This is a genomic window from Streptomyces albofaciens JCM 4342 (genome assembly GCF_008634025.1).
GTDB lineage: Bacteria > Actinomycetota > Actinomycetes > Streptomycetales > Streptomycetaceae > Streptomyces > Streptomyces albofaciens.
In genome coordinates this window covers 2,143,516-2,371,127 of the sequence record NZ_PDCM01000001.1, presented here as the reverse complement: position 1 = coordinate 2,371,127, position 227,612 = coordinate 2,143,516, and the positions used below count along the sequence as shown (strand labels likewise).

Annotated in this window: 204 protein-coding genes, 1 other RNA gene and 1 pseudogene (2 of these 206 only partly in view); 103 read left to right on the top strand and 103 right to left on the bottom strand. The window is 72.1% G+C overall.

Features of this window, described 5'->3' with window-relative positions:
• On the bottom strand, positions 1-785 hold the 5' portion of the coding sequence (locus tag CP973_RS10725; RefSeq protein WP_150239650.1) for a carbohydrate kinase family protein. It extends 190 nt beyond the left edge of the window; only the first 785 of its 975 coding nucleotides appear in the window; its start codon is at positions 783-785; its stop codon lies beyond the left edge, outside the window.
• Positions 786-926: 141 nt separating this feature from the next.
• Here CP973_RS10725 and CP973_RS10720 point away from each other — a divergent pair, with 141 nt between their 5' ends.
• Both CP973_RS10720 and CP973_RS10715 read left to right on the top strand, forming a co-directional pair.
• Positions 927-1,172: a hypothetical protein gene (locus CP973_RS10720; RefSeq protein WP_150239648.1), complete on the top strand. Its 246-nt coding sequence runs from the start codon at positions 927-929 to the stop codon at positions 1,170-1,172.
• 99 nt (positions 1,173-1,271) lie between these two features.
• Positions 1,272-2,801: a hypothetical protein gene (locus tag CP973_RS10715; RefSeq protein WP_150239646.1), complete on the top strand. Its 1,530-nt coding sequence runs from the start codon at positions 1,272-1,274 to the stop codon at positions 2,799-2,801.
• Positions 2,802-2,902: 101 nt separating this feature from the next.
• Here the strand turns inward: CP973_RS10715 and CP973_RS10710 are convergent, their stop codons facing one another.
• Positions 2,903-3,256 (bottom strand): HesB/IscA family protein, encoded by a 354-nt coding sequence (locus CP973_RS10710; RefSeq protein ID WP_003982392.1) that lies wholly within the window; start codon positions 3,254-3,256, stop codon positions 2,903-2,905.
• Positions 3,257-3,596: 340 nt separating this feature from the next.
• Here CP973_RS10710 and nadA point away from each other — a divergent pair, with 340 nt between their 5' ends.
• A complete protein-coding gene (gene nadA / locus CP973_RS10705) occupies positions 3,597-4,784 on the top strand; it encodes a quinolinate synthase NadA (RefSeq protein WP_150239644.1) in 1,188 nt (395 codons plus the stop codon).
• 115 nt (positions 4,785-4,899) lie between these two features.
• Here nadA and CP973_RS10700 read toward each other — a convergent pair whose 3' ends face one another.
• Both CP973_RS10700 and CP973_RS10695 read right to left on the bottom strand, forming a co-directional pair.
• Positions 4,900-5,448, bottom strand: coding sequence for a Uma2 family endonuclease (locus tag CP973_RS10700; protein ID WP_425281999.1), 549 nt, complete (start codon positions 5,446-5,448; stop codon positions 4,900-4,902).
• A gap of 144 nt (positions 5,449-5,592) precedes the next feature.
• Entirely contained in the window at positions 5,593-5,982 is a 390-nt protein-coding gene (locus CP973_RS10695; RefSeq protein WP_208853168.1) for a hypothetical protein, read from the bottom strand.
• 137 nt (positions 5,983-6,119) lie between these two features.
• Between CP973_RS10695 and CP973_RS10690 the strand changes: the two genes are divergently transcribed.
• Genes CP973_RS10690 through CP973_RS10680 form a run of 3 tightly spaced genes read left to right on the top strand, consistent with a single transcriptional unit; the run spans position 6,120 to position 7,349 of the window.
• Positions 6,120-6,959, top strand: coding sequence for a helix-turn-helix domain-containing protein (locus CP973_RS10690; protein ID WP_150239640.1), 840 nt, complete (start codon positions 6,120-6,122; stop codon positions 6,957-6,959).
• Entirely contained in the window at positions 6,938-7,144 is a 207-nt protein-coding gene (locus tag CP973_RS10685) for a DUF397 domain-containing protein (RefSeq protein ID WP_150239637.1), read from the top strand. The genes CP973_RS10690 and CP973_RS10685 overlap by 22 nt, the downstream gene beginning before the upstream one ends.
• A gap of 4 nt (positions 7,145-7,148) precedes the next feature.
• On the top strand, positions 7,149-7,349 hold the full coding sequence (locus CP973_RS10680) for a DUF397 domain-containing protein (RefSeq protein WP_150239635.1): 201 nt from the start codon (positions 7,149-7,151) through the stop codon (positions 7,347-7,349).
• A 60-nt stretch (positions 7,350-7,409) separates the two neighbouring features.
• Here the strand turns inward: CP973_RS10680 and CP973_RS10675 are convergent, their stop codons facing one another.
• From CP973_RS10675 to CP973_RS10655, 5 genes are all read right to left on the bottom strand, one after another.
• On the bottom strand, positions 7,410-10,586 hold the full coding sequence (locus CP973_RS10675; protein WP_150239632.1) for an efflux RND transporter permease subunit: 3,177 nt from the start codon (positions 10,584-10,586) through the stop codon (positions 7,410-7,412).
• Between the two features lie 306 nt (positions 10,587-10,892).
• Positions 10,893-11,579 (bottom strand): response regulator, encoded by a 687-nt coding sequence (locus CP973_RS10670; protein ID WP_150239630.1) that lies wholly within the window; start codon positions 11,577-11,579, stop codon positions 10,893-10,895.
• The gene (locus CP973_RS10665; protein WP_150239628.1) at positions 11,576-12,874 is read right to left on the bottom strand and encodes a sensor histidine kinase; all 1,299 of its coding nucleotides are present in this window, start codon (positions 12,872-12,874) and stop codon (positions 11,576-11,578) included. Before CP973_RS10665 ends, CP973_RS10670 begins: the two co-directional genes overlap by 4 nt.
• A gap of 102 nt (positions 12,875-12,976) precedes the next feature.
• Entirely contained in the window at positions 12,977-13,255 is a 279-nt protein-coding gene (gene pspAA / locus CP973_RS10660; RefSeq protein WP_150239626.1) for a PspA-associated protein PspAA, read from the bottom strand.
• Between the two features lie 101 nt (positions 13,256-13,356).
• Positions 13,357-14,157 (bottom strand): PspA/IM30 family protein, encoded by an 801-nt coding sequence (locus CP973_RS10655; protein ID WP_078882152.1) that lies wholly within the window; start codon positions 14,155-14,157, stop codon positions 13,357-13,359.
• Positions 14,158-14,461: 304 nt separating this feature from the next.
• Here CP973_RS10655 and CP973_RS10650 point away from each other — a divergent pair, with 304 nt between their 5' ends.
• The 4 genes from CP973_RS10650 (at position 14,462) to CP973_RS10635 (ending at position 19,025) form a co-directional block, all read left to right on the top strand.
• The gene (locus tag CP973_RS10650; RefSeq protein ID WP_150239624.1) at positions 14,462-15,058 is read left to right on the top strand and encodes a DUF3043 domain-containing protein; all 597 of its coding nucleotides are present in this window, start codon (positions 14,462-14,464) and stop codon (positions 15,056-15,058) included.
• Between the two features lie 86 nt (positions 15,059-15,144).
• Entirely contained in the window at positions 15,145-15,873 is a 729-nt protein-coding gene (locus tag CP973_RS10645) for a class I SAM-dependent methyltransferase (RefSeq protein ID WP_208853167.1), read from the top strand.
• 209 nt (positions 15,874-16,082) lie between these two features.
• A complete protein-coding gene (locus CP973_RS10640; RefSeq protein WP_425281951.1) occupies positions 16,083-17,915 on the top strand; it encodes an ABC transporter ATP-binding protein in 1,833 nt (610 codons plus the stop codon).
• 15 nt (positions 17,916-17,930) lie between these two features.
• On the top strand, positions 17,931-19,025 hold the full coding sequence (locus tag CP973_RS10635) for a S1C family serine protease (RefSeq protein ID WP_150239622.1): 1,095 nt from the start codon (positions 17,931-17,933) through the stop codon (positions 19,023-19,025).
• A gap of 145 nt (positions 19,026-19,170) precedes the next feature.
• Here CP973_RS10635 and CP973_RS10630 read toward each other — a convergent pair whose 3' ends face one another.
• On the bottom strand, positions 19,171-19,380 hold the full coding sequence (locus tag CP973_RS10630; RefSeq protein ID WP_150239620.1) for a hypothetical protein: 210 nt from the start codon (positions 19,378-19,380) through the stop codon (positions 19,171-19,173).
• A gap of 223 nt (positions 19,381-19,603) precedes the next feature.
• On the opposite strand from CP973_RS10630, the gene CP973_RS10625 reads away from it, so the two are divergent.
• The 5 genes from CP973_RS10625 (at position 19,604) to CP973_RS40400 (ending at position 25,347) form a co-directional block, all read left to right on the top strand.
• Positions 19,604-20,872 (top strand): bifunctional adenosylcobinamide kinase/adenosylcobinamide-phosphate guanylyltransferase, encoded by a 1,269-nt coding sequence (locus CP973_RS10625; protein WP_150239618.1) that lies wholly within the window; start codon positions 19,604-19,606, stop codon positions 20,870-20,872.
• A 63-nt stretch (positions 20,873-20,935) separates the two neighbouring features.
• Entirely contained in the window at positions 20,936-21,739 is an 804-nt protein-coding gene (locus tag CP973_RS10620; RefSeq protein ID WP_244409374.1) for a class I SAM-dependent methyltransferase, read from the top strand.
• A gap of 10 nt (positions 21,740-21,749) precedes the next feature.
• On the top strand, positions 21,750-22,796 hold the full coding sequence (cobT, locus tag CP973_RS10615; protein WP_150239616.1) for a nicotinate-nucleotide--dimethylbenzimidazole phosphoribosyltransferase: 1,047 nt from the start codon (positions 21,750-21,752) through the stop codon (positions 22,794-22,796).
• Positions 22,797-22,885: 89 nt separating this feature from the next.
• Positions 22,886-24,655, top strand: a complete 1,770-nt coding sequence (locus CP973_RS10610; RefSeq protein WP_150239614.1) for a phosphatidylglycerol lysyltransferase domain-containing protein — start codon at positions 22,886-22,888, stop codon at positions 24,653-24,655.
• Positions 24,652-25,347, top strand: a complete 696-nt coding sequence (locus CP973_RS40400; RefSeq protein ID WP_208853166.1) for a hypothetical protein — start codon at positions 24,652-24,654, stop codon at positions 25,345-25,347. Before CP973_RS10610 ends, CP973_RS40400 begins: the two co-directional genes overlap by 4 nt.
• Before the next feature lie 104 nt (positions 25,348-25,451).
• Here CP973_RS40400 and CP973_RS10600 read toward each other — a convergent pair whose 3' ends face one another.
• On the bottom strand, positions 25,452-26,189 hold the full coding sequence (locus tag CP973_RS10600) for a hypothetical protein (RefSeq protein WP_150239612.1): 738 nt from the start codon (positions 26,187-26,189) through the stop codon (positions 25,452-25,454).
• A gap of 134 nt (positions 26,190-26,323) precedes the next feature.
• Here CP973_RS10600 and CP973_RS10595 point away from each other — a divergent pair, with 134 nt between their 5' ends.
• Positions 26,324-27,079, top strand: a complete 756-nt coding sequence (locus CP973_RS10595; protein WP_150243419.1) for an adenosylcobinamide-GDP ribazoletransferase — start codon at positions 26,324-26,326, stop codon at positions 27,077-27,079.
• 24 nt (positions 27,080-27,103) lie between these two features.
• Here CP973_RS10595 and CP973_RS10590 read toward each other — a convergent pair whose 3' ends face one another.
• From CP973_RS10590 to CP973_RS10570, 5 genes are all read right to left on the bottom strand, one after another.
• On the bottom strand, positions 27,104-27,973 hold the full coding sequence (locus CP973_RS10590) for an endo alpha-1,4 polygalactosaminidase (protein WP_150239610.1): 870 nt from the start codon (positions 27,971-27,973) through the stop codon (positions 27,104-27,106).
• A complete protein-coding gene (locus CP973_RS10585; protein WP_150239608.1) occupies positions 27,970-28,665 on the bottom strand; it encodes a spherulation-specific family 4 protein in 696 nt (231 codons plus the stop codon). The genes CP973_RS10590 and CP973_RS10585 overlap by 4 nt, the downstream gene beginning before the upstream one ends.
• 231 nt (positions 28,666-28,896) lie before the next feature.
• On the bottom strand, positions 28,897-30,360 hold the full coding sequence (locus tag CP973_RS10580) for a hypothetical protein (protein WP_150239606.1): 1,464 nt from the start codon (positions 30,358-30,360) through the stop codon (positions 28,897-28,899).
• Positions 30,357-31,937, bottom strand: coding sequence for a GT4 family glycosyltransferase PelF (gene pelF, locus CP973_RS10575; RefSeq protein WP_483025196.1), 1,581 nt, complete (start codon positions 31,935-31,937; stop codon positions 30,357-30,359). The genes CP973_RS10580 and pelF overlap by 4 nt, the downstream gene beginning before the upstream one ends.
• Positions 31,938-32,505: 568 nt before the next feature.
• Complete coding sequence (locus CP973_RS10570; protein ID WP_150239604.1) at positions 32,506-34,599, bottom strand: hypothetical protein; 2,094 nt, start codon at positions 34,597-34,599, stop codon at positions 32,506-32,508.
• Between the two features lie 363 nt (positions 34,600-34,962).
• On the opposite strand from CP973_RS10570, the gene CP973_RS10565 reads away from it, so the two are divergent.
• From CP973_RS10565 to CP973_RS10540, 6 genes are all read left to right on the top strand, one after another.
• Positions 34,963-36,507, top strand: coding sequence for a leucyl aminopeptidase (locus tag CP973_RS10565; protein ID WP_150239602.1), 1,545 nt, complete (start codon positions 34,963-34,965; stop codon positions 36,505-36,507).
• 347 nt (positions 36,508-36,854) lie between these two features.
• Positions 36,855-38,243 carry a dihydrolipoyl dehydrogenase gene (gene lpdA / locus CP973_RS10560; RefSeq protein WP_053803748.1) on the top strand — a complete coding sequence of 463 codons (1,389 nt, stop codon included), beginning with the start codon at positions 36,855-36,857 and terminating at the stop codon, positions 38,241-38,243.
• Positions 38,244-38,296: 53 nt separating this feature from the next.
• Positions 38,297-40,105, top strand: a complete 1,809-nt coding sequence (gene sucB, locus CP973_RS10555; protein WP_150239600.1) for a 2-oxoglutarate dehydrogenase, E2 component, dihydrolipoamide succinyltransferase — start codon at positions 38,297-38,299, stop codon at positions 40,103-40,105.
• A gap of 174 nt (positions 40,106-40,279) precedes the next feature.
• The gene (locus CP973_RS10550; RefSeq protein ID WP_003983448.1) at positions 40,280-40,903 is read left to right on the top strand and encodes a GntR family transcriptional regulator; all 624 of its coding nucleotides are present in this window, start codon (positions 40,280-40,282) and stop codon (positions 40,901-40,903) included.
• 254 nt (positions 40,904-41,157) lie between these two features.
• Positions 41,158-43,824, top strand: a complete 2,667-nt coding sequence (gene aceE / locus CP973_RS10545; protein WP_150239598.1) for a pyruvate dehydrogenase (acetyl-transferring), homodimeric type — start codon at positions 41,158-41,160, stop codon at positions 43,822-43,824.
• 228 nt (positions 43,825-44,052) lie between these two features.
• Positions 44,053-45,039, top strand: a complete 987-nt coding sequence (locus tag CP973_RS10540; protein WP_150239596.1) for a helix-turn-helix transcriptional regulator — start codon at positions 44,053-44,055, stop codon at positions 45,037-45,039.
• A gap of 226 nt (positions 45,040-45,265) precedes the next feature.
• Here CP973_RS10540 and CP973_RS10535 read toward each other — a convergent pair whose 3' ends face one another.
• Positions 45,266-46,231 carry an SDR family oxidoreductase gene (locus CP973_RS10535; RefSeq protein WP_244409372.1) on the bottom strand — a complete coding sequence of 322 codons (966 nt, stop codon included), beginning with the start codon at positions 46,229-46,231 and terminating at the stop codon, positions 45,266-45,268.
• A 141-nt stretch (positions 46,232-46,372) separates the two neighbouring features.
• Between CP973_RS10535 and CP973_RS10530 the strand changes: the two genes are divergently transcribed.
• On the top strand, positions 46,373-46,891 hold the full coding sequence (locus CP973_RS10530; protein ID WP_150243414.1) for a DUF4240 domain-containing protein: 519 nt from the start codon (positions 46,373-46,375) through the stop codon (positions 46,889-46,891).
• A gap of 91 nt (positions 46,892-46,982) precedes the next feature.
• Here CP973_RS10530 and CP973_RS10525 read toward each other — a convergent pair whose 3' ends face one another.
• Positions 46,983-47,474, bottom strand: a complete 492-nt coding sequence (locus CP973_RS10525; protein WP_208853165.1) for a GNAT family N-acetyltransferase — start codon at positions 47,472-47,474, stop codon at positions 46,983-46,985.
• 38 nt (positions 47,475-47,512) lie between these two features.
• Between CP973_RS10525 and CP973_RS10520 the strand changes: the two genes are divergently transcribed.
• Positions 47,513-48,529: a TIGR01777 family oxidoreductase gene (locus tag CP973_RS10520; RefSeq protein ID WP_425281950.1), complete on the top strand. Its 1,017-nt coding sequence runs from the start codon at positions 47,513-47,515 to the stop codon at positions 48,527-48,529.
• A 465-nt stretch (positions 48,530-48,994) separates the two neighbouring features.
• The gene (locus CP973_RS10510) at positions 48,995-50,221 is read left to right on the top strand and encodes an FAD-dependent oxidoreductase (RefSeq protein WP_150239587.1); all 1,227 of its coding nucleotides are present in this window, start codon (positions 48,995-48,997) and stop codon (positions 50,219-50,221) included.
• A gap of 124 nt (positions 50,222-50,345) precedes the next feature.
• On the opposite strand, the gene CP973_RS10505 is transcribed toward CP973_RS10510, so the two are convergent.
• Complete coding sequence (locus CP973_RS10505) at positions 50,346-51,905, bottom strand: NsdA family TPR-like regulatory protein (RefSeq protein WP_150239585.1); 1,560 nt, start codon at positions 51,903-51,905, stop codon at positions 50,346-50,348.
• 360 nt (positions 51,906-52,265) lie between these two features.
• Between CP973_RS10505 and lipB the strand changes: the two genes are divergently transcribed.
• From lipB to CP973_RS10485, 4 genes are all read left to right on the top strand, one after another.
• On the top strand, positions 52,266-53,081 hold the full coding sequence (gene lipB / locus CP973_RS10500; protein ID WP_150239583.1) for a lipoyl(octanoyl) transferase LipB: 816 nt from the start codon (positions 52,266-52,268) through the stop codon (positions 53,079-53,081).
• Positions 53,082-53,237: 156 nt separating this feature from the next.
• Positions 53,238-54,188: a lipoyl synthase gene (lipA, locus tag CP973_RS10495; protein WP_003983438.1), complete on the top strand. Its 951-nt coding sequence runs from the start codon at positions 53,238-53,240 to the stop codon at positions 54,186-54,188.
• Between the two features lie 224 nt (positions 54,189-54,412).
• Entirely contained in the window at positions 54,413-54,631 is a 219-nt protein-coding gene (locus CP973_RS10490) for an SCO2195 family GlnR-regulated protein (RefSeq protein ID WP_150239581.1), read from the top strand.
• 10 nt (positions 54,632-54,641) lie between these two features.
• The gene (locus CP973_RS10485) at positions 54,642-55,355 is read left to right on the top strand and encodes a DUF4191 domain-containing protein (protein WP_150239579.1); all 714 of its coding nucleotides are present in this window, start codon (positions 54,642-54,644) and stop codon (positions 55,353-55,355) included.
• 293 nt (positions 55,356-55,648) lie between these two features.
• On the opposite strand, the gene CP973_RS10480 is transcribed toward CP973_RS10485, so the two are convergent.
• Positions 55,649-56,116 carry an RDD family protein gene (locus CP973_RS10480; protein WP_150239577.1) on the bottom strand — a complete coding sequence of 156 codons (468 nt, stop codon included), beginning with the start codon at positions 56,114-56,116 and terminating at the stop codon, positions 55,649-55,651.
• A 364-nt stretch (positions 56,117-56,480) separates the two neighbouring features.
• Between CP973_RS10480 and glnA the strand changes: the two genes are divergently transcribed.
• The gene (gene glnA, locus CP973_RS10475) at positions 56,481-57,890 is read left to right on the top strand and encodes a type I glutamate--ammonia ligase (protein ID WP_030604301.1); all 1,410 of its coding nucleotides are present in this window, start codon (positions 56,481-56,483) and stop codon (positions 57,888-57,890) included.
• Between the two features lie 543 nt (positions 57,891-58,433).
• Positions 58,434-60,758: a terpene synthase family protein gene (locus tag CP973_RS10465; RefSeq protein WP_150243412.1), complete on the top strand. Its 2,325-nt coding sequence runs from the start codon at positions 58,434-58,436 to the stop codon at positions 60,756-60,758.
• Positions 60,759-60,937: 179 nt separating this feature from the next.
• Here the strand turns inward: CP973_RS10465 and CP973_RS10460 are convergent, their stop codons facing one another.
• The 6 genes from CP973_RS10460 to CP973_RS10435 form a co-directional block, all read right to left on the bottom strand.
• On the bottom strand, positions 60,938-61,273 hold the full coding sequence (locus CP973_RS10460) for a hypothetical protein (protein WP_425281949.1): 336 nt from the start codon (positions 61,271-61,273) through the stop codon (positions 60,938-60,940).
• 138 nt (positions 61,274-61,411) lie between these two features.
• Positions 61,412-62,014 (bottom strand): hypothetical protein, encoded by a 603-nt coding sequence (locus CP973_RS10455; RefSeq protein WP_150239573.1) that lies wholly within the window; start codon positions 62,012-62,014, stop codon positions 61,412-61,414.
• The gene (locus CP973_RS10450) at positions 62,011-63,573 is read right to left on the bottom strand and encodes a sensor histidine kinase (RefSeq protein ID WP_425281998.1); all 1,563 of its coding nucleotides are present in this window, start codon (positions 63,571-63,573) and stop codon (positions 62,011-62,013) included. The genes CP973_RS10455 and CP973_RS10450 overlap by 4 nt, the downstream gene beginning before the upstream one ends.
• Before the next feature lie 221 nt (positions 63,574-63,794).
• The gene (locus CP973_RS10445) at positions 63,795-64,547 is read right to left on the bottom strand and encodes a response regulator transcription factor (RefSeq protein ID WP_150239569.1); all 753 of its coding nucleotides are present in this window, start codon (positions 64,545-64,547) and stop codon (positions 63,795-63,797) included.
• A 212-nt stretch (positions 64,548-64,759) separates the two neighbouring features.
• The gene (locus CP973_RS10440) at positions 64,760-66,304 is read right to left on the bottom strand and encodes an AMP-binding protein (RefSeq protein ID WP_150239567.1); all 1,545 of its coding nucleotides are present in this window, start codon (positions 66,302-66,304) and stop codon (positions 64,760-64,762) included.
• A gap of 186 nt (positions 66,305-66,490) precedes the next feature.
• Positions 66,491-67,510, bottom strand: coding sequence for an NAD(P)-dependent oxidoreductase (locus CP973_RS10435; RefSeq protein ID WP_244409370.1), 1,020 nt, complete (start codon positions 67,508-67,510; stop codon positions 66,491-66,493).
• A gap of 348 nt (positions 67,511-67,858) precedes the next feature.
• On the opposite strand from CP973_RS10435, the gene CP973_RS10430 reads away from it, so the two are divergent.
• Positions 67,859-68,332, top strand: coding sequence for a hypothetical protein (locus CP973_RS10430; protein ID WP_150239565.1), 474 nt, complete (start codon positions 67,859-67,861; stop codon positions 68,330-68,332).
• 79 nt (positions 68,333-68,411) lie between these two features.
• Here CP973_RS10430 and CP973_RS10425 read toward each other — a convergent pair whose 3' ends face one another.
• Complete coding sequence (locus tag CP973_RS10425; RefSeq protein WP_208853164.1) at positions 68,412-69,323, bottom strand: Gfo/Idh/MocA family protein; 912 nt, start codon at positions 69,321-69,323, stop codon at positions 68,412-68,414.
• Between the two features lie 316 nt (positions 69,324-69,639).
• Between CP973_RS10425 and CP973_RS10420 the strand changes: the two genes are divergently transcribed.
• The 4 genes from CP973_RS10420 (at position 69,640) to CP973_RS10405 (ending at position 72,595) form a co-directional block, all read left to right on the top strand.
• Entirely contained in the window at positions 69,640-70,569 is a 930-nt protein-coding gene (locus CP973_RS10420; protein ID WP_150239563.1) for a trypsin-like serine peptidase, read from the top strand.
• Between the two features lie 77 nt (positions 70,570-70,646).
• Positions 70,647-70,913 carry a carboxypeptidase-like regulatory domain-containing protein gene (locus CP973_RS10415; RefSeq protein WP_150239561.1) on the top strand — a complete coding sequence of 89 codons (267 nt, stop codon included), beginning with the start codon at positions 70,647-70,649 and terminating at the stop codon, positions 70,911-70,913.
• A 188-nt stretch (positions 70,914-71,101) separates the two neighbouring features.
• On the top strand, positions 71,102-71,728 hold the full coding sequence (locus CP973_RS10410; protein WP_150239559.1) for a rhomboid-like protein: 627 nt from the start codon (positions 71,102-71,104) through the stop codon (positions 71,726-71,728).
• A 246-nt stretch (positions 71,729-71,974) separates the two neighbouring features.
• Positions 71,975-72,595, top strand: coding sequence for a winged helix-turn-helix domain-containing protein (locus CP973_RS10405; protein ID WP_208853163.1), 621 nt, complete (start codon positions 71,975-71,977; stop codon positions 72,593-72,595).
• Here the strand turns inward: CP973_RS10405 and CP973_RS10400 are convergent.
• Both CP973_RS10400 and CP973_RS10395 read right to left on the bottom strand, forming a co-directional pair.
• On the bottom strand, positions 72,571-73,500 hold the full coding sequence (locus CP973_RS10400; protein ID WP_208853162.1) for a lysophospholipid acyltransferase family protein: 930 nt from the start codon (positions 73,498-73,500) through the stop codon (positions 72,571-72,573). The two genes, CP973_RS10405 and CP973_RS10400, sit on opposite strands and share 25 nt — an antisense overlap.
• Positions 73,497-74,324 (bottom strand): GNAT family N-acetyltransferase, encoded by an 828-nt coding sequence (locus tag CP973_RS10395; RefSeq protein ID WP_150239557.1) that lies wholly within the window; start codon positions 74,322-74,324, stop codon positions 73,497-73,499. Before CP973_RS10395 ends, CP973_RS10400 begins: the two co-directional genes overlap by 4 nt.
• Positions 74,325-74,543: 219 nt before the next feature.
• Here CP973_RS10395 and CP973_RS10390 point away from each other — a divergent pair, with 219 nt between their 5' ends.
• The 9 genes from CP973_RS10390 to CP973_RS10345 all read left to right on the top strand — a co-directional run bounded on the left by CP973_RS10390 (position 74,544) and on the right by CP973_RS10345 (position 83,505).
• Positions 74,544-75,842, top strand: coding sequence for a sensor histidine kinase (locus CP973_RS10390; protein ID WP_167538312.1), 1,299 nt, complete (start codon positions 74,544-74,546; stop codon positions 75,840-75,842).
• A complete protein-coding gene (locus CP973_RS10385) occupies positions 75,806-76,453 on the top strand; it encodes a LuxR C-terminal-related transcriptional regulator (protein ID WP_150239554.1) in 648 nt (215 codons plus the stop codon). The genes CP973_RS10390 and CP973_RS10385 overlap by 37 nt, the downstream gene beginning before the upstream one ends.
• A 110-nt stretch (positions 76,454-76,563) precedes the next feature.
• Positions 76,564-76,809 (top strand): DUF397 domain-containing protein, encoded by a 246-nt coding sequence (locus tag CP973_RS10380; protein ID WP_150239552.1) that lies wholly within the window; start codon positions 76,564-76,566, stop codon positions 76,807-76,809.
• Positions 76,810-76,917: 108 nt separating this feature from the next.
• Complete coding sequence (locus CP973_RS10375) at positions 76,918-78,912, top strand: hypothetical protein (RefSeq protein ID WP_150239550.1); 1,995 nt, start codon at positions 76,918-76,920, stop codon at positions 78,910-78,912.
• A 79-nt stretch (positions 78,913-78,991) separates the two neighbouring features.
• Positions 78,992-80,008, top strand: a complete 1,017-nt coding sequence (locus CP973_RS10370; protein ID WP_244409368.1) for a metal-dependent hydrolase — start codon at positions 78,992-78,994, stop codon at positions 80,006-80,008.
• Position 80,009: 1 nt separating this feature from the next.
• The gene (locus CP973_RS10365) at positions 80,010-81,104 is read left to right on the top strand and encodes a PDR/VanB family oxidoreductase (protein WP_150239548.1); all 1,095 of its coding nucleotides are present in this window, start codon (positions 80,010-80,012) and stop codon (positions 81,102-81,104) included.
• A 109-nt stretch (positions 81,105-81,213) separates the two neighbouring features.
• Positions 81,214-81,930, top strand: a complete 717-nt coding sequence (locus tag CP973_RS10360; protein ID WP_150239547.1) for a TetR/AcrR family transcriptional regulator — start codon at positions 81,214-81,216, stop codon at positions 81,928-81,930.
• Positions 81,931-82,416: 486 nt separating this feature from the next.
• Positions 82,417-82,755, top strand: coding sequence for a hypothetical protein (locus CP973_RS10350; RefSeq protein ID WP_150239543.1), 339 nt, complete (start codon positions 82,417-82,419; stop codon positions 82,753-82,755).
• Between the two features lie 138 nt (positions 82,756-82,893).
• Positions 82,894-83,505, top strand: coding sequence for a GNAT family N-acetyltransferase (locus CP973_RS10345; RefSeq protein ID WP_244409366.1), 612 nt, complete (start codon positions 82,894-82,896; stop codon positions 83,503-83,505).
• Positions 83,506-83,823: 318 nt separating this feature from the next.
• On the opposite strand, the gene pulA is transcribed toward CP973_RS10345, so the two are convergent.
• From pulA to CP973_RS10330, 3 genes are all read right to left on the bottom strand, one after another.
• Entirely contained in the window at positions 83,824-86,463 is a 2,640-nt protein-coding gene (pulA, locus tag CP973_RS10340) for a pullulanase-type alpha-1,6-glucosidase (RefSeq protein WP_167538311.1), read from the bottom strand.
• Positions 86,464-86,523: 60 nt separating this feature from the next.
• Positions 86,524-87,936, bottom strand: coding sequence for an alpha-amylase (locus tag CP973_RS10335; protein WP_150239541.1), 1,413 nt, complete (start codon positions 87,934-87,936; stop codon positions 86,524-86,526).
• 139 nt (positions 87,937-88,075) lie between these two features.
• Positions 88,076-89,266, bottom strand: coding sequence for a cytochrome P450 (locus CP973_RS10330; RefSeq protein ID WP_150239539.1), 1,191 nt, complete (start codon positions 89,264-89,266; stop codon positions 88,076-88,078).
• Positions 89,267-89,449: 183 nt separating this feature from the next.
• On the opposite strand from CP973_RS10330, the gene CP973_RS10325 reads away from it, so the two are divergent.
• Positions 89,450-90,124 carry a helix-turn-helix domain-containing protein gene (locus CP973_RS10325; RefSeq protein WP_208853161.1) on the top strand — a complete coding sequence of 225 codons (675 nt, stop codon included), beginning with the start codon at positions 89,450-89,452 and terminating at the stop codon, positions 90,122-90,124.
• Here the strand turns inward: CP973_RS10325 and CP973_RS10320 are convergent.
• Positions 90,075-90,596 carry an ATP-binding protein gene (locus CP973_RS10320; RefSeq protein WP_150239534.1) on the bottom strand — a complete coding sequence of 174 codons (522 nt, stop codon included), beginning with the start codon at positions 90,594-90,596 and terminating at the stop codon, positions 90,075-90,077. The genes CP973_RS10325 and CP973_RS10320 overlap by 50 nt on opposite strands.
• Before the next feature lie 143 nt (positions 90,597-90,739).
• On the opposite strand from CP973_RS10320, the gene CP973_RS10315 reads away from it, so the two are divergent.
• From CP973_RS10315 to CP973_RS10305, 3 genes are all read left to right on the top strand, one after another.
• The gene (locus CP973_RS10315; RefSeq protein ID WP_150239532.1) at positions 90,740-91,696 is read left to right on the top strand and encodes a helix-turn-helix domain-containing protein; all 957 of its coding nucleotides are present in this window, start codon (positions 90,740-90,742) and stop codon (positions 91,694-91,696) included.
• Between the two features lie 88 nt (positions 91,697-91,784).
• The gene (locus CP973_RS10310) at positions 91,785-92,342 is read left to right on the top strand and encodes an EF-hand domain-containing protein (RefSeq protein ID WP_150239530.1); all 558 of its coding nucleotides are present in this window, start codon (positions 91,785-91,787) and stop codon (positions 92,340-92,342) included.
• A 9-nt stretch (positions 92,343-92,351) separates the two neighbouring features.
• Positions 92,352-93,092, top strand: a complete 741-nt coding sequence (locus CP973_RS10305; protein ID WP_150239528.1) for a class I SAM-dependent methyltransferase — start codon at positions 92,352-92,354, stop codon at positions 93,090-93,092.
• On the opposite strand, the gene CP973_RS10300 is transcribed toward CP973_RS10305, so the two are convergent.
• Complete coding sequence (locus tag CP973_RS10300) at positions 93,058-93,723, bottom strand: maltokinase N-terminal cap-like domain-containing protein (RefSeq protein ID WP_150239526.1); 666 nt, start codon at positions 93,721-93,723, stop codon at positions 93,058-93,060. The genes CP973_RS10305 and CP973_RS10300 overlap by 35 nt on opposite strands.
• A gap of 814 nt (positions 93,724-94,537) precedes the next feature.
• On the opposite strand from CP973_RS10300, the gene CP973_RS40770 reads away from it, so the two are divergent.
• A complete protein-coding gene (locus CP973_RS40770) occupies positions 94,538-94,858 on the top strand; it encodes an ANTAR domain-containing protein (protein WP_244409365.1) in 321 nt (106 codons plus the stop codon).
• A gap of 64 nt (positions 94,859-94,922) precedes the next feature.
• A complete protein-coding gene (locus CP973_RS40395) occupies positions 94,923-95,624 on the top strand; it encodes an ANTAR domain-containing protein (protein ID WP_150239524.1) in 702 nt (233 codons plus the stop codon).
• On the opposite strand, the gene CP973_RS10285 is transcribed toward CP973_RS40395, so the two are convergent.
• The 5 genes from CP973_RS10285 to CP973_RS10265 are packed head-to-tail and all read right to left on the bottom strand — an operon-like array spanning position 95,587 to position 101,431.
• Positions 95,587-96,723 (bottom strand): LacI family DNA-binding transcriptional regulator, encoded by a 1,137-nt coding sequence (locus CP973_RS10285; RefSeq protein ID WP_150239522.1) that lies wholly within the window; start codon positions 96,721-96,723, stop codon positions 95,587-95,589. The genes CP973_RS40395 and CP973_RS10285 overlap by 38 nt on opposite strands.
• Entirely contained in the window at positions 96,720-98,342 is a 1,623-nt protein-coding gene (locus CP973_RS10280; protein ID WP_150239520.1) for a glycoside hydrolase family 13 protein, read from the bottom strand. The genes CP973_RS10285 and CP973_RS10280 overlap by 4 nt, the downstream gene beginning before the upstream one ends.
• Position 98,343: 1 nt before the next feature.
• The gene (locus CP973_RS10275) at positions 98,344-99,183 is read right to left on the bottom strand and encodes a sugar ABC transporter permease (protein ID WP_150239518.1); all 840 of its coding nucleotides are present in this window, start codon (positions 99,181-99,183) and stop codon (positions 98,344-98,346) included.
• Entirely contained in the window at positions 99,183-100,151 is a 969-nt protein-coding gene (locus CP973_RS10270; protein WP_150243399.1) for a carbohydrate ABC transporter permease, read from the bottom strand. Before CP973_RS10270 ends, CP973_RS10275 begins: the two co-directional genes overlap by 1 nt.
• 14 nt (positions 100,152-100,165) lie before the next feature.
• Positions 100,166-101,431 (bottom strand): extracellular solute-binding protein, encoded by a 1,266-nt coding sequence (locus CP973_RS10265; protein ID WP_150239516.1) that lies wholly within the window; start codon positions 101,429-101,431, stop codon positions 100,166-100,168.
• 354 nt (positions 101,432-101,785) lie between these two features.
• Between CP973_RS10265 and CP973_RS10260 the strand changes: the two genes are divergently transcribed.
• From CP973_RS10260 to CP973_RS10250, 3 genes are all read left to right on the top strand, one after another.
• Positions 101,786-103,393 (top strand): glycoside hydrolase family 13 protein, encoded by a 1,608-nt coding sequence (locus tag CP973_RS10260; protein ID WP_150239515.1) that lies wholly within the window; start codon positions 101,786-101,788, stop codon positions 103,391-103,393.
• 95 nt (positions 103,394-103,488) lie between these two features.
• Positions 103,489-104,559, top strand: a complete 1,071-nt coding sequence (locus CP973_RS10255) for a LacI family DNA-binding transcriptional regulator (protein ID WP_150239513.1) — start codon at positions 103,489-103,491, stop codon at positions 104,557-104,559.
• A gap of 95 nt (positions 104,560-104,654) precedes the next feature.
• Entirely contained in the window at positions 104,655-105,491 is an 837-nt protein-coding gene (locus CP973_RS10250) for a phosphatase PAP2 family protein (protein ID WP_150239511.1), read from the top strand.
• Positions 105,492-105,528: 37 nt separating this feature from the next.
• Here the strand turns inward: CP973_RS10250 and CP973_RS10245 are convergent, their stop codons facing one another.
• Both CP973_RS10245 and CP973_RS10240 read right to left on the bottom strand, forming a co-directional pair.
• The gene (locus CP973_RS10245; RefSeq protein ID WP_150239509.1) at positions 105,529-108,564 is read right to left on the bottom strand and encodes a bifunctional [glutamine synthetase] adenylyltransferase/[glutamine synthetase]-adenylyl-L-tyrosine phosphorylase; all 3,036 of its coding nucleotides are present in this window, start codon (positions 108,562-108,564) and stop codon (positions 105,529-105,531) included.
• Complete coding sequence (locus CP973_RS10240; protein WP_003982840.1) at positions 108,561-109,922, bottom strand: glutamine synthetase family protein; 1,362 nt, start codon at positions 109,920-109,922, stop codon at positions 108,561-108,563. Before CP973_RS10240 ends, CP973_RS10245 begins: the two co-directional genes overlap by 4 nt.
• Positions 109,923-110,222: 300 nt before the next feature.
• On the opposite strand from CP973_RS10240, the gene CP973_RS10235 reads away from it, so the two are divergent.
• Positions 110,223-110,840 (top strand): mycothiol-dependent nitroreductase Rv2466c family protein, encoded by a 618-nt coding sequence (locus CP973_RS10235; RefSeq protein ID WP_167538310.1) that lies wholly within the window; start codon positions 110,223-110,225, stop codon positions 110,838-110,840.
• 12 nt (positions 110,841-110,852) lie between these two features.
• Here CP973_RS10235 and CP973_RS10230 read toward each other — a convergent pair whose 3' ends face one another.
• Positions 110,853-111,758, bottom strand: a complete 906-nt coding sequence (locus tag CP973_RS10230; protein WP_150239505.1) for an alpha/beta fold hydrolase — start codon at positions 111,756-111,758, stop codon at positions 110,853-110,855.
• Positions 111,755-112,459: a DUF998 domain-containing protein gene (locus CP973_RS10225; RefSeq protein ID WP_150239503.1), complete on the bottom strand. Its 705-nt coding sequence runs from the start codon at positions 112,457-112,459 to the stop codon at positions 111,755-111,757. The genes CP973_RS10230 and CP973_RS10225 overlap by 4 nt, the downstream gene beginning before the upstream one ends.
• 111 nt (positions 112,460-112,570) lie before the next feature.
• On the opposite strand from CP973_RS10225, the gene CP973_RS10220 reads away from it, so the two are divergent.
• The 4 genes from CP973_RS10220 to CP973_RS10205 all read left to right on the top strand — a co-directional run bounded on the left by CP973_RS10220 (position 112,571) and on the right by CP973_RS10205 (position 117,722).
• Entirely contained in the window at positions 112,571-113,080 is a 510-nt protein-coding gene (locus CP973_RS10220) for a hypothetical protein (protein WP_150239501.1), read from the top strand.
• Between the two features lie 99 nt (positions 113,081-113,179).
• On the top strand, positions 113,180-114,832 hold the full coding sequence (locus CP973_RS10215; protein WP_150239499.1) for a multicopper oxidase family protein: 1,653 nt from the start codon (positions 113,180-113,182) through the stop codon (positions 114,830-114,832).
• 88 nt (positions 114,833-114,920) lie between these two features.
• Positions 114,921-116,690, top strand: coding sequence for an NAD+ synthase (locus CP973_RS10210; protein WP_150239497.1), 1,770 nt, complete (start codon positions 114,921-114,923; stop codon positions 116,688-116,690).
• Between the two features lie 141 nt (positions 116,691-116,831).
• Entirely contained in the window at positions 116,832-117,722 is an 891-nt protein-coding gene (locus CP973_RS10205; RefSeq protein ID WP_167538309.1) for a class I SAM-dependent methyltransferase, read from the top strand.
• Positions 117,723-117,820: 98 nt separating this feature from the next.
• On the opposite strand, the gene CP973_RS10200 is transcribed toward CP973_RS10205, so the two are convergent.
• The 4 genes from CP973_RS10200 to CP973_RS10185 all read right to left on the bottom strand — a co-directional run bounded on the left by CP973_RS10200 (position 117,821) and on the right by CP973_RS10185 (position 122,929).
• A complete protein-coding gene (locus CP973_RS10200; protein ID WP_150239493.1) occupies positions 117,821-119,035 on the bottom strand; it encodes an MFS transporter in 1,215 nt (404 codons plus the stop codon).
• 274 nt (positions 119,036-119,309) lie between these two features.
• Positions 119,310-120,317 carry an endonuclease/exonuclease/phosphatase family protein gene (locus tag CP973_RS10195; RefSeq protein WP_425281997.1) on the bottom strand — a complete coding sequence of 336 codons (1,008 nt, stop codon included), beginning with the start codon at positions 120,315-120,317 and terminating at the stop codon, positions 119,310-119,312.
• 231 nt (positions 120,318-120,548) lie between these two features.
• Positions 120,549-121,313, bottom strand: a complete 765-nt coding sequence (locus CP973_RS10190; RefSeq protein WP_244409364.1) for a TetR/AcrR family transcriptional regulator — start codon at positions 121,311-121,313, stop codon at positions 120,549-120,551.
• Entirely contained in the window at positions 121,310-122,929 is a 1,620-nt protein-coding gene (locus tag CP973_RS10185) for an MFS transporter (RefSeq protein WP_150239489.1), read from the bottom strand. The genes CP973_RS10190 and CP973_RS10185 overlap by 4 nt, the downstream gene beginning before the upstream one ends.
• Positions 122,930-123,130: 201 nt before the next feature.
• Between CP973_RS10185 and panB the strand changes: the two genes are divergently transcribed.
• Positions 123,131-124,051, top strand: a complete 921-nt coding sequence (gene panB / locus CP973_RS10180; protein WP_150239487.1) for a 3-methyl-2-oxobutanoate hydroxymethyltransferase — start codon at positions 123,131-123,133, stop codon at positions 124,049-124,051.
• A 122-nt stretch (positions 124,052-124,173) separates the two neighbouring features.
• Here the strand turns inward: panB and CP973_RS10175 are convergent, their stop codons facing one another.
• On the bottom strand, positions 124,174-124,503 hold the full coding sequence (locus CP973_RS10175; RefSeq protein WP_150239485.1) for a branched-chain amino acid transporter permease: 330 nt from the start codon (positions 124,501-124,503) through the stop codon (positions 124,174-124,176).
• Positions 124,496-125,248 (bottom strand): AzlC family ABC transporter permease, encoded by a 753-nt coding sequence (locus CP973_RS10170; RefSeq protein WP_208853160.1) that lies wholly within the window; start codon positions 125,246-125,248, stop codon positions 124,496-124,498. Before CP973_RS10170 ends, CP973_RS10175 begins: the two co-directional genes overlap by 8 nt.
• A 63-nt stretch (positions 125,249-125,311) precedes the next feature.
• Between CP973_RS10170 and CP973_RS10165 the strand changes: the two genes are divergently transcribed.
• The 3 genes from CP973_RS10165 to CP973_RS10155 all read left to right on the top strand — a co-directional run bounded on the left by CP973_RS10165 (position 125,312) and on the right by CP973_RS10155 (position 127,752).
• Entirely contained in the window at positions 125,312-125,770 is a 459-nt protein-coding gene (locus tag CP973_RS10165) for an Lrp/AsnC family transcriptional regulator (protein WP_150239481.1), read from the top strand.
• Positions 125,771-125,857: 87 nt separating this feature from the next.
• Positions 125,858-126,913: an ATP-binding cassette domain-containing protein gene (locus CP973_RS10160; RefSeq protein WP_150239479.1), complete on the top strand. Its 1,056-nt coding sequence runs from the start codon at positions 125,858-125,860 to the stop codon at positions 126,911-126,913.
• Positions 126,910-127,752, top strand: coding sequence for an ABC transporter permease (locus CP973_RS10155; protein WP_150239477.1), 843 nt, complete (start codon positions 126,910-126,912; stop codon positions 127,750-127,752). Before CP973_RS10160 ends, CP973_RS10155 begins: the two co-directional genes overlap by 4 nt.
• Positions 127,753-127,776: 24 nt before the next feature.
• Here the strand turns inward: CP973_RS10155 and CP973_RS10150 are convergent, their stop codons facing one another.
• Positions 127,777-131,151, bottom strand: a complete 3,375-nt coding sequence (locus CP973_RS10150) for an AfsR/SARP family transcriptional regulator (protein ID WP_150243397.1) — start codon at positions 131,149-131,151, stop codon at positions 127,777-127,779.
• 244 nt (positions 131,152-131,395) lie between these two features.
• Here CP973_RS10150 and CP973_RS10145 point away from each other — a divergent pair, with 244 nt between their 5' ends.
• Positions 131,396-132,208: a site-2 protease family protein gene (locus CP973_RS10145; protein WP_150239475.1), complete on the top strand. Its 813-nt coding sequence runs from the start codon at positions 131,396-131,398 to the stop codon at positions 132,206-132,208.
• Positions 132,209-132,244: 36 nt separating this feature from the next.
• Here the strand turns inward: CP973_RS10145 and CP973_RS10140 are convergent, their stop codons facing one another.
• Complete coding sequence (locus CP973_RS10140) at positions 132,245-133,420, bottom strand: methyltransferase domain-containing protein (protein WP_244409363.1); 1,176 nt, start codon at positions 133,418-133,420, stop codon at positions 132,245-132,247.
• Positions 133,417-133,545, bottom strand: coding sequence for a hypothetical protein (locus tag CP973_RS41375; RefSeq protein WP_280119003.1), 129 nt, complete (start codon positions 133,543-133,545; stop codon positions 133,417-133,419). Before CP973_RS41375 ends, CP973_RS10140 begins: the two co-directional genes overlap by 4 nt.
• 357 nt (positions 133,546-133,902) lie before the next feature.
• Here CP973_RS41375 and CP973_RS10130 point away from each other — a divergent pair, with 357 nt between their 5' ends.
• Positions 133,903-135,069: a helix-turn-helix transcriptional regulator gene (locus CP973_RS10130; protein ID WP_150239473.1), complete on the top strand. Its 1,167-nt coding sequence runs from the start codon at positions 133,903-133,905 to the stop codon at positions 135,067-135,069.
• 11 nt (positions 135,070-135,080) lie between these two features.
• Here the strand turns inward: CP973_RS10130 and CP973_RS10125 are convergent, their stop codons facing one another.
• The 10 genes from CP973_RS10125 to CP973_RS10080 form a co-directional block, all read right to left on the bottom strand.
• Positions 135,081-135,278, bottom strand: coding sequence for a hypothetical protein (locus CP973_RS10125; RefSeq protein ID WP_003985047.1), 198 nt, complete (start codon positions 135,276-135,278; stop codon positions 135,081-135,083).
• 153 nt (positions 135,279-135,431) lie between these two features.
• A complete protein-coding gene (locus CP973_RS10120; RefSeq protein ID WP_150239471.1) occupies positions 135,432-135,737 on the bottom strand; it encodes a hypothetical protein in 306 nt (101 codons plus the stop codon).
• Between the two features lie 120 nt (positions 135,738-135,857).
• Positions 135,858-136,592: an NADPH-dependent F420 reductase gene (gene npdG, locus CP973_RS10115; RefSeq protein WP_150239469.1), complete on the bottom strand. Its 735-nt coding sequence runs from the start codon at positions 136,590-136,592 to the stop codon at positions 135,858-135,860.
• A 13-nt stretch (positions 136,593-136,605) separates the two neighbouring features.
• Positions 136,606-137,421 (bottom strand): carbohydrate ABC transporter permease, encoded by an 816-nt coding sequence (locus tag CP973_RS10110; protein ID WP_208853243.1) that lies wholly within the window; start codon positions 137,419-137,421, stop codon positions 136,606-136,608.
• A 101-nt stretch (positions 137,422-137,522) separates the two neighbouring features.
• The gene (locus tag CP973_RS10105) at positions 137,523-138,383 is read right to left on the bottom strand and encodes a carbohydrate ABC transporter permease (protein WP_150239466.1); all 861 of its coding nucleotides are present in this window, start codon (positions 138,381-138,383) and stop codon (positions 137,523-137,525) included.
• A gap of 136 nt (positions 138,384-138,519) precedes the next feature.
• Positions 138,520-140,001: an ABC transporter substrate-binding protein gene (locus CP973_RS10100; RefSeq protein WP_150239465.1), complete on the bottom strand. Its 1,482-nt coding sequence runs from the start codon at positions 139,999-140,001 to the stop codon at positions 138,520-138,522.
• Complete coding sequence (locus tag CP973_RS10095) at positions 139,998-141,131, bottom strand: sialidase family protein (protein WP_150239462.1); 1,134 nt, start codon at positions 141,129-141,131, stop codon at positions 139,998-140,000. Before CP973_RS10095 ends, CP973_RS10100 begins: the two co-directional genes overlap by 4 nt.
• 136 nt (positions 141,132-141,267) lie before the next feature.
• Positions 141,268-142,194 carry a ribosome-inactivating family protein gene (locus CP973_RS10090; RefSeq protein WP_150239460.1) on the bottom strand — a complete coding sequence of 309 codons (927 nt, stop codon included), beginning with the start codon at positions 142,192-142,194 and terminating at the stop codon, positions 141,268-141,270.
• Positions 142,195-142,286: 92 nt separating this feature from the next.
• Positions 142,287-143,204 carry a Crystal protein ET79 gene (locus CP973_RS10085; protein ID WP_150239458.1) on the bottom strand — a complete coding sequence of 306 codons (918 nt, stop codon included), beginning with the start codon at positions 143,202-143,204 and terminating at the stop codon, positions 142,287-142,289.
• Between the two features lie 142 nt (positions 143,205-143,346).
• A complete protein-coding gene (locus CP973_RS10080) occupies positions 143,347-143,631 on the bottom strand; it encodes a hypothetical protein (RefSeq protein ID WP_150239456.1) in 285 nt (94 codons plus the stop codon).
• Positions 143,632-144,061: 430 nt separating this feature from the next.
• Between CP973_RS10080 and CP973_RS10075 the strand changes: the two genes are divergently transcribed.
• The gene (locus tag CP973_RS10075) at positions 144,062-145,285 is read left to right on the top strand and encodes an MFS transporter (protein ID WP_150243393.1); all 1,224 of its coding nucleotides are present in this window, start codon (positions 144,062-144,064) and stop codon (positions 145,283-145,285) included.
• Positions 145,286-145,403: 118 nt separating this feature from the next.
• On the opposite strand, the gene CP973_RS10070 is transcribed toward CP973_RS10075, so the two are convergent.
• A complete protein-coding gene (locus CP973_RS10070; protein WP_150239455.1) occupies positions 145,404-145,646 on the bottom strand; it encodes a hypothetical protein in 243 nt (80 codons plus the stop codon).
• A gap of 67 nt (positions 145,647-145,713) precedes the next feature.
• Between CP973_RS10070 and map the strand changes: the two genes are divergently transcribed.
• Complete coding sequence (gene map / locus CP973_RS10065; RefSeq protein WP_150239454.1) at positions 145,714-146,571, top strand: type I methionyl aminopeptidase; 858 nt, start codon at positions 145,714-145,716, stop codon at positions 146,569-146,571.
• A 235-nt stretch (positions 146,572-146,806) separates the two neighbouring features.
• Positions 146,807-147,496, top strand: a complete 690-nt coding sequence (locus tag CP973_RS10060; RefSeq protein WP_208853159.1) for a biliverdin-producing heme oxygenase — start codon at positions 146,807-146,809, stop codon at positions 147,494-147,496.
• 18 nt (positions 147,497-147,514) lie between these two features.
• On the opposite strand, the gene CP973_RS10055 is transcribed toward CP973_RS10060, so the two are convergent.
• The 3 genes from CP973_RS10055 to CP973_RS10045 form a co-directional block, all read right to left on the bottom strand.
• A complete protein-coding gene (locus CP973_RS10055; RefSeq protein WP_150239452.1) occupies positions 147,515-148,207 on the bottom strand; it encodes a PhzF family phenazine biosynthesis protein in 693 nt (230 codons plus the stop codon).
• 263 nt (positions 148,208-148,470) lie between these two features.
• Entirely contained in the window at positions 148,471-150,084 is a 1,614-nt protein-coding gene (locus CP973_RS10050; RefSeq protein WP_150239450.1) for an HtaA domain-containing protein, read from the bottom strand.
• 56 nt (positions 150,085-150,140) lie between these two features.
• Positions 150,141-151,607 carry an HtaA domain-containing protein gene (locus CP973_RS10045; RefSeq protein WP_150239448.1) on the bottom strand — a complete coding sequence of 489 codons (1,467 nt, stop codon included), beginning with the start codon at positions 151,605-151,607 and terminating at the stop codon, positions 150,141-150,143.
• A 256-nt stretch (positions 151,608-151,863) separates the two neighbouring features.
• Between CP973_RS10045 and CP973_RS10040 the strand changes: the two genes are divergently transcribed.
• From CP973_RS10040 to CP973_RS10010, 7 genes are all read left to right on the top strand, one after another.
• The gene (locus tag CP973_RS10040) at positions 151,864-152,874 is read left to right on the top strand and encodes a heme/hemin ABC transporter substrate-binding protein (protein WP_208853241.1); all 1,011 of its coding nucleotides are present in this window, start codon (positions 151,864-151,866) and stop codon (positions 152,872-152,874) included.
• Position 152,875: 1 nt separating this feature from the next.
• Complete coding sequence (locus CP973_RS10035) at positions 152,876-153,982, top strand: FecCD family ABC transporter permease (protein WP_150239444.1); 1,107 nt, start codon at positions 152,876-152,878, stop codon at positions 153,980-153,982.
• Positions 153,979-154,833 carry a heme ABC transporter ATP-binding protein gene (locus tag CP973_RS10030; protein ID WP_167538308.1) on the top strand — a complete coding sequence of 285 codons (855 nt, stop codon included), beginning with the start codon at positions 153,979-153,981 and terminating at the stop codon, positions 154,831-154,833. Before CP973_RS10035 ends, CP973_RS10030 begins: the two co-directional genes overlap by 4 nt.
• A 178-nt stretch (positions 154,834-155,011) precedes the next feature.
• Positions 155,012-156,169 carry an iron uptake system protein EfeO gene (gene efeO / locus CP973_RS10025; protein ID WP_150239442.1) on the top strand — a complete coding sequence of 386 codons (1,158 nt, stop codon included), beginning with the start codon at positions 155,012-155,014 and terminating at the stop codon, positions 156,167-156,169.
• Positions 156,170-156,190: 21 nt separating this feature from the next.
• Complete coding sequence (efeB, locus tag CP973_RS10020) at positions 156,191-157,546, top strand: iron uptake transporter deferrochelatase/peroxidase subunit (protein ID WP_150239439.1); 1,356 nt, start codon at positions 156,191-156,193, stop codon at positions 157,544-157,546.
• Positions 157,547-157,589: 43 nt separating this feature from the next.
• A complete protein-coding gene (gene efeU, locus CP973_RS10015; RefSeq protein WP_150239436.1) occupies positions 157,590-158,588 on the top strand; it encodes an iron uptake transporter permease EfeU in 999 nt (332 codons plus the stop codon).
• Complete coding sequence (locus CP973_RS10010) at positions 158,497-159,438, top strand: SCO2278 family lipoprotein (protein ID WP_483025200.1); 942 nt, start codon at positions 158,497-158,499, stop codon at positions 159,436-159,438. Before efeU ends, CP973_RS10010 begins: the two co-directional genes overlap by 92 nt.
• Before the next feature lie 27 nt (positions 159,439-159,465).
• Here CP973_RS10010 and CP973_RS10005 read toward each other — a convergent pair whose 3' ends face one another.
• Positions 159,466-160,209, bottom strand: a complete 744-nt coding sequence (locus CP973_RS10005) for a bifunctional DNA primase/polymerase (RefSeq protein WP_150239434.1) — start codon at positions 160,207-160,209, stop codon at positions 159,466-159,468.
• 246 nt (positions 160,210-160,455) lie between these two features.
• Positions 160,456-161,052, bottom strand: a complete 597-nt coding sequence (locus CP973_RS10000; RefSeq protein WP_150239432.1) for a TetR/AcrR family transcriptional regulator — start codon at positions 161,050-161,052, stop codon at positions 160,456-160,458.
• A gap of 131 nt (positions 161,053-161,183) precedes the next feature.
• Between CP973_RS10000 and CP973_RS09995 the strand changes: the two genes are divergently transcribed.
• Entirely contained in the window at positions 161,184-161,372 is a 189-nt protein-coding gene (locus tag CP973_RS09995; RefSeq protein WP_150239430.1) for a DUF6243 family protein, read from the top strand.
• Between the two features lie 106 nt (positions 161,373-161,478).
• Complete coding sequence (ddaH, locus tag CP973_RS09990; RefSeq protein WP_341874804.1) at positions 161,479-162,315, top strand: dimethylargininase; 837 nt, start codon at positions 161,479-161,481, stop codon at positions 162,313-162,315.
• Between the two features lie 3 nt (positions 162,316-162,318).
• On the opposite strand, the gene CP973_RS09985 is transcribed toward ddaH, so the two are convergent.
• The 4 genes from CP973_RS09985 to CP973_RS09970 form a co-directional block, all read right to left on the bottom strand.
• On the bottom strand, positions 162,319-163,293 hold the full coding sequence (locus tag CP973_RS09985) for a small ribosomal subunit Rsm22 family protein (RefSeq protein WP_150239428.1): 975 nt from the start codon (positions 163,291-163,293) through the stop codon (positions 162,319-162,321).
• Between the two features lie 144 nt (positions 163,294-163,437).
• Positions 163,438-164,571, bottom strand: a complete 1,134-nt coding sequence (locus CP973_RS09980) for a serine hydrolase domain-containing protein (RefSeq protein WP_150239426.1) — start codon at positions 164,569-164,571, stop codon at positions 163,438-163,440.
• Positions 164,572-164,582: 11 nt separating this feature from the next.
• Positions 164,583-165,902 carry a multidrug effflux MFS transporter gene (locus tag CP973_RS09975; protein WP_150239424.1) on the bottom strand — a complete coding sequence of 440 codons (1,320 nt, stop codon included), beginning with the start codon at positions 165,900-165,902 and terminating at the stop codon, positions 164,583-164,585.
• A 148-nt stretch (positions 165,903-166,050) separates the two neighbouring features.
• A complete protein-coding gene (locus CP973_RS09970; protein ID WP_150239422.1) occupies positions 166,051-167,730 on the bottom strand; it encodes an alkaline phosphatase D family protein in 1,680 nt (559 codons plus the stop codon).
• Between the two features lie 194 nt (positions 167,731-167,924).
• Here CP973_RS09970 and CP973_RS09965 point away from each other — a divergent pair, with 194 nt between their 5' ends.
• From CP973_RS09965 to CP973_RS41750, 6 genes are all read left to right on the top strand, one after another.
• On the top strand, positions 167,925-168,827 hold the full coding sequence (locus CP973_RS09965; protein ID WP_150239420.1) for a DUF4429 domain-containing protein: 903 nt from the start codon (positions 167,925-167,927) through the stop codon (positions 168,825-168,827).
• Positions 168,828-168,981: 154 nt separating this feature from the next.
• A complete protein-coding gene (locus CP973_RS09960) occupies positions 168,982-169,788 on the top strand; it encodes an SDR family oxidoreductase (protein WP_150239418.1) in 807 nt (268 codons plus the stop codon).
• Between the two features lie 230 nt (positions 169,789-170,018).
• A complete protein-coding gene (locus CP973_RS09955; RefSeq protein WP_150239416.1) occupies positions 170,019-171,077 on the top strand; it encodes a trypsin-like serine peptidase in 1,059 nt (352 codons plus the stop codon).
• Positions 171,078-171,529: 452 nt separating this feature from the next.
• Positions 171,530-172,417, top strand: coding sequence for an SAM-dependent methyltransferase (locus CP973_RS09950; protein ID WP_167538307.1), 888 nt, complete (start codon positions 171,530-171,532; stop codon positions 172,415-172,417).
• Between the two features lie 326 nt (positions 172,418-172,743).
• Entirely contained in the window at positions 172,744-174,819 is a 2,076-nt protein-coding gene (locus CP973_RS40390) for an ArnT family glycosyltransferase (RefSeq protein ID WP_208853158.1), read from the top strand.
• Between the two features lie 169 nt (positions 174,820-174,988).
• Positions 174,989-175,066, top strand: coding sequence for a 50S ribosomal protein bL37 (locus tag CP973_RS41750; RefSeq protein ID WP_370443954.1), 78 nt, complete (start codon positions 174,989-174,991; stop codon positions 175,064-175,066).
• A 90-nt stretch (positions 175,067-175,156) separates the two neighbouring features.
• Here the strand turns inward: CP973_RS41750 and CP973_RS09940 are convergent, their stop codons facing one another.
• Complete coding sequence (locus tag CP973_RS09940) at positions 175,157-175,657, bottom strand: peptidylprolyl isomerase (RefSeq protein WP_150239413.1); 501 nt, start codon at positions 175,655-175,657, stop codon at positions 175,157-175,159.
• A gap of 217 nt (positions 175,658-175,874) precedes the next feature.
• Here CP973_RS09940 and CP973_RS09935 point away from each other — a divergent pair, with 217 nt between their 5' ends.
• Both CP973_RS09935 and CP973_RS09930 read left to right on the top strand, forming a co-directional pair.
• A complete protein-coding gene (locus CP973_RS09935) occupies positions 175,875-176,129 on the top strand; it encodes a hypothetical protein (protein ID WP_150239411.1) in 255 nt (84 codons plus the stop codon).
• A gap of 35 nt (positions 176,130-176,164) precedes the next feature.
• Positions 176,165-176,479: pseudogene (locus tag CP973_RS09930) on the top strand (NUDIX hydrolase); the annotation flags it as partial.
• A 188-nt stretch (positions 176,480-176,667) separates the two neighbouring features.
• Here CP973_RS09930 and CP973_RS09925 read toward each other — a convergent pair.
• From CP973_RS09925 to eccD, 10 genes are all read right to left on the bottom strand, one after another.
• Complete coding sequence (locus tag CP973_RS09925) at positions 176,668-177,504, bottom strand: hypothetical protein (protein ID WP_244409361.1); 837 nt, start codon at positions 177,502-177,504, stop codon at positions 176,668-176,670.
• A gap of 116 nt (positions 177,505-177,620) precedes the next feature.
• Entirely contained in the window at positions 177,621-179,426 is a 1,806-nt protein-coding gene (locus CP973_RS09920; protein ID WP_150239407.1) for an alpha/beta hydrolase, read from the bottom strand.
• A 7-nt stretch (positions 179,427-179,433) separates the two neighbouring features.
• Positions 179,434-179,898 carry a hypothetical protein gene (locus tag CP973_RS09915; RefSeq protein ID WP_150239405.1) on the bottom strand — a complete coding sequence of 155 codons (465 nt, stop codon included), beginning with the start codon at positions 179,896-179,898 and terminating at the stop codon, positions 179,434-179,436.
• 341 nt (positions 179,899-180,239) lie between these two features.
• Positions 180,240-180,536, bottom strand: coding sequence for a WXG100 family type VII secretion target (locus tag CP973_RS09910; protein ID WP_150239403.1), 297 nt, complete (start codon positions 180,534-180,536; stop codon positions 180,240-180,242).
• 81 nt (positions 180,537-180,617) lie between these two features.
• On the bottom strand, positions 180,618-180,980 hold the full coding sequence (locus CP973_RS09905; RefSeq protein ID WP_150239401.1) for a WXG100 family type VII secretion target: 363 nt from the start codon (positions 180,978-180,980) through the stop codon (positions 180,618-180,620).
• Between the two features lie 146 nt (positions 180,981-181,126).
• Positions 181,127-182,182, bottom strand: coding sequence for a type VII secretion-associated serine protease mycosin (gene mycP / locus CP973_RS09900; protein WP_244409360.1), 1,056 nt, complete (start codon positions 182,180-182,182; stop codon positions 181,127-181,129).
• Positions 182,183-184,072: 1,890 nt separating this feature from the next.
• Entirely contained in the window at positions 184,073-184,564 is a 492-nt protein-coding gene (locus tag CP973_RS09895; RefSeq protein WP_150239399.1) for a hypothetical protein, read from the bottom strand.
• Between the two features lie 194 nt (positions 184,565-184,758).
• Complete coding sequence (mycP, locus tag CP973_RS09890; protein ID WP_150243377.1) at positions 184,759-185,913, bottom strand: type VII secretion-associated serine protease mycosin; 1,155 nt, start codon at positions 185,911-185,913, stop codon at positions 184,759-184,761.
• A gap of 172 nt (positions 185,914-186,085) precedes the next feature.
• Positions 186,086-187,633: a type VII secretion protein EccB gene (eccB, locus tag CP973_RS09885; protein ID WP_150239396.1), complete on the bottom strand. Its 1,548-nt coding sequence runs from the start codon at positions 187,631-187,633 to the stop codon at positions 186,086-186,088.
• Between the two features lie 95 nt (positions 187,634-187,728).
• The gene (eccD, locus tag CP973_RS09880; RefSeq protein WP_150239394.1) at positions 187,729-189,210 is read right to left on the bottom strand and encodes a type VII secretion integral membrane protein EccD; all 1,482 of its coding nucleotides are present in this window, start codon (positions 189,208-189,210) and stop codon (positions 187,729-187,731) included.
• Positions 189,211-189,487: 277 nt separating this feature from the next.
• Between eccD and eccCa the strand changes: the two genes are divergently transcribed.
• Positions 189,488-193,447, top strand: a complete 3,960-nt coding sequence (gene eccCa, locus CP973_RS09875) for a type VII secretion protein EccCa (RefSeq protein WP_150239392.1) — start codon at positions 189,488-189,490, stop codon at positions 193,445-193,447.
• A gap of 586 nt (positions 193,448-194,033) precedes the next feature.
• Here the strand turns inward: eccCa and CP973_RS09870 are convergent.
• From CP973_RS09870 to rnpB, 3 genes are all read right to left on the bottom strand, one after another.
• Positions 194,034-194,351: a hypothetical protein gene (locus CP973_RS09870; protein WP_150239390.1), complete on the bottom strand. Its 318-nt coding sequence runs from the start codon at positions 194,349-194,351 to the stop codon at positions 194,034-194,036.
• A 77-nt stretch (positions 194,352-194,428) separates the two neighbouring features.
• A complete protein-coding gene (locus tag CP973_RS09865) occupies positions 194,429-194,767 on the bottom strand; it encodes a hypothetical protein (RefSeq protein WP_150239388.1) in 339 nt (112 codons plus the stop codon).
• A 403-nt stretch (positions 194,768-195,170) separates the two neighbouring features.
• Positions 195,171-195,573, bottom strand: an RNA gene (gene rnpB / locus CP973_RS09860) — RNase P RNA component class A.
• Between the two features lie 77 nt (positions 195,574-195,650).
• Between rnpB and CP973_RS09855 the strand changes: the two genes are divergently transcribed.
• Entirely contained in the window at positions 195,651-196,451 is an 801-nt protein-coding gene (locus tag CP973_RS09855) for a MerR family transcriptional regulator (protein WP_150239386.1), read from the top strand.
• Positions 196,452-196,527: 76 nt separating this feature from the next.
• Entirely contained in the window at positions 196,528-197,118 is a 591-nt protein-coding gene (locus tag CP973_RS09850; protein WP_244409359.1) for a hypothetical protein, read from the top strand.
• On the opposite strand, the gene CP973_RS09845 is transcribed toward CP973_RS09850, so the two are convergent.
• Positions 197,105-198,568 (bottom strand): RNB domain-containing ribonuclease, encoded by a 1,464-nt coding sequence (locus tag CP973_RS09845; RefSeq protein ID WP_150239383.1) that lies wholly within the window; start codon positions 198,566-198,568, stop codon positions 197,105-197,107. The two genes, CP973_RS09850 and CP973_RS09845, sit on opposite strands and share 14 nt — an antisense overlap.
• A gap of 113 nt (positions 198,569-198,681) precedes the next feature.
• Between CP973_RS09845 and yaaA the strand changes: the two genes are divergently transcribed.
• On the top strand, positions 198,682-199,479 hold the full coding sequence (gene yaaA / locus CP973_RS09840) for a peroxide stress protein YaaA (protein ID WP_150239381.1): 798 nt from the start codon (positions 198,682-198,684) through the stop codon (positions 199,477-199,479).
• Positions 199,480-199,546: 67 nt separating this feature from the next.
• On the top strand, positions 199,547-200,203 hold the full coding sequence (gene eda, locus CP973_RS09835) for a bifunctional 4-hydroxy-2-oxoglutarate aldolase/2-dehydro-3-deoxy-phosphogluconate aldolase (protein WP_150239379.1): 657 nt from the start codon (positions 199,547-199,549) through the stop codon (positions 200,201-200,203).
• Positions 200,204-200,251: 48 nt separating this feature from the next.
• On the opposite strand, the gene CP973_RS09830 is transcribed toward eda, so the two are convergent.
• From CP973_RS09830 to CP973_RS09815, 4 genes are all read right to left on the bottom strand, one after another.
• Positions 200,252-202,303, bottom strand: a complete 2,052-nt coding sequence (locus CP973_RS09830; RefSeq protein WP_150239377.1) for an alkyl/aryl-sulfatase — start codon at positions 202,301-202,303, stop codon at positions 200,252-200,254.
• Positions 202,304-202,803: 500 nt separating this feature from the next.
• Complete coding sequence (locus tag CP973_RS09825; protein WP_150239375.1) at positions 202,804-203,997, bottom strand: bifunctional RNase H/acid phosphatase; 1,194 nt, start codon at positions 203,995-203,997, stop codon at positions 202,804-202,806.
• Between the two features lie 3 nt (positions 203,998-204,000).
• Positions 204,001-204,744 carry a zinc ribbon domain-containing protein gene (locus CP973_RS09820; protein ID WP_208853239.1) on the bottom strand — a complete coding sequence of 248 codons (744 nt, stop codon included), beginning with the start codon at positions 204,742-204,744 and terminating at the stop codon, positions 204,001-204,003.
• Positions 204,741-205,607, bottom strand: a complete 867-nt coding sequence (locus tag CP973_RS09815; protein WP_150239373.1) for a Nif3-like dinuclear metal center hexameric protein — start codon at positions 205,605-205,607, stop codon at positions 204,741-204,743. The genes CP973_RS09820 and CP973_RS09815 overlap by 4 nt, the downstream gene beginning before the upstream one ends.
• A 322-nt stretch (positions 205,608-205,929) precedes the next feature.
• Between CP973_RS09815 and CP973_RS09810 the strand changes: the two genes are divergently transcribed.
• The 3 genes from CP973_RS09810 to CP973_RS09805 all read left to right on the top strand — a co-directional run bounded on the left by CP973_RS09810 (position 205,930) and on the right by CP973_RS09805 (position 208,532).
• Entirely contained in the window at positions 205,930-207,309 is a 1,380-nt protein-coding gene (locus CP973_RS09810; RefSeq protein ID WP_150239371.1) for a hypothetical protein, read from the top strand.
• A 133-nt stretch (positions 207,310-207,442) separates the two neighbouring features.
• Positions 207,443-207,607, top strand: a complete 165-nt coding sequence (locus CP973_RS39940) for a hypothetical protein (RefSeq protein WP_167538305.1) — start codon at positions 207,443-207,445, stop codon at positions 207,605-207,607.
• 55 nt (positions 207,608-207,662) lie between these two features.
• Positions 207,663-208,532, top strand: coding sequence for a maleylpyruvate isomerase family mycothiol-dependent enzyme (locus CP973_RS09805; protein WP_150239369.1), 870 nt, complete (start codon positions 207,663-207,665; stop codon positions 208,530-208,532).
• Positions 208,533-208,546: 14 nt separating this feature from the next.
• On the opposite strand, the gene CP973_RS09800 is transcribed toward CP973_RS09805, so the two are convergent.
• The 3 genes from CP973_RS09800 to CP973_RS09790 all read right to left on the bottom strand — a co-directional run bounded on the left by CP973_RS09800 (position 208,547) and on the right by CP973_RS09790 (position 211,700).
• Positions 208,547-209,500 (bottom strand): 3-oxoacyl-ACP reductase, encoded by a 954-nt coding sequence (locus CP973_RS09800; RefSeq protein WP_150239367.1) that lies wholly within the window; start codon positions 209,498-209,500, stop codon positions 208,547-208,549.
• Between the two features lie 119 nt (positions 209,501-209,619).
• On the bottom strand, positions 209,620-210,705 hold the full coding sequence (locus CP973_RS09795; protein WP_150239365.1) for a Zn-dependent alcohol dehydrogenase: 1,086 nt from the start codon (positions 210,703-210,705) through the stop codon (positions 209,620-209,622).
• A 128-nt stretch (positions 210,706-210,833) separates the two neighbouring features.
• Positions 210,834-211,700, bottom strand: a complete 867-nt coding sequence (locus CP973_RS09790; protein WP_150239363.1) for a MaoC/PaaZ C-terminal domain-containing protein — start codon at positions 211,698-211,700, stop codon at positions 210,834-210,836.
• A gap of 373 nt (positions 211,701-212,073) precedes the next feature.
• Here CP973_RS09790 and CP973_RS09785 point away from each other — a divergent pair, with 373 nt between their 5' ends.
• From CP973_RS09785 to CP973_RS39935, 3 genes are all read left to right on the top strand, one after another.
• The gene (locus tag CP973_RS09785) at positions 212,074-213,483 is read left to right on the top strand and encodes a sensor histidine kinase (protein WP_425281948.1); all 1,410 of its coding nucleotides are present in this window, start codon (positions 212,074-212,076) and stop codon (positions 213,481-213,483) included.
• Between the two features lie 43 nt (positions 213,484-213,526).
• Positions 213,527-214,204: a DUF4328 domain-containing protein gene (locus CP973_RS09780; RefSeq protein WP_150239361.1), complete on the top strand. Its 678-nt coding sequence runs from the start codon at positions 213,527-213,529 to the stop codon at positions 214,202-214,204.
• An 89-nt stretch (positions 214,205-214,293) separates the two neighbouring features.
• On the top strand, positions 214,294-214,938 hold the full coding sequence (locus tag CP973_RS39935; protein ID WP_167538304.1) for a hypothetical protein: 645 nt from the start codon (positions 214,294-214,296) through the stop codon (positions 214,936-214,938).
• On the opposite strand, the gene CP973_RS09775 is transcribed toward CP973_RS39935, so the two are convergent.
• A complete protein-coding gene (locus CP973_RS09775; protein WP_150239359.1) occupies positions 214,922-215,863 on the bottom strand; it encodes an NAD(P)-dependent oxidoreductase in 942 nt (313 codons plus the stop codon). The genes CP973_RS39935 and CP973_RS09775 overlap by 17 nt on opposite strands.
• A 59-nt stretch (positions 215,864-215,922) precedes the next feature.
• On the opposite strand from CP973_RS09775, the gene CP973_RS09770 reads away from it, so the two are divergent.
• Positions 215,923-216,324, top strand: coding sequence for a MerR family transcriptional regulator (locus CP973_RS09770; protein ID WP_150239357.1), 402 nt, complete (start codon positions 215,923-215,925; stop codon positions 216,322-216,324).
• Here CP973_RS09770 and CP973_RS09765 read toward each other — a convergent pair.
• Positions 216,314-217,642, bottom strand: a complete 1,329-nt coding sequence (locus CP973_RS09765) for an NsdA family TPR-like regulatory protein (protein ID WP_150239355.1) — start codon at positions 217,640-217,642, stop codon at positions 216,314-216,316. The genes CP973_RS09770 and CP973_RS09765 overlap by 11 nt on opposite strands.
• A 114-nt stretch (positions 217,643-217,756) precedes the next feature.
• On the opposite strand from CP973_RS09765, the gene CP973_RS09760 reads away from it, so the two are divergent.
• Both CP973_RS09760 and CP973_RS09755 read left to right on the top strand, forming a co-directional pair.
• A complete protein-coding gene (locus CP973_RS09760) occupies positions 217,757-217,963 on the top strand; it encodes a DUF7848 domain-containing protein (protein WP_150239353.1) in 207 nt (68 codons plus the stop codon).
• An 18-nt stretch (positions 217,964-217,981) separates the two neighbouring features.
• On the top strand, positions 217,982-218,824 hold the full coding sequence (locus tag CP973_RS09755; protein WP_150239350.1) for a protein kinase family protein: 843 nt from the start codon (positions 217,982-217,984) through the stop codon (positions 218,822-218,824).
• Here CP973_RS09755 and CP973_RS09750 read toward each other — a convergent pair.
• Complete coding sequence (locus CP973_RS09750; protein ID WP_150239348.1) at positions 218,815-219,120, bottom strand: hypothetical protein; 306 nt, start codon at positions 219,118-219,120, stop codon at positions 218,815-218,817. The two genes, CP973_RS09755 and CP973_RS09750, sit on opposite strands and share 10 nt — an antisense overlap.
• 218 nt (positions 219,121-219,338) lie before the next feature.
• On the opposite strand from CP973_RS09750, the gene CP973_RS09745 reads away from it, so the two are divergent.
• The gene (locus CP973_RS09745) at positions 219,339-219,995 is read left to right on the top strand and encodes a hypothetical protein (RefSeq protein ID WP_150239346.1); all 657 of its coding nucleotides are present in this window, start codon (positions 219,339-219,341) and stop codon (positions 219,993-219,995) included.
• 74 nt (positions 219,996-220,069) lie between these two features.
• Here CP973_RS09745 and CP973_RS09740 read toward each other — a convergent pair whose 3' ends face one another.
• A complete protein-coding gene (locus CP973_RS09740) occupies positions 220,070-220,339 on the bottom strand; it encodes a hypothetical protein (RefSeq protein WP_150239344.1) in 270 nt (89 codons plus the stop codon).
• 305 nt (positions 220,340-220,644) lie between these two features.
• Here CP973_RS09740 and CP973_RS09735 point away from each other — a divergent pair, with 305 nt between their 5' ends.
• Positions 220,645-221,283, top strand: a complete 639-nt coding sequence (locus tag CP973_RS09735; RefSeq protein ID WP_150239342.1) for a response regulator transcription factor — start codon at positions 220,645-220,647, stop codon at positions 221,281-221,283.
• A 234-nt stretch (positions 221,284-221,517) separates the two neighbouring features.
• On the opposite strand, the gene gcvH is transcribed toward CP973_RS09735, so the two are convergent.
• Together gcvH and CP973_RS09725 are read right to left on the bottom strand one after the other, a co-directional pair.
• The gene (gene gcvH / locus CP973_RS09730) at positions 221,518-221,913 is read right to left on the bottom strand and encodes a glycine cleavage system protein GcvH (RefSeq protein WP_150239340.1); all 396 of its coding nucleotides are present in this window, start codon (positions 221,911-221,913) and stop codon (positions 221,518-221,520) included.
• Positions 221,914-221,983: 70 nt separating this feature from the next.
• A complete protein-coding gene (locus tag CP973_RS09725; RefSeq protein ID WP_150239338.1) occupies positions 221,984-222,451 on the bottom strand; it encodes an ArsI/CadI family heavy metal resistance metalloenzyme in 468 nt (155 codons plus the stop codon).
• 104 nt (positions 222,452-222,555) lie between these two features.
• On the opposite strand from CP973_RS09725, the gene CP973_RS09720 reads away from it, so the two are divergent.
• Positions 222,556-222,945: an ArsR/SmtB family transcription factor gene (locus CP973_RS09720; protein WP_150239336.1), complete on the top strand. Its 390-nt coding sequence runs from the start codon at positions 222,556-222,558 to the stop codon at positions 222,943-222,945.
• 86 nt (positions 222,946-223,031) lie between these two features.
• Complete coding sequence (arsB, locus tag CP973_RS09715; protein ID WP_244409804.1) at positions 223,032-224,081, top strand: ACR3 family arsenite efflux transporter; 1,050 nt, start codon at positions 223,032-223,034, stop codon at positions 224,079-224,081.
• Between the two features lie 20 nt (positions 224,082-224,101).
• Here arsB and CP973_RS09710 read toward each other — a convergent pair whose 3' ends face one another.
• The 3 genes from CP973_RS09710 to CP973_RS09700 form a co-directional block, all read right to left on the bottom strand.
• The gene (locus CP973_RS09710; RefSeq protein WP_150239332.1) at positions 224,102-224,899 is read right to left on the bottom strand and encodes an SDR family NAD(P)-dependent oxidoreductase; all 798 of its coding nucleotides are present in this window, start codon (positions 224,897-224,899) and stop codon (positions 224,102-224,104) included.
• Positions 224,892-226,340 (bottom strand): MFS transporter, encoded by a 1,449-nt coding sequence (locus tag CP973_RS09705; RefSeq protein ID WP_150239330.1) that lies wholly within the window; start codon positions 226,338-226,340, stop codon positions 224,892-224,894. The genes CP973_RS09710 and CP973_RS09705 overlap by 8 nt, the downstream gene beginning before the upstream one ends.
• Positions 226,341-226,533: 193 nt before the next feature.
• Positions 226,534-227,612 carry the 3' portion of a lipid-transfer protein gene (locus tag CP973_RS09700; RefSeq protein WP_150239327.1) on the bottom strand. The gene runs 118 nt beyond the window's last position, so 1,079 of the gene's 1,197 nt are visible here — the last part of the coding sequence; its start codon lies off the right edge, out of view; its stop codon occupies positions 226,534-226,536.

Below are 227,612 nucleotides of genomic sequence, written 5' to 3'. Positions count from 1 at the left end.
CCGGCGCGGAAGGCGTCGCCGACGCCGGTCGGGTCGGCCTTGGTCTTCTCCTCGGCGGTGCCGACGAGGATGTCCGGCTCGCCGGCCCGCTCGATGCGCACGCCGTCGGCGCCCAGCGTCGTGACCCGGGTGCCGACCTTGGCCAGGATCTCCTCGGAGGACCAGCCGGTCTTGGACTCGATCAGGCCCTTTTCGTACTCGTTGTTGAAGAGGTACGCGGCGCCCTCGGTGAGGGTGCGGATGCCCTCGCCGTCCATCCGGGCGATCTGCTGGGAGAAGTCGGCCGCGAAGGGGATGCCGCGGGTGCGGCACTCCTCGGTGTGGCGGACCATCGCCTCGGGGTCGTCCGCGCCGATCAGCACGAGGTCCAGGCCGCCGACGCGCTCGGCGACGGTGTGCAGCTCGATCAGCCGCGCCTCGCTCATCGCGCCGGTGTAGAACGAGCCGATCTGGTTGTGGTCGGCGTCGGTGGTGCACACGAAGCGGGCGGTGTGCTTGACCTCGGAGATGCGCACCGAGCGGGTGTCCACGCCGTGCCGGTCGAGCCAGGCGCGGTACTCCTCGAAGTCGTTGCCGGCCGCGCCGACCAGGATCGGGGCGGTGCCGAGCTGGCCCATGCCGAAGCAGATGTTGGCGCCGACGCCGCCGCGCCGTACGTCCAGTTCGTCGACCAGGAAGGAGAGGGAGACCGTGTGCAGCTGGTCGGCGACCAGCTGATCGGCGAAACGGCCGGGGAAGGTCATCAGGTGGTCGGTGGCGATGGAGCCGGTGACTGCGATACGCACGACGGGTCTGCTCCTGCGGGAGGCGGAAGGACGGGACGGACGTTGGTCAACGGTACCGGGTGTCCTGATCTCCCCCCACCAGGCGAAACTACCCGATAGTAGGGCTTTCTTCGCGGCCCGGTGGATGCGTACGGTGCCGTTATGACCAAGCATGTGAAGGGCGTCACACCCCGTTCGCCCGGCGTTCGCGCCACCGCCTCCCGCCGCACCCCCGGCTCCGCCGAGCCGGAGTCGATGGCCCAGCTGCTGGGCGACTGCGCGCGGATGGCGCCGCACTGGCGCAGCGGCCCCCAGGCCCCGCCGCCGCCCGCCCGCGAGCTGCACGGCATCACCGTCCCCGCCTCCTCCGCCGCCCTGGTCGACGGGATGTCCGAATACGGCGACTGAGGCCGGAGGGAACCGCGGACGCACCGGCTCCGTCCAACCGGCGTCCTCCCCACGGAGGAGGGCACGTCAGTTGTTCAGCGGAGCCGAAGGAGCGAAGCGGTGAGCACCGAGGACACCTCCCCCGCGTCCGGCGGGGAGCATTCCACCGACGACACGCAGGAGACCACCGCCCGGCGCCGGCGCAGCCCGCTGATCGCGGCCTCGGTGGCCGCGGCCGTGCTGCTGGCCGGCGGCGGCGCGGCGTACTGGGCCTCGACCGCCTCCGGCGGCGGGGACAGCGGCGCCGGCGCCCGCCCCGAGGGCGGCCCGCCGCCGCTGGCCCTGGACGGTTACACGACGGGCGAGGGCACCAGCTCGCACGCCGGGATCGCCCCCGGCGAACCCGACCCGCAGGGCTCCGGCTACCGGGCGGCCGGCAAGCTGCCCGACGGCCCCTCCTCGGCCCCCGTCTACCAGCCGCGCGGCCAGGTCTCCCAGGAGGCCGTGGCCCGGCTGGCCAAGGCCCTGGACCTGCCCGGCGAGGTCCGCTCGGACGGCGACTCCTGGAAGGTGGGCGGCCTGACGCGGGACGCGCGCAGCCCCGTCCTCCAGGTGGCCAAGAGCGGTTCCGGCGCGTGGACGTACTCGCAGTACGGCACGCCGGGCGGCACCGGCTGCGCGGAGCCCGCGCCCGGCAAGGGCTCGGACGGCTCGCAGGCGAGCGGCCCCGGCTGTCCGTCCTACCGGGACGGCACGGGCGGCGGCACCGGCGAGAAGAGCGCCGTCTCCCCGGAGAAGGCGAAGCAGGCCGCGCAGCCCGTGCTGGCGGCGCTCGGCCAGAAGGACGCCGAGCTGGACGCGAGCGGACTGTCCGGCGCGGTACGGACCGTGAGCGCGAACCCGGTGATCGGCGGCCTGCCCACGTACGGCTGGCAGAGCGAGATCCAGGTCGGCTCGGACGGCCAGGTCGTCGGCGGCAGCGGTCAGTTGGCGCAGCCGGTCAAGGGCGACACGTACCCCGTACAGAGCGCGGAGAAGACGCTGGAGCGGCTGAACGCGGCGCACGGCGGCGCGAACTCCGGCACCGGCGGCTGTGCGACGGCCGAGCCGCAGAAGCAGGAAAAGGCCGACGGCCAGGGCGCCGAGCCGTGCGTGGGCAACGCCTCCGCGCGCAAGCCCGCCGATGTGACCGGCGCGGTCTTCGGGCTCTCGGCGCAGTACGTCGGCGGCCGCCCGGCGCTGGTGCCGTCGTGGCTGTACAAGGTGCAGCGGACGGGCGGCGGCACGGTCACGTACCCCGCGGTGGACCCGAAGTACGTCAAGAAGGGCGGCGGCACCTCCGCGCAGCCGCCGAGCAGCGGCAAGCCGTCGGGCAAGGCCGGGGCGATGAGCCTGGAGTCGTACTCCCTCAGCGCGGACGGCAAGTCCCTGACGCTGCGCTTCTGGGGCGGTGTGTGCAGCACGTACTCGGCGACCGCCGAGCAGACCGGCAAGAGCGTCAAGGCCGAGGTCATCGGCAAGGACAAGAAGCCGAACCAGATCTGCGTGAAGATGGCGAAGGAGTTCACGCGGACGGTGCCGCTGGACAAGCCGCTGGCGGGGCGGGATGTGATCGACGCGTCGACCGGGAAGGAAGTTCCGGCGAAGTAGCGGTCGCGGTCTCCTGCGCGTACACGACAACGGCGGCGCTCCCCACCCGAGGGGAGCGCCGCCGTCGTACGCGCTGACGCGCCTACATCCGGGCCGTCGGCTCAGTTGAAGGAGTCGCCGCAGGCGCAGGAGCCCGTGGCGTTCGGGTTGTCGATCGTGAAGCCCTGCTTCTCGATGGTGTCGACGAAGTCGATGGAGGCGCCGCCCAGGTACGGGGCGCTCATCCGGTCGGTGACGACCTTGACGCCGCCGAAGTCCTTGACGACATCGCCGTCCAGCGACCGCTCGTCGAAGAAGAGCTGGTAGCGCAGTCCGGAGCAGCCGCCGGGCTGAACGGCCACCCGCAGCGCGAGGTCGTCGCGGCCTTCCTGCTCCAGCAGGGCCTTCACCTTCGACGCGGCCGCGTCGGACAGGATGATGCCGTCGCCGACGGTGGTCTCGTCCTGAACGCTCATCTAGATCTCTCCCGGGTTGTACGGACCGCTTGCCCTCGGCTGCAACCGATGGGGCCCCGGATTAATTCCGGCTGGGCGCGACGTGTTGTGGGCCTTCCGTCTTCATGCTCGCACACCCGCGGCGGAGTACGGGCGGCCGCGGCACGGGGATGCGTCACATCGACACGATGGCCATCGTCAAACTGACGTGAAGCGGTTATGATAGATAACGTCAAACCGACGAAAAGGGTCCCGGCGCCACCAGCACCGGCCCCCGCCCGCGGCACCTGCGCCGTGTCCTCCGGTGCAAGCACCGGCTCCACTGGAGCGGCTACGCCGCGCTCATACACGGAAAGAGAGGGTGCGTGCCGTGACCACCGCCCAGCCCCTGGACGTCCAGCCGACCCCGCTCGCGCTGCTGCTCCTCGGCCGCGAGGCCGACCCCAAGAGCGAGCGCGGCGTGGACTGCCCCGGTGACCTGCCGGCTCCGTCCGACCCCGGTCTGGTCGAGCGTGCCCGCGCCGCCAAGGCGAAGCTCGGGGACAAGGTCTTCGTCCTCGGCCACCACTACCAGCGTGACGAGGTCATCGAGTTCGCGGACGTGACCGGCGACTCCTTCAAGCTGGCCCGCGACGCGGCGGCCCGCCCGGACGCCGAGTACATCGTCTTCTGCGGTGTGCACTTCATGGCCGAGTCCGCCGACATCCTGACCACCGACGACCAGCAGGTCGTGCTGCCCGACCTGGCCGCCGGCTGCTCCATGGCCGACATGGCCACGGCCGAGCAGGTCGCCGAGTGCTGGGACGTGCTCACCGAGGCCGGCGTGGCCGAGCAGGTCGTACCCGTCTCGTACATGAACTCCTCCGCCGACATCAAGGCCTTCACCGGCAAGCACGGCGGCACGATCTGCACCTCCTCCAACGCCAAGCGCGCGCTGGACTGGGCCTTCGAGCAGGGCGAGAAGGTCCTGTTCCTGCCCGACCAGCACCTGGGCCGCAACACGGCCGTACGGGACATGGGCATGTCCCTGGACGACTGCGTCGTCTACAACCCGCACAAGCCGAACGGCGGCCTCACCGCCGAGCAGCTGCGCGCGGCCAAGATGATCCTGTGGCGCGGCCACTGCTCCGTGCACGGCCGCTTCTCCCTCGAATCCGTCGAGGACGTACGGGCCCGCATACCCGGCGTGAACGTCCTGGTCCACCCCGAGTGCAAGCACGAGGTCGTGGCGGCGGCCGACTACGTGGGCTCGACCGAATACATCATCAAGACCCTCGAAGCCGCCCCCGCCGGCACCAAGTGGGCCATCGGCACCGAACTGAACCTGGTCCGCCGCCTGGCCAACCGCTTCGCCGCCGAGGACAAGGAGATCGTCTTCCTCGACAAGACGGTCTGCTTCTGCTCCACCATGAACCGCATCGACCTCCCCCACCTGGTCTGGGCCCTGGAGTCCCTGGTGGACGGCAAGGTCGTCAACCGCATCCAGGTGGACCGCGAGACGGAGAGCTTCGCGAAGCTGGCGCTGGAGCGGATGCTGGCGCTGCCGTAGGGGGTGGGCGCGCCTTTGGCACGCAGGACCGAGGCCCGTGGGGCCCGCACCGGGCGGAGAGGCCGGTGCGGGCCCCACGGCCACGTGGTGGAGCCGTGACGCACGGCAGCCGGGGTCAGGGCACGAGGCTGTCGAGGTCGATGTCGACGAGGAACGGGACGGAAACCTTCAGCCGGTCCCGGTGAATGCCGGTGGCCACATATGCGCCGGTCATGCCGTCGAATTCGTAGGTGTGGACGGCGGGGACACCGGCCTCGTCCTCGATGCGCCAGAAGTGGGGGATCTTGGCTTGCGCGTACTTGAAGGGCTTCAGGGACCTGTCACGGTCCGCTGATTCCTCCGAGACGACTTCGATGACCAGGGCAACGTCTTCGGGCGAGTACCAGGTCCGGTCGGGATCGTACGCGGCGGTGGTGACCAGGATGTCCGGCTCGGGACGGCTCTTCTTGTCGAGCCGGACGGTCATTTCCCGCTCGGTCTCGAACCCGGCAGGGGCGGATTGCCGCAACGCGAAGGTCAGGTTCTCCACCAGTCGGGAGTGCCAGGACCGCTGCGGCGACATCATGAAGATCAGGGCTCCGTCGATGAGTTCGGTGTGCCGCGGCGCCTGAGGGAGGTGGTCGAGGTCGTCGGCTTCCCAGCCACTGGGCCTGGGCGGGATCATCCAGTCGGGGAGTTCGGCGGTCACGGCTTCCTCCAGGCGCCTCGAAGACGGCGGTCAGGGGCCTTGATCCCGGATCGCGGACGCGGTCGGACGGCTGATGCCAGCGTAGTTGATGCGGCTGCCGGACACGGCCCACGGCCCGGCTCACAGGTAGATCTGCCGTCGGCAGCCGCAGCAGAACGTCTTGCCGCCGCACCGCTCGGTCGCCCCGTGATCACAGGGCCGCTCCCCCGTCTGCGCCAACCGCGCGCCCCGGCTGACCGCGATACGCAGGACGTCGCGCAGCGCCCGGTCGTAGCGGATCAGCACGCGGCACAGCTCCCACGACGAGTCCGCACCGGCCGGGACCGGCGTCGGCCCCGACTCGGCCACCAGCGCCTCCGCGGCCCGCAACAGCTCCTCCTCCGCCTCGTCGGCGACCGCCGACAGCAGACTTCCCGGATCGTCCGTGTCGAGGTAGCACGCCCCGCCCGTGGGCGTGGTCCAGGGCAGCAGGCGCAGCGGCCCGCCGTGCCCCGCGATGGGGTGGCACATGAATATCCCGCCTTCTCCAGCGCACTCGGGCACCCGGTGGCTACCGTGTGCATCACCATCGTCACTGTGTGACGTGGGTCTCAACAGGAGCGGCACATCCCGTTGTTGAGAATGGGACGGCAGAGAGGCGCACCCCCATGAAATTCACCGCCCGGGCCCTGACCCCGTACGTATCCGCCCGCCATTACTTCGGCTCCGAACAGCGCCGCCACCGCGAGGCGGCGAAGCTGTCGCTGGTGCAGTTGGCGGCCGTGGTCAACTCCAGCAAGAGCACGCTGGCGCGCATCGAGGCGGCGGAACTGCTGGCGCCGTATGACCTACCGCCCAGGCTGGACGCCGCGTTCGGCACGGGCGAGCACTTCTACGGGCTGTACCAGCTGGCGAAGCGGGAGGCGCATCCGGATCAGTACCGGCGGTTCATGGACTTGGAAGCACAGGCCGAAACGATCGAAAACTACGAACCACAGGTCGTACCCGGCCAGTTCCAGACCGAGGCGTACGCCCGGGTCCTGCTTCGCTGCCAGGAAGACCTGTCCACGGAGCAGGTGGAAGAACGGGTCGCCGCTCGGATGTCCCGGCAAGAGCGCCGACGGCCCGTCCCCTGCCGCTGGGCAATCATCGACGAGTCGGTCTTGCGGCGGCAGGTCGGCGACAAGAGCTGCATGTACGAGCAATTGGCATCGTTGCTGGAGCAGGGGAATACTCCAGACAGCAAGGTTCAGGTGATGCCCTTCAGCGCCGGCCCTCATTCACTGATGAGCGGCGCGCTGACCTTGCTGGCACTGCCCAACGGCTCCACAGCAGCCTACGAAGAGGGCATCGAGGCCGGCCACCTCTACGAGGACCCGGACGCGGTGAAGAAATGGCGGCGGCAGTATGAAGTGCTGCGCGCCAACTCTCTCTCGCTGACTGAATCGGCGGAGCTGATCCGAAAGGCGATGGAGGACTACAAACCATGCGACACACTCCCGAGCTGAGCGCAGCCCGCTGGCGCAAGAGCAGCTACAGCAACACCAACGGGGGCAACTGCGTCGAGATCGCCGAAGACATCCCCGACCTCGTCCCCGTACGCGACAGCAAAACCCCCCACGGCCCCATACTCACCTTCCCCACCGCCTCCTGGGCCGCATTTATCGCCGCCCTCAAGACGGCGGAGAGGTAGGCCCATGCCGCAGTCCCTCGCCCCCCGCACCGCCCGCTGGCGCAAGAGCAGCTACAGCAATACGAACGGGGGGAGCTGCGTCGAGATCAGCGATGACCTTCCCGGCACCGTCCCCGTACGCGACAGCAAAACCCCCCACGGCCCCATACTCACCTTCCCCACCGCCTCCTGGACCGCGTTCATCGCCACCCTCAAGGCGGTCTGACGCACCTCGGCCCGTCCCAGGATCTTCCCGGGACGGGCCGAGTCGTGTGCGTCGAGCGTCTCAGACGCCCGCCGGCTCCGGCGTGCGGGGCTCCTCCGCGGGCTGCGCCCGCTTGGCCGTCCTCTTGGCCGCGCGCCGCTCCTTCCGCAGTTCGATCATCGCGTACAACGTCGGGACCAGCAGCAGCGTCAGCAGCGTGGACGTGATCAGGCCGCCGATGACGACCACGGCCAGCGGCTGGGAGATGAAGCCGCCGTCGCCGGTGACCGAGAGGGCCATCGGGAGCAGGGCCATGATCGTGGCCAGGGCCGTCATCAGGATCGGGCGCAGGCGGTGGCGGCCGCCCTCGATGACGGCCTCGACCACGCCGTAGCCCTGCGACCGGTACTGGTTGATCAGGTCGATCAGCACGATCGCGTTGGTGACGACGATGCCGATCAGCATCAGCATGCCGATCATCGCCGGGACGCCCATCGGGGTGCCCGTCGCGAGCAGCAGGCCGATCGCGCCGGTCGCCGCGAAGGGGATCGAGACGAGGAGGATCAGCGGCTGGATCAGGGACCGGAAGGTGCCCACCAGCAGCATGAAGACGATCGCGATGGCGGCCAGCATGGCCAGGCCGAGGGAGGAGAACGCCTCGGTCTGGTCGGACGAGACGCCGCCGATCTCGGCGGTGGCGCCCTCCGGCAGGTCCAGTGCCTTGATCTTGGACTGGAGCTGGGCGGTGACCGCGCCGGTGTTGTCACCGGTCGGCTTGGCGGTGATCGTGGCGGAGCGGGCGCCGTCGATACGGGTGGTCTGGACCGGGCCCGCGACCGTGCGGATGGTGGCCAGGTCGCCGAGCCTGGCCGGGCCCGCCGGGGTCGGTACGGCCAGGTCGCGCAGCGCGGCCTCGGACGTGACCGGGTGGGCGGACTTGACGACGATGTCCCGCTCGGCGTTGTCGATCATGGCCTTGCCGCTGGTGGTGCCGCGCACCGCCTGGGCGACGACCTGGCCGAGCGCGGCCTGGCTGTAACCGGCCTCCGCCGCCTTCGCGTTGGCCTGCACCGAGATCCGGGGCACGCTCCGCGCCAGGTCGCTCTGCACGTCGGTGACGTGGTCGAGGCCGGCGACGGTGGCCCGTACCCGCTCGGACGCCTTCTTCAGCACGTCCGCGTCGGCGGCCTTGACCACCACGCTCAGGTCCTGGTTGCCGAAGCCGCCGCCACCGGACGAGACGGTGGTCTCGCCGATGTCCTTGCCGAGCTTGCCGAGTTCGGCGCGGAGCTTGTCGGTGACCTTCCCGGAGTCCGCGGAGTCCTTCAGCTTGAGCTGGTACGACGCCTGGTTGGCGCCGCTGCCGCCGCCGAAGGCCGCCATGAAGCCGGACGAGCCGACGGTGACCTGGTAGTCCGCGACCCCGTCGAGGCCGGCGAGGACCTTCTCCACCCGCTTGGCCTGCGCGTCGGCCGCGGCGAGGCTGGTCCCCGGCGTCAGCTCCTGCTTGACGCTGAGGGTGTCCTGGTCGCCCTGGTCGAAGAAGTTGGTCTTCAGGAGCGGGGCCATGCCGAAGGTGGCCAGGAGGACGACGACCGCGATGACGACGCTGGTGGCGCGGCGGCGCGTAGCGAAGCGCAGGACGGGGACGTACAGGCGCTGGAGCGGGCTGCCGCTCTCCTTGGCCTCGGCGGCCCGGCGCAGTTCCTCGGGGTCGGTGCCCTCGGGGATCTTCGGGGCGCGCAGGAACCAGTAGGAGAGGACCGGGACGACGGTCAGGGAGACGAGGAGGGAGGCGAGCAGGGCGACCGTGACGGTGATCGAGAAGGAGCCGAAGAGGGCGCCGACCATGCCGCCGACCACGCCGATGGGCAGGAAGACCGCCACCGTGGTCAGGGTGGAGGAGGTGATCGCGCCGGCCACCTCGCGGACGGCGGTGAGGATGGCCTGCCGCCGCTCCTCGCCGTAGCCGAGGTGCCGTTTGATGTTCTCCAGGACGACGATCGAGTCGTCCACGACGCGTCCGATGGCGATGGTCAGCGCGCCGAGGGTGAGCATGTTCAGCGACAGGTCGCCGGTCCACAGCACGATCAGCGTGATGACGACGGACAGCGGGATGGAGACCGCGGTGACCAGTGTCGAGCGCAGGCTGAGCAGGAAGACCAGGATCACGATCACGGCCATGACCAGGCCGAGCAGGCCCTCCGTGGTCAGCGACTCGATGGACCTGGAGACCGCCGGGCCCTGGTCGGAGACGACCGTGACCTCGGCGCCCTTGCCCAGCGCCGTACGGATCTCCGGCAGCTTGTCCTTGACCGCCTCGGAGATGTCCACGGCGCTGCCGTCCTGGCCCATGGTCACCATGACGGCCAGGCTGGGCTTGCCGTTGGTGCGGGTGATGGAGGTCGGGGTGGCCGACTCCTCCTTGACGGTGGCGACGTCACCGAGGCGTACGGGCTTGCCGGCCGAAGCGCCCCCGGAGCCGCCGGAGCCCCCGGCTCCACCCTGGCCCGCCGCCGGGGTGACCGTCAGGTCCCGTACCTGCTCCGCGGAGGTGAAGCCGGAACCGACCTGGACGGTGTTGCTCCGGCCCTTCTCGGCGAACGAACCGGCGGGTACGGACGCGCCGTTCGCCTCCAGCGCCTGCCCGAGCGCGGCGGCCGTCAGCCCGGCCCGGGCCAGCTTGGCCTCGTCGGGGGTGACGGCGACGATGCGGTCCTGGACGCCGTTGACGGTGACCTGGCCGACGCCGTCGATGTTCTTCAGGTCCGGCACCACGCTGCGGTCGAGCTGGTCGGCCAGCGCCTGCTGGTCCTTGCCGGTCGCCGACACGGCGAGCACGACGGCCGGGATGTCGTCCGTCGAACCGGCCACGACCTGCGGGTCCACGTCCTTCGGCAGCTTGGCGCGGGCCCGGTTGACGGCCTGCTGCACATCGGCGACCAGCCGCTTGGAGTCGTTGCCGTAGTCGAACCGGGCCATGATGACGGCCGAGCCCTCGCGCGCCGTCGAGGTGACGCCCTTGATGCCGTCGACCGCCTGGATTCCGTCCTCCAGCGGCTCGATCACCTGCTTCTCGACGACGTCGGGCGAGGCACCCTGGTAGGGCGCCAGCACGGACACCATGGGCAGGTCGATGGTGGGCAGGAGCTGCTGTTTGAGCTGGGGGATCGCGATGGCGCCGAAGGCGATCGCGACGATCGACATCAGCGCTATCAGGCCCCGTTGTACGAGGCTGAGTCGGGACAGCCAGGACATGGGTGGGGTCTCTCTTCTGTTCTGTACTGCGGCGTGGTCGTACGGCGTGGCTGCGCGGTGCTGCCGTACGGAACGGCGGTACGGCGTGGTCGTACGGCATTGCTGTACGGCATCGCTGTGCGGCGTTCCGGCGGGCGGGCACCACTGCCCGTGGGCTCCGCTGGGGCCCGCGGACGGGCACCACTGGCCCGCCTAAACGATCCGCCATGCCCCACGCGCTTTTCCTCGCTCGCAGGTCGGTTTCCGCCCCACCCGCCTACCGCGTTCGGAGTACGGCGGTCTCCACCCCCCGCTGCACCCCTGGGTCTACCGCGCCCGCGGGCGGACCAGCCCCGATTCGTACGCGATGACCACCAGCTGCGCCCGGTCGCGCGCGCCCAGCTTGGCCATGGCCCGGTTGACGTGTGTCTTGACCGTCAGCGGGCTGACCGCGAGCTCCTTGGCGATCTCGTCGTTGGACAGCCCGCCCCCGACCAGCACGAGCACCTCCCGCTCCCGCCCGGTCAGCGTGCCCAGCTCGGCCGCCCCCGGCCGCCCGGGCCCGCCCTCGGACGGCCCCTCCCCCTGCGCGAGGAACTTGGCGATCAGCCCCTTCGTCGCGGCCGGCGACAGCAGCGCCTCCCCGGCCGCCGCGATCCGGATGGCGCTGAGCAGCTCGTCCGGCTCGGCCCCCTTCCCGAGGAACCCGCTGGCCCCGCCCCGCAGCGCCTGCACCACGTAGTCGTCCACCTCGAAGGTGGTCAGGATGACCACGCGTACGGCGGTCAGGTCCGGGTCGGCGGTGATCATGCGGGTGGCGGCGAGGCCGTCCACGCCGGGCATCCGGATGTCCATCAGGACGACATCGGGCCCCGTGGCCCGCGTCAGCTCGTACGCCTCGGCCCCGTCGGACGCCTCCCCCACCACCTCCATGTCCGGCTCGGAGTCCACGAGGATGCGGAAGGCGCTGCGGAGCAGGGCCTGGTCGTCGGCGAGCAGCACCTTGATGGTCATCCGGTCTCCCCCGTGCGGCAGCTGCGGCCGGACGCGCCGGCCTGGTGATCGGTTCGGGTGGTCTGGAGGGGCAGGCGTACGTGTACCCGGAAGCCGCCGGCCGCGCGGGGGCCGGTTTCGACGGTGCCGCGCAGGGCTTCGACGCGTTCGCGCATGCCGATCAGGCCGTGGCCGCCGCCGGGTTGCGGGGCGCGGTGGCCGTGGTCCGGGCCGGTGCCGTCGTCCAGGACCGTGACCGTCAGGGCGTCGGTGGTGCGGGTGACGCGGACCGTCGCGCGGGCGCCCTGGCCGGCGTGTTTGTGCACGTTGGTCAGGGCTTCCTGGACGATGCGGTACGCGGTCAGGTCGATGGCGGCGGGCAGGGCGTCCGCCGGGCGCGGGACGTCGAGGTCGACGGGCAGGCCGGCGCGTACGAAACCGTCCACGAGGTGGTCGAGGACGGCCAGGCCGGGGGCGGGTTCGGTGGGGGCCCGCGGGTCGTCGGACTGGCGCAGCAGGCCCACGGTGGCGCGCAGTTCGTCCAGGGCCGAGCGGGACGCCTCGCGTACGTGGGCCAGGGCCTGCTTGGCCTGGTCGGGGCGGCTGTCCATGACGTGCGAGGCGACCCCGGCCTGCACGTTGACCAGGGCGATGTGGTGGGCGACCACGTCGTGCAGCTCGCGGGCGATGCGCATGCGCTCCTCGGCGACGCGGCGCCGGGCCTCCTCCTCGCGGGTGCGCTCGGCGCGTTCGGCCCGTTCCCGTATGGCGGCGACGAAGGCGCGGCGGCTGCGGACCGCGTCACCGGCCGCGGCGGCCATGCCGGTCCACGCGAAGATCCCCAGGTTCTCCTGCGCGTACCAGGGGCGGGCCCCGAAGAGCATCGCGGCGGCGGTGAGCACGACCACGGTCAGCGCGCCGACGCGCCAGGTGGTGGAGCGGTCCGTACGGGCGGCGAGGGTGCACAGCGCGACGACCACGGAGCAGGCGACCGGGGCGCGCGGCGCCTCGGTTTCGAGGAGGAGTTCGAGGACGGTGCAGACACCGGTCACGACCAGCACGCTGCGCGGGAAGCGGCGGCGCAGTGCCAGGGCGCCGCTGGCGACGGCGGCGAGAACCGCGGTGGTGACGGTCAGGTCCCGTTCGCCGAAACGGGGGCCGTGCGGCCCGTGCGGCCCGGCCATCGCGCCGACCAGGATGGCCCCGAAGACGGCGAGCGCCAGCGCGGTGTCGCAGGCGCGCGGGTGGGCGCGTATCCAGGCGAGCGGGCCGCCGCCCGGACGCGGGCCGGCCTGCCCGGGGGCGAGGGGAGTCACGGGGAAACGGTAGCGCCCCGGTCCCACGCGGGTACCGGGGCGCTGCCTGTGCTGGAGGGCGTACGGGCCATCCGGTGGCCGGAGACCGGCCGGGCCGTCGGCTCAGCCCGGAATCAGCCCGTCATCGCTGAGCATCTCCCTGACCTCGTCGAGGGTCGCGTCCTCGGCGGGCAGGATCAGTTCGGACGGCTCCAGGGCGTCGTCCGGCAGTGGGGTGCCCAGACGGCGCACCGCGTCCAGAAGGGCGCCCAGGGTGCGCCGGAAGCCGGACTCGTCGCCGCTCTCCATTTCTTCGAGCAGCTCGTCGTCCAGCTTGTTCAGCTCGACGAAGTGCGCGTCGTCGAGCTTCACCTGCCCCTCCCCCATGATCCGTACGATCACGACGGTCTCCTTCTGGTCCGGTGTGTGATCCGGTGCGGCGATCCGGTACGACGATCCGTTCCGGGTGCGGCGGTCGCGACGAGGCTAACCGCCGCCGGCCGTCACTGCTTGTCGAAACGCGGCTGTCCGGGCTGCGCCTGCGGAGCCTGCTGCCCCTGGCCCGCCTGGCCGCCCTCGATGGCCTGCTTGTCGGCGCCCGGGCCCGCCAGCTCGGCCTTCATGCGCTGGAGCTCCAGCTCGACGTCCGTACCGCCGGAGAGCCGGTCCAGCTCGGCGGCGATGTCGTCCTTGGCCATGCCGGACGGGTCGTCCAGCGCGCCGGAGGCGAGCAGTTCGTCGATGGCACCGGCCCGGGCCTGCATCTGCGCGGTCTTGTCCTCCGCGCGCTCGATGGCCATGCCGACGTCGCCCATCTCCTCGGAGATGCCGGAGAACGCCTCGCCGATCCGGGTCTGGGCCTGGGCGGCGGTGTAGGTGGCCTTGATCGTCTCCTTCTTCGTACGGAAGGCGTCGACCTTGGCCTGAAGGCGCTGGGCGGCGAGGGTGAGCTTCTCCTCCTCGCCCTGGAGGGTCTGGTGCTGCGTCTCCAGGTCGGTGACCTGCTGCTGGAGGGCCGCCCGGCGGGACAGCGCCTCGCGGGCGAGGTCCTCGCGGCCGAGCGAGAGGGCCTTGCGCCCCTGGTCCTCCAGCTTGGAGGACTGGGCCTGGAGCTGGTTGAGCTGGAGCTCCAGGCGCTTGCGGGAGGTCGCCACGTCGGCGACGCCGCGACGGACCTTCTGGAGCAGCTCCAGCTGCTTCTGGTACGAGTAGTCAAGGGTCTCGCGCGGATCCTCGGCCCGGTCCAGGGCCTTGTTGGCCTTCGCGCGGAAGATCATCCCCATCCGCTTCATGACACCGCTCATGGGCCTCGCGCGCCCCCTTCTGACCGAGTTACATCGGGCTTCGGCTCCAGCACATCTACAGACCCCACAGTACGGGCCCCGGTTCCATTACCGCACTGTTCGGGCCCGGATGCGCTCCTCCTGCAGGACGATCAGGACGGCGCGGTTATCCGGCGCAGGGAGTAGGGAACGCGCGGGGACTCCGCCATCAGTCCTTTTCGCCCCGTTATGCCCCTGGCGTCGCACCGGTCACGGGATCACGCCGTTGCCGGATCGTTCCCCATGCCGCTGTGGTCCATGCACCGCCAACCCGTACCCTTGCGTTGTGTTCCGAAGCCGTTCGAAGGATGAGCAGGCCGCGACCGCCAAGGTGACCGCGTCCGAGCCGAAGCAGCCCCGCGACCCGCAGGCCCCGAAGGGCCGCCCGACGCCGAAGCGCAGCCAGGCGCAGGCGCAGCGCCGCACGCGCGCGCACACGCCGGCCAACCGCAAGGAGGCGCAGAAGGCCGCGCGTGAGGCGCGCCGCGCCGACATGGCCCGGCAGCGCGAGGCGCTGGCCAACGGCGACGAGCGGTTCCTGCCGGTGCGCGACAAGGGCCCGGTGCGCCGCTTCGCGCGCGACTTCGTGGACTCGCGCTGGTGCGTGGCGGAGTTCTTCCTGCCGATGGCCGTGATCATCCTGGTGCTGACGATGCTGCGCCAGCCGGGGATCCAGAACATCGCGCTGCTGCTGTGGCTGTTCATCATCGTGCTGATCGTGATCGACTCGTTCGTGCTGTGGTTCTCGCTGGGCAAGCGCCTCAAGCAGCGCTTCCCGAACGAGAACCTGAGGGGCGTCAAGCCGTACGCCCTGATGCGCACCCTCCAGATGCGCCGGCTGCGCCTCCCGAAGCCGCAGGTCAAGCGCGGAGAGCGGCCCTGAACGCGACCCCTTCGGGCTTCTCGCCCGGCGCCGGACGGTGGCTGGGCGGGCTGGACGGACTGCGCAACACGGTCCGCCAGGAGCTGGTGGCCCGCCAGCTGGAGGAGCAGATCTCGGCGCGCTTCCCGGTGGGACAGCGGCTGCGGGTGCTCGACGTGGGCACCGGCCAGGGCACCCAGGCGCTCCGGCTGGCCCGCGCCGGCCACAAGGTCACCGGCCTGGAGGCCGACCCCGCGATGCTGGCGGCCGCCCGCGCGGCCCTCGCGGAGGAACCGGCCGGCATCCAGGAGCGCGTGCAGCTCATCGAGGGCGACGGCCGGGAGACCGGCGTGCACTTCCTCCCCGGCGCCTTCGACGTGGTGCTGTGCCACGGCGTGCTGATGTACGTGGCCGAGCCGGACCCGATGCTGGCCGGGCTGGCCCGCGTCCTGGCGCCCGGTGGCCTGCTGTCCCTGGTGGTGCGCAACGCCGACGCGCTCGCGATGCGGCCGGGGCTGTCCGGTGACTGGGACGGCGCGCTGGCGGCCTTCGAGTCGTCCGAGTACGTCAACCGCCTCGGCCTGAAGGCCCGCGCCGACCGCCTGGCGGCGCTGACCGCCACGCTCGACGGGATCGGCGCGCCGCTGGAGACCTGGTACGGCGTACGGATCTTCACCGACACCGCGGCGGACGACGCGCCGCTGCCCGCCGACGGCGAGCTGGAACGGCTGCTGGCCGCGGAGGAGCGGGCCGGGCGCACCGATCCGTACCGCGCGGTGGCGGCGCTGCTGCACCTGTGCGGCGTACGGGGCGGAGCGGGGAGCGAGGGGCGGTAGGAGTGCGGGTGCGCACCGGGGGCGCAGCGGGCGCACACCAGGGGCGCACCAGGAGGGGCGCGCGGGCGCGCACGCCCCTGTCCCCGTGACTACGCCTCGCTCTTGTAGATGCGTCCCGCCCCCGCGAGGGCCTGCACCGCAACCCTGACGCGTGAAATCCCCTACGGGTAAAAGACAGGTAATCGCCCCGCTCCCGCGTCCTGTTCTTCGTGAGCACCGAGACCCCGAGAACCGCCTCGGCCACCGCCGACGCGGAACACCCGCAGCCCTCCCTGCCCGTCCGGAAGACCTGGCGGGTGCTGTACGGCCACATCCGGCCGCACCGCGCCGTCATCGCCCTGGGCGGGCTGCTGACCCTGGCCGGCTCGGCCGCCGGCCTCGTCCAGCCGCTGGCCGCCAAGGCGCTGGTCGAGCGCCTGGGCGTACACGAGTCGATCACCATGCTGCTGGTGCTGCTGACCGCGCTGGTGGTGGCGGGCGCCGTGGCGGAATCGGTCGGCGCCTACGTCCTGGAACGCACCGCGGAGTCCGTGGTGCTCGCCGCCCGGCGTCAGCTCGTCGCCCGGCTGCTGCGGCTGCGGATGCCCGCGGTGGACCGCAGCAAGCCCGGTGACCTGATGTCGCGGGTCACCGCGGACACCACGCTGCTGCGCGCGATCACCACCCAGTCGCTGGTCTCCGCCGGGACCGGCCTCGCCACCCTGGTCGGCGCGATCGTGTTCATGGCCCTGCTGGAGCCGGTGCTGCTCGGGGTGACGGTCGCCGTGATCGTGCTGATCGGCAGCTCCATGGGGCTGGTCATGCCGCGGATCTCCAAGGCGACGAAGCGGGCGCAGGAGGCCGTGGGGGCGATCTCCACGGCCCTGGAGCGGACGTTCGGCGCGTTCCGTACGGTCAAGGCGTCCGGCGCGGAGCGGCGGGAGGAGGCGGCCATCGAGGCGGCGGCGCGCGAGGCGTGGCGCAGTGGCATACGGGCCGCGAAGTGGCAGTCGCTCGCGATGTCCTCGGTGGGGCTCGCGGTGCAGGTCTCCTTCCTGGCGGTGCTGGGCGTCGGCGGGGCGCGGGTGGCCTCGGGGGCCACCGACATCGCCACCCTGGTCGCGTTCCTGCTGTATCTCTTCTACTTGATCGACCCGATATCCCGGCTGGTGGAGGCGGCGTCCGCCTACCAGGTGGGGTCGGCCGCGATCGCCCGGATGGCGGAGGCGGAGAGCCTGGAGACGGAGCCCCTGGAGACGGAGCCTTCGGAAGAAGCGGGCGCCGGCGCCCCCACCAAGCCCGCGAGCGTCGCCTTCGAAGGGGTCACCTTCCGCTACCGCCCGGACCTGCCGCCCGTCCACCACGGCGTGGACTTCGTGGTGCCCGGCGGCGGCATGACGGCGTTCGTCGGCCCGTCCGGCGCCGGCAAGTCCACCGTCTTCGGGCTGGTGGAGCGGTTCTACGAGGCGGACGGCGGCCGGGTGCTGGTCGACGGCACGGACGTACGGGACTGGCCGCTGGACCGGCTGCGCGCCCAGATCGGCTACGTCGAGCAGGACGCGCCCGTACTGGCCGGCACGCTGCGCGAGAACCTGCTGTTCGCGGCGCCCGGCGCCACCGATGACCAGCTGGCCCGCGTCCTGACGCGGACCCGGCTGGACGGCCTGGTCGAGCGGCTGCCGGAGGGCCTGGAGACGCCGGTGGGCCACCGCGGCAGCAAGCTGTCGGGCGGCGAGCGGCAGCGGGTGGCGATCGCGCGGGCGCTGCTGCGCGAGCCGCGGCTGCTGCTCCTGGACGAGGCGACCTCGCAGCTGGACGCGGTCAACGAGCTGGCGCTGCGGGACACCGTCGCGGAGGCCGCCCGTACGACCACGGTGCTCGTGGTGGCGCACCGGCTGTCCACGGTCACGCTCGCGGACCGGATCGTGGTGATGGAGGCGGGACGGGTGCGCGCGGTCGGTACACACGCGGAGCTGGTGGCGAGCGATCCGCTGTACGGGGAGCTGGCGGCGACGCAGTTTCTCGCCACGGCGCCGGATGACCGGGCGAACCACGCGTCCTGACGGGACACTCCAGACATGACGCCTTCACCGACTTCCCCGCGCAGGGCGGCGGTCGCCGCGGCGGCCGCCCTGTGCGCGACCGCACTGATCGCCGGCTGCTCCGGTTCGGGCTCCCCCGACCCCGCCGACCGGTCCCCCTCGTCGGCCCCCGGCACCTCCCCCGCGAAGGCGGCGGCCCCCAGCGTCAGCACCGACCTCCAGAATGCCTACCAGAAGGTGGTCAAGGACGTGCTGCCGTCGGTCGTCCAGATCACCACCGGGGAGGGGCTGGGCTCGGGGGTGGTCTACGACGCGCGCGGGCACGTCGTCACCAACGCCCACGTGGTCGGCCAGGAGAAGACGTTCAAGGTCACCACGGCCCGGGGCAGCCGCTCGCTGAACGCCTCGCTGGTCGCCTCCTACCCGGAGCAGGACCTCGCCGTCATCAAGATCGAAAAGGCGCCGGGCGATCTGAAGCCGGCCACCTTCGGCGACTCCGCCAAGGTGGAGATCGGGCAGATCGTGCTCGCCATGGGCAGCCCGCTGGGGCTGTCCGGCAGCGTCACCCAGGGCATCGTCTCGGCGACCGGGCGCACCGTCAGCGAGCCCAGCAGCGGCGGCGGTACGGGCGCCACCCTCGCCAACATGGTGCAGACCTCCGCCGCCATCAACCCCGGTAACAGCGGCGGCGCCCTGGTCAACCTCTCCGACCAGGTCATCGGCATCCCCACGCTGGCCGCCACCGACCCGCAGATGGGCGAGGGCGCGGCCCCCGGCATCGGCTTCGCCATCCCGGCCTCCACCGTCCGCAACATCGCCGACCAGATCATCAAGGACGGCAAGGTCACCAACTCGGGCCGGGCGGCGCTGGGCATCACGGCCCGCACCATCGTCGGCCCGGACTTCGAGGGCGCCGGGGTGAGCGTCGCGAGCGTCAAGAAGGGCGGCCCGGCGGATCAGGCGGGCATCGAGGCGGGCGACGTCATCGTGAAGTTCGACGGGACGGACATCGGCACGATGCAGGAGCTGACGGAGGCGCTGGCGGGCCACAAGCCCGGCGACAAGGTGGAGGTGACGGTCGACCGGGACGGGGCGCGGAAGCCGGTGCGGGTCACCCTCGGGACGATCTGAGCAGGTCGGGGCCGGCGGGTACCGGCCGGGCCGGTGCCCGGCCGGTACCGTGGCGGGCCCGGCCGGGTCCGGGGCGCACCGGCGCGTCATGGCCCGGCCGCCCCGGCTCGGCTACCGGCCCGTGCCGGAAGCGCCGGTCAGCAGGTCACCCCGCCGCCTCGGCGTGCAGGCTCATCCCGTAGATCTCGGCGCCGTCCTCGAAGAGCGTCACCTGGTCGGCGCCCCCGTCGAGAAGGTCCTTCCACACCTCGCCGATCCAGGACTCCGCGTCCCCCTGGGTCGTGAAGTCCTCCGGCTGCACCGCGGGCTCCACCTCCGTACCGTCGGCCTTCTCGAACCGCCACGTCCACACCATGTCCGCCTCCTGGTCCACCGAGTGCCTGCTCGTCGCGTACCGGCGCGCCGCGGTCCCGTACCACCCCGTGGCGCGCCGGCGCCCGGTACAAGCGCCGTACGCCCGGCGTATGCCCCGCCGACGCGCGGTGTACGTCCCGCGCACGTGCTGTTCCGCAGCCTAACGGCCGTGTCGAGACCGGCCCCCGCGCGCCCGGTCGGCGCGGACGGGAGAAAATCGGCGCGTGGAACTGACTCTCCTCGGCACCGGAGCCCCCCGGGGGCTGCCGCGCCCCGGCTGCCCCTGTGCCGCCTGCGCCACCGCCGTCGGCGACGAGGCGCGGGCGGCCACCGCGCTGCTCATCGACGGGGCGCTGCTCCTGGACCTGACCCCGGGGCCGGCGTTCGCCGCCGCCCGCGCCGGGCACTCGCTGACCGCCGTACGGCAGGTGCTGCTCTCGCACCCGCACGACGGGCCCGCGATGGAGGTGCCCGCCGGGCTGCCGCAGCCGGGCCGGGTCGCGGACGGCCGGGAGCTGGCGCTGCTGGACGGGCACCGGGTGCGGGCCGTCGCGGTGGACGTGCCGGGCACCGGTTACGAGGTCGGCGGGCCCGAGGGCGAGCGGCTGCTGTACCTGCCGCCCGGGGCCGCGCCGGCCGGGCTGGCCGAGGGCGAGGGGCACGGGCGCGGCTCCGGCCCGTACGACATGGTGCTGCTGGACGTGCTGGGGCGGCCGGACGCGCTGGCGCGGCTGCGGGCGAGCGGGGCCGTGGACGCGGCGACCGACGTGCTGGGCGTCCACCTGGACCACGAGGTGCCGCCCGGCCCGGAGCTGCACCGCCGGCTGGCCGCCGCGGGCGCGCGTACCGTGCCGGACGGTACGTCGCTGCTGGTCGGCGAGTATCACGCGGTGCCGGATCTGCCGCGCCGCACGCTGGTGCTGGGCGGCGCGCGCAGCGGCAAGTCGGCGGAGGCGGAGCGGCGGCTGGCCGCCTTCCCGGACGTCCTGTACGTCGCCACCGGCGGCACCCGGGACGGGGACGCCGAGTGGGCCGCGCGGGTCTCGGCCCACCGGGAGCGCCGCCCGGCGTCCTGGCGTACGACGGAGACCTGCGATCTGCTGCCGCTCCTGGAAGGCGGCGTCCGGCACGAGGACCGGCCGTGTGGCGCCGCCGCACCGGCCGCGCCGGACGACTCGCCGCTGCTCATCGACTGCCTCGCCCTGTGGCTGACGCACGCCATGGACGAGGTGGGCGCGTGGGACGACGGGAAGTGGGCGGCGGGCGGCGAGCGGGAGCTGCGCGCGCGGGTGGACGAGCTGGTCGCGGCGGTGCGCGGTGCCCGGCGGCCGGTGGTGGCGGTGAGCAACGAGGTCGGCTCGGGGGTGGTCCCGGCCACCGCGTCCGGCCGCCGGTTCCGCGACGAACTGGGGCGGCTGAACGCGCTGTTCGGCGCCGAGTGCGAACACGTCCTGCTGGTCGTCGCCGGGCAGGCGCTTGCGCTGCGCGGATGACACGGCCCGCGCGGCGCCCGTGTCCTCTTGCCCGCGCCCGCGCCGCCGGGTGGTCTTGGCCCTGTGACCGATACGGATGGCACGCCGGCCGGCCCGGGCGCCGCCCCCTTCCGCGGCCCCGCCCGCGACCCGGTGACCGGCGCGTCGCGCCGCTTCGACGCCGCGGTGCGCGCGTACGTACGGCAGCACCCGCGCGCCACGGTCGTCGCGCTCGGCGAGGGCCTGGGCACCGCGTTCTGGCGGCTGGACAACGGGCGGCTGCACTGGCTGACCGTGGAGTCGCCGGAGACGGCGGCGGTCCGCCGGATGCTGCTGCCGGACGGGCCCCGGCGGCGGACGCTCGCCTGCCCGGTGACCGGCCCCGGCTGGCTGGACGCGGTCCGGGCGCCGGAGCGCGGGGTGGTGGTGACCGTGCGGGGCCTGCTGGCGTTCCTGCGGCCGCCCGAGGTCCGCGCGCTGTTCGCGGCGTGCGCGGAGCGGTTCCCCGGCGGCGCGCTGGTCTTCGACACGGTGCCGCGCTGGTGCGTGGGCCGGGACCCGCGGCGTACGGACGCCCGTACGGCCGCGGGCGCGGCTGCCCCGGCGGCCCCGGGCCCGCCGCCGCTGCGCTGGGGCCTGAACGCCGCCGACCTCCCGAGGATCACGAGCGCGCATCCGAACGTGGTCGCCGTCCGCGAGGTGCCGCCGCCCGGCCGCGGGCCGCTCGCCGGGCGCCTCGCGCGGTGGCGGCGGCACGTACCGCTGCTGCACACGCCCGCCCGTACGGTCACCGAGATCCGCTTCGGCGCCCGCCGGACCGCCGCGGGCCCCGGCCCGGGCGGCGCCCCGGCCGACCCGGAGCGGCCCGCCGGGCACCGTTCCCGGTAATCTGCGCCGAATGAGCGCCCTGAACCTCGATGACTTCGCCCACCTGATCGAGCGCCCCGACGGCGGCGCGCGCCGTGACGCCGAGGAGCGCCGGGCGCGGCTGGCGGTGCGGCCGGGAGCCCTGGGCCGGCTGGACGAGATCGGCGAGTGGCTGGCCGCCGCGCAGCAGCAGGTGCCGGTGCGGCCCGTCGAACGGCCGCGTGCGGTGCTGTTCGCCGGTGATCACGGCGTGGCCTCGCTGGACGTGTCGGGCCGTCCGGCCGGGAGCGCCAAGGACCTGGTACGGGACGTGCTGGACGGGTCGAGTCCGGCGGCGGTCCTGGCGCGCCGGGCCGGGGTGCCGGTGCGCGTCGTGGACGTGGCCGTGGACTGCGACCCGGCGGAGCTGCCGGAGGAGGTCACCCGGCACCGGGTGCGGCGCGGTTCGGGCCGTATCGACACCGAGAACGCGCTGACGGCCGAGGAGGCGGAGCGGGCGTTCCGGGCGGGCATGGCGGTCGCCGACGAGGAGGCGGACGCCGGTACGGACCTGGTCGCGCTCGGCGATCTGAGCGTGGGCGGCACCACCGCGGCGAGCACGCTGATCGCCGCGCTGTGCGGCACCGACGCGTCGGTGGTCACCGGGCGCGGTGGCGCGGGCATCGACGACCTGGCCTGGATGCGCAAGTGCGCGGCGATCCGCGACGCGCTGCGCCGGGCCCGGCCGGTCCTCGGCGACCAGCTGGAGCTGCTGGCCGCCACCGGCGGCGCCGATCTGGCCGCGATCACCGGTTTCCTGCTGCAGAGCGCGGTCCGGCGCACCCCGGTGATCCTGGACGGGGTGGTCTCGGCGGCCTGCGCGCTGGTGGCGCAGCGGGTGGCGTTCCGGGCGCCGGACTGGTGGCTGGCCGGGCAGGTCAGCGGGGAGCCGGCGCAGGCGAAGGCGCTCGATCGGATCGCGCTCAACCCTTTGCTCGATCACGGCGTCACTGCTGGTGAGGGGACAGGGGCGCTGCTCGCCCTGCCACTGGTGCAGGCGGCCGCGGCCCTGGCGGCAGACCTGCCCGTACGCCACTGAAGCGCCGGCCGGCAACGGCCCGCGCGCCTGTGGAGCGGCCGGACTCCAGCGGGTCCGGGCGTCAACGGCGCCCCATATGATCGAGTTTCATGGGAGAAGTCCGTTTGAGCCCGGATGAGGACCGCACCCGCGGTCGGTGGTCACGACGCGGCGCCGCGTACGCCGTCTGGTACCTGCGCGCCGTCACCTTCATCAATGTCCTCAGTGCCGTGTGGGTGTCGTTCGGCAACGACATCCGCCGGCACAACGTCGACGAGTTCTTCACTCCCTACCTGCTGACCGCGGGCTTCGCCTCCGGCGTCTTCTCGCTGTTCTTCGCGGTCACGATGCGCCGCCGCAAACGCGCCGCCTGGATACTGAACCTCGTCCTGTCGGGGCTGCTCCTGGCGCTGTTCGCGCTGGCGATGGCGGCGGCGCCGGAGTTCCGCCGGCACGGGCAGAACTGGTTCTCCCTCGTGGTGACGCTGCTGTTCGTCGTCTCGCTGCTGGTGGGCCGCAAGGAGTTCTACGCCAAGGGCGACCGCTCCAACCCCAGGCTGGCCGCGGCCGTCGCGCTCGGCGGCCTGCTGGTCACCTCGCTGCTCGCGGCGTGCCTCGTCACCGTCGCCAACACCGCCGGGAACGGCCACCACTCGACGTTCGTGGACCGCTGGCGCTACGGCACCATGCGGCTGGTCTCCATCGTCGCCGACGACTCCCGCTTCCCCGGCATCGCCACGCCCAACTGGGTCAACGTCGTCATCAACGTGATGAGCACGGTCCTGCTGCTGCTCGTGCTGTGGGCGGCCTTCCGTTCCGTACGCAGCACCGACCCGATCACCGTCGAGGACGAGGAGAAGCTGCGCGACCTGCTGGCGCGGCAGGGCGACCGGGACTCGCTGGGCTACTTCGCGCTGCGCCGCGACAAGAGCGTCATCTGGTCCCCCAGCGGCAAGGCCGCCGTCACCTACCGCGTCGTCGGCGGGGTCTCGCTGGCCTCCGCCGACCCGATCGGCGACCCGGAGGCGTGGCCCGGCGCCATCGACCGGTGGCTCGCCGAGGCCCGCTCGCACGGCTGGGCACCGGCCGTGATGGGCGCGAGCGAGGAGGGCGGCACGATCTACGCCCGGCACGGCCTGGACGCGCTGGAGCTGGGCGACGAGGCGATCGTGGACACCGAGGAGTTCACGCTGGAGGGGCGTGCGATGCGCACCGTCCGGCAGGCCTACAACCGCGTCAAGCGGGCCGGCTACACGGTCCGCATCCGCCGCCACGCGGACATCCCCGAGCCGGAGATGGACCGGCTGCTGAAGCTGGCCGACGACTGGCGCGACGGCGAGACCGAGCGCGGCTTCTCCATGGCGCTGGGCCGGCTGGGCGACCCCGCCGACGGGCGCTGCGTGATGCTCGAATGCACCGACGCGGACGGCGAGCTGCGGGCGCTGCTCAGCTTCGTGCCGTGGGGTGAGAAGGGCCTGTCCCTCGACCTGATGCGGCGGGACCGCGACTCCGACAACGGGCTGATGGAGTTCATGGTCCTGGAGCTGATCCAGCGCGCGAAAGAGGTGGAGATCACTCAGGTCTCGCTGAACTTCGCGATGTTCCGGTCCGTCTTCGAACGCGGCGCGCGGCTCGGCGCGGGCCCGGTGCTGCGCCTGTGGCGCTCGCTGCTCAGCTTCTTCTCCCGGTGGTGGCAGATCGAATCGCTCTATCGCGCGAACGCGAAATACCGGCCCATCTGGGAGCCCCGGTACATGCTCTTCGAAAAGAGCACCGACCTGCTGCGCATCGGCATCGCGAGCGCCCGCGCCGAGGGCTTCCTCGAAGCACCCGGCCTGCCGAAGTGGCTCAACCGTAAACACCTGGAGACCAAGAGATGAGCGAGCCGGTCCTGCGCCGCGCCGTGCGTGCCGAGTGGGGCCTGCTGTTCCGGACCCTGTGGTCCGGCCTGCGCGCCAGGAAACTGGCGGCGATCCCGATGACCGTCGCCGCCGTCCTGCTCACCTCCCTCTTCCAGATCGTCCAGAACCAGTCCTGGGGCTACCAGTTCGTCCAGAACATCGGCTCCGTCCAGGCCGACGAGCACCTGTGGTTGGCGCTGCTGCGCACGCCGCTGTCGCTGTTCGTGCCCGCCCTGGACCTGCCGGTGTGGGGCGCGCTGGCGCAGATCCTGCTCGTCTTCGGCGTCTGCGAGATCTGCCTGGGCCGGGCCCGGACGCTGCTGATCGCGTACGCGGCCACGCTGGCCGGGACGATGTACGCGCGCATCGGCATCTGGCTCGGCCCCGACAACCCCATCGGCCTCCCGCCGACCGACGCGTTCGTCCACGACACCGGCCCCTCGGCGGCCGTGGTGGGCCTCGGCATCTTCGTGTGCTGGGTCTACCGCGCGTGGTTCACCTGCGCGCTGGTGGTGCTGTCGATGGTCTACGAGGTCGTCTTCATCAAGAACAACCTGGCGGGCCGGGAGCACATCGCCGCCGTCGTGGTGCTGCTGGTGCTGTGCGGGGTGTGGGAGGTGCTGCACCGGCGCAAGCCGCGCGGGGAGCAGCGGGCCAGGGCCGGCGTCTGAACGGTGCCCGACAGGTTCCCGGTACCGGCAGAAACGTCCCGGCACCCTCAGGGGCAGCCGGCACCTTCAGGGGCATCCGGCACCTTCAGGGGCATCCGGCACCTTCAGGAGTTCGGTGCCCCACCGATGACGTGGTTGACCCGGCGGCGCAGCCCGCTCCAGCGCCGGTCGTGCCGGAAGGCGCGCACCTTCGCCTTGGCGCGGGCCTTGGGGCGCCGCCGGTAGAACCGTTTCGCCCAGGGGGAGTTCGGCCGCGCCAGCCGGACGGCCCCGAACAGCGCGACGAACGGTACGAACACCCCGATCACCGCCATCCGCCCCTTGCCCTTGAAGAGGGCGACCAGCGCGCACAGGAAATTGATCCCCACGGTCCGCACCACCCGGAAGCGGTTGTGGAACTCGTCCGGGTCCAGTTCGTTCACCCCGAACGGCAGCGCGCCTCCCAGGATCAGCGCCACCAGCGCGAAGGTGACGATCACGATCTCCACGCTCTTGGTGCCCTGCTCGCTCCAGTACACGTCGTCCAGGTGCAGGATCAGCGCGAACTCGTCCAGCACCAGCCCGACGCCCATCCCGAACAGCACCGCCGCGATCCCCGACCCGTACCCGTGGCGCCCGCCGGCCAGCGCGGTGAAGCCGCCGACGACCATCAGCACCACACCGGGCACGACATGGTGGATGTGCAGGCCCCCCGGCGAGATGTTCCGGAAGGGGCCCTTCCCGGCCCGGATCAGCCGGGTGATCATCCGGGTCACGGCGAAGGTCAGCACGAAGGAGACGAGGGCCAGCAGCAGGGGCAGCTTCCCCGGCTCGATGATGTTGCGGAACCACCAGTGACCCATGCCACGCACTCCCCATTTGTCGCGTATAGGGGCAATTTACGCCGTACGGTCCGCGACAGCCGGGTTAGCCTGCCGCGGTGAACGACGCCGCCGCCTCCTCCGGCCCCCCGCCTTCCCCCACCCTCGGGGACGCCATGCGTTTCGCCTTCGGCACGCTGACCGTGCTGCCGGTACGGCTGCGCCGCTGGGACCGGGCGGCGGCGCGCGGCGGCATGCTGTGCGCGCCGGTGGCGGGCCTCGTGATCGGCCTGGCCTCGGCAGCCCTCGGCGCCCTTCTCCTCCTCCTCGGCAGCGGCCCCCTCCTCGCCGCCGTCGCCACGGCCGCCGTCCCCGCCGCCCTCACCCGCGGCCTGCACCTGGACGGACTCGCCGACACCGCCGACGGCCTGGGCAGCGGCAAGCCCGCCGAGGACGCGCTGCGCATCATGAAGCAGTCCGACATCGGCCCGTTCGGCGTCATCACGCTGCTGTTCACCCTGCTCGCACAGGTGGCCGCCCTGTCCCGCCTCTACGAACAGAGCTGGACCCACGGCGCGGCAGCCGCCACCCTCGCCGCCGTCACCGCCCGCTGCGCCCTCACCCTCACCGCCCGCACCGGCGTCCCGGCGGCCCGCCCCGAGGGCCTGGGGGCGGCGGTGGCCGGCACCGTACCGCTGCGCTGGGCGGTGACGGCGGGAGCGGCGGTGACCGCTCTCGCCGCGGCCACCGGCGCCCTCCAGGACATGTACGGAGCCCTCCACGCAGCCCTCGCCGTCCTCCTCGCCCTAGCCGCGGGAGAAGCCACCCTGCGCCGCTGCCGCCACCGCTTCGGCGGCATCACCGGCGACGTCTTCGGCGCGATCGCGGAGGTGACGGGGGTGGTTGCGGTGGTGGTGTCGGCGGTGGGGTGAGCCGCCCGCGCTCCTCCCCCGGTCTCAGCAGGTCTCCCGCCAAGCATCCAAGTGCAGACGCTTCTGCATGGAGCTCAGCCCCAGGCTCTTGGAGTTGCGGCAGAAGCGGGAGGCCTGGAGTTCGTATTCGACGTGGAAGACGGCCTTGTCGGCCTTGATGAAGGGGGTCATCTTGGCGCACTCGTCGTACTGGGCGCACTGTTCGTTGACGGCGAAGTCGAAGTCGCCGACGAGCTGGGGGATCTGGTCGAGGTCGTTCTTGAGGCCGACGGACAGGCCGCGGTCGTGGGCCAGCTTGGCGATCATGCGGTTGAAGGCGAGCTGGTCGTCGGCCGTCAGGTCGAAGCCGGTGTCGTTCTTGTAGCCGTCCACGTTGTCCGGTTCGACCGCGTCGAAGCCCTTGTCGCGGCACATGTCGAAGCGCTTCGCCATCAGCGGGCGCAGCACGTCCAGGCGGCGGATGTCGAGCCAGCGCTCGCCCTCCCAGCCGTTCTCCTCGCCGATGACGTCCTTGGGGAACCGACGGGCGTCCGGGCGGAAGTCCTCGTGGGCGCCGACGCTGATGTAGCAGATGGCCTTGCGGCCGCGCTTGTGGAGGTCGGCGACGGTGGAGGCGTCGTTCTTGAAGCCGTCGATGTCGTAGACGGGCGCGTCGACGGACAGGTCGAGCTTGCCGGTGAGCTGCCACTGCCAGGCGATGCCGGGTTCGGGGTGCCAGACGGGTCGGGGCTTGCCCGTACCGCCGCCGGGGCTGCTCGGAGTACCGCCCCCGGGGCTCGCGCTGTGACTGGGCTTGCCGTCCGGGCCGGACGGTATCTGGGAGCAGGCGGTGGCGACCAGCAGGAGCGGGCCGAAGAGGAGGAGCAGTCTCTTGCGGAGGCGCGGGGACGTCATCGGGGGATCTCCAGGAAGGGGGGAAGGGCGTCCCAGGGGTGCGGCGCGGTGCCGGGGACGGCGCAGTGCACGGCGGCCCCGCGCTGCCGGGCCAGCTCGGCGGCGGCCTCCGCGCAGGTCTCGGGGAGGCCGTGGATGAGGTGGCAGAACCGTTCGGGCGGGTGGTGGGCGGTCCACTCCGGGATCTCGGCGTTCTCGTACGCCGCCCAGCTGTTCTCGAAGGTGACCAGGAGGTCGGCGAAGTCGAGATAGCGGGGGTGCGGGTGGAGGCCGTGGTTGAGGACGACGGTGCCGGCCCCGGCGGCGCGCGCGGCGACCGTCAGACGGCTGTAGTGGGCGAGGAGACCGGCGTCGGCGGCGGCCTGGTCGAAGAACGCGCCGTCGGCGCCGTACCAGTCGCGGTGCCGCAACAGGTCCTGAGCGACGGCCGCGTGCGGGCGGCGCCCGTAGTCGGTGTCCGTGTAGCCGAGGACGCGTACGCCCGCCTCCCGTAACCGCCCGGCGACCTCGGCGAAGTGCGGGTCGGGTGCGGTGCCGGGGCCGCTGGCCGGGTTGAGCACCACGCCGTAGAGGTCGGGCGCCGCCGCGATCAGCCGCCGCCAGGCGTCCGGGCGTTCGGCCGGGTGCTCGTAGAGGGGGACCAGCAGCTGCCGGGAGGCCGGACGGGGCTGTCGCGAGGACGGCCGGGTCATGGTTCGTGGGCTCCTGTCGGGAACGGGACGAGATGCTGAGGATACGAGTACCGGCCACGGCACGCGGACCGGGTACCCCGGTTACCGGCCAAGAGCGGGGCCCGGACCGGGGACGCCCGCCCGTCGGGCCACGGTGCGGGGACCCGGCACCGACCTGACGTGCAGGCGTACGGGGGAACCGGCACTGGACCTGACGTGCAGGCGTACGAGCGTCGACCGGCCGCCGCCCCCTCAGCGATGCGCCGTGGCCCGCCCCAGCAGCACCGAGACCAGCCCGCCCAGAACGAGCGCGGCCGCCCCGCAGACGATCAGCTGGGCCACGGCCGGGGACAGCGGGCCGGCCAGCAGGAGGACCGTTTGCGCGATCGCGGCCAGGCCGCACACCGCCGCCGCGACCGGCACCGCCCCGAACGCCTGGAGGAGCAGCGCGGTCCACAGCACCGTGCCCAGGCACAGCAGCCCCAGCGCGTGCGCCCAGTCCATCGGCGGCCCCTGCCGCCACACCAGGCTCCCGACGCCGCCGAGCAGCGCGAGCACCACGAGGTAGCAGGCCAGGCAGCGGGCCAGCGCGCCGGAGGTGGCGCGCCAGAACGCGGCGAAGGTGGTACTGGCGCGCAGCCCGGCCACGGCCCGGCTGCGGTAGCGGTACAGCAGCCATTCGGCCGGGCCCATGCTGAGCGTGAGGGCCACCGCCGCGGGCGCCGCGACCTCGGCGTGCGCCCCGTACCGCAGGACGTCGCCGAGCGCCGTGTGCAGCACCAGGACGCCGATGGCCAGACCGAACAGCCCGTACGGCACGGAGGCCACCGCGCGCGGCGCGGGCCCGTCGTGCCGGGGCTCGCGGCGGCAGCGCCACACGGTGACGGCGGCCAGCGCGAGGGCGGCGCCGAGCGACAGCACGAGCAGCCCTTCCCGTACGGCGTCGGGCGGTACGTACACCGCCATCAGCGCGGCGCCGAGTCCGACCGGGGCCAGCGCGCACAGCAGCCACCGCTCCCGGCCGAAGACGAGCAGGGTGGTCGCGGCGCCGAGGTAGACCGCCTGGCCGGCGGCGAAGGCCACCGCGCCGGGGGCGTCCGCGTCGGCGGCACCGACCGCCCAGGCGACGCCCGCCCCGAACAGCGCGCCCAGCGGCGCGCCGACGGCCAGCGAGCGGGCGGCGGGCCACCGTTCGCCCAGCCCCAGCCAGGAGTACGCGCGGTGGGCGAGCGCCTGGTTCCACACCCAGCCGGCCAGGGCGCCCGCCAGCAGCGGAAGGGTGCCGGCGGGCAGCCCGCGGGAGTCCGGCGGCCCGGACAGCAGGTGGGAGCCGACGACGTAGGCGAGGCCGGGCAGGGCGAAGACCAGGGCGCGCAGCAGGCAGCCGAGCAGGCTGACCCGCCAGGGGTCGGTGAGCGCGCGGTCCGGTTCCGGGTAGCGGCGCGGAACGCGCTCGTACAGTTCCTCGGCGAGGGCGAAGGAGTTCTCGCGCCCGTAGGTGAGCTTGATCTGGTCGTCGCTCATGCCGTCGGACTCGATGATCGCGGCGATCTCGTCGGGGTGGACGGCGGCGGCGATCAGATCGCCCATGCGGCCGGCGAGTTCGTCGACCGGGTCGGGCGCGGCCCAGTGCGGTCGCTGCGGACGGGGCACGTCCGGCAGGTCGTCCGTACGGTCCTTGCCCTCCCCCGGTACGAGCCACAGCGGACCGCTCACCAGCCGCCCCCGTCAGCGGCGAGCGGGGCGCGCCACGGGCCGCGCAGCTGGAGGGTCCACTCCTCCCGGGATTCCGGCGCCTCCTGCGCCTGCCGGTCGGCGCCGTCGAGTTCCCGGTAGATGGTGCGGAAGCCGTCGACCGAGCGGCGCAGCGTGAACTGGTCGATCACCCGCTGCCGGGCCCGGCTGCCGAGTTCGGCGCGCTTCTCCCAGCCGCCCTTGAGGAGTTCGAGGGTGGCCTTGGCCATCGCCTCCGGTTCCCGGGGCGGGACCACGAGCCCGGTGTCGCCCACCGCCTCGCGCACCCCGCCGACATCGGTCGACACCGTCGAACGGCCGCAGGACATGGCCTCTATCAGGCTGAACGGGAAGCCCTCGGAGATGCTGGAGAGCATGACGATGCTGCCGGCGGCGTAGGCGCGGGCCACGTCGTCGATGCGCCCCTCCCAGCTGAGCCCGTCGGTCACGCCGAGCGAGGCGGCCAGCTTCTCGCACCGGGTCTTGTACGCCTCGCCGCCGGCCGGCACCCCGCCGAACAGCCGCAGCCGCAGGTTGGGGACCTCGGCGCGGCACAGCGCGTAGGCGCGGATGAGGGTCTCCAGGTCCTTGATCGGGTCGATGCGCCCGGCCCAGCTCAGCGTCGGCTCGTCCGGCTCCTGTTCGGCGTGCGGGAAGAGCTGCACGTCGACGCCGTTGTAGACGGTCCGTATCTTCTCGGGCGGGGTGCCGCCGCGCTCCTCCCAGCGGGTGTTGTACTTGTTGCACGGGGTGATCAGGTCGGCGGCCCGATAGCTCTCGATCGTCAGCTGCCGGTAGAAGCCGAGCATCAGGGCCTTGACGGGCCAGCGCTGGGCGTCGCGGCGATAGCCGAGGTAACGTTCCCGCAGGTAGATGCCGTGCTCGGTGAGCAGGAACGGCACCTCGTCGAACTCCTTGGCCACGAGCGCGGGCAGGCAGGCCAGCCCGTTGCTGACCGCGTGCGCGACGCTGTCCTCCGGTATCCGTACGGCCAGCGGGCGCAGCGCGTGTTCCAGCAGGTCGGTGGCGGTCAGCGCGTCGTGGACGGTGGGTTCGGCGGCGCGCGTGGCGACGTGCGGCAGGGTCCAGATCCACATCAGGGAGCGCAGCGCGGTCTCGGTGCGCAGCGCGGCGCTGAGCCGCCCTTCGCGGGCGAGCGCGGCGAGGGCGTACAGCTCGGTGCCGAAGTCGGTGCAGGACTGCGGGTCGAGCATGGAGAGCAGGAAGCGCTCGTAGGTGTCGACGAAGCGACGGCGCTCGCGGCCCCGGAGCCCGGCGGTGCGGCGGCCCGGCGGCGGGCCCCACATCGGCACCGAGGACTGCGCGTAGACGTTCGGGGGCAGGTCCCAGGTCACCGGTTCCCGGCCGCTGCCGGTGAGCGCGATGACGTTGAAGCGGACCTCGGGCATGCCCCGTACGAGCTGGTCGCACCAGGTGGAGACGCCACCGTGGACGTGCGGATAGGTGCCCTCGGTCAGCATGGTGACATGCTGGCCGGGCTGTGGCGCGTCGTCCGGCTGCGGACTTCGGCTGCCGACCTCGTACAGGGTTGCGTTCATGGCAAATCCCCCCCGGGAACATAGGTGCTGGGTGGAGCGGTGTGGGGCGCGCGGGCGCGGGTGCTGCGGGCACCGTACGGGCGCGGTGGTGCGGCCGGCGGCCGTGCCGGCCTGGTGCGGCGTGCGGGCGCGGACTGCGGGGACGTACGCGGGCACGCCGGTGCTGTGGACCGGTGCCGGTGTGCGGGCACGCCCGCCGGGCACCGGAGCGGAGGCGTCCGTACCCGCGCGTCCGTACCGGTGCCTGAAGACGGGTGCGCCCTGCTGCACCGGTGCGTCGGTGCGGGCGCGATGAGTCTGTGCGACGGGAGCTGTGCGGTGTCGTCGGTGCGAGGTGGTGCGGTGGTTCGGGTGCGTGGTGGTGCGGTGCTGCGGGTACGGCCGCGCGCGGGCTGCGCTGCGGGGGTGGGCGCGTGGCCGTGGTGCGCCGTCACGGGGTGGTGCTGCGGGCGGGCGGGCAGGGCTCGGTCGGGGACGGCGGCAACGGCGGTGCGGGTACACGACGGGCCGGCCGCCCGGTCCCGGCCCGCCGGACCCGGCAGGCGGGCCGGGCGGTGCCGGGGACGCGTCAGGCGGTCGTCGGAAGCTTGAGCGTGATGGCCGCTCCGGGCGACTGTGCTGTGGCCCACTCCGATACCCGTCCGGCATAGCGAGTGCCGAAATCCGCGGTCCCATTCGGGAGTTGTGTTCTGGTTCCGTCGGGCATCGTAGCCGCAGCCGCCACCCCGGCCGGCGACGTGATGGTGACAGTGTCGCCAATTCTGTACGCCGTCACCGAACCGGCGTCCAGGGCCTTCTGCCAGGCCGCTCGCTGCTGCATCTCACGCCCGATGTCGCGGTGGCGCTGGTTGACGACCGGCGTGTCGTCGGCGAAGAAGCCGCGATAGTCGGCCAGAACTTTGTCCAGAACCGGATAGGCGATCCGGTCCTCGGCGAGGTTCGACTGGTGGATGTAGTGCGGGCGCGGATCGTTGGCCAGAGCATGCCCGAGAGCGGTGCGCGCCTCCAGCGGGACGATGTACGAGGCGTAGCCGGTGGAGGTCGGCAAGGGCGCGGGCAGGCAGGTGGAGTTGGGGTCGGTCTCGCAGATCCCGCTGCCGCCGTCGGCCTTGCTGGTGTAGATCCAGTTGTACTCGTCGGTCTCCTCGGCCGCCGTCGCCGCGTTGTAGAACACGTTCATCGGGTAGCGCGGCACCGTCAGCGCCGGGCCGGCCTGCCGCTGCGCGGATTCCCGCGAGTTGTCGCTGGCGAGCCACTTGACGCCGGTGGCGGTGAGCGCCGGGGCGAGGTTGGGGTTGTCCTGCGGCTGCTGCGGCGTCGACTTCAGACCGGAGTGCTCGCCGGTGACCAGCTCCGAGGCGTCCACGTCCAGGCCCTTGGCCACACCCCAGGCGTGGTTCTTCTCGATCTCCGCGGTGATCTCGCTGCGGCTCACCCACCGGGTCGCGCCGAACCAGTCCTTGGCGCAGCGCCAGGGCACGGTCGAGGTGTCCTGCACACAGCCGAGGAAGGGGTGGGTGTAGGTGTGGTTGACCCAGCGGTAGGCGGCCTTGTCGGCCAGCAGCCGGTCGGCCAGCCGGTCCACGCCGCCGTGCTCCGCCTTCCACTCCTCGCCGGAGCCCGCGTTGTAGACCATGTCGAGCTGGTAGCCACGCTCACGCTGCCACTGGGCGGCGTACGCGGCGTCCGCCTCGGTCATCCGGATCTGCGCGGTGTCCGGCACGCCCGGCGGGCAGTCGAAGTCCCCGGGGGTGCAGTTGTTCTTGGTGTCCCAGCGGGAGTCCGGCGCGAAGACGTCGTCGACCTGTACGGAGAAGTAGTTGCGGCTCTGGCCCAGGTGGACGCCCTGCGTCAGCCAGTCCACGATGCCCCGGGCGAGGAGGCGGAACTGCTGCTGGTAACGATTCTGCGCGAAGGTGACGACCAGCTCCCGGCGGCCGTCGCGGGCGTACTCGCCGATCAGTGAGCCGCGCGCGGAGCCGCCCGGCACCGCCGCGTCCAGGTACGTCGTGAACGTGGCGCCCGCGGGCGGGTTCGCGACCGGCTGGGCGATGTAGCCGTACGACTCGGAGACCTTCGGGTCCGCGTCCTCGAAGGGCACCGCGCCCTTGAGGTAGCCGAAGGGTCCGGCCTTGCCCGCTTCGGTGGTGCGGCTGGCGAAGCCGTCCAGCACCCCGGCGTACCCGCCCTCGTCGGGCGTGCGCAGGCCGACGTCGGGCCGCGCGTAGGTGTAGGCGTCCACCTGCGGGATCTTGTACGTGGTCTCGTACGCCTTCAGGGCCGCCAGCTCCGGGGAGGAGGCGCTGCCGAAGGGGTTGTCGTTCGGCAGCACCACGCCCTGGAACTTGGCGCGCGGCCGGCCGTCCACGGTGTCGCTGAGGAACGCCGCGTCGATCACCGGGCGCCCGGCGGCCGTCAGGTCGACGGTCGTGTACGGGATGCCCTGGCTGCGCAGTTCGCTGGTGATGGCGTCGGTGGTGTCGCCGCCGTCGGTGACCACGAGCACCCGCAGGTCGATGCGGGGCACCACGTCGGCGGCGGCCGGTGCCGCCTGCGCGGCGGGGGTGCTCATCACCGCCAGCGGCAGAGCGGTGACGAACGCCGTGGCGAGCGCCGTGAGAATCCTGGCCGGTCTGATCGGCGTCTTGCCGTTGCTGCCCATGGGCGCAGTCCCTTCCCCCCGGAAGTCCCCCTGCTTCCGGAAGCACACCGGGCAGGCTCGTGCACATCATGCGAAGGTTCGAGGCCGTGTATCCCACAGTCACCACGACTGTGACGCACGTCTCATTCGTCGCACGGGAATTGACGGCGGAACCCGGCACGCCGAACCGGCCATGTTCCCCGCGAAACCGGCAACTCCCCCGCAGGTGAGGCGCGTTGGGGCCGGCGATACGGGTGGTGAAGATGTGACAGGACGGCCGATACCGCATCAAGCGGTCACGGGCGGCGGGCCCAAGCGTAGGCTCGGCCGCAGCAGCGCCCTGGGCGCGAACGGATTCCCGGACGGAACAGGACCTTCATCACCGTGACTGCACTGACCCTCAGCACATCCTCCGCCGCGACGCTGCGTGCGGACGCCGTTGTCGTCGGCGTGGCCAAGGGCGCCAAGGGCGCCGTGCTGGCCCCCGGCGCCGAGGCCGTGGACAAGGCGTTCGACGGCAGGCTCGCCGCCGTACTGGAGACCCTCGGCGCGAGCGGCGCCGAGGGCGAGGTGACCAAGCTGCCCGCCGCCTCCGGTCTGAAGGCCGCGGTCGTGCTGGCGGTCGGCCTGGGCGAGGCCCCGGCCGAGGACGCGGCGTACGACGCCGAGGCGCTGCGCCGCGCCGCGGGCTCCGCCGCCCGCGCCCTGGCCGGCAGCAAGAAGGCCGCCTTCGCGCTGCCCGCGGAGGACGCCGAGGCCGTCGCGGCGATCGGCGAGGGCGCGCTGCTCGGCGCGTACGCCTTCACCGCGTACCGCGGCAACGGCGACGCGAAGGCCGCCCGCGGCGCCAAGAAGGCCGACGGCAGGTCGGCGCCGCCGGCCGAGGTGGCGATCCTCGGCGGCAAGCCGCGCGACAAGGCCCACAAGGCCGCCGTCGAGCGGGCCCAGACGCTGGCCGCCGAGGTCAACCGCGCCCGCGACCTGATCAACACCCCCTCCAACGACCTCACCCCGAAGGCCTTCGCCGCGCAGGCCCAGGCCGCCGCGAAGGAGTTCGGCCTCAAGGTCGAGGTGCTCGACGAGCGGGCCCTGAAGAAGGGCGGCTACGGCGGCCTGATGGGCGTCGGCCAGGGCTCGGAGAACCCGCCGCGCCTGGTGCGGATCGGCTACACCCACGCGAAGGCCGAAAAGACCCTGGCGTTCGTCGGCAAGGGCATCACCTACGACTCGGGCGGCATCTCCCTGAAGCCGGCCGGCCACAACGAGACCATGAAGTGCGACATGAGCGGCGCCGCCGCGGTGTTCGCCGCGGTCGTGGCCGCCGCCCGGCTGGGCCTGCGGGTCAACGTCACCGGCTGGCTGGCGCTGGCCGAGAACATGCCGTCCGGCGCCGCGCTGCGCCCCGGCGACGTGCTGACCATGTACAACGGCAAGACCGTCGAGGTGCTGAACACCGACGCCGAGGGCCGGCTGGTGATGGCCGACGCGCTCACCCGCGCCTCCGAGGAGCAGCCGGACGCGATCGTGGACGTCGCCACGCTGACCGGCGCCATGGTCCTGGCGCTGGGCAACCGCACCTTCGGGATCGTGGCCAACGACGACGCCTTCCGGGCGAGCATCCACGAGATCGCGGAGGAGGCCGGCGAGCCGTCCTGGCCGATGCCGATGCCGTCCGAGCTGCGCAAGACCCTGGACTCCCCCATCGCCGACCTGAAGAACGTCGGCGAGCGGGCCGGCGGCGGCCTGTCGGCCGGTGTGTTCCTCCAGGAGTTCGTCGGCGAGGGCATCCCGTGGGCGCACCTGGACATCGCCGGTCCGGCCTTCCACGAGAGCGCGCCGTTCGGCTACACCCCCAAGGGCGGCACCGGCTCCGGGGTCCGCACCCTGGTGGGCCTGGCCGAGCGCACCGCCGACGGCGACCTCGGCTGACCCCGTACGGGTTGCTCCCGATGTGACGGTACGGCCCCGGGCCCGGCGCCCGGGGCCGTACGCGCGGGTATGCCGGTCGCCACGGCGGCCGCGTGCCACGTGTTCGCCCTCGACGAAATTCGTACGCGCCTACGCCGGAGTAACCGCCAGCGCAACCCCCGGGAACGGCCATCGTGCCGTCCCACAGCCCGGCCCGCCGTCCCGCCCGCGTTCAACAAGTGCGAAGATGGGTTCTTGGCAGGACAGGGCCCCCCTTACCCAGGGCCGATCCAAGAAGCGGCCGATCAACAGCCGCCGCCCGGTCACCGACGACCGGCTCCGGCGTACCCATGCATGGAGGACGTGACGTGGCGAACGACGCCAGCACCGTTTTCGACCTAGTGATCCTCGGAGGCGGTAGCGGCGGTTACGCCGCTGCCCTGCGCGGGGCGCAGCTGGGCCTGGACGTCGCCCTGATCGAGAAGAACAAGCTCGGCGGCACCTGCCTGCACAACGGCTGCATCCCCACCAAGGCCCTGCTGCACGCCGGCGAGATCGCGGACCAGGCTCGCGAGGCCGCCCAGTTCGGTGTCAAGGCCTCCTTCGAGGGCATCGACATCGAGGGCGTCCACAAGTACAAGGACGAGGTCATCTCGGGCCTGTACAAGGGTCTGCAGGGCCTGGTCGCCTCCCGCAAGGTCACCTACATCGAGGGTGAGGGCCGGCTGTCCTCCCCGACCTCCGTCGACGTGAACGGCCAGCGCGTCCAGGGCCGCCACATCCTGCTGGCGACCGGCTCCGTGCCGAAGTCCCTGCCGGGCCTGAACATCGACGGCGACCGGATCATCTCCTCGGACCACGCGCTGAAGCTGGACCGCGTGCCGAAGTCCGCGATCGTGCTGGGCGGCGGCGTCATCGGCGTCGAGTTCGCCTCCGCGTGGAAGTCCTTCGGCACCGACGTGACCATCGTCGAGGGCCTCAAGCACCTCGTCCCGGTCGAGGACGAGAACAGCTCCAAGCTGCTGGAGCGGGCCTTCCGCAAGCGCGGCATCAAGTTCAACCTGGGCACCTTCTTCGACAAGGCCGAGTACACCCAGGACGGCGTCAAGGTCACGCTGGCCGACGGCAAGACCTTCGAGGCCGAGGTGCTGCTGGTCGCCATCGGCCGCGGCCCGGTCTCGCAGGGCCTGGGCTACGAGGAGGCCGGGGTCGCCATGGACCGCGGCTACGTCCTGGTCGACGAGTACATGCAGACCAACGTGCCGACCATCTCGGCCGTCGGCGACCTCGTCCCGACTCTCCAGCTCGCGCACGTCGGCTTCGCCGAGGGCATCCTGGTGGCGGAGCGGCTGGCCGGTCTCAAGACCGTGCCGATCGACTACGACGGCGTGCCGCGCGTCACGTACTGCCACCCGGAGGTCGCTTCGGTGGGCATCACCGAGGCGAAGGCCAAGGAGCTGTACGGTGCCGACAAGGTCGTGGCTCTGAAGTACAACCTCGCGGGCAACGGCAAGAGCAAGATCCTCAAGACCGCGGGCGAGATCAAGCTCGTCCAGGTCAAGGACGGTGCCGTGGTCGGCGTCCACATGGTCGGTGACCGCATGGGCGAGCAGGTCGGCGAGGCCCAGCTGGTCTACAACTGGGAGGCCCTGCCGGCCGAGGTTGCGCAGCTCATCCACGCGCACCCGACGCAGAACGAGGCGCTCGGCGAGGCCCACCTGGCCCTGGCCGGCAAGCCTCTGCACTCCCACGACTGATCCCGGTCCGGGCGCGACCACATCCGCACTTTCTGTAAGGAGCAAGAGAAACCATGGCGGTTTCCGTAACCCTTCCGGCGCTCGGCGAGAGCGTCACCGAGGGCACCGTCACCCGCTGGCTCAAGGCCGAGGGTGAGCGCGTAGAGGCCGACGAGCCCCTGCTGGAGGTGTCGACCGACAAGGTCGACACCGAGATCCCCGCCCCCGCCGCCGGTGTGCTGGCCTCCATCAAGGTGGCCGAGGACGAGACCGTCGAGGTCGGCGCCGAGCTGGCGATCATCGACGACGGCAGCGGCGCGCCCGCGGCCGAGTCCGCCCCGGCGCAGGCCGAGGCGCCCGCCGAGGCCCCGGCGCAGCCCGAGCCCGCTGCGGCCCCCGCCCAGGAAGCCCCCCGGCAGGAGGCCCCCGCGGCCCCGGCCGGTGGCGCCCAGGGCTCCGGTGCAAGCACCGGCTCCACTGGAGCCTCCGGCACTGACGTTCTGCTCCCCGCGCTCGGCGAGAGCGTCACCGAGGGCACCGTCACCCGCTGGCTCAAGGAGGTCGGCGAGGAGGTGGCCGAGGACGAGCCGCTGCTGGAGGTCTCCACCGACAAGGTCGACACCGAGATCCCCGCCCCCGCCGCCGGCACCCTGCTGGAGATCCTGGTGGGTGAGGACGAGACCGCCGAGGTCGGCGCCAAGCTCGCCGTCATCGGCCAGAAGGGCGCTGCCCCGGCCCAGGCCGAGGCCCCCGCCGCCCCGGCTCCGGCCCCCGCCCAGGAGGCCCCGAAGCAGGAGGCTCCCAAGCAGGAGGCCCCGGCTCCGGCTCCGCAGGCCCCCTCGGCCCCCGCGCCGCAGCAGGTCACCACCCCCGCCCCGGACCCGGCCCCCGCCGCTCCGGCCCCGGCGCCGGCTCCGGCCGCCGCCCCCGTCACCCCGGCCCCGGCCGCGGGTGAGGCGGACGCCGCGTACGTCACTCCGCTGGTCCGCAAGCTGGCCCAGGAGAACGGCGTCAACCTGGCCACGGTCAAGGGCACCGGCGTCGGTGGCCGCATCCGCAAGCAGGACGTCATCGCCGCCGCCGAGGCCGCCAAGCAGGCCGCTCCGGCTGCCGCCGCCCCGGCCGCCACGTCGAAGGCCCCGGCCATCGAGGCGTCGCCGCTGCGTGGCCAGACGGTGAAGATGCCGCGGATGCGCAAGGTCATCGGCGACAACATGATGAAGGCCCTGCACGGCCAGGCGCAGCTGACCTCCGTGGTCGAGGTGGACATCACCAAGATCATGCGGATGCGCAACAAGGCCAAGGACGCCTTCGCGCAGCGTGAGGGCGTCAAGCTCTCGCCGATGCCGTTCTTCGTCAAGGCCGCCGTCCAGGCGCTGAAGGCCCACCCGGTCGTCAACGCCCGGATCAACGAGGACGAGGGCACGATCACCTACTTCGACACCGAGAACATCGGTATCGCGGTGGACGCGGAGAAGGGCCTGATGACCCCGGTCATCAAGGGCGCGGGCGACCTGAACATCGCCGGCATCGCCCGCAAGACCGCGGAGCTGGCCGGCAAGGTCCGCACCAACAAGATCAGCCCGGACGACATGTCGGGCGCGACCTTCACGATCAGCAACACCGGCTCGCGCGGTGCGCTGTTCGACACGGTCATCGTGCCGCCGAACCAGGTCGGCATCCTGGGCATCGGCGCCACCGTCAAGCGCCCGGTGGTCGTGGACCACCCGGAGCTGGGCGAGACCATCGCCGTGCGCCACATGACCTACCTGGCGCTCTCCTACGACCACCGCCTGGTGGACGGTGCCGACGCGGCCCGTTACCTGACGACGGTCAAGCAGATCCTGGAGGCCGGCGAGTTCGAGACCGAGATCGGTCTCTGAGCACGGTAGCCACCCCGTAGGTGTGCAGGGTCGGCCCCGGTTCGTACAAGTTCGTACGAGCCGGGGCCGACCCGTTTTCGTTCCACGGATAATGGCCCTCCCGCGGTGGCCCCGTACCGCCCGTCGGCCCGGGGATCCGGCCGCCACCTGCCACCCGCTCTGAAGGAGCACCTCATGACCCCGCCCGTCGTCCATTCGCTCCGCGAGCAGATCCGCGAGCACATCCTCGAAGGGATCGTCAGCGGGCGCTGGCAGCCCGGCGAGCGGATCGTGGAGCGGCGGATCGCGGTCGAGCTGGCGGTCAGCCAGACACCCGTACGCGAAGCCCTGCGCGAGCTGGAGTCGCTCCAGCTGATCGAGTCGGCCCCGAACAAGGGCGTACGCGTACGGAACCTCACCGCCGACGACCTCAAGGAGAGCTACCCGGTGCGGGCCGGGCTGGAGCAGGTGGCCGCGGAGCTGGCCGCCGGGCGGCTGGCGGAGGACACCGCGGCGCTGGACCGGGAGGTGGCGGCGCTGTGCGAGGCGGACCGGCACGGCGACGGCGAGGCGCAGGTGCGGCACACGGTCGCCTTCCACCGGGAGATCGTGCGGGCCGCCCGCAACGCGGTCCTGCTGCACACCTGGGAGTCGCTGGGCGTCGAGGTGTGGACCACGCTCTCCATCCGCTGGTTCAGCCCGGAGCCGCGCTCCCACGCGCGCGACCACCAGGAGATCGTGGACGCGTTCCGGCGGCGCGACCCGAGGATCGGCGAGCTGCTGAAGACGCATGTGCTGAGCTGCGCGCCACGGGTGTGATGATTCAGGTCCTCAGGCGTCCGCCACGGACCTGAATCCGCAGGTCCGCGGCCATATCGCCTTGGATTCTGAGCCGCAGGTGACCTGGCACCCCGTGCCTAAAAGGCTGGCACCCGGTGCCGACCTGCGGTTTTTCCTTCAACTTGCGTTGATCGATCATCGATCAGAGGCGTATCGTCGTCGGTGGGGCGCGACACCCCTGCCTGCCAAGCACCCATCGCACCTCACCTCCTTCGTCCGGAAAGGGGCCACCCATGCCCGATCCCGTGCGCATGCCGTACAGCCAGCTCGACCAGGTCCCGGACCGCGACCCGGAGGAGACGGCCGAGTGGCGCGAGTCCCTGGACGCCGTCACGAAGGCGGCCGGCCCGCACCGCGCCGCCTACCTGATGCGCCGTGCCGTGGAGCACACCGGTGCCCCGGGCCTCGCGCCGCTGGAAACCGACTACGTCAACACCATCCCGACCGCCGCCGAGCCCGAGTTCCCGGGTGACGAGGCGATGGAGGCCCGGATCACGGCGTGGAACCGCTGGAACGCGGCCGCCATGGTCACCCGCGGCTCCCGCCTCGGCCTCGGCGGCCACATCGCCACCTTCGCCTCGGCGGCCTGGCTCTACGAGACCGGTTTCCAGCACTTCTTCCGCGGCAAGGAAGCCGACGGAAGCGGCGACCAGCTCTACATCCAGGGCCACGCCTCCCCCGGCATCTACGCCCGCGCCTTCCTCGAAGGCCGCCTCACCGAGGACCAGCTCGACCGCTTCCGCCAGGAGGCGGCCGGTGACGGCCTGCCCTCGTACCCGCACCCGCGGCGCCTGCCCTGGCTGTGGGAGTTCCCCACCGTCTCCATGGGTCTCGGCCCGCTCTCCGCGATCTACCAGGCGCGCTTCAACCGCTACCTGGAGCACCGCGGCATCAAGGACACCTCGAACTCCCACGTGTGGGCGTTCCTCGGTGACGGCGAGATGGACGAGCCCGAGTCGACGGCCGCACTGGCGCTGGCCGGCCGCGAGGGCCTGGACAACCTGACCTTCGTCATCAACTGCAACCTCCAGCGCCTGGACGGCCCGGTCCGCCCCAACTACAAGATCGTGCAGGAGCTGGAGGCCCAGTTCCGCGCCGCGGGCTGGAACGTCGTCAAGTCCCTGTGGGGCCGGGCCTGGGACGAGATCTTCGCCCAGGACACCGACGGCGCCCTGCTGCGCCGCCTGCGCGAGACCCCGGACGCCCAGTTCCAGACGTACGCCACCCGCGACGCCGCCTACCTGCGCGAGCACTTCTTCGGCTCCGACCCGTCGCTGGGCCGCATCGCCCAGGGCCTGTCGGACGCCAAGCTGCTGGAGCTGTTCCAGACCTCCCGCGCCGGCCACGAGCCGCGCAAGGTGTACGCCGCGTACAAGGCCGCCGTCGAGCACAAGGGCGCGCCGACCGTCATCCTGGCGCAGACCGTCAAGGGCTACACCCTCGGCGAGGGCTTCGAGTCCCGCAACGCCAACCACCAGATGAAGAAGCTCACCGGCGAGCAGTTCCGCGCCATGCGGGACCTGCTGGAGCTGCCCATCCCGGACAGCGCCCTGGACGCGGACGTCGTGCCGTACGCCCACCCCGGCGCCAACTCGCCCGAGATGGAGTACCTGCGCGAGCGCCGCGCCGCCCTCGGCGGTCCGGCCCCGGCCCGCAAGGTCGTCGCCAAGCCGCTGCCGATGCCCGCCGACAAGGCGTTCGACGCGCTGAAGAAGGGCTCCGGCTCGCAGGAGATCGCCACCACCATGGCGTTCGTGCGCCTGGTCAAGGACCTGATGCGGGACAAGGAGACCGGCAAGCGCTGGGTGCCGGTCGTGCCCGACGAGGCCCGTACGTTCGGTATGGAGTCGCTGTTCCCGTCCGCCGGGCTCTACTCCCCCGTCGGCCAGACCTACGACCCGGTCGACCGCGACCAGCTCCTGTACTACAAGGAAGCCAAGGACGGCCAGATCCTCAACGAGGGCATCACGGAGGCCGGTTCGCTGGCCGACTTCACCGCGGCGGCGACCTCGTACGCCACCCACGGCGAGCCGATGATCCCGTTCTACATCTTCTACTCGATGTTCGGCTGGCAGCGCACCGCCGACCAGTTCTGGGCGCTCGCCGACCAGCTGGGCCGCGGCTTCGTCATCGGCGCCACGGCCGGCCGTACGACGATGACCGGTGAGGGCCTCCAGCACGCGGACGGCCACTCGCACCTGATCGCCTCCACCAACCCGGCGGCGCTCTCCTACGACCCGGCGTTCGCGTACGAGGTCGCGGTGATCGTCAAGGAGGGTCTGCGCCGGATGTACGGCCCGGACGCGGAGGACGTCTTCTACTACCTCACGGTCTACAACGAGACCAAGGTGCAGCCCGCCATGCCGGCGCGCGAGGGCATCGAGGAAGGCATTCTCAAGGGCCTCTACCGCTTCAAGGAGGCCGGGCCCGCCGCCGACGACGCGCCGCGCCTCCAGCTGCTGGCCTCCGGCACCGCCATCCACTGGATCCTGGAGGCCCAGGAGATCCTGGCCCGCGACTGGGGCGTGGCGGCGGACGTCTGGTCGGCACCGTCCTGGACGGAGCTGCGCCGCGACGCGCTGGAGTGCGACGCCGCCCGCCTGGAGGGCGAGGACCGCGTCCCGTACGTGACCCGCGCGCTGGCCGGCGCCCCCGGCCCGGTCGTGGCGGTCAGCGACTGGATGCGTGCCGTTCCGGACCAGATCGCCCCGTGGGTCGAGCAGGACTGGACCTCCGTCGGCACCGACGGCTTCGGCCTCTCCGACACCCGCGAGGCCGCCCGCCGCCACTTCGGCGTCGACGCCCAGTCGGTCGTGGTGCAGGCCCTGGCCGCACTGTCCCGCCGCGGCGACGTGAAGGCGGAGACGGTCAAGGAGGCCAAGGAGCGGTACGGGCTGTGAGCCCCTCGGGACGCGGCGGGCGGACCGCCCGCCGCGTCCGCCCCTCGCGCCGGCTCCGCCCGGCGCCCCCCGCTCCCGTGCGGAGACCACCTCAACCGCGCCCGGGGTACTCCGCACGGGATCTTCGTCGGGCGCGGCTCCTCGTGGGCCGCGCCCTGCTCCGTACGTGCCGTGTGCCGCCGGGGAAACGGTCCGCCGCCCGGTCACCCCGCACGGCATGATGCAGCCATGCGTGCTGCCCGGCTGATCAGAATGGTGCTGCTGCTCCAGTCCCGCCCGTCGATGACGGCCGCCGAGCTGGCGCGGGAGCTGGAGGTCTCGGAGCGTACGGTCGCCCGGGACGTGCTCTCCCTCTCCGAGGCCGGGGTGCCGGTCTACGCGGACCGCGGGCGGGCCGGCGGCTACCGCCTCGTCGGCGGCTACCGCACCCGGCTGACCGGCCTCGGCCGCAGCGAGGCGGAGGCCCTGTTCCTGTCCGGCGTGCCCGCCGCGCTGCGCGACATGGGGCTCGCGGACGCCGCCTCCGCCGCCCGCCTGAAGGTTTCCGCGGCACTGCTGCCCGAGCTGCGGGACGCCGCGGACGGCGCCGCCCAGCGCTTCCACCTCGACGCGCCCGCCTGGTACCGCGAACCGGCCACCCCGGAACTGCTGCCCGCCGTCGCGGACGCGGTCTGGGACGACCGGCGCGTGGCCGCCCGCTACCGCCGCAAGGACACCGAGGTGGAGCGGGAGTTGGAGCCGTACGGGCTGGTCCTCAAGGCGGGCGTCTGGTACCTGGCGGCACGGGCCGGTGAGGACGTACGGGTGTACCGCATCGACCGCTTCACCTCCGTCACCCCTCTCGACGACCGCTTCACCCGCGACCCGGACTTCGACCTGCCCGCCTTCTGGGCGGAGCGGGCCGCCCAGTTCGCCCGCTCGATCCTGCGCGACGAGGTGGTCGTACGGCTGACGCCCGCGGGCGCCCGGCAGCTGCGGCACGTCACCGACCGCGCCGCCGCCGAGGAGGCCGTGGAGAGGGCGGAGCAGGCGGGCGGACCCGACGAGCAGGGCCGGATCACCGTCACCCTGCCCGTCGAGTCCCTGGACGTCGCCTACAGCCAGCTGCTCGGCCTCGGGCCGGAGGCGGAAGTGCTGGCGCCGCCGGAGCTGCGGGAGCGTTTCGCCGCGGCGGCAGCGCGTATGTACGGCTTGTACGGCTTGTCCGGGATGTAAGGTGAGCCAGCCGGCCACTGATCCGCCCGGCCGCTTGCCGGTACCCGCTCGCGTCCGCTGAGTCGCCTGCCGGTACCCGGTCGCGTCCGCCGAACTGTCTGCCGGTACTCGGTCGCGTCCGCCGAACCGTCTGCCGGTACCCGCTCGCGTCCGCTGAGTCGCCTGCCGGTACCCGGTCGCGTCCGCTGAGTCGCCTACCGGCACCCGGTCACGTCCACCGAGCCACCTATCGGTACCCGGTCGTGTCCGCCGGCTTCCCCTCCTGCTCGACCTCGGTGATGTAGCGCCAGGCGTCCGGCGCCGAGCCGTCCACGTCCGTGAAGCCGTACTCCTTCGCCAGGCCGCCGCTGGAGAGCGCCTGCCCGTTGAAGCGCGCCACCTCCGGGTCGGCGGCCAGCGCCGCCACCGCCCGGCCGACGAACACCGGCGTCTCCGAGATCGCGAAGTGCGGATTCTGCGCGCAGCCCGCCCGCCAGTTCTCCTCGGTGACCTTGAAGTACGTGTCCAGCATGGCTTCCGAACGCAACCAGCCCGGTGTTACGCACACCGCCGTGCAGCCGTACTCCGGCAGTTCCTCGGCGAGCCCCTTCGCCATCCTGATCGGCGCGCTCTTGGCCAGGTCGTAGTAGAACGGCTCCCGGTAACGCCGGTTGAACTCCGCCGTACCGTCCGTCACCTCCACCACCAGCCCGCCGGGCCGGCGGATCAGCAGCGGCAGCGCGCAACTGCTGGTGACGATGTGGCTCTCCACCCCGAGCCGCAGGACACGCAGCCCTTTGTCCAGGTCGTGCTCCCACATCTTCTTGCCCCACTCGACATGCACATCACCGCCCCACAGGTCGTTGACCAGGATGTCCAGCCGCCCCTGCTCCCGGTCGACGCGTTCGGTCAGGGCCCGTACCGCCGCCGGGTCGAGGTGGTCCGTCGGTACGGCCACGCCGGTGCCTCCGGCCGGCGCTCCGGCCGCCGTCACCAGCTCGGCGGTCTCCTCGATCGTCTCGGTCGGCCGGCCGACCTCGCTGATGTGCTGCCGGGTCGTACGGCCGGTGACGTAGACGGTGGCGCCGGCCCGGCCCAGCTCCACCGCCATCGCCCGGCCCGCGCCCCTGGTGGCCCCGGCGACCAGGGCCACCTTCCCGGTCAGCGGTCCTCGCCGGGTGCCTGCCCCGGCCATGGTGTCTTCTTCTCGCATGGTCCGAGCCTCGCGCCGAATCCCGACACCTTGTGTCTGCTTTCTTCTTTGCTTCGCGCGATCGGATGTGGATAACGACACCGTCGCATCTGCACCAGTCCACGTGCGGCGCCGCGCGGCAGGAACGATGCTGGACCCGTGATGGACGAGACGGAGTTCTGGCAGCTGATCGACAGCTCCCGCGAGGCCGCCGAGGGCGACCCCGAGGAGCAGGCGGACGCGCTCGTCGAGCGGCTGGTGGCCCTCGATCCGGACTCCGTGATGGACTTCGCCCGGTACTTCGAGTCGCGCTACAACCGCGCGTACACCTGGGACCTGTGGGCCGCCGCCGCGCTGCTGCTGGGCGGCGCGAGCGACGACGCCTTCGACTACTTCCGCTGCTGGCTGATCGGCCAGGGCCGGGAGATCTTCGAGGGCGCGCTGCACGATCCGGACAACCTCGCCGACCTGCTGGACACGTTCGACGAGGAGGTGGACGGCGACGCGGAGGAGCTGGGTTACGCGGCGGACGAGGCGTACGAACAGCTCACCGGCGTCGAGATGCCGGACCTCGGGCTCCCGGCCCAGCCGCCCGAACCGCTCGGCACCTATATCGACAACGACGACGACCGCGCCCTGGCGGAACGTCTCCCCCGGCTGTGGGACCGGTTCGGGACCTGAGGGGGCCGGGGGCGGGGGTACGGGGGGAAGGAGTTACGGGGCTAGGGGCACGGGGCCGGGAGCACGGGGCGGACCTTTCCGGGCGCCGCCTTCAGACCAGCACCTTGCCCATCATCACGTCGTCCACGTACTTGCCCTCCAGCAGGAACTCCCCCGGCAGCACGCCCTCCACCGAGAAGCCCGCCGACTCGTAGAGGCGGCGGGCCGGGGTGTTGTGCCCGAGGACGCGCAGGGTGACGCGGCGGGCCCCTTCGTCCAGCGCCCGCGCGCAGGCCGCGTCCAGCAGGGCCCGGGCGACGCCCCGGCCGCGCGCCCAGGTGTCCACGGCCAGGCCCTGGATCTGGCGTACGTGGGCGTTGCAGGGCAGCGGCGTCGGCGGCACCAGCCGGATGTAGCCGGCCAGCCGGCCCGCGATCTCCGCCACGAGCAGGTCCTCGGGGCGGTGCCGGTCGTCGAAGAACCGGTCGTACGGGGGCTGCGGCCGGGGCGTGACCGCGTGCAGCGTGGACCACGTACGGCGGTCCAGTACCGCGAGCGGCTCCTCGTCGGCCAGGACGGCGGTACGTACGAACGATTCGGACATGCGTGCCACTGTGTCATGTGTCCGTCGCCGGGGGCAGTATGGCTGCCATGCGGATCGCGATCACCGGCTCGGCCGGTCTCATCGGTACGGCACTCGTCGGCTCCCTGCGCGCGGGGAGCCCCGACCGGCTGTCGGACGGCACCGCCGCCGGCACCGGCATCGGTTCCGGCACCGGCATCGGTTCCGGCACTGGTACTGACACCGACACTGGCACTGGCACTGGCACCGGCAGGCACGAGATCGTCCGGCTCGTACGGCACGCGCCCCGCGCCGCCGACGAGGTGCGCTGGGACCCCAAGCGCCAGACCGTGGACGCCGCCGGGCTCGCCGGCTGCGACGCCGTGGTGCACCTCGCGGGCGCGGGCGTCGGCGATCACCGCTGGACCGACGCGTACAAGCGCGAGATCCGGGACAGCCGCGTCCTGGGCACGGCGGCGCTCGCCGAGGCCATCGCCTCCCTGGACACCCCGCCGCGGGTCTTCGTCTGCGGCAGCGCCATCGGTTTCTACGGCGACACCGGCGACCGGCGGACGGACGAGTCCGCGCCGCCCGGCGACGACTTCCTGGCCCGGGTCTGCGTGGACTGGGAGGAGGCCGCCGCACCGGCGGTCGAAGCCGGTATCCGTACGGTCTTCGCGCGCACCGGGCTGGTCGTGGGGCGCCAGGGCGGCGCCTGGGGACGGCTGTTCCCCCTCTTCAAACTGGGCCTGGGCGGCCGGCTGGGCGACGGCCGCCAGTACTGGAGCTTCATCTCCCTGCACGACCACATCGCCGCCCTCCGGCACCTGATCGACACCGACGGCCTGAGCGGGCCGGTCAACCTCACCGCGCCCGAGCCGGTCACCAACCGCGAGGTCACCGCGGCGATGGGCCGCGTTCTGCACCGCCCCACCCCCTTCCCCGCACCGGCCCCGGCCCTGCGGCTCGCCCTGGGCCAGTTCGCCGACAACGTCCTGGCCAGCCAGCGCGTCATCCCCCGACGCCTCCTGGACTCCGGCTTCACCTTCGCCCACCCGAAGGTGGACGAGGCGATCCGGGCGGCGCTCGGGGCGTGATCCGGAAGTACGGGGGCGGTACGGGGACCCGGAGCGGGGTTCCGTACCGAGCGTGATCCGGTACGGAGTGCGGGCGCGATCCGGTACGGAGTGCGGGCGCGATCCGGCACGGCATGCGGGCCGTTCGCCTGGCTGTGCGCGACCGCGGCGGACCCCGGGCCGACCCGCCACCGGCCGACCGCGCTCCGCGCCCCGTACTCCCACGCCCCACGCCCCCGCGCCCCCGGCGCACCGCACTCCGTGCCACCTCACCCGCCGCCGTGGGCCACCGCGGCTCCGCGCCTCCCACGGACGGCGGTGCACGGCACCGCGTGCCGCACCGTGCATCCGTGCGCGGTCTACGCGCGATCCCTCCGGCCGCGGGCCCGTTCTTAACGTTCCAACCTCACGAACTCGGCATCCCGCGCGCCGGTACCGGGCAGGAGCCCCGTAGCGCCGGCACCGGGACCGACCTCGGGAGGGCACGTGCTGCGCACCGCATCGACCGTGGACGTCGTCATCGTCGGGTCCGGCCTCGCCGGTCTCGCCGCCGCCCACCACCTGACCAGCGCGGGAGCCACGGTCACCGTGCTGGAGGCCGCACCGTACGTCGGCGGCCGGACCACCACCGATCACCTGGACGGCTTCCGGCTGGACCGCACCGGCCAACTACTCGTCACCTCGTACCCCGAACTCCGCACCACCCCCGGTCTCAGCGGCCTGGCCCTGCGTCACCTCGCCCCCGGGCTGTGCCTCCACAACGGCCGGCGGAACCAGCGCGTCGGTGCCCCCCGGTGCACGAGGGGCGCACTTTCGGCCGCGCGCGCCCTTTCGCGCGCCGAACGACGTGCCGACCGTTCCACCGCCCAAGCGCTGGCGGCCCGCCCGGTCTTCCCGCCGTACGTCCCCGACGGGTTCCTCCGCCCCCTTCTGACCGCCCTCCTGTGCGATCCCGGGCTCACCGGCTCCAGCCGCAACGCCGCCCTGGCCCTGCGCTCCTTTGCCCGCGGACGGCTGTGCCTGCCCGTCGGCGGCGCCTCGGCGCTGCCCGAACTCCTCGCCACCTCCCTTCCCCCCGGGACCGTACGCACCTCCGTACGCGCCGTCTCGGTCTCGACCACCAGCGTCGGCACCGCCGCCCACGGGCAATTCCCCTGCCGTGCCGCGCTCGTGGCCACCGGCGCGCGCGATGCGGCAGGGCTGCTGCCGGGACTGCGGGTCCCCGACTTCCACCCGGTGTCCATCGTGCACCACACCACTGACAGTCCCCCGGCCCGCGAACCGGTGCTCTTCCTGCCCTCCGAAGGCCCGGTCGCGCACACCTTCGTCGCCAGCGAGGCCGACCCGTCCCGCGCCCCGGCGGGCCGTGCCCTGGTCACCACGACCGTGCTGGGCGCACCCGCGACCCTGCCCGCCCGCGCACTGGACAAGACGGTCCGCCCCCAACTCGACCGGATCTACGGCACGTCCACCGACACCTGGGATCTGCTGGCCGTCCACCACGACCCGGAGGCGGTCCCGGCCATGCCCGTACCGGACGATCCGCACCGCTCCGTCCGGCTGCTGGCCGGGCTGTACGTGTGCGGCGACCACCGGGACACCGGCACCGTGCAGGGCGCCCTGCGCTCCGGCCGCCGGGCCGCCCGCGCGGCCCTCGACGACCTGCGCCTGCCCCCGTTCCACGAACCCTGCGAACTCTCGGCCGCCGCCTGACGTGCGGACGGGCGGGGCCGACCCGCCGCGCCCCGCCCGCCGTACCGAGTCCGTCAGCCGTACCCGGGCCCGTCAGCCGTCTCCCGGGCAGTCGGCCGTCCTTGAGCCCGTCAGCCGTCCTCCGTCACGTCTTCATCGCCGCGACCCGGTCGCGGTACCCGCGTACCGCCGCCGCGTCCCGGTACGGCTCCAGCCGGCGCTCGAACTCGCGGACGTACTCGTGCGCCCGTACGGACCGCATCTCGGACGCCTGGAGCGCCGCTTCCGCGCCCAGCGCGCACGCCTGCTCCAGCTCGCCCAGGCCCAGCCGCGCCGTCGCCAGCACCACCCGGCAGAACAGGCGGCTGCGCGCGAACCCGGCGCCGCGCAGCTGGAGCGAGCGCTCCGCGTGCTGCGCCGCCGCCCGGAACTGCTGGAGGTCGCGGTGGCAGTGCGCCAGTTCGTCGGCGAGCTGCGCCTCGTCGAAGAAGCGCGCCCAGTACGGCGTGTCGTCCCCGGGGCGCGCCGTCTCCAGCGCCCGTTCCGCCCGCGCGAGCGAGGCCGTGCACGCCCGTACCTCGGTCAGTACGCCGTGCCCGCGCGCCTCCGCCGCGTGCAGCAGGGCCTGTACGACGGGCGGCGCGTTGCTGCCGACCCCCTGCTGGGCCACCCGCGCCAGCTGGACGGCCTCCCGGCCGTGCCCCAGGTAGACGGCCTGCCGGCTCATGGTCACCAGGACGTACGCGCCGTACGCGCGGTCCCCGGCGGCCTGCGCCAGCCGCAGCGCCTGGACGAAGTACCGCTGGGCCAGGCCGTGCGCGGCGATGTCGTACGACGTCCAGCCGGCCAGCCGCGTCAGGTCGGCGGCGGCCGCGAACAGCCGGCGCCCGGCCGCCTCGCCGTACGTGCCGCGCAGCATCGGCTCCACCTCGTGCTCCAGGTAGCGCACCAGGGCCTGGCGCGCGTGCCCGCCGCCGTACGCGTGGTCCAGCGCGCGGAACAGCTCGCCGACCGACCGGAGCGCCTTGATGTCCCCGGCGGACACCCGGTAGGCGTGCGCCCGGTCCGAGCGCTCCGCGCGCTCGGGACGCTCCGTGCGCCCGGCCCGCTCGGGATGGCCGGGGCGCTCGTGCCCGGGCCGTTCGTGGCCCGGGCGGTCGTGGCCGGGGCGCTCCGTCTGCCGCTGCCGGGGCACCGACACCTGCATCCGGCCGGGCGCGGACAGCCGGCCCGCGGGCTCCGCCGCGTCACCGTGCGCGACCCGCTCGTCGGCCCGTCCGATCAGCCAGTCCCGGCTGGGCACCACCAGCCCGGCCGGGGTGAAGGCGATCTTCCGCAGCTCCGCGTGGCTGCCGGAGTCCTTGCGCCACAGGCCGCTGACGATGTCCACCGCCTCGCTCGGCGTGGCCGCGAATTCGAGCCCGGCGTACACCGGCGCGCAGGCGTCCAGGCCCAGGTCCTGGGCCGACAGCCGACGGCCCAGCCTGCGGGTGAAGACTTCGGCGATCAGGGCGGGCGTGGTGCCTCTGGGCTGTTGCCCGCGTAGCCAGCGCGTGACCGACGTCTTGTCGTAGCGGAGGTCGAGCCCGTGCTCCAGGCCGAGCTGGTCGACCCGGCGGGCCAGCCCGGCGTTGGAAAATCCCGCCTCCGCGATGAGCGCGGCGAGCTGTCGGTTGGGCGTGCGCTGGGGGGGTCGGTCCGTCATCAGCTTTACCGGTCTCCTGCCTTCCGGGCCGAGCTGCCCGGGTTCGGCGGACCCTGACCGGCGCTGCTCCCTGCCCTCGTGGAACGGCGTGAATGTAACGGCCCCGGGCGGCTTTCCGGCCGCCTTCGCCACGCGTTCATCCGATCGTGTGAGCAGGGCTCGTACTGCTCTCCGCGCCTGCGCAAGGGCTTCGGCCGGACCTCGCACGGGCGGCCCTCCGAAGCACGCCCGGGGCTCCCGGAACACCCCCGCGCGCCCGCGCGCCGGTCCCCCGCCCCGGGCGCCTGCGGGCACCGTCCGCCCCCGCCGTACAGTTGGCGTGGGCGCGAAGGACTCAACAAAGTTCGAAGAGGAGCTGCCGTGACTGCGATCTCTCGGGGGGACACCCCCGCACCCGAGGGGCTGCGCTTTGTCCATCTGGGCTTCGGCGCCCACGCCGTCGATTACGAGGAGGCGTGGCAGGAGCAGCGCAGGGTCCACGCCGCCCGGTTCGCCGACGAGATCCCGGACACCTGCCTGCTGCTGGAGCACCAGCCCGTCTACACGGCAGGCCGGCGTACGGAGGACAGCGAGCGCCCCCTGGACGGCACTCCGGTGATCGACGTCGACCGCGGCGGCAAGATCACCTGGCACGGCCCCGGCCAGCTGGTCGGCTACCCGATCCAGAAGCTCCCGCGTCCGGTCGACGTCGTCGCGCACGTACGCCGCCTCGAAGAGGCCCTGATCCGCGCCTGTGCCGAGTTCGGCCTGGAGACCACCCGGATCGAGGGCCGCAGCGGTGTCTGGGTGCTGGGCGACCCGGTCGCCGACCGCCCGTCGCTGGGCGGCCTGTCCCTCGACTTCGACCCGCGTACGGCCGACGAGGAGTTCGACCCGCGGCTGAACGGCCCGGAGTACGCCCCCTCCAACGCCGGCCAGCGCCGCGAGGACCGCAAGCTGGCCGCGATCGGCATCCGCGTCGCCAAGGGCGTCACGATGCACGGCTTCTCGCTCAACGTGAATCCGGACACCACCTCGTTCGACAAGATCGTCCCGTGCGGCATCCGCGACGCCGGGGTGGCCTCGCTCGCCGACGAGCTGGGCCGGGAGATCACCATCCCCGACGTCCTGCCGGTCGTCGAGAAGCATCTGCGCGACGTGCTGGAGAATGCCGTGCTGCTCCCCCGGGCGGTCTGACCCGGTTCGCCGGCCGGTGGCACCCCCGTAGGGCCGCCGGAACCGACCGCGAGGAATGCGCCCCTGCCATACGGGGTTGCCGTGCACGTAAAGACGTGCGAATTGACGGGCGTACCCTGGTGTACGCCGAAGAAACGAAGTCGTAGGGAGCCGGACGTGTCCGCTGTCGCACCCGACGGACGCAAGATGTTGCGCCTGGAGGTCCGGAACAGCCAGACCCCCATCGAGCGCAAGCCCGAGTGGATCAAGACCCGGGCGAAAATGGGCCCCGAGTACAACCACCTGCAGGGCCTGGTCAAGAAGGAAGGCCTGCACACGGTCTGCCAGGAGGCGGGCTGTCCCAACATCTACGAATGCTGGGAGGACCGCGAGGCCACCTTCCTGATCGGCGGCGACCAGTGCACCCGGCGCTGCGACTTCTGCCAGATCGACACGGGCAAGCCGCAGGAACTGGACCGCGACGAGCCGCGGCGGGTGGCCGAGTCCGTACAGACCATGGGCCTGAAGTACGCCACGATCACCGGCGTCGCCCGTGACGACCTGGAGGACGGCGGCGCCTGGCTGTACGCGGAGACCGTCCGCCAGATCCACGCCGCGATGCCCGGCACCGGCGTCGAACTGCTCATCCCCGACTTCAACGCGGTCCCCGAGCAGCTCGCCGAGGTCTTCTCCTCGCGCCCCGAGGTGCTCGCGCACAACGTCGAGACGGTGCCGCGCATCTTCAAGCGCATCCGCCCCGGCTTCCGCTACGAGCGGTCGCTGGAGGTCATCACCAAGGCCCGCGAGGCCGGCCTGGTCACCAAGTCCAACCTGATCCTGGGCATGGGCGAGGAGCGCGCGGAGATCAGCCAGGCGCTCCAGGACCTGCACGACGCGGGCTGCGAGCTGATCACCATCACGCAGTACCTGCGCCCGTCGGTGCGCCACCACCCCATCGAGCGCTGGGTCAAGCCCGCCGAGTTCGTGGAGCTCAAGGAGGAGGCCGAGGAGATCGGCTACGCCGGCGTCATGTCCGGCCCGCTGGTCCGCTCCTCCTACCGCGCCGGCCGCCTGTACCAGCAGGCGATCGAGCGCCGCCAGGTCGAGGAGTCGGCCCAGGCCGTCTGAACCGGCGACGCGCATCCCGTATGGGGCACCGCTGACCCCTGGGTCGGAATGTGAGTCCCGGCACACGCTGCGACGACGCGGCCCGCACCACCCCAGGCAGGGGCGGTGCGGGCCGCGTCAACGTTTCATCGGTGTTTGACCGCGGGGTCATCAGTTGGTAACACCGATCCGTAACGATGGTTTCACAGAACGCATCCACTATTCCTCCAGAAGGGGAAACCGTCATGCAGGCCGCGCCCGCTCGCGCCACCGCCGCTCTCCCCATCCCGTCGGTCACCGACGCCCTGCGCGCAGTCGAGTCCGTACTGATGCGCGGCGGCCAGCGCACAGCCCGCCGGAACGCGTGGACGTCGGTGCTGGAGGACCGCCGTCGCGCCCGGGACCGGCGGGAGGCCCTGCACGTACTGGAGGCCGCGGCGACCGAGGGCCCGAACGCCACGTAAACTGCGCCCCATGGCGAGGAAGGCAAAAGCAGACAGCGCTGAGGGCGCTGCGAACCCCGGGCGACTGAAGCAGATCGCCCAGACCTACAAGATGACCCGTCGGGTCGACCCCAAGGTCGGTCTCGTCGTCGCCGGCGTGGGCATCGTCGTATTCGGCGTTCTCCTCGTCCTCGGCTTCCTGATCGGGCACCCGGTCTACCTGGGCATCCTGGGATTCGTCCTGGCCTTCCTCGCGATGGCGATCATCTTCGGCCGCCGTGCCGAGCGGGCCGCCTTCGGACAGATGGAGGGCCAGCCCGGCGCGGCCGCGGCCGTACTGGACAACGTGGGCCGCGGCTGGACCGTCACCCCGGCGGTCGCGATGAACCGCCAGCAGGACGTCGTGCACCGCGCCGTCGGCAAGGCGGGCATCGTCCTCGTCGGCGAGGGCAACCCCAACCGCGTACGCGGCCTGCTGGCCGCCGAGAAGAAGCGGATGGCCCGCATCGTCGCGGACGCCCCGGTCCACGACTTCGTGGTCGGTGACGGCGAGGGCGAGATCCCGCTGAAGAAGATCCGCACCACCCTGCTCAAGCTGCCGCGCACGCTGCCCGGCCCCCAGGTGACGGCGGTCAACGACCGGCTGCGCGCCCTCGGGGACCTGATGAGCAACATGCCGGTCCCCAAGGGCCCCATGCCGAAGGGCATGCGCATGCCCAAGGGCGGCGGCGGCAAGATGCGCTGACCATCGCGTCGGCGGACGCGATGGAGCGCGTCACCGGAACGGCGGAGGGGCCCGGGACCTTTGTGGTCCCGGGCCCCTCAGTAGTTTCGTAGCCGTTTTGGGGTTACGAAGCCGTCCGGGCTTGCACGGACGATGCATCCCCTTGCACGGACGATCCATCCCGCCGATACGCAGCCGTGCCGACGATACGGTGCCGTCACGGCGATACGGTGCCGTCACGACGATACGGCGCCGTCACGACGAAACCGAGGCCGACCCGGCGATACGGCCGCCGCCCTCTGCCGTCGGTCGGCTCAGATCCGCACCTGCACCGCGCGGGCCAGGCGGTCGTGGAGGCCGCGGCCGTCGCGGTCCCAGATCACCGCGGGGATGATCACGACCAGCGCGACCGTACGCAGGACGACGCGCGGCAGCGACAGCCGTCCGCCGTCCTCGGCGACGACCCGCAGGCCCAGGAGCCGCTTGCCCGGCGTGAAGCCCACCGTGCCGACCGTGAGCACGCTCAGCACCGCGAAGACGGCCAGCGCCCAGTTGCTCGTCGCGTTCGCCCGGCCGTCGCTGAGCAGCCCGTACGCGACGAGCATGCACAGCGCCCAGTCGATGAAGAGGGCGGCGAAGCGCCGGCCCGGGCGCGCGAGCGAGCCCGGCCCTTCCTCGGGCAGCCCGAGCCGCTGCCCGCGGTAACCGAACTCGACACCCATGTCCTCGGCTGCCGCGCGGGGCCCGGAGATCCACGATCCGATTGCTTGCCTGTTGTCCACCCGTCCACGGTACTGCGACCGCATACGTTCCCCCCTCCGCGGGGCATCCGTGACGGCCGTCGCACCCCGCCCCGTAACCGGCCTGCGACGGCTCCGCCACCGGACGCCCGCGTACGGTTCGGGCCCTCCCCACCCGTCCACCCTCGCCCCCGCCTCCGTGCGGGCCACCCGCCGGTCACCCTCGGAATGATCAATTCCGCCCCGGAAACAGGCCGCGCGGCGGTTAACCTCGGCGAAACAAATGGGTCATGCTTGGGAAATCCCGCCTGCCTATGGTCGGGCAAGCGCGCCACCGCACACGGCTGCGCTCCGAGTAGCAATCCCGCGTGCGCCGACCGTCGGTGACCGGGCTAGGAGGAGTTGGATGTTCCAGAACGCCGACGAGGCCAAGAAGTTCATCGCGGACGAGGACGTCAAGATGGTCGACGTCCGCTTCTGCGACCTGCCCGGTGTCATGCAGCACTTCACGGTGCCCGCGGAGGCGTTCGACCCGACCGAGGAGCTGGCCTTCGACGGCTCCTCGATCCGCGGTTTCCAGGCCATCCACGAGTCCGACATGGCCCTGCGCGCCGACCTCTCCACCGCCCGCGTGGACCCGTTCCGCCGCGACAAGACCCTCAACATCAACTTCTTCATCCACGACCCGATCACCGGCGAGCAGTACAGCCGTGACCCGCGGAACGTGGCGAAGAAGGCCGAGGCCTACCTCGCCTCCACCGGCATCGCCGACACCGCGTTCTTCGGCCCCGAGGCCGAGTTCTACGTCTTCGACTCGGTCCGCTTCGAGACCTCCGCCAACCGCTCGGTCTACGAGATCGACTCCGAGGCGGGCGCCTGGAACACCGGCTCCGAGCTGAACAACCGCGGTTACAAGGTCCGCTACAAGGGCGGCTACTTCCCGGCTCCCCCGGTCGACCACTTCGCCGACCTGCGCGCCGAGATCTCCCTGGAGCTCGACCGCGCCGGCCTGAAGGTCGAGCGCCAGCACCACGAGGTCGGCACGGCCGGCCAGGCGGAGATCAACTACAAGTTCAACACGCTCCTCGCCGCCGCCGACGACCTGATGCTGTTCAAGTACATCGTCAAGAACGTCGCCTGGCGCAACGGCAAGACCGCGACCTTCATGCCCAAGCCGATCTTCGGCGACAACGGCTCCGGCATGCACGTCCACCAGTCCCTGTGGTCCGGCGGCGAGCCCCTCTTCTACGACGAGCAGGGCTACGCGGGCCTCTCGGACACCGCCCGCTACTACATCGGCGGCATCCTCAAGCACGCCCCGTCGCTGCTCGCCTTCACCAACCCGACGGTGAACTCCTACCACCGCCTGGTCCCCGGCTTCGAGGCCCCGGTCAACCTGGTCTACTCGCAGCGCAACCGCTCCGCCGCGATGCGCATCCCGATCACCGGCTCCAACCCGAAGGCCAAGCGCGTCGAGTTCCGCGCCCCGGACCCGTCCTCCAACCCGTACCTGGCCTTCTCCGCCCTCCTCCTCGCGGGCCTGGACGGCGTCAAGAACAAGATCGAGCCCGCCGAGCCGATCGACAAGGACCTCTACGAGCTCGCCCCCGAAGAGCACGCCAACGTCGCCCAGGTCCCCACCTCCCTCCCCGCCGTCCTCGACGCGCTTGAGGCCGACAACGAGTACCTCCAGCAGGGCGGCGTCTTCACCGCCGACCTCATCGAAACCTGGATCGACTACAAGCGCACCGCAGAAATCGCCCCGATCCAGCTGCGGCCGCACCCGCACGAGTTCGAGCTTTACTTCGACATCTAAGAGACTGAGTCGAAGTCAGTAGTATCGGCGAGGGCCGCTACCCCTACCGGGGCAGCGGCCCTCGCCGACTTGTCGAGGCTCCGCATTGCCGGCACCCTCCTTGCCGGCGGTCAGCTGTCCGTCCCGAGTGGAGCGCGGCTCCAGAATGAGCGGGCCTTTCGCAGGAGGTCCTTGGCGGTGTCTCCGTGTACGGCTCCGCGGCGCAGGGCGGGTCGATCTCGCGGAGGAGACGGTCGAGCTGTGCTCGCATGACTTCGGGGCCGTCGTCCTGCACCGCCTCGGTACCGGCGGACAGGCGTTCTTTCCATGGCATCGAACTCGTCACGGTGCCCCCTCTTGAGTCATGCCATTGGCCGGCTTTCGGCGGGCCGCGACGTGCGGTGACACGACCGTCCCATGAACTCGAATCACACGTTCATACGAAGTGTCAAGAGGGGGGATAACGCGCGGGCGGGCTGGGTAGTGCTCGGCCGCTGGGGGCGCGGTGTCCGGGGGAGCGCCCCCAGTAGGTAGGGAAGATGGACGACGGGAGGGCGGGTCGTGGTGGCGCAGCCGTTTGAGTTGCCGGGGTTTTATCTGCCGTATCCGGCTCGGGTGAACGCGGGGGTGGAGGCGGCCCGTAGGCATTCGAAAGAGTGGGCGCGGGGGATGGGGATGTTGGAGGGGTCGGGGGTTTGGGAGGAGGGGGATTTGGATGCGCATGATTATGCGCTGTTGTGCGCCTATACGCATCCGGACTGCTCGGCTGACGTCTTGTCGCTGGTGACCGACTGGTATGTGTGGGTCTTCTTTTTTGATGACCACTTTTTGGAGGTGTTCAAGCGGACACAGGACCGGGTGGGCGGGAAGGCTTACCTGGATCGGCTGCCGTTGTTCATGCCGATGGAGCTGAGTACGCCGGTGCCGGAGCCCACCAATCCGGTGGAGGCGGGGCTGGCGGATCTGTGGGCTCGGACGGTGCCTTCCATGTCGGAAGGGTGGCGGGCCCGGTTCCGGGAGAGTACCGAGCACTTGTTGAACGAGTCGTTGTGGGAGTTGTCCAACATCAACGCTGGGCGGTTGCCCAATCCCGTCGAGTACATCGAGATGCGGCGGAAGGTGGGTGGTGCGCCGTGGTCGGCGGGGCTGGTGGAGTTTGCCGCCGGGGCCGAGGTGCCGGCGGCGGTGGCCGGGGCCCGGCCGTTGCGGGTGCTGAGGGACACGTTCGCGGACGCGGTGCATCTGCGGAACGATTTGTTCTCGTATCAGCGGGAGATTGAGGAGGAAGGGGAACTCAGCAACGGAGTTTTGGTGTTGGAGAATTTTCTGGGGTGCACGACTCAGGAAGCTGCCGATGCCGTCAATGATCTGATCACTTCGCGGGTGCAGCAGTTCGAGAACACGGTGCTGACGGAGCTGCCGGTGCTGTTCGCGGAGAAGGGGCTGAGTCCGCGGGAGTGTGCGGACGTGCTGGCTTACGCCAAGGGGTTGCAGGACTGGCAGGCGGGCGGGCACGAGTGGCACATGCGGTCGAGTCGGTACATGAACGGGGGTGGGGAGGCAGCGGACGCGGGCGCCGGTGCGAGCTGGTCGCCGTTTGTGTTCGGCGGGTTGGGGACTTCGGGGGCGGATGTACGGAAGGCTGTGGCGGTCACCGGGGCGAAGCGGGTGCGGAACTTCACGCATGTGCCGTATCAGAAGGTGGGGCCTTCGCAGCTGCCGGATTTCTTCATGCCGTTCGCGACGACGCTCAGCCCGCATCTCGATGGGGCGCGGGTGAACACGGTGGAATGGGCGCGGCGGATGGGGCTGCTGCGGCCGCAGGCCGGGGTGCCGCTTTCGGGTATCTGGGACGAGGGGAAGCTGAAGGATTACGACTTCCCGTTGTGTGCTGCCGGGCTGCATCCCGAGGCGTCGCCGGAGGAGCTGGACCTGTCGTCGCAGTGGCTGACCTGGGGGACGTACGGGGACGATTACTACCCCGCGGTGTTCGGGGCGGTACGGGATCCGGCCGGGGCGAAGGCGTGCAATGCGCGGCTTTCGGCGTTCATGCCGGTGGAGGACGACGCGGCCGTGCCGGAGCCGGCGAACGCGATGGAACGCGGGCTGGCCGATCTGTGGGTCCGTACGACGGAATCGATGGACGCCGGGGCGCGGAAGTCGTTCCGGGACAGCGTCGAGGTGATGACGGCCGGGTGGATCTGGGAGTTGGAGAACCAGGCGCTGCACCACATCCCCGACCCGGTGGATTACATCGAGATGCGGCGGGCGACGTTCGGTTCCGACATGACGATGAGCCTGAGCCGTATCGGGCATGGGCGGCGAGTGCCGGAGGAGGTCTATCGCAGTGGGGCCATGCGTTCGCTGGAGAACGCCGCGGCCGACTACGCGACGCTGCTGAACGACGTGTTCTCGTATCAGAAGGAGATCGAGTATGAGGGGGAACTGCACAACGGGGTTCTGGTGGTGCAGAACTTCTTCGACTGCGACTATCCGACGGCGCTCGCGATCGTGCACGACCTCATGACGTCCCGTATGCGGGAGTTCCAGCACGTGGCGGCGGATGAACTGCCGGTTCTGTATGACGACTTCGGTCTGTCGGCGGAGGCGCGGGCGCTGCTGGACGGGTATGTGAAGGAACTGGAGAACTGGATGTCCGGGATTCTCACCTGGCATCAGGGGTGCCGGCGGTATCGCGAGGAGGATGTGCGACGGCACAAGGGAGTGGGCCGGGGAGAGTGGGGTGGTCCGGGTATCGGGGGCGAGGCGGTCGCCGTCGCGCCTGAGGCCGCGGCGGCCGGGCCCGGTGAGTGGAGTGACCGGCCTACTGGGCTGGGGACTTCGGCGGCCCGGGTGGCCTTGCGGCAGGCGGTTTCGGCGCGGCGGTAGCGGAGCGGCCTGCCGGGCATGACGTGTGGCCCCTCCCGGGTCAGGGCCGGGAGGGGCCGCCGGGGCCGGTCGGCCGCGCTCAGAGGCGGCGGAGGCCCAGTAGGTCAGGTGGTGTGATCAGGGTCGGTTGGAGTCGTCGCTCGTGTTCGCGCGCAGTCGGCGGCGCGGCGCCTGGCGGCTCAGCGGGCGTTCTCAGTGATCAGGGAGCGGACCATGCGGCAGGTCGTGTTGGAGGGCGGGTGCACTCCGATACGGGCCGCGGTGGTGCGGATGGTGCGGTTACGGGCCCGCTCCGGGGTGTAGACACCACCGTCGAGCAGGGCTATCGCCAGGCGCATGGCCTTCAGACGGCGGTTGTGGGCTTCGTACCACTCGCGCGGGAGACCGGCGGGCAGCGGCTTCTTGACCATCGGCGTGTGACGGACCACCCGGCGCGCGGCGGTCTTCCCGTACGCGGTCTTCTTCGTGACGGCGGTGTTCGCGGCGGTGTTCTTGGACGGTGCGGCTACGGCCATCGGCAACCTCCTGGGTCGGCGGGGAAGCAGCCCTGGACTGCTTCCTTTCTGCCTCCGATTTTAGTGCCGACCACTGACAAAGCCCCCTGGTCAGGGAGGGCTTGGGCGCCGTCCGGAGCCGTGGGGCACCGGCTCGCGTCAGCGCGTTCGCGGGGTGCCGGAGCCGTCCGGGGCGGGGGTGGGAGCGGAGGTCCGGGAGCCTTGCGGACCGGTGGCCGGGAAGGCGATGCCGTTGCTCGAACAGCGCACCGTCCACGGCTCGCCCCCGCTCCCCGGCTCGTACATGCGCACGTCGACCTCGGTGGCCGGGCGCCCGCCCGGGATGGCGGCGTTGGCGGCGGTGCACGCGATCTGGTGGACGGCCGCCGCCTCCATCCTGGCCACCGGCACGGGCAGGTGGACGCTGACCGCGCCGTTCGCGGGTACGGCGGTCAGCCGGCCCGGCATCGGCGGCACCAGGCTGACCAGCCCGCGCGCCCGCTCCGCCTCGGTGGGTCCCTTGACCAGGAGGTCCAGGGCTTCCTGCGGTCCGACCGGGCCGACGGCCGGGCGGGCGGCCGCGTGGATGCCGAGGGGCGAGACGAAGAAGATGCGGGCGGTGTACGTGGCGGCGCCCGGCTGCGGGATGCCTTGCGCGGGGGCGCCCGCCTGTACGTAACCGGTGGGGCTGATGCCGCAGCCGGTGAGGAGGAGGGCCAAGCAGAGGAAGGCGGTCTGTGGCAGCCGGAAAGGGCTTCTCATGGGCGGCCCTCCTCGTTCTTGGCGTCCTCGGTTCCGGTGTCCCCTGCTCCGGTGTCCCCTGCTCCGGTGTCCCCTGCTCCGGTGTCCCCTGTTCCGGTGTCCCCGGCCCCGGATACAGGAGCGGTGACGTCCGGCCCCTCACCGCCCGGCTCCGGCCCCGCCCCCACCCCCGCCCCACCCAACGGATCCACCGGCACCTCCACCGTGAACACCGCTCCTCCGTCCGGCCCGTTGGCCGCGCGCAGGGTGCCTCCGTGCAGCCGTACGTTCTCCATCGCGATGGCCAGGCCGAGGCCACTGCCGCTGGAGCGGGCGCGGGCGGCGTCGGCTTTGTAGAAGCGGTCGAAGACGTGGGGAAGAGCTTGTGGGTCGATGCCGGGGCCCTGGTCGGCCACGTCGATACGCAGGCGTCCCGACGTTTCGTACGCGGTCAGCCGTACCGGCGTACCGCCGTGCCGCAGCGCGTTGCCGACCAGGTTGGCCACCACCACGTCGATACGGCGCGGGTCGAAGCGGGCCCGCAGGCCCTCGGGCAGGTCGGTCTCGACCTGGTCCTGCCAGCCGCGCAGCTGGAGCGTCTTGCGGAGCGCCACGGCGACGTCGATCTCGTCGAGGTGCAGGTCGGCGGCGCCCGCGTCGAAGCGCGAGACCTCTATCAGGTCCTCCACCATCCGGGCGAGCTTGGTGGTCTCGTCGCTGATGAGGCGTACGGCGTCGGCGGTGTCGGGGTCCAGCCGGGCGGCGTCCTCGTCGAGGACTTCGGTCACGGCGGACATGGCCGCCAGCGGGGTGCGCAGCTCGTGCGAGACGTCGGCGGCGAAGCGCCGGGCGTTGGCCTCCATACGGCGCAGTTCTGCGTCGTCCTTCTCCAGGGCGCGGGCCATTTCGTTGAACGTGACGGTCAGGTCGGCGAGTTCGTCGCGGCCGGTCACCGGGAGCCGGGTGTCCAGTTCGCCGGAGGTGATGCGTTCGGCCGCCGCCCGCAGGCGGCGGACCGGCCGCAGCACACGGCGGGCGGCGAACAGCGCGGGAACGACGGCCAGCGCGAGCGCCGGCAGCGCGCCCGCCTGGGCGGCGGTCACCAGGGCGGAGATGTCGGCCTTCTCGTCGGCCAGGGCGAATTCGGCGTAGACGATGAGGCCGGAGGGCTTGCCCCGCTGGGGAGTGGCCGAGGGGGTTGCGTCGGGGCCCGTACGGCCCGTTCCGTTCCCGCCCCCGCCCGCGTCCGTGTCCGTGAAGTCCACCGGCATGCCGATCGCCAGCCAGGGCTGCCCGTCCCGGTCCACCCGCTGGAAGATCGGCGCGTGCTGCTCGCGTACGGCCTTGCGCAGACCGTCGGTGACCGCAGCCCCGCCCTTGGCCGCACCACCCGTCCCACCCGCACCACCCGCCGAGGAACCGACGCCCCCGCCCCACGGCCCCGGCACCACCGGCCCGTCCTCGTACTGCGCGTACGTGCGCCAGTTGCGGGAGCCGCCCGCCCGGTCGAGCTGGACGACGAGGTTCTGCAGGTCCTCCCGCCGGGGCGGGAACGGCAGGTCGGGGCCGAGGGACTGCATCTGGTCGCGCAGGTCGCGCACGGCGGTGTTCTGGGTGCGGGCCAGTATCGCCGTACGGGCCTGCCGGAAAGTGAGCGCGGCGGTGATCAGCGCGCTGAGCGCGGAGACGACGAGGAAGCCGACGACGAGGCGGGTGCGCAGCCCGCGCAGCCGGGTGTACGCGGCGGTCAGCCACTCCCGGCCCCGGGTCGGCGCGGCCCCTCCCGGGGGCCTGCGGGCGGTCACAAGGGTCCGAACCGGTAGCCGAACCCCCGTACCGTCTGTACGTACGTGGGCGCGCGTGAATCGTCCTCGATCTTGGCGCGCAGCCGCATCACACACGCGTCCACCAGCCGTACGTCCCCGTAGAAGCTGTGCTCCCAGACCTGTTCGAGGAGCTGCTGACGGCTGAAGACCTGGCCGGGCGAGTCGGACAGGAAGAGGAGCAGCTTCAGCTCGGAGGGGGCGAGCACGACGTCCCGGCCGTCCTTGGTGACGAGCAGGCCGGCACGGTCGATGGTCAGCGCGCCGTACGTCACGGAGGAGGACGAGGGCGAGGACCGGGACGAGGACGCGGCGGACGCACTAGGGGCACCAGAGCCCGCCTCCCGTGCCCCGTCTCCACCCCCCTCCCCCACCACACGCCGCAGCACCGCCCGCATCCGCGCCTGGAGCACTTCGCCGCTGGCGGGCTTGACCACGTAGTCGTCCGCGCCGGCCTCCAGTCCCACGACCATGTCGATGTCGTCGCCGCGCGCGGACAGGATGATGATCGGGATCTGCTGTGTCTCGCGGATGCGGCGGCACACCTCCAGGCCGCTCATGCCGGGCAGCATCAGGTCCAGCAGCACCAGCTCCGGCCGGAAGCGGTCCAGCGCGAGGAGGCCGGTCTCGCCGCTGGCGGCCGCCTCGACCTCGTGCCCGCGGCGGCGGAGCGCGAGGTGGACGCCCTTGCGTACGGCGGGGTCGTCCTCGATCAGCAGCACACGGGTCATGGCGCGGGGTTCTCCGAAGCGGGCCGGGCGGACGCTGGTCGAAAGCGTACGGCGGGGAAGGGGCCCGACCATGGTGCGCGGCACTCGTGACGCCGTGTCTCGCATTGTGTGAGGAATCGATGACGGTTCCCCCTGCCCCCGTTATGTTCTTCGCGGCTCCGCGAGAGGGCCGCCGGCCTCCGGGCCCGGCATGACTGTTGCCCCCCTGCCCCTTACCCCCGCCCCACCACCTCACCCTTGAGCCGCTTCTTGTCCGGCTTGCCGACCGAGGTGAGCGGGATGCTGTCCACCTGATGCACGGCCCGCGGCGCGTACATCGCGCCCTTGTGCGCCACGACGAAGTCGGTGATCCGTGCGGCGTCGACCGTGCGTCCCGGCGCGGGGACGACGGCGCAGTGCACCTCCTCGACCTCGTCCGCGGTGCGCACGCCGAAGACCGCGCAGTGCGCGATGTCCGGGTGGGTGTGCAGCAGGTCCTCCAGTTCGCCCGGATAGACGTGGCCGCCCACCACGATGATCATTTCCTTGACCCGGTCCATCAGGTAGAGGTAGCCGTCCTCGTCCCGGTAGCCGACATCGCCGGTGCGCAGCCAGCCGTCGCGGAGCACCTGCGCGGTCAGTTCGGGCCGCTTCCAGTAGCCGGTCATCAGGCCGGCGGAGCGGACGTACACCTCGCCGTCGGCGTCCGGCGGGAGGGGGTGACCGTGCTCGTCGCGGATCTCGATGTCCACGCCGGGTACGGGGCGGCCGACGGTGATCTGCCCGCCGCGCCCGGTGATGGCGTGCTCCGCCGGGCCCACCTCGGTGAGCAGCAGGGCCTCGGACTGCCCGTACCAGCCGTAGAGGACCGGTCCGAGGACGTCCAGGGCCTGCCGCAGCCGGGACGGGGACGCCGGGCAGCCGCCGTAGCTGATGCGGGTGAGGCTGCTGAGGTCGGTGGTGGCGAGGTCGGGGTGGTCGAGGAGTTCGTAGAGGAGGGGCGGCAGCAGCCATATGTGGGTGATGCGCTCGCGGGCGATCGCGGCGAGCACCGCGCCGGGCTCGAAGCGGTCCTGGAGGACGACGCTGCCGCCGGTGGCCAGCGTCATGTCGGCCAGGTGTCCGGCGAGGTGGGTGAGCGAGGTGCAGGCGAGCTGGCGGGGCGGGTCGCCGGCCGCTTCGACGGGGTAGGACAGCAGCGTCGCGTACGGGCCGTGGGCCGACCGGATGCCCTTGGGGATGCCGGTCGTGCCGCCCGTGTAGCGGATGCACCAGTCCTCGTCGGCGCGGGCCGCGCTCTCGACCGTACGGCCCGACGGGCGGGCGGCGGCCAGGGCGGTCAGGTCCTCGGCCTCCAGACCGGCGCCGCCGGGGCCCAGCATCAGCACGTCCGGCGCGGGTCCCTCCAGGTGGGAGAGGAGTTCCGCGGCGGGCTTGGCCGATTCCGGCCCGACGAGGAGCAGGACGGTCTCCGCGCTCTCCACGAGGCGCGCCTGGATCTCCGGCGCCTGCCCCTCGTAGAGGAGGACGATCCGGGCGCCCAGCAGGTTGACCGCGTACCGGGCGGCCAGGGCTTCCGGCCGGTTCCCGGCCAGCATCGAGACCGAACGGCCGCGCCCGATGCCGCGGTCGGCCAGCTCGGCCGCCATCCGGTGCACGCTGTCGTGGAGCTCGGCGGCGGTGATGTCCCGCCCCTCGGCCGTGGTCAGTACCGGGCGTCCGGGGCTGCCGGTCAGCTTCTGGAGGATGGTCTCGACGTAACTCGTGAACGCGGTCATGAGCTGCGCCTCCTTGTCGTACGTGAGCGTGCGTTTCGCGGTGTGCGAAGGCCGTGATCACGACGTTAGGCGGCATCGTCGATGCCTTCCAAGACCAAAATCGGCATGTAGCCATAGCAGTTGAGCCATGAGGCGGGAAGACTGCCGGGGGCGCGGCCGGCGCCCCCGGCTCCACGCCGGATTCCGCTAACCCGCCGAATTCTCCGGGTGCTTGATGCCTTCCACCAGCCGCGTGACACTCTCCGCCCCATGCCCCTCGGATATCTGGCGGCGTATCAGTTCCAGCACCGGGAGCAGGACATCCGCGCCGATGCCCGCTTCCCGGCTGGTGTGTACGAGGTGTGCCACGGCCGCCGCGTTGAAATCGAGGCTCTGGACCTCGGTGCGGTAGTCACCCGAGTCCAGGAATTCGGCCATGGCGGGCAGCCCGAGGGTCATGGCGTTCAGCCACGGTACGGCGAGCGCCGTGAACTCCTTGGCCGGGACGCCCGCCGTGCCGACCAGGGCCGCGCCGTGCAGGAATCCCCCGAACATGGTGTACATGGCCGTCAGCAGACCGACGTCGTACAGCGGCGCCGATCCGGGGTCGGTGCCGAGGTGGGTGGCCGAGCCGAGCCGTTCGAGCAGGGCGCGGTGGGCGGTGAAGAGGGCGTCCGGACCGCTGTAGAGGAGCATCGACTGCGGGCCGCCGACCAGCATGGGGATGGTCATGATGGCGCCGCTGAGGTGCTCGATGCCGTGCTCGTCCGCCCAGGCGGCGGTGGCGCGGGCCTCCTGCGGGGAGACGGTCGTCAGGTTGACCACCGTACGGCCGGTGAGCCGGTCCGCGAGCGGGGTGAGCACGTCGCGCACGGACCGGTGGTCCATGAGGCAGACGACGGTGACCGGGGAGGCCGCGACCGCCTCGGCGGCGTCGGCGGCCAGGGTGGCGCCGGCCGCCACGAGGGCGTCGGCCCGGCCAGGGGTGCGGTTCCAGACGGTGGTCGGGTGGCCGCCCTCCAGGAAGGCGGCGGCCAGGGCGCGGCCCATGGCACCCAGGCCGAGGACGGTGACCGGGGTGGGCTCAGCGTCGAGCTGGACGGGCTCCGCGTTGAGCGGGACGGGCTCTGCGTTGAGCGCGGCGGAGGCATTGGACGCGGTGGAGGCATCGGATGCGGCAGCCGAGGCATGGGACACAGTGGAGGCATTGGACGCGGTGGATGTCACGGGAAACTCCGGAAAGGCGGTAGGCCGTAGGCGGTAGGCGGTAGGCGGTAGGCGGTACGGACGGGCATGGACAAGAGCGGCGCGCCGGGAAAATCCTCGCGCCCCGCCTCCCGGTCCGCAATTACCTACTTGAAAGTGGGTTACTTACCTGGAGGTGAGTAAGGGGTTCCGAAGGCTTGCCGCACTCCCGTCCACAGCCGTCCGCATTTCCCGCCGCACCATGGGTTGTCATACCTTTGGCCATTACTTTCTACGCCGTTATGGTGACGCAATGAGCAGCCCCACCGATTAACGTGGACGACTCATTTCTCCATTGCCATACCACCGGGGAGGGGAACGGAGCTGCCCATGGCTTCCAACGTTTTGTTCGGGGGCGTCTACGGAACGGTGCTCGCCAGTGCGCTGCTGGCCGCCTTGCAGAGCGAGGGCGCGCCGTTCACGCCCGTGTACGACGCGCTGTGGGTGCTGGTCACCGCCGTGACGGCGGCCCTCGCGCACGGTTACGCGCACCACATGTCCACCCATCGCGGGCACACCGCCGGGCACCGCTGGTACGCGCTCGTGCACCGGCTGATCGACGAGTGGCCGCTCGTCGTCGCCTCGCTGCCCACGGTCGTGCTGCTGCTCGCCGCCGGGGGCTGGAACTGGCCTGAGGGCCCCACCACGGCGGCCGGGTTGATGCTCAACGCGACGCTGCTGTTCGCCTGGGGCATGGCCGCCGCACTGCGGATGGGGTACCGCAGGCGCGGGGCCGTGCTCATCGGGGTGGCCGACGCCGCGCTCGGCCTGGTGATCGCGGTGGCCAACGCCCTGATCAAGTAAGCGATGCACCTGATCAGGTGAGAGGTCGCCGCTCCCGCCCCCCTTCCCCCGCCTCATCCCTCCCCCTACCCCTCTCCCTCTACCCCTCCCCCTTCTCCTCTCCCACGAACGACGCCTCCGCCGCCGCCAGCACCTCCGTCACCCGCAGCCCGAACCGCGCGTCGCACGCGTGCCCGTCACCGCTGCGTACGGAGGCGAGCAGGGCGTCCACGGCGCGTTCGTAGGCGACTTCCGGGCCGTCCTGACGGCGTGGCAGCGAGGTGGCGCCCGAGGTGCCGTACAGCGTGACGGAGACGCCGGACGCCGCCCGCGGCGCGGTCAGGCTGACCGTCGCGGAGCTCGCCGCGCCGCTCGCGTGCCGCAGTGTGAGCAGCACCGTGTCGCCGGGACCGCGGGTGGCCGTGACGTGCTCGGCGTCCCCGAGGGCGGGCAGCAGCAGGGACAGCGCGTGCGGGCCGACGTGCCACAGGGCGCCCTTCTCGCGGCGCCAGGGCGAGGCCGCGTACGGGCTGTCGCTGTCCGCCGCGAAGACCGAGCCGAGCCAGTCGGCGTGCGCGGTGAACCAGCCGCCGGCCGCGGCGGCCCGGTCGATCCACTCCCCCTCGGCGATGCCGAAGCGCGCGGTGAAGAACACGATGGAGGCGACGCCCGCGCGGTCCGCCGCCTCGGCCACCGCCCGCGCCTCGGCGACGGTGGTGGCGACCGGCTTGTCCAGGAGGAGGTGGCGGCCGGCCTCGGCGGCCCGCACGGCGAGGTCCGCCTGGACGGACGGCGGGAGGGCGATGGCGAGGGCGTCGGTGTCGGCGAACAGTTCCTCCGGGGTCGCGTACGGGCGGGTGCCGTGGCTCGCGGCCAGCGCCGCGGCGGCTGCCGGGCGGCGTCCCCACACGCCCGTGAAGGCGACGCCGGGGTGGGCGGCGAGGGCGGGGGCGTGCACGCGCCGGGCCCAGGGGCCGGTGCCGAGGAGTCCGATGCGCAAGGTCGTCGTCATGACCGCCAGTGTGCCCGCGCGCCCGCCCGCGCGCGGGCGCCACGCGCGCCGTGGCGCGAAGCGCACGGGTCCGCAAGGTCCGGCGGTGCCCGTTCTCGGTGCGGAAGTTCTCCGCGGGGAGGGCGTCCCGGATTCCGGGGTCACCTCGTGCTGTTGTCGGGGCCTTTCGGGACAGATGACGTAGGAGAGGGCCATCCACAAGAATTCGGCGCATCTTGCGTTGTCCGCCCCCGGGAGACCGCAGTACAAGGAGAGGACTCCCTCCAGGAGGACTCCCACAGTGCACCGCGAGAACCGAGAGGCTCGGTGACAAGCAATGCCGATCGAGTTCCACACCGCCGTCTCGAACGAGCCCGAAGAACAGCAAGTCGTCTTCACTGCCGAGGAGTTGGCCGTTCAGCCGCCGTCCGAGGGGCCGCAGGGCGATGCGGCCAGGGCGACCGCGGACGGCCTGGAGAACGTGCGCGGCTACACCCGTCCCGAGGGCACGCCGGAGCAGCTGTGGCAGCCGCCGACCGCAGCGCTGCCGGACATCGGCGAGGCGTCCTTCGGCCCGCCCCCGGTCGCCGCCGAGACCGTGCACGGTCCGGACGACCGGGTGCAGATCACCGACACGTCCGTCTACCCGTGGCGGGTGCACTGCTCGCTGCTGATCACCGCGGCCGACAACTCCCGCTGGATCGGCACCGCCTGGTTCATCGGCCCGCACACCCTGGCCACCGCCGGGCACGTCGTCTACATCAAGAACAGCGGCGTCGCCGGGCGCGACGGCTGGGTCAAGAGCATCAACGTGATGCCGGGCCGCAACGGCAACACCCTCCCCTACGGCGTCGTGACCAGCACCAGTTTCCGCACGGTCAACGGCTGGGCCAACAACGGCGACGAGAACTACGACTACGGCGCGATCATCCTGCCCAACAACCTGGGCAACACCACCGGCTGGTTCGGCTTCGGCGTATGGTCCGACGCCGACCTGCTCAAGACGGTCGGCAACATCTCCGGCTACCCGGGCGACAAGCCGGCCGGCACGCAGTGGTACGACGCACGCGGCGTCGCCTCCGTCGGCCCGCGCAAGGTGTACTACGACATCGACACGGCGGGCGGCCAGAGCGGCAGCTCCGTCTACCACTTCTACAACGGCGGCCGGTACGGCATCGCGATCCACGCGTACGGCGGCGCGGTCACCAACTCCGGCACCCGGATCACCACGCCGGTGTACAACAACTACGTGGCGTGGAAGGCGTGACCGTACGGCAGGGTTGACGCGCCGTACGGCAGGAATGAGCGCCGTACGGCAGGAGCGATCGAACGAAAGGTCCCGGTATGGCGGTGATCTCCGGAGTCGTGGTGGACGCGGACGGCCGGGCCGTCCCGGACGCCCGGGTGTACCTCGCCACGGGCCCCGGATCCTTCCCGGACGTGGCCGCGCTCACCGACGCCGACGGGCGCTTCACCCTCTCCGCCGGCGCCGACGGCCGCTACACCGTCGAGTGCCGGTCGGAGCGGGGCGGCGGCGCGGCGCGGACCGCCGACGCCGCGGTCACCGTGCGCGGCGGCTCGGCCGAGCCGGTGGAGATCCGGCTCGGCTGAGCGGGCCCGGCTGATCCGGTCCCCACCCGGTACCGGTCCCGCCCGGTACCGGCCCCACCGGGTACCGGCCCCCAACCGACTCGGTCCGCACCCGATCCGGTCCCACCCGACCCGGCCCGCACCCGACCCGTTCCCACCCGACCCCGTCCGCCCGCTGTGACGCCTGGCCTCCAGGGATGATGGAGGGCATGAAAGCGCCCTCCGCCTACGCCCCCTGGCTCACCCCGCTGTACGTCGGCGCCGTCCAGCTCGGCGCGTACGCCACCGCGCGGATGCCCGCGCACGAGCGCGCCGAGCTGCTGCGCGCGCACTCCACCAACGTCCACAACCTGCGTGCGGGCCGCTGGCGGACGCTGGCGACCAGCGCCGTGTTCGTCGAGAGCCCGCTGCCCGTCCCGTACGGGCTCGCGCTGCTCGCGGCGCTCGGCACGGCCGAGGCGGCGTGGGGCACCCGGCGGGCGGCCGGGATGTTCGCCGCCGGGCACATCGGCGCCAGCGTGCTCGTGTACGGCGGGCTGCGGGCGGCCCGCGCGCTCTCCCACGAGTACGTCACCCCCGACACCGAGCGGGCCGTGGACGTGGGCGCGAGTTACGGCTTCTACGCCACGGTGGGCGCGCTCGCCGTGTCCGTACCGCACCGCGGAGTGCGGGCCGCGGCGACGGCGGGGCTGCTGGCGCTGGGCGCCCACCCGGTCCTGCGCCGGGAACGGGACTTCACGGACGTGGGACATCTGACGGCCCTGCTGCTGGGCATGGGCGCGGGCGCCCTGTTCAAGGCCCGCCACCGGGCCCGCGCCGGACGGCGGGACACCTGAAGGACAGAACACCGGCCGTCTGGTTGAATAGGGACATGGCCAGCCTTGACGAAACCGCGACGGGTCGCAGCGACCTCAAGCCTTTCTGGCCGTCCCGGCAGGGGCACCACTTCGACCGTCTGTGTTGCCGCGCGCACTGAGCGCGGGCCCGCACACGCCTCTACGACGCCTTTCGCGGCGTCCCCAGCCCTGCCCGCGCGCACGACGTCCACCGACGCCCCCACTGCGCGAAAGAGCTGACCGATCATGACGAACGTCCGTACCCTCACCGCCACTTCCGCGAAGTCCTCCGCCGCGCCCGCCGCCGTCTCCGCCGCGGCCTCGGCGGCCGCCGCACCCGCCACCGTGCCGGGCCGCCAGCGCCTGCGCGCCGTGGCGCCCGACGAGCTGCCACCCGTCGCCGACCTGCTCACCTCCGGCGCGACCTGGCTCCCCGCGCCGCAGCACAGCCTGCCCGCGCTGCCGGGGCAGCCGGCCATGGTCGGCTACCTCGTCCTGGTCCCGGCGGAGTCGGTACCGGCCGCGGCGGTCCCGCCGGCAGCGTCGGACGCCCCCGGCCCCGCCGTGGCCACGACCGGCGACGCGACCGTGCGCATCGACCCCGAGCAGCGGACCGCGCACGTCCACGGCCGCCCGCTGGACCTGACCTACCTCGAATTCGAGCTGCTGGCCCACCTGGTCGCGCACCCGCACCGGGTGCACACCCGCGACCAGCTGGTGACCACGGTGTGGGGGTACGGGCACGTCGGCGACGGCCGGACGGTGGACGTGCATGTGGCCCGGCTGCGCCGGAAGCTGGGCGCCGACGTGCGGTCGTCGATCGTGACCGTACGGCGCGTCGGCTACAAGTACGTACCGAGCGTCTGACCCGGCGCGGGCGCGGCGTCCGCCCGGCACGCACCCGGCGCGTACCGGACCGGCTCCCGGACGGTGCGGGAGACGGCGGCGCGGGCGAGGGCCGCCAGTGCGCGCCGGTCGTGCGCGCCGGGTCGCGGGAGCAGCGGCGGGTGCACGGTGACGCGTACGGTCAGGCCGCGCGCCCCCACCACCCGCCGTACGGAGGACAGGAATTCCTCGTCACCGAGGAAGCCCGCGACCGTGCTGGCCGTCCCCAGCTGCTCGTACGCGATGGTCACCGGCCGTACGGGGGCGCCCGCGTCCAGCGCGGCCTGGAAGGTGGCGCGGCGGAACGCGCCGTGCGCCACCGAGCACCAGGTGGTGGCCTGCGGGAACGCGGCCACCGACCGGCCGGAGCGCAGCAGGCCCGCCAAGGCGGCGACGGTCGCGGGGAGTTGGCGCGGGCTGGCGCGGTCGATGAAACGGGTGCCGGCGCGCCGGGCGAGGGTGCCGACCAGCGGCCAGTCACCGACCTCGCGCTTGGCCAGCAGGGTCACCGGCTCGACGGCGAGCAGGGCGGGGATGTCCAGCCAGGAGATGTGGTTGGCGACGACGAGGGTGCCGGGGCGGGCGGGCGGGGCGGGCGGGGCGGCCGTCCCGCAGGGCGCCGCGGCCCCCGCCCCGTACGGCACCGCGAGCCCCACCCCGTCCCGCGCCGCCTCGACCACGAGCCGTACGCCGATCGAGGCGAGCACCGCCCGCGCGTGCGCCCGCAGCCGGGCCGGTTCGGCCATCCGCTCGCCGTCCCGCAGCGCGCGGCCCGCGGCGTGCGCGAAGGCGGCGCAGCGGCGGGCGGTCTCGGTGAACGGGACCCGCGGCGCGGCGTGCGCGGCACAGCGCGGGGTGCACTCGGACCGTACCTCCCAGGTGCTCACGGCCGGCTCCCGGCCGGCACGTCCCGCCGCGACGCGTCCTGTCCGGCCTGCCCGTCTCCCAGGAAGAACCGCCGGTACCGGTCGTTGAGCCGCTCCATGTCCAGCAGCACGAAGAAGTCCGCCACGTCGAACTCCGGGTCGTGGGCGGGCGGCCCGCACACCCAGGCGCCGATCCGCAGGTAGCCGCGGAGCAGCGGCGGCAGCAGCGACGGGGTCGGGCGGGCGTCCGGTCCCGGACCGGCGGGCCGCCACGGGTGGTGCGGGGTGACGCGCAGGCCGGGCGGCGCGGCGTGCCGGGTGCGGCCCAGCTCCCACGCGGCGGCCGCGGCCACGCCCCCGTCACCCAGCGGTACGGAGGCGCAGCCCGCCAGGTAGCGGTGGCCGGAGAGCAGGGTGTAGCGGGCCAGCGCGGCCCACATGAGGTTGATGACGGCGCCGCTGCGGTGCTCGGCGTGCACACAGGACCGTCCCGCCTCGATGAGGGAGGGGCGCAGCCCGGCCAGTGCCGAGAGGTCGAACTCGCCGTCCGAGTAGAGGCGTCCGGTACGGCCGGGCGGCAGCAGCCGGTAGGTGCCGACCACGTCGCCGGTCGCGGTCTCGGTGACGATCAGGTGGTCCGCGAGGGCGTCGACGGGGTCGATGTCGTGGCCCGCCAGGGGCGTGTGCAAGGTGGCGCCCAGCTCCTCGGCGAAGACCCGGTGGCGCAGGCGCTGGGCGGCGCGTATCCGGTCCGGCGTGTCGGCGATCGAGGTCGCGTAGGGGGTGGCGGTGGCGGGCGGGGCGGTGGCGGACACGGTCGCTGGCACGGTCGCGGGGACGCTCATGGGGCTCTCCGTCCGGAGGTCGAGACGTGGTGAGGCCGGCGGGAAACGCGTACGGAAGAAGCCGGCGGCCACCGGGGACCCCGGCCCTGGGGCACGCCCCGGGGGTGGTGCCGGGTACACCCCCTTTCCGGGGGCGCGACCCAGTGGCCTGGACTTCTCTTCCAGGCAGACTGTTCCCGCGCCCGACGTCCGGGCGCGTGAAGGAGAGGGAGCGTACGGATGAGGGTCCGCCGAACACTGGTCGCCGGGGCACGAGGCCTCTGGCTCGGCTGTCTGTCGCTCGTGGGCTCGGTCGCCCTCTTCTGCCTCACCGTCCTCTCGCTCGCCTCGCTGCCGCTCGGGCTGGGCTGGCTGACCCTCCCGCCCCTCGTCCTGCTGACCCGGCGCTACGCCGACCAGCGGCGGCGGTGGGCGCACGACTGGGCCGGGCTCCGCATACCGGACGACCACCGTCCGCTCCCCGCCCGGCAGCCCGGTCTGCCCGGCATCGCCCAGCACTGCTACCACCTGCTGCGCGACCCGGCCACCTGGCGGGAACTGGTGTGGCTGGGGCTCGACATGACGGTCGGCGCCCTCACGGCACTCCTGCCGGGCCTGCTCATCGTGTTCGGCGTCGAGGGGTTCGTCTTTCCGGTGCTGATCTGGAACGGCGTGGTGCCCGACAGCCAGCTGTACGGATTCCTGCGCGCCTCGGACCCGACGCAGGTGGCCCTGATGCCGGTGCTGGGCGCGGCGGTGCTCGCCGCCTGCGTCTTCACGCCGAGGCCGCTCGCCGTGCACTTCCGGCTCGCGGCGGCGTTCCTCACCCCGCCCAAGGCCGAGCTGGCCGCCCGGGTGGCGCGGCTCACCGAGACCCGGCACGACGCGGTGGACGCCTCCGCCGCCGAACTGCGCCGCATCGAGCGGGACCTGCACGACGGCGCGCAGGCCCGGCTGGTCGCGATGGGCATGGACCTGGGCACCATCGAGGCCCTGATCGAACGCGACCCGGCCAAGGCCAAGGAGCTGGTCTCCCGCGCCCGTACGTCCTCGGCGCAGGCCCTGACCGAACTGCGCGACCTGGTGCGCGGCATCCATCCCCCGGTGCTCGCCGAACGCGGCCTGGACGACGCCGTACGGGCGCTGGCCCTGCGGATGCCGCTGCCGGTGGAGGTGACCGGGCGGCTGCCGGGCCGCCTGGAGGCGCCGGTGGAGTCGGCCGCGTACTTCTCCGTGAGCGAGCTGCTCACCAACGCCGTGAAGCACGCGGACGCGGCGCGGGTGTGGGTGGACGTGGAGTACGCCGACGGGCGGCTGCGGGTCAGCGTCGGCGACGACGGCCGCGGCGGTGTGGTCCTGCCAGCGGACGGCACGAGCGGGTCCGCCGGCGGCGGTGCCCGGTCCGGCCTGCGCGGCCTCGAACGCCGACTCGGTACATTCGACGGCATCCTGGCCGTCAGCAGCCCCGTCGGCGGCCCCACCCTGGTCACGCTGGAGATCCCGTGCGCGTTGTGCTCGCCGAAGACCTCTTCCTCCTGAGGGACGGGCTCATACGGATGCTGGAGGCGTTCGACTTCGAGATCGCCGCCGCCGTCGACAACGGGCCCGATCTGGCGCGGGCGCTGGAGGAGGAGCGGCCGGACGTGGCGGTGGTCGACGTACGGCTGCCGCCCACCCTCACGGACGAGGGCCTGCAGTGCGCACTCGCCGCCCGCCGCGCCCGGCCCGGCCTGCCGGTCCTGGTCCTCTCCCAGCACGTGGAGCAGCTGTACGCGCGCGAACTGCTCGCCGACGGCACCGGCGGCGTCGGCTACCTGCTCAAGGACCGGGTCTTCGACGCCGAGCAGTTCATCGACGCGGTACGGCGGGTGGCGGCGGGCGGCACGGCCATGGACCCGCAGGTGATCGCCCAGCTGCTGTCCCGCCGGTCCCGGGACCGCCCGCTGGCCCGGCTGACACCGCGCGAGACCGAGGTGCTGGAGCTGATGGCCGAAGGCCGCTCGAACACCGCCATCGCGAGCAAGCTCGTCGTCACCGAACGGGCCGTCGCCAAACACACCTCCAACATCTTCGGGAAGCTGCAACTCCCGCCGTCCGACGACGACAACCGGCGGGTGCTGGCGGTGCTGGCGTATCTGGACCGGGGGTAGGGCGGCGCGCGTACCACACCTCACGGCACCGCTGGTAGCCGCCGCGGCCACCGCGTACGCTGACGATCCGTACGCAGAACCGTACGGACCGCGAGCGAGGAGTTCACCGTATGAGTGCCGCAGCTGAGAAGGAGTGGCTCTACGCCCTCGACATCTCCGACGCCACCTGGCAGCGGGCCCCCGGCGAGTCCGAGGAGGCGGTGGAGATCGCCTTCCTGGAGCAGGGCGCGGTGGCCATGCGGAATTCGAAGGAACCGGACGTGGTGCTGCGGTACACCGAGGCGGAGTGGCGCGCGTTCGTCCTGGGCGCCCGGGACGGCGAGTTCGATCTCGACCGCCACCTGCCCTCGGAGTAGCCGCGCGTTCCCGTACGGCGGCGAGCGACGCCCCGCCGCCGTACGGAGTGCCTCGTCCGGGGACGGCGGACGAGGTGACCATCCCAGGAATCACTCGTTTCACCGAACGTGGAGCAGCAGCAGGCAACAGCACCCCGCCCGGACAGCCCCGGCGCCGGTGACGGCCCGGCCGTCTTCGTCGGCGTCGGCCAGGCCGAGGCCGCCCTCGTCGAGCACTACCCGCGGTTGACGCGCCTCGCCTACCTGGTGCTGCCGCCGGCACTGGGACGCAGCCGCCGCGTCCTGACGGCGCATTCGATCGTCCAGCGCGCGCTGCCGCGCCAGGACTCCCGCACTCCGCTCCCCCTCCTGCCGTCCCAGCGACGCTCCGGCCACCCGGCCCCCGACCCGGGCTACGCGTTCGTCCGGCTGCGGACGCTGCGCTCCGCCCTGGCCGCCGAACGGCCCCGGCTGCGCCTTCCGTTGGCGCGCCGCTCCGTGCCCGTGCCCACCCTTCCGCCGCTGCTGCCGCGGGTCTGGGGGCTGCGGCTGTTCCCGCGGGCCGGCGGCGCGGACGAACTCGCCCTGGACCGGACCCTGTCGGCGCTCTCCGGACCGGCCCGCGCGGCGTATGTGCTGCGCGCCCTGGAGGGGCTGGGCGACGCGGACGTGTGCGCGGTCCTGGAGGAGGCCGGGGCGCAGGACGCGCCCGGCGCGCTCGCCGAGGCGGCGGGGGCGCCGCCGCCCGCGGGCAGCCGGGACCGCTCGCTGCTGGAGTCCGCCGAATTCGACCCCTGCTCGCTCCAGGCCCGGCCCACCGACCTCATGCGGCGCCGCCAGCACACCCGCGCGGTGCTGGCGGCCGGGGCGGCGGTGCTGGTGTGCGGTGCGCTGCTGGGGCTGCCGGGCGGCGGTTGGGGCCCCGATGGCGCCGCGGCTCCCCCGTACGCCCAGAACGCGGCGGCCCAGGCCGCCCTCGACCCCGCCAAGGTGACGCGGGCCCCCGCCGGGGCCTGGCGGAACGCGACACGGCGGGGTCTTGCGGCCTGGCCCGCCCGCGGCGACCGCACGCACGACCGGGCGCTGCTGCGGCGCGCCCTGGCCGTGTGGGCCAGGCCCGGCCCGGACGTGCGGGTCTCCGCCACCCCGGGCACCGCCAAGGGCCCCGCGGCCGGTCCGCCACAGCTGCTCTACGCGGGCGTGGTGGACCGGTCCGCGGTGGTGGTGCTGTACGACGGGCTGCGCGTGGTGCGCTATGCCGAGCCGGCGGACGGCGCGGGTGAGCGGAGCGAGGGCGGCCCCGGCGCGGCGCTGGACTTCGCCCGCACGGACGGGGCCGACGACGTCTCCGCCCCGGCCCTGGTCCTCAACCGCGCGGACAGCAACGTCCGCTACCTGACCGCCCCCTGGATCGACCGCGCGGACCTGGCCGACCTCCTGAAGCCCACCGACGGCCCCCAGCCGCTGCACCTCGACGGCGGCACGACCGGCCCCGTACCGTCCCCCGCCCAGGCCACCGCCTGCGCCGCCTGGCAGGCCCTGCGCATGGACGGCCACCTCTTCACCGACCTGGGCGAACTGCTCCCGGCCCGCCTGACGTACGGCGCACCGGACCGGCCCGGCGACCCGTCCGGACCGCAGGCGCGCGCCGCCTGGGCCCGTACGGCATGCCATCTCGGCGGGCTGCGCGGCCAGGGCGTACGGGCCGTCAACACCTGGGAGTTCGCCCGCGGTCCCCTGCCCGCCGGCGGCGGCACCGCCGCATGGCTGTGCACCCGCGCCGAAACCTGGCGCGGCCCCGGCGCCCGCACCTTCACCCAGATCCAGACCCCCGGCAAGGCGGGGCGGGCCGACGCACCGGGCACGGTCGTGGCCCGCTCCGAAGGCGGCCCCGGCTGCGGCCCGCGCGAGCCGTGGGTGCTGGCCGGTGTGCTGTGGAAGGCGCAGGGCGGCCGGTGGTGGCTGGTGGCCGCGGGCAGCGAACAGCTCACGGAGATCACCGCGCGGGGCGGGGTGACGGGCCGCGCGGCCGGGCCGCTGCTCGCCGTACCGGCCGCCGCGGGTGCCCAGGCCGAGCTGTCGGCACGGCTGCCGGGCGGGGCGCGGGTGTCGGGGCTGCGGTAGCGGGCGATCCGTGAAGGGCTGCGGCAATTCCCCGTCGTGACCCTGTTGCCCATGCCGTACTCACCAGTACATTGACGCCATGTCTAATACGGCCTCGTTGCGGCCCCGGCCGGTCGCGTCCGAGCACACCCCGCTGAAGCCCCGCAACGTCGCCTTCGACTGGGCGGACACCCCGTTGCACTGGATTCCCGGTGACCCGGACAGCACCCACACGATCAATGTGCTGCACCTGCTGCTGCCCGCCGGTGAACGGTGGTTCGTGCACGTCTACAAGCAGGTCCTGCCGCAGATCCGCGACGCGCGGCTGCGGGAGGACGTGCTCGGCTTCATCGGGCAGGAGGCGATGCACTCGCAGGCGCACGACGACGTGCTGCCGCATCTCAAGCGGCTCGGGCTCGACCCCACCCCGTACACCGCGCAGGTGGACTGGCTCTTCGAGAAGCTGCTCGGGGACCGTCCCCCATTGCGCAACGCGTGGGCGGTGTCCCCATCGCCACCGGGCCGGGCGCGCCAGTGGTGGCTGATGGAGCGGGTCGCGACGATCGCCGCGATCGAGCACTACACCGCGTTCCTCGGGGACTGGGTGCTCAACGCCGGGGCGCTGGACGCGCGGGGCGCCGATCCGACGATGCTGGACCTGCTGCGGTGGCACGGCGCGGAGGAGGTCGAGCACCGCTCGGTGGCCTTCGACCTGTTCATGCACGTGGACGGCGGCTACCGGCGGCGGGTGCGGACCTGGGCCACCGCCTTCACCGCGCTGGTCTTCCTCTGGCAGCGCGGCGTCCGCTTCTTCATGGCGAACGACCCGACGCTCCCGGACGGCCGGGCCGGCTTCCGGAAGTACGCGCGGGGCGCGCGGCAGGGCGTGCTGCCCACCCCGGGCGCGATGGCCCGTTCCATCCCGCAGTACCTGAGCCGCTCCTACCACCCGTCGCGGTACGGCAGCACCGCGCAGGCCGCCGCCTACCTCGCGAAGTCGCCGGCCGCGACCGCCGCGGCCGCCACGTCCACCGCGACCGCCACATCCACCGCCGAGGCGCACCCGACGCACAGCTCCCGCCCGACGCAGCACACCCGCCCGACAGGAGCCGCCTGAGATGCCGTCCCTCCCCCGCATACCCACGGTCCTGGTCGCCGCCGGAACCGCGCTGGTCGTCCGGCGGGCGCTGCGGCGGCGCATCGGCCGGTCGCCGCTGTGGCCGATGCCCGCCCTGGAGCACCCCGTCTCCGGCCGGACCCGGGACCGTTCCGGCCCCCGGCAACTGCTGGTCGTGGAGCGCGCCGAGGAGGCCGAGGGCGTCGTACGGCTGCGCCTGGAGGGCGACGGCCTGCCGGGCTGGGAGCCGGGCGCGCACGTGGACCTGGTGCTGCCGTCCGGCGCCGTACGCCAGTACTCGCTGTGCGGCGACCCCGCCGACACCGGCTCGTACACGATCGCGACGCGCCTGATCGAGGACGGCCGGGGCGGCTCGCGGGAGGTGCACGAGCAGCTGCACGAGGGCACGGTGGTCGAGGTGCGCGGGCCGCGCAACCGCTTCCGGCTGGAGGAGTGCCACGCCTACCTCTTCATCGCGGGCGGCATCGGCATCACCCCGATCCTGCCGATGCTCCGGCAGGCCGAGTCCGAGGGCGTGCCCTGGCGGCTGGTGTACGGCGGGCGGACGCGGGCGTCGATGCCGTTCCTGGCGGAGATCGAGAAGCTGGCGGGCGCCGCGTCGGACCGGGTGACGGTGGTCTCCGAGGACGAGAACGGCCTGCCCGACCTGGCCGCCGCGCTCGCCGACGCGCCGCCGCACGCCGCCGTGTACTGCTGCGGCCCCGACCCGCTGATGGACGCCGTCGCCGCGCTGCTGCCGCACGGCGCGCGCGGACTGACCCTGCACACCGAGCGGTTCGCGCCCGCTGCCGCCGTGCCGGCCGGGGAGAACGCGGAGTTCGAGGTCGAGCTGCGGCGTACCGGCCGTACGGTCACCGTCCCCGCGGACCGCAGCGTCCTGCGCGCCATCCGCGACCAGGCGCTGCCCGACCTGCCGTACTCCTGCGAGCAGGGCTTCTGCGGCACCTGCCAGCAGCGGGTGCTCGCCGGGGAGGTGGACCACCGCGACGACCTGCTCACCGACGCCGAGCGCGACGACTCGCTGCTGATCTGTGTCTCGCGGGCCCGGGGGGAGCGGCTGGTGCTGGATCTCTGAAGGCCGCGGAAAGCGGGTGGTGCCCGGCCTCCGGCCGCTCCGCGGAGACCGCTGTCCGCTCTCCGGTCACTCGATTCCGCGGTGCCGCCCCGGTCGCTAGGGTGTTCGCATGACCAACGGGGCGCGCCGCAGGATGGGTGTCGAGGAACGACGCGAGCAGCTGATCGCCGTGGCGCTCGACCTGTTCAGTCACCGGGCCCCGGAAGAGGTCTCGATCGACGAGATCGCGGAGGCGGCCGGCATCTCCCGGCCGCTGGTCTACCACTACTTCCCGGGCAAGCAGAGCCTGTACGAGGCGGCGCTGCGCCGGGCGGCCGACGAACTGGCCGCCCGGTTCGTCGAGCCGCACGAGGGGCCGCTCGGCGCCCGGCTGCTGCGCGTGATGGAGCGTTTCTTCGACTTCGTCGAGGAGCACGGCCCCGGTTTCTCCGCGCTGATGCGCGGCGGGCCGTCGATCGGCGCGATGGAGGCGGCGGGCTCGGGCCGGGCGCGCGCGATGATCGACGGGGTGCGCCAGGCCGCGTACGAGCAGATCCTCGCCCACCTCGGGGTGACCGGCCCGGCGCCGCGGATGGAGCTGGTGGTCCGCTCCTGGATATCGCTCGCCGAGACCACGGCGCTGATCTGGCTCGACAGCCGCGCCATTCCGCGCGGCGAGCTGGAACGGCAGCTGGTGCACGACTTCGCGGCGCTGGCGGCGGTGAGTGCCGCGTACGACGAGGAGATGGCGGACATCCTGGGCCGCGTCCTGGCCGGTGAGCCGTCCGACGGCCCGTTCGGCGACCTGCTGACGCGGCTGGTGGCGCTGGCGCCGCAGCCGACGTGAGGCGCCGCGGCCGGGGACGGAGGCACACCGCCCGCGGCCGGGGACGGAGGCACACCGCCCGCGGCCGGTTCTGCCATCGGCTCCCGTTTACGGGGCGACGCCGGGGCACAGGTGACGGCCTCCCCGGTACCGCGGCTGATCACAAGACGGCGGGTGCGCCAGTTTTACCGGCCGGACGCGTCGGCCGGTGGCCGGGGCCCGACTGCCGGGTGCGCCCGGCGGAAAGGTTCCTGCGCCGGACCGGGCCGCCGCCCGCCGGCCCGGACCCCGCTCTCCGGCGCCCCAGCCGAAACAGCGCCCCCTCCCGCGCGGCCAGCCCCCGCCGTACCGTCCCGGACGACCGCGAACGGCCGCGAACTCGTCTCCCGCACCGGCAGAAACAGAGCGAACCAGTCGGCGTTATCGCCCCTGAGGTCCCCACGGTCCGCAGCACTACCTTGGCTGACGGCCCGGGGAAGGGCCCCGGGCCGAAGCGAGGGGGCAGACATGGCGAACGCGGACTTCCAGCCCAGGACGTTCATCCGCCGCAACCAGGCGTGGACGTCCGGTAACGGCGAAACCCTGCTGCGCCTCCAGGAGGACGGCAACTTCGTCGCGTACCGCGACGGCAAGGCGTCCTGGCAGGCGGACGGCGTCTACCCGAACGGCGACACGGCCGCCTTCGAGATGGACGGCGACCTGGTCGTCTACGACTCCTCCGGCCGGCAGATCTGGCACTCCGACACCGGCGGGAACCACGGCGCGAAGCTCTCCGTGCAGGACGACGGCAACATCGTCATCTACAACGCCAGTGACAAGCCGATCTGGGCGACCAACACGGCCTGAGCCACGGGGCGGGCGCCGGTCTGCGCAGCGAACGCTTTCCGGCCCTGCCCCCACCGGCCGTCACACCCCGGACCGCGGCGTTCCGGCCCGGCCCGGGACCGGCTGCCGGTCCTTGCTCCCCTGCGGCACAATCCGCGCATGGACATGATCAGTTACCGGCTCGCCGAGGACACCGATGCCGACGTGGCCGCCCTCGTCGCCCTCTACGACGGCGCCGCCCGCTGGATGCAGAGCCGCGGCATCGACCAGTGGGCGCCGGGCGAACGGGACGCCGCGCACTTCCGGCTCCACATCAAGCAGGACGAGGTGTGGTTCGCGGAGCTGCGCGGGGAGATCGTCGGCGCGTGGGAACTGTGGTGGGAGGACCTGCCCGCGTGGGGTCCGCAGCCGCCCGTGGCGGGCTATCTGCACCGCCTGATGGTCGACCACGACCGGGCCCCGGCGGGTACCGGCCGCGCGATGCTGGCCCGCGCGGAGCGGCGGATCGCCGCGGAGGGCCGTCCGCTGAGCCGCCTCGACTGCAAGTCGAGCAATCCGCGCCTGCGCCCGTACTACGAGAGCGCGGGCTACCGCGCCGTCGGCGAGCAGCCGGCGAAGGTGGGCTCGGACGGCAGCAGGTACACCGTCACGCTGTTGGAGAAGCGGCTGCCCGGAGCAGACGCGGCCCACGGCGCGGAACCGGGCCCGGACCAGGGCGCGAAGCCGGGCCCGGACCAGAGCGCTGAACCGGGCCCGGACCAGGGCGTATAGGGGGTACACACCCGGCGCGCAACCGGCGCACAGCACCGGCGCGCGACTCGGCGCCGCACAACCAGAACGAGTTGTACGGGCCATTGTCCGGCGCGGACAGCCCTTTCGGACAATCCCCCGAGCCGGGAAAGTGGATGTCACCGGGGCCTGCGGGTCAAGGGATCACGGGGGCCCATGGAGTCCGCTCCGGCGGACGATGGGGGAACCATGGGAGAGATCCACGGGGGAAACCAGGCCCCGGAGCCGCCTACGGCGGATGGGCCGTTCATGGGCAGGGCGGCCCATGAACGGCCCCACCAACAGCGTCGAGCGCACCCCCTACCGCGCCGCGAACACCGCCACCGTCCGCCCCGGCACCGCGAACGTCCCGGTCCGCTTCTCGTACGACGCGGTCTTGACCACCGGGTCGGCGCCGCGCGCCTGGACGCTGTGCAGCCCGTACCGCTGTCCCGCCAGCGCCGGGACCCGCTGGACCTGCCGCTGCGGCGTCGCGTTGAAGACCACGACCAGCTTGCCCAGCCGCATGGTCACCACGCCCGGCGTCTCGGCCGTCCCCGACAGCGGGAAGGACAGCGCCTCCTGCACGGCACCGGCACTGTCCAGGCCGAATACCGGCTCCGCGGCATGGATGCGGAGCAGGTCCCGGTATGCCGCGGAAGCGGCGGTGATCTCCGCGCAGCCGGGTCGCAGGGCCGGGTCGGCGAGCAGCGGCCGGGCGTACGGCCACTTGTCCTTGTTGTCGGCGGCGGGCGGCAGGCCGCGCCCGAAGCCGTTGCCGTCGCGGCAGTCCCAGTGCAGCGCGTTGAACCAGTCGCCACTGTCGTGGGAGTTGCGGTCCAGGGACTTGGACCGGAGCAGATCGCTCCCCGCCTGTGCGAGGGCCGGGCCCTGCGAGAGCGCCGCGACGCCCATGGCCACGGCCTGCATCCGGGCCCGGTCGGCGGCGGAGGTGCCCTGCGGGAGCTTGTAGGCGAGGGCGTCGTACAGCGTCTCGTTGTCGTGGGCGTCGGCGTACGCGAGGGCGTCGCCGGGCGCCGCGGCGTACCCGGCGGGCGCGCCGTTGTAGTCGACCTGCGAGCCCTTGACCGTACGGCCCGAGGTGTCCGTGAAGGTGTAGTCGGCGAGGTTGCCGGTCAGCCCGACCTTGATCAGGTCCTGGTAGTGCAGCAGGCGGGCGCGCTGGTCGGCCGGGGTGCCGTTGGCGGGCGAGGGGTTGGGGGCCGTGTAGAGGCCGGAGCCGAAGCCCTGGACGCGCGGGTCCGGGTCGAAGGGCCCGCCGCCGCGCACCGCGTCGCGCGAGCGGTCGTTGAAGGTGGCGATGCCGGTGCCCGCCATGTTCCGCTGTGTGGCCTGCACGAAGCGCGCGTCGTTCGCGACCTCGCCGAAGTTCCAGCCTTCTCCGTAGAGGATGATCGCCTTTCCGTCCACGCCGTCCTCGGCGACGGTCAGCGCGTCCAGCGCCTTGCGCACGGCCAGGATGTTGGCCTTCGGGTGGTGGCCCATCAGGTCGAACCGGAAGCCGTCGACCTTGTACTGCTTCGCCCAGGTGACGATCGAGTCGACCACGAGCCGCCCCATCATCAGGTGCTCGGGCGCGGTGTTCGCACAGCAGGTGGAGGTGGCCACGGAGCCGTCGTCCAGCAGCCGGTGGTAGTAGCCGGGCACGATCCGGTCGAGCACGGACAGCGCGCTCTGCCCGCTGGCGGCGGTGTGGTTGTAGACCACGTCCATGACCGTACGCAGCCCGGCCCCGTTCAGCCCCTGCACCATGCGCCGGAATTCCACGGTCCGCGCGCGCGGTGAGTCGGGGTCGGAGGCGTACGAGCCTTCCGGCACGGTGTAGTGGAACGGGTCGTACCCCCAGTTGTAGGCGTCGCGCGCGGCGGCCTCGCCCACACACTCCTGCTGCCGCTCGGAGTCGGCGGGCAGTGCCTCCAGGTCGCAGTCGGGGCGGGCCTGGTCGGCGCGCCGCTCCGGGATGGTCGCGATGTCGAAGGCGGGCAGCAGGTGGACGTACGAGGTTCCCGCGTCCGCGAGCGCCTTCAGGTGACGCATTCCGTCCGAACGGCGATCGGTGAAGGCCAGGTACTGACCGGGATGGTGCGAGGTGCGGTCCGCGATCGAGAAATCCCGGATGTGCAGCTCCTGTATGCGGGCCCGGTTCAGCGGCACCGCGGCGGGTTTCCTCAGCCTCGCCCACCCCTTCGGCGCGAGGCGCGGGTCGGTGAGGTCGACGACTACGCTGCGCCGCGAGTCGGCGGTCAGGGCGGTCGCGTACGGATCGGTGACCTTGTTCGTGACGAAGCGGCCGACGCTGGGCGCCCAGACGGTCACGACGTACCGGTACGGCTTGCCCGCCCAGCCCCGCGCGCCCCGCACCTGCCACACGCCACTGGCATCGTCCCGCCGCATCGGCACCGTCCGCCCGTCGAGTTCCAGCGCGACGGTGCGGGCGGTCGGCGCCCAGACGGCGAGCGTGGGACGGCCGCGCCGGAAGACCGGGCCGAGCGGCACCTTGGCGGCGGCCGGCCCGTACAGGTCGTCCAGTACGCCGGGGATCTGCACGCCGGTGCTGACGCGCCGCCCGTCCGCGTCCGGCTGCACGGCGACGAGCCGTTCCCGCAGCGCGGCGGCCGCGAGCCGCTGGTCACGCGGATCGACGGCGAAGGCCGGGAAGTCCTTCAGGTGCGGATACGCTGCCCGCTCGGCGGGGCTGAGCGCGGCGGGCGCAAGACGTATCAGCCCTCGCCGCTCCCCCTCCCCCTCCGCCCCGAACTCCAGCTGGGCGGCCGCGTGCCGGGCGCCCTTCCACACCACGGTGTCGCGGTCGATCCACTGAGCCGCCGCCGGGGCGGGAGCCGGTGGCGGTGCGGCGTTCGCGGAGAGCGGGGCGGGCAGGACCGCCGCGCACAGGGCCATGGCCACGGCTGTGACGGTACGGCGGAGGGTGCGCCTCACGTAAGGACTCCTTCAGGACGTTCGGGGCGGGCGGGGCGGGGCCGGACCGGTCGCACCGGATCAGCCGCAGCTGCGCGCGCCGACGTGCAGCGCCAGCGCGGTGTTCGGGGCGAGCGTGGCGGTGAAGCGGCCGTCGGCACCGACGGTCACCGGCTTGCGGCTCTGTACGTCGCAGTACGTTCCGGCGGGGAGGGAGGTCTGGAACGTACGGGTGAGTGGGCTGCCCTCGTGGTTGATGACGGCGTAGCCCTTGTCGCCCCGCCCGAAGGCGATCGCGTTGTTGCCGTTGTCCCACCAGTCGGTGACGGCCGCGCCGTGAGTGGCGTTGCGGAACCCGACCATGGAGCGGATCTCGGGCCAGTTGTGCTGGCACTTCCACCCGTCCTGCCAGCACGCACGCACAGCGCCCCCCTGGGGAGGCCCGGCGTCGTGATCGGTGAACTCGTACCCGGAATGCACATCCGGCGCCCCGTACGGCCACGCCAGCATGAAGACGTTGGCGAGGGTGTAGTTCGCGCCGTCCTTGTAGTTGAGCGTGGAGCCGTTGCGCTCGGTGTCCCAGTTGTCGACGAAGACCCCGGACTTCCCGGAAGGCATGTACGCCCAGCCCTCCCCGAAGTTCTTCAGATACGCCAGCTTCTCGTTCTGGAACACGCGCTTGAGGTCCCGCCCGTAGCGGAATTCCTGCACGTCCCCGTTCCCGAGGTATTCCGTCGGCGATACGGCCTCGCCTTCCCCGTGGATCGCCTCCTGCTTCCAGTACACGGACGGGTTCTTCAGCTGCCGTTTGATCGCGGCCAGGTCCTCCGCCGGCATGTGCTTGGCCGCGTCGACGCGGAAGCCGTCCACACCGAGCGACAGCAGGTCGTCGAGGTACGCGGCGATGCGCGAGCGGACGTACGGCTCGCCGGTGTCCAGGTCGGCCAGGTCGACCAGTTCGCAGTGCTGGACGTTCCACCGGTCGCGGTAGTTCGTGATCCGCTCGGTGCAGTCGTCCATGTCCTGGCGCTGGTAGATGCCCGGGTAGTCGTACTTCGTGTACGGGGATCCGCCCGTTCCCGTACCCGACCCGGCCGACATGTGGTTGATCACCGCGTCCGCGACGACCTTGACCCCGGCCGCGTGGCAGGCGTCCACCATGTTCTTGAAGGCGGCCCGGTCACCGAGCCGTCCGGCGATCCGGTAGCTGACCGGCTGGTACGAGGTCCACCACGGGCCGCCCTGGATGTGCTCGGTGGCCGGGGAGACCTCCACGTAGCCGTAACCGGCTGGTCCGAGCGTGTCCTTGCACTCCCTGGCCACCGAGTCGTAACGCCATTGGAAGAGTTCGGCGGTCACGTCCTTCGCACCGGGCGGCGCCGCGTGCGCGGGCCGCGGCGGCGGGGCGAGGACGGCCGCCGCCGCGCCGGCGAGGAGGGTGAGGGCGGCGGCCGTGGTTCTGCGGGCGGACGGGCGTCGGCGGGCGGGGGCCATGGTTCCTCCTGAGGGGGTGGGAGGTGTTCGGCCGTTGTTCTATCCGCCACGGTTGATTGTTGCAAGAGTTTGCGCAAGAGATTACAGCGCTGCTACGGCGGGCTCCCCCGGCGGGTTCCCCCGTACCGCCGCTGCGCGCTCACACGTCCCAGGCGACCGGAAGCCGCTTCACCCCGAAGATGTCCGCGGACTCCGGGCGCAGTTCCACCTCTTCGGCCGGTACGGCCAGACGCAGCGTGGGGAAACGGCGGAACAGCCCGGAGAACGCCACCCGCAGCTCCACACGGGCCAGTTGCTGCCCCAGGCACTGGTGGACGCCGTGGCCGAAGGCCAGGTGCCCGCGGTTCTGCCGCCGGATGTCGAGCACATCGGGGTCGGCGAAACGCCCGGGGTCGCGGTTGGCGGTGCTGAGCGATATGGCGACCGTCGTGCCGGCCTTGACGGTCTGGCCGCCCAGCTCGACGTCCTCCAGCGCCGTCCGCCAGAACTGCTTGGCAACACTGAGGTACCGCAGCAGCTCCTCCACGGCCCCTTCGACCAGCGCCGGATCGGCGCGCAGGGCGGCCAGTTGCTCCGGGTGCTGCAACAGCGCGAAGGTGCCCAGTGCCAGCACGTTCGTGGTGGTGTCGAGCCCGGCCGTCAGGAGGATCAGGCTGATGCCCTTCAGCTCCTCGTCGGTCAGGTCGGTGTCGGTGAGATCGCTGAGCACGTCGTCGGTGGGGTTCGCGCGCTTGGCGGCCACCAGGTCCGCGAGGTAGCCCTGGACCTCGGTGTAGGCCGCCATCAGGTCCTCGTCGCTCGTCTCGCCGTTCATGAACGAGTCGACCCGCCCCTGGAAGAAGTCCCGGTCCTCGTACGGCACGCCCAGCAGCTCGCAGATGACGATGGCGGGGATGGGCCGGGCGAACGCGGTCACCAGGTCCACCGGCGGGCCCGCCTTCTCCATGGCGTCCAGGCGCTCGGCGGTGACCTGCTCGACGCGCTCGGTGAGCAGCCGCATCCGCCGTACGGTGAACTTCCCCATCAGCGGCTTGCGGTAGCGCCGGTGCTGCGGGTCGTCCATGAGGACGAACTCGCCGGGCGGGGGCGGCGGGATCTCGAAGTCGACCACGTTCATCAGCTCCTTGCGCGAGCTGAACCGCGGGTCGGCGAGGACGGACCGCACCAGGTCGTATCCGGTGATCATCCAGCCCGGCTTCCCGCCCGGGTGGGTGTAGTGGCCGATCGGGCCCTGCCCGCGGGTATCGAGCAGTTCCTTCGGCGGGGCGAAGGGACAGCCGGCCCGGGGCCCGGTGGGCAGCGGCGGGACGGTGTGGACGGACTCGCTCATGACCATTCCTCATCTCGCGATAGTGCGCGTTTGGCGTATCGCGAAAGCTACGTTGCATTCACCCATGCGTCAATCACCAAAAGCCCACAATCCCAGCTCAGAGCCGCCTAATTGATGCAATGACACAGAGACTGAACGCAACGCCGCGTTGCAATGGCTGCCGCCGAAGGCAATACTGACGGCATGCCAGGAGGACGGTTGACCCAGCAGGAACGTCAGCGCATCGCGGACGGACTCGCCGACGGGCTCCCCTACGCGGAGATCGCCAGGCGGCTCGACCGGCCGACCTCGACCATCAGCCGGGAGGTCGGACGCAACGGCGGCCCCGCCGGCTACCGCTCCCAGCAGGCGCACCGGGCGACGGTCCAGCGCGCGCGGCGCAGCATGCCGGCACCGCCACGCGCGGCCGAGGCGTCGGGCGGCGCACTGGAGGAGGAGATCGTCGAACTGGCGGTCAGGTCCGGGATGCCGAGGATGACGGCGCGCGTCCATGTCGACCTGGCGCTGTCCGAGGAGGGCAGGCGCACCGCGGCCGAGCTGGCCCGCCGCCTGAAGGTCAGCCCGGCATCCGTCTCCGTGGCCGTGAACTTCCTCGTCCAGCACGGGTACGTCCGGCGCGAGCGCGACCCGCACCGGCGCCGCGACCTCTACGTGATCGACGACGACGCCTGGTACAACTCCGTCGCGACCAGCGCGCGTCAGACGCTCGCGACGATACGGGCCACGATGGCGGTGGCGGAGGCCGCCGGGCTGGACACCCCCGTGGGGCAACGGTCCGCCAAGGCGGCGACGTTCCTGGAGCGGGTCATCACGGACATGATGGAGTCGGCCGACCGCTGGCGCTTCCTCCTGGAGTGACTCCCGGAGCGAGGTCCAGCTCCGCACGTACGGTCTTGCCGACCGGCAGCCGGTCGAGGACCGTCCACCGGGTGGCGAGCGCGGCCACGACGAGCAGCCCGCGCCCGGCGTCCGCGTCGGGCGGCGCGGGGGCGAGGCCGCCGGGGGACGGTGGGCGCCGCTCGGTCCGCGTGTCGGTCACATCGATCCGCAGCGTCCCCGTACGGGCGAGCCCGCCGACGACCGCGAGCCGCAACTCGAAGTCCCGCCCCGGCACGCGGCCGTGCGTGACGGCGTTGGCAACCAACTCCCCGACGACGGCCCCGACATCATCGGAAAACGACGTCCCGTACGGAAACCCCCACGCGTCGAGCCGGTGCACGGCGAGATGACGGGCCAACCGCGCGCCCAGCCGCGTGCTGCTGAAGCGTTGGGTGAACACACGTACGGTGACGGGGGGCTTGGGTGGGCGGGTGATGAGTGAGGTTCGCATGGAACCACGGTTCCGCGTGTACGACTCCGGTGACCAGGCTTCCAGCCCGTACAGACGTAACTGTACGAGTACGCAGGGTGGACATCGTGAATCACCGACAGTGACCATGGCCGAGTTGCGCACGAACACTGGAGGTGGCCCGAATGGGCGGCAGTCGGGGCATGGGAATGCCGGTACCGTCGAACGGACTGAAATTCTTCGGTGCCGTGGTGAAGATCTTCCGGGAACGCGCCGGGCTGACCCAGGAAGGGTTTGCACCTCTGGTGCGATTCTCTCCGCAGACCATCGCCTCGATCGAGCAAGGCCGCCGGTTCCCGCCGGAGGGGTTCGTCGAACGGGCCGAGCGGACCTTGAACTCCTTCGGAGTGTTGAAAGCTGCGGCGAAGCATCTGTCCCGGAACCCGGCCCCGCCGAACTGGACCCAAATCTGGGCGGACATGGAGGCAAGCGCACTCAGCCAGTGCACATACGAATGCCGTGTGGTCCCGGTCCTCCTTCAAACCGAGGCATACATGCGCGCAATCATGAGGAACACGCCACCCTTGTCATCCGAAGACCAGGTGGAACGCTGGGTCACCGCCGGGCTGGCCCGCCAGGCGCTACTGCGTCGCGAGCCGACATGCACACTCAGCTTCATCGTCGAACAAGCCGTTTTGAGCAGGCAGATTGGGGGCCCCAGCGTCAACAGAAAGCTCATGGAGCACCTGCTCGAGTGCATCGAGCTGCCGAACGTAACCTTCCAGATCATGCCACTGTGGCAGCCGGACCATGCAGGTTATGACGGCCCGCTGCAAATCATGGAGACCCACGACAACGGCTGGCTCGGCTACGTCGAAGGCCAGCGATTCAGTGAACTGATCGCCGACCCCGGAGACGTCAGTACGCTGACCCAGCGCTATGCGAAGATGCGCTCGCAGGCGCTCTCGCCCGATGCATCCGTTGCGCTGCTGAAGCAAATGCGCGAGAAACTGGCCACACCGTGGAACACACCTGGCGCAGGCACAAGCACAGCGGTCTGGAAGGCGGCGGCCGTATGGAAGTCGCCTTCCACCCCCTCGCCCCGCCGGATGCCGTACGGGTCTTCCCCCTACGCAACCTGACGCGCACCGTCGTTGACCGCCACCCCCATTGGCAGTTGCATGGGACGCGGCCCTGCCCCAGGGCCACCGCGAGAGGACGGTGGGTTCCATGGCGGCGTACGACACCCTCGACCGGAAGTTCAGCATGCTCTTCGACTGGTTCGACCGGACCGAGGACGGCTGGCTGACCCGCGAGGACTTCGAGCAGATGGCCGGGATGTTCACGGCGCTGGTCCGGCCCGGGGACACCGGGAACCGGACCGCGATGCGTGACGCCTTCATGCGGTGGTGGGACGTGCTGCGCGACGCGGGTGGCGTGGACGGTGAAGGGCGGGTCGCGCGCCGGACGTTCATCGACCTGATGCGTTCGCAGGTGACCGAGCCGAAGACGTTCGAGCACGTCGTACTGGCCATCGTGGACGCGCTGATGAGCGCACTCGACACGGACGGCAGCGGGCAGCTCACCGCCGACGAGTACGTACGCATGTACGACGCGCTCGGCGTCGACCCGGCGACCTCGCAGCCCGCCTTCCGGCGGCTGGACCGGGACGGCAGCGGGGCCATCAGCCACGCGGAGTTCCGTACGGCGATCGAGGAGTTCTACCTGAGCCCGGACCCGGAGGCCCCGGGCAACTGGCTGCTCGGGTCGCCGCTCGCGGCGGGTTAGCGGCACGCGATGCGCAGCCAGTTCGACGCGCTGGCCCGGTTGTACGAGGACATGGCCGAGCTGCCGTGGCGGCGGGACCTGGAGTCGTACTCGGTGCGGGAACTGCTGGGCGGCCTCGGCGGCCGGTCCGTGCTGGACATCGGCTGCGGCACCGGTCAGTACTGCCGGATGCTCAGGCGGGCCGGTGCCGGGCGGGTGGTCGGGTACGACATCTCCGCGGGCATGATCGCGCACGCGGCGGAGCGGGAGGCCTGGGAACCGCTCGGCATCCGGTACACGACCGAGCCGCCCGCGGACGGCGCGTTCGACATCGCGCTCGGCGTGTACGTGCTGCCGTACGCGACGACCTACGCCGAACTGGTCGGACTGTGCGCGGTGGCCGCCCGGGCACTGGTCCCGGGCGGCCTGTTCGTGGCCCTGCCGGTCAATCCCGACTACGACGGCGATCCCGCCTATTACGAGCGGTACGGCATCCGGCTGCACGAGGACGAGCCCCGCGCGGACGCCTCACGGATCACCCTGGAGCTGTGCTTCGACGCGTACGAGGTCGATGTCGCGGCACGCTACTGGACCCGGGGCTCCCTGCGACGAGCCCTGGCCGACGCGGGGTTCACGGGCATCGACTGGCACCCCTTCCGGGTGTCCCCCGCCGCCCTCCGCTCGTACGGCACCGACTTCTGGTCCCCGTACCTGCGCTGCCCGCACGCCGCACTGATCACCTGCCGGGTTCCCCGCGCTCATGCGCCGTGACGAACACACCCCGTACCTTCTCCCCCGCCGTGTCCGTCCACGTGGCGCTGATGTGGCCGAGCGTCCCGCCGGCCGCCTCCTCCCCCGCCGTCAGCACCCGGTGGACCCGCAGGACCAGCGGGCGGGACGACTGGATGTGGATGTCGGTCGCAGCCTCGCCCTGCGTCACCGACTCGGGCCCCGTGGCCCCCTCGTGTCCGGTTTCCGCGAAGTGCGGGAGGACGGTGGGGTCGAGGGCGTCGGTCTCGCTCTGGGCCTGCGGGGCGGCCGTGCCGGTGAGGCAGGCGAAGAGCTGGGTCGCGAGGACCGGGTCGTGGGTGCCGTCGTAGACCCAGCGCTTGCCCAGTACGCCGTGTTCGAGCGTGCCGACCAGCGCGTGGCCGGCGCCGCCCAGGGGCGCGCCCCGGTAGGTGAACGGGACGTGGTAGGTGACCGGTTCGGGTCCGGCCGTGTCGGTGGCCACCATGAACTCCATGCCGACCGCCCCCTCCGGGTCGTCGAGCCGGAAGCCGCCCGCCTTGGTCAGCTCCGGCGCGCGGCCGTCGCCCGCGTACCAGGGCTGGTTGAGGAGCCAGGGGGCGAGCAGTTCCAGTTTGGTGGGCGAGAGGGTGGTGTGGTGGATGATGGCCATGGTTCGTCCGGCACCTTTCCCGTGGTGGCTGCGGCGGCGCGGCTGAAGGCCGCCGCGGAGGGTCATCCTGTCATTTGCGTTGATCCCTGCGAAGCCTCACCGCGCACACGCCGAGGCGGACACATACGGACGCGAACACCGAACGGCATCGGTTTCGAAGCCCGGAGAACGGGTAGCTGCCCGACCGCACCGTGAGGCCGTCCGGGCTGCGTGGAACCGGCCGACGCGGCGGTCTCGGGCGGGCGAGCCAAGAAGGGGAGGCGAGCAGCGAAGTTCTCGTCAGCGGGCGCGACATGGCCTGAGTGAGGGGCCGACGACCTCCCGCCGCCGGACGCAGCCCTGACCCCGCCGCCGTCATGGGACGGGTGCCGGCCGATTGGCAGGCGCCGTATGACCACCACCACCGACCGCGAAGTACTGATCGCGCACGGCGTGCTCAGCCTCGCGCGCCGCCGCGCGGGCTTCGACCCGCTGGAGCTGCTGCACGACCTGACCGCCCAGGCGGTCGCCCTGCTGCCCGTACGCAGCGCCGGTATCACCGTCCTGGAGCCGGACGGCACCAGCGTCGTGTACGTCACCGCGTCCGACGAACTGTGCCTGGCCCTGGAGGAGGAACAGAGCGAGCTGAACGAGGGCCCCTGCCTCGACAGTGCCCGCTCCCGCCGCCCGCTGCCGGTGCTCTCGCTGACCGAGCCGCCGGGCAGCATCCGGTGGCCGCGCTTCGCCCCCCGTGCCCGCCGGGCCGGGATCAGAGCGGTGGCCGCGGTGAACCTGCGCCTGCCGCAGCTGTCCCTGGGGCGCCCTGAACCTGCTCATGGCCGGACCGCCCTACCTCGGCGACCGGGACCTGCGGCTGGCGCAGACACTCGCCGACGCCGCCGGTGCGGCCCTCGCCTTCCGGCAGCAACTGGCCGACAAGGACCAGGTGCTCGACCAGTTGCAGACGGCGCTGGACAGCCGCCTGGTCATCGAACAGGCCAAGGGGGTGCTCTCCGCCCGCCTGGGCATCGGCATGGACGAGGCGTTCCAGCGGCTGCGCGCCCATGCCCGCTCCCGGCAGCAGAAACTCACCGACCTGTCGGCCCGGATCACCCGGGGCGACGTACCCGCCGACCTGCTCGCCCCCGCTCGATGAGCCGGGGCCCGTCAACGCCGGTTGTTTCTCTGCCCCCCTGCTCGGCCCAGGGGGGGGACGTGTGATGATCCGCGGTGAGTTCACCGATCTCCTGGACAGTCTGCGCCGGGCCGCCGACACCGGCGGCGACCTGACCGACGCGCCGGCGGCCGAGGCCGCCCGGCTCCTGCGCCTCGACGCCCTGACCCTCGCCCTGCGCTCCCGGCGCGGCATGCTGGAACTGCTGTGGGCCGATCCCGCCGATCCGCTCGGCCCGGAACTGGAGGACCTGCAGTACACCCTCGGCGAAGGCCCCACCCTGGAGGCCGCCAGGTCCGGGCGCACCGTCATCGAGACCGACCTGGGCGCCGCCCCCAACGGCCGCTGGCCGCTGTTCGCTCCCGCCGCGTCCCGTACACCGGCCCGTGCCGTCATCGCCGAGCCGCTCCTGCTGGGCGCCGCCACCGCCGGTGTCCTGACCGGCTACCGCATCGCCCCCGGCCCCTTCCCCGCCCCCCAGTGCCAGGACCTCAGCCGGTTCGCCCGCGTGGCACTGGAACTGCTGCTGCACACCCCGGCCCACGCCCTGGCCACCGGGTCGGACGGTCCGGCCCTGCACCGCGCCGCCGTACATCAGGCCGCCGGCATGCTCACCGCCCAGCTCGACGTGAGCATCGACGAAGCCCTGGTACGGCTGCGCGCCCACGCCTGGCGCCACGACCTGCCCCTGCTGCACGTCGCCCGCACCGTCATCTCCGGGCGCCTGCGTCTTCCGCCGGACCACTGACCCGGCCCGCCGGGGAATCGGCGGCCCCGACCGCAGCGGCCGGGGCCGTCGAGCCCCGTACCACCAGCTCCGGCTGGAAGACGAACTCCGTGTGGCGGTCCGGCGGCCGGTCGCCGTCCGCACGCGCGCGGACCTCCTCGATCAGCGCGTCCACGGCGGCCGTGGCCATCGCCCGCACCGGCTGGCGGACGGTGGTCAGCGGCGGGTCGGTGAACGCGATGAGCTGGGAGTCGTCGAAGCCGATGACCGAGACCCCGCCCGGTACGTCGAGGCCGCGCTGCCGGGCCGCGCGGACGACGCCGAGGGCCATCAGGTCGCTGCCGCAGACGATCGCCGTACAGCCGGCGTCCAGCAGGGAGGCAGCCGCCGCGTGACCGCCCTCGACGCCGAAGAGGGTGTGGCGGATGAGGCGTTCGGCGTGTTCGCGTCGCAGGCCGAGCGTGTCGGTGAGCGCCGCCACGAAGCCTTCGGCCTTGCGGCGCGACGGTACGTAGCGGGCCGGGCCGACGGCCAGGCCGATGTTCCGGTGGCCGAGTTCGGCGAGGTGGCGTACGGCCATGCGGGCCGCCGCCCGGTCGTCCGGGGAGACGAAGGGGGCGGCGATGCCCTCGTGGTGGCCGTTGATGAGGACGTACGGCACTCCGCGGTCGGTGAGGCGGGTGTAACGGGCGGGGTCGGTGGTGCTGTCGGAGTGCAGGCCGGAGAGGAAGATGATGCCGGTGACGCCGCGGGCCTCCAGTTGCTCGACCAGTTCGTCCTCCGTCGCGCCGCCGGGGAGCTGGGTGCACAGGACGGGGGTGTAGCCGTGGCCCGCCAAGGCCTGTTCGATGAGCTGGGCGAAGGCCGGGAAGATCGGGTTGGTCAGCTCCGGGACGATCAGGCCGACCAGCCCCGCGCTGGTGCGGCGCAGGCGCACGGGGCGCTCGCCGCCGAGCAGGTCCAGGGCCGCCAGGACCCGCTGCCGGGTACCCCGGGCCACGCCCGCCTTCCCGTTGAGCACCCGGCTGACCGTCGCCTCGCTGACCTGCGCCTGCGCGGCGATGTGCGCCAGCCGGGGGCCGTTGCCCCCGGCCGACGGCACGTCGGGGAGGTCCGTCACGCTTCCCACCACACGGCGGTGTCCGCCGGGACCATCAGCTCGTCGTCCGCGGTGAGCAGGCCGGACGAGGCCAGCAGCAGGCGCCAGGACGGCTCGGCCGGGGCGCGTACCGGTTCGGCGGTCGTGTTCACGACGCAGACGAAGCCGCCGGGGCGGCGGAAGGCCAGCACGCCTTCGGGCGCGTCCAGCCACTGGACCGCGTCGCCCGCGCCCAGGCCGGGGTGCTCGCGGCGGAGCTTGAGCGCCGTACGGTACAGCTCCAGCACGGAGGCCGGGTCGCCGGTCTGGGCGGCGACGCTCAGCCGTGCCCACTCCGGCGGCTGCGGCAGCCAGCTGCCGCCCGTACCGAAGCCGTACGGGGCGGTGTCGCCGGACCACGGGATCGGCACCCGGCAGCCGTCGCGCAGGCCGTCCTGGCCGTTGGCGCGGAAGAAGGACGGGTCCTGGCGGACCTCGTCGGGCAGGTCGGTGACCTCGGGCAGGCCCAGTTCCTCGCCCTGGTAGACGTAGGCGGAGCCGGGGAGCGCGAGCATGAGCAGGGCCGCGGCGCGGGCCCGGCGCTCGCCGCCGCCGAGGCGGGTGCGGTGCCGTACGACGTCGTGGTTGGACAGGACCCAGGTGGAGGGGGCGCCGACCGGGCGCATCGCGTCGAGGGAGGCGTCGATGACGGCGCGCAGTTCGGCGGCGTCCCAGCCGGTTCCGAGGTAGTGGAAGTTGAACGCCTGGTGCAGCTCGTCCGGGCGCAGGTAGAGGGCGGTGCGGTCGGCGCTGGGGGTCCAGGCCTCCGCGACGCCGATGCGCTCGCCCGCGTACTCGTCGAGGACCTTGCGCCAGGAGCGGTAGATCTCGTGGACGCCGTCCTGGTCGAAGAAGGGCAGCACCTGGTTGCCGAGCAGTTTGAGCTGGTCGGTACGGCCCATGTCGGGCAGTCCCGGGGCCTTGACCAGGCCGTGGGCCACGTCGATGCGGAAGCCGTCCACGCCGAGGTCGAGCCAGAAGCGCAGGATGGAGCGGAACTCGTCCTGGACGGCCGGGCTGTCCCAGTTGAAGTCGGGCTGTTCGGGGGCGAAGAGGTGGAGGTACCACTCGCCGTCCGCGACGCGGGTCCAGGCGGGGCCGCCGAAGACGGACTCCCAGTCGTTCGGCGGGAGTTCGCCGTTCTCGCCGCGTCCCTTGCGGAAGTGGAAGCGCTCGCGCAGCGTCGAGCCGGGGCCCTCGTCCAGCGCCTGCCGGAACCAGGCGTGCTGGTCGGAGCAGTGGTTGGGGACCACGTCCACGATGATGCGCAGCCCCAAGGCGTGCGCGTCGCGGATGACGGCCTCGGCGTCGGCGAGGGTGCCGAAGGCCGGGTCGATGACGCGGTAGTCGGCCACGTCGTAACCGGCGTCGGCCTGCGGGGAGGAGTAGAAGGGGCTGAGCCAGACGGCGTCGACACCCAGGTCCCTGAGGTAGGGCAGGCGGGCGCGGATGCCGGGCAGGTCGCCCATGCCGTCGCCGTTGCCGTCGGCGAAGCTGCGCGGATAGACCTGGTAGATCACCGCGTCGCGCCACCACTGGGTGGCGTCGGAGGAGGGCGCGGGGGCGGTCGCTCCGGTGGCGTCGTTGTGCTCGGTGGTCATGTCATCCCTTGGTGGTGCCGGCGGTCAGTCCGGCGACGAGGTGGCGCTGGGCGAAGGCGAAGACCAGGGCCGCGGGCACCGCGATGATCACGGCGGCGGCGGTCATCGAACCCCAGTCGTTGAGGTACTGGTTGACGAAGGTCTGCAGGCCGCCGGCGAGGGTCAGGTTCTCCTCGCCGGTCATGAAGGCGGAGGCGTACGCGACCTCGGCCCAGGCCGTCACGAAGGTGTAGAAGCCGGTGACGGCCAGGCCGGGGCGGGCGAGCGGCAGGACCAGGCGCCAGAAGGTGCCGAAGGGGTTGAGGCCGTCCACGCGTCCGGCTTCGTCGATCTCCACCGGGATGGTGTCGAAGAACCCTTTCATCATCCAGGCGCAGAACGGTACGGCGATGGTCAGGTACGTGATGACCAGGCCGGCCGGCTGGTTGAGCAGGCCCAGGCTCGCCATCAGGTTGTACAGCGGCACGATCAGCACGGCGACCGGGAACATCTGCGTGATCAGCAGCAGCCACATCAGCGGGCGCATGCCGGGGAAGCGGAAGCGGCTGACGGCGTAGCCGGTGGTGGCGGCGACGAAGACGCCGAGGACGGTGGTGACACCGACGACCAGCACCGAGTTGCCGAACCAGGTCAGGAACTGGGTGTCGGCGACCACGTGCCGGTAGTTGGCGAACGTGAAGTTGCTGACCAGACCGGTGGTGAAGGCGTCGTTCTTCGGCTTGAAGGAGGTGACCAGCAGCCACAGCGGCGGGAAGACCGCGATGACGGCGGCCACCAGAAGGGTCGCGTGCAGGCCGACGGAGGCCAGCGGACCGCGCTTGTGACGCGAAGGCTTCGCCATCACCACACCTCTCCCTGCTTGCGGAGCGAACGGCGGTAGACCACCGCGATCATGGACAGCAGGAGCAGGATCAGCACGCCCCAGGCCGCCGAGCCGGCGAAGTCGCGCGGACTGTCGACGAAGGAGAGCCGGTAGGCGTACGTCACCAGGATCTCCGTGGCGTCGCCGGGCCCGCCCCGGGTGAGCAGGTAGATCACCGGGAACATGTTGAACGTCCAGATGGTGGAGAGCAGGATCACCGTGCTGCTCACCCCGCGCAGGCCGGGCAGCGTGATGTTGCGGAACCGCTGCCAGGCGTTGGCGCCGTCCATCTCCGCGGCCTCGTACAGCTCGCCCGGGATCGACTGGAGACCGCCGAGCAGCGCGACGAGCATGAACGGCACGCCCAGCCAGACGTTGACGGTGATGACCGACAGCTTGGCCCAGGTCGGGTCGTTCAGCCACGGCACCGCGTCGATGCCGCCGCCCGCCAGCAGCTTGTTCAGCAGGCCGTTCTTCTCGTTGTAGAGCAGCCGCCAGGTGAAGACGGAGACGAAGGCCGGGATGGCCCAGGGCAGGATCAGCGCCAGCCGGTAGAAGGTGCGGCCGCGCAGCTTGCGGTTGAGCAGGTTGGCCAGGGTCAGGCCGATGGCGAAGGTGAGGCCGACGCAGGCCACCGTCCACACCACGGTCCAGCCGAGCCGGCCCCAGAAGACGCCGTCGCCGAGGATCGCGGTGTAGTTGTCCAGGCCGGTGAACTTGTAGGTGGCCGGGATGTGGTTCATGCCGATGTTGCGCTCGACATTGGCCTCGTTGGCGTCGGTCAGCGACAGGTACAGGCCGCGGACCAGCGGGTAGCCGATGATGACGCCGATGACGAGCACCACCGGGGCGACCATGGTCCAGGCGTACCAGTGGGTGGCCAGGGCTTTGCGCACCCGGCCCGGCGCACCGGCGGAGGCGGCTTGCTTGCGCCGGGCGCGGGACATCCGTACCGCTTCCGTCACTTGTAGTCCTTGAGGAGCTTGCGGTAGCTGTCACCGACGGCCTTGGCGGCCTGCTCGGGGGTGGCGGCGCCGGTGAGGACCTTGTTCATCTGGACCTTGATCGGCTCGAAGAGGGAGTTGCCCTGGGCGATCCACGGGCGCTGGACGGCCTTGTCGACGGCGGGCTTGAAGAAGCCGACCATCTCGTTGCCCTTGACGGACGGGATCTCGTACACCGACTTGCGGGTGGGCAGCAGGCTCAGCTTCTCGGTGGTCTGCTGCTGCACCTTCGCCGAGCTCATGTACTTCACGAAGGCGTAGGAGGCCTGGAGGTTCTTCGAGCCGGCGTAGACGGAGAGGTTCCAGCCGCCCTGCGGGGAACCCTGGGAGGCGCTGCCGCCGGGCACGGGCGCGACGCCGAGGTTCTTCCTGTCCTTGAACTCCTTGCCCGCCCGGACGCCCTCGATGTCCCACGGGCCGCTGATCGCCATCGCGACGTTGCCGTCCTTGAGGGCCTTGAGCTGGTTCTCCTGGCCGTCGGTGGCGTCGGTGACGGCGGCCTTGGAGTCGACCAGGTCCTTGATGGTCCTGAAGGCCTTCACCCCGGCGTCATCGTCGATCGTGACGACCTTGTCGCGGGCGTCGACCATGTCGCCGCCCTCGCCGTACAGGTACGGCATGAACCAGTACGGGTCGTCGCCGCGCAGGTAGAGCGCGGTGGCGCCGGTCTTGTCCTTGATCTGCTTGGCGGCGGCCGTCAGTTCGGCGAAGGTCTTGGGGACCTCGACGCCGGCCTCCTTGAGCAGCCGCTTGTTGTAGAAGAGGCCGAGGGTGTCGATGACCTGCGGGACCGCGTAGGTCTTGTCCTTGAACTTCGTGCTGCCGAACGCCTGCGGGAGGTAGTCGTCCGGGTTGTCCAGGGCCGGGGTGTCGTCCAGCGGCGCGAGGTAGCCGAGGTTGGCGAAGTCGGCGACCCAGGCGACCTCGGTGCGCATCACGTCGGGGGCGCCGGCCCCACCGCCCGCGGCGTTCTTGAACTTGGCGTTGGCGTCGCCGAACGGGACGCTGACGTACTTGACGTCGACCTTGGGGTGCTCCTTCTCGAAGGCCTCGGCCAGCTTCCTGTACGTCGCCTTCTCGGCGTCGTTGGAGGTGTCCCAGAAGGTCACGGTGCCCGACAGCTCACCCCCGCTCTGCTGGTCGCCTCCGCCGCCGCCTCCGCACGCCGTCGCCGCCATTGCCAGCCCCGCGACCAACGCGGTGGTCACCATGCCACGCCGCATGTGAACTCCTTAAAGGGAACGCCCGAGATGGCGCCGGAACGCCTCGCTCGGCCGTTCGGAACGCCTGTGATGGCGGACAGGAACGTAACAGCGCGGAAATGAATTCGAAAGACCTTGCGGCAACTTTCTGCAAAGTCGCTGGAACGGTTTGCCTGAAGCGGCGCCCGCGCGCACCGCGCCCGGCGCCCCCCGGCAAGCCGCCCACCTGGGCCTTGTGCTGCTCACCGCCCGTCACCCCGCCGTGCCCCGCGCGTTGATCCCGTAAACGACCGTCCGTCGATCGATGCCTGGATCCTGCAAGACGATGCATGGACGCTCTGCCCCGAAACGCCCCACTCTCGACAGGGATGCCAGATGACCCAGGAGCTGACCTCGCCCGGCCGCGCCCACGCGGGCCACCCGCCCGGCGGCCGAACGGGCTGGTGGCGCGACGCCGTCATCTACCAGGTGTACGTACGGTCCTTCGCGGACTGCGACGGCGACGGGATCGGCGACCTGCGCGGCGCCCGGCAGCGCCTGCCGTACCTGCGGGACCTGGGCGTGGACGCCGTCTGGCTCACCCCGTTCTACGCCTCGCCGCAGGCCGACGGCGGGTACGACGTCGCCGACCACCGCTCCGTCGACCCGCTGTTCGGCAGCCTCCAGGACGCCGACGACCTCGTACGGGCCGCGCACACGCTGGGCCTGCGGGTGATCGTCGACATCGTGCCCAACCACACCTCCGACCAGCACCCCTGGTTCCAGGACCCGGAACTGGCCCGGCAGCGCTACATCTTCCGGCCCGGCAAGGGCGCGGACGGCGAGCTGCCGCCCAACGACTGGGAGTCGGTCTTCGGCGGGCCCGCCTGGACCCGCACCGAACGCGGCGACTGGTACCTGCACCTGTTCGCCCCGGAACAACCCGACCTGAACTGGGAGAACCCGGACGTGCACGCCGAGTTCGAGGCCATCCTGCGCTTCTGGCTCGACCTCGGGGTGGACGGCTTCCGCATCGACGTGGCGCACGGCATGATCAAGGCGCCGGGGCTGCCGGACATCGGCCACAAGGAGCAGGCCAAGCTCATCGGCAGCCAGGTGCTGCCCTTCTTCGACCAGGACGGCGTCCACGAGATCCACCGCGCCTGGCGCCGGCTGCTGGACTCCTACCCCGGCGAGCGCATCGGCGTCGCCGAGGCCTGGGCGCCGTCCCCCGAGCGGCTGGCCCTGTACGTGCGCCCCGACGAGCTGCACCAGGCGTTCAACTTCCAGTTCCTGACCGCCGACTGGTCCGCCGCCTCGCTCCGCGCGGTCATCGACGCCTCGCTCGCGGCGACCACCTCGGTCGGCGCCACCACCTCCTGGGTGCTGTCCAACCACGACGTGGTGCGGCACACCACCCGGCTCGGCGGCCTGCGGCGGGCCCGCGCCGCCACGCTCATGATGCTCGCGCTGCCCGGCTCGGCCTACCTCTACCAGGGCGAGGAGCTGGGGCTGCCCGAGGTCACGGACCTGCCCGACGAGGTGCGCCAGGACCCCGCGTTCTTCCGCGGCGACGGGCAGGACGGGCACCGCGACGGCTGCCGGGTGCCGCTGCCGTGGTGCGGCGAGACGGCCGCGTACGGCTTCGGGCCGGGCGGCAGCTGGCTGCCCCAGCCGCGCGCCTGGAAGGACCTGTCCGTACGGGCCCAGACCGGCGACCCGGCCTCCACCCTGGAGCTGTACCGCGCGGCGCTCGCCCTGCGCCGCGCCCACACCAGCCTCGGCGACGGGAGCCTGGCCTGGGCGGACGCGCCCGAGGGGGTGCTGGCCTTCACCCGTACCGGCCGCTCGGGCCACACCGACCTGCTGTGCACCCTCAACACCCTGGACCGCGCCGTCGAACTCCCCCGCCCCGGGCGGCTGTTGCTCTCCTCCACGACACTCGCGGCCGAGGGGGACACCGCCCTGCTGCCGGGTGACTCCTGCACCTGGTGGGGCCTCTGAGGGACGGCCTCGGCGGGCGGGCCCGCGGCGCCGCCCGCCCGCCGGAAGCGTGGGCGACGTGGGCAATCCGGGAGGCGACCGGTACAGTCCCATCCATGACCGCCCGGCTGGCCGACATCGCAGCGCAGGCGGGTGTCAGCGAGGCCACCGTCAGCCGGGTGCTCAACGGAAAGCCCGGCGTCTCCGCGACCACCCGCCAGTCCGTGCTGGCCGCGCTCGACGTGCTCGGGTACGAGCGCCCGGTACGGCTGCGGCAGCGCAGCGCCGGGCTGGTCGGCCTGATAACGCCGGAGCTGGACAATCCGATCTTCCCGGCCTTCGCGCAGGTCATCGGCCAGGCGCTGACCCGCCAGGGCTACACCCCGGTGCTGGCCACCCAGACGCCGGGCGGCTCCACCGAGGACGAGCTGACCGAGATGCTGGTGGACCGCGGCGTCGCCGGGATCATCTTCGTCTCCGGGCTGCACGCCGACACCTCCGCCGACATGCAGCGCTACGAGCAGCTGCGCGGCCAGGGCGTGCCCTTCGTCCTGATCAACGGCTTCTCCGACAAGGTGCAGGCGCCGTTCATCTCGCCCGACGACCGGGCCGCGATCCGCCTCGCCGTCACCCATCTGGCCGCACTGGGCCACGAGCGGATCGGGCTGGCGCTCGGCCCGAAGCGCTTCGTGCCCGTGCAGCGCAAGATCGAAGGCTTCCTGCACAGCATGGGCGAGCAGCTGGGCCTGGACCGGGCCGCCGCCCAGGAGCTGGTCCAGCACTCCCTGTACACCCTGGAGGGCGGGCAGGCCGCGGCCGCCGCGCTGCTCGCCCGCGGCTGCACGGCCGTGGTGTGCGCCAGCGACATGATGGCGCTGGGCGCGATCCGGGCCGCCCGGCAGCAGGGCCTGGACGTGCCCCGGGACGTCTCCGTCGTCGGCTACGACGACTCCCCCCTGATCGCCTTCACGGACCCGCCGCTGACCACGATCCGGCAGCCGGTCACCGCGATGGGCCAGGCGGCCGTGCGCGCGCTGCTGGAGGAGGTCGGCGGCACCCCGGCGCCGCACAGCGAGTTCGTCTTCCACCCGGAGCTGGTGGTGCGCGGTTCCACCGCTTCCGTTCCGAGGGCCGCCCGGATTCCCGGTCCGGCCGTCTCCTCTGATACGGATGGAAGCCGAGCGTAAGGGTTCCCCCTCCCCCTGAAGTGCTACGCGGGGCCTTCCGGGACCCGACCGGAGGGTGATCGGCCGCGGACCCCTTTCTGGCAGACTGTCTGCCTATGGGTGAAGCGCATGTGAAGACTCTTGACGGCCGTACGGCCGTACCGCCGCCCGCCGAGGACACCGCGCCGAGCGTGTCCTCCGGTGGCCGGCTGGCCCGTCTGCGCTCCCCCCGTACCCCGCGGCTCTGGTTCGAGATCCTGCTGATCGCGGTCAGCTACTGGGTCTACTCCATGATCCGCAACGCCGTGCCCGAGCAGAAGGCCCAGGCGCTGAAGAACGCGGACTGGATCTGGCGGGCCGAGCACACCCTCGGCATCGCGGTCGAGAAGACCATCAACCACGCCGTCGACTCGGTGACCTGGCTCATCGTGTCGATGAACTACTACTACGCCACGCTGCACTTCATACTGACCATCGGCGTGCTGGTCTGGCTCTACCGCTGGCACCCCGGCCGGTACGCCGCCGCCCGCCTGGCGCTCTTCGCGACCACCGGCGTGGCCCTGCTCGGCTACTACCTCTACCCGCTGGCCCCGCCCCGCCTGATGAACGGCGGCGGCTTCATCGACACCGTCATCGTCCACCACACCTGGGGCTCGATGGCCTCCGGCAACCTGGCCTCGATGTCCAACCAGTACGCGGCGATGCCCTCGATGCACATCGGCTGGTCGCTGTGGTGCGGCGTGATGATCGCGCTGATCGCCAGGCCCGTGTGGGCCAAGGTGCTGGGCCTGCTCTACCCGGCCACCACCCTCGTGGTGATCGTCTCCACCGCCAACCACTTCTGGCTGGACGCGGTGGGCGGCATCCTGTGCCTGGCCTTCGGCATCGGCCTGGCCTTCGCCTGGTACGCGGCGCTGCCGCACCGGCTGCCGCGCCGGGTCGCCGCGGTCTGAGGCCGCCGCTGCGGCCGCCGCGCCTGCGGCGCCCGCGTCAGGACGCCCCGTAGAAGATCGTCTCGACCACCGCACGGGCCCGGCGCGTGGTGCGCCGGTAGTCGTCCAGCATCTCCCCGACGTGCCCCTCCTCGTAGCCGAGGTAGCGGCCGACCGCCGCCAGCTCCCGCGCGTCCGACGGGAACGTGTCGCCGGGGCGGCCCCGCACCAGCATCACCGCGTTGCGCACCCGTGACGCGAGCACCCACGCCTCGTCGAGGATCTGCGCGTCCTCCGTGGCGAGCAGCCCGGCGTCGCGGGCCGCGGCCAGCGCCGTACGCGTGCGGGTCGTGCGCAGGCCCGGCTCCGACCAGGCGTGCTGCATCTGGAGCAGCTGCACGGTCCACTCCACGTCGCTCAGGCCGCCGCGGCCGAGCTTGGTGTGGGTGGTCGGGTCGGCGCCGCGCGGCAGCCGTTCGGTCTCCATCCGGGCCTTGAGCCGGCGGATCTCGCGTACGGCGTCCTCGCCCAGGCCCTCCACCGGATAGCGCAGCGGGTCGACCAGCTCGATGAACCGCTCCCCCAGCTCGGCGTCGCCCGCGACCGGCTCGGCGCGCAGCAGGGCCTGCGCCTCCCAGACGAGCGACCAGCGCCGGTAGTAGGCGGCGTAGGAGGAGAGCGTGCGCACCAGCGGCCCGGTCTTGCCCTCCGGGCGCAGGTCGGCGTCGATCGGCAGCGGCGGGTCGGAGGACGGCAGCTGGAGGAGGCGGCGCATCTCGTTGGCGACGGCGTGCGCGGCCTTGGCGGCCTCCTGCTCGTCGGCGCCCTCGCGCGGCTCGTGCACGAACAGCACGTCGGCGTCGGAGCCGTACCCCAGCTCGTGGCCGCCGAAGCGGCCCATGCCGATGACGGTGAAGCGGGTGGGCAGGGTGTCGCCCCACTGGTCGCGTACGGCGGCGCGCAGCGCGCCCGCGATGGTGGCGGCGGTCAGGTCGGAGACGGCGCCGCCGACCACGTCGGCGGCGTGGCCGCGATCCTGCTCGGCGGGGTGGCCGTCGGTGCCGTACGCGCCGATCAGGTCGGCGGCGGCGGTACGGAACAGCTCCCGGCGCCGCACCCCGCGGGCCGCCGTGACGGCCTGCTCGGCGTTCTCCGCGCGGCCGACCGCGGCCAGCACCTCCTGTTCCAGCGCGGCCCGGCCGCGCGGCCGGAGCCCGTCCTTGGCGCCGAGCAGCGCGACCGCCTCGGGGGCGCGCAGCAGCAGGTCGGGGGCCAGGCGGCCGGCCGACAGGACGCGGGCCAGGTTCTCGGCCGCGGCGCCCTCGTCGCGCAGCAGGCGCAGGTACCAGGGCGTCTTGCCGAGCGCGTCGGAGACCTTGCGGAAGTTGAGCAGTCCGGCGTCCGGGTCGGCGGAGTCGGCGAACCAGGCCAGCAGGACGGGCAGCAGGGTGCGCTGGATGGCGGCCTTGCGGGTGACGCCGGAGGCCAGCGCTTCGAGGTGGCGCAGCGCGGCGACCGGGTCGGCGTAGCCGAGCGCTTCGAGGCGCTGGCCGGCGGCCTTGGCGGAGAGCCGGGTGCCGCCCGCCTCCAGGTGCGCCACGGCGTCCAGCAGCGGCCGGTAGAACAGCTTCTCGTGCAGCCGCCGCACCTCGCGGGCGTGCCACTTCCACTCCTTGCGCAGCGTCTCCACCGGCTCGGTGCGCATGCCCATCGAGCGGGCCAGGCGCCGCAGGTCGGGCTCCTCCTCGGGCATCAGGTGGGTGCGGCGCATCTTGTGGAGCTGGATGCGGTGTTCGAGCGTGCGCAGGAAGCAGTACGCGGCGTCCAGCGCCTTGGCGTCCTCGCGGCCCACATAGCCGCCGGCGGCCAGCGCCGAGAGGGCGTCGAGGGTGGTCGGGCTGTGCAGCGTGGCGTCGCTGCGGCCGTGCACCAACTGGAGCAGCTGGACGGCGAATTCGACGTCGCGCAGGCCGCCGGGGCCGAGCTTGAGTTCGCGGTCGACCTGGGCGGCGGGGATGTTCTCCACCACGCGGCGGCGCATCTGCCGTACGTCGGTCACGAAGTTCTCGCGCTCGGAGACCTGCCAGACCAGCGGGGTGACCGCGGCCACGTACTCCTTGCCCAGCTCCATGTCGCCGGCCATCGGGCGGGCCTTCAGCAGGGCCTGGAACTCCCAGGTCTTGGCCCAGCGTTCGTAGTAGGCGAGGTGGCTGTTGAGGGTGCGCACGAGCGGTCCGTTGCGGCCCTCGGGGCGCAGGTTGGCGTCCACCGGCCAGATCGTGCCCTCGGCGGTGACGTCCGAGCACACCCGCATCATCCGGCCGGCCAGCCGGGTCGCGGCCTGGAGGGCCTTGGGCTCCTCGGTGCCGTCGCGCGCCTCGGCGACGAAGATGACGTCCACGTCCGAGACGTAGTTCAGCTCCCGCCCGCCGCACTTGCCCATCGCGATGACCGCGAGGCGGCAGGCGGCGGCGTCGGTGGGCTGCTCCTCGGCGGCGATCTCCAGCGCGGCGCGTACCGTCGCGGTGGCCAGGTCGGCCAGTTCGGCGGCGGTCTCGGCCAGATCGGTGGTGCCGCACACGTCGCGGGCCGCGATGCCCAGCAGGCAGCGGCGGTACGCGGCGCGCAGCGCGTCCGGGCGCGGCCGCTCCCGGCCCGGCTCGCCCCAGACGCCCTCGGCGAGCGCCGCCTCGAACTCGGGCGTGGCCGGGTGCAGGTCGGCCGCCTCGTAGGTGACCAGCGAGTGCCAGTCCCGCGGATGGCGTACGAGGTGGTCGCCGAGCGCCTCGGACGCGCCGAGCACCCCCAGCAGCCGGTCGCGCAGCGGCTTCGCGGTGATCAGCGTGGACAGCAGCGTCTGCCGCTCGTCCGCGTCCTGCGCCTCGGCCAGCCGCACCAGCGCGGTCAGTGCCAGGTCCGGGTCGGCGGTGGCGCCCAGCGCCTCCAGGAGCACCGAGTCGTCCCGTACGGCGGCCAGTTCGGGCGCCTCCAGGAGCCGCCCGGCCGCCGACGGGTCGGTGAAGCCGTACCGCAGCAGCCGGGAGAACGCGCTGCTGCGCCGCCCCTGGTGCTGCGGAGCGGGGTGCGCGGTCACAGGACCGGCAGCATCTTGCGCAGCTCGAACGCGGTCACCTCGGAGCGGTATTCCTCCCATTCCTGCTTCTTGTTGCGCAGGAAGAAGTCGAAGACGTGCTCGCCGAGGGTCTCCGCGACCAGTTCGCTGCGCTCCATCAGGTCGATGGCCTCACCGAGGTTCTGCGGCAGCGGCTCGATGCCCAGGGCGCGGCGCTCGGAGTCGGACAGCGCCCACACGTCGTCGTCGGCGCCGGCCGGGAGCTCGTAGCCCTCCTCGATGCCCTTGAGGCCGGCGGCGAGCAGCACCGCGTAGGTCAGGTAGGGGTTGGCGCCGGAGTCGATGGAGCGCACCTCGACCCGGGTCGAGCCCATCTTTCCGGGCTTGTACATGGGGACGCGGATGAGCGCGGAGCGGTTGTTGTGGCCCCAGCAGATGTACGAGGGGGCCTCGCCGCCGGCGCCCGCGGTGCGGTTGGCGCCGCCCCAGATGCGCTTGTAGGAGTTGACCCACTGGTTGGTGACGGCGGAGATCTCGCCCGCGTGCCGCAGCAGGCCGGCGATGAAGGAGCGGCCCACCTTGGAGAGCTGGTACTCGGCGCCGGACTCGTGGAAGGCGTTGCGGTCGCCCTCGAAGAGCGAGAGGTGGGTGTGCATGCCCGAGCCCGGGTATTCGGAGAACGGCTTGGGCATGAAGGTGGCCTGCACGCCCTGCTCCAGCGCGACCTGCTTCATCACCAGGCGGAAGGTCATGATGTTGTCGGCCGTGGACAGCGCGTCCGCGTAGCGCAGGTCGATCTCCTGCTGGCCGGGGGCGCCCTCGTGGTGGCTGAACTCCACGGAGATGCCCATGGATTCGAGCATGGTGATCGCCTGGCGGCGGAAGTCCATGCCGACGTTCTGCGGGGTGTGGTCGAAGTAGCCGGAGGAGTCCGCGGGGCTGGGCCGGGTGCCGTCCACCGGCTTGTCCTTGAGCAGGAAGAACTCGATCTCGGGGTGGGTGTAGAAGGTGAAGCCGAGGTCGGAGGTCTTGGCGAGGATGCGCTTGAGGACGTAGCGCGGGTCGGCGTAGGACGGGGAGCCGTCCGGCATCAGGATGTCGCAGAACATCCGGGCGGTGCCGGGGGCCTCGGCGCGCCACGGCAGGATCTGGAAGGTGCCCGGGTCCGGCTTGGCGATCATGTCGGACTCGTATACCCGCGCGAAGCCCTCGATCGCGGAGCCGTCGAAGCCGATGCCCTCGTCGAACGCCTGCTCAAGCTCGGCGGGCGCCACCGCGACGGACTTCAGGAACCCCAGCACATCCGTGAACCACAGTCGTACGAAGCGGATGTCGCGCTCCTCCAGCGTACGGAGCACAAACTCCTGCTGCTTGTCCATGGCTCACCAATCCTCGCAGGTCAATCGGCCTGTCCACCCCCGCCGGTCAACGAGGTGTGGCACACCAGTATCACGTGAGGGGGTTACCGTCACATTACGCACCCTCGGCCGGGAACAGAACCGCCGGGCCGCACGGCGGCACCGGCACGTTTGCCCGGGAGCGGCGGGCGGTACCCCGGGAGAGGGCGGCCCGGATCATCCCGTTTTGTTCCGCGGGCGTCCGGGACCGTACCGCCGCGCCGGACCAGCCCTGATCCGCGCGCCTTTCGCCGAGTGCCCGCCGACGGCCGAGGAGAACCCGTGAGCAAGCACTTCGACGTCACGGCCGTGACGTTCTACTTCGACTCCGCGTGCCCCTGGACGTGGCGCACCGCGCGCTGGCTGGTGGACGCCACCGGGCGCCGGGGCGTCCCGCTGTCCTACCGCGCCTTCGACCTGACCGACGGCGCGCCCCTGGAGAAGCTGCCCGACGAGCGCCGCCCGGCCGCCGCCGGGAGCCGCTGCCTGCTGCGGCTGGCCGAGGCCGCGCACGCGGACGGCCGGGACACCCTGACCGGGACGGTGTACGCCGCGTACGGCGCCGCGGTGTTCGACGGCGGCGCGGACCCGTCGCCGGAGCTGGCCGAACGGTGCCTGGCGGAAGCGGGCGCCGCGACGTACGCCGACGTGCTGCACGACGCCGCGCTGGACCGGCAGGTGGCCCGGGCCCGCGAGCAGGCGCAGGAGTTCTCCGGCGAGGACGCGGGCTCGCCCGTCACGGTCATCACCACGCGCCGCGGCGAACGCGGCTTCTTCGGGCCCGTGGTGGCGCCCACGCCCACCGGCGCGGAGGCCGACCGGCTGTGGGACGCGCTCGTCGGCGCGGCGTCCGTACCGCACTTCTTCGAGTTGCGGGCGCGGCGCACCGCCAAGCCGTGACCGCTCCCGGGTTCAGCGCCCGCGCGGCGGCCCTTCCAGGTCCGGGTCGGCGGTGAGGGACAGCACGGCGGTGGCCACCGCGTCCGGCGCGTCGGCCATGATCAGGTGGCCGGCCGGGGCGGCCACCGCGAAGGTGCCGCCGAGCTGGGTGGCCAGCGCCCGCTGGCGCTCCAGCCAGCGCAGTTCGCGCGGCGTCTCGCTGCCGTCGTACGCCGCCAGGACCGTCACCGGCACGCCCCGCAGCGGATGGTCCGGGCGCAGCGCGGCGACCTCGGCGGCCTGGTAGGCGTACGTCGCGTTCTCCAGGGCGCAGGCGCGCAGCACCCGGCTGGTGCGGTAGGCACCGGCCTCGTGGGGGCCGCGCGGGTGGTTGCGCACGGTCGAGGCGCGGACGGTCAGACGGCGCGCGGTGGGTCCGAGGGCGCGCGGCAGCCCGGCGGCCGACAGGACGGACGCGAGGCCGCCGGCCCAGGCCGTACGGACCGTACGCGGCAGCCGCGGGCGCGGATCCTCCTCCACGCTGCCGTCGACGAGCACGAGACCGGCGGCGCGCCCCGGGTGGAGCCGGGCGAACGCCTCGGCGTGGAAGGCGGCCAGGCTGTGGGCGACGACGGTGCACGGCCCGGGCAGGCCGAGCGCGTCCAGCACGTGCGCGATCCGGGCGGCCTCGCCCGCCGCGGTGGGCGGGCCCGCGCCGGGCGCGCTCATCCCGAGGCCGGGCCGGTCGAAGCGGACCACCGTACGGTGCGGCGCGAGCCGGGCCGCGACCGGGTCCCAGTCGAACCAGCTCATGCCCAGCCCGCCGCTGAGCACGCACACCGGCCCCTCGCCCTCGCGCAGGACGTGCAGCACCGTGCCGTCCACGCGCAGCATGCGGCCGGGGGCCGTGCCCGCGCGCTTGTCACCGTCCCCGCTCATGCCGTTCCCCCTTCTCTCCCCGTAGTGGTGCCCGCTCGCCCGACGCACCACGCGAGCAGGCCCACGTACAGGGCGACGAGCAGCACCTGGAGGCGCTGGCCGACGCCGAGCGCCCAGGTGCCGTGCCCCTCGGTGAAGGCGGCGATGGAGGAGAGGGTCCAGACGGTGGCGGCCAGTTCGGCGGCGGTCAGCCACGGCGCGATCCGGCCGAGCGGCGGCCACCAGCCGTACCGGCGGGCGGCGACGGTCAGCAGGACGAGACCGGCCAGCGCGCCCACCATGGCCAGCGAGCTGCTGATCGCGTGCGCGGTGTGGGTGGCGGGCACCAGGCCCGCGGTCTCGCGGGCCGCGCACTCCGGGTCACTGGTCGGCGCGCAGCTCAGCGGCAGCCGGGAGTCGACCGCGGTGGCGGCGCCGAACAGGGCGAGCGCGGCCCAGCCCGCCGTCGCCCAGGGGCGGCGCGGGAGCGTGCGGAGGGCGGCGGCCGCGCCGGCCAGGACGAGCAGTCCGGCGAGCAGGTCCGTGGCGCGGAACAGGCCGCCGAGCGGCTGGTCGGCGGCGGCCAGTTCGCTGACGTACGTCCGTACCGGATCGAGGCCGGTGGACAGCACCACCTCCAGCACCCAGGCGGTGTACGCCACCGCTCCGAGCAGGAGGAGTACGGGGGCGGCGCGGCGGCTCTTGCTCGGCTGCTCGGACATCGAGGTCAAGGATAAGCAAAGTGGCGGGCCGGGGGCGGGCCGGGTGGCTCTGGGGCGGCATACCCCGTAGGGGTAGGCTGCGGGGCAGTGATTCCGGGAGGCCGTGCAGAGATGCCGTACGCGACGCGTGGACGCGGACAGGGGAAGGCCGCCGCGTGGTGCGGCCGCCTGCTGCTGTTCGCCGCGCTGATCGTCGGCATCGTCGGGATGCACACACTGGGACATCCGGTGGGCGGGCACGGGTCGGGGGCGACGGCGGCGGCGCACCAGGAACACGCGCAGCCGATGCCGGACCCCCACCGCCGGCACGCAGCCCCGGAACACACAGCCCGGGAACATACAGCCCGGCAACACGCGGACCAGGAACACGCAGCCCGACAACACACGGTCCGCGCCTCCTCCCTCGCCGACGACCACCACGCCATGAACCCCGGCGCGGTCTGTCTGGCCGTGCTCACCCTGTGGGTGCTCGTCCTGGTCCGTGCGGGACGGCTGCTGGGGCGGCGCGCCGCCGACCTGCTCGCCGCCGTACGGGCCCGGCTGCTGCGCGGTCTGCGGCCCATACCGCCACCGGTCCCCCGGCACAAACACCTCGCCCGGCTCTCGGTCCTGCGCGTGTAGACGCGCGGCCGGCCGCCGACGCCTGCGCGCGTCCGCGGCCCGGCCCCCGCGCTCACCGCTCACCGACAGACCGACTTCACCACGAGGTGTTTCTTCAGCATGCGTACGCACACCCGCCGCGCCGTGCTCGGCGCGGGCATCGCGGCCGCCGGCAGCGGCCTGCTCGCCGCCTGTTCGACCACCGGCCAGAAGGGCGGCGCGGACCACACCGGCCACGGCGCCGCAGGCGACCCGGACCGGGCGCCGGGCGGCTACGTCTCCCCCGACGGCCCGGAGGTGCGGGCCGCCGAGGCCGAGCGCGGCTCCGGCCCCGTACGGAAGGTCGCGCTGACCGCCACCGCCGCCGGGCTCGACCTGGGCGGCCGTACGGTGAACAGCTGGGCCTACGGGGACGGCCTGCCCGGCAAGGAGGTACGGATCACCGCGGGCGACACCCTGGAACTGACGCTCGCCAACCACCTGCCCGAGGCCACCTCCCTGCACTGGCACGGCCTGGCCCTGCGCAACGACATGGACGGCGTACCGGACGTGACCCAGCGCCCGGTCAGGGCGGGCGGCTCGTTCACGTACCGCTTCGCCGTCAGCCACCCCGGCACGTACTGGTTCCACCCGCACTCGGGCGTGCAGCAGGACCGCGGCCTGTACGCGCCCCTGATCGTCGAGGACCCGAAGGAGCCGCTGAAGTACGACAAGGAGTGGGTCGTCGTCCTGGACGACTGGGTCGACGGGGTGGACGGCAGCACGCCGGACGCGGTGCTGGCCGAACTGTCCAAGGGGATGGGCGGGATGGACCACGGGTCCGGATCCGGGGGCATGGATCACGGGTCCGGGTCCGGCGGGATGGACCACGGTGGAATGGACCACAGCGGAACGGGCCACGGGGCGCACTCGATGGGCGGCCGCAAGGCGCCGTCCCCCGGCGGCCCCTCCCGCATGCTGATGGGCGCCACCAGCAAGCTGCTCGGCGGCGACGCGGGCGACGTGGACTACCCGTACCACCTGGTCAACGGCCGTACCCCGGAGGACCCGCAGACCTTCCGCGCCAAGCCCGGCGACCGGATCCGCATCCGCTTCGTCAACGCGGGCGGGGACACCGCCTACCGCGTCGCGCTCGGCGGCCACACCATGACGGTGACGCACACCGACGGCTACCCCGTCGCCCACGCCGCCACGGACGCCCTGCTGCTGGGCATGGGCGAGCGCTACGACGTGGTGGTCACGGCCGAGGACGGCGTCTTCCCGCTGACCGCGCTCGCCGAGGGCAAGAAGCGCACCGGGCTGGCCCTGCTGCGCACCGGCGACGGCGCGGCGCCCGACGCGTCCGTACGGCCGAAGGAACTGGACGGGCGGCTGCTGACGGCCGACCGGCTCAAGGCCGACGGGTCGGTGCGCCTGGCGTCGCGCGCGCCGGACCGCACGATCCGGTTCGACCTCACCGGCTCCATGGCGAAGTACGACTGGGCGGTCAACGGCAGGAAGTACACGCCGCAGCAGCGCTATCCGGTGCGGGCCGGGGAGCGGGTACGGCTGTCGTTCCGCAACAACACCACGATGTGGCACCCGATGCACCTGCACGGGCACACCTTCGCGCTGCCGGACGGCGGGCCGCGCAAGGACACCGCGATCGTGCTGCCGGGCCGCCGTCTGGACGTCGATCTGGACGCCGACAACCCGGGGCTGTGGATGCTGCACTGCCACAACGTCTACCACGCGGAGTCCGGGATGATGACGGTCCTCGGGTACCGGAGGTAGGCGGTACGGGGTACCGGGCCGGCCTGCCCGGCAGGCAGTCGGTCCGGCCTCCCGGCGAGCCGCGGGCCGGGCCCCTAAGCTCGGCCGCGTGCCTCGCCTGCGGATCGCCCTGAACCAGACCGACGCCTGCGTCGGGGACCTCACCGGCAACGCCGAAACGATCGTGCGGTGGACCCGGGAGGCCGCCCGGCGGGGCGCGCACCTGATCGCGTTCCCCGAGATGGCGCTGACCGGCTACCCCGTCGAGGACCTGGCGCTGCGGTCGTCGTTCGTGGAGGCGAGCCGGGCCGCGCTGCGCGCGCTCGCCGCCCGGCTCGCCGACGAGGGCTGCGGGGACGTCCCGGTCGTCGTCGGCTACCTGGACCGCTGCGAGCAGGCGCAGCCGCGGTACGGACAGCCGGCGGGCGCCCCGCAGAACGCCGCCGCCGTGCTGTACCGGGGCGCGGTCGCGCTCTCCTTCGCCAAGCACCACCTGCCCAACTACGGCGTCTTCGACGAGTTCCGGTACTTCGTGCCGGGCGGGACGCTGCCCGTGGTCCGCGTGCGCGGCGTGGACGTGGCGCTGGCGATCTGCGAGGACCTGTGGCAGGACGGCGGCCGGGTGCCCGCGGCCCGGTCGGCCGGTGCGGGGCTGCTGGTCTCCGTCAACGCCTCGCCGTACGAGCGGGACAAGGACGACACCCGGCTGGAGCTGGTCCGCCGGCGCGCCCGGGAGGCCGGCTGCACGATCGCGTACCTGGCGATGTCCGGCGCGCAGGACGACCTGGTCTTCGACGGCGACTCGATCGTGGTGGACCGGGAGGGCACGGTGCTCGCGCGGGCGCCGCAGTTCGAGGAGTGCTGCGTGGTGCTGGACCTGGACCTGCCGGCCGCCGCGCCCCGCGCGCCGTCCGGGGTGGTGGACGACGGGCTGCGGATCGAGCACGCCGTCCTGACGCCGGACCCGCTGCCCGACGACGCGCTGACCGACGACGCGCCGCGGGAGACCGGCGGGCAGGCCCCGCGCCTGGCGGACACCGAGGAGATCTACGGCGCGCTGGTCGCCGGGCTGCGGGGGTACGTCACCAAGAACGGGTTCCGCAGCGTGCTGCTCGGGCTGTCCGGCGGGATCGACTCCGCGCTGGTCGCGGCCATCGCCTGCGACGCGCTCGGCGCCGGGAACGTGTACGGCGTCTCGATGCCCTCCCGCTACTCCTCCGAGCACTCCAAGGAGGACGCGGCCGAGCTGGCCCGGCGTACCGGGCTTCGGCTGCGCACGGTGCCGATCGCCCCGATGTTCGACGCGTACATGGCATCACTGGAGCTGACCGGGGTCGCCGAGGAGAACCTCCAGGCCCGGCTGCGCGGCACGACGCTGATGGCGCTCTCCAACCAGGAGGGCCACCTCGTCCTCGCGCCCGGCAACAAGTCCGAGCTGGCGTGCGGCTACTCGACGCTGTACGGCGACGCGGTGGGCGGCTTCGGTCCGATCAAGGACGTGTACAAGAGCGATGTCTTCCGGCTCGCGCGCTGGCGCAACCGGTCGGCGGCCGATCAGGGGCGTACACCGCCGATCCCGGAGAACTCGATCACCAAGCCGCCGAGCGCCGAGCTGCGCCCCGGACAGGTGGACACCGACTCGCTGCCCGACTACGAGATCCTCGACGCGATCCTGGAGCTGTACGTCGACCGCGACCAGGGGCGCGAGCGGATCGTCGGGCGCGGATACGAGGACGAGCTGGTGGTGCGGGTGCTGCGGATGGTGGACGCGGCCGAGTACAAGCGGCGGCAGTACCCGCCGGGCACGAAGATCTCCGCCAAGGGCTTCGGCAAGGACCGGCGGCTGCCGGTCACCAACCGGTGGCGGGAAGCGGTCTGAGAGGCCGCTCGCCGAGCCGCCCCGGGGCCGGTGTGCGGCCGGGGCGCGGAGCCGCCGGGTGCCGCCCGCGACTCTAGGGATTTATGCGACCCGAGTGGGGTGTGGTGGCAGATCGAACTTCTGCCCCCGAAGGGAGTGTCCGTGGTGTTGAACAAGGTGAAGACGATCGGCAAGGCCATCCAGGCCGTGGCCACATCCGATCCCGACACCCGCGTTCGACGGCTGTATGAACTCGCCGACCCCGAGAAGCAATTCGCGCACCGGACCACCCGGTACATCAACATCGGCTACTGGAAGGACGGCACCGCCGACCCGGACCGGGCCGGTGAGGACCTGGCCCTCGAACTCGCCGGAACGGCGGGCTTCGAGCCGGCCGACACCGTCCTCGACGTCGGCTTCGGCTACGGCGAGCAGGACTTCGCCTGGCTGCGGGCCAACCGGATCCACAAGGTCCACGGTCTGGAGGTGAGCCCGCGCCACGTCGCGGGTGCCCGTGCCCAGGCCGAGTCGGAAGGACTGCGGGACCGGGCCGACTTCCGCGTCGGCAGCGCCACCGGGCTTCCCTACCCGGACGGCATGTTCGACCGCGTCGTCGCCCTCGACTCCGCTCTGCACTTCAACACCCGCGGCGCCTTCTTCACGGAAGCGCTGCGGGTCCTGAAGCCCGGCGGCGTCCTGGCCGCCATCGACACCATCCCGCTGAGCGGCGCCACCCCGCGGACCGACTTCAGGTCCTCGCGCCTGAGCCTGTACCGGTTCAGCGTGCCGGACGCCAACTGGTACGACCGGCACACCTACACCCGGCGGCTCCTCGACGCCGGATTCACCGACCCGGACGTGACCTCGATCCGCGACCGGACGTGGGAGGGCTGGTACCGCTACTGGACGGGCCTGGTCAGCGACCCGGAGGCCCTGGGGAAACTGCACCCCGAGGCCGCGCGGGAGTTCGTCAAGGAATGGAGCGACCACCGGCGCATCCGGCGGGAGGTCGACCTGCTCGACTCCGTCACGGTCTTCGCGCGCAAGCCGTAGACCGGTCTGCGGGCCGGCGGACGGGGGCCGCACACGGCGGAGGGGCCGCGCCGGTACGCGGTACGGCGCGGCCCCTCCGGGCGGTACGGGACGCGGCCTCAGCCCACCCGGTCCGGCAGTTCCGCCGGCACCTCGTCCTCGCTGCTCGCGACGACGCGGGAGGAGGCGGCGGCGCCGCGGTCCAGCAGGCCCGCGGTGACCGCGATGCCCAGGCCGATGACGGCCAGGACCGCGCCGACCAGCGCCGGGGAGGTCCAGCCCCAGCCCGCCGCGATGGCCACCCCGCCGACCCAGGCGCCGCCCGCGTTGGCCAGGTTGAACGCCGAGTGGTTGGAGGCGGAGGCCAGGGTGGGCGCGTGCTGCGCCTTGCGCATGACCAGCATCTGCAGCGGCGTGGTGGTCATGAAGCCGACCGCGCCGAGGATCACGACGCAGATCAGGGCCGCCCACTTCACGTGCACCGCGAAGGTGAAGACCACGAGGGTCGCGGCGAGGGCCGCGAGCGCCCCGTACAGCGTGGGCCGCAGCGCGCGGTCGGTCAGCGGCCCGGCGGCCAGCGCGCCCAGCGTCATGCCCGCGCCGAACAGCGCCAGGACCAGCGGAACCGACCCCTCGGCGAAGCCGGAGACCTCGGTCATCATCGAGGCGAGGTAGCTGTAGACGGCGAACACGCCGGCGAAGCCGAAGACCGCGGTGACCAGGCCGAGGACGACCTGCCGGTTGCCCATGGCGCGCAGCTCGTGGGCCACGCCGCCGTGCTCCTCGCGCGGCATGTGCGGGACCAGCCGGGCCAGCGAGGCCATCGCGACCAGCCCGATGGCGGCCACGACCAGGAACGTCGCGCGCCAGCCGAGGTGCTGGCCGAGCAGCGTCGCGGCGGGCACGCCGACGATGTTGGCGACGGTCAGCCCGAGGAACATGGTGGCCACCGCGCGGGCCTGCCGGCCTTCCTTGACCAGCCGGGCCGCGACCACCGCGCCGACGCCGAAGAACGCGCCGTGCGGCAGCCCGGCGAGCAGCCGGCCCGCGATCAGCAGGCCGAAGTTGGGCGCCAGGGCCGAGGCCAGGTTGCCGACCGTGAAGACCGCCATGAGCAGCAGGAGCATCCGCTTGCGCGGGACGCGCGCGCCGAGCGCGGTCAGCAGCGGGGCGCCGATGACGACACCGAGGGCGTAGGCGGAGACGAGGTAGCCGGCCGTGGGCACGGACGTACCCAGGTCGCCCGCGACATTGGGCAGCAGGCCCATCATCACGAACTCGGTGGTGCCGATGCCGAAGGCGGAGACGGCCAGCGCGAGCAGCGCCAGGGGCATGAGAGACCTTTCGAAAACGGTGCGTACGGACCCCCGGGCGCGGTGGTGCGACGAGCGGTGCGCAGGGGGTCCGTACGACGGTGCGAGCTGGATTGTCCGTAAGTTCTTCTACGGAACAAAGTCTCTCAGGCCATTCATTCCGACGGGAGAACGGAATGTTGCGGAGGAGGGGCGGGCCACCCGGGCCGGCGCACGGGCGGACGCACGCGGACGGCCCCTGACGGCCGGGGTGGAAGCACGCTCACCCCGGCCGTCAGGGGCCGCACCGGCTTTGTCAGATCTTGACCGAGGCGGCCAGCGGAAGGTGATCACTGCCGGTCCGCGGCAGCGTCCAGGAGGACACCGGGTCGATCCCCTTCATCATGATCTGGTCGATCCGCGCCATCGGGAAGCCGGCCGGGAAGGAGAAGCCGAAGCCGTCGCCCGCCGCGCCCTGGGCCGAACGCATCTGCGCGGTGACCGGGGCGAGGGAGCGGTCGTTCATCGTGCCGTTGAGGTCGCCCAGCAGGACGACCTGCTTGACGCGCTCGCGGGAGATCGCCTCGCCGAGGGCGGCCGCGCTGTTGTCGCGCTGGTTGGCGGTGAAGCCCGCGTTGAGCTTGACCCGTACCGACGGCAGGTGCGCGACGTAGACGGCGACCTCCTTGCCGCCGGGCGTCTGGACGGTGGCGCGCAGCGCCCGGGTCCAGCCCATCTTGATGTTCACCGGCGCCGCGTCGGACAGCGGGTACTTGCTCCACAGCCCGACCGTGCCCTGCACCGTGCGGTACGGATACGCCTTGGCCAGCCCCTCCTTGTACTTGGGCAGCGCGTCGCCGGTCAGCTCCTCCAGGGCCACCACCTCCGCGCCGGACTTCACGATGTCCCTGGCCGTGCCCGCCGGGTCGGGGTTCTCGTCGCTGACGTTGTGGGTGACGACGGTGAGGTTGCCGCCGGTGCCCTTCTTGTCCGTGACCTGCCCGCCGAAGAGACCGACCCAGACGACCGCGGGCAGCAGCAGCGCGACGAGCGCGGTCGTGGAGCGGCGCAGCACGGCGGCGATCAGCAGCACCGGGATGCCGATCAGGCCGAGCCACGGCAGGAACGTCTCCAGCAGACTGCCCAGGTTGCCCACCGTGTTGGGGACCTGCGCGTGCAGCAGCATCAGCAGCCCGAGCAGGACCGCCAGTACCGCGAGCACGATGCCCCGCCGCCACATGCCCTCCGGACGCCACCAGTCGCGCAGGCGCCGCGCCCGGGAGGCATTCCGCTCAGGGTCGTGGCCCTGCCCCGACTCCGTCATGTATGCCTGCGCCATGCCGCCGTCCTCACTGCCTTGCCTCGTGCGCCCCACCTGTGGTCTCCGACCCTAGGCGATGGCCTGTAATGCCTTTTCTTACAACTGATGACGGCCCGCTCAGGGCGTGAGGTTCCTGGGCGCGGGGCCCCGGCGGCGGCTGTGACAGAACGGGCATAGTCCCGTCATGGAGCGGTCAGGTACGGGCATGGACCGGGCACACGGCGCCGCACGCGTTCAGACACGCGGCCGTACGCCGTACAGCACCGTGTCCACGATCTCCTCGGCCAGCCCCGGCGGCAGGTCCGCCCATTCGTGGAGCACGGCCCGGGACAGCACCGGGCCGACGAAGAGGTCGGCGAGCAGGTCGATGTCCCGGTCCGTACGGATCTCACCGCACGCCATGCCCCGCCGCAGCACGGACAGCAGCACCTCGCGGCGGGCCTGCACGACCGTCTCGTGGTACTCCCGCCAGAGCGCCGGCTGCGCCTTGACGTGCGTGACGATGGTGCGCAGCAGCGCCGAGTTGCGCTTGGCCAGGCCGCGGATGCGCAGGAACTCGATGATGCCCACGAGGTCGTCGCGCACGGACTCGCCGGCCGGCGGCGGGATGTCGGTGTCCAGCGAGCGCATCACGTCGAGCAGCAGCTCGCTCTTGCCGGGCCACCGCCGGTAGACGGTGGCCTTGCCGACGCCCGCCTCCCGGGCGATGCGCTCCATGGACAGCTCGCCGATGGAGACCCCGTCCTCGATCATGCGCAGCACGGCCTCGATGATCGCGGTGTCGGCGGCGGCGTTGCGGGGGCGGCCGCGGCGCGGGTCGGGGGCCTGGGCCTCCGGGGCGGGGACCTGCCTCTCCGGGGCGGGGGCTTGCGTCTCCGGGGCGGGGGCCTGCCTTTCCGGGGCGGGGGCCTGCCTTTCCGGGGCGGGCGCGGCCGCCGCGCCTGCCGGCGTACCGGCTTCCGCTGTCCCCGCCGCGTCCGCGTCCGCCGTCCGGTTCATGACCGTGCTCCCGCCTTTTCCTGCTTCGCCCGGTCCGTACCGCGCGCACCGCCACCCATCCTGCCCGGCAGGAAGGCCGCCACCACCACCGCGCCGAGGACCGCGACACCGGCGGAGGCGAGCGCGGTGACGTGCATGGCGTGGATGAACGCGTCGTACGCGTCGGCGATCAGCCGCTCTCCGGCCGGTCCGAGGTGCCGGGCGACGCCGAGCGTGGCCTCGATGGACTCGCCCGCCGCGTGCCGCGCGCCCGCCGGCAGGCCCGGTACGGAGTTCAGCGTGCCGTCGATGCCGTCGCGGTAGACGGTGGACAGCAGCGAGCCCAGGACGGCCACCCCGAGCGTGCCGCCGACCTGCCGGAACGTGTTGTTGAGGGCCGAGCCGGAGCCCGCCTTCTCGCGCGGCAGGGACTGCATGATCGAGACGGTGACCGGCGGCATGATGTGCGCCGAGCCGGTGCCCTGGAGGAAGAAGAGCACCTCCAGCACCCAGATGGGGGTGTCGGCGTCCAGCAGCAGGAATCCGGCCATGCTGGCGGCGACCAGCAGCATCCCGGCCGAGCAGACGACGCGCGAGCCGAAGCGGTCGACGGCGTGCCGGGCCCTCGGCGAGAAGATCATCTGGGACACGGCCAGCGGCAGGATCAGCAGGCCGGCCTGGAGCGGCGTACAGCCGCGCACGCTCTGGACGTAGAAGACGACGAAGAACGTGACGCCCAGCATCGCGAAGAAGACCAGCGCGATCGCGCCCACGGCGGCGGAGAAGGCCGGCTTGCGGAAGAGATTGACGTCGATCGACGGGTGATCGATCCGCTTCTCGTACAGCACGAAACCGACCAGGACGAGCAGACCGCCCAGGACCGTACCGAGCACCTGCGGGTCGGTGAAGTCGGCCAGCTGCCCGCCCCTGATGATCCCGTAGACCAGCAGCACCAGGCCGACGACGGAGAGCAGCACGCCGACCGGGTCCAGCTTCCCGGGCCGCGGGTCCTTGGAGTCGGGCACCAGGACGATCATCGCGACCAGAGCGACGAGCACGATCGGTACGTTCACGAGAAAGACCGAACCCCACCAGAAGTGGTCCAGCAGCAGACCGCCCGCGATCGGGCCGATCGCGATGGCCAGCCCCACGCCGCCCGCCCAGATGCCGATCGCCCTGGGCTGCTCGTCCCGCTCGAAGACGTTCATCAGCACGGCGAGGGTGGACGGCATCACGAAGGCGCCGCCCAGCCCCATCACCGCCCGGAAGGCGATCAGCTCCGCCGGCGCCCCGGAGAAGGCCGCCAGCACCGAGCCGACACCGAACACCACCAGGCCGAAGAGCAGCACCTTCTTGCGGCCCAGCCGGTCACCGAGCAGTCCCGAGGTGAACAGCAGGCCCGCGAAGACGAGCGTGTACGAGTTGATCGCCCACTCCAGCTCGCTCTGCGTGGCGCCGAGGCCGGTGGGGGCCGGGGTGGCGATCGTCTTCATCGCCACGTTGAGGATGGAGTTGTCCAGCACCACGATCAGCAGGCTGAGCATGAGGACGGACAGGATCACCCAGCGGCGGCGGTGGATGTGCTCGGGGACGTGCCGGGGCGCGGCGGATATGCCGGCGGGTTCGGAGCTGGTCATGGGGTCAGCGTACGCCTATTTCGATACGAGGCCGTTCCGTATCGGAGGGGGTGGTTCCGCATCGCCGGGAGCGGGGCCCGCGGCCGCCCCACGGGACGTGGTCCGGCCCGCCCTTCCGCTCCCCGGGCCCGCGTGCCAGCATGGAAGGGAGTCCGGAGACGCCGTCAGGGCGCTTCGAGATGACGAACAGGAGCCGTCACCATGACGCAGCTTTCGCCTGCCCAGATTCCGGCCGCGGAGGGCACCGCCGCGACCGGCGGGGCCGCGTCCCCCGCCAAGTCCGACAGCAGCTCCACCAAGGCGCTGTACGGAGGAAAGAGCTCGCGGCGGGTCACCGTGCGCGACATCGCCGCCGCCAAGGAGCGCGGCGAGAAGTGGCCGATGCTCACCGCCTACGACGCGATGACCGCCTCCGTCTTCGACGAGGCCGGCATCCCGGTGCTGCTGGTCGGCGATTCGATGGGCAACTGCCACCTCGGATACGACTCCACCGTGCCGGTCACGATGGACGAGATCACCATCCTGTCCGCGGCGGTCGTCCGCGGCACCAAGCGCGCCCTGATCGTCGGCGACCTGCCCTTCGGCGCCTACCAGGAGAGCCCGGTCCAGGCGCTGCGCAACGCCACCCGCCTGGTCAAGGAGGCCGGCGTCGGCGCGGTCAAGCTGGAGGGCGGCGAGCGCTCCGCCCACCAGGTCGAGCTGCTGGTGTCCGCCGGCATCCCGGTCATGGCCCACGTCGGCCTGACGCCGCAGTCCGTCAACGCGTACGGGGGCTACCCGGTGCAGGGCCGCGGCGAGGAAGCGGCCCAGCAGCTGCTGCGCGACGCGAAGGCCGTGCAGGACGCGGGCGCCTTCGCGGTCGTCCTGGAGGCCGTACCGGCCGAACTGGCCGCCGAGGTCACCCGCTCGCTGCACGTCCCCACGGTCGGCATCGGCGCGGGCGTCGGCTGTGACGCGCAGGTCCTGGTGTGGACCGACATGGCCGGCCTGACCAGCGGGCACGTCCCGCGCTTCGTGAAGCGGTACGCCAACGTGCGCGAGGTGCTGGGCAACGCGGCCAAGGACTTCGCCGAGGACGTCGTCGGCGGCGCGTTCCCGGCGAAGGAGCACAGCTTCCGCTGATCCCGGTCACGGAGCACAGCCTCCGCCGAGATGAACGAAGGCCGGACGGACGTCCGCGAAGAAGGCGTCCGCCCGGCCTTTCCATACGGCGGCGGCCGTGGCGAAGATGGCGACCGCGACGCTCAGTGCGTGAAGACCGCGCTGGCGAGAACCACGTGCACGGCCGTGCCGCCGAGGATGCTCAGCAGCGCGTTGCGGCGCCACAGGTGCAGGCCGACCGTGACGGCCAGGGCTATCAGCGGGGCCAGGCCGCGCGCGTGGGTGACGGGAAGGTCGCGCAGGCAGTAGGCGAGCAGGATCACCATGACGCCGGCGGGCATGCGGGCACTGAGGTACCGGACGGTACGGCTGGCACGCAGGGGCGTGAGGGCCGCGAAGGGCAGGGCACGCAGGCCCCAGGTGACGGCGGCGGTGACGAGGACGGCGGCGACGGCGTAGCGCGGGTCAGGCATGGCTCGGCTTCTTGCTGGTGGTGAGCTGACGGGCCAGGAGGGCGGCGGCGAACAGGGCGAAGGCGGCCAGGAGCATCTCTCCGGGGAACAGGATCCGGGCGCCGAGGGCGCTGAGCAGCGCGAGCCCGGGGGTGGACAGGTCGCCGCGCATATCCCGTACGGCGTCGATGGCGAGGACGGCGAACAGGGCGGTCAGGGCGAAGTCCAGGCCGGTGACGCTTTCCGGGATGAGGGAGCCGAGCAGGGCTCCGGCGATCGCGCTGCCCGCCCAGGACAGATGCAGGAAGAACTGCATCCACAGAATGCGGCGGCCGGGCCAGGAACGGGCCTGTTCGCGGGTGGCCAGTACGTACGCCTCGTCGCACAGCGCGAAAGTGGCGTACGTCTTGCCGAGGCGGCCGGATATGCGGTGCACGGGAAAGGACAGCGCGTAGAAGACGTGCCGGACGTTCACCATGAACGCGGACAGCGCGATGGCCGCCAGCGGGGCCGCGGCGGTGACCAGGCCGATGAGCAGGAACTCGAACGAGCCGCCGAAGGCGAGCGCCGCGGACAGCCCCGCCCACCACCAGTCCAGCCCCGACTGCGTCACCAGGGCCCCGAACGCGAGGCCGAGCGGGACGAATCCCAGAACGGCGCCGGCGGATTCTCTGAACGCCGCGAGCGCCTCGGAACGTTCCGCGGACACGGGGACATCAGGTGCGGGCCGAGGACGGCCCCCGGTGACGGCAGGGCTTGTTTCCATGGGCGAAATCTTAGAAAGAATTCCGCCTTATATGGTTTCCTCTTATCGCTCTATAATGGACCGGTGCGCAATGAAATAACCCTTGATGCGGTAGACCGGGAAATTCTGTTTCACCTCCGGCGGGACGGGCGGCTGACCAACGTCGAGCTGGCCAAGCGCGTCGGCCTGACCCCGCCGCCCTGCCTGCGCCGGGTCAAGCGGCTGGAGGAGGCCGGTGTCATCGCCGGATACCGGGCCGTCGTCGACCCGCAGGCGATCGGCCGCGGGCTGGAGGTCTTCGTCGCCGTGGAGATCTACGCCCAGGACCGCAAGAGCTTCGAGGAGTTCGAGGCCACCGTGGCCTCCTACGAGGAGGTCATCGAGTTCCGCCGCATGTACGGGCGCCCCGACTACTTCATCCGCGTCGCCGTGGCCGACCACGCCGCCTACGAAGCCTTCCTGACCGGCCGGCTCAGCTGTCTGCCCGCCGTCCTCCGCCTCGAATCCCACATGACCATGAAGGAGATCGAGACCGACCGGTGAGGCGGCGCGGCCCGCCGGCGACGGCCCGACCTCGGCTGTCGGCCGGCTGTCGGTCGTTTGTCAGTGGGGGCTGTCATCGTGAGGGGCATGACGCGAAAGACGACATCCAACGGCGCGGGGAACGCCGTCGAAGTGCGGGGGCTGGTCAAGCACTTCGGCGAGGTGAAGGCCGTGGACGGGGTGGATCTCGATGTGCGGGAAGGCACCGTCCTCGGCGTGCTGGGGCCGAACGGCGCCGGCAAGACGACGCTGGTGCGCTGCCTGTCCACACTGCTGGTGCCGGACGCCGGCACGGCGACCGTGGCCGGTTTCGACGTGGTGCGCCAGCCGCGCGCGCTGCGCCGCACGATCGGCCTCACCGGCCAGTACGCCTCGGTCGACGAGAAGCTCTCCGGCCGCGAGAACCTGTACATGATCGGCCGGCTGCTGGACCTCTCCCGCAAGGACGCCCGCGCGCGGGCCGACGAGCTGCTGGAGCGGTTCTCGCTCACCGAGGCCGCCGGCCGGGCCGCCGCCAAGTACTCCGGCGGTATGCGCCGCCGCCTCGACCTGGCCGCCTCCATGATCGGCAGGCCCGCGGTGCTGTATCTGGACGAGCCGACGACCGGTCTCGACCCCCGCACCCGCAACGAGGTGTGGGACGAGGTCCGCAGCATGGTGCGCGACGGCGCCACGGTCCTGCTCACCACCCAGTACATGGAAGAGGCCGAGCAGCTGGCCCATGAGCTGACGGTCATCGACCGCGGCCGGGTCATCGCCGACGGCAAGGTCGACGAGCTGAAGACCAAGGTCGGCGGCCGTACGCTCCAGATACGCCCGGCGCACGCCGCCGAGCTGGACCGGATGGCCGGCGCCATCGCGCAGGCCGGCCTGGACGGCATCGCGGGCGCCACCGCCGACCACGAGGACGGCGTGGTCAACGTCCCGATCGTCAGCGACGAGCAGCTGTCCGCCGTGGTCGGCATGCTCGGTGAGCGGGGCTTCGTGCTCTCCGGCATCAACACCCATCTGCCCAGCCTGGACGAGGTGTTCCTGGCCATCACCGGCCAGAAGACCTCGGAGGCCGCGGGCGGCGGCCCGCAGGACGGTCCGCAGGACCCACAGGGCGTTCAGGACAAGCAGTACGAGGAGGTTCCGGCATGAGTGCCGCGACGGTGGCGGCGCCGGGCAAGCCGCAGCGGACGGGTGCCGACGAGGGCCGGATCGGCCTGCGGGCCCATGTGCGCCACACGAGCGCCCTGATGCGCCGCAACGCGATGCAGATCAAGAACGACCCCGAGTCGATGATCGACGCCCTGCTGATGCCGATCGTCTTCACGCTGCTGTTCGTGTACGTCTTCGGCGGCGCGATGGGCGGCAGCCTCGGCGGCAACCGCTCCGCGTACGTGAACTACATCATCCCCGGCCTGCTGGCCATGGGCGGTCTGAACATCGCCATGTCGGTCGGCTCCGGCGTCAACGACGACTTCAACAAGGGGGTGATGGACCGCTTCCGCACGATGCCGATAGCCCGCTCCTCGGTGCTGACGGCGAAGATGGTCGTGGAGTCCGGGCGGATGCTGGTCTCCACCGTCATCCTGCTGGTGCTGGCGTTCCTGATCGGCTTCGACCTGAAGACCGGCCCGCTGGAGCTGCTGGCGGCCGTCGCCCTGGCGCTGCTCTTCGGCTCCTCGCTGACCTGGATATTCATGCTGCTGGGCCTGACCATGAAGACCCCGCAGGCGGTGCAGGGCGTCGGCTTCATGGTCCTGATGCCGCTGCAGTTCGGCTCCTCCATATTCGCCCCGCCGACCACGATGCCGGGCTGGATGGAGGCGTTCACCAAGGTCAACCCGCTGTCGAACCTCGCGGACGCGGCACGGGCCCTGATGAACGGGCAGGGCGCGGTCGCCCAGCCGGTGCTGATCACCCTGGCCTGGACCGCCGGCATCACCCTGGTGTTCGCGCCCCTGGCCGTGGCCAAGTTCCGCAAGAAGACCTGACGCGTCACCTTCGCCCGGCTCGCGTCAGATGAGAGCGGCGGCTTCTTCGAGAGAAAGGCCGCCGCCTTCGGCGTGGGCCCGCTCGTAGGCGGCGTCGTCGAGGACCGCGCGGACCTCCGCCTCGGCGCTCGCCCGGTTCTTCCGGATGATCCGCGGCGGCCGGTGGGAGTTGCTGCGCAGCGCGTCGTAGGCACCGATCAGCCGCGCCGCGTCCGCCGCGCCCGCCTCTCGCCGTACGCCCAGCACCGCCCGCGCGCCGGTGAGCAGTTGGACGACCGGCAGGTCCGGCGCGACCACCTGCACCAGCTCGTCCCGGAACTTGGGCATCGCCGTGCGGAAGCGGGGCAGCACATCGTCGAAGCGCCCTTCCTCGATGTCCAGGCCGACCAGTGCCGCGATCACGACGCCCTGGAACAGCTGCGGGGCCCGCTGCGCGAACAGCTCCCGCACCTCTTCCAGGTGGACGCGCGCTTCCCGCAGCCGCCCGACACAGGTGAGGTGCATGGCGAGCGTGAGGTGCGCGAACGGTGCCGCGTCCCGGCCGCTGTTGCCCTTCTTCGCCTGTTCGAGCACTTCGCGCAACAGGCGCTCGCCGTCCGCCTCCGCCCCTTCCTCGATCAGGACGTTGCCGAGCCGGGTCCGCAGCAGCAGGATCTGGCCGGACGCCCCCAGTGCTTCGGCGTAGCGCATGGCCTCCCGGTAGTCGTCGGCCGCGAGCGCGTACTCGCCCCGCCCCTCGCGGGCCTCGCCGCGCCCGGCCAGGGCTTCCGCCGCGCCCCACGCGTCACCGAGCCGGACGAAGATCTCCAGGGACTCGTCGGCGTCCTGGCGGGCCTGGGCCAGCCCGTCCCGGCGGTCGTTGAAGATCTTGGCGCGCAGCTGGAGGACGTACGCCAGCTCCCAGTCGTAGCCGTACTCCCGGCAGGCGCTCACCGCCTGGTGGACGAGGTGCGCCAGGTCGTCGAAGCGGCCCGTCATCATCATCGCGTAGTACCACAGGACGCCCGGCACCTTGCACGTCTGCGGCATGCCGCTGCGGTACGCGGCCAGGATGCCCATCAGCTCCTCCCGCCGCTCCGGGTTGCCCAGGACCGCGATGTCGCTGTCCGAATTGGACAGCCCCACCAGCCGGACCTCGCGACGCGCCTCCTGCAACTGCTCCGGATCCATCGGCGGCGGCGCGTCGATGGGCCGCGCGTACAGATCGGGCGCGGGCACGACGGGCGGCGCGAAGGGATCGGGGCCGAGCGCCGCCACGGCGGCCGACCAGGCGCGGGCGTCGGCGCGGTGGTCGCGCAGCGACCAGAACCACTGGAGGGACAGCACCAGGCACAGCGCCTCCTGCTCGTCGCGGACGGCGACGGCCCGGCGCAGCGCGGTCCGCAGGTTGTCGTGCTCCAGCTCCAGCCGCTCCAGCCAGGCCCGCTGGGCCGGTCCGCGCAGCAACGGGTCGGCCGTACGGGCCAGTTCGCGGTACGCGACCAGGTGCCGCCGCTCGGCCGCGGCCCGCTCCCCCGCCTCGTCCAGCCGCTCACCGGCGTACTCCGAGACGGTCTCCAGCAGCCGGTAGCGCATCCGTCCGTCCCCGCCCGGCGCGGCGACGACCAGCGACTTGTCGATCAGCGACCCGAGCAGGGCGGCGACGTCGCGGGGAGCCACCGGACCACCCGTACCCCGTTCTCCCGCCCCGTCCGCGCAGACCACCTCCGCCTGGGCGAGGTCGCACCCTCCGGAGAAGACGGACAGCCGGCGCAGCACGGCGCGCTCGGGGTCGTCGAGCAGGTCCCAGGACCAGTCCACCACCGCCCGCAGCGTCTGCTGCCGGGGCAGTACGGTACGGCTTCCGCTGGTCAGCAGCCGGAACCGGTCGTCCAGCCGGTCGGCGAGCTGGCGCGGGGTGAGCAAGCGCAGCCGGGCCGCGGCCAGTTCGATGGCGAGCGGCAGCCCGTCGAGCCGTCGGCAGATCTCCGCGCACGCGACCGGGTCGTCCTCGACGCGGAACCCGGGCCGGGCGGCCGCACCACGGTCCGCCAGCAGCCGCAGCGCGACCGGGTCGGGCAGCGGTTCCACCGGCCGCAGCGCCTCCCCCGGCACGGCCAGCGGCTCCCGGCTGGTGGCCAGCACGGTCACCCCGGGACACTCGGCCAGCAGCCGGTCCGCCAGGTCGGCGGCGGCGCCGATCACATGCTCGCAGTTGTCGAGGACGAGCAGCATCCGGCGGCTCGCGCAGTGCTCGGCGAGGCGCGCCATCGGGTCGTACGTGGTCGGGTCGGCGGCGGCGCGCAGTTCGTCGGCGGTGGTGCGTACGACGGTCTCACGCGCCCCGAGCGCGGTGAGCACCGCCTCCGGCACGGTCTGCGGATCGTCCACGGGCGCCAGCTCCGCGAACCACACGCCGTCCGGCCACATCCCGGGCGCCGCGGCGGCCGCCGCCTCGGCACTCTCCTGCGAGAGCCGCGTCTTTCCCGCCCCGCCCGGCCCGAGCAGCGTCACCAGCCGGTGCATGCCCAGGTCGGCCCGGATCACCGCCAGGTCGTCCTCCCGCCCGACGAAGGAGGTGGGACGGGTACGAAGATTGCCGCGGCGAGGGGCCGGGGCCGGATGATCGTCAGCCGCTTCCTCCGCCTGGCGAGCCACCGCCTCCCCCGCCGGAGCCACCGCCTCCCCCGCCGCCTGCTCCTCCTCCTGCAACAACCCCATGTGCAGCGCGCGCAGTTCGGGACCAGGTTCCGTGCCGAGGCGGTCGGCGATGGCGGCCCGTACCGAGGCGTACGCATCGAGCGCTTCGGCCGTGCGCCCCGCCGCCCGCAGCGCGCGTAGACGCAAGACCTGGAGCGGTTCGTCGAGGGGATGGTCCTCGCACAGGGCCGTCAGCGCGGGCAGGGCCTGGCCGGGCCGGCCGAGGGCGACCTCGGCGGCGAGCCGGGCACGCCGGGCCTCCAGGTGCGCACGTTCGGCGCGGGCGGCCTCACCCGCCGCCTCCGGGAGGTCGGCCAGCGCCGGGCCGCGCCACAGCGCCAGAGCGTCGTCGAGCAGCGCGGCGGCCTTGACCGGATCGCCGTCGGCCAGCGCCACGGCCCCCTCGTCCGCCAGCTGCTCAAAACGGTGCAGGTCGACGTCGGCGGGGACGGCACAGAGCCGGTACCCGCCGGGTACGGAGGCGATCGCCTCCCGGCCGACGGACCGGCGCAGCCGCGCGATCAGCGCCTGCAACGCGCCGGTCGCGTCGGCGGGCGGCTCCGGGCCCCAGATGTCGGCGATCAGCAGCTCGGCGGTGAGGGCCCGGCCGGGGCGCAGCGCGAGCGCCGTGAGCAGCGTGCGCAGGCGGGGCCCGCCGAGGGCGACGGGCGTCCCGTCGCTCCGGTGGGCCTGGGCCGTACCGAGGATTCCGTAGCGCACCGGACCATTGTCCTGTACGTACGATCGGTTCACGGCCCACACTCCCCGCGCGCCACGGCCCCGTACGGCCCGTCCCCCCGCCGGGCCCGCCCGGAGCACCCCGTCCGTCCCGCCCCCGTATCCGTCATGGGGCCAGCCTGCCCGGAACTCCCGGCCCGCCGCCTGTCGTTTTCCGTGCACGGTCGCCGCGTCCGTGGATTACGGTCGTGACTGCCTGTCACAGCGAAACCGGGAGCACCACACGATGACCACAGCAGCACAGCGCGCCGACCGCCGCGTCAGCCCGGTCTTCCTCGCGCTCGTCGCCGTCATGGCGGTGTCGGGGTGGGCCGTCTGGACCGGACGCCTCGCGGCCAGCCCGGGCTTCGCGGTCTTCCTGTTCGTCGTCTCCGGGTGGATCGTCTCGCTGTGCCTCCACGAGTACGCCCACGCCCGTACCGCCCTGCACAGCGGCGACATCTCCATCGGCGCCAAGGGCTACCTCACCCTCAACCCCCTCAAATACACCCACGCGCTCCTCAGCATCGTCCTCCCGGTGATCTTCGTGATCCTGGGCGGCATCGGCCTGCCGGGCGGCGCGGTCTTCATCGAACGCGGCCGCATCCGGGGCCGCTGGCGGCACAGCCTGATCTCGGCGGCCGGCCCCCTGACGAACGTCCTCTTCGCCGCGGTCGTCTCGGCCCCCTTCTGGCTCGGCGCCATGGACGACGTCCCACGCGACTTCCGCTACGCCCTGGCCTTCCTGGCCCTCCTCCAGGTGACCGCCGCCATCCTGAACTTCCTCCCGGTCCCCGGCCTCGACGGCTACGGCGTCCTCGAACCCTGGCTCTCCCACACCATCCGCCGCCAGGTGGAACCCTTCGCCCCCTTCGGCCTGATCGCCGTCTTCGGCCTGCTGTGGGTCCCGGAAATCAACCACGTCTTCTTCGACGCGGTCGACGCGATCCTCCGCGGCCTCGGCGTCAGCAACTGGGACACATACTGGGGCCAGGAACTGTTCCGGTTCTGGCAGGGGGAACCGCAGATTCCGCAGGTGGGTGGGGCAGGGGGGGCGTAACCGTACGGGCCACCGCCTCCCGGCGCCCCCGAACGGTCAGCCCACCACCGACACCGGCCTGTCCGGCGAATCCAGCCACACCCACTCGCCGCCCCCGTCCACGGTCAGCCCGAACCGCTCAAACCCCGGCCTTCCCCGCCCCTCCCACCAACGATGGGCAGCAACCACTTCATCCCACAGCCGCCGGGGACCGCTCTGATAAACCTCGAACTCCACACACCCCGGTACGTAATCGACCGTCGCCCACGAGGTGACAGCCGTATCCCGGAGCCACAACGTATAGGAGCCGTCCTCGTACGGTTCCATCCACGGAAACGCATTCGGCACTTGCACCCCGATGGCGAACATGACCGGCCAGTCCCCCACCGCATCCGGGGAAAGAAAGGTCGTACCGCGCACCCCATCCGCCGGCCAATCACGACCTCCGAGATATTCCCGTACGTGTTTACGGACGGAACGCTGAGCACGCAGCCGCATAAATGCCGAGGCCCCCACAAACCGACCCGCCGCCGTCCCGTCTCCGGCCACGGAAAGCCGGACCACCGCCTCGCCCCCGTAGACCGGCCCCCAAGGGGCGACCACAATCCCGCCCGGCTTCGTCTGCGTCACCCATGCCCGCGGCACACGGCCGATGGAACACGTGGCGATCACGCGATCGTACGGTCCGCCCTCGGCGTATCCCTCGGCCCCGTCCCCGACGACGGCCAGCGGCTCGAACCCCGCCTCCGCAAGGCGCCGCCGCGCGTCCCGGGCGCTACCTTCATCCACCTCCACGGTGACGACATTCTCCGCCCCGACCCGGTGGGACAGCAGCGCCGCGTTCCACCCGGTACCGGTGCCGATCTCCAGCACCCGATGCCCCTTTTCCACGCTCAACGCGCCCAGCATCGAAAACACCATCGTCGGCATCGAACTGGAACTGGACGGAATGCGCCCCTTCCCGGGCCCGGTGTACTCCCCGTCATCCCATTGCGTCGTAATCGGCGCGTCACGATGAACAGCCACCCACCACGCCTCGGGCTCCTCACCACGCATCACCCGATCACCCTGCCGATTTCCACCCCCACGACCGGGCCAGATCACCTCGGGCACAAACCGATGACGCGGCACCGCCTCGTAGGACGGCAGCCAGTCACTCGTCAGCGCCCCCTTCCCCATGAGCACAGCGGCGAGCCCTTCCGGACCCGCCGCCATTTCCTCGTGCACGGTCACCGGCCTTCCGCCGGGCCCTGGCCGTCGTTCGTGTTGCCGCCCTCGTCCGAGCCGCCGCCCCCGTGCTTGTTGCCGCTGTCGCTGTCGTCCTGCGGATTCCCGTTCTTCGTCAACCACCAAGCCACGACGTACGCTCCTCGCCTGTGCTGTACCGGACCGGGACCCACTCCCGCACCACTAACGTCCCCCTGAACAACCCGGTGACGCGGGTGCCGACGAATCTCATTGCTCGCTTCCACGGCCACGAAGAGATGCCCCGCATCCCGCGCCCCCTCCCGCCGCGCGGCCTCCGCCGCGCAACGGGCGCAGCCGTCCCTCGGAATGGGGTTGATGTCTCCTGCGAACGGATCCAGCAGGTGGACGGGGGGGGGTCGAGGGTTCCTCGGTATTGGTTCATGAGGCAATCGTGTCGCCACGCCACCACGTACAACAGCCGCCCCATGCCGGCCTCTTGTCGGCCCCGTGTCGGCCAGTATGGAGTCATGCCGGAAAACATCGGGGCTCGCATCCGTCACCTCCGGGGCGAGCGCTCGCAAGCGTGGTTGGCGCGTGAGGTCTGCAAGGCCGCCGGTGTCTGCGGCGATCCTGTGACGCGGAAGGAAGTCAGCAGGTGGGAGACGGGGAAGCGGGTTCCCCGGGAATGGCTGCCCTTCATCGCCGCGGCCTTGGACGTTTCGGTGGGGCGGTTGCGCGAGGACGTGCACGAGCGCGTGCCGCTGCTGCGTCTGAACGAAACGCGCGGGGCCGAGTACGCGCAGGCGATCCGGGAAGCGTCCCAGCGGCTGATCTTTCTGGACAACGAGTTGACGGGAATGCCGATCGCCGAAGTGGCGGCACGTACCTTCAAAAGCGTGCACCGGCGGCTGGGAGACGGCGACTACGACAGCACGTACGGACGCGACATCAGATCGGCCGCGAGCGAGCTGGCCGAGGTCGCCGGCTGGGCCCTCTTCGACGCCGAGCTGCACGACGCCGCGCGGCGTTTCAATCAAGAGGCGCTGTTTCTGGCGAAGCTGTCCGGCGACCGGTCGATGGAGTTGCTCATTCTGCAGAACATCGCGATGCATTCCGGCTGGCTCGGCCGCTGCCGCGAGGAGCTGGCCGTGGCGCGTGCGGTCATCGAGCAGGACCGCCTGTCGCCCCGGGTCGAGGCGATCTTCCGCGTGCGGGAGGCGAAGGGGCTCGCGGGCTGCGGTGCCCTCGCCGAGGCCGGTCGCTTGTTCGACAGGGCGCGGTCGCTGCTGGAGTGCGACGGCACGTCTCAAGATCCGGCGTGGTCGTGGTGGATCCTGACTGATGAGATCGACGGGCATCACGGACACGCCATCCAGACCGCGGGCGACCACGCAGGGGCCGTCCCTTTCCTCCAGAGCTCCGCGGAGCAGCGAGGCGGACCCGTCGTCGGGCATCGGGGCATGGCCGCCGCCCGACTCCTGGACTGCCTACTGCACCTCCGCGCGTGGCGCGACGCCGAAGAGCTGGTGGCCGCGATAGTACCCACCGTCGGTGAGACCGCGTCCGTACGTACCCGGCGGCTGCTGGACGAGGCCGTACGCAACGGCCTCGCCGCCACCGGAGCCCCACCCGCGCTCCGCGATGCCCTCAAGCACCTCGGAGACGCCGTGCGCGCCGATCCGTACGCGCTCTGACCAGGCGGTTCTCAGCCGGCTGCGGCCGCACCGTCCTGGCCCGCGCGCTCCATCTTCGCCTTCCGCACATAGAACCACGCCATGTTGCTGCTGATCCCCGCCATCAAGATCCACACGATGCCGAGCCAGCTGCCCTGGGCGAACGAGACGACGGCCGCGGCGACGGCGAGGGCGCAGACGACGAGGGCGAAGACGGCGAGGCGGGGCATGGGGTCGGCTCCTGTGGGTGGGGTGTGGTGTTTTCTCCCAGTGTCCACCATGACCGTGGGGCGGGGGCCGAGGGCCCCGGGCGGCCGGGGACCGGGGGACGGTCGGGCCCCCTGGGGCGGCGCCCGGCCGCCCCAGGGGCCCGTAGAGGGAGGTCAGTCGGCCCAGTCCCCGGTGACGTAGCGCCTCGCCGCACGCCGGGCCGCATGGCGTGTCCTGCGGTTGCCGGAGCGTACGTACGCCTGCCACTCCTTCGTGCAGCCGCGCCGCTGGCAGCCGGCACAGCAGGTGTGGCCGAGGAGGAGCGTGCCGGGGTGCTCCCAGCGACAGCGGGTGCCTGCGGCCTCCCGCGTCGGGTGGGGCGGGAGGTCGCAGGGGCCGTAGCGGTGGTCGTGGACCGGCCGGGGGCCGTGCTCCGCGTGGCGTACCCACAGTGGTTTCGTTTTGTCCGTGCGGGACATCGCGTTCCTTCCGGAACCCGCCGCCCGGGCTCCCGGACCTTCCGGGCGGGCGGCTAGGGCAACCACTGCATGGCGTCACCATTCCTTTTCGTGGGAGGAGGAGGGGGCTGACGGCCCGGACTATACGTCCGTGATGCGCAGGCCCGCATGCGCTTTGTAGCGCCGGTTGGTGGAGATCAGGTTGGCCACCAGGGACTCGACCTGGTGCGCGTTGCGCAGGCGGCCCGCGTAGATGCCGCGCATGCCGGGGATGCGGGCGGCCAGGGCCTGGACCTGGTCGGTGTCGGCGCGGGACTCGCCGAGGACCATCACGTCGGTGTCGATCTCCTCGATCTCCGGGTTCTGGAGGAGGACCGCGGAGAGGTGGTGGAAGGCGGCGGTGACGCGGGAGTCGGGAAGCAGGGCCGCGGCCTGCTCGGCGGCGCTGCCCTCCTCCGGCTTGAGCGCGTAGGCGCCCTTCTTGTCGAAGCCGAGGGGGTTGACGCAGTCGACGACGAGCTTGCCCGCGAGTTCCTCGCGGAGGGACTGGAGGGTCTTGGCGTGGCCGTCCCACGGTACGGCCACGATGACGATGTCGCTGCGCCGCGCGCACTCCGCGTTGTCCGCGCCCTCGACGCCGTGGCCCAGCTCGTCGGCGGCGGCCTGTGCCCGCTCCGCCGCGCGCGAGCCGATGATCACCTTCTGGCCGGCGCGGGCGAGCCGGTACGCCAGGCCGCGCCCCTGGTCGCCGGTGCCGCCGAGGACGCCGACGACGAGGCCGGAGACGTCGGGGAGGTCCCAGGGGTCCTTCGCAGGCTTCTTCTTGGCTGCTTCGGCCGTGGTGGCGGCGGACTGTGCGTCGTCGGAAGTAGTCATGACAGCGATACTGTCACGCCTTCACGCTGCCCTCGGTGAGGCCCGTACGCCAGTACCGCTGGAGGACCGTCATCAGCACCATCAGCGGCAGTACGGACAGGAACGCGCCGCCCACCGTGTACTGGTACAGCTCCGGCTGCCGGTCCGCGTAGCCGGTCCAGGACGTCAGGCCGAGCTGGACGGGGTAGAGGTCGGAGTCGGCGAGCATGACCAGCGGCAGGAAATAGTTGTTCCAGATGTGGACGAACTGGAAGAGGAAGACGGTGACCAGGGCCGGGGTCATGAGGCGTAGGCCCAGCCCGGCGAAGATGCGGGCCTCGCCCGCGCCGTCGATGCGGGCCGCCTCCAGGAGCGAGTCGGGTACGGCGGCCGCCGCGTAGATCCGGCAGAGGTAGACGCCGAAGGGGCTCACGACGCTGGGGAGGAGCACCGCCCAGTAGGTGTTGGCCAGGCCCATGGAGCTGAAGAGGAAGTAGAGGGGGAGCGCCAGGGCGGTACCGGGGATGAGGACGCCCGCCAGGACGAGGTTGAAGACGGCCTCGCGGCCCGGGAACGGGAATTTGGCGAGCCCGTAACCGGCCGCGGCGGAGAGCAGGGTGGCGGCGAGCGCGCCCGCGCCCGCGTACAGCAGGGAGTTCGCGAACCAGCGGACGTAGACGCCGTGATCGTAGGTGAGGACGTCGCGGAGGTACTCCAGAGGGCGCGGGTGGGCGAACCAGAAGCCGAAGGTGCCGAAGAGGTCGGCGCTGTTCTTGGTGGCGGAGACGATCAGCCAGTAGACGGGGACGAGGAAGTAGATCGCGGCGACGGTGAGGAGGGAGGCGGTGATGACGCGGTAGCGGAGGGGTGGGCGGGTGGCCGTGCCGGACGGGCGGGCGGCGGCCCCGGGCGGGCGTACGGGTAGGGGGGTCTCGTGGAGAGTGGTACGGGTCACCTGTCGCCCCCCTCGCCCCGCTGCCCCACCAGCCGCAGGAAGCCGAACGACAGCACGCAGGCGACCAGCGCCAGCAATACCGCCTCGGCCGCCGCCACGTGCTGGTTGTTGCTCACGAACGCCTCGCTGTACGCGTGCAGGTTGGGGGTGAAGCCGGAGTCGATGGTGGCGGCGAGGGGCCGCAGCACCATCGGCTCGGCGAACAGCTGGAGCGTGCCGATGATGCTGAAGACGGTGGTCAGCACGAGTGCGGGCCGGATCAGCGGGATCTTGATGTGCCGGGCGATGTGCCAGGCGTTCGCGCCGTCGATGCGCGCCGCCTCGTACAGCTCGTCCGGCACGGCCTTGAGCTGGGAGATCAGTACGAGCATGTTGTAGCCGGTGAACTGCCACAGGACGATGTTGGCGATGGACCACAGGACGGTGTCCCGGGCGAGGAAGTCCACGTGCAGGCCGAGCGACCCGGCGAGCTCCACGAGCGGGCTGATGCCCGGTACGTACAGGAAGCCCCACAGGATCGAGGCGATGACGCCGGGGACGCCGTACGGCAGGAAGAACGCGCTGCGGAAGAAGGTGACGCCGCGCGCGCTCGCGCTCTCCAGGAGGAGGGCGAGGACGGTCGCCAAGGCGATCATCAGCGGTATCTGGACGGCACCGAAGAGCAGGACCCGGCCGAAGCCGGTCAGGAAGCGGTCGTCGGCGAGCGCGTGCGCGTAGTTCGCGAAGCCCGCGAAGACCTCGCGTTCCTGGCCGCCGAGGCCGAGCGGGCCGGTGCGCTCGGTGCGGTGCAGGCTCTGGTGGACGGCGTAGCCGATCGGGGCGAGGAAGCAGAGGAGGAAGAGGGCGAGGAAGGGCAGGACGAAGCCGGCGGCGGCGCGGGCGTTGCGGGCTTCGGTACGGGTGAGCCGGGGGTGGCGGGGTGGTGAGGGTGGCGGGAGCGCCGTACGGGGCGGGCCGGACGGGCGGCCCGGCTGCGTGTCCGGTTAGCTCCCCTCACCCGCCGCTCTCCACCTTCAGTCCCTTGCCCCGCAGGTCGGAGACGGTCTGCGCCTGTACGGTCCGCAGCACCGACCGGAACGAGCTGCCGTCGTCCAGCGCTTCCGTGAAGGCGTCGCCGAGCCGCTGGTAGAGGGTGTCCACGCCCGGCCCCCACTGCCAGCTCGTGTCGACGTGCGCGCCCGCGTCCGCGAACACCTTGCTGTACGCCTGGCCGCCGAAGAAGTCGCGGTACACGTCGAGGTCGCCGGTGGCGTAGCCCTTCTTCGCGCTCGGGAAGCCGTAACCGCCCTCTATCAGCAGCGCGATGGACTTGGGGTCGGAGTTGAGCCAGAGGGCGAAGGCCAGCGCGTCCTTGGGGTAGGAGGCCTTCGCGAAGACGGCCGTGGTGGAGCCGCCCCAGTTGGCATGCGCGTTGGCGCCCTTCTGCCATTGGGGCAGCGGTGCGACGCGCCACTTCCCCTTGGTGCCCGGCGCGTTGCCCGCGAGCAGCGCGTCGCCCCAGCTGGCGCCGATCCAGGCGGGGACGGCGCCCGTCTGGATGTCCTTGTACCAGGCGTTCTGCCGGTCCGGGACGGTCTTGACCAGCTTGCGGCGGACCAGCGACTCCCAGTAGTCGGCGACCTTGCGGGTGGGCTCGTCGTCGATGTGCACGGTCCAGGTGTCGCCCTCGGCGGCGTACCATTTGGCGCCCGCCTGCCAGGCCAGCCCGGCGAAGCGGTTGCCGTTCGTGGGTGCGAACGTCTCGATCCAGGCGCCCTGCCGCCGGACGGCCTTGGCGGCCTCCTCATACTCGTCCCAGGTCTGCGGCAGCTGGATGTTCCACTTGCCGAGGAGGTCATGGCGTACGAAGAAGCCCATCGGGCCGGACGCCTGCGGGATGGCGTACACCCCCTGGCCGAACACGGACTGCTGCCACTGCCAGCCCACGAAACGGTCCTTGTAGCGGGCGGCGCCGAGGGCGGACAGGTCGAAGAGGGCGTTGTCCAGCAGGAATCCGGGGACGACGGGGAATTCGATCTGGGCGAGGTCGGGCGGGTTGCCGGCTTTGACGGCGGCGTGCATCTTGGCGTACTGGCGGCCGTCGACGGCGGACACCTTCTCCACCTTGACCTGCACGTCGGGGTGTTCGCGGTTCCACAGGTCCACCGGTTTGTCGATGCCCGGCACCCATGACCAGAAGGACAGCTGGATCTTCTGGCCCTTCTTGCGCTCCTTCGGTGCCGCGCCGCCGTCCCCGTCGCCGCCGTCTCCGCAGCCGGCCAGCGTGAACCCGGCGGCGGCCGCGGCGGCCGTGGCCGCCCCGCCGAGCAGGGCCCGGCGGCGGATGCGGCCGGGCTTCCGGTCCCGGTAGGGGGCTTGGCTCCGGTCCCGGTGCGGGTCTTGGCTCCGGTGCGGGTCCCGGTCCCGGTCCGCATCTCGGCCCCGGTCCGGATCTCGGCCCCGGTCCCGGCCGTCGTCGTACGTACCGGTGCTCATACCAGCTCCTCCACAGGGATGCGGCGGAAGGTGATCGTCGAATAGGCGCTGAAATCGCCCGTCTCGTAGAGCAGCCCGACGGTCGCGGCGTCGATCCGTACGAGGTCCGAGTAGGCGGCCGGGAGCCCGTCGACGGTGTGCGCCGCGTACCAGGTCACGCCGCGGTCCCGGCTCGCCCGTACGGTCATCAGCGCGCGGTCGGCCGGGTCGGCGGGGCCGGAGAAGAGCAGCACGTCGGGCTCGCCCAGGTGCAGCACGCTGCCTTCGACGACGGGCCCGGTCAGCCCGGCCTGCGGGCGGAAGGGCTTGATCAGCCGCTCGCCGCCCGACTCGGGCGCGGAGCGGGCGTCGGCGCGGTTGCCGGGGGCCGGGGAGTCGTTGCGGGTGTTGAAGTAGAGGGCGCCGTCGGGGAGTTCGGCCGCGGTGGTCTCGTTGGCGTTGATGTAGTTGTTGGGTTTGCTGTCCGTGTAGCCGATGCGCCAGCTCGCGCCGTCGTCGTCGCTGAGCAGGACGTGACCGCCGTTGTAGCGGCCCTCGGTGCCGTTGTCGCCGGAGTAGGTGGGGGCGATGGAGTGGTTGGCGGGGACGACCAGGCGGCCGGCGTGCGGGCCGTTGCGCAGTTGCAGGGCGTGGCCCGGGGTGGTGGCGTACCAGCGCCAGTTGGAACGCTTGGCCTGCGCCGTGATCTCGCGCGGCGCGCTCCACGTGGCGCCGTCGTCGTCGCTGTGCTGCACCCATACGCGCCGCCCGTCGGCCGCGGACACCAGACCGCGGCGGATGCGGTCCTCGGTGGCGGTGGCGGCGTTGCGTACGTGGAGGAGGACGATCCGGCCGCCGTCCAGCACCACCGGAGCCGGGTTGCCCGCCGTACCGGCGCCGTTGTGGGCGACGACCTGGAGCGGTCCCCAGGTGCGGCCGCCGTCGGCGGAGCGCTTCAGCACGAGGTCGATGTCACCGTGGTCGGCGGCGCTGCGCACCCGGCCCTCGGCGAAGGCGAGCAGGGTGCCGGGGGCGGTGGTGACGCCGTCCACGGCCGGGGCGGTGGGGCGGGTGATGACGACGGCCGGGATGCGGAAGCTCGCGTAGCCCTCGGAGCCGGCGCGGAACGGAAGGGAAGTCTCGTGCGCCATGGGTCCTCCCCGACGGCCGGACGTAGGACGTCCTCTGTCAGCGTGACCATAGGGAGCCCTCAACTGGCCGTCAAGGCACGGCACACGTCCGGCCGGGTGCGGCGCGGCGGCGCCACACCCGGCCGGACGGGGGTGCCTACTTCTGGGTGATCAGCAGCATGGCCATGTGGGACGCGCCTTGGCCCCAGTTGTTGAGCGTCTCGTTGCCGAGGCGGGTCGGCGCCGGGTTCGGGACCCTGTTGGCCCGGTACATGAATGCGGAGCCCTGGCCCCAGTCGTTCTCCTCACGGGCTTCCTGACTGCTCAAGGTGGCCGAGCTGCCCAGCCCCTGGCGTACCCGCGCCTCGATGTCGCGGAAGCGGGCCGCCTCGGACGTCACGGCGATGGCCCTGACCAGATCACCTCGGAGGTTGTTCGCAGCGCCCTGTCCGCGGGCGAAATTGGCAAGCGTGTTCAGGTCATCGACAACTCCTCCCCTGGAGATCTCCAGCTGCCGACTGTCGGTGTCGTGTTCCAGCCCGCCAACGCCGTTCCGGGTGCCGACGTAGTGCCCGCCGTAGGGAAGGGTGGTGGCATTGCGGTTGAGCCGCTGCCCGAGGTTGAACTCAGGGTCCCTGAACTGGACCACGTTGCCCGCCGCGCCGGTGGAGAAGCCGCGCAGGTAGAGGTCACGGACGGACAGGTAGAGCGTGAGGCTCTGGTTCGGCAGCCGGACGTCCACGGCGATGATCTCGTCGCTGTCCCGTGTCTCCCAGACCGCACTGGCGCCGGTGCCGCGTATCACCACGCCCGCCGCGTCGCGCAACGACCGCATGAACGCGGTGTAGGAGTCACGGACCTGCCCGGGGCTGGTGGAGCTGAGGTCCCACCGGACGGAGGTGACACGGAACTGGTGGACGGCGGCCTGAGCGGCGGTCGGCAGGGAAGCGGCGGCAACGGTGATGCCCGGCCGGGGGGTGGCGGCCTGGGCAACGGCCGGCCGGGGCTCGGCCGCATGGGCGGCGAGCGCCGTCGCGGAGAGCAGGGGCAGGCACAAGAGTGCCGCGACGAGGGGCTTGCGCATGACGGGTGTTCCCTTCGGTGGGGTGTGGTGGGATGCGGTGGTGCCAGAAGCGGGCCGGTTGAGCGACGGGCCGGTGAAGCCGTGGAGCGTGCTCAGCTGACCGTGAAGACGACCTTGGCGTTGTTGCCGCCACCGCCCGACTGGGAGCAGGAGCGCCCCGGAGGCGGCTCACAGCTGTAGGAGTTGCTCCCCGCGAAGGGGTTGTTCCAGCGCACGATGAGCTTGCTGCCGCCCGACATGAGGTACTCGGCCCAGCCCTCCGTACCGGTGGCGAAACCGTCCGACTCGCTCTTCCACGACGCCCACTCGTGGGGCTTGATGAGCGAGGGCGGCAGGTTGTCGCCGCTCCAGATCCCGTGCGACAGGCCCGCACCGGACCGGGCCAGCAGTGTGTCCGTCTCGTTCACGACCTTGACCTGGGTACTGCGCACGGGAGTGACGCCGGCCGCGGCCCCGCGCACCTGGTTCGCCGCCGCGTACGCGGGGCCGCCCGTCAGGCTGAAGGAGACGGTGGCGTTGTTCCCCCCGCCGCCCGACCAGGTGCATTGGTAGCCACCGGGAGCCTGACAGCTGTAGGAGTTGCTGCCCGCGTAGGGGTTGTTCCAGCGGATCGTCACCTCCTGGTCCGACGTCCCGGTGATCCGGTACGTCGTGTGGCCCTCGGTGCCGGTGGCGAACCCGCAGGACTCGCTCTTCCACGTGGCGGTGACGGACCGGGCGACGTAGTCCTGCGGCAGCCCGTTGTCGGACCAGCACCCGTGGGCGAGCCCGGACGAGACACGGGTCAGGTGCTGGGAGGTGCTGTTGGTGAAGGCGACGCCCACACTACGGGCGGCCTTGGCGGCGGCACCGGCGGGCTGGGCGGCGGTGCCGCCCGGCTGGGCGGCGGCCGGTGCGGCCTGCGCGGCGGGGGCGAGGCCCGCCGCGCCGCCGGCGAGTGCGGCCAGGGTGGCGGCCGTGGTGGCCCAGCGGGCCATGGAGCGCGAGCGCCCACGGGAAGTTATGGACATGACAACACGGTCCTTCTGTGTAGGGGGTCATGTAGGGGGTCGCGGAGCGGCTCGGTGCATCGCCGCGGTGGATCAGGAGACGACAGGCCGCCCGGCAAGGGGCCGGGGCGTACGGGCGTACGGGGCTACGGGCGTACGAGGCTCAGTCCACGTACCAGAGGTAGTAGGGGCTGCTATTGCTGGAGCCGTCGGCGACCTCGCACTCGTAGCGGCTGTAGAGGCCGAGCCCGATGCTGAGCGAACCCGCCGCGACGCACTGCGAGTAGCCGGGGTAGGTGCCGCCGAAGACCCGGTAGCCGTTCGGCTGGGCGTTCGCGGTGCCCGCGGCGCCCGCGGAGAGCGCTACGACGGCGGCTGCCGTGCACAGACCGGCGGCCAGCTTCCGGGGGCGGGTTCCGGGCTTGCGGAAACTCATGGGGAAACTCATGGGGGCATCCCTTTCTGGACGCACCACGACGGGCAGAGGGCCGCCGGAGGTGCCGAGGTGGACGAGAACGGCGCCGGAGGGCACTGATCGGACGGAAGTCGCCGCCGCACCCGCAGTCGCCGGGCCTGCGACCGCTTGTCCGCCGCGACCTGTGCTGCTGGACGAGCGGGCTCCAGCTTCCCGGGGCCTGCTAACGGCGATCTAACGGTCCGCCCGTTAGGCGGTTAGCCGCCGCGACCACCCCGGGCCTGCGCGCGCTCGGGCCCGCGCCCGCAGGCCCCGGGCCCGCCCGTAAATCCGTTGCCCGCCGCGCACCGCCACCGCACGATGGTGCGTTGTGACCGGAACAGACCAGCCCCCTCGACGCCGCCGCGCCGCGGCACTGCTCCCCGACCTGGCGCCCTGGCGCTCGTCCGCCGACTTCCGCCGGATGTGGTGCGCGGGCGCGGTGACCGTGTTCGGGTCGTTCCTGACGCTGGTCGCCGTGCCGTTCCAGCTCAAGGAGCTGACCGGCTCGACGCTCGCGGTCGGCGCGGTGGGCGCGGTGGAGATCGTGCCGCTGATCGTCTTCGGCCTGTACGGCGGTGCGCTCGCGGACGCCATGGACCGCCGCAAGCTCATCCTGTGGACCGAGGCGGCGCTCGGCCTGCTGTCGGTGTTGCTGCTGCTCAACAGCGTGCTGCCACACCCGCTGATCTGGCCGCTGTACGTGATCGTGGCCGCGGCCAGCGCGCTGACCGGGCTCCAGCGCCCGGCCCTCGACGCGATCGTGCCGCGCATCGTCCCGCACGACCAGCTGCCCGCGGCGTCCGCGCTGAACGCCCTGCGCTGGCAGATCGGCGCCATCGCCGGGCCCGCGCTGGCCGGCGTGCTGATCGCGTACGCGGGGCTGCGCTGGGCGTACGCGATCGACGCCGTCACGTACGCGATATCCGTCGCCCTCGCGGTCGGCCTGGCGGCCTCGCCCCCTTCGCACGACGCCGAGAAACCGTCGCTGCGCGGCATCTGGGAGGGCGCGCGTTACGCCTGGAACCGTAAGGAACTGCTGGGTACGTACGCCGTCGACCTGACCGCGATGCTCTTCGCCTTCCCGATGGCGATCTTCCCGTTCCTGGCGGACGACCTGGGTGCCCCCTGGGCTCTCGGCCTGATGTACGCGGCGCTGCCCGCCGGGTCCTGCGTGGTCAGCCTGACCAGCGGCTGGACCTCACGGGTGCACCGGCACGGGCGGGCGGTGCTGTACGCGGCGGCGGCCTGGGGACTGGCCATGACGGCCGCGGGCTGGGCGTCCAACGTCTGGCTGGTGCTGCTGAGCCTGGCCGCGGCCGGGGCCTGCGACATGGTCAGCGGCATCTTCCGCTCGGCCATGTGGAACCAGACCATCCCCGACGAGCTGCGCGGCCGCCTGGCCGGCATCGAGCTGCTGTCGTACTCGGCCGGTCCGCAGCTGGGCCAGGTCCGCTCGGGCGGCATGGCGGCCGTCACCTCCGTACGGACCTCGGTGTGGGCGGGCGGCGTACTGTGCGTGGCCGGGGTGGTGGCACTGGCCACGGCCCTGCCGAAGCTGCTGGCATATGACGCGCGGACCAACGAGCACGCGGTGCGGATGCGCGAGGCGCGTGGGGCGCGGGCGGAGACCACGGCGGCGGCATAGCCGACCGGCCGCGCCCGGCCCGGGGCGGGCCCGGGGCGGGCCGGAGGCGTCCCAGGGCCGACGCCTTCCTACGCCGGCCTCTCCAACCCTTCCCTACGCCGACCTCTCCGGCCCTTCCCTACGCCGACCTCTCCGGCCCCTCCGCTCCCTCCGTCCCCTTCTCATGCCACCGCGGATCGGTCTCCCACTCAAGATTGCGTTCGCGGGCGGTCTCCATCGCGTGGGCCGCCTCCTCGCGCGTCGCGTACGGGCCGAAGCGGTCGGCGGCGCGGCACTCGGGGCCCTCCTCGACCGTTCCGTGCTTGAGGCAGTAGTACCATTCGCCGGGTTTGCCGGCCGTCCGCCTCTTGAACAGCGCCATCGCGGCCTCCTGTGTGCGACTCCTGTGCCGCCATCCTGCCCGACCGGCCGCCGATACACTCGCTGGCATGTCTGGCCAGTCGCTTCTTGTCCCGGGGAAGATCTCCCCCACCCGCCCCGTCCCCGCCTCCATCCCGCGCCCCGAGTACGTGGGCAAGCCCGCGCCCACCCCCTATACGGGTCCGGAGGTGCAGGACGCGGAAACGATCGAGCGGATGCGTGTCGCGGGGCGGATCGCCGCCCAGGCGATGGAGGAGGCCGCCAAGCTGATCGCGCCGGGCGTGACCACCGACGAACTGGACCGGGTGGCCCACGAGTTCATGTGCGATCACGGCGCCTATCCCTCCACCCTCGGCTACCGCGGCTTCCCGAAGTCGCTGTGCTCCTCGGTCAACGAGGTCATCTGCCACGGCATCCCGGACTCGACCGTCCTCAAGGACGGCGACATCGTGAACCTGGACGTGACCGCCTACATCAACGGCGTGCACGGCGACAACAACGCCACCTACCTGTGCGGCGACGTGGACGAGGAGTCCAAGCTGCTGGTGGACCGGACCCGCGAGGCCCTCAACCGGGCGATCAAGGCGGTCAAGCCGGGCCGCCAGATCAACATCATCGGCCGGGTCATCGAGTCGTACGCCAAGCGCTTCGGCTACGGGGTGGTCCGCGACTTCACCGGCCACGGGATCAACTCGTCGTTCCACTCCGGCCTGATCGTCCCGCACTACGACAGCCCGCACCACACCACCGACATCAAGCCCGGCATGACCTTCACCATCGAGCCGATGCTGACGCTGGGCACCCACGAGTACGACATGTGGGAGGACGGCTGGACGGTGGTGACGAAGGACCGCAAGCGGACCGCGCAGTTCGAGCACACCCTGGTCGTCACGGAGACCGGCGCGGAGATCCTGACGCTCCCGTAGCCCACGCCTTTCTCCCACGCCCTACTTCCCCGCCCCCTCAGGCCGGGACCCGTGCGACGGGTCCCGGCCTGAGTGCTGCCGTATCGCTGCGCGGGAGGATCATCAGCGGTAGGGTTTTACCGACAGGGTGTCGGGAAGTTTTACCGACAGCCCGTCGGAAACAGGTTGACTTAGGTAAGCCTAACCAGCCAGAATCTGATCCCGTACGCACCCCATCGGTCCCCGGAGGTCCGTCTTGGCCGCGCCCAGTTCGACCCCGTCCGCGCAGTCCGCCGCAGCGGTGCCGTTCTCCACGCTGATCCGCACCGCGTCGCACGAGCAGCACACGGAGGCCGAGAACTCGTCCTTCATGGGCGACCTGCTCAGCGGCAAACTCGGCGTCACGGCCTACCGGCGCTACACCGAGCAGCTGTGGTTCGTCTACCGCGCGCTGGAGGACGCCTCCGAGGCGCTCGCCGACGACCCGGTCGCCGGGCCGTTCATCCAGCCCGAGCTGGCCCGCACGGCGGAACTGGAGCGCGACCTGGCGCACCTCGGCGGCCCGTCCTGGCGTACGGGGCTGGCGCCCCTGCCGGCCACCGCCGCGTACGCCGAGCGCATCACCGAGTGCGCGAGCCGCTGGCCCGCCGGGTACGTCGCGCACCACTACACCCGCTACCTGGGCGACCTCTCCGGCGGTCAGATCATCCGCGGCACGGCCGAGAAGACCTGGGGCTTCGCGCGCAAGGGCGACGGCGTGCGGTTCTACGTCTTCGAAGGCATAGGCAACCCCGCCGCCTTCAAGCGCGAATACCGGCAGCTGCTCGACGCGCTGCCGGTGGACGACCTGGAGAAGCAGCGGGTGGTCGACGAGTGCAAGCGCGCCTTCGCGCTCAACACGGCGGTGTTCCGGGAGCTGGGCGACGAGTTCCCGCTGAGCGCGTAAGCGCGTCGGCCGCTTACGTCAGGGCCGCGGTGGTACGGGCCGTACGCTGCCGCCCAGCGCGATCGTCCCGTCCGGGTACGGGCGGGTGCGGATGCGGGAGCCGGTGCCCTGGCGGATGTCCAGGGCCCGGCCCAGTTCGTGGCTGAGGGTGAGCGCCGCGGCGCCGGTGGCCTCGTCCTCCACGATGCCGTCGCCGCGGCGCGGGAAGTAGCGGGCGCGCACGGTGCCCGCGGCCCGGTCCCGCCACGCCCAGACGTAGAGCGGGCCTTCGCCGGGCGGCGGCCCGTCCAGCGCGTCCACGTCCGCGGGCGTCGCGTACTCCTCCGTACGGCGCCCGGCCGACCACTCCGGCCGACCGCGTACCCACACCATGTCCTCACCGTCGTACGTGACCGGCACCGCACCGGCCGGCGGGCGCAGCGTGTCCACCGGCCGCCCCAGACGCCGCAGCAGCCACGCCGTGCCGACCAGGGGGTGCCCGGCGAAGGGCAGACGCACGCCGGGCGTGTGGATGTCGAGCCGCCCACTGCCCGCGTCATCGATGAACACCGTCTCGCTGAAGCCGAGTTCGGCGGCGAGCGCTTGGCGCGCGGCCTGGTCCGGCACGGCGGCTCCGTCGCGTACGACGCCCAACGGGTTGCCGCCCTGACCGTCGGGACCGCAGAAGACGCGTACTACGTGCAGGTCGGGGACCGGGCGGGTCGGGGTCATGGCTGTATTCCATCGTGCCCGTGACCGGGGCGGCCCACCGGGGTGCGCGGATCATCCGGACGCGGCCCCGAACGCCGGAGTACCCGCCGCGCGGAGGCATTGCGCGGCGGGTACGGCCGGTCCCAGGGCCCGGGGCGCGCCGGTGGGGTGTGGGGAGCGCGGCCCCAGGGGGAAGCGGGGCCCGGGGAATGTGGGGGGTGGAGGGGGTGGGGGGTGGGGAATGTGGGGGGGGTGGGGTACGCGGAAAGGGCGGGCCCGGTGGTTTACCGGGTGGCGCGGCGGCGTACGGCGTAGGTGGCTGCGCCGCCCGCCGCGATCAGGCCGGCGGCCACGCCCGCCAGTGTGCCGGTCGGCGCCGAGGTGCCGGTGGCCGCGAGTGAGCCGCCGCCCGCGCTCGCGCTGCCGCTGCTGAACGAGGCCGTACCGCTGCCGGACGCGTCGGGCGAACCCGAACCCGAACCCGAGCCCGAGCCGGCTCCGTTCGCCGGAAGCTGCGCGTTCGGGTCGACGGACACGGTGGCCGTCACCGGGTCGAGGGCCTGGCCCGGCTTGTACATGCTCTCGAACGCCTTGGAACCGGCGGCGGTCAGCGTCGCCGGGACGTTCTTGAGGGTGACGACACCGTTCTTGGCGACGAGGGCGCCGGCCGGGACCTTGAGGTCGGCGAGTGCCATGCCGGGGGTGTTGGTGACCTTGCCGGTGGCGCGGGACTTCGCCGAGACGTCCGCGACCAGCGTGCCCTTGCCGCCGGCGGCCTTGACCTTGAGGTTGCTGAACTTCAGGTCGAGCGCGCCCTCGTGGCCCGTGAAGCGGACCGAGCCGTTGAACTCCGCCGCGAGGGCCGACTTGGCGCCGTCGAACGTGCCGTGGCCCTTCGGGAAGCGGTAACCGGCGGCGGAGGTGACGGCGCCGCCCGCGAGTTCGGCCTTGCCGTGCGCGATGGGGCCGGTCACGTAGTCGCGGAAGGACTTCTTGACGCCCCAGTCGAGGGTGCCGTCGACGATCTTGTCGGAGGCGGCGGTCCCGGTCGGGGCGGACGAAGAGGACGAGGACGCCGAGGAAGCCGAGGAGGACGGGCCTTCCGGCCGCTTTTTGCCGGTGTCGGCACCGGCATCGGTACCGGTGCCGGTGCCGGTACCGGCTTCCCGGCCCTGGTGCGCCCCGGACTCGCCGCCCTTGTCACCTCCCTTGTCGTCGCCCTTGTCACCCGCCCTGCCGTCCTGCCCGCCCTCGGCAGGCTTCGGCTTCCCCTGAGCGTTCCCCGCCGTCACCGTCAGCGTGGCCGGGTCGAGTTCCTGCCCCTCCTTGTACATGCCGTTGAACGCCTCGGCGCCCTTGGCGGTCAGTGCGGCCGGGATCTTCGCGAACGTCATCGCTCCGCCCGCGCCGCTGCCCGGCCGTACGCCCGACAGGTCGAGCGAGGCCAGCGCCACGTCGTCCTGGGTCTTCCCCGCCGCCGTGACATCCGCGGTGATGGTCCCGGTCTTCCCCTCGGTCGTCACCTTGAGGTCCGCCAGCTCGATGTCGAAACCGTGCGCCTTCGAGGTGAAGCGGACGCTGCCCTTGAAGGTGGTGGCGACGGCGTGGGTGCTCATGTCGTACGTGCCGGTGCCGCCCGTGAAGGTGAACGGGCCGTTGCCCGGGGCCTGCCGGGCGCCGTCGGCGGTGGTGATGTCGCCGAGCGCCATGCCCTTGACGTACTTGCGGAAGGACTCCTTGACGCCCCAGTCGAGCGTGCCGTTCTTCAGCTCCAGTTTCGGTGCCGCCCCGCCGGCCGCGGGGGCGGCCGTGGCGGTGGACGGCAGGCACAGGGCCGCGGTGGTGGCGGCGGTGGCGATGGCGGCCGCGAGGGCGAGCGGGCGGCGTATGACGGCCATGGTCGGTGGCTCTCCTTGGGTGGGGTGCGGTGGGGGTGCGGTGGGGCCGGGCGGGGTCAGTCCCGCGGGGGTGCCGTGGATGCCGTACGGCGGCGGGCGCGCAGGACGAGGAACGCGGCGACGGCGACGAGCAGCACGCCGGCCGCGACGAGGAGGATGACGGTGCGGGCGGAGACCGGGGAGGAGTCCGCGGCCGGTGCGGCGGCCGGGGCCCGGTCCGCCCGCTTCCCGTCCCCGGCGGCGGCCTTCGGGTCGGTACCGAGGTCGGGAAGGGCGGGGAGCGCGGCCTTCTTGTCGACGGCCACGGCGAGCGAGACGGGGTCCATGTCGGTGCCCGCGCTGTACATGCCGCCGAACGCCTTCGCGCCGTCGGCGGTGAGCTTCGCCGGTACCTCGGTGAGGGTGATCAGGCCCTTCTCCGGGGCCAGCCGCTTCGCGTCGAAGGTGGCCAGCGGGGTGTGCCCGGTACGCGTACCGCCGCTGGTGACATCGGCGGCCAGGGTGCCGCGGCCGTCCTTCACCTCGACCGAGACGGCGGTCAGGGTCAGGTCCAGGTCCTTGCCGGTGAAGCGGAGGGTCCCGGCGAAGTCCGCGTTCAGCGTGCCCTTTTCGGCGTCGTACGTGCCCTTGCCGCGCGGGAAGCGGAACAGCGCGCCGCCGTCCTGGGCGCCGTCGGTCAGGTGCCACGCGCCCTTGGCGATACCGCCGGTGACGTACTCGCGGAAGGTGCGGCGCACGCCCCAGTCGACGGCGGCGTTGGTGAAGGTCCCGCGCGGCGCGTCCGTGCTGTCCGCGTTGTCCGTGGTGCCGTCATCGCCGCCCTCGGACGGGGAGGGCGTCGGGCCCGGCCCGGCACCGGTCGCCCCGGCCCGTACGTCCGCCGACAAGCTCACCGGATCGAGCTGCGTGCCCTCCGTGTAGTACCCCGCGAAGGCCCGCGCGCCCTGCGCGGTCAGCTTCGCCGGGACGTTGGTGAGCGCGATGGGCGTGGCGCCGCCCCGGGTGTCGAGACCGCCGAGTCCGAGGGTGGCCAGCGGCACCCGGGCGGCCGTGGTGACGCGGCCGGTGCCCTTCTCCTTGCTGGTCATGTCGGCGAAGAGGGTGCCGCGGCCGTCGGCGACGGCGACCTGGGGGCGGCTGATGGTCAGGTCCAGTTCGTACGAGCCGTCCGGCTTGCGGTGGCCGGTGAAGTGGACGCCGCCGGAGAAGCCCGCCGTCAGGGCGCCGCTGTCCGGGTCGTAGCTTCCCGTCGCGGAGTGGAACCGGAACCGGCTGTCGCCGACCGTGGCGGCGCCGCCGGTCAGGCTCCAACTCCCGTGGGCGATGGGCCCGGTGACGTAGGACTGGAAGGAGGATTTGATGCCCCAGTCCAGCCGTCCGCCCGCCACCGTACGGGCCGCCGCCTGCGCGGGGCTCGCGGGCAGCGCGGGGAGCAGCGCGCCCAGCAGCGCCACCAGGAAGGCGGCGGCGAGCACGCGGGCACGGCCGTGCACACGGCCGCTGGCCGGTCTGAACGGCAGCATCGGGCACCCCTCCAGGGCTAGCGAATAAGGTAAGGCTAACCTAAGGTAAGCGTGGCCGAATACGGAACCCCGGGAGCGCCCCGAGCCTCCGCGGCACCACCGGCCCCGGGCCAACTGGCGTACACGGAAAGGCGGGACAGTGACAGCAACCATCCGGGGGCCGGTCCGCCGACGCCTTGCCCGAGGTGCGGTCCTCCGACGCCCCACCCGGCAACCGGTCCGCCCGCGCCCCACCCGGCAACCGGTCGGCCGACGCCTGCCACACCCCGCCGCGGCCCTCGCCGCCACCCTCGCCCTCGCCCTCGCCCTCACCGGCTGCGGCGGCGGCACGAACGCCACCGCTCCCCCGGACCGGCCCGCCACCGCACCCGCCGCCGACCGCGTCGAGCCGCTGTCCGGCCCCGCGCCCCGGCCCGAGCTGCCCGCGACCGTACGGTCCGCCGACGGCCGCGACGTGACGGTCCGCAAGGCAGACCGGATCGTGCCGCTGACCGGCTCCCTCTCGGAGATCGTCTTCTCCCTCGGGCTCGGCGGCCGGGTCGTCGCGCGCGACATCACCGCCACCTTCGACCAGGCGAAGCCGCTGCCCGTGGTGACCCGCGCGCACGACGTGTCGGCGGAGAACGTGCTGTCGCTCAAGCCGGACGTGGTGCTGGCGGACACCTCCACGGGACCGGCGGAGGCCATCGGCCAGATCCGGGAGGCCGGTGTCCCGGTCATCACGTTCCGGGCCGCGAAGCGGCTGGCCGATGTGGACACCCGTATCGACGCGGTGGCGGCGGCCCTCGGTGTACGGAAGGCGGGCGACGCGCTCAGGGCGCGTACCGACCAGCGGATCGAGGCCGTCCGGAAGGGTGTTCCGCACGGCGGCGCGGCGGCCGGCCGGCCCCGGGTGGCCTTCCTCTACCTGCGCGGCTCGGCCTCCGTCTACCTCATCGGCGGCGCCGGGTCCGGGGCCGACTCGCTGATCGAGGCGGCGGGCGGCGTGGACGCGGGCAAGGAGTCCGGCCTGGAGAAGGACTTCACACCGATCACGAGCGAGGCGCTGGCGAAGGCCGCGCCGGACGTGATCCTGGTGATGCGCAAGGGCCTGGAGTCCGTCGGCGGAATCGACGGACTGGTGAAGATCCCCGGCGTGGCGCAGACCCCGGCCGGCATGGACCGGCGGGTGGCCTCCGTCGACGACGGCGTGCTGCTCAACTTCGGGCCGCGCACGGACACGGTCCTGCGCTCCCTGGCCCAGCAGATCCACGTCGAGGGGAAGTGAGATGACGACGCCTCCCCGTACGGACGCGACGGCCGTCACCGCGCCCCGCCCGGAAACCACCGGCGACCGCCCCCGCCGCCCCCGCTCCCGCACCGCCCTCCTCACCACCGCCCTCGCCGTCGCCCTCCTCGCGGGCTGTCTGCTCTCCGCCGGGCTCGGCGCGTACCGCATTCCGCTCGGTGACGTCCTCGGCTCGCTCCTGCACCATCTCGGCCTGGGCGGCGCGGAGCTGGACCGGGTGGGCGAGAGCGTGCTGTGGAACGTGCGGCTGCCGCGGGTCGCCCTGGCACTTCTCGTCGGCTCCTCGCTCGGCTGCGCGGGCGCCCTCATGCAGGGCGTGTTCGGCAATCCGCTGGCCGAGCCGGGCGTCATCGGCATCTCGTCGGGCGCGGCGGTGGGCGCGGTCGGCGCCCTCGCGCTCGGGCTGGGCTTCCTCGGTACGTGGACGGTCCCGGCCTGCGCGTTCGCCACCGGCCTGCTGACCGTACTGATCGTCTACGCGCTCTCCCGCTCCGGCGGCCGCACCGAGGTCGTCACCCTCATCCTCACCGGTATCGCAGTGAACGCCTTCGCGGGCGCGCTGATCGGCCTGTTCCTCTTCTTCGCCGACAACGCGCAGCTCTCGCAGATCACCTTCTGGCAGCTCGGCTCGCTGTCCCAGGCCGTGTGGCCCAAGGTGCTGGCGGTCCTGCCGTGCGCCGTCGCCGGGCTGGCCGTCGCACCCTTCTACGCCCGCAAGCTGGATCTCCTGGCGCTCGGCGAACGCCCGGCCCGGCACCTCGGCGTGGACGTGGAACGGCTGCGCGTCGTGCTCATCCTGGTCGTCGCCCTGCTCACCGCGGCGGCCGTGGCGGTGGCCGGCGTCATCACCTTCGTCGGCCTGCTCGTACCGCACCTGCTGCGGATGGCGGCCGGTCCCGGGCACCGCTTCCTGATCCCGGGCAGCGCCCTGGGCGGCGCGCTGGTGCTGGTCGTCGCCGACCTCGCCGCGCGTACGGCGGCCCAGCCCGCCGAACTGCCGCTGGGTGTCCTGACCGCCCTGTTCGGCAGCCCGTTCTTCTTCTGGCTGCTGCGCAGGACCCGTCGCAAGCAAGGGGGCTGGGCATGAGCCGCCGCCGGATTCCGCTGCTCGGTACGTGGCCGGCGGGGCGCGCCCGCACGCTCCCCGGGCCGGTGCCCATGGGTACGGCGTACGCGCGGGCCGACGGGCTGGGCGTACGGCTGGGCACCCGTACCGTCCTGGACGGGGTGGACCTGAAGGTCACCGCGGGCCGGGTGCTGGCGCTCGTCGGGCCGAACGGCGCGGGCAAGTCCACCCTCCTCGCCGCGCTCGCCGCCGACCTGCCCGCCGCCACCGGCGGGGTCCGTGTCGACGGCCGCCCGGTCACCGGCTGGACCGCGCCCGAACTGGCGCTGCGCCGGGCGGTCCTGCCGCAGTCCGCCGCACTGTCCTTCCCGTTCACGGTGGAAGAGGTCGTACGGATGGGCCGGGCGCCCTGGTCCGGCACGGAGCGCGAGGACGAGGACGAGGCGGCCGTCGCGGAGGCGATGGCGGCGACCGAGGTGACCGGTTTCGCGGAGCGGCCGTTCTCCGCGCTGTCCGGCGGCGAGCGGGCGCGGGTCGCGCTCGCGCGCGTCCTGGCGCAGCGCGCCCCGCTGCTGCTGCTCGACGAGCCGACCGCCGCGCTGGACCTGCGCCACCAGGAACTGGTGCTGCGGCTGTGCCGGGAGCGGGCCGCGGCGGGCGCCGCCGTCGCGGTGGTCCTGCACGACCTGGGCCTGGCGGCGGCGTACGCGGACCGGGCGGCCCTGCTGCACGACGGGCGGATCGCCGCCCAGGGGCCGCCCGCCGAGACGTTCGAGGCCGGGCTGCTGAGCCGGGTCTACCGGCAGCCGGTCGAGGTGATCGGCCACCCGCGCACCGGGACACCCCTGGTCATGCCCGTGCGCGAACCATGACCCTTACCTTTGCCGGGACATTGCCCTTCCGTGTCCATGCCGCCGACCATCCGTGACAGGTCCGTGGCCGGTGAGAGCGGGATCACTGGGCAGTACGGGAACTGTTCAGGTAAGCCTCAGATAAGTTAGGGCGTCCTTAGTGGCCGACCGCCCTTCCTCCGCACGCCTGGAGTCCCGTATGCGAGCCCTCCGCTCTGCCGCCGCCCTCACCGCCGCCGTCGCCGCGGCCCTCGCCGCCGTCTCCGGCTGCGCCCAGAAAAGCGACGCCGCTGCCGACGACGCGCAGGACGGCGCGGTACAGGTGACGGCGACGGACGACGGCTGCGCGGTGTCGAAGAAGGAGTTCCCCGCCGGGCACCTGCGGCTCGCCGTCAAGAACAAGGGCACCAAGGTCACCGAGGTGTACGTCTACGCGCCCGGCGACCGCATCGTCACCGAGCGGGAGAACATCGGCCCCGGCACCGGCGCGGACATCGTCGCCGAGATCGCCCCCGGCCCGTACGAGATCGCCTGCAAGCCCGGCATGAAGGGCGACGGCATCCGGCAGAAGGTGACGGCGACCGGCAAGGGCACGGCGCCGGCCCGCGACCCGAAGCTGGACAAGGCGGTGGCCGCGTACCGCACCTACGTGCAGGAGCAGGCCGACCGGACGCTGCCCGAGGCGCGGAAGTTCGCGGACGCGGTGAAGGCCGGGGACATCGAGGCCGCGAAGAAGGCGTACGCCGTCTCGCGCACCGGCTGGGAGCGCACCGAGCCGGTCGCCGAGTCGTTCGGCGACATCGACCCCAAGGTCGATGTGCGCGCCGACGGCCTGGAGGACGGGCAGCAGTGGACCGGCTGGCACAAGCTGGAGCAGTCCCTCTGGGAGAAGAAGGAGATCACCGCCGACGACAAGAAGCTGGCGGACCGGCTGATCACCGACCTGGAGGACTGGCGCAAGCGCGTCGGCAAGGCCGAGATCACCCCGACCGGCATGGCCAACGGCGCCAAGGAACTCCTCGACGAGGTGGCCACCGGCAAGGTCACCGGCGAGGAGGAGCGCTACAGCCACACCGACCTGAGCGACTTCCAGGCCAACGTCGAGGGCGCGCAGAAGGCGTACGAGCTGCTGAAGCCGGTCGCCGCCGAGAACCGCCCGGAACTCACCAAGGAGCTGGACAAGCAGTTCGCGGCGATCCGCGCGCTGCTGGACCGGCACCGCGACAGCGGTTCCCCCGACGGCTTCGCCGCGTACGACACCGTCGGCAAGGACGAGCGCAAGGAACTGTCCGACGGCGTCAACGCGCTCGCCGAGCCGTTGTCGAAGCTGGCCGCCGCCGTGGCGACCGCCAAGTAGCGCGGTAGGAGGCAGAGCGTCATGACGGGCGGCGGAACGAAGAAGAGCGCGGAGAGCGCGGCGGGTCCGGCGGCGGAAACCGGCACGGACGGCGCGGCGGCCCCGGAAGCCGGTGCCTCGGCACCCCGCACCCCCTCGCGCCGCGCGCTGCTCGGCTGGGGCGGTGCCGGGCTCGCGCTCGGCGCGGTCGCGGCCGGCGGTACGGCGGCGGCGCTGCGCACCGGGGGCGACGCGGCGCCCGCGGCGGCCGCCCGGCCCGCCGAGGCCGTGCCCTTCCACGGCGCGCACCAGGCCGGCATCGCCACCGCGGTACAGGACCGGCTGCACTTCGCGGCGTTCGACGTGAAGACCGACGACCGGGCGGAGCTGATCACCCTCCTGAAGGAGTGGACACGGGCCGCCGCGCGGATGACCGCCGGGGCCCAGATCGGCTCCGGCGCCATCGGCTCGCTCGCCGAGGCGCCCCCGGACGACACCGGCGAGGCGCTGGGCCTGCCGCCGTCCCGGCTCACCCTCACCTTCGGCATCGGCCCGTCGCTGTTCGGGGCCGGGGGCGAGGACCGCTTCGGGATCCGGGACCGGCGGCCCGCGGCGCTGGTGGACCTGCCGCGGTTCCCCGGCGACAACCTCGACCCGGCGCGCGGCGGCGGCGACCTGTGCGTACAGGCGTGTGCCGACGATCCGCAGGTCGCCGTGCACGCGATCCGCAACCTGGCGCGGATCGGCTTCGGCAAGGTCGCCGTGCGCTGGTCCCAGCTGGGTTTCGGCAAGACCTCCTCGACGACGCCCGACGCGCAGACCCCGCGCAACATGTTCGGCTTCAAGGACGGCACCCGGAACATCGCGGGCACCGACGCCAAGGCCCTGGAGCGGCATGTGTGGGTCGGCGCGCGGGACGAGAAGGGCGGCGGCGCGTGGATGGCCGGCGGCTCGTACCTGGTGGCGCGCCGCATCCGGATGCACATCGAGACCTGGGACCGCACCTCGCTGCGGGAACAGGAGGAGATCTTCGGGCGGGACAAGGGCGAGGGCGCGGCGGTGGGCCGCAAGCACGAGCACGACGAGCCGCACCTGCCGTCGATGCCGCCCGCCTCCCACGTACGCCTGGCGCACCCGGACTCCAACGACGGCATCCGCATCCTGCGCCGCGGCTACTCCTTCACCGACGGCACGGACGGGCTGGGCCGGCTGGACGCGGGCCTGTTCTTCCTCGCCTACCAGCGGGACGTACGCCAGGGCTTCATCCCCCTCCAGCAGCGGCTGGCGCGCCACGACGCGCTCAACGAATACATCCAGCACGTGGGTTCGGCGCTGTTCGCGGTCCCGCCGGGCGTCGGCGGGGCCGACGACTGGTGGGGGCGCGGGCTGTTCGCCTGACGGCGGCACCGCGAGGACCCGAGAGGAAAGGGAAGGGACCGGCGTGTTCGGCAATTACCTGATCGGCCTGCGCGAGGGCCTGGAAGCCAGTCTGGTCGTCTGCATCCTGATCGCCTATCTGGTCAAGACCGGCAGGCGGGAGGCTCTGCGGCCGGTGTGGCTGGGCGTGGGCATCGCCGTGCTGTTGTCGCTGGCGTTCGGCGCCGCGCTCCAGTTCGGCTCGCAGACGCTGACGTTCGAGGCGCAGGAGGCGCTCGGCGGCTCGCTGTCGATCATCGCGGTGGGCCTGGTCACGTGGATGGTCTTCTGGATGCGGCGGACCGCGCGGCACCTGAAGAAGGAACTGCACGGCAAGCTGGACGCGGCGCTCGCGATGGGCACGGCGGCGCTGGTGGTCACCGCCTTCCTGGCGGTGGGGCGCGAGGGCCTGGAGACCGCGCTGTTCATCTGGGCGGCGGCGAGCAGCGCGGACGACGGCTGGCGCCCGCTGGCCGGCGCCCTGCTGGGGCTCCTGACGGCGGTGGCTCTGGGCTGGCTGTTCTACCGCGGCGCCGTCCGCATCAACCTGGCGAAGTTCTTCACCTGGACCGGCGGCATGCTCGTGGTGGTCGCCGCGGGCGTGCTGGCGTACGGCTGCCACGACCTCCAGGAGGCGGGACTGCTGCCGGGCCTGTCCACGAAGGCGTTCGACCTGGGCGACGCCTACGAGGCGGACAGCTGGTACGGCACGCTCCTCAAGGGCGTCTTCAACTTCCAGCCCGACCCGACCGTCCTCCAGGTCACGGTGTGGGCGCTGTATCTGGTCCCCACGCTGGCCCTGTTCCTCGCCCCCGGTAGGGTTGCGCCGAATCGTGCCACCCCGGCGGCCGCGCAGACCGCCCCGGCCCCGGTCGCCCCGAAGGAGCCCGAGCCCCATGACACGCAGGTCGCCGTTCCGGGTACCCGTAGCGCTGACCGCCGCGAGCGCGGCGCTGCTGACGCTGAGCGGGTGCATGACCGTGCACGGCGAGCGGGAGATGCTGCCGGCGGTGTCGAAGGCTGAGGCCACCACGGCCCTCAAGCAGTTCGTCGACGGGTTCAACGCGTCGAACACCAAGCTGGACCCGAAGGTGAACCCGACCTACGAGACGGAGTCGCTGCTCGCCGTCGACCAGGCGCTCACCAAGTCGGGGCAGGCGGTCAGCCCGCGGGGCAACCCGAAGTTCCCGCGCCTGACGCTGACCAGCCCGCACTTCACCGTGCCCAAGCAGGCGGGCTGGCCGAAGTTCTTCCTCGCGGACGCGGTCAGCAACCGCAACAACGCGCGGTGGTTCCTGGTTTTCACCCGCGACGCGGTGGGCGCCAAGTGGAAGGCGAGCTACCTCTCGGCGCTGGCCGACAACCAGATCCCGCAGTTCAAGACGGACCCGGACGGCTATGCCGAGGCGGTGCCGGCCGACGCCAAGGACTCCGGGCTGAAGGTCGCCCCGGGTGAGCTGGGCAAGGCGTACGCGACGTACCTGAACACCGGCAAGGGCGAGGTCTTCGCGCCGGGTCCGGCCACCGACCAGTGGCGGAAGCTGCGCGAGCAGCAGGGCCGGCAGCCGGGTTCCCGCATCCAGTACGAGGACCAGCCGTCCGATTACGCGCCGGTCGCGCTGCGCACCAAGGACGGCGGGGCGCTGGTCTTCTTCTCGACGTACTACCACCAGCAGAAGACCGTCTCCGAGGGGTCGCGGATCAGCATTCCCCCGGAGATCAAGGGGATCATGGACGGTCCGGCGAAGGAGTCCGACCGGATGACCTTCACGACCCTGTCGCAACAGGTCGTGAAGGTCCCGGCCGCGGGCGCCTCCGAGAAGGTCGCCTTCCTCCACCGGCTGGAGGCGAAGACGTCCGCCAAGTCGCTGTAGCGGGCGGCACACGGCGGTGCCGCCCGGTCAGCGGCCGATGGGCCAGGCCGCCGCTTCGTGGTCGTGGTCGTGCTGGTCGGCGTACTCGGCGCAGGCGTCGGTGAGCGTTTCCAGCAGGGTCAGCGGGTCGGGCACCGGCCGCTCGGGGCCGCGCAGCCAGGACACCGCGGGCTGGTCGCCGGGCAGCCGGGAGGGCGGCAGGAGGACATAGCTGCCGCGGCAGTGCCAGCGCAGGCCCGGATGCTCGTCCATGGTCTCCGGATGGCAGTCCAGCTCGCAGGGCCACCACTCGTCCTCGTCGTCCGGGGTGCCGCGGGTGGCGGTGAAGAACAGCATCCGGCCCTCGCCGTACGCCGCGCCGCTCAGCGCGACCGGGCCGACCTCGACACCGGCCGCCTCCAGGCGCTCCAGCGCGCTGCGGCCCGCTTCGGCGGGGACGTCCAGCACGTCGTGGGCGATGCCGGTGGCGGTGATGAAGTTGGCCTGCGGATACGCGCGCGCCCAGCCGGCGACCTTCTCCCGGTCGGTGCTGGCGACGGTCTGCCAGCCGAAGGAGACGGGGTGCCGGCCGGGCGTGGGGCAGCCGATGCGCTCGCAGGAACAGCCGTAGCCGGAGGGGTGGGCCGCCGGGGCGAGCGGGAAACCCGCGTCGGCGACCGCCAGCAGCAGGTCCTCGCGGCTCTGCGCCGCTGATCCCGTGTCCGTATCGCCGCCGTCCGAACCGCTCCTCGGCCGGCGAAGCCACTGGGAGAACCTGCTCTTGCGTTCCATCTATCCCCTCACTTCGAGCGGTGGTCTGGGATCAATGCTGCCACCATCCTCCTCCTCGGGTGACCGGAGTACCGATCCGGGGTGGCCGAAGAACCGGCAAATGCCCCCATTCCGTCCGGTTTCCACCCTGATTCGTTCATCTTCCTTTACCTTCCGCTCCCCCCGCGGTACCCCCGCCCCTCATACGGGTGTGCCGGTCATCCGGGTGCGCCGGGCTCCCCGCCCGCGGGACGCGGGGGCGCGGTGTCAGGTACGGGGCCGCAGCCCGGAGAGGACCAGGTCGACCAGCGTGTCCACGTACGCGTGCGTCAGCTCACCGGTCCGCATCAGCCAGCGCTGCGTGAAGGGCCCCAGCAGCATCTCGGCCGCCACCCGCACGTCCACGTCCGGCCCGATCTCGCCCCTCTCCTGGGCGGCCCGCAGCCGGTTCACGTAGACCTGGGTGCCGGGCTCCAGCAGGCGCTCGACGAAGGGGGCCGACAGCTCCGCGTCGTTCGCGCCGGCCGCCGCGAGGGCGCGGTAGGGGGCCTGCCACTTCTGGTCGTTGAACTCGTCGGCGGTGGCCCGCAGCACGAACTTGAGGTCGGCGGCGAGGTCGCCGGTGTCCGGCAGCCCGGCCTCGTACCCCTCGACGACCTGGGTGAAGGCGTCCAGCAGGACCGCGGCCTTCGAGGGCCACCAGCGGTAGATCGTCTGCTTGCCGACTCCGGCGCGGGCCGCGATGCCCTCGATCGTCAGCTTGTCGAAGCCGACCTCGCCGACGAGGTCGAGGGCCGCGTCGTAGATGGCGCGGCGCGAGCGTTCGCTGCGGCGCGTGGAGTCGGGCGCTGTCTTGTTGGCCATGGGGCAAGCCTACCGACGCATGAGGCGAGACGTATCGTCTTGACAAGACGCGGCGTCTCACCAATACTCGCTATCGAGCGAGACGATACGTCTCGTCAATCGGAGGACGCGACAGACGAAGGAGACGGACCATGAGCAAGGGAAACGCGGGCGGGATGCTCGGCGTCGGCGGCACCCGCAGCAAGCTCTCCCGGGGCGCGCTGCGCGGCGGCCGGGGCGGCGGCGGTGTCGGCGGCGGCACGGATCCGATGGCACAGCGGCGCGCCCTGCTGCGCAGACTCCAGGAGCAGCGCGGCGACGGGCAAACCCGTCAGGGGTGAAAACCACCCGAACGGATCACTGCGGAACGGCTCCTCCCGGTGGACGATTTGAGCGCGTACGTGTCCCGTGCGCATCCCGCGTCCCGTCCACCGTGAGGAGCCTTCCTTGCGTACACCCCGGCGCAGCGCCCGTCCCCGGCGCTACCTGATGTGCCCGCCGACCCACTTCCGGGTCAGCTACTCCATCAACCCCTGGATGGACCCGGACAAACCGGTCGACCTGCCGCTGGCGCTCGCCCAGTGGGAGGTGCTGCGCGACCGCTACCGCGCGCTCGGCCACACCGTGGAGGAGCTGCGGCCCCGCCCCGACCTGCCGGACATGGTCTTCGCGGCCAACGGGGCCACCGTCGTGGACGGCCGGGTGCTCGGCGCGCGGTTCGCCTTCGAGGAGCGGCGCGGCGAGGCCGCCGTGCACGCCGCGTGGTTCCGGGACCACGGCTTCACCGAGGTCCGCGAGCCGGAGAACGTCAACGAGGCGGAGGGCGACTTCGCGGTCACCGCCTCCTGGCTGCTGGCCGGACGCGGCTTCCGCAGCAGCCCGCTCTCGCACGCCGAGGCGCAGGAGTACTTCGGCCGCCCGGTGATCGGCCTGGACCTCGTCGACCCGCGCTACTACCACCTCGACACGGCGTTGTGCGTGCTGGACGACGCGACCGACTCCGAGGTCATGTACTACCCGGGCGCCTTCTCCGCGGGCAGCCGGGCGGTGCTGGCCCGGCTGTTCCCGGACGCGCTGATCGCCTCGCGGGCGGACGCGGAGGCGTTCGGGCTGAACGCGGTCAGCGACGGCCGGCACGTCCTGCTCCCGCAGGCCGCGGTGGGGCTGTTCGAGCCGCTGCGGGAGCGCGGGTACGAGCCGGTCGGCATGGACCTGACCGAGCTGCTCAAGGGCGGCGGCAGCGTGAAGTGCTGCACGCAGGAGCTGCGGCCCGCGCCCGCGTAGGCGTCAGCCGGCCGGCTCCCAGGCGTCGCCCCACCCGGCGTCGCGGGCGGCCCTGTAGCGCTCGCCGTGCCGCTTGGTGACCGTGTCGCGCCGCAGCCCCTGCTCCGTACAGAGGTCCAGCAGGACCTGTCCCTTGCGGAGCTGGGGCTTGCGGACGACACGGGCCGGGGCGGTACCGGCACCGTGCTCGTCGGCCACCTCCGGCCGGATCGCCGCGACGTAGCTGAACTTCTCGTCCTCGTACGGCAGCGAACCGCCCTTGACCTGCCGGTGCAGCGAGGAGCGCGCCACCCGCGCGGACATGTGGCACCAGTCCTCTCCCGGCACGATCGGGCACGCGCCGCTGTGCGGGCACGGCGCGACGACGCGCAGCCCGGCGTCCGTGAGCTGCTCGCGCGCCTCGCGGATGCGCAGATAGCCGTCCGGGGTGCCGGGTTCGACCAGCACGACGGCCCGCGCCCCGGCCGCCGCGGCGACGACGGCCCGGCGGTCCTCCGGGCGCAGCTCGCCGAGCACGTACGAGACGGTGACCAGGTCCGTGCCCTCGGGGACGGTCATGCCCGCGCCGATGACCCGGCGCTGCCAGTCGGTCTCCGGCAGCACGCCGGCGGCCAGCTCGCGGCCCAGGTCCAGGGCCGGTTCGGCCCAGTCGTAGACGGTCGTGCGGTGGCCGGTCCAGGTGGCCGCCACCGCCCAGCTCGCGGCGCCGGTGCCGCCGCCGATGTCCACATGGGTGGCGGGCGACCACTCCGGCAGCCGCGCCGCGAAGGCGTCCAGGGCGTGCCGCACGGCCTCGAAGGTCGCGGGCATCCGGTAGGCGGCGTACGCGGCGACGTCCGCGCGGTCGCGGAGCACCGGGGCGTCGGTCGGGGTCCGGCCGCGGTAGTTGGCGATCAGCCGGTCGACGGCCCGCGCGGCCTGCGTGGGCGGCAGGCCGTCGAGCAGGCCGGCCAGTGCGGCGCGCAGTTCGTCGTGCATTCCGGCAATTTTACGGGGCGGGTGTGACAGGCGTGCCGCGGCGCCCGTACGCCGTTGCCCGGAGCCGTACGCCGCTGCCCTGCCTGCCCGAAGCCGTACGGCCTCAGCCGAACGCCCGGCTGCCCGCCCGAAGCCCGTACGCCTTCAGCCGAACGCCCGGCTGCCCGCCCGTACCGCCCGCGCCAGCCGGGTCGCGGCCGCCGCCCGCGGCGCGCTGTCCGCCGGGCGCCGCCGCGGGTGCACCGTGTTGGCCAGCAGCACCAGGAACGTGTCGGTCGCCCGGTCCAGCACCAGGCTCGTCCCGGTGAACCCGGTGTGCCCGGCCGCGCCGCGCCCCGCCAGCTCGCCCATGAACCACGGCTGGTCCACGCCGAAGCCCAGTCCCGGCGGGTCCAGCAGCAGCGCCACCGACTCCGCGCCGAGGATGCGGGTCTTCCCGTACGCGCCGCCGCTCAGCAGCGTCCGGCACAGCACCGCCAGGTCCTGCGCCGTGGAGAAGAGGCCCGCGTGACCGGCGACGCCGCCGAGCGCCCACGCGTTCTCGTCGTGCACCGCGCCGCGCACCATGCCGCGGTCCGCCTTCGCCCACGGCCGCCGCTGGTCCTCGGTCGCCGCCACGCCCGCCGGGGCCAGCGGCCCGTACGAGGTGCTGGTCATGCCCAGCGGGCCGGTGATCCCCTCGGCCACCAGGGCGTCCAGCCGCTGCCCGGTGAGCCGTTCGAGGATCAGCTGGAGGGCGATGAGGTTGAGGTCGGAGTAGCGGTACGGGCCGCCGGGCGGCGCGGCGGGCGCGGCGGCCTCCTCCCACAGCAGGGCCAGCTGGGCCGCGCGCCCGCGCCGCTCGTAGAAGGGCAGTTCCGGGCGCAGGCCCGAGGTGTGGGTGAGCAGGCGGCGGACGGTGATCCCGGCGGCGAAGCCCGGCAGCCACCGGCCCGCCTCGGCGGCCAGGTCCAGGCGGCCCCGCTCGGCCTGCTGCACGGCCACGATCGCGGTGCACAGCTTGGTCAGCGAGGCCAGGTCGAAGACGGTGCCGACGCGCACCGGCTCCCAGCGGTCCCGGGGCAGCTCCACGCCCCGGTCGCGCTCCGGGTCGTAGCCCGCGTAGCGCAGCGCCCAGCCCGCCGCCTCCTCGACGGCGACGACCGGGCCGCGCCCGGCCAGCACCACCGCGCCCGCGCACCAGGGATCCGGCCCCTCGGTCGCCTCCCGCACCCCCCGTACGAGGCGGTGCGTCCAGGCGGGGTCGAGTCCCGCGCGGGCGGGGGTGCCGTGGCGCAGTCCCGTCGCTTTCAGAGCTTGGTCCTCTCGCCGGTCCCGTTGGCGGTCTCCTCCCTACGCTGCCACGGGCGGCACATTCCCAGGAAGCTCAGCAGCGCCAGTACGCCGCAGGAGAGCTGGACGACGGCCATCGGCACGGCGGTGTGCTCGCCCGCGATGCCGACCAGCGGCGAGGCGACGGACCCCAGGAGGAAGGTGGAGGTGCCCAGCAGCGCGGAGGCGGAGCCCGCCGCGTGGCCGGAGCGCAGCAGCGCCTTGGTGTTGGCCGACGGCATGACCAGGCCCATCGCGGACATCAGGACGAACAGCCCGGCGGCCATCGGCCACAGCCCGACCTCGCCGAAGACGCCGCCCGCCATCAGCAGCAGCGCCGTCGCGGCGGCCGTGATCAGGCCCAGGCCGATGCCCAGCACCACGTCCAGGCTGACCCGGCCGACCAGCACCTTGCCGTTGATCTGGCCGACCAGGACCAGGCCGACGGAGTTGACGCCGAACAGCAGGCTGAAGGTCTGCGGGGAGGCGCCGTAGATCTCCTGGATCACGAACGGGGAGGCGGAGATGTACGCGAACAGCGCGGCGAAGGCGAACGCGCCGACGATCAGGTAGCCGGAGAAGGCCCGGTCGGCGAGGAGGGAGCGCATGGTGCGCAGCGCCTCGCCGAGGCCGCCGGAGTGCCGCTTCGCGGGCGGCAGGGTCTCGTGCAGCCGGCGCCAGACCAGCAGCGTGAGCAGCACGCCGACCACGGTCAGGACAACGAAGACGCCGCGCCAGTCGGTGATCCGCAGGATCTGCCCGCCGATCAGCGGCGCCACGACGGGCGCGACGCCGGAGATGAGCATCAGGGTGGAGAAGAAGCGGGCCATCGCCACGCCGTCGTACAGGTCGCGGACGACGGCCCGTGCGATGACGATGCCGGCCGCGCCCGCCAGGCCCTGGAGCAGGCGGAAGGCGATGAGCAGTTCGGCGTTGGTGGCCAGGGCGCACAGCGCGGTGGCGACGATGTAGACGAGCATGCCGACGAGCAGCGGGCGGCGGCGCCCCCACTTGTCGCTCATCGGGCCGACCACCATCTGCCCCAGGGCCATGCCCGCGAGGCAGGTGGTCAGGGTGAGCTGGACGGTCGCGGCCGGGCTGTGCAGGACCTCGGTGACCTCCGGCAGCGCCGGGAGGTACATGTCCATGGAGAGCGGCGGCACCGCGGTCAGGCCGCCGAGGATGAGGGTGACGAGCAGGCTGGTACGGCGGGACGCGGCGGGCGGCGCCGCCGCGTCCCGCCCGTCTATCGGAACGCTGTCCTGGGTTTCCGTCGTTCCGGTCCCGGGGTCCGTCATGAGTGTCTCCATGGATGATTGATGTCTTGACCATGGTGTCATGCACGGAACGGCTTCCGGCGCCCTTTCGGCCAGGACCTTGGGCGGGGATACGGGGAGGGCGGGAGGGGGGCCGCGGACCTAGGACTGCACATCGCCCTCACGGAGATCAGGCCGGCTTGAGCCCCGGGTCCCCCACCTCGGACACGAACGACCCCGCCGTGATCACCGGCGCCCCCGGCTTCGTCACCGCCGAGACCGTCCGGAAGTCGGCCCGCGCCTTCTCCCGGTCCAGCGTGACGGTCACATAGCCGCGGCGGCCGTTGTAGAACTTCATGTGCGGGTTGGCGGCCATGTACGTGCCCCAGTTGGCGGGCTTGTCCGCGCCGTCCTCACCGCTCGCGATCGAGGTGGTCACGAACTCCACGCCCACGGTGCGCGACTTCTCGTTCCCGAAGTCCCGCTTCACGTCGAAGGCGTAGTGCACGTGCACGTCGCCGGTCAGCACGACCAGGTTGTCCACACCGGCCGCCTCCGCCCCCTTCAGCACCCGCTCGCGGGAGGCCGGGTAGCCGTCCCAGGAGTCCATGCTGAGCTTGTAGCCGGGGCCGGTGGCGTTGCGGCGCTCGGAGAAGGTGACCTGCTGCGGCAGCACGTTCCACAGCGCGGAGGACGACCGCCAGCCGTCGATCAGCCAGCGCTCCTGCTTCGCGCCGGTCAGGGTGCGCTTCGGGTCGGTGGACTCGGGGCCCGGGGTGCGCCAGCCGTCGCCGTACGCCTGGTCGGAGCGGTACTGACGGGTGTCGAGGATGTCGAACTGGGCCAGCTGTCCGAAGTGCATACGCCGGTAGAGCTGGGCGTCCGGGCCGTGCGGCCGCTGCGGGCGGCGCAGCGGCTGGTTCTCCCAGTACGCGCGGTAGGCGGCGGCCCGGCGCAGCAGGAACTCGCCCTTGGGGTCGTTGTTCTCGCTGACGTCGTCGGCGTAGTTGTTCTCCACCTCGTGGTCGTCCCAGGTGACGATGAACGGGTGGGCGGCGTGCGCGGCCTGGAGGTCGGGGTCGGACTTGTAGAGCGCGTACCGCAGCCGGTAGTCCTCCAGCGTCACCGTCTCGCGGTTGAAGCGCGCGGGCAGCTTGCGGTCGGTGTACTTGCGGGCGCCGCCCACGGCGTCCACCGGGTACTCGTACAGGTAGTCGCCGAGGTGGAAGACCACATCCAGGTCCTCGGCGGCCAGGTGCCGGTGGGCGGTGTAGTAGCCGTCGTGGTACGCCTGGCAGGAGACGACGCCCAGCCGCAGCTCGTTGTTCTTCGCGCCGCGCGCGGGGGCGGTGCGGGTCCGGCCGACCGGGCTGATCCAGTCGCCGGCCCGGAAGCGGTAGTAGTAGACGCGGTCCGGTGCCAGGCCGGTGGCCTCGATGTGCACCGCGTGGTTGAACTCCGGGTGCGCGTCGGCCTTCCCGCGCCCGGCCGGGCGCGTGAACCGCTCGTCGTACGCGACCTCCCAGCGCACCTGGACGCGCGCCTTGGGCATGCCGCTGCCCGGCTCGTACGGCTTCGGGGCCAGCCGGGTCCACAGCACGACGGAGCCGGGCAGCGGGTCGCCGGAGGCCACGCCGAGCGTGAAGGGGTTCTCGGTGATCTTCCGGGCGTCGGCCTCGGCCGCGGCGTACGCGACGCCGGTGCCGGGCAGGTTGGCCGCGAAGGCCAGCGCGGCGGCGGCCCCGGTGCCGGTGAGGAAGCGGCGCCGGGCGAGCCGTGCGGCGGCGTCCCGCACCTCCGGGCCGTGCGGTGCGCCCTGGGGCCCCTGTGCGGGCCGCGCGTCCTGCTCGTACTGACCTTGACGGGCCATCTGCCCCTCCCTGGACCGGTGTTGTCACCAGCGATTGGAGGGGCGGAGGACGGCGTACCGCTGTCGCACGCTCGACGCACACATGACAAACCGGTGATCTCTGCGCCCGGTTCGGACGCCACCGGACAATCCCCGCGGAACCGTACGGGCCCTGCCGTCCCCCGTACGCCCGGCCGCTCCGTAGGATTCGGGACATGGCTGAACTGATGGGGCGCGACGGCACGTGGTCCTTCGACGGCGATCAGGTGCGGATCGTGCCGGGCCGGGAGCGCGGCGTGCACCGGCTGCGGCAGGACCTCGGCGAGATCCGCGTACCGCTCACGGCCCTGGCCGGCATCGCGTACGAACCGGCGCGCAAGGGCGGCCGGTTGCGCCTGCGGCTGCGGGACGGCGCCGACCCGCTGCTGTACGTCACCGGCGGCGGCCTGCCGGACGACGCCAACCCGTACCAGGTCGCCGTGGACCCGGACCGCACCGGCGTCGCCGAGTACTTCGCCGACGAGGTGCGCCAGGCCCTGCTGCTCGACCAGGTGGACACCGGGCCCGCCGACCGCTACCTGCTGCCGGGGCCCGCCGTGCCGCTGTCCGCCTCGGGCGTGGACGGCACGACGACCTTCGACGGTGAGACGGTGCGCCTGGAATGGCGCTGGAACACCACCGAGAGCAAGAAGCAGGCGGGCGCCCGCACCTACGCCCTCGCCGACCTGGCGGGTGTGGAATGGCGCCCCGCCGTCGGCCTGGAATCCGGCTACCTCCGCTTCCACCCCAAGGGCCACACGCCGAAGCTGAAGCCGGAGTACGACCCGAACGCCATCGAGCTGTGGGGCTTCAAGAAGGAGAGCGGACAGACGGCGCTGCTCGCGGCGGCGGTGGCGGTGCGGTTGGCGCATCCGTCGGGTGGGACTGCCGTACCGGATGTGACCCCTGTTCTGGAAAAAGCGGCCGGTACGGGCGGCGGCAGCGGCGGGGAAGACGCCGATGTCCTCCTGCGGCGGCTGCGCGAACTGGGCGAACTCCACAAGGACGGCATCCTGACCGCCGAGGAGTTCGCCACGGCGAAGGCGGCGGTGCTGAAGGGGTTCCAGGGGGCGGGGTGAGCCGGGCGGCTCCTACGGGCGGGGCCGTACGGTCCGTAGGGGCGGGGGTGAGTCATGCGGTCCGTACGTGCCGGGTGAGCCGTACGGTCCGTACAGGCGGGCCGAGCCGGGCGGCGGCTCCTCGGCCGCACGCCCCGCGCCCTACCCTGCCGCCATGACGACACCCGACACCCCAGGCACCGTCCCCGCCCCCATCGCTCTGATCACCGGCGCCGGTTCCGGCATCGGCCGCGCCGTCGCGCTGGCGCTCGCCGGGGCCGGCTGGTCCGTGGCACTCGCCGGACGGCGCCCCGAAGCCCTCCAGGAGACGGCCCGCCTGGCGGTGCCCCCTGTGGACGGGCCCGAGGCGCCCGCCGCCGCACCCGCCACCCTGTGCGTACCGGCCGACGTGACCCGCCCCGACCAGGTGGACGCCCTGTTCACCGCCGTGCGCGAGCGCTTCGGCCGGCTGGACCTGCTGTTCAACAACGCCGGTACGTTCGGCCCGCCGGTGCCGCTCGACGAGCTGTCGTACGCCGACTGGTCCACGGTCGTCGACACCAACCTCACCGGCGCGTTCCTCTGCGCCCAGGCGGCCTTCCGCACGATGAAGGAACAGCGCCCGCGCGGCGGCCGCATCATCAACAACGGCTCGGTCTCCGCGCACGCGCCGCGCCCGCACTCCATCGCGTACACCGCCACGAAGCACGCGATGACCGGCCTGACCAAGTCGCTGTCGCTGGACGGGCGCCCGTACGACATCGCCTGCGGGCAGCTCGACATCGGCAACGCGGCGACCGAGATGACCGGCCGGATGCAGACCGGAATCCTCCAGGCCGACGGCACCACGGCGGTCGAGCCGGTGATGGACGCGGCGGACGCGGCCCGCACCGTCCTGCACATGGCGCAGCTGCCGCTGACCGCGAACGTGCAGTTCGCGACGGTGATGGCGACGGCCATGCCGTACATCGGCCGCGGCTGAGGGCCGGCGGACGCCCACCGGCCACCCCGCCGGACGCACCGCCGGAGGCACCGCCGGCCACCGGCCGCCTTCCGGACTTCCCCGCGACGCGCTCCTGACAGACGGCGCGTCCGGTGGGACTCTTCCTGACGCACGTCCATCCGCACCGCTCATCTGCCGGGCCGCGGAACCCGCGGCCTGTAGTCGACGGCCGCGCGGTTCGCCACGCGGCCCCGCAGAAGGAGTCACGCGTGAGACGAATCGTCAGCACCCTTTCCGGCGCCCGTCGGCGCGGCGCGTCCCGTGCCGTCGCCGGCGCCCTCACCGCCGCCGGCGCCCTGCTCGTCTCGGCTCTGCAGACCGGCCCGGCCGGGGCGGTCGGTACGCCGTCGGATGCCTCGGCCCGGCCGTCCTCCCCGGCCTCCCCGGCCGCCGTGGCCGACTACTGGACGGCGGAGCGGATGCGCGAGGCCACCCCGCTCGACCTGCTGTCCGCCGGGACCAAGGCCGCCCCGAAGGGCTCCGGCAAGGCTGCGGACACCGCCACCCCGTCCGTACGGCGCGGCCCCGAGCGCACCGTACGCCCCACCCTTCCCAGCACCGGCACGGCCGCCCCCGCACCCAGGTCCTTCCCGCAGGCGGGCGGCGCGTGGACCGGCGGCGGCGCCGTGACGAGCACCGCGGGGCGCGTGTTCTTCACGTACCAGGGCCGTACCGCCTCCTGTTCGGGCAACGCCGTCACCAGCGCGAACAAGAGCACGGTGATGACCGCCGGGCACTGTGTGAAGCTGAACGGCGCCTGGCACACCGACTGGGTCTTCGTGCCCGGCTACCACGACGGCCAGGCCCCGTACGGCAAGTGGGCCGCGTCCAAGACCCTCGCCACGCCGCAGTGGACGGCGAGCGAGGACATCAATTACGACGTGGGCGCCGCGGTCGTCGCGCCGGTCGGCGGGCAGCGGCTGACCGACGCCGTCGGCGGCCAGGGGCTGGCCTTCAACACCGGCTACAACAAGCCGATGTACGCCTTCGGCTATCCGGCCGCCGCGCCGTACGACGGCAGCAAGCTGATCTACTGCAGCGGCAACACGTTCAAGGACCCGCTGTTCTCCACGGACCACGGCATGTCCTGCAACATGACCGGCGGCTCCAGCGGCGGCCCCTGGTTCACCCAGTTCGACGAGGCCACCGGCGCGGGCCTGCAGTCCTCGGTGAACAGCTTCGGCTACACCTTCCTGCCCAACAGGATGTTCGGGCCGTACTTCGGTGACGACGCCGAAAACCTCTACGACGAGGCGCAGTCGAGCTGATCCGCGAGACGCGGTCGAACCGACCCGCCCGGGCGCTCCCGGGCCGTGCCCGCGCACACGCCGTCCGGAGGGACGGGCCGTCGCCCCGCCCTCCGGACGGCAGGCACCGCACACGGGGGTTGCTCCCCGGGAACTCTCGTTTCCGGGGACGGCTCGACCATTCACGCACAGATTATGCAGAGCGCGATATCCCCCGGGCTTTCTTCTCACCCTTTTCATGCTCTTCTCATGGGAAACTCATCGACGCCGCACCGCCGATCACCATCGTGCGAACGGGCCTTACTCCCACCGATCTTGAATTACCTGTCCGGTTCCTTTCCTTGCGGAATGGAGGACGCCCGTTCCGTGCTTTCCGGTGCTAGCGTCCAGGGAGCAGAAGTGCACTCGGTGCACACCGGGTGCTTGCGTCCTTCTGATTCCCTGTCCGACCATCCGCCGCCGAGGGGACTTCCATGACAGTGGCTGACAACGGCACGAGCGGCGCCCCCGCACCGGCTCCCGAAGAAGTCGGCGCCATGTACGACCGGTTCGGCGACCTGCTCGCCATGGTGCTCGGCGGCAGCGCCCTGCACGTCGGCATGTACGTACCGCACGGCGAGCGCACCCCCGTCACCTCCCTCCTCGAACTCTCCGACCTCGCCCAGGACCGGCAGACCGAGTTCCTCGCCGACGTGCTGACCGGCGGCGGCCTGCCCCCGGACGCCCGCCTGCTCGACATCGGCTGCGGCACCGGCGGCCCGGCGATCCGGCTCGCGCAGCGCACCGGCGGCCGGGTCACCGGTATCACCGTCAGCAAGGTCCAGCTCGCCCGTTGCGAGGAGCGGCTGAGGACCGCCGGGCTGGCCGGGCGGGTGGACTTCGCGTACGGCGACGCGATGCGGCTCGGCTTCGCGGACCACTCGTTCGACGCGGCCTGGTCGATCGACTGCTTCCCGCACCTGTCGGACCGGCCCGCCGGCCTGCGCGAGGCGCGGCGTGTCCTGCGCCCAGGCGGCCACCTGCTGCTGACCGAATTCGCCCGGCGCGGCACGCCCGCCAAGGAGGAGGTGGACGCCTTCACCCGGCTGTGGGCCTCCCCGCCGCCCACCACCTTCACGACGCTGCTCGGCGAGATCGAGGAATCCGGATTCCGTGTCGTACGGGTGCAGAACATGACGTCGAACGTCGCACTGTGCGGCGAGCTGATGGCCGTCCTTTACAAGGAGCAGCGGGACGCCATACAGCAGCGTTTCGGAAAGGAGGCGACCGACCACACGGATCCGCTGATGGAGCCGTTCCGCACGTTCTGCCAGAAGCACATGGACTATTACCTGCTGCTGCTCAGCAACCCGGAGAACTGACCCGTCCCCGGCGCTCCCCTTTCCCTTTCCCGCCTCTCCCGTCCCCTCCCCTTCCTCTCCCCGCACCGATCCGAGAGCTGACTTCCCCCATGGCCGCCAAACCGCCCTTCAGCCTGCCCGTTTTCTCCACCTCCCGTACCTCCGCCGCTTCGTCCACCTCCTCTGTCTCTCCCACCTCTCCCGCCTCGCCCGGCACCAGGACGCTCCCGTTCCCCGCCCGGCGCGCACCGTTACGTACTGCCGGGGCGCGACGGCCACGCGGCCGCCACGAGTTCTGGCGCTCACCCGAGGACCAACCACTTTGGGCGCGGCCCGCGTTGCTGGGCGTGGCCGCCCTCGCCGGGCTGCTGTACGCATGGAACATCGCCTCCAGCGGCCTGGCCCCCTACTACTCGGTCGCCGCCCGCAGCATGACCGAGAGCTGGAAGGCCTTCCTGTTCACGGCGTACGACCCGGCGGCGACGATCACCCTCGACAAGATCGGCGGCTTCCTCTGGCCGCAGGCCCTCTCCGCCCGCCTCTTCGGCTTCCACGACTGGGCGCTGACACTGCCGCAGTGCGTCGAGGGCGTCGTGTCCGTCCTGGTCATGTACCGCGTCGTACGCCGCTGGCAGGGCCCCGCGACCGGCCTCCTGGCAGCCGGACTGCTCACCCTCACCCCCGTGACCGCCTCCATGTTCGGCCACGCGATCCCCGACGCGGCCCTGTTCATGTGCCTGCTGCTGGCCGTCGACCGGTACCAAGTGGCGGTCGGCGGCGCCCGGTTGCGCTCGCTGGTGTGGGCGGGCGTATGGGTCGGGGTGGCCTTCCAGGCCAAGATGATGCAGGCCTGGCTCATCGTCCCCGCCCTGGCCATCGGCTACCTCGTCACCGCCCCCGTCACCCTGCGCACCCGTATCGGCCATCTGCTGACCTCAGGGGTGGTGCTGTTCGCGGTGTCCCTCTCCTGGGTGCTGCTGATGACGTTCACGCCGAAGGACGTACGCCCGTACGCGGACGGCTCGACGAACAACAGCGCCTGGTCGATGGTCTTCGAGTACAACGGCTTCAGCCGACCTGCGGAGAGCGGGCCCGGGGGTCCGGGTGGGCCCGGGGGACCGGGTGGGGCCGGGGGACCAAGTGGGGCCGGGAAGCCAGGTGGGCCTGCCGGCGCCGACGGAAAGAGCGCCACCACCGGAGCCGCCAACACCCCGACCAGCGGCACCAATAAGCCCCCCACCGGCCCCACCACGGGCCCCGCCACCGGTCCCGCCAAGAACCCCACCACCGGCCCCGCGAACCCCTCACCCCACCACCGCAAAATGGTCAGCCTCGGCAGCGAGAAGAACACCTGGTACAAGCTGGTGACTTCCCGTTTCACCCCCCAGATCGGCTGGCTCTACCCCCTCGCCCTGATCGGTCTCGTCCACGGCCTGCTGCTGCGCCGCAGGCGCCCCCGTACGGACCGGCTGCGCGGCGGCCATCTGATGTGGGGCACCTGGCTGCTCACCACGACCGTCGTCCTGAGCGTGGTGGACATCCCGCACACCGCGTACGTCGCCGGACTGGCCCCCGCCCTGGCGGCGCTCGCCGCCGCCGGAGCCGTGACCCTGTGGCGCGTCCACCGCGCCGCCGCCGGCCGGCCCGCGCGCCTGCTCCTCCCCCTCACCCTCCTGGCCGAGGCCGCCTGGGCGTCCTTCGTCGCCTCCGGCCACCCGGATTTCGCCCCCTGGCTGGTCCCGCTCATCGCGGCGGCGGCGCTCATCGCCGTTCCGGGCCTCCTGTCGTACGGCCGCGCCACCGGCCGCCGCCTGCGGCCACTCGCCGTGACGAGCCTGGCCGCCACCTGCCTCGCGATGTTCGCCGCCCCGGCGGCCTGGTCACTGTCCGTACTGGACGAGCGGTACGCGGGCTCGTCGTTCGAGGCGCACGCGGGGCCGGGCGGCCAGAGCGCCGGCGGCGGCGCGCCGGGCAGCGCGGTGTACGGCGGGGCGGGCGGTGCCTCGTACGACATGTCGCAGGCCCCGCTGACCGCCGCGCAGAAACGCCTGCTCGACTACGTCCGGCGGCACAACGGCAACGCCAAGTACACCCTCTCCGCCGACGGCGGCTGGGCGCGCTCCCGGGCGATCACCCACACCGGACTGCCGATCCTGCCGCTCGGCGGCTTCGCCGGGATGGCCACCTCGGTCACGCTCGCCGAGTACCGGCACCTCGTCGCCTCGGGCCAACTGCGCTTCGCGCTCCTCAACCCCGCCGTGGCCGCCGGCGGCGGAGCCCCCGCCTCCGAGACCGCGAAGATCAACGCCTGGGTCCGCTCGGCCTGCACCAAGATCGACCCGAAGGCGTACGCCGCCACCCCCGCCGACCCGTCCCTCCCGGAACCCCTCTACCGCTGCTCACCCACCCCCACCACTCCTTAGCCCCTCCTCCTCCCGTGCCCTTCCCTTCCCCCTCCTCGTTCTCCGTGATGTGTCTCACGAGGCGTGTGGTGATCCGTGAGGCGGGTATCCGGCCCCAGGACCACGGGGCAGGACACCGGTATGAAATGGTAGAAATACGGAGCAAAGCCCCCCGCGGAGAGGAGACGCCATGTCGTCGAAGCGACGCCGTAAGAAGAAGGCGCGCCGTAAGAACGGTGCCAACCACGGCAGCCGTCCGCAGTCCTGAGCCGGCCCCGCCCGCCGGATCTGCGAGCGCACGCGAAGGCCCCCGGGACACCGTCCCGGGGGCCTTCGCCCGTCTGACGCTACGGACCCGTTACGCGGCGTCCACGACGCCCGAGGACGCCACCTCGATCTTCGCGGAGGTGGCACCGGAACGGGACCCCAGCCCCTCGATCCGCTTCACCAGCTCCGTACCCTCGACGACCTCGCCGAAGACGACGTGCGCGCCGTCCAGCCAGGGGGTCTCGACCGTCGTGATGAAGAACTGGGAGCCGTTGGTGTTGCGGCCGGCGTTCGCCATCGACAGCAGGAACGGGCGGTCGTGCTTCAGCTCGAAGTTCTCGTCCGGGAAGCGGTCGCCGTAGATGCTCTTGCCACCGGTGCCGTTACGGCGGGTGAAGTCACCGCCCTGGAGCATGAACTCGGGGATGACCCGGTGGAAGGGCGACCCCGCGTAACCGAAGCCGTGCTCGCCGGTGGCCAGCTCGCGGAAGTTGCGGGCCGTCTTGGGCACGACGTCGTCGTACAGCTTGAAAACGATGCGCCCCGCCGGGGCGTCGTCGATGGTGATATCGAAAAATACGTTGGAACTCATGGAAGCCATCCTTCCACTTCCCGTCCCCGCCCCGCGCCGCCGGTCAACGCTACCAACGAACGTCACCGGTCCACGCCGCCCGACAACCTCGCCGGTCAACGCCGCCCCTCGCCGGACGCCCGGCCGGACCCGCGTGGGCGGCGAGGCCAAGCGCCGGAGAGCCGAGCAAACCGCCGCCCCCATGGCGATCTCCCACCCACCCGGCAGACAATGCGGCATGACCGAACGGCTCTGGATGCTCTGGTACCGCCGGTTACCGCCCGCCCCCGACGAACCGCTGCCCCCGGCCCGCGAAGCCCGAATCCGGGAACTCGGCGAGCAGTGCGCCCGGGACGGCACCCACGCCATCGAGGAGACACACACCACAGTCGGCGACCTCCTTGCCGAGATCGACCGACTGCGCCCGCTGTTGGAGCTGATGGACGCGCCGTACGACCGGGCGCGTCAACCTCCTGAAAGCGGCCGTGAGTGACACCGACCTCAGCCGGTCTTCTGGCGGTCGGGGCCGTCCCCGGAGGGCGCCGGGAACCCGGCGAGACACCGGAACAATGCATGCGGCGCGAACTGCGCGAGGAAGCCGGCGTCACCGCCACCAACTGGCGCCCCCTCGGCTCCTACGCCATCGCCCTGCACTCATCCGCCCGCATCCACCTCTACCTCGCGGAAGATCTCACCTGCGGCCCCCAACAGTTCACGCCAAGCGAAGAAAACTTCAAACTCATGTGGTGGCCCTTGCCCGACGCGATCCAGGCCGCCCCCGAAGGCCGCTTCCTACTCCAAGGCGGCCCGCTCGCGCTACTGCTCGCCCAGCAAACCGCCTGATTCCCGACAAGAACTGAACGACTCCTCCATCATGTCCATGGCGCGCATCGAACTCGAAGAGCCCTCTGGCAACGCCGTGGCCACGCCTCCTTCATCAGTCGGTCGGCCCCACGCGCCCCGGCGGCACGCCCTAACCGTCTCATTGGACAGCTCAGGTACGTGGAGGCGAGCCAACTCTTTGGGCACTGTCACATGTCAGTGCGCAGCACAGCTGCCGCCGGCACGGTCACGGCGACTCGGATAGCGCCGGTGGATGACGGAGCGATCTGGGCAATGCTGTCATCGTCGGCATGCCGCGCAACTATCGAAGAGGAGCCGGCGCGCGTCTTCAGATGGCGCACGGTCCAGCCCGCGCTCGCGAGATGCTCCTGAGCGCTCTTCATGGCCCGGAATGTCTCGTCCTCAGTGAGCGGTGCAGTCGACCAGGCATGGTGGAGCCACGTGCCGTCGGCGTCCTGGACCGTGCGGGGCCGATCGTCCTGCTCTGGGGCATGCGGGGCGCGGAGGGCGTCGTAGATACGGCTGGAGTGGGCCAAAACCTGGCGTTCGGCGCGCTCGTCGTTGTGGGTGGAGCGCAGCGCGGACGGGGTTGTGGAGGACTTTCCGGACCCCACGTCCAGGAAGCACGGCGAGGTCACCGTGATGGCGGCAAGGCCATCGCCCGTCTTGCGGTCCACGACGCCCGTGAGGGCCTCTACCGAGAAGTCGTCCGGCTTGCTACGCATGTTCACGGAAGGGAAAGGGTCGGCCCAGTCCCCGTCTGCTGTTGCGGACGTGAACCTGTACCCCTGCTTCACCCACGCGTCCCTAGCCTGTCGCACGAGCTTCTTGGCTTCGGCCCCAGGGACTCCCGTCAGCTGGTATGAACGGTGGACCTGCACGCGATCGTCAGGACGGTTGTCATCCCAAGCGATACAGGGGCCAGTCCGGTTCCCAACAGGCTTCAAAATCGGTTTGGGTGACATACCATCGACCGCCTGGTGGATGATTTCCTCTGCGCGATCGATCGCGTGCCGCTCGCTCATCCTGATTTGCTTAAGCGTCGCCTCATTACCCATAGGACCGTCCTTCTGTGTACTGCATGCCGCCATTGCAACTGACACGGCCAGCAATGCGATAGCTGAAGCCACTCTGCGCAGGTTCACGAGCGCCCTTGCCTTCCGGTCACAATTTTGGCCAACTCCTTGAGAGGCTCGTTATCCCAATACTGCGAGTGAGCAGGCATGAAGCCGTCCGCCCCAGGGGCCTTGCCGTCCGGCACCTTGAACGTGCGTCCACCAAAGTCGTCCGTTGTAGGGTCGGTTCCATAGAGGATCGAATGGTCGTCGAAGAGACGCTTGTACGCCATAGGATTCAGGATCGACAGTTCCCCGGCCTGCGGCGGAGCGAGATTGATGAGGTCGTTCTTTGCAGTAGCTGCCCACACGCGATCAGGCGGAATGTTCAGGTCCTTCGCATGGTCCACGCCTACGCCGGGACTGCCCACAAGGATGGCATTGTCCACTGGCAGATCGGGGTTATCACGCATGGTCTCCCCGGCGACGAGTGTTCCGTAGCTGTGTCCCAGGACCGTCGAATTCACGTTTCCGCCATGGGCCGTTTCAATCCCGGTGAGGAAGTTCCTCAGGGGCCCTCGCGCTTCGTCGGCGAACTTCGGATCCATCGCGTCGCCGACGATATCCTGTGGGGCGTCGTAGCCTTGCCAGAGAATCGACGCCGTCTTGTGCGCGGGATCGACGATTTCCGCCTTCTGCTGTAGCGACTCAGCCCTTTCAATATTATCGAGGACAGAACTCAGCTTGGCACCTGTCCCGGGTACGAACGTCACCACATTGTCCGCAGTGTCCGGGTTCCCTATCGACACGATGGCGTGGCCCAGGTTGTTGTTGTCGAATCCAAGCAGATATGCCGGTGGGCGTCCACCGGAGACTTCGAAGCGCTTCTGAACATCCTCCATACCTGTGAGGCGACCCTTAAGTTCCTCCTTCTTCTCGTTCCACTTCTTCCACTCCTCAGTTTCAACCATCGCACCCTTCACCTGGTATCCCCCGTAGGGGCTGATGTAGGGTCGATACCGCTGGGGCTCCTTCTCCAGCCAGTTGTTCAACTGCAGCTGCGTGGTGCCATGCGTCTCCGCTAGTACAATGCGGTTCGCCTCGTCGCGCACTGTGGACGGGAGACCGTCCAACCGTCCTACACTCGCCGGGTAAAGCGCGGTGTACTCGTCGCGCTGTTCCTGATTGAGGCTCTCCCACCACTTCTTGTTGTCAGCGGGCGACTTGCCCTTGGGGATATCGCCCTCTTTGAGGTAGCCGCCTGCGGCCTTCCGCACATCCTTGAGGTCCTGACCTGCGTCGGCCCAGACAGCATCGTCGACCTTCAGCCCCCGGGCCGCCTTGAGTTTGGCCAAGACCGACCGATAGCGCCAGTCCACCTCGACCGCATCACGCACCGCAGCGGCGATGCGCTCGGCGATGTCCTCTGCTCTGCCCTTGTTGAGGTTGGTGCCCCCCTCTGCCTTGCCGGGGAGGAACGGGATGGGGGCACCAGGCGTTGCAGTACCACTCGTCTCAGCGGCGAAGGGGACCGAAGCCGGGTACTGGACCGAGCCGTTCGGATTCACTGTGAAGCCAAGCTGCTGCGCCTCATCCAAAGCGCTCTTGAGCTTCCTCTGCGGGCCGGCGAGTTCCGAAGCGAAGCCGTTCAGCGCGGTACGGACCAGACCGCACTCGGCATGGATGTACTGAAAGTTGCGGCTCAGCCGCTCCAGGTCGCCGAGCGCGTCACGGGCCGTGTCACCGGACTGGGTGTCACGGAGCTTCGCGAGCATCTCGTTGTCGACCCTGTCCTTGGCGGCTCTCGCGCGGCTGCTGACCTCTCCCCAGCCGTCGGCTGCGTCCTTGTATTCCTGGGCCTTGAAGTCCCGCAGCTGCTGCCAGGTAATCACCGGGCCGTCACCGCCCCGCCCGCGAGTCGCCGCGACCCTGCTGCTTCGTAAATGAGTGCGCCACTCTCGCGTCGACCTCGCCGAACTCCTTGCCCGCCGCCCTGAGCGCGCCCTCAAGCCGGTGGCACTCGGCCTTAACGTCCGCGAGCCGATCGCTCCACGTGGTACGCACCTCGTTAAGGACCGCTGGAGTCATGAACCCTTCGAGCCCCCACGTGACACCCTCATGCGCAGCACTGAGCCTGGTTGCTGCGGAACCTGTACTCGCCTGCAAGGCAGTCGCTACACCGGAGGCAGCAGTCCAGGGCCCCTGACTCGCTTTCAGGTCGGGAGATCCGCTGCCACCACCGCTTCCCCTCGCCTGCGTCGAGGCGAGCGTCATCCGGGCATCGTGGCCAGAGTCTTGAGCCGCACCTCCCGACCCGTACTGCGCCGCCTTGACCAGCTGGTCCCACTCCTCCAGGAATTCCATTCACCCTCCCCAACCCGCACGGCCCTGCTGCAAGCAGGATCGACGCTACACATGACAGCGCGCCCCGTCACAAGTACCGCTCCCTACACCACCTGAGTACACATACTCAGTCTGGCTGACGTGCCTCAACTTGATCGCGTCGGCGGACCTCGCCAGAGGCGGAGTCACGACCGGCAGAACTCAGACGAGGCCCAACGCGGCACTACGCCCATCTCCGTGCGCGATCACGTTTACTCTCCTTTGCCTGCAGGTAGCCGACGCCCACACCGCATATCCAGAATGACGTGGGGTGGACGCGCGTCCGATGCGCGCCCACCCCAAATCCATGCCATCCGTCGTTGCTAGTGGAAGAAACCAGCAGCCCGACGGTCTGTCGCCTGGTAGTCCGCGCTGCCCGCGCGGATCTTAGTGGACACCTGCTGCAAGGTGCTCTGGATGTGGCTCGCCCGGGAGTTCCACTGCCGCTCCGCAGCCTGGAATGCCTGGTGTGCCTCGCCCTCCCAGGAATCAGAGACGCGCTTGACCGCGCCCCAGATCTTGTCGAGCTCGGCCTGCAATTCCTTTGCTGCCCGCTCAATATCGGCGGCGGTCTGTTCCAGAGCGCCATATGTAACCCGAAGGTTCTGGTCGCCGGCCATACTCTCCCCCACTTATCGGAGTTGTTACTCGGTGGTCGTGATGTGCCCGCCGGGAGCCATGCCCCAGCTCTACGGCAGTGGCTAGTAGTTGCTGATGCCGCTGGCAGAGCCGGGGGCGAGGTGACCACCCGGCGCGCCCCCGTTCACGTCGATGCTCCGGAAGCTGGACAGCACCTCGGAGTCATTGGCGTCGCTGGTGACGCTGGTGCGGGCGACGGCGTCGTTGATGCCGTCGAGCATGCGGCGCAGCGCGGCGTGGTCCTCGTTGAGCGCGTTCTGTGCCTGCCGGAAGGCACTCGCACCCTGTCCCGTCCACGCGGTCTCAACGGCCGCGATGGCGTTCACCAGCGTCCGCAGCTGCGCCGACATCGACTGGCTGCCGCTCTGGATCTCGCTCTTGAGCTTCTCGATTTCCGCATATGTAAGCGCGGTGTTCCCTGCCATGATCCGCCTTCCCCCAGGAGTGAGTTATCAATCCGAGGTATCGTTCGCTCCTCGGATTCGGTTGACATTCGCATCCTCTAGATGCGGCCCGACTATCCAGCCGCTCTCTCAACAAGCGACCGCAGCCTCGATTCCCTTTCTTGAAGTTATTGTTGCTTTTGCCGACGCCGGGCCACCGCAAAGCCACCACCGATGAGAACCAGGACCGCGGCGCCGACTCCGGCGATGACCGGCCAGGTCGTGGAGCCGTCGCCATCCACCTGACGCGTCTGCTTCCGCACCGCGCCAGCGCTGTTCTTGCTGCGCTCTGGTTGCGGCTCCGTGGACGGCGCGGCAGTCTCGCGGACGGCGAGCAGCGGGTTGACGTCAGCGGGGCCGGGATTGCCCTCCTTGTCCAGCAAGACCTTGCGTGGGCGGACGATCCCATAGCCGAGATACGTGCTCGGGACCTTGCCGCCCTCCGGCTTACCGGCGGTCTCCATCATGACCCGTAGAACCTGGTTGTTGGTCCAGTCCGGATGACTGGACCAGATCAATGCCGCCGAGGCTGAGGCGATGGCTGTGGCATCACTGGTTCCGTCCTCAACGCAGTGCCGGAGTTCCGTGGTACAGCGTGCGGGGATGCGGACACCAGGTGCCGCTAGCGCTACCTGCGGCCCATAGGTTGAGAATTTTGCCACTTTCAGGGACTTGTCCACAGCCCCGATTCCGACAACCCCGGGGAGGCTTGCAGGATAGGCAGGAGCGTTCCCCTCTTCTCCGCTATTTCCCGTGCCCGCGAAGATCAAGCTCCCCTTCTTGTTCGCGTAGTCAACCGCCGGTTGCAGGACAGCCCTGTTTCCGTCGCTGACCGATCCGCCCTGGGAGATGTTGATGACCTTCGCACCCTGATCCGCCGCGTAGCGGATGGATTCGGCCATGCTGACAGCCCAGTTCCCGTCAATGCTCTTGATGGGAAGGATCTTCGAGCCCGGCGCCAGGCCCCAAGGACCGTTTCCGCTCCGTCGGCCAGCGATGATCACCGCCATGCTCGTGCCATGGCCTTCATCATCGTGGTTGACGCCGCGACCTTGGCCCGTGAAGTCCTTGCCCGGCAGCAGCTGGCCACGCAGCTCGGGTACGGAGCTGTCGACGCCGCTGTCGATCACGGCAACGGTGACGCCTTGTCCAGTGCTCAGCTGCCACATGCGTTCGGCTTGCATCGCATCCAGATGCCACTGGCGTGACCTCATGTCATCCGCAACAGCTGTTGGTGCGAGCAATCCCGTACACAGGGCCGAGAGGGAGACGAGCACAGCCAGCCGGAGCTGTTTCCTCCGCCGCACGCAAATTGCCGCACGAGTCACAGTGCTGCGTCCTCCTATCCCTTGCACAACCACGACGGCCCTATTCGATCACCGGCGGCACAACCGAATCGTGCTGTGCCGTCCACGTCTCGCTGTCTTCGTGGAGATAGTCCGGTCGCTGGGCGGAACCACGCCGCCCCCGGGAGAACGACGGCGCACCCGGCACAGGGTGCATGCCGCTGGAGGCGTTACTCCGTGCCAGGCCAGATCCACCAGGCGTGAAGTCCGCCGCCCCGCCACGCGGTACCTGTGCTCGTCCGACCGCTCGTCCCAGATCGGAGGCCGCGCCCCGGCCCGCCCCGGACGGTATACCGGGAGCATGGCCTTCAACGGTGCCTCCCGCACCGCTCCGGCCCATCACGGAGCCGTGCTCCCCGGGGCGCTGCTCGCCGCCCACCACCGGTCCACCGGGTGCAGCTCCCACAGTGCCGCCAGGTTCGTATGCCCAGCGAGGTCCGGGAACACCCTGGCTCACGCCACTGCTCGTTCTTCCCGGATAGCCACGTGCCATCGCACCACGGTCCTCGCCCATGACCAGGCCTCGGGGCGCGCTGACAGACTCTCCGCGAGGGAGAACCGGTCGCTGACCAGAGCTTCCCGTACCACCACCGGTCGCCGTACTGCCGGCGGCGGGAGGGTTGCCTCCAGAGCCCACCGGCCTGGACGGGAGCACACCTCGTTCCTCTCCCATGACCTTCCCGCCGGACACCCCGGGACGTCCGGTTGCGGTCCCGCCACGTTGCGTGGTCCCGCCGACGATGCCGTCTCCTTCAGCCCTACGGGGCAGCTTCTCCACCATGCCGGGCCGAGCGACATTCGACTGCGGGCCTCGTGTCGTACTTCCGCGATCCGAAGGGGTCTTCACCGTCCCAGGGATGGTCGACGGTCCAGGTACGACAGGGCCAGGGGGGTTTCCAGAGCTCCCGGGGTGGGCCGGAACGGTGCCGCCCTGCGGCGACGTCGCATCGGGCAGCAGTACCGGCGCAGTGGAGTTAACAGCCGTACCCACCTGCGTGTCCTGCCGCACGCCACCAACGGACGCACTGGAGGCCCCTACGTGCGGCTCACCACTGCTGCTGCCCGTTGAAGAAATCGTCCCTGCACCGCCCGCGCCGTTCACGGGACCACTACCCGTCGGCTGGTCCACAATTTCGAAACCCGCCGCAAAACGGCGGCTCTTAGGGGGATCCGGTACGAACCCCGATGCCGGCCTGAAGTTCGGCGGTTCCTGGCTCTCGATCTTGGCCTGGGCCGTGCGGTAGTAGGAGGCCAACCGGTTCATCGCGGCTACGGCCTCCTCGCGCTCCGGGTCCTTCATGACGAGCGCGTCCGTCGCACCACCCGCCGGAGTATGCGCTCCGCCGTTCAGCTCGACGAAGTTGCCCTTCGGTGCGGGCATCAGCTTGGCCGATCCCAGGGCGCCCGCGGCGTCTGTCAGGGCATCTCCGGTGTTGGTGGCAAAGCGGGCCAGCTTGTGGCTCTCCTTGACGGTGTCATGGCCCCACTCGCGGAAGGCTTCAGCACCCTCGCCTTCCCACTGCACCTGCTCGATGTGCGCCTTGAGCTCTGTGGCGATCCGTTCGATCTCCTTGCCGGCGTCGGCAAGGCAGGTGCCCTTGTACCCGATCTCCATGTGGTCCCCGTCGGCCACCATGGCGTACAGGGACTGGTGCGTTGCGTTCTCGAAGTTGGTGCAGCCGTGCCAGCTGGAGTTCCCCGCCATCTCTCTTTCTCTTCCCCCTCGCGTCAGATGCCGTCGGCGCCCGCGGACTGCCCTTCGCCCCTGCCCGAAGTGGCAGGACTGGCGGCACCGGCGGGCTGCTGCTCCGGCCGCGGCGCCTTGTACAGCTCCTGGGTGCGGCGCTGGATGGCCGCCAGGCGGTCCTTCACACCGGTGTCGATGGCCTCGTAGCCGTGTTCGGCGACCTGGGCGCCGATGCCCAGCGTGTCGATCTGGTCGCCGAACGCCTTGGAGAAAGTCTCCAGTTGGGTCAGCACCTTCTCGTACGCCGCGGCCAGCCCCTCCGCCTCGCCGAACCCCTGTCCGAAGGAAGCAGGAGCGATCCTGCGGTGGCCGAGCGTCCCGGGGTCGGCGTTCGATGCCCGCAAACGCTCCAGCAGGGCATCGACCCGCTTCTTGAAGCTCGCCAGCGTTTCGGCCTCGACAGCCAGGTCGGCGCTCTTGCCCTGCGGCGCCGCCCCGTTGACCCGCATACCTGTGGTCGCGTCAGCCCCCATGGCGCGTCCCTCCCCGGAAACTGCTACTCGTAAGTCACCAACGTCGGGAGCCACTCTAGCTACCGCCTCTGACAACAACCGCCCGTTTTGCGCTCACGCATTCGGAAGCCCCAACTGCATGCAAGTCGTAACAGCAAGAGTAGTTGCCCGCGCTATCGAACTCATGAGCTCAGACCCCGTCGGCATGAGTACGGCTACTCATTGACGCGCGCGGCCCGCCCGCGTATGTCCCGTTTGCGCATGTCCCGCCAGACGACCGCCACGCCCGCGATAACAGCGACCGCCACGCCGCCCACTCCCAGGCCGTACGTCGCGTACCGCTCCATCCGTTCCTCCGGGCTCTCGCCATCGGGCCAGGCGGTGGGGTCCGGGGGCGTGGCCTTGGCCAGGCCGTTGTTCGCGCTCGGGCGGTCGATGGGGTGGGCGTCGTCGGTGAGGGCGCGTACCGGGTCGACAACGCCCCAGCCTACGAAGGAGTCCTTGCCGTTGACGGTGCGTTCGGCGGTCTGCTCGATCTGGGCGACGATCTGGTGCTCCTTCCAGTCCGGGTGCTTGGCCTTCAGCAGGGCGGCGACGCCGGCGGCGTAGGGGGCGGAGAAGCTGGTGCCGTTGTCCACGCACTGGCCGCCCTTGGGCACGGTGGAGACCATGTCCACGCCAGGGGCTGCCACGCCGATGAAGTCGCCGCTCTGGGAGAAGGGGGCGCGCTCGTTGTTGCGGTCGGAGGAGGCGACGGCGAGCACCCCTTCGTACGCGGCCGGGTAGGTCTGCTTGAGCTGGCCGTCGAGGCCGTCGTTGCCTGCCGAGGCGACGACGACGATGTTCTTGTGCCGGGCTTCCTTGACGGCAGCCGCCAGGTCGGAGGTGGTGGTCAGCGGCTTGGTGGTGTCCTGGGAGATGTTGATGACGTCCGCATCGGCGGCGATAGCCTTGCGGATGGCCTGGGCCAGGGTGGCGGCGGTGCCGGTACCCTTCTCGTCGTTCTGGCGGAAGGGGATGATCGTGGCTTCGGGGGCGAGCCCGACGAAGCCGGTACCCGCACGGGGGCGGGCGGCGATGATGCCGGCGACCTTGGTGCCGTGGCCCACCGGGTCGTACGTGCCGTCCGTCGGTGTCTTCGGATCCCCCGCTGTGCCGCTCCTGCTGTCCTTGGTGTCGTGCAGGAAGTCCCAGCCGTGCTTGGAATCGACGGCGTCGCTCAACTGCGGGTTAGTGTTGTCAACACCGGTGTCGATGACGGCGACGCGTACCGGGCGACCGTGCGCGTCCCGGCCCTTGGTGTCCTGCCACAGCTGGTCGAGGACGACGCGCTGCAGGGCCCAGGGGCGTTCCTTGATCTGCTGCTTCATGGGGAAGGTGCAGACGCCGTTCCCCTCAGGGGCCGAGGTCACGCCCTCCCCGTCCGCGGCGTGGGCGGCGCCGGCCGGAGCCATGGGGGCAATGCCTCCGATCAGTGCCACGAGCAGGGTGGCCGCCGCCCGTGCGGCTGGTGTTCTCCTCCTCACTGCGTCTCCCCGTCCCTTATGAGCCCTGGGGCTGGCGGGCGGCGTTCGCATCCAGCCGAGGTCCCATCGGCAGGAACTGCGACCAGTTCGTCGGCACCAGCACCGGTTTGATGTCCTTGTAACCAAGGAGGGTCTGCGCCCGGTTGGTCTCCTGCGGGCGCTCGCCGGAATGCTGTTCCTTGGCTGTGCCTGGGGTGCCGGATTGTTTGGCGCTGCTGTCGTTGTTCGTCTGAACGCCGTAGCGCAGGCCGGTGTCCGTGACGAGGAAGTGCGCTCCGGAACTGGCGTCTCCCGGCTGGATCTGCTTGTAGAACAGGCCGGTCCCCGGGGTGACGTACGCGCTGGTGCCGCCGTTGGCGATCTGCTGGGGGAAATCCGCTCCCGCCCAGGTACTCAGTTCCGTATCGCCGGTCTTCGACACCGCACGCAGCACACTGCAGACCGTAGTACCGCGGCCGCCCTGCGCCGTGTCGGTGTTGACCTGTTCGGCAACCCCCTGCGGCCACTGCTTCTCGGCAAACAGGTGCTGCGCCTCGGGGGTGAAGGACTGTGCGTCCACCTCGGTGGGGCGATTGTGCTGCTCCAGTGGGGCCGTCTGCTTGGAGAACAGGAGCAACTTGGCCACAAAGTCGGAGACGGGGATGACCTTGCCCGGGAGTACGACGTAGTGCTGGGTGCCAGCGCCGGTGGTCGCGCGCAGCACCATGCCGGTGCGGTTTTCGCGTCCGCCGAGGCCGTTGACGTGGGCGGGCTGGTTGACCGTACCGGGCAGGGTGGGGAAGGCGATCGGGGTGCCGTCGTGGAAGGTGGCGAGCCAGTCCTTGGTGACCGGCTGGGGCTGTCGGTCGCCCACCAGGGCGCGCAGCAGCAGTTCCGTATCAGCGCCACCGTCGATGAGGTACTTGGTGCCCTTCGGGTCGATCAGATAGCGGGCCCCGCCGGACTCCCCGGATCCCCTGGTCTCCTGGACGTAGAGGGCCTGGCCATCGTGCAGACGGCCCGGACCCTCCACCTTGTCCGTGTCACGGTCGGCGAAGAGGAAGGTGGCCTTCTGTACGGACTTGCCATTGCTGCCGGGTTGTTCGCACACCGCCCAGCGTTTGCCCTTCGCTGCCTCGGCCGCTTCCGGGAGCCGGTCGGGGGCGTACGGGATGCCCAGGGTCGGGCCGTGGGGGAGTTTTCCGCTGTCCAGTTCCCCCTCGTCGACCTTGAGGACGTCGAACCGGTCGGGTTTGAGGAGCAGCCGGGCGGAGGCCATGTTCAGGACGGGGTGCAGCTGCTTCTTGCCGCCTGTCTCCAGAACCACATACAGGGTGGTGGATTTGCTGCCCAGGATGACGTGTGCGCCGGGGGCGTCCCAGCCTTTGGGGGCCTTGGGGCGGAACATGCCCCAGGCGCCGAATCCGGACAGGATCAGGGCGGCGATGACCAGGCCGGGCAGCACCGCGCGCAGCGGGCTCGGGGCGCCCTCGTCCGTGCGGTCCGGGGAAGGCTGCAGGAAGGCGGCCACCAGCCGTTTCTTGGCGAAGGTGTAGCCGTTGAGCTCGTCCCGCCGTGATGCCATGACGCTGCGCTTCCCCCCTGCTCCCTGTTCCTGTGCGGCCGTTCCTCAGCCGTCTCGTCCTGCGTGTTCTCGGGGCCTCGGGCCCGTGGTTTCCCTCAGCCGCTGGTCATGCTCCGTGCCCGGCTGTACAGGTCCAGGACCGCCAGGCACAGCGGCATCAGGGACAGCAGCAGGAATCCGTCGGCGAGATCGAGCACCCGGCCCCAGAAGGGCGTCAGCCCCTTCTTCGGTACGGTCAGCGCGACCGTCGTCACCAGCGCCACCACGCCGATGACCACGAGCGCAAGCCACAGCGTACGCAGATCCAGCGAAGTGCGGTCTCCCGAGAGGAAGTCGTTCAGCATCCCGGTGGGCGGATTGAAGGCCACCCCCAGTACGAGGAGACACAGCGCTGCCAGGCCGGCGACGACCGTGCAGGCAACCTGGGCGGTGTAGCGGAAGAGCCGGGCGCGCAGCAGCGTCGCCAGGCCGGTGGCCAGCGCCAGCAGCTGGGCCCATGTGGAGGGAGCGAAGCCGAGGACGCCCGCGGCGCCGATGAGGACCACGCAACAGCCGCCGAGCAGTCCGAGCAGCAGCTCATGGCCGCGGCGGGCCTGGGCGGCGACGCGCTCCTCGTCGACGGGGTCCAGGCCGATGGGCTCCTCATCACCCCTCAGTTCCGCTCCCGCTTCCCGTCCCTCGCTCAGGCTGCGCGGTGTGACGTACCCGATGGGCAGCCGGGCCAGGCGCGTGGCCAGTCCCGGCAGGAAGGCCATCAGGCCGATGGCCACGGGCGCGCAGACGGCTGCGGCCTGGGTGGCCGTGGCCTCGCTGATGATGGCGAGGAATGCGGCGAGGGTGCCGACGGCCGAGGCGAACGTGGCGGCGATGAACGGCGCATCACCGGACGGCGACAGCACGACAAGAGTGACGGAAACCATGAGCACGGCAATACAGCCCAGCAGGAACTGCAGCCGCCCGGCCCCGTGGCCGGCGTCCGGACCGACGATCCCCGAGCCCGCGCACAGCACGACCGGCAGCGCGCCCAGGCCGAGTGCGACGGCTGACGGCTGGTCCTCATAAACCCGAGCCCGTACCCCCGCGAACGCGGCCAACAGCACACCCGCCGTACCGGCGATCACGCCCGGCAGACCGTGCATGTCGTGCCGTACCGGGTCGGCGGACCACAGCACGAGGGCGAGGAGGACGAGCAGCACCCCGACTCCGGCCAGGCCAGCCCCGCGCAGCAGGCCGTCGTGCCACAGACGGCGGTCGCGGGTGACGGCGGCGGCCACCGCATCGGAGACATCGTCGAAGACCGCCGGCGGGAGCGACTGCGCGAAGGGGCGCAGGTGCAGCATCTCACCGTCGACGACGCGCTGGTCGGCGAGCGTACGGGCGCTGTCGAGGGCGCTGCCGTCGGCGCGGAAGAGGTAGTAGCCGGTCGGCGCGCCCGGGGGCTGTCGTTGTCCGGTCAGGCGCAGGATCTCCGGGTAGATGTCGGAGACCGGGATGTTCTCGGGCAGTGCCACGTCGATACGACTGTCGGGGGCGACCACCGCGATCCTGCGGAAGCCGGTTCCCGTGCTCGTGCTCATCGTGTTCAGCTCTGCCCCCTGCCACCTGGCCATCCGGCCACTCGGTCATATGGCCGCTCGGTCACGTGATCGTTGCCACGCTCGATCCGTACGCGGTCGGTGCCGCGGACTATCGTGCCACCGCACTTCTGAGTCACCGGCTCCTTTGTGTCATCGAGCCGTGCAGCCCTTCCCATCTGTCACATTAGTCGGCAGTAGGATCGCCTGGTGCGGGGGGCGCCGTCGCCAGGGGGCGATCGGTACGGAACTTCCCTCCGTGTCGAGGGATTGATGCTCGGTGAGCCAGATCGTCGTCAAGCGCCCGCCGCGGGCGCTTCCGCCCGGCCCCGCCACGGACGAGCTGCAGCTGCAGGCCCCGCCGGAGCTGCCGCGCGGCCAGCAGGAGGGCGTGCTGATGCAGCTCCTGCCGATGATCGGCATGGGCTCGTCGGTCGTGTTCTTCTTCATGCCGGGCCTGCCTGGCTTCATGCGCATCATGGGCGCGCTGATGCTGCTTTCGACGATCGGCATGGTCATCGCCCAGATCGTCCGCTACCGCAGAGGCACCCAGGGCGAGATGGCGCAGAGCCGTCGGGACTACCTCAAGTACCTGGCGCAGACCCGCCGTCGGATCCTCCGTACGGCCACCGCCCAACAGGGCGCCCAGCACTACCTACACCCGGCCCCCGACCAGCTGTGGTCCCTCGTCGCCGAGGGCAGCCGCATCTGGGAGCGCCGCATCGGCGATGCCGACTTCGGCCAGGCCCGTATCGGCCTGGGCACCCAGCAGCTGGCCACTCCGCTTGTTGCCCCCGACACCGCCCCCGTCGACGAACTCGAACCGCTGACCGCCGGCATCATGCAGCGCTTCCTGGCCGCTCACGGCTCGCTGCACAACATGCCGGTCGCGGTCTCCCTGCGCGCCTTCTACCACCTCACGGTCTCCGGCGACCCGGCCTGCGCCCAGGGCACGGCCCGCGCCCTGATCGGTCAGCTCGTCACCCTGCACTCCCCCGCCGACCTTCTGGTCGCCGTGGTGGCGGCCCCCGGCGCCGTCGGACGCTGGGAGTGGACGAAGTGGCTGCCGCATGCCCAGCTGCCCGGCTCGGCTGACGGGGCCGGCACCCGCCGCCTGTTCACCGACGACGTCACCGAACTCGAAACCCTCCTGGTCGGCCACCTCGCCGACCGCCCCCGCTTCAACCGCGACGCCCCGCCTCTCCTCGACCGGCCCCACCTCGTCATCATCCTGGACGGCGGCATGGTCCCCCCGGACTCTGTCCTCGCCGCCCCGGAGGGTCTCCAGGGCGTCACCGTCATCGAGGTCGTCTCCGGCGAGCTCGACGAACCCCGTGGCGGCCTGTCCGTATCCGCCCACCCCACCCGCCTGCGTCTGGAATCCGCCGTCTCGGTCTACAACGGCACCCCCGACCTGCTCTCCCTGGAACGCGCCGACACCCTCGCCCGACAGCTCGCGCCCCTGTATGTGGACGGCACGGACGAGGACGAGCCGCTCCTGGCCAACCTGGACTTCACCGATCTCCTCGACCTCGGCGACGCCGCCCACGTCGAGGTCGCCCGCACCTGGCGTCCCCGCTCCCAGGCCGAACGCCTGCGCGTCCCGATCGGTATCGACGAATCCGGGCAGCCCGTCATGCTCGACCTCAAGGAGGCCGCGCAGAACGGCATGGGCCCGCACGGCCTGTGCGTCGGCGCGACCGGTTCCGGTAAATCCGAGCTCCTGCGCACCCTCGTCCTGGGCCTGTCGGTCACCCACTCCTCCGAGACCCTCAACTTCGTCCTCGCCGACTTCAAGGGCGGGGCCACCTTCGCCGGCATGTCCGCCCTGCCCCACGTCGCCGCCGTCATCACCAACCTCGCCGACGACCTCTCCCTGGTCGACCGCATGGGTGACTCCATACGCGGCGAACTCCAGCGCCGCCAAGAGCTGCTACGCCAGGCCGGCAACTTCGCCAACATCCACGACTACGAAAAGGCCCGGGCCGCCGGCCACGCCCTCGACCCGCTGCCGTCCCTCGTCATCGTCATCGACGAGTTCAGCGAGCTGCTCACCGCCAAGCCCGACTTCATCGAGATGTTCATCCAGATCGGCCGCATCGGCCGGTCCCTGGGTGTCCATCTTCTCCTGGCCTCCCAGCGCCTGGAGGAGGGCCGCCTGCGCGGTCTGGACACCTACCTCTCCTACCGCATCGGCCTGCGTACCTTTTCCGCCGCCGAATCCCGCGTCGCCCTCGGTGTCCCCGACGCCTACCACCTCCCCACCGTCCCCGGCTCCGGCTACCTCAAGTTCGGTACGGACGAGATGACCCGCTTCAAGGCCGCCTACGTCTCAGGCCCCCACCGCTCAGCTGCCAGCCACACGGACCACGGCGCCCTCCCCGTACAGCAGCCCGCGGCCCTCTTCACCGCCGCGCCCGTCCCCGTCGCCGCCACCCCGGCCACGCAGCCCACCCCCGAGGTCCCCGCACCGGTCGACGACGCCCACGACGCCCTGGCCGACACCGTCCTGGACGTCATCGTCCGCCGCCTGGACGGCCAGGGACCGCCCGCCCACCGGGTCTGGCTCCCGCCCCTGGACACCTCCCCCAGCCTCGACCAGCTCCTCCCGGAACTCACCGTCACTCCGGAGCGCGGCCTACACGCCTCGACCTACCGCGCCACCGGCCAGCTCACTGTCCCCTTCGGCCTGGTCGACAAGCCCTTCGAACAGCGCCGCGACCTCCTCCACCACGACTTCTCCGGCGCCACCGGCCACCTCCTGATCGTCGGCGGCCCCCAGTCCGGCAAGTCCACCCTTCTGCGCACCCTCATCAGCGCCTTCGCACTCACCCACACCCCCCATGAGGTCCAGTTCTACGGCCTCGACTTCGGCGGCGGCGCGCTCAGCTCCGTCGCCGCCCTCCCGCACGTTGGCTCCATCGCCTCCCGTCTGGACCCCGAACGCATCCGCCGCACCATCGCCGAAGTCGCCGGCATCCTCGCCCGCCGCGAGGAGTACTTCCGCACCCACGACATCGACACCATCGCCACCTACCGCCGACGCCGCGCCGAAGGCCGCCTCCCCGACCAGCAATGGGGCGACGTCTTCCTCGTCATCGACGGCTGGGGCCCCTTCAAGGACGAATACGAACTCCTGGAGCCGGTCGTCACCGACCTCGCCTCCCGCGGCCTCGGCTTCGGCATCCACGTCATCCTCACCGCCTCCCGCCACCTCGAAGTCCGCGCCGCCCTCAAGGACCAGATCCTCGGCCGCCTGGAGCTGCGCCTGACCGACCCCATGGACTCCGAATTCGACCGCAAAACCGCCGCCAACGTCCCACCCGGCGTCCCCGGCCGCGGCCAAACCCCCACCAAACTCCACTTCCTCACCGCCCTCCCCCATACACGCCAGGCCGACGGCACCACCACCGAACTCGCCGACGCCACCAGCGAGTTCGTCCATACCGTTACGGAAAACTGGTCCGGCCCCTCCGCCCCCGCCGTCCGGCTCCTCCCCCACGCCGTCCCCGCCGCCCACCTCCCCAAGGGCTCGGACTTCCCCCACCGCGGCATCGCCCTCGGCCTCGACGAAACCAACCTCGAACCCGTCTACGCCGACTTCGAAACCGACCCCTTCCTCCTCATCCTCGGCGAAAGCGAATCCGGCAAGACCGCCACCCTCCGCCACCTCGCCCACAAAATCGCCGAACGCTACACCCCCGACGAAGCTAAAATCGTCGTCGGCGACTACCGCCGCACCCTCCTCGACGCCATTCCAGACACCCACCTCCTCGAATACGCCCCCACGGATGGCTCCCTCGACATCCACATGAACGCCCTCGCCGGCCTCATGGAACGCCGTCGGCCCACCCCCGACGTCACCCCCCAGCAACTCCGCGACCGCAGCTGGTGGACCGGCCCCCGCTTCTTCGTCCTCCTCGACGACTACGACCTCATCGCCACCAGCACCAACAACCCCCTGGCCGTACTCACCGACAAACTCCCCTACGCCCGCGACACCGGCATCCACCTCATCGTCACCCGCACCACCGCCGGCATCTCCCGCGCCCTCTACGAACCCGTCCTCCAACGCCTCACCGAACTCGGCGCCCAGGCCCTCATCCTCTCCGGCGACCCCAACGAAGGCGACATCCTCGCCAACGTCCGCCCCCGCCCCATGCCACCCGGCCGCGCCCACTACATCACCCGCAAACGCGGCACATCCCTCATCCAGCTCGGCTGGCAACCCGACCAATAGCCCCAGGCGCCTAACGACGACTCCGCCTCTCGATAGGACCTCAACGCCTGCAACATACCTAAGCCACCGGACAAAGCGTCGAAGTCACCGCGCGCGACGCTCGCCAAGTATGCGCCCCATGCTCACGGACGCATGAAGTGCGACAGAAAGACCTCGACCGGGGCTCCGCGTAACCCGCCCCTATCGCCATCTGGATCAGCGACCGCGGCCGGTCCGCGCCGAGCGCCTTCTCCAGGCCACTGAGCGCATCCAGCTGAGCGAGCCGCAGCCCGTTCGGCTCCAGCGGCGGCAGCGGACGCAGGCCCGCCCGGACGGTCGGGGACTTCGGCTGCTGGTCGGCGCGCTCCATCCAATCCGCGATCGTCTCGGGCTTGTGGAAGGAAAAGACTTCACGAGAGCGGGCATCAGGGTCGAGCCGGTTGAGGAAATACGTCTCCGCGCCCGCGGTGGCATACCGGGAAAGCGAAGGGCTCATTCTGTCGCCAGACGGCGAGGCTGCGCTCTTTCAGCATTCGCTTCACGTAGCGGCTGTTCTGGGCGAGGGCGTCGTTTAGGTGCTCTCCTTCACGCTTGGCCTCGATGACGCTCACGATCTGGCCTTTGGCACACAGGACATAGCCGGCGCGGACGGTAGCGAGGTGAATTCGCGGACGGCGACTCCGAGCTTGGCCGTGGGGGCGACCTGGTCGCGGCCCTGGATCTCCCAGCCCGCTGCGGCGAGCGTCTTGTCGATGGCGACCCGCGCCTGAACCTCGTTGAGGGGCGCGGGACGCTGCGCCCGGTGAATGATCGCGTCGCGGGCGGCCGCGTCCACGCTGCTCGGCTGCTGTCGGGCGGTCTCGTACTGCGCCCGCTGCAGTCGGCGCAGCTCCTCAACCTCCGCTGTCAGCTGTTCTATCCGCACGAACAGCTCGCTTGTGCGTGACAGTACTGGCGATGAGATTCCCAGCCTCAGCGCGAGCATGGCGCTCTGTCTCGAGCTCATTTGACGGACGCGGTCAGACGGGTACGCACCTGGGTGGAGGCCTTACGGTGGCCCTCCAGGGCCTCCCTTAGAGCAGCCAGCTCCTCCGGATCCGTGATCTGCGCCTCGTCGTCCGGGTCGGTCGGCGGAACGAACTCCGCCACCGTATGTCGGCCGGTCAGCGCGTCGTGGAACCACAGCCCAAGCTCGTAGGAGGTCCGCACTGCAGCAAGAGCATGTGCCGTGTCAAATAGATGACTGGGCGCTGCCCTGTTGCGATCGAGACGCAGCTGATCGAAGTTGGCACGGACCACCTGGATCACCAGCTGCTCACCCCAACCGAAGCGGTCCAGCAAAGCCCCACCACGTCAGCGGACCCGTGTCTTCAGCAGGTGTGCCGACATGGCCACGACGAGCGAATCTCCGCAGGTCACAGGGGGTGCGGGCACGGCAAGCCCTTGTTTGCGGCTCCTGCCGAGGACTCGAACCTGCGGTCAAGCCTTGCGTCAGGTTCTGCGTTGTGCTCTCCGTCGGGGCATCGCACCGAGCCCGTGTGCCATACCGGGCTCAGCCCGCTCAATTGCGCCGACGATCACCCGTGCACGCCCCCTGGCGGCCTTGGCGCACGTGCACAACCGCGTGCACAACCAGTGGACATTCACGCGGGAACTTCCGGGAAACCGCAGGTCAGGGACGGGAGCCCGTCGGGGCGCGCAACGGCCCCTGCCCGGGCGTTTGTGCAGGTCAGGGGCGAAATGGCGGACGAGTCGGCCTATACGCCGGGTTCTGTCACCGAAAGGCCTTGCGGCCCGTCGGGAGACGGCCATCCATCTAGGGCTGTCGTTGCCGGCAGCCTCGTGCGGTCTACCCGCGGACTCGGGCGGGCAGCCCTCGAACGTCCGCGCAGGGTCGTCGGCCGACGGCCCCTCTTGACCTTGCTCCGGGTGGGGTTTACCTAGCCCTCCGAGTCACCTCGGAGGCTGGTGGTCTCTTACACCACCGTTTCACCCTTACCGAGGACCGGAGTCCTCGGCGGTTTGCTTTCTGTGGCACTGTCCCGCGGGTCACCCCGGGTGGGCGTTACCCACCACCCTGCCCTGTGGAGCCCGGACGTTCCTCGGGGGGATGCGGTGCACCCCCACGCGGCCGTCCGGCCGGCTCGTCCGCCGTGCGGACCATGGTACCTGGCGGCCGGCCGCGCCTTGACCTTGCCGTAGCGGCAACGTTTCTACTGTCCCCATGAGGATCGGAGAGCTCGCGGCGCTGGCCGGTGTCACCACGCGGACCGTACGGCACTACCACCACCTCGGGCTGCTTCCGGAGCCCGAGCGGCTGGCGAACGGGTACCGGCGGTACGGGCTGCGGGACGCGGTGACGCTGGCGCGGGTGCGGCGGCTGAGCGAGCTGGGGCTCGGGCTGGGCGAGGTGCGTGACGTGCTCGCGGACGACGCGGGGCGGGAGCTGCGGGAGGTGCTGGCCGAGCTGGACGGGGATCTGGCGCGGCAGGAGGCGGAGATCCGGCGTCGGCGGGAGCGGCTGGGGGCGCTCTTGAGGCAGGTGGAGGAGGGTGGGCAGCTGCCCGCCGAAGGGCCTTATTCGGAGCAGTTGACGGAGCTGTTCGGCGAGATGCGGCGGGTCTCGGCCACGCTGCCCGGCCCGGAGCCCGCGATGGCCGCGAAGGAGCGGGAGATGCTGGAGCTGCTGGAGGTGGCCGCGGGCTCCGAGGTCGGCACGCAGATGGTGTCCGTACTGAAGGAGGCGGTCGCGCCGCCCGGGGCGATGGAGCGGATCTACGAGGTCTACGCCCTGCTGGACGAGCTGGCCGGGGCCGGTCCGGAGGACCCGCGGGTGGCGGAGGCGGCCCGCGCGCTCGCCGCGTGCATCCCGGTGGGGATGCTGGGCGAGCTGCCCGGGGAACGGGAGGAACTGGCCGTGACGGGGTTCGCGGACTCGTATTTCGCGGCTCTCGCACCGGCGCAGGAGGCGGCCGTGCGGCAGGCGCTCCGGCTGGTGTTGGAGCCGGGTGAGGAAACGGCGTAGGGAGGGGCGTTACGTGGGTGACGAGGGGCGTGGCATGGGGCGGGGACGGCGGTTGCTGGCGTACGAGGGGAGGTGGATGGCCAGTCTGGGGCTGTGGGTGACGCGGCGGCGGCACGGTGTCGGCCCGGGGCGGCGGCCGCTCGGTTACGCGCGGGCGCAGGCGCCGATGATGTACGGGTTCGCGTTCGTGTGCGCGGTGGAGACGGTCGGCGTCGGGTTCCTGCTGGCGAAGCTTCCGGTCGTGCACTGGATCATGCTGGTGCTCGACGTCTATACGGTGCTGATGGTGCTGGGTTTCCAGGCTGCGGCCGTGACCCGGCCGCATGTGCTGGGCCCGGAGGGGCTGCGGGTACGCCAAGGTGCCGCGCTGGACGTGTGGATACCGCTGGAGCGGATCGCGTCCGTACGGTATGACCTGCGCTTTCCGAAGGCGGAGACGGCCGGGCGGCAGACCCTTGAGCGGGCCGGGGTGCTGGAGATGGCGGTGGCGGCGCAGACCTGCGTCACCGTCGAGCTGACCGAGCCGGTCACGGCGGTGAAGCTGCTGGGGCGGCGGGTGGCGGCCCGTACGGTGCGGTTCCACGCGGATGAGGGGCGGGCCGCGGTCGCCGCCATCAGGGAGGAACTGGCGGCAGGGAAGGAAACGGCGGCGGTCACGCCGGCGTGAAGCGGACCGGGGCACGGCCCGGGTCCGCTTCGGTGAGGCGGACGCGCAGGGGGTGGCCCAGCGGCAGCGCCGGGACCCGCTCGCCGCCGTCGATGCGGCCGACCACCGCCGGGTCGTACAGGTGCACCGTGCCGCGGTCCGGCCGCGCCTCCTGAACGTCGACCACGTACCCGTCGAAGATCTCGCCGAGCCGGTCCTGCATCAGGGCCGCCTCGACGAGGTCGACGCACTCCCGCTCGACCTGGTTGGCCCGGCGGCTGCCCGCCGCCATCTCGGCGGGCAGGTCGGGCAGTGCCGTACGGACCCAGTCCGGCGGCTCCTGGCCGGCCGACGCGGCCAGGCACAGTTCCGCGCCGTAGCGGTCGGCGAGGCGCCGCAGCGGGGCGGTGACGTGGGCGTACGGGGCGGCGACGGCGGCGTGGCGGGCGTGTTCGGGGGCGGGCGGGTCGCCGTCGAAGACGGTGTAGCCCGCACCGCGCAGCAGGGAGGTGCAGTCCTGGAGGAAGGCGGCGTGTGCGGTGCGGGTGGGGTCGAGGGTACGGACGAGGGCGGCGTACGAGGTGTGGGCCGGCCAGTCGATGCCGAGGGCGCGGGCGGTACGGCGCAGGCGGGCGACCGCGCCGTCCGGGGCGGTGGGGAGCGTACGCAGGACGCCGGTGCCGGAGGCGAGCATCAGGCCGGCCGCGGCCATGCCGGTGAGCAGGGAGAGCTGGGCGTTCCAGCCGTCGGCGGGGCGGGGCGCGCGGTAGGCGAGGGCGTAGCCGTCCGGCCGCTCGATGATCTCCTGCTCGGGGACGTTGAGGGAGATGCCGCCGCGGGCCACCTCCAGGTCCTCGCGGAGGCGGCCGATCTCGCGCAGGAGGCACAGCGGCTCCTCGGCGGTGCCGGTGTCCAGCGCGCGCTGTACGCCCTCGTAGTCCATCCTCGCGCGCGAGCGGACGAGGGCGCGGCGCACGTCCGTCGAGCGCAGCGCGCCGTCCGCGTCCAGGTCGAGCCGCCACAGGACGGCCGGGCGGTCCTCGTCGGGGAGCAGGCTGGCGGCACCCTCGCCGAGAACGGGCGGGTGCAGCGGGACGCGCTCGTCGGGGAAGTAGAGGGTCGTCACGCGGCGGTGTGCCTCGGCGTTCAGGGCGCCGCCGGGGGTGACGAAGGACGCCACGTCGGCGATGGCGTAGTGGACGCGGTAGCCGCCGCCGGGGCGCCGGGCCAGGGACATCGCCTGGTCGAGGTCCATCGAGCCGGGCGGGTCGACGGTGAACATCGGCAGGTCGGTCGCGTCGGTGGCGGCCGTCTCGGCGGGCGGGTGCGGCCAGCGGGCGGCACTGTCCGCCTCGGCCTGCGCGGACAGCGGGAAGGCCTGCGGTACGTCCAGCCGCGTCCGCAGCTCGCGCAGCGCCGCGCGCAGCGGTGCCTCGGCTGCGGCGGTCACGCGGAGGTGGCGGCGGGGCATGTTTTGAGCGTAGGGGGCGCGCGGGGCGCCCGCCCCTCGATGGGGTGCCCGCTCCGCCCCCGCCCCGACCGTAAAGTGGCACAGCCATTGCACAGCAGGTTAAGGAGAAGCGCGTGCTCGTGTTGTTGCCGCCGTCCGAAGGGAAGGCCGCGTCCGGGGGCGGGAAGCCGTTGGACATGGGGGCGCTGTCGCTGCCCGGGCTGAATCCGGCTCGGGAGGCGGTGCTGGACGAGCTGGTCGGCCTGTGCGCGGCGGATGAGACGAAGGCGCAGGAGGTCCTGGGGCTGAGCGACGGGCTCCGGGGCGAGATCGCGAAGAACGCGGGGCTGCGCGAGGCCGGGACGCGGCCGGCCGGCGAGATCTACACGGGCGTGCTGTACGACGCGCTGGGCCTGGCCACGCTGGACGCGCGGGCGCGGCGGGCGGCCGAGGCGTCGCTGCTGGTGTTCTCGGGGCTGTGGGGCGCGGTACGGATCGGCGACCGCATCCCGTCGTACCGCTGCTCGATGGGCGTGAAGCTGCCGGGGCTGGGCGCCCTGGGCGCGTACTGGCGTACGCCGATGGCCGAGGTGCTGCCGCAGGCCGCGGCGGACGGTCTGGTGCTGGACCTGCGGTCGGCGGCGTACGCGACGGCATGGAAGCCGAAGGGCGAGATCGCGGGCCGTACGGCGACGGTGCGGGTGCTCCAGTCGAAGATCGTCGACGGGGTGGAGAAGCGGTCGGTGGTCAGCCACTTCAACAAGGCGACGAAGGGGCGGATGGTGCGGGACCTGCTGACGGCGGGGCGCGCGCCGGAGGGCCCCGCGGAGCTGGTGGAGGCGCTGGGTGATCTCGGATACGTGGTGGAGGCCGAGGCCCCGGCCAAGGCGGGCAAGGCGTGGGCGATCGATGTGGTGGTGACGGAGCTGTAATCCCACGAACGGGAGGGCATTGCAACATCCGCAACGACCGTTGCGGATGTTGGCCTCTCGCAGCACTATGGGCGGCGTGACTACCGCTGCCGCCCCCTCCCCCGCCACTCCGCCGTCCGTGCTGGGGCTCGCCCCCGTGATCCCGGTCGTGGTCCTCGACGACGCGGCCGACGCCGTGCCGCTCGCCCGCGCACTCGTGGCGGGCGGGCTCCCGGCCATCGAGGTGACGCTGCGTACGGCCGCCGCCCCCGACGCGATACGGGCGATCGCCGACGCCGTCCCGGAGGCGGTCGTCGGCGCGGGCACGGTGCTCACCCCCGAGCATGTGGACACCGCGGTCGCGGCGGGCGCCCGCTTCCTGGTCAGCCCGGGGTGGTCGCCGCGGCTGCTGGCCGCGATGCGCGGCTCGGGCCTGCCGTTCCTGCCGGGCGTCTCGACGGCGTCGGAGGTGGTGACGCTGCTGGACGAGGGCGTCACCGAGCTGAAGTTCTTCCCGGCGGAGGCCGCGGGCGGCACCGCGTACCTGAAGTCGCTCGCCTCGCCGCTTCCCCGGGCCCGCTTCTGCCCGACCGGCGGCATCGGCCTGGCCTCGGCGCCCGCCTACCTGGCACTGCCGAACGTGGCCTGCGTCGGCGGTACGTGGATGCTGCCGGCGGACGCGCTGCGCGCGAAGGACTGGGGCCGGGTGGAGCAACTGGCGCGCGAGGCCGCGTCGTTGGCCTGATCCCCTGGGACGACGACGCGGCCTCGCGGACAGAACGCCCAACGGACGTTACGGCGCCACGATCGCGAACATGGGATCCGGCACCGTCAGATACCCGAACACCGTGTCCGCCGCCGCCCGGTCGTCGACGCGGACGGTGCCCGCCTCGACCGCCGCGTCGAAGTTCCGCTGGAACAGCGGGCCTTCGAGGAGGATCGCGTCGAGCGCCGCCCTGGTGAGGGCGATGGTGGCCTGCGGCTTGCCCGCGTACAGGTCGGTGCCCGCGACGTACACCAGGACGCCGTTGCGCAGCGTCGTGGTGCACTCCTGCCGTGTGTCGGTGAAGTTCCAGTGGAGCACGATCGCGGCCCGCTGTTCCTCTGCCGCCTTCGGTCCGTCCACGCTGCGCGCCATCGCCGCGAAGATCTGCTCCAGGGTCATGCTGCGGACCAGGTCCGGCGCGCCCTTGCCGGTGGGCCGCTGCGGTCCGGTCCGCAGCTCCTCGGCGCCGGTCAGGAAGAAGTTGCGCCAGGGTCCGTTCTCGGCGCCGTAGCCGAGCTGGGCGAAGGCCTTGATCTGGAGGGCCTTGGCGTCCTGGACCGCCTTCTCGGAGACGGTGCCGGGGTCGGCGAAGATGACGTGGTTGAGCAGCTCCACGACCCAGCGGTACGCGTCCGGGTCGCCCTCGCGCCCGTCGTACGCCTCCTGCGCCTTGCGCACAACGGCCTCGGCGCCGCCCATCGCCGCCACATAGCGGGTGCCGGCCGCGGTCGGCGGCAAATTCCACAGGTGGGCCGGATTTCCGTCGAACCAGCCCATGTAACGCTGGTAGACCGCCTTGAAGTTGTGGCTGAGGGAGCCGTAGTACCCCTGGTTGTACCAGTGGTCGGCGAGGCCGGCCGGCAGGTGCTGGAGTTCCTCGGCTATCTCGATTCCGGTGTATCCCCGGTTGATGAGCCGCAGCGTCTGGTCGTTCAGGTACGCGTACATGTCCCGCTGGTTGCTCAGGAATTCGAGGATGCGCTCCTTGCCCCAGCGCGGCCAGTGGTGCGAGGCGAATTCCACTTCGGTGTGCTCGCCGAAGGTCTGGATCGCGTCGGTGAGGTATTTCGCCCAGGCGTGCGCGTCCCGTACCTGGGCGCCGCGCAGGCTGAGGATGTTGTGCAGGTTGTGGGTGGCGTTCTCCGCCATGCACAGGGTGAGGAGTTCGGGGAGATAGATGTTCATCTCCGCGGGCGCCTCGGTGCCGGGCGTCAGCTGGAAGATCAGCCGTACGCCGTCGATGACGCGTCGGTGCAGCCCCTCCCGCCACGGGATGACGTCGGCGGGCGACCAGTCGTCACTGGTGACGGCCTCGGCGCTGCCGATGTAGTCGGTCGGCGGCAGCAGGGTGACCTCGCCGGTGGAGACGGTCAGGCCGAGGCCCGAACCGACCTGCGCGTACGGGCCCTTGTCCAGCTCCGCCGCGTACATGTACTCGGCGCGGCGCTGCATCGCCGGGCCCGCGTAGACGTTCTCGCTGACGGCGTGCTCCAGGAACCCGTCGGGCGCGAGGACCGGGAGGCCGGCGGGGACTTCGTCGTTCCGCTCGGCGAACAGGCCGCGGGCGCCGCCGAAGTGGTCGACATGGCTGTGGGTGTAGACCAGCGCGCGGACCGGGTTCCGGTTCCCGGTGGTGTCGCGGTACAGCGCGAGGGCGGCCTGCGCGGTCTCGTAGCAGGCCAGCGGGTCGATGACGATGATCCCCTGGTCACTCTCGATGATCGTCATGTTGGACAGGTCGTACCCGCGCACCTGGTAGACGGCCCCCCGCGCACCGGAGGTGACCTGGAACAGTCCGGCCGCCGCGGTGAGCCGCCCCTGCCGCCACAGGCTCGGGCTGACGGTCGGGGGCGCCTGCTCGTCGCCGTCGGTGAGGAAGTCGTACGCGGTGAAGTTCCACACCGCCTTGCCGCTGTCGGTCCGGGAGTGGATCGCCGGTACGTCCGGCTGTGCCAGCAGCCCCCGCTGCGCCTCCTCGAAGTCCTGGGAGCCGCCTTCCCGGAGGCGCTCCGCGGCCTTCCGGTTGGCTTCCGCGACGGACGCGGAAATCTCGACGGGCCCGGTGTACTCGTTCGGCATACCAACCTCCGTAAAGGCATGCGGAATGCGCGCATGCGGCGGGGAAGGACGCGGTCGCGCCCGGTGTGCCAGCGACGCTAGGAAAGCGGGGAGCGCACTTCAAGAAACCAATCAAGCCAGCCGTGCGAACCGGCCCCGAGCCGGTGCAGAGCGCAGGGATCACGCCAGGCGGAGAACGGACCGGAAAGCGACCGGAGGGTGACGGGAAACGGCCCGCGCGGATGGGGGAATGGCCCGCGCGATGACCGGCGGGCCTTTCCCGTGGCGGGAAAACCGGGACCGGGACGAAAAACCCGGGCCCGGGACGGACGCCCCGGGCGCATGGCGGAAAACCCGGGCCCGGGGCTGAAAACCCGGGCCCGCAGCGGGAATGCCCGTCCCCGGCCGCTCGGCCACGGCCGCCCGACCCCGCTCTCCGCCCCGGCCGCCCGATCCCGGCTCTCCGCCCCGGCCGCCCGGTCCCGGCCGTCCGCCCCGGTCGGCCCCGGTCCCGGCGCCGCTCAGCGCAAATGCGCCGTCTCGTTCACCAGCCGCACCGAGGCGTTCCCGTCCGCGTAGTACGCGACCGCCGACAGCGACGCCGCCGACAGCTCCATCCGGAACAGCGACTCCGGCGGGGCGCCGAGGGCGAGGCGTACCAGCGTCTTGACCGGGGTGACGTGCGAGACCAGCAGGACGGTCCGGCCCGCGTACCGGGCCAGCAGCTTGTCGCGGGACAGGGCGACGCGGCGGGCGACCGCGGCGAAGGACTCGCCGCCGGTGGGCGCCGCCTTGGCGGAGCCGAGCCAGGCGGCCAGGTCCTCCGGGTAGCGCTCCTGCACCTCGGCGAAGGTCAGGCCCTCCCAGGCGCCGAAGTCCGTCTCGCGCAGGCCCTCGTCGACGCGCACGTCCAGGCCGAGGCGGGCCGCGACGGTCTCGGCCGTCTGCCGGCAGCGCTTGAGGGGCGAGCTGACGACGGCCTGGACGGTGCCGCGCGCGGCGAGCGCGGCGGCGACCGCTTCGGCCTGGCGGTGGCCGGCCGGGGACAGCTCCGGGTCGGAGCCGCCGCTGCCGGAGAACCGCTTCTGCGGGGTGAGGGCCGTCTCGCCGTGCCGCAGGAGGACGAGCGTGGTGGGCGCGCCGAGGTCGGCGGACGCCCAGCCCACCGGGGGCGCCTTCGGCTCGGCGGCCCCGGCGGCTTCCGCGGCCTCCGCCGCGGCGTCGGCCGCCCGCGCCGCCGCGCTGCGCGCCGTGCCGCCCGCGTCGAGTTCGGCGCGGGAGTCGCGCGGCTCCCACTGCCGCCCCGCCTTGCCCGCGTCCATCGCCTCGTTGGCGAGCCGGTCGGCGTGCTTGTTCTGCTCGCGCGGGATCCACTCGTACGTGACCCGGCCGGGCGGGAAGACCGTCCGCGCCTCGGACGCCAGCGGCCGCATGTCCGGGTGCTTGATCTTCCAGCGCCCGGACATCTGCTCCACCACGAGCTTGGAGTCCATCCGCACCCGCACCTCGGCGTCGGGGTCCAGGGCGTGCGCGGCGCGCAGGCCGGCCAGCAGGCCGCGGTACTCGGCGACGTTGTTGGTGGCGGTGCCGATGTACTCGGCGGCCTCGGCGAGCGGCTGCCCGGACTCCGGGTCGATGACGACCGCGCCGTAGCCCGCGGGCCCCGGGTTGCCCCGGGACCCGCCGTCGGCCTCGACGATGAGCGTACGGGCCACGGTCTACAGGCCCGAGTCGGGCGTGCGCACCAGGATGCGGCTGCAGTTCTCGCAGCGCACGACCTTGTCGGCGGGCGCGGTGCGCACGTCGTTCAGCTCGGTGATGTCCAGCTCCAGGCGGCAGCCCTCGCAGCGGCGCTGGTAGAGGCGGGCGGCGCCGAGGCCGCCGTGCTTCTCGCGCAGCTTGTCGTAGAGGGCCAGCAGATCGGCCGGGATGTCGGCGACGGTCAGCTCGCGCTCCTTGCGGACCGTCTCGGCCTCGGCGTCGATCTCGGCCCACACGGCGTCCCGGCGGGCGGTCGCGTCGTTGACCTTGGCCTGCACGGACTCCACGCGCTCGGTCAGCTCGGCGACCCGCTCCTGGGCGGACTCGCGGCGCTCCATGACCTCCAGGACGACGTCCTCCAGGTCGCCCTGGCGCTTGGCGAGGGAGACGATCTCCTTCTGGAGGTTCTCCAGGTCCTTGGGCGAGGTGATGGCGCCGGAGTCCAGGCGCTGCTGGTCGCGGGCGGCGCGCTGGCGCACCTGGTCCACGTCCTGCTCCGCCTTGGTCTGCTCGCGGCTGGTGTCGCTCTCCTCGGTCTGCGCGGCGACCAGCAGGTCGCGCTGCTGGGTGAGGTCGCCCTCCAGGGTCTGGATCTCGGCCAGCTCGGGGAGGTTCTCGCGCTTGTGCGCGAGCTGGCTGAGCCTCACGTCCAGGGCCTGGACGTCGAGGAGGCGGATCTGGTCGGCGGGCGCGGCGTTCAGCGGGGGGCTCCTGTGGTAGTGGTCGGGGTCGTACGGGCGTCGGACGCCGCGTGGGCGGTCCAGGGGTCGGTGACCGTGCGCGAGACATGGGTGCGCAGGTTCCAGCCGTGCCGGTCGGAAATCTCGTCGAGCTGGGCCGCCGCCTGCTCGCACCAGGGCCACTCGGTGGCCCAGTGGGCGGCGTCCAGCAGCGCCAGCGGACTCTTCTGGGTCGCCTCGGAGGCGGGGTGGTGGCGCAGGTCGGCGGTGAGGAACGCGTCCACGCCCGCCGCCCGTACGTCGTCGAAGAGGCTGTCGCCGGAGCCGCCGGAGACGGCGACCGTGCGGATCGTACGGTCCGGGTCGCCGGCGATCCGGACGCCCTGGGCGGTCGCGGGGAGCCGGGCGGCGGCGTACGGGCCGAACTCGGCCAGCGTCATCGGGTGCGGCAGTTCGCAGATCCGGCCCAGGCCGCGGCGGCCGTGGGGGTCGGTGGCGTCCGGCACCAGCGGGCGGAGGACCCGCAGGTCCAGCGCGCCCGCCAGGGCGTCGGAGACACCGGGGTCGGCGGTGTCGGCGTTGGTGTGCGCGACGTGCAGCGCGATGTCGTTCTTGATCAGGGTGTGCACGACGCGGCCCTTGAAGGTGCCGGCCGCGACCGTGGTCGTACCGCGCAGGTAGAGCGGGTGGTGCGTGACGAGCAGGTCGGCGCCGAGCCGGACCGCCTCGTCGGCGATCTCCTGCACGGGGTCGACGGCGAACAGGACCCGGCGCACCCCGGCGTCCGGGTCACCGCAGACCGTGCCGACGGCGTCCCACGATTCAGCCCGCTCGGGGGGCCAGAGGGCGTCGAGCGCGGCGAGGACTTCAGACAGTACGGGCACGGGGGAAGGTTACCTCCCAGCCGTGCCCCCGTGCCGGGCCGCTCGGCGGCCGGGGCCACGGCACCCGGCCGGTCACTCGTCAGAGAAACAACCGGTGCACTTCACCGGATAGCCGCGTAGATCGTCCAGGCAACTGTAGGCCGCCGTGACGACGGCACCCACCCCCCTCACCTCCCCTCCGTTCCGTGAAGCACACCCTCCCCCGCTACATCAAGGCGAACCGGACATCCGCCACACTTTTGCGTGAACTGCCGCAACCTTCTCTGATCGTCTGGGCGTGCGAAAACTACCTTCGGGCCCACTGACAGGAGGTGAGCACTCGATGACGGCCTGTGTCACCGAGGACGCCGCGACGCCGGACACCCGGCCGCACCCCGCGGCGCTGACCATCGCCGCCGACGGCTCGTACGCCGCCCGGCTGGCCCGGCACGAGAGCACCGGGAACTGGTTCCCCGAGCGCTGGACGCTGGCGGGCCCCGAGCCGTACGCGGTCCCGCTGCCCGGCCACCGGCCCGAGGAGGCGGACACCCGGCTGCTGCCGCTGGCGGACGGCCGGGTGCTGATCCGGCGCCGGGCCGCCGACCGCCACGCGCTCGGCCTGCTGTACCCGACCGGCCCCGGCACCGGCGAGCTCCCGCTCGGCACCGTCGAGGCCGCGGAGCTGACCCTGCTGCCGGCCGCGCCCTGCGGCAGCCGCGCCTACGCCCTCGCGCCCGGCGAGCGCTCCACGGTGCTGTGGCTGGTGCACGACGGCCACCGCTCCCCGGTCCCCGGCCAGGTCCGCACCGTCCCCGCCTGCGTCGCCGAGATCGAGGGCCGCTGCACGGGCGGCGTCTGGCTGGACCGTACGGGGCGGCTGCTCGCGCTGGACCAGGAGCTGGACGGCCGCACCAAGACGGTGGCGGTCGACCTGGAGCGCGGCGGCGAGGTGAGTCCGCTGCTCCAGATCACCGAGGAGAGCAACGACCGGCTGCTGCTGGCCGATCCGGACAGCGGCCTGCTGGTGCTGCGGTCGGACGCGGCGGGGCACGACCGGCTGGGCTGGGGTGTGCTCGGCAGCGCGCTGCCGGTGCGCTTCCCGGAGTGCCTGCGGCTGCCGGACGCGGCGCTGCGGCCGTTCGCCGTGCAGCCGGGGCAGGCGCTCGCGCCGGAGAGCAGCGCGGTGGCGTTCCGCATCGACGCCGTCACCGGCACGTGGCTGGGTGTGTGGCGGCCCGCGGAGCGGCGGCTGCGGCAGCTGCCCGCTCCGCGCGGCTGGCTGGCGGGTACGGGGCTGTGGACGGCCGACGGGGAGCTGCGGCTGCCGTGCGTGACCCCGGCCGTACCGTGCGGGCTGGCCCGGCTGCCGGCCTCCGCGACGGGGGCGCGGTCCCAGGAGGAGTCAGAGGAGCCGGTCGACGCCCCGTCCGCCGAGGCCGGGCCCGGTGCGGACGCGCCCGCCCCCGCCGGGGCCCTCGTGCCCGCCGGCGTTCCGGCCCGGCCCGCACGGTGGATCCGCGTCCCCTCAACTCCCCCGTCGGCAACGGCGCATACGCAACCGCCGCCGCCCCCACCCGCCGACGCCTTCACCGCATCCGCACAAGCGGAATCCATGACCCGGGAACCGTTCGGCGTGCCCGCGCATCCCTCTCCGTACAGGCCGGTGCCGTTGCAGCAAGCACCACTGCAACAGGCCCCGGCGGCGGCCCGGGAGGCCCGGTAGAGCAAGATCGTTCGCTTCGTTAGTATCAGCGGTCGACCGGCCACCGACGGCCTGGCCGCGGCGCGTCCCAGGCGCCGCGGGGACAGGCCCCGCCGCGTACCGCCGTAAGCGATCCGACGGAGTGACTCCCCCCATGTCCGAAGCCCGAACCGACACGACCCAGGCGCGCCCGCAGGACGCCGACCGGGCCGCCACGGCGGCAGGCTCCGGCAAACACCGAGGCCCGGCCGCCTCGGAGAACGCCGACGCGTCCCCGAACGGCCGGCACCGCCGGACCAAGGAGCCGCAGGACGCCTGAGAGAAACGGTAATTCTCGGTAGCCGCCGGGCCGTTGCGGTGGGCAGGCTCCGGTCATGGACTCTCCGCTCCCCCAGGACCCGCACCACGCGTGGCTCGGCACTCCGATCGACGCGCGCCCGCTGTTCGCCCCCGAACACGCCGCGCTGATGGCCACGGTGCGCGGTCTGGCGCCCGCCGACTGGAGCCGGGAGGCGGTGCCGGGCTGGACCGTCCGCGACCTCGTCGCCCACCTCCTGGGCGACTTCTACGGGCGCCTCTCGCGCGACCGGGACGGCCACCGGGACGGCCCCGTCTTCGCGCCGGGCGAGACGCTGGAGGCGTTCATCCACCGCATCAACCAGGAATGGGTGGACGCCTTCTCGCGGGTGAGCCCGGCCGCGCTCACCGACACCCTCGGCCTGGTGGGCGGGCAGGTGGCCCGGTTCTTCGAGGGCGCCGATCCCCATGCGCCGTCACTGGGCGTGTCGTGGGCCGGTGCCGACCCGGCGCCGATGTGGCTGGACAGCGCACGCGATCTGACCGAGTTCTGGACGCACCGCCAGCACATCCGGCACGCGGCCGGGCAGGACACCGACCCCGATCCGCGGCTTCCGTCCGTGGTGCTGGACACGTTCATGCGGGCGCTGCCCCACACCCTGGACGGCGTCGAGGCACCGGTCGGCACACAGATCCAGGTACGGATCGACGGTCTGGCCGGCGGCACCTGGACCGTGACGGCCACCGGGGCCCGCTGGTCGCTGGCCGAACCCGCGGGCACACGCCCCACCGCGCCTCCTGCCGCGCTGGTCCGGCTGGACGCGGAGACCGCCTGGCGCCTGTGCACGCGCGGCATCCAGCCGGACACCGCGCTGGCCCGTGCCCGTATCGACGGCCGCCGCGACCTGGCGGCAGCCGCCTGCCGGATCGTGTCGATCATCCACTGAACCGGCCCGATACCTCAGCGCCTCTTCAGACCGAACACCTCCGCCGCCGCGAACGTCTCGCCCGGCGGGCGTTCCTCGTAGTACGGCGTCAGCAGCCCGTCCAGTTCCGCGTACGTGAACGCGTCCTTCGCCGTGTCGAACTGGGCCGCCACCTTGGGCCGTTCGATCACCGCGACCATGCCGCCGTGCACCACGAGCAGCTGCCCGTTGAGCCGCGCGGCGGCGGGCGAGGCCAGGTAGCCGACCAGTGGCGCGACGTGCTCGGGCGCCAGCGGGTCGAGGGTCCCGTCCCGCGGTACCTCGAACCCGGCGAACACGTCCTCGGTCATCCGGGTGCGGGCGCGCGGGCAGATGGCGTTGACGGTGACGCCGTACTTGGCCAGCGCGAGCGCCGAGGACGTGGTGAGGCCGACGATGCCGCCCTTGGCCGCCGCGTAGTTGGGCTGGCCCGCCGAGCCCGCGAGGAACGCCTCGGAGGAGGTGTTGACGATCCGCCCGTAGACGGCGGCGCCGGCGGCCTTGGAACGCTCGCGCCAGTGGGCGGCGGCGAAATGAGTGGTGTTGAAGTGGCCCTTGAGATGGACGCGGATCACCGAGTCCCACTCGTTCTCGGTCATGGAGAAGATCATCCGGTCGCGCAGGATGCCCGCGTTGTTGACCAGGATGTCCAGCTTCCCCCAGCGGGCGACGGCCTGGTGGACCAGGTCGCGGGCCGTGTCGTGGTCCGCGACATCGCCGACGTGCGCGACGGCCTCGCCGCCCGCGGCACGGATCTCCTCGGCGGTCTCCTCGGCCGGGGCCGCCGACGCCGCACCGGAGCCGTCCCGGCCGGGCTGCCCGTAGTCGTTGACGACGACGGCCGCGCCGAGCCGCGCCAGTTCCCGCGCCTCCGCCCGGCCGAGGCCGCGGGCGGCGCCGGTGACGATCGCGGTCAGTCCGTCGAGCGGCCGTTCAGTGGGAGCGCTCACGTTGTCGGCTTCCTCTCGTTCGTCGGGGGCCGTCGCGCCCGCGTTCCTCTCGTTCGTCGGGGGCCGTCGCGCCCGCGTTCCTCTCGTCCGCCGGAGCGTCTCACCCGCGCCGGGACGGATCACATCTCGATGCACGTACGCAGCGCCACGCCGGTCCGCATCTGCTCCAGCGCCTCGTTGATCTCGGTGAGCCGCACCCGGTGGGTGATCAGCCCCGCCAGGTCGATCCGGCCCGCCCGCCACAGGGAGATGGCCCGCTCGTAGGAGCGCAGCACGTCCCCGCCCCCGTACAGCGACGGCAGGATGCGCTTCTCGTCGAAGAACAGCTCGAACATGTTGACCTGGAAGTGGTCGTCCATCGCTCCCGCGCCGACCACGCAGAGCGTGCCGCCGCGCCGCGTCGTCTCGTAGGCGGTGCGCGCCGTGGCGGACTTGCCGACGACCTCGAAGACGTAGTCGAAGCCCTCGCCCGCGGTGACCCGCTGTCTGGCGTCGGCCAGTTCCTCCGGGGCGACCGCTTCCGTGGCGCCGAAGCGCAGCGCCGCCTCGCGGCGCGCGGCCACCGGGTCCACCGCGACGATCTGCGCGGCCCCGCACACCCGCGCGCCCTGGACGGCCGAGATCCCGACGCCGCCGCAGCCGATCACCGCGACGGACGCCCCGGGTTCCACCCGCGCGGTGTTCATGGCGGCGCCCAGCCCCGTCGTCACCCCGCAGCCGATCAGCGCCGCGATCTCGTACGGCACGTCGTCCGGAATCGGTACGGCGCAGTTGGCCGCGACCACCACTTCCTCGGCGAAGGTGCCGGTGCCCGCGAAGCCGAAGACATCGGACGGGTCGGCGCCGGGGCGGCGGAAGTTGGGGGTTCCGGCGTTCATGAACCCGGCCAGGCACAGCTGGGTCTGGCCGCGCTTGCAGGAGGGACACGTACCGCAGGCGGGCAGCCAGCACATCAGCACCCGGTCGCCCACCGCGAGCCCCTGGACGCCCTCGCCCACCTCCGTGATCTCGCCCGCGCCCTCGTGCCCGGGGACGAACGGCGCGGGCTGCGGCAGTACCCCGCTCATCGCGGACAGGTCCGAGTGGCACAGCCCGGTCGCCCGGATGCGGATGCGCACCTTCCCCGGCCCGAACCCCACCGCCTCGATACCGTCGAGGACTTCCAGCTTCTCCTGCCCTGTCTGGTGCTGAATCGCTGCGCGCATGATGCGCTCCCTTCGCGGGGCGGCGGGGTCGGATGATCACCTGCCGGGCGGGGCGGCCCGGGAATGTCCTTGCACGCTCGGGGATGCCCCTGCATGCCCGGGAATGCCGGTACGTGCTCGGGTATGCCTTACACGCCCGACGGGCTGACGGTGACGGCGGTGTCCGCCAGGACCGGCGCGTCGTCCCGGTCGGCCGCCGTGACCGACACGAGGACCCGTTCGGGCTCCTGCCACATGCGTACGCGCAGCGTCTCGCCGGGGAAGACCACCCCCGCGAACCGGGTCGAGTACGCGGCGACGCGCGCCACGTCGCCGTCCAGCACCTCGTCCACCACCGCCTTCAGCGTGATGCCGTACGTGCAGAGCCCGTGCAGGATCGGCCGGTCGAAGCCGGCGAGCTTGGCGAAGTCGGGGTCGGCGTGCAACGGGTTCCAGTCGCCGGACAGGCGGTAGAGCAGCGCCTGGTCCTCCCGTACGTGCCGCTCGACGGTACGGTCCGGCGCGCGCTCGGGCAGCGTCGGGCGGCTGGACGGGCCCCGCTCACCGCCGAACCCGCCCTCCCCCTTGACGAAGATCTGCGTGTCGCACGTCCAGAGCGGCCCGTCATCATCAGCCGTCTCGGTACGCAGCACGATGACCGCGGCCTTCCCCTTGTCGTACACGGCCGGGACGGTGGACTTCTGGACGGCGCGCCCCCGTACGGGAATGGGCCGGTGCAGGGTCACGGTCTGGCCGCCGTGCAGTACGGCGGCGAGGTCCACGTCGATACCCGGCGCGCCGAGGCCCCCGGCCAGCGCCATGCCGCCGCCCGCCACCGTCGCGAAGCTGGGCAGCACGTGCAGCTTGCTCTCCAGGGTGTAGCGCAGCTCGCCGGGGTCGGCGGCGGGCACGCCGGCGCCGATGCCGAGGTGGTAGAGCAGGACGTCCTTGGGTTCCCAGGCGAGGTCGGTGGTCCGCGGTTCGGCGGAGGTGGCCTGGGCGGCGTCGATGGGCATGGGGCTGCTGCTCCTTCACCACGGTGTGAAGACCCCGACGCGGCCGTCCGCACCGTCGGCCGTGCCGGGGTCGCCTGCGGTCGGCGGTCCGTGGTCCGGTCCGGCCATGGCCGGCGACCGTACCCGGGCGTCCCGTTCTAGAACGCGTTCTATCCGACGGCTTCCATGTATAGCCGATCCGGCAGGAGCCGGGAACCCCTGACGGCCCGTCAGCCAAGCGCGCCCCGCCGACCCGCCCGCCTCCATGACATTTGTCCCCATCGGCCGCGTACATTCACCCCTGCCGGGCCCGAGGGCGGCCTCGGTAGCGTCGCGAGCGACGCGCGCAGGAGCGCGGACAGCGGCGCGGAACAGGGAAGAGGCAGTACGGAACGTGCGCAGGAACCGGCAGGCCGACAAGAACGGGCCCGAGAAGAACGGACCCGAGGAGAACGGGTGCGACGGACAGGACGGCGGGCGAGGCCGCCCCGGCGGACTTCGCGCCCGTATCCGTGCCCGTGTCCGTTCCCGTCGTACCCGTACCTGCAAGCCGGCCGCCCCCGGCTGGACCGGCCTGCTCGACCTCGACGACGGGCGGGGCGCGGGCGTGGCGGCCACGGCCCGTCGTCGCCACGGGTCCTCCATGTACGCCAAGGGCAAGGGCCCGCGCCCCCAGACCTTCCTGCCGTGGCTGCTGATGAGCGTCGGCGCCCTGTCCAACATCATCAGCGGCAGGGACCAGAACACCTGGCTGGCCGGGCTCGGCCTGCTCGCCTTCAACTCGATCTACATCTTCGTCGTCTTCTCGGCCTTCAACCCGCGCTACCGCGACTCGCGGGTCCCGCTGTACGGCTTCGCCGCCCTGACCGCGGTCACCTACGCCATCGCACTCACCTTCGGCCACGCCTGGCTGCTGTTCTTCCCGCTCCTGTCGCTGGCCTCCGGCGCGGTCCGGACCCTGCGCGGCAGACCGCACTTCGTCGTGCTGGTGGTCATCAGCGGCTCGGCGGGCACCATCTCGGGCTGGCGCTTCGCCGACCACTGGATGTCCGCCGCCATCGGCTACGCCACCTTCTTCTCCGGCATGATCGCCGCCACCGTCCTGCACCTCTTCGACACCATCAAGCAGCTCGACGCGACCCGCCAGGAGCTGGCCCGCACCGCGGTGGAGAAGGAGCGCCTGCGCTTCTCCCGCGACCTGCACGACCTGCTCGGCCACACCCTCTCGGTGATCGTCGTCAAGGCGGAGGCGGTACGGCGGCTGGCGCCGCGCGACGTGGACGCGGCGCTGGGCCAGGCCGCCGACATCGAGGCGGTGGGCCGCCAGGCGCTGACCGAGATCCGCGAGGCGGTGACCGGCTACCGCGAAGGCAGCCTCGGTACGGAACTGGACCGCGCCCGGTCCGCCCTCCAGGCCGCCGGCATCGAACCCGTCGTCCGTGAATCCGGCCCGCCGCTGCCCCCGCAGACGAGCGCGCTGCTCGGCTGGGTGGTGCGCGAGGGCGTCACCAACACCGTGCGCCACAGCGGCGCCACCCGCTGCGAGATCGAGGTCCGCACCGACGCCTCCGCCGGGCGCGCCCGCCTGACCGTCACCGACGACGGCCGCGGCCCCGCCGCGCCGTCCGCGGCGCCCGTCACCTCCGGAGGCACCGGCCTCAAGGGCCTCACGGAACGTCTCGCGGCGGCCGGGGGCACGCTGGACTCGGGACCGGACGGGCGGCGGGGGTTCCGGCTGGTGGTGGAGCTGCCGGTGGACAGTGAGGAGGTGGACGGCGGGGCAGAGGTGACGGCACGTCAGTGATCATGGTTGGCATCAGGGGCTCGCCTTGGGTCAGGATGACCGGGTGAACGACGACACCCCACAGCCCACTGCACAGCCCGCCCTGCAACCCGTCCGGGGTGCGGCCAGTATCGCGATCACCGGCTTGGTCCTCGCCGGCGCCGCCTGGGTGGCCCGGGCCGTGTGGCAGGTCCGGCTCGCCACGGCGGGGCAGCCGTCCTCCGGGCTGCCGGACCAGGGCAACGGCCGGCACCGCCCGCTGACCGGGCTGGAGGACGCGTACCACATAGTCACTTCGCTGGGGGACGCGGCCACGCTGCTGTGCGCGGTCGCCTTCCTGGTGTGGCTGGTGCGCGTACGGGACAACGCGCGCGTCATTTCGGGGCAGCCGCCGCGCTACGCCGGACCATGGGTCTACCTCGGCTGGATCATGCCCATCATGAACCTGTGGGTGCCGCGCGGAATCGTCGCGGACGTCCACCGGCAGAGCGCCCCCGGAGAGCGGCTGCCGCGCTCCGTGAACTGGTGGTGGGGGCTGTGGCTGGCGGGAATGGTGAGTGGGGTGGGGCTGATGTACGCCGACTCCACGGATGACGTCATCGCGCGCGCCTACTCGGACGTACGGCTCCTGCTGCTGGCCGACGTGGCGGTCGTGGGCGCGGCCGTGGCCGGTGTCCTCGTCGTACGCGCCCTGACGGCGGCGCAGCAGCGACCGCCGCGCCCCGTGTCAGCCGGGCGTTAGCGAAGCGCCAGCCGTGCGATAGCGGTCCCGGCCAGGATCGGTGACGTACCGAGCAGAAAACGCCACCGACCGCCCTTGGGGGATCCGGAATGAGCTCCAGCACCACCGCCCGCACCGCCCGCCGCCGCACCCTGCGCGTCGCCGCCGCGGCCCTGATCGCCACCGCCGGTCTGACCCTGACCGCCTGCTCCGGCTCGGACACCACCGGCACCAAGGCCGCCGCCGGCAGCCACGCCGCCACGGGCCACACGGATACGGACATGGGCATGGCCGCCGCCGAGACCAAGGCGGGCGGCGCGCGCACCGGCACGGCCAAGGGGTCGTCCCCGGTGCGCACCCAGCCCCTGCCGGACGGCAGCAAGGCCGAGATCCGCAAGCTCGGCGAGCAGCACTACCGCGTCAAGATCATCAATCGCGGTGACGTCCTGGCCACGCTGGAGGCGAACGGCAAGGACACCGGGCTCGACGCCAACGGCATGTACGTCGTGCTCACGCTCGACGGCCAGGTCCACGCCTGGATGGGCGGCGAACACCAGGGGCCGGGCACCTTCAAGCTCGCGGGCGGCTGGACGGCCAAGGTCACCAAGGCCGGCGAACTCCACTACCGCGCGCAGATCATCGGCCACGACGGCGTGGTCGGCACGCTGGAGGCGAACCAGCACGACACCGGGGGCGTCGCCAACGGCGTGTACATCGTGCTCAGCGCCGGTGGCGTGATCAGCTCCCACCTCTGAGCGCCGGCGCCGCGGCCGACCGGTCCCGTGCCGCCTTCCTGAAGACCTCGAACACAGCCAGGTAGTTCTCGCCACCGTGGCCAGCGGCGATCGCCTCCTCGGCGATCGCCTTCATCAGCCGCGGCTGGTCGGAGTGGACGCCCTGCTCCACGCTGGTGCGGGTGATGTGCTCAAGCGCCTGGAGGTTCATCTCCATGGTGCCCGCCTCACCGGGGTAATCGCCCTTGTCCAGGGCAGGAGCCTGCTCGGTGAGAGTCGCGTTCACCACCGCGGGCATGAACCAGTCGAGTGCGAGGTCGGCGAACGTGACGGCCGAGACGCCCGCCGACCCGACCAGCGCCGTGGCGTGCAGAAAACCGTTCATGGTCGCGTACATCATGTCGAGCAGTGCCGTGTTGTATAGCACCGCCAGGCCGGGATCGGTGCCGAGGTACCGGGGGCCGCCCATGCTCGCCAGCGTCGCCCGGTGCTCGTCGAAGACATCCTGTGGGCCGCTGTAGAGGAAGACGGACCCGGGGTGCCCGACGAGCGGCGGCGGCACCATGATCGCGCCGCCCAGGTAGGCGGCGCCTCGCCCGTTTGCCCAGCTCACCGCCGCACGCGCCTCATTCGGAGTACCGGAGTTGAGGTTGACCAGCACGCGTCCCATCAAAGCGTCACCGGCGGAGTCGAGGACCGCGTACATGGTCCCGTAGTCCTTGAGACAGACGACCGTGACGGGGCTCGCGGCCACCGCCTCGGCGACGGTCCCCGCGCGGTGGGCGCCCTTGATGACAAGGCTGTCGGCTCTCTCCGGAGTGCGGTTCCAGACGGTCGTGGGGTGGCCGTGCTGCAAAAGCGCGCCGGCGAGGGCGAGACCCATGGGGCCGAGGCCGATGACAGTAACGGGCGTGCGCCGGGGGCTTGTTGGCTGCTGATGCGTCATGCGGAATAGACTGCTGTCTCACATCGGTGTGAGAGTCAACTGGACGTGGTGGTCGTCACATGCGCATGGGAGAATTCTCCCGGCTGACCGGCGTCAGCCCACGCCTGCTGCGCTATTACGAGGAACAGGGGCTCCTCAGGCCGTCGCGGCGGCCGAGCGGATATCGCGAGTTCACGGAAGAGGACATCGTCACCGTCCGGGGCATCCGCATGCTGCTCGGCGCCGGTCTCAGCACCGCCACGATCGCCGAACTGCTGCCCTGCATGGTCGATGACGGGCAGACCCTGACACCAGCCTGCGCCGGCCTGCTGCCCGACCTGAACCGGGAACGGGAACGCATCAACGAGGCCATGTCCGGCCTGCTGGCCGCACGGAAGAAGCTTGACGCCATCATCGCCGCCACGGCGCCGGCCGGAGGCGACGATCCGGATGCCTGCTACGCGGCCGGTACTAGACCTTGAGCAGCGGCCGGGCCCGCTCGTACAGCGCGCGGGCGGCGGCGTTCTTCCGGTACGGACGGATGAACGCGGCCATCCGCCGCATACGGTCGTCGGCTCGGCCGGACTTCACGAGCGGGTAGTCGTCCAGCGCCAGGTTCCAGGTGTGGCAGGCGGCTTCGAGGTGGCCGAGTTCCAGTTGGCGTTCGGCGAGCAGGCCGCGATAGTGGACGCGATCGCGCCGGTACACGCTTTGGCGTACCCGGTCCGCCTCCTCCATCGCCTGGAGAGCCCTGGCCTTGTCACCGAATTCGTAGCGCACCTGACTGGTGTGGTAGCAGAGCGCGGTGGCACTGTACGAGCCCCACATCCGCACCTGCGTTTCGGCCCGCTCCATCGCGGATTCCGCCGCGCGGATATGGCTCAGCGCACCTGCCCGGTCCCCCGTGCGCGCCGCGGCGTGCGCCTGCTGCCCCGCCAGGAACGCCCGCATCCGCGGCCCCGCCTGCGGCGACACGGCACCAGCAGCGTCCGCGAGCCGCAGGGAATCGGCGCCATGGCCGAGGTTGATCGCCTGTACGCTCATCCCGCGGAGGACCGTGCTGTACGCGAAGGGATCGTTTGCCGCCCCCGCCAGCTCCAGCGCCTTGAGGTAGTACTGCTGCGCCAGGTGGTGTTCCCCCTCGTCCACGGCCATGTAGCCGGTGCGGTAACACAGAATCGACGCGGCGGACCGCAAGGCCGTTCGGACCTCTTCCGTACCGTCCGCCGCGAGGGCCGGTGCCACCGTATTGATCAGGAATGACGCCGCCATGGGCCGCGCGTAGCGCCCACCGAATTCGTCGTCCAGCTCCGATACGCGCTCCGACATGGCGACGACCATCCGCACATCGCTCATGCCGATGTGCGCGCTCTTCCCGGTCCGGATGCCTTCCGCCCTCGCCACGACGTCCTGCCAGCCAGGAATGGTCAGGGCGACGGAGAACAGTCCGGCTCCCAACAGCCCACGCCGCGAAGGGTCCACGTCCATGCTCCCCAATTCGACCAGCCCTTCCAACGTACCCACGAATTCGGACGCCTGAACGGCCGGCACGGGAAATCCGGCCTGGGCATGGGTGACGGGACGGCCGAGCCTCCGCGCGAACGCTTCCAGGACGATGGGCCGCACGGGCTCGCGCGGCAACGTACCGCCGAGCCAGTGATGCACGGCGGACTCGTTGTACCGAAGTGTTCTGCCGACCTCGGTGCCCACCCGGTTGACCGCCCGCGCGCACTGATCGAGGGACCAGCCGCTCTCCGTGAACAGACGTCGCAACGCGCAGTTGGGTGTCCGCTGTGCCATGGCCGCTCAACTCCCGTTTAAGGACGTTAAAACTGCGCCTCGGTGAGCACCGTACCGCCGGAATCCGTACCGGAGTTGGCTGGTCAGGAAACCGGTACACGAGAGGGGCACGCAATGACCTCGGAACAGCCCGCCACCTACCGCCTGGAATGCGTACACGAAGACGCGTCCGGCCCCTGCTGGGCCCGCTCGCCCCGGGTCACCGACCCGCGGGCGCTGGACGCCTGGGCGGCGAAGCACACGCGGGAGACGTGTGGGGCGCACATCCGGTTCGACGAGCACGTCCGACGGCCGCGCACCATCCGCGCGCCGAAGGCCTAGCGGGAAGGGAACGGCACCGTGGAACCCTGCTCCCCCTGCCCCCTCCCGAACGGCGTGGCCGTGGCCCTCACCCCCACCGGGGTGCGCCTGGTGACCAATCGCCGCGGGTCCACCGTCTGGGACGTACGGACCGCGGCGGAGCGGTACGCCGTGAAGGTCGGGCGCCCCGTACCCGAGTCGGACGATCATCCCGGGCAGGACTGGACCGGTGTGGCCCCGGCCCGCGAGGCCGTGGTCCTCCAGCTGCTGGATACGTTCGCGGTCTACGGGACGTGGCCGTACGGGACCTGGAACGCGCAGCCGTGGCACGAAGGACCCAGCCTGTACGAACTGTGGGAGCCGCAGCGCGAGGGCGGGGTCCCGCCACCCCTCGACGCCGCGCACGCGTGTGCCGACGCGCTCGTCGCGCTGCACGAGGCGGGGTGGGTCCACGGGGACATCCGGCCGGACCACTTGATCATCGGCCCCGCCGGCACCGCCACGCTCATCGGCCTCGCCCTGGCGCACGGCGGAACGGTGCCGGACGCGGTCGATTTCCCGTACCCGGGCAGCCTCGTCCCTTACGAAAGCCCGGAAATCTCCCGGAGCATTCTGGAAACGGGAACGGCGGCGCCCACCACCGCATCGGACGTGTACGCGCTGGGCGCCTCTTTCTTCCTCAGCGCGACGGGGCGGCGGCACGTGGATTACCCCGACGGCGCGCCGCGCGCCGTGCAACGGAAAACCGCCGCCACCGCCCCGCACCGCCCGGTGACCGTCCCGGGCCTGTTCGGCAGACTGATCGAGGCCATGCTGAGCCCGCTGCCGGGCGACCGGCCGACCAGCGCCGAGGTGCGTTCCGTCCTCGCGTGTCAGCCCTGAATCTTCAGGCTCACGCCCCGTGGCGCCTTTGCCGACTTGCCCGGCGGGACGACTTGGCCGACGGTGCCGGTGCAGTTCGTGCCCCGGTACACGACCACTTCACGGTTCGTCTGGTTCTTGATGTCGAGGCCTTTCCTGGGCCAGGAGAAACACGCGCCGTCGTGCGGATTGACGAACTTCTCCTTGCCGTTGACCGTCAGGGTGCCGGTCGCCGCCTGGGCGCTCGTGGGATTGGTCAGACACAGGACAGCGGCGGCGAGCACAACGCCGACCGCTGAAGATCGCGAACGCTTCAAGGTGCCTCCCTGGATACGCGGTGCAGTACCCGTATGGCTACCTCGCCCACCCCCCACCACTCCGCCCGCCCGCGTACCGTCCGGGTGATTCTCCGGCCGGCTCCCGGGCGGCCCCTCGTCGTCGCCATGGGAGCACAACCCTCCACCCGGCTCGCGGGTCAACCCAGTTGACCAACGCTGATCAGTGTTGTCACAGGCCCGACCGGAAGAGGTACCCGATGATTGTTCGCCGCGCCCTGACCACGGCCCTCGCCGCGGCCGTTCTTCCGGCGGCCGCCCTGGTGGCGGCCCCCGGCGCGTACGCGGCCGGGCAGGCCGGAGAGCAACTGCCCAGCTGCTACGACGTCTCCACCGCGAGCGGTGACTACGAGCAGAAGACCATCAAGCTCGTCCAGACCGATGCCGACGGCCCGGTCGTCCGGGGTGGCGGCTGGCGGTCGTTCCGGGCGACGGTGACCAACATCGGCAGTACGACCTTGAAGACGCTCGGCATGTCCGTCTACGCCTGGCGGCAGGTGGAGGACGAGGACCCGGTGATCGGCGGGTTCATGGCGTTCGAGTACAGATCCCAGAAGACCGGCAAGTGGACTCCCGTGGACAGCGACGCGTCCGGCCGCTTCGTGACCGACGGTGTCGTGAGGGCCGGGAAGTCGGTGACGTACGACCTCCGGCTGCGCGCCACGGCCGATCTGCCGGCGCACATGACCTGGGCCGACATCAGCGTGGACGCCTCCTTCGTGAACCGCTACCGCTTCCCCGACGGCCGAGTGGTCTCCTGCCGGGCAGGCGAGACGGGCCAGAACATGGTCCACATCACGGACGCGGCTGCCTCCCGGCCCACCGGCCCCGCCCGCACTTCGCCGCGGACGGGCTGAAAAGGGGCGCACCAGTCTCCATCACCGGTCCGCCCGAGGGCGTGGCCGGTGATGGACGCTTCCCGAGGCCTTGGTCAGCCACGGGTCGAGGGAGGCCGCTCGCTGTGCTGTGCCTTGTCGGTCGCCTCACCGGACGCCCAGTGCCGGTCCGCGCCTTTGCCGGCATCGCGGGTGATCGCGTCCTTTCGCTGCTCCTCGGTCATGTTCCTGAAGCGCCGTGGGAGACGGCGGACTTCAGCCCCTGAAGAGGTCATTCCGTGCGCCCACTTGCTCAGTGCGCGTTGCCGTTTTTCTGGATCCGCGATGTTCTTGATGCGGTCCGGAACACTTGGTCTTTCACTCATGGGACTCTCCTAGGCGATCAGCGAGCGGTGTTGGCGACGCGTGACACTCCGAGGAACAACGCCGTTTGTCCGGAAGGATCTACCGAGGCCGATACAGGCGTTGCAGAAATGTGCGCCTGCAAACCAGGGTGAACCTCTTCGGGTACCCCCGCAAGATTTCCAGGGCGGCCGCGCCGGCCTGGGAACCGTCGGCGGCAGCACCAGCCGGCAAGTCCGCCGTAACGTCGTCGTTCTGCGGCTGACCAGCGAGGATGGAGCCTCGCCCGGTCGTTCCGGGTGGGGCTGGCGGTGTCTAGTCTGGCCCTATGACTGACACACCCGGCGAGCGCCCCGTGAGATGTACGCGAGTTCTCCTCGCCGAGGACCAGGGAATGATGCGGGGCGCCCTCGCGCTGCTGCTCAACCTTGAGGACGACATGGAGGTCGTCGCCCAGGTGTCGGCCGGGGACGAGATCGTGCCGACGGCGCTGGAGGCGCGGCCGGACATCGCGCTGCTGGACATCGAGCTGCCGGGGCGCAGCGGGCTGGACGCGGCGGCGGAGCTGCGGGAGGCGCTGCCGTCGTGCAAGGTGCTGATCGTGACGACGTTCGGGCGGCCGGGGTATCTGCGGCGGGCGATGGAGGCGGGGGCGTCCGGGTTCCTGGTCAAGGACGGGCCGGTGGAGGACCTGGCGGCGGCGATCCGGCGGGTGCTGGCCGGGGAGCGGGTGATCGACCCGGGGCTGGCCGCGGCGGCGCTCAGCGCGGGGCCGAATCCGCTGACCCAGCGCGAGCGCGACGTGCTGACCGCGGCCGTGGACGGGGCGACCGTCGCCGACATCGCCGGGAAGCTGCACCTGTCGCAGGCGACCGTGCGCAACTATCTGTCGGCCGCCATCGGCAAGACGGGGACGCGCAACCGTATGGAGGCGGTGCGGACCGCCCGGCAGAACGGGTGGCTGTAGCGGGCGGCGGGGCCGGTCCGTCACCTCCTCCCGGATGACGGGCCGGTCCGTCACCTCCTCCCGGATGACGGGGGCCGGTCCGTCACCTCCTCCCGGATGACGGGGGCCGGTCCGTCACCTCCTCCCGGATGACGGGGGCCGGTCCGTCACCTCCTCCCGGATGACGGGGGCCGGTCCGTCACCTCCTCCCGGATGACGGGGGCCGGTCCGTCACCTCCTCCCGGATGACGGGGGTCAGCCCGCCGTCTCCTCCCGGATGTATGCCTCGTAGCCCTTCGCGTCCAGCAGGCCGTCGAGTTCGCCGGGCCGGGACAGCCGGAGGACGACCAGCCAGCCCCCGCCGTACGGCTCGTCGTTGATCTGTTCCGGGGCGTCGTTGACGGTGTCGTTGACCGCGAGGACCGTACCGGTCAGCGGTACGTAGACCTCGGTGACGGCCTTGACCGACTCCAGCGAGCCGAACGCGTCGCCCGCCTCGAACCGCTCGCCCTGCTTGGGCAGTTCGGCATAGACGATGTCACCGAGCTGACGCTGCGCGTGGTCGGTGATGCCGACGGTGGCCTGATCGTCCTTGACCCGGACCCATTCGTGGTCCTTGGTGTACGAAAGATCCGCGGGGATGTTCGCCATGCCGTGACGCTGCCACCGCGCCCCGGCGGAGGGAAGGCTTCCGGCGGAGGGAAGGCCCGGGGCACGGCCGTCAGGCGGTGGCGCGGCAGCACGCCCGCGGCGCGGTGTCGGCGCCCTCGCCGGTCGTGCCGACGCTCTCCCCGGGCGCGCCGGCGCCGCCGCCCGGCATGCCGACGTCCGCCTTGACGACGTAGACCTCCCACGGCTCGTTGCCCGGGCCGGTCACCCAGACCTTGTCCTGGAGCGCGTAGCAGCAGGAGACGTCGTTCTCCTCGGAGGTCGCGAGACCGGCTTCCTTGAGGCGGGTGGCGGCGGCGGTGACCTCCTCGCCGTCGGTGACCTCGACGCCGAGGTGGTCCAGGCGGGTGTCCTGGCCGGCCGCGCCCTCGATGAGGACGAGCTTGAGCGGCGGCTCGGCGACGGCGAAGTTCGCGTACCCCGGCCGGCGCTTGGCCGGGGCGGTGGCGAAGAGCTTCGAGTAGAAGGCGATCGAGGCTTCCAGGTCGGCGACGCGCAGAGCGAGCTGGACACGGGACATGGCGGTCTCCCCACAGCTTGATTCGATGGCTGCCGAGACAGCCTGTTCGTACAGTGCGTCGGTACCACTTTGCGGTCTGCATCGACAGGCGTCAATATAGAAGCATGTCGAAACAAGAACCGCGGATCCTCGGGCAGGACGAGCCCGACGGCTGCTGCCCCGGCCTGCTGACCGCACCGCTGGCCGAGGAGCAGGCGGAGGAACTGGCGAAGGTCTTCAAGGCCCTGGGCGACCCCGTCCGGCTGCGGCTGCTGTCGCTGATCGCCTCCCGCGCCGGTGGCGAGGTGTGCGTCTGTGAGCTCACCCCGGCTTTCGACCTGTCGCAGCCGACCATCTCGCACCACCTCAGACTCCTGCGCGAGGCCGGGCTCATCGCCTCCGAACGGCGCGGGACATGGGTGTACTACCGGCTGCTTCCGCAGATGACCGACCGCCTCGCCGGGGCCCTCAGCCGTGCCGTGGACGGCCCGACGCCCTCCGGGACCGCCTCGTGAGCGCCGCTCCCGGCACGGCGGCCGCGCCCGTGGCGGCCCGTCTGTCGTTCACCGACCGCTACCTCGCCCTGTGGATCCTGGCCGCGATGGCCGTCGGCCTCGGCCTCGGGCGCCTCGTGCCCGGGCTCGGGGACACGCTGGCGAAGGTGACCGTCACCGGTGTGTCCCTGCCGATCGCGCTCGGGCTGCTGGTGATGATGTACCCGGTGCTGGCCAAGGTCCGTTACGACCGCCTCGACACGGTCACCCGGGACCGCCGCCTCCTGGTTCCCTCGCTGCTGCTGAACTGGGTGCTCGGCCCGGCGGTGATGTTCGCGCTCGCCTGGATCTTCCTGCCGGACCTGCCCGCGTACCGCACCGGGCTGATCATCGTGGGGCTGGCCCGCTGCATCGCCATGGTCATCATCTGGAACGACCTGGCCTGCGGCGACCGCGAGGCCGCCGCCGTCCTGGTCGCCCTCAACTCCGTCTTCCAGGTGGTCGCCTTCGCCGGGCTCGGCTGGTTCTACCTCTCCGTCCTGCCCGGGTGGCTCGGTCTGGAGCAGACCGGGCTGGACGTATCGACGTGGGAGATCGCCCGCTCGGTGCTGGTCTTCCTGGGCATTCCGCTCGCCGCCGGCTACCTCACCCGCCGCATCGGCGAGAAGGCCAGGGGGCGGGACTGGTACGAGGCGAAGCTCATTCCGCGTATCGGCCCCTTCGCCCTGTACGGGCTGCTGTTCACCATCGTCGTGCTCTTCGCCCTGCAAGGCGACGCGATCACCTCCCGGCCGCTGGACGTCGTCCGCATCGCCCTGCCGCTGCTGGTCTACTTCGCCGTCATGTGGACCGGGTCGATGGCGTGGGGCAGGGCCGCCGGGCTGGATCATCCGCGCGCCACCACGCTGGCCTTCACCGCCGCGGGCAACAACTTCGAGCTGGCCATCGCGGTCGCCATCGCCACCTTCGGCGCCGCCTCCGGCCAGGCGCTCGCCGGTGTCGTCGGGCCCCTCATCGAGGTCCCCGTCCTCATCGGCCTCGTGCACGTGGCCCTCGCCGCCCGCCGTTGCTTCCCCTCGTCCGCCGAACCGCCGTCCGGCGAACCGCCGTCCGGCGCCCGGGAGTCCGCGTCCGGCACACGGGAGTCCGCCGCCTGAGCCCGCGTGCTCCCGGCCCGTCACGTCCGCAGGTGCGACGCCCCGTTGAGGTCGAGCACGGCGCCCGAGCTCCACTGGGCCTCGGGCGAGGCGAGCCACCGTACGGCCGCCGCGACCTCCTCCGGGGCGGCGACCCGGCCGAACGGGCTCTGCGCGCGGATCGCCGCGCCCTCGGCGCCGGTCAGGCGGTGGGCCACCCGGTCCGTGTCGATGAACCCGGGCGCCACGGAGGCCACCGCGATGCCGTGCGGGGCGAGGGCGACGGCGAGCGACTGGCCGAGGGCGTGCACGGCGGCCTTCGTGGCGCCGTAGGCGGGGTGGTCGGGCTCGCCGCGGAAGGCGCCGCGGGAGCCGATGCCGACGATCCGGCCGCCGGTGCCCTGCGCGATCATCGCCTGGGCCGCGCCGTGGCTGAGGTGGGCCGTACCGAGCAGGTTGACCGCGACGTGCTGCTGCCAGGCGGCGGTCCACTCGTCGTACGGGGTGGTGGCGGGCGGGTGCGGGGTGTTGACGGCGGCGTTGTTCACCAGGACATCGAGGCCGCCGAGAGCTTCGACGGCCGCGCCGATCAGGGCGGCGGCGCCGGACGGGTCGGCGAGGTCGGCGCCGAGCAGGACGTGGCCGCTGCCGGGCAGCGCGGCGAGGGTCTCCTCGGCGTCCGCGCGCCGGGAGCCGTAATGGACCGCCACCCGGTCGCCGTTCTCCGCGAAGGCGTGCGCCACGGCCCGGCCGAGGCCGCGCGAGGCGCCGCTGACCAGGACGCGGCGGCCGGTGGCGGGAAAGGGGGAGGCGGCGGTGGCGGGGCGGGCGTCAGGCATGGTGGGCGTCCTCGGGGCGGCGCGGCAGGGCGAGGACCATCAGCAGCACGCTCGCCAGCAGGATGACCGTACCGACCTGGAAGGCGAGGCCGTAGCCGTGGGCCATCGCGGCCGGGCCGCCGTGGCCGGACTCGATCCGGGTGGCGGCGACCGTGGACAGGACGGACAGGCCGAGCGCGCCGCCCATCTGCCGGGAGGTGTTGATCAGGCCGGAGACCAGGCCCTGGTCGGAGGGCGCGGCGCCGGAGGTGGCGATCGAGGCGATCGGCGTGGCGGTCAGGCCGGCGCCGAAGGCCATCAGGATGCCGGGGCCGAGCAGCGTACCGAGGTACGTGCCGTCGGCGCCCATCCGCCCCTGCCAGAACATGCCCGCCGCGGAGACCAGCGCACCGGCGACGGCCAGCGTCTTGGCACCCGTCCTGTTCATCAGACGCGGCGCGATCTTCGAGCCCAGCACGATGCTCAGCGAGTGCGGGATGAAGGAGAGCCCGGCCTCCAGGGGCGTGTAGTCCAGGACGTTCTGCACGTAGAGGCTGAGGAAGTACCACATGGAGAACATCGCGGCGCCGGCCAGCACCATCGCGCTGTTCGCCGCGTACACCGAGCGCAGCCGGAAGAGCGTCAGCGGCATCAGCGGCGCCTTCGTACGGGCCTCGACGGCCACGAACGCGATCAGCACCAGCAGGCCCGCCACCAGCGGCAGCAGCGCGCTCGCCGAGGACCAGCCCGCCGACTCGGTCTGCACGATGCCGTACGCCACGAGCGCGAGTCCGGCCGTCACCAGCAGCGCGCCCGGGAGGTCGAGCCGCCGTCCCTCGCCGCGCCGGCTCTCGCTGAGCCAGAGCAGCGCGCCGATCAGCACCAGCGCGCCGACCGGGACGTTGATCAGCAGCACCCAGCGCCAGGACAGGTACTCGGTCAGCACCCCGCCGACCAGGCCGCCGACGGCGCCGCCGCCCGCGCCGACCGCGGTCCAGGTGGCGATGGCGCGGGTGCGCGCCGGGCCCGCCGGGAACGCGGTGGTCAGGATGGTGAGGGTGGCCGGGGACAGGATGGCCGCGCCGACGCCCTGGACCGTACGGGCCGCGATCAGGTGCCAGGACTCCTGGGCCAGGCCGCCCGCCAGGCTCGCGAGGGTGAAGAGGGCGAGCCCCACGACGAATATCCGCTTGCGCCCGAAGAGGTCGGCCACCCGCCCGCCGAGCAGCATGAACCCGGCGAAGGTGATCACGTAGGCGTTGACCACCCATTGCAGTCCCAGCTCGCTGAGTCCGAGGCCGGTGCGCATGCTCGGCAGCGCGACGTTGACGACCGAGACGTCCAGGACGACGAGGAACTGTCCGGCGCAGACCAGCAGGGTCACCAGCCAGGTGGGCGGTGGTGTGCGGCGGACGTTTTCGGGCAGCGTGGTGGGGGTGGCTGTCGGGGGCATGGTCTCCATAGTTGCACCTGCCACGCGACGGTGGCATCGGATTATCGGCCCGGAGGTGGCCGGTCACAGGTCCTAGGCCGGAAGGCCCGCGCCCCGGCCATCCCACGGGGCGCCCCTTCCGCGCCGCACCCCTTCAGCGCCTCAGTCCTTCCGCACCCCACTCCTTCCGCGCCTCACCCCTTCCGCACCCCCCTTCCGCGCCTCACCCCTTCCGCAGCAACGTCACCACCGCCGCCCCGCCCAGTCCGATGTTGTGCGCCAGTCCGACCCGGGCCCCCGGCACCTGGCGGGCGCCGGCCGTGCCGCGCAGTTGCCGGACCAGTTCGGCGGTCTGGGCCAGGCCGGTGGCGCCGAGCGGATGCCCCTTGGAGATCAGGCCGCCGGAGGGGTTGACCACCCATCGGCCGCCGTGGGTGGTGGCGCCGTCCTCGACGAGCTTGCCCGACTCGCCCTCCGCGCACAGGCCCAGCGCCTCGTACGTCAGCAGTTCGTTGACCGAGAAGCAGTCGTGCAGCTCGATCACGTCCACGTCCTCGATGCCGAGCCCGCTCGCCTCGTACGCCTGCCGGGCCGCGGCGCGGGACATCGGGCGGCCGACGACATCGATGCAGGACCCGCTGGCGAAGCTGTCCTCCGTGTCCGTCGCCATGGCCTGCCCGGCGATCTCCACGGCCCGGTCCGCGAGCCCGTGGTCGCGGACGAAGCGTTCCGAGGCGACGACGGCGGCGGCCGCTCCGTCGGAGGTCGGCGAGCACTGGAGCTTGGTCAGCGGCCGGTGGACGGTCCTGGCGGCGAGGATCTCCTCGACCGTGTAGACGTCCTGGAACTGGGCGTCCGGATTGTCGGCGGAGTGCCGGTGGTTCTTCGCGCCGACCGCCGCGAGCTGCCGCTCCGTGGTCCCGTACCGGTCCATGTGCTCGCGCGCGGCGTTGCCGAAGATCTGGGCGGTCGGCGGCGTCATCTCGAAGCCGTGGGCGGCGGCCATCACGCCGTAGTGGCGGGCCACGGGCGAGGCCGCGAAGTCGCCGCCGTCCGCGCCGCCGCCCAGCGCGCCGCGTTTCATCTTCTCGAAGCCGAGGGCCAGGACGCAGTCGTTGATGCCGGAGGCGACGAACTGCCGGGCCATCATCAGGGCGGTGGCGCCGGTCGCGCAGTTGTTGTTGACGTTGTAGACGGGGACGCCGGTAAGGCCCAGTTCGTAGACGGCACGCTGTCCGGCCGTAGAGGCCTGGTAGCAGTAGCCGACCGGCACCTGTTCCACAGCGCTGTACGGGACACCGG

Bases quoted from the DNA above. Each gene is read 5' to 3' on its own strand.
- CP973_RS10320 (WP_150239534.1), bottom strand. From the start codon at position 90,596: ATGCGAACCTCACTCATCACCCGCCCACCCAAGCCCCCCGTCACCGTA.
- CP973_RS09765 (WP_150239355.1), bottom strand. From the start codon at position 217,642: ATGGCACAGCGGACACCCAACTGCGCGTTGCGACGTCTGTTCACGGAG.
- CP973_RS10280 (WP_150239520.1), bottom strand. From the start codon at position 98,342: ATGACCACCGAGCACAACGACGCCACCGGAGCGACCGCCCCCGCGCCC.
- CP973_RS10540 (WP_150239596.1), top strand. From the start codon at position 44,053: ATGCGTGCTGCCCGGCTGATCAGAATGGTGCTGCTGCTCCAGTCCCGC.
- CP973_RS09830 (WP_150239377.1), bottom strand. From the start codon at position 202,303: ATGCCGAACGAGTACACCGGGCCCGTCGAGATTTCCGCGTCCGTCGCG.
- cobT (WP_150239616.1), top strand. From the start codon at position 21,750: ATGAGCGCCCTGAACCTCGATGACTTCGCCCACCTGATCGAGCGCCCC.
- CP973_RS09760 (WP_150239353.1), top strand. From the start codon at position 217,757: ATGACCTCGGAACAGCCCGCCACCTACCGCCTGGAATGCGTACACGAA.
- CP973_RS09970 (WP_150239422.1), bottom strand. From the start codon at position 167,730: ATGGCCCGTCAAGGTCAGTACGAGCAGGACGCGCGGCCCGCACAGGGG.
- CP973_RS10275 (WP_150239518.1), bottom strand. From the start codon at position 99,183: ATGGCGAAGCCTTCGCGTCACAAGCGCGGTCCGCTGGCCTCCGTCGGC.
- CP973_RS09770 (WP_150239357.1), top strand. From the start codon at position 215,923: ATGCGCATGGGAGAATTCTCCCGGCTGACCGGCGTCAGCCCACGCCTG.
- CP973_RS10370 (WP_244409368.1), top strand. From the start codon at position 78,992: ATGTCTAATACGGCCTCGTTGCGGCCCCGGCCGGTCGCGTCCGAGCAC.
- CP973_RS10685 (WP_150239637.1), top strand. From the start codon at position 6,938: ATGCGACACACTCCCGAGCTGAGCGCAGCCCGCTGGCGCAAGAGCAGC.
- CP973_RS10195 (WP_425281997.1), bottom strand. From the start codon at position 120,317: ATGACGGAGTCGGGGCAGGGCCACGACCCTGAGCGGAATGCCTCCCGG.
- CP973_RS09975 (WP_150239424.1), bottom strand. From the start codon at position 165,902: ATGACGGACCCCGGGACCGGAACGACGGAAACCCAGGACAGCGTTCCG.
- CP973_RS10395 (WP_150239557.1), bottom strand. From the start codon at position 74,324: ATGAGCGTCCCCGCGACCGTGCCAGCGACCGTGTCCGCCACCGCCCCG.
- CP973_RS10335 (WP_150239541.1), bottom strand. From the start codon at position 87,936: ATGGCCCCCGCCCGCCGACGCCCGTCCGCCCGCAGAACCACGGCCGCC.
- CP973_RS09960 (WP_150239418.1), top strand. From the start codon at position 168,982: ATGACGACACCCGACACCCCAGGCACCGTCCCCGCCCCCATCGCTCTG.
- CP973_RS10005 (WP_150239434.1), bottom strand. From the start codon at position 160,209: ATGGAACGCAAGAGCAGGTTCTCCCAGTGGCTTCGCCGGCCGAGGAGC.
- CP973_RS10305 (WP_150239528.1), top strand. From the start codon at position 92,352: ATGCGCAGCCAGTTCGACGCGCTGGCCCGGTTGTACGAGGACATGGCC.
- eccB (WP_150239396.1), bottom strand. From the start codon at position 187,633: ATGGCATCACGGCGGGACGAGCTCAACGGCTACACCTTCGCCAAGAAA.
- CP973_RS10215 (WP_150239499.1), top strand. From the start codon at position 113,180: ATGCGTACGCACACCCGCCGCGCCGTGCTCGGCGCGGGCATCGCGGCC.
- CP973_RS09805 (WP_150239369.1), top strand. From the start codon at position 207,663: ATGGACTCTCCGCTCCCCCAGGACCCGCACCACGCGTGGCTCGGCACT.
- CP973_RS10655 (WP_078882152.1), bottom strand. From the start codon at position 14,157: ATGAGCGGTGTCATGAAGCGGATGGGGATGATCTTCCGCGCGAAGGCC.
- CP973_RS10045 (WP_150239448.1), bottom strand. From the start codon at position 151,607: ATGCTGCCGTTCAGACCGGCCAGCGGCCGTGTGCACGGCCGTGCCCGC.
- CP973_RS10365 (WP_150239548.1), top strand. From the start codon at position 80,010: ATGCCGTCCCTCCCCCGCATACCCACGGTCCTGGTCGCCGCCGGAACC.
- CP973_RS09850 (WP_244409359.1), top strand. From the start codon at position 196,528: ATGGCCAGTCTGGGGCTGTGGGTGACGCGGCGGCGGCACGGTGTCGGC.
- CP973_RS09965 (WP_150239420.1), top strand. From the start codon at position 167,925: ATGGCTGAACTGATGGGGCGCGACGGCACGTGGTCCTTCGACGGCGAT.
- CP973_RS10710 (WP_003982392.1), bottom strand. From the start codon at position 3,256: ATGAGCGTTCAGGACGAGACCACCGTCGGCGACGGCATCATCCTGTCC.
- CP973_RS10070 (WP_150239455.1), bottom strand. From the start codon at position 145,646: ATGGCGCTGTTCAAGAGGCGGACGGCCGGCAAACCCGGCGAATGGTAC.
- CP973_RS09705 (WP_150239330.1), bottom strand. From the start codon at position 226,340: ATGGAGACCATGCCCCCGACAGCCACCCCCACCACGCTGCCCGAAAAC.
- eda (WP_150239379.1), top strand. From the start codon at position 199,547: ATGGGCGGCGTGACTACCGCTGCCGCCCCCTCCCCCGCCACTCCGCCG.
- CP973_RS10300 (WP_150239526.1), bottom strand. From the start codon at position 93,723: ATGGCCATCATCCACCACACCACCCTCTCGCCCACCAAACTGGAACTG.
- CP973_RS10035 (WP_150239444.1), top strand. From the start codon at position 152,876: ATGACGACGCCTCCCCGTACGGACGCGACGGCCGTCACCGCGCCCCGC.
- CP973_RS10490 (WP_150239581.1), top strand. From the start codon at position 54,413: ATGCAGGCCGCGCCCGCTCGCGCCACCGCCGCTCTCCCCATCCCGTCG.
- CP973_RS10460 (WP_425281949.1), bottom strand. From the start codon at position 61,273: ATGGCCGTAGCCGCACCGTCCAAGAACACCGCCGCGAACACCGCCGTC.
- CP973_RS10125 (WP_003985047.1), bottom strand. From the start codon at position 135,278: ATGCCCCGCCTCGCCGTCTTCGCCCTCGTCGTCTGCGCCCTCGCCGTC.
- CP973_RS10200 (WP_150239493.1), bottom strand. From the start codon at position 119,035: ATGCCCCTGGCGCTGCTCGCGCTGGCCGTCTCCGCCTTCGGCATCGGC.
- CP973_RS10695 (WP_208853168.1), bottom strand. From the start codon at position 5,982: ATGTGCCACCCCATCGCGGGGCACGGCGGGCCGCTGCGCCTGCTGCCC.
- CP973_RS09950 (WP_167538307.1), top strand. From the start codon at position 171,530: ATGACAGTGGCTGACAACGGCACGAGCGGCGCCCCCGCACCGGCTCCC.
- CP973_RS09915 (WP_150239405.1), bottom strand. From the start codon at position 179,898: ATGGAATTCCTGGAGGAGTGGGACCAGCTGGTCAAGGCGGCGCAGTAC.
- CP973_RS10455 (WP_150239573.1), bottom strand. From the start codon at position 62,014: ATGAGAAGCCCTTTCCGGCTGCCACAGACCGCCTTCCTCTGCTTGGCC.
- CP973_RS10590 (WP_150239610.1), bottom strand. From the start codon at position 27,973: ATGACGTCCCCGCGCCTCCGCAAGAGACTGCTCCTCCTCTTCGGCCCG.
- CP973_RS10525 (WP_208853165.1), bottom strand. From the start codon at position 47,474: ATGTCCGAATCGTTCGTACGTACCGCCGTCCTGGCCGACGAGGAGCCG.
- CP973_RS09905 (WP_150239401.1), bottom strand. From the start codon at position 180,980: ATGGCAGGGAACACCGCGCTTACATATGCGGAAATCGAGAAGCTCAAG.
- CP973_RS10315 (WP_150239532.1), top strand. From the start codon at position 90,740: ATGGGCGGCAGTCGGGGCATGGGAATGCCGGTACCGTCGAACGGACTG.
- CP973_RS10570 (WP_150239604.1), bottom strand. From the start codon at position 34,599: ATGGGCAGCAACGGCAAGACGCCGATCAGACCGGCCAGGATTCTCACG.
- CP973_RS10260 (WP_150239515.1), top strand. From the start codon at position 101,786: ATGACCCAGGAGCTGACCTCGCCCGGCCGCGCCCACGCGGGCCACCCG.
- CP973_RS10255 (WP_150239513.1), top strand. From the start codon at position 103,489: ATGACCGCCCGGCTGGCCGACATCGCAGCGCAGGCGGGTGTCAGCGAG.
- CP973_RS10535 (WP_244409372.1), bottom strand. From the start codon at position 46,231: ATGCGAGAAGAAGACACCATGGCCGGGGCAGGCACCCGGCGAGGACCG.
- CP973_RS10690 (WP_150239640.1), top strand. From the start codon at position 6,120: ATGAAATTCACCGCCCGGGCCCTGACCCCGTACGTATCCGCCCGCCAT.
- CP973_RS10265 (WP_150239516.1), bottom strand. From the start codon at position 101,431: ATGCGGCGTGGCATGGTGACCACCGCGTTGGTCGCGGGGCTGGCAATG.
- mycP (WP_244409360.1), bottom strand. From the start codon at position 182,182: ATGCAAGCCGAACGCATGTGGCAGCTGAGCACTGGACAAGGCGTCACC.
- CP973_RS39940 (WP_167538305.1), top strand. From the start codon at position 207,443: ATGTCCGAAGCCCGAACCGACACGACCCAGGCGCGCCCGCAGGACGCC.
- CP973_RS09985 (WP_150239428.1), bottom strand. From the start codon at position 163,293: ATGCACGACGAACTGCGCGCCGCACTGGCCGGCCTGCTCGACGGCCTG.
- CP973_RS10360 (WP_150239547.1), top strand. From the start codon at position 81,214: ATGACCAACGGGGCGCGCCGCAGGATGGGTGTCGAGGAACGACGCGAG.
- CP973_RS10445 (WP_150239569.1), bottom strand. From the start codon at position 64,547: ATGACCCGTGTGCTGCTGATCGAGGACGACCCCGCCGTACGCAAGGGC.
- CP973_RS10095 (WP_150239462.1), bottom strand. From the start codon at position 141,131: ATGGCGCACGAGACTTCCCTTCCGTTCCGCGCCGGCTCCGAGGGCTAC.
- gcvH (WP_150239340.1), bottom strand. From the start codon at position 221,913: ATGGCGAACATCCCCGCGGATCTTTCGTACACCAAGGACCACGAATGG.
- CP973_RS10485 (WP_150239579.1), top strand. From the start codon at position 54,642: ATGGCGAGGAAGGCAAAAGCAGACAGCGCTGAGGGCGCTGCGAACCCC.
- sucB (WP_150239600.1), top strand. From the start codon at position 38,297: ATGGCGGTTTCCGTAACCCTTCCGGCGCTCGGCGAGAGCGTCACCGAG.
- CP973_RS10595 (WP_150243419.1), top strand. From the start codon at position 26,324: ATGCGTTTCGCCTTCGGCACGCTGACCGTGCTGCCGGTACGGCTGCGC.
- CP973_RS10225 (WP_150239503.1), bottom strand. From the start codon at position 112,459: ATGTCCGAGCAGCCGAGCAAGAGCCGCCGCGCCGCCCCCGTACTCCTC.
- CP973_RS10160 (WP_150239479.1), top strand. From the start codon at position 125,858: ATGACGCGAAAGACGACATCCAACGGCGCGGGGAACGCCGTCGAAGTG.
- CP973_RS10345 (WP_244409366.1), top strand. From the start codon at position 82,894: ATGGACATGATCAGTTACCGGCTCGCCGAGGACACCGATGCCGACGTG.
- CP973_RS10130 (WP_150239473.1), top strand. From the start codon at position 133,903: ATGCCGGAAAACATCGGGGCTCGCATCCGTCACCTCCGGGGCGAGCGC.
- CP973_RS10530 (WP_150243414.1), top strand. From the start codon at position 46,373: ATGGACGAGACGGAGTTCTGGCAGCTGATCGACAGCTCCCGCGAGGCC.
- CP973_RS10030 (WP_167538308.1), top strand. From the start codon at position 153,979: ATGAGCCGCCGCCGGATTCCGCTGCTCGGTACGTGGCCGGCGGGGCGC.
- CP973_RS10420 (WP_150239563.1), top strand. From the start codon at position 69,640: ATGCCGATCGAGTTCCACACCGCCGTCTCGAACGAGCCCGAAGAACAG.
- CP973_RS10120 (WP_150239471.1), bottom strand. From the start codon at position 135,737: ATGTCCCGCACGGACAAAACGAAACCACTGTGGGTACGCCACGCGGAG.
- CP973_RS09775 (WP_150239359.1), bottom strand. From the start codon at position 215,863: ATGACGCATCAGCAGCCAACAAGCCCCCGGCGCACGCCCGTTACTGTC.
- CP973_RS09940 (WP_150239413.1), bottom strand. From the start codon at position 175,657: ATGAGTTCCAACGTATTTTTCGATATCACCATCGACGACGCCCCGGCG.
- CP973_RS10550 (WP_003983448.1), top strand. From the start codon at position 40,280: ATGACCCCGCCCGTCGTCCATTCGCTCCGCGAGCAGATCCGCGAGCAC.
- npdG (WP_150239469.1), bottom strand. From the start codon at position 136,592: ATGACTACTTCCGACGACGCACAGTCCGCCGCCACCACGGCCGAAGCA.
- CP973_RS10350 (WP_150239543.1), top strand. From the start codon at position 82,417: ATGGCGAACGCGGACTTCCAGCCCAGGACGTTCATCCGCCGCAACCAG.
- efeO (WP_150239442.1), top strand. From the start codon at position 155,012: ATGCGAGCCCTCCGCTCTGCCGCCGCCCTCACCGCCGCCGTCGCCGCG.
- CP973_RS09855 (WP_150239386.1), top strand. From the start codon at position 195,651: ATGAGGATCGGAGAGCTCGCGGCGCTGGCCGGTGTCACCACGCGGACC.
- CP973_RS10155 (WP_150239477.1), top strand. From the start codon at position 126,910: ATGAGTGCCGCGACGGTGGCGGCGCCGGGCAAGCCGCAGCGGACGGGT.
- CP973_RS09745 (WP_150239346.1), top strand. From the start codon at position 219,339: ATGATTGTTCGCCGCGCCCTGACCACGGCCCTCGCCGCGGCCGTTCTT.
- CP973_RS10170 (WP_208853160.1), bottom strand. From the start codon at position 125,248: ATGGAAACAAGCCCTGCCGTCACCGGGGGCCGTCCTCGGCCCGCACCT.
- glnA (WP_030604301.1), top strand. From the start codon at position 56,481: ATGTTCCAGAACGCCGACGAGGCCAAGAAGTTCATCGCGGACGAGGAC.
- CP973_RS09895 (WP_150239399.1), bottom strand. From the start codon at position 184,564: ATGGGGGCTGACGCGACCACAGGTATGCGGGTCAACGGGGCGGCGCCG.
- CP973_RS10220 (WP_150239501.1), top strand. From the start codon at position 112,571: ATGCCGTACGCGACGCGTGGACGCGGACAGGGGAAGGCCGCCGCGTGG.
- CP973_RS10085 (WP_150239458.1), bottom strand. From the start codon at position 143,204: ATGTCCATAACTTCCCGTGGGCGCTCGCGCTCCATGGCCCGCTGGGCC.
- CP973_RS10175 (WP_150239485.1), bottom strand. From the start codon at position 124,503: ATGCCTGACCCGCGCTACGCCGTCGCCGCCGTCCTCGTCACCGCCGCC.
- CP973_RS10610 (WP_150239614.1), top strand. From the start codon at position 22,886: ATGGGAGAAGTCCGTTTGAGCCCGGATGAGGACCGCACCCGCGGTCGG.
- CP973_RS10325 (WP_208853161.1), top strand. From the start codon at position 89,450: ATGCCAGGAGGACGGTTGACCCAGCAGGAACGTCAGCGCATCGCGGAC.
- CP973_RS09790 (WP_150239363.1), bottom strand. From the start codon at position 211,700: ATGCCCATCGACGCCGCCCAGGCCACCTCCGCCGAACCGCGGACCACC.
- CP973_RS09995 (WP_150239430.1), top strand. From the start codon at position 161,184: ATGAGCAAGGGAAACGCGGGCGGGATGCTCGGCGTCGGCGGCACCCGC.
- panB (WP_150239487.1), top strand. From the start codon at position 123,131: ATGACGCAGCTTTCGCCTGCCCAGATTCCGGCCGCGGAGGGCACCGCC.
- CP973_RS10310 (WP_150239530.1), top strand. From the start codon at position 91,785: ATGGCGGCGTACGACACCCTCGACCGGAAGTTCAGCATGCTCTTCGAC.
- CP973_RS40770 (WP_244409365.1), top strand. From the start codon at position 94,538: ATGGCCGGACCGCCCTACCTCGGCGACCGGGACCTGCGGCTGGCGCAG.
- map (WP_150239454.1), top strand. From the start codon at position 145,714: ATGTCTGGCCAGTCGCTTCTTGTCCCGGGGAAGATCTCCCCCACCCGC.
- CP973_RS10050 (WP_150239450.1), bottom strand. From the start codon at position 150,084: ATGGCCGTCATACGCCGCCCGCTCGCCCTCGCGGCCGCCATCGCCACC.
- pelF (WP_483025196.1), bottom strand. From the start codon at position 31,937: ATGAACGCAACCCTGTACGAGGTCGGCAGCCGAAGTCCGCAGCCGGAC.
- CP973_RS10505 (WP_150239585.1), bottom strand. From the start codon at position 51,905: ATGACGGACCGACCCCCCCAGCGCACGCCCAACCGACAGCTCGCCGCG.
- mycP (WP_150243377.1), bottom strand. From the start codon at position 185,913: ATGAAGCAGCAGATCAAGGAACGCCCCTGGGCCCTGCAGCGCGTCGTC.
- CP973_RS10635 (WP_150239622.1), top strand. From the start codon at position 17,931: ATGACGCCTTCACCGACTTCCCCGCGCAGGGCGGCGGTCGCCGCGGCG.
- CP973_RS10430 (WP_150239565.1), top strand. From the start codon at position 67,859: ATGGCTTCCAACGTTTTGTTCGGGGGCGTCTACGGAACGGTGCTCGCC.
- CP973_RS10450 (WP_425281998.1), bottom strand. From the start codon at position 63,573: ATGCAGTCCCTCGGCCCCGACCTGCCGTTCCCGCCCCGGCGGGAGGAC.
- CP973_RS10440 (WP_150239567.1), bottom strand. From the start codon at position 66,304: ATGACCGCGTTCACGAGTTACGTCGAGACCATCCTCCAGAAGCTGACC.
- CP973_RS10330 (WP_150239539.1), bottom strand. From the start codon at position 89,266: ATGAGCGAGTCCGTCCACACCGTCCCGCCGCTGCCCACCGGGCCCCGG.
- CP973_RS09910 (WP_150239403.1), bottom strand. From the start codon at position 180,536: ATGGCCGGCGACCAGAACCTTCGGGTTACATATGGCGCTCTGGAACAG.
- CP973_RS10090 (WP_150239460.1), bottom strand. From the start codon at position 142,194: ATGCGCAAGCCCCTCGTCGCGGCACTCTTGTGCCTGCCCCTGCTCTCC.
- aceE (WP_150239598.1), top strand. From the start codon at position 41,158: ATGCCCGATCCCGTGCGCATGCCGTACAGCCAGCTCGACCAGGTCCCG.
- CP973_RS10630 (WP_150239620.1), bottom strand. From the start codon at position 19,380: ATGGTGTGGACGTGGCGGTTCGAGAAGGCCGACGGTACGGAGGTGGAG.
- CP973_RS10055 (WP_150239452.1), bottom strand. From the start codon at position 148,207: ATGACCCCGACCCGCCCGGTCCCCGACCTGCACGTAGTACGCGTCTTC.
- CP973_RS10390 (WP_167538312.1), top strand. From the start codon at position 74,544: ATGAGGGTCCGCCGAACACTGGTCGCCGGGGCACGAGGCCTCTGGCTC.
- CP973_RS40395 (WP_150239524.1), top strand. From the start codon at position 94,923: ATGATCCGCGGTGAGTTCACCGATCTCCTGGACAGTCTGCGCCGGGCC.
- CP973_RS10100 (WP_150239465.1), bottom strand. From the start codon at position 140,001: ATGAGCACCGGTACGTACGACGACGGCCGGGACCGGGGCCGAGATCCG.
- CP973_RS09935 (WP_150239411.1), top strand. From the start codon at position 175,875: ATGACCGAACGGCTCTGGATGCTCTGGTACCGCCGGTTACCGCCCGCC.
- CP973_RS10680 (WP_150239635.1), top strand. From the start codon at position 7,149: ATGCCGCAGTCCCTCGCCCCCCGCACCGCCCGCTGGCGCAAGAGCAGC.
- CP973_RS10600 (WP_150239612.1), bottom strand. From the start codon at position 26,189: ATGGGTCACTGGTGGTTCCGCAACATCATCGAGCCGGGGAAGCTGCCC.
- CP973_RS10270 (WP_150243399.1), bottom strand. From the start codon at position 100,151: ATGTCCCGCGCCCGGCGCAAGCAAGCCGCCTCCGCCGGTGCGCCGGGC.
- CP973_RS10380 (WP_150239552.1), top strand. From the start codon at position 76,564: ATGAGTGCCGCAGCTGAGAAGGAGTGGCTCTACGCCCTCGACATCTCC.
- CP973_RS40400 (WP_208853166.1), top strand. From the start codon at position 24,652: ATGAGCGAGCCGGTCCTGCGCCGCGCCGTGCGTGCCGAGTGGGGCCTG.
- CP973_RS09845 (WP_150239383.1), bottom strand. From the start codon at position 198,568: ATGCCCCGCCGCCACCTCCGCGTGACCGCCGCAGCCGAGGCACCGCTG.
- CP973_RS10520 (WP_425281950.1), top strand. From the start codon at position 47,513: ATGGCTGCCATGCGGATCGCGATCACCGGCTCGGCCGGTCTCATCGGT.
- CP973_RS09740 (WP_150239344.1), bottom strand. From the start codon at position 220,339: ATGAGTGAAAGACCAAGTGTTCCGGACCGCATCAAGAACATCGCGGAT.
- CP973_RS10410 (WP_150239559.1), top strand. From the start codon at position 71,102: ATGAAAGCGCCCTCCGCCTACGCCCCCTGGCTCACCCCGCTGTACGTC.
- CP973_RS10720 (WP_150239648.1), top strand. From the start codon at position 927: ATGACCAAGCATGTGAAGGGCGTCACACCCCGTTCGCCCGGCGTTCGC.
- CP973_RS10700 (WP_425281999.1), bottom strand. From the start codon at position 5,448: ATGATCCCGCCCAGGCCCAGTGGCTGGGAAGCCGACGACCTCGACCAC.
- CP973_RS10405 (WP_208853163.1), top strand. From the start codon at position 71,975: ATGACGAACGTCCGTACCCTCACCGCCACTTCCGCGAAGTCCTCCGCC.
- CP973_RS09720 (WP_150239336.1), top strand. From the start codon at position 222,556: ATGTCGAAACAAGAACCGCGGATCCTCGGGCAGGACGAGCCCGACGGC.
- CP973_RS09795 (WP_150239365.1), bottom strand. From the start codon at position 210,705: ATGCGCGCAGCGATTCAGCACCAGACAGGGCAGGAGAAGCTGGAAGTC.
- CP973_RS10000 (WP_150239432.1), bottom strand. From the start codon at position 161,052: ATGGCCAACAAGACAGCGCCCGACTCCACGCGCCGCAGCGAACGCTCG.
- CP973_RS09725 (WP_150239338.1), bottom strand. From the start codon at position 222,451: ATGTCCCGTGTCCAGCTCGCTCTGCGCGTCGCCGACCTGGAAGCCTCG.
- CP973_RS10230 (WP_150239505.1), bottom strand. From the start codon at position 111,758: ATGAGCGGGGACGGTGACAAGCGCGCGGGCACGGCCCCCGGCCGCATG.
- CP973_RS10250 (WP_150239511.1), top strand. From the start codon at position 104,655: ATGGGTGAAGCGCATGTGAAGACTCTTGACGGCCGTACGGCCGTACCG.
- CP973_RS10145 (WP_150239475.1), top strand. From the start codon at position 131,396: ATGACCACAGCAGCACAGCGCGCCGACCGCCGCGTCAGCCCGGTCTTC.
- CP973_RS09710 (WP_150239332.1), bottom strand. From the start codon at position 224,899: ATGCCTGACGCCCGCCCCGCCACCGCCGCCTCCCCCTTTCCCGCCACC.
- CP973_RS09925 (WP_244409361.1), bottom strand. From the start codon at position 177,504: ATGAGCGAGCGGCACGCGATCGATCGCGCAGAGGAAATCATCCACCAG.
- CP973_RS10240 (WP_003982840.1), bottom strand. From the start codon at position 109,922: ATGGACAAGCAGCAGGAGTTTGTGCTCCGTACGCTGGAGGAGCGCGAC.
- CP973_RS10670 (WP_150239630.1), bottom strand. From the start codon at position 11,579: ATGACCATCAAGGTGCTGCTCGCCGACGACCAGGCCCTGCTCCGCAGC.
- CP973_RS10425 (WP_208853164.1), bottom strand. From the start codon at position 69,323: ATGACGACGACCTTGCGCATCGGACTCCTCGGCACCGGCCCCTGGGCC.
- CP973_RS10415 (WP_150239561.1), top strand. From the start codon at position 70,647: ATGGCGGTGATCTCCGGAGTCGTGGTGGACGCGGACGGCCGGGCCGTC.
- CP973_RS10080 (WP_150239456.1), bottom strand. From the start codon at position 143,631: ATGAGTTTCCCCATGAGTTTCCGCAAGCCCGGAACCCGCCCCCGGAAG.
- arsB (WP_244409804.1), top strand. From the start codon at position 223,032: ATGGCCGTCGGCCTCGGCCTCGGGCGCCTCGTGCCCGGGCTCGGGGAC.
- CP973_RS09810 (WP_150239371.1), top strand. From the start codon at position 205,930: ATGACGGCCTGTGTCACCGAGGACGCCGCGACGCCGGACACCCGGCCG.
- efeB (WP_150239439.1), top strand. From the start codon at position 156,191: ATGACGGGCGGCGGAACGAAGAAGAGCGCGGAGAGCGCGGCGGGTCCG.
- CP973_RS10075 (WP_150243393.1), top strand. From the start codon at position 144,062: ATGTGGTGCGCGGGCGCGGTGACCGTGTTCGGGTCGTTCCTGACGCTG.
- CP973_RS10585 (WP_150239608.1), bottom strand. From the start codon at position 28,665: ATGACCCGGCCGTCCTCGCGACAGCCCCGTCCGGCCTCCCGGCAGCTG.
- CP973_RS10190 (WP_244409364.1), bottom strand. From the start codon at position 121,313: ATGAACCGGACGGCGGACGCGGACGCGGCGGGGACAGCGGAAGCCGGT.
- CP973_RS10185 (WP_150239489.1), bottom strand. From the start codon at position 122,929: ATGACCAGCTCCGAACCCGCCGGCATATCCGCCGCGCCCCGGCACGTC.
- CP973_RS41750 (WP_370443954.1), top strand. From the start codon at position 174,989: ATGTCGTCGAAGCGACGCCGTAAGAAGAAGGCGCGCCGTAAGAACGGT.
- CP973_RS09735 (WP_150239342.1), top strand. From the start codon at position 220,645: ATGACTGACACACCCGGCGAGCGCCCCGTGAGATGTACGCGAGTTCTC.
- CP973_RS10675 (WP_150239632.1), bottom strand. From the start codon at position 10,586: ATGTCCTGGCTGTCCCGACTCAGCCTCGTACAACGGGGCCTGATAGCG.
- CP973_RS39935 (WP_167538304.1), top strand. From the start codon at position 214,294: ATGAGCTCCAGCACCACCGCCCGCACCGCCCGCCGCCGCACCCTGCGC.
- eccD (WP_150239394.1), bottom strand. From the start codon at position 189,210: ATGAGCACGAGCACGGGAACCGGCTTCCGCAGGATCGCGGTGGTCGCC.